The sequence below is a fragment of the Saccharomonospora sp. NPDC046836 genome (assembly GCF_040645195.1).
Lineage (GTDB): Bacteria > Actinomycetota > Actinomycetes > Mycobacteriales > Pseudonocardiaceae > Prauserella_A.
This window is the reverse complement of sequence record NZ_JBEYXW010000002.1, coordinates 57150-285145: the sequence shown is the minus strand read 5'-3', so window position 1 is coordinate 285145 and position 227996 is coordinate 57150. Positions and strand designations below refer to the sequence as shown.

General features: G+C 69.6%; 226 protein-coding genes and 5 pseudogenes (2 of these 231 cut by a window edge). 96 read left to right on the top strand and 135 right to left on the bottom strand.

Annotated features, from left to right (window positions below; all coding sequences use genetic code 11):
- Positions 1-910 carry the 3' portion of a hypothetical protein gene (locus ABZ863_RS04400; protein WP_358530982.1) on the top strand. Its footprint begins 278 nt before the window's first position, so 910 of the gene's 1188 nt are visible here — the last part of the coding sequence; the start codon falls outside the window, past its left edge; the stop codon is at positions 908-910.
- 88 nt (positions 911-998) lie between these two features.
- On the opposite strand, the gene ABZ863_RS04395 is transcribed toward ABZ863_RS04400, so the two are convergent.
- Entirely contained in the window at positions 999-2000 is a 1002-nt protein-coding gene (locus tag ABZ863_RS04395; protein WP_358531250.1) for an acyl-CoA desaturase, read from the bottom strand.
- Between the two features lie 118 nt (positions 2001-2118).
- Positions 2119-2709, bottom strand: coding sequence for a TetR/AcrR family transcriptional regulator (locus tag ABZ863_RS04390; RefSeq protein ID WP_358530980.1), 591 nt, complete (start codon positions 2707-2709; stop codon positions 2119-2121).
- A gap of 97 nt (positions 2710-2806) precedes the next feature.
- On the opposite strand from ABZ863_RS04390, the gene ABZ863_RS04385 reads away from it, so the two are divergent.
- The 3 genes and pseudogenes from ABZ863_RS04385 (at position 2807) to ABZ863_RS04375 (ending at position 4482) form a co-directional block, all read left to right on the top strand.
- Positions 2807-3718 carry an SDR family oxidoreductase gene (locus tag ABZ863_RS04385; RefSeq protein WP_358530979.1) on the top strand — a complete coding sequence of 304 codons (912 nt, stop codon included), beginning with the start codon at positions 2807-2809 and terminating at the stop codon, positions 3716-3718.
- Between the two features lie 70 nt (positions 3719-3788).
- Positions 3789-4172: pseudogene (locus tag ABZ863_RS04380) on the top strand (enoyl-CoA hydratase-related protein); the annotation flags it as partial.
- Positions 4173-4248: 76 nt separating this feature from the next.
- A complete protein-coding gene (locus ABZ863_RS04375; protein WP_358531262.1) occupies positions 4249-4482 on the top strand; it encodes a hypothetical protein in 234 nt (77 codons plus the stop codon).
- A 3-nt stretch (positions 4483-4485) separates the two neighbouring features.
- Here ABZ863_RS04375 and ABZ863_RS04370 read toward each other — a convergent pair whose 3' ends face one another.
- Both ABZ863_RS04370 and ABZ863_RS04365 read right to left on the bottom strand, forming a co-directional pair.
- Complete coding sequence (locus ABZ863_RS04370; RefSeq protein WP_358530977.1) at positions 4486-4629, bottom strand: hypothetical protein; 144 nt, start codon at positions 4627-4629, stop codon at positions 4486-4488.
- Between the two features lie 212 nt (positions 4630-4841).
- Positions 4842-5489, bottom strand: a complete 648-nt coding sequence (locus ABZ863_RS04365) for a TetR/AcrR family transcriptional regulator (RefSeq protein WP_358530976.1) — start codon at positions 5487-5489, stop codon at positions 4842-4844.
- A gap of 61 nt (positions 5490-5550) precedes the next feature.
- Here ABZ863_RS04365 and ABZ863_RS04360 point away from each other — a divergent pair, with 61 nt between their 5' ends.
- Entirely contained in the window at positions 5551-6435 is an 885-nt protein-coding gene (locus tag ABZ863_RS04360) for an SDR family NAD(P)-dependent oxidoreductase (protein WP_358530975.1), read from the top strand.
- Positions 6436-6826: 391 nt separating this feature from the next.
- Entirely contained in the window at positions 6827-8014 is a 1188-nt protein-coding gene (gene dinB / locus ABZ863_RS04355) for a DNA polymerase IV (protein WP_358531248.1), read from the top strand.
- Positions 8015-8023: 9 nt separating this feature from the next.
- Here the strand turns inward: dinB and ABZ863_RS04350 are convergent, their stop codons facing one another.
- Positions 8024-8407: a hypothetical protein gene (locus ABZ863_RS04350; protein WP_358530974.1), complete on the bottom strand. Its 384-nt coding sequence runs from the start codon at positions 8405-8407 to the stop codon at positions 8024-8026.
- A 257-nt stretch (positions 8408-8664) separates the two neighbouring features.
- On the opposite strand from ABZ863_RS04350, the gene ABZ863_RS04345 reads away from it, so the two are divergent.
- Entirely contained in the window at positions 8665-9627 is a 963-nt protein-coding gene (locus ABZ863_RS04345) for a YafY family protein (RefSeq protein ID WP_358530972.1), read from the top strand.
- On the opposite strand, the gene ABZ863_RS04340 is transcribed toward ABZ863_RS04345, so the two are convergent.
- The 3 genes from ABZ863_RS04340 to ABZ863_RS04330 form a co-directional block, all read right to left on the bottom strand.
- The gene (locus ABZ863_RS04340) at positions 9617-9841 is read right to left on the bottom strand and encodes a DUF5703 family protein (protein WP_358530970.1); all 225 of its coding nucleotides are present in this window, start codon (positions 9839-9841) and stop codon (positions 9617-9619) included. The genes ABZ863_RS04345 and ABZ863_RS04340 overlap by 11 nt on opposite strands.
- On the bottom strand, positions 9838-10797 hold the full coding sequence (locus ABZ863_RS04335) for a hypothetical protein (RefSeq protein WP_358531246.1): 960 nt from the start codon (positions 10795-10797) through the stop codon (positions 9838-9840). The genes ABZ863_RS04340 and ABZ863_RS04335 overlap by 4 nt, the downstream gene beginning before the upstream one ends.
- A 105-nt stretch (positions 10798-10902) precedes the next feature.
- A complete protein-coding gene (locus tag ABZ863_RS04330; protein WP_358530968.1) occupies positions 10903-11868 on the bottom strand; it encodes an aldo/keto reductase in 966 nt (321 codons plus the stop codon).
- Positions 11869-12016: 148 nt separating this feature from the next.
- On the opposite strand from ABZ863_RS04330, the gene ABZ863_RS04325 reads away from it, so the two are divergent.
- Genes ABZ863_RS04325 through ABZ863_RS04310 form a run of 4 tightly spaced genes read left to right on the top strand, consistent with a single transcriptional unit; the run spans position 12017 to position 16695 of the window.
- The gene (locus ABZ863_RS04325) at positions 12017-13063 is read left to right on the top strand and encodes an LLM class F420-dependent oxidoreductase (RefSeq protein WP_358530966.1); all 1047 of its coding nucleotides are present in this window, start codon (positions 12017-12019) and stop codon (positions 13061-13063) included.
- Entirely contained in the window at positions 13063-13902 is an 840-nt protein-coding gene (locus ABZ863_RS04320; RefSeq protein ID WP_358530964.1) for an undecaprenyl-diphosphate phosphatase, read from the top strand. The genes ABZ863_RS04325 and ABZ863_RS04320 overlap by 1 nt, the downstream gene beginning before the upstream one ends.
- 22 nt (positions 13903-13924) lie before the next feature.
- Positions 13925-14641: a histidine phosphatase family protein gene (locus tag ABZ863_RS04315; RefSeq protein WP_358530962.1), complete on the top strand. Its 717-nt coding sequence runs from the start codon at positions 13925-13927 to the stop codon at positions 14639-14641.
- 2 nt (positions 14642-14643) lie between these two features.
- Complete coding sequence (locus ABZ863_RS04310; protein ID WP_358530960.1) at positions 14644-16695, top strand: M3 family metallopeptidase; 2052 nt, start codon at positions 14644-14646, stop codon at positions 16693-16695.
- A gap of 8 nt (positions 16696-16703) precedes the next feature.
- Here ABZ863_RS04310 and ABZ863_RS04305 read toward each other — a convergent pair whose 3' ends face one another.
- The 7 genes from ABZ863_RS04305 to ABZ863_RS04275 all read right to left on the bottom strand — a co-directional run bounded on the left by ABZ863_RS04305 (position 16704) and on the right by ABZ863_RS04275 (position 25339).
- On the bottom strand, positions 16704-17075 hold the full coding sequence (locus tag ABZ863_RS04305) for a DUF5615 family PIN-like protein (protein ID WP_358530958.1): 372 nt from the start codon (positions 17073-17075) through the stop codon (positions 16704-16706).
- On the bottom strand, positions 17072-17305 hold the full coding sequence (locus ABZ863_RS04300; RefSeq protein ID WP_358530956.1) for a DUF433 domain-containing protein: 234 nt from the start codon (positions 17303-17305) through the stop codon (positions 17072-17074). Before ABZ863_RS04300 ends, ABZ863_RS04305 begins: the two co-directional genes overlap by 4 nt.
- Before the next feature lie 164 nt (positions 17306-17469).
- A complete protein-coding gene (locus ABZ863_RS04295) occupies positions 17470-18459 on the bottom strand; it encodes a malate dehydrogenase (RefSeq protein WP_358530955.1) in 990 nt (329 codons plus the stop codon).
- A 21-nt stretch (positions 18460-18480) separates the two neighbouring features.
- Positions 18481-20619, bottom strand: a complete 2139-nt coding sequence (locus ABZ863_RS04290) for an FUSC family protein (RefSeq protein WP_358530953.1) — start codon at positions 20617-20619, stop codon at positions 18481-18483.
- Complete coding sequence (locus tag ABZ863_RS04285; protein WP_358530951.1) at positions 20601-23744, bottom strand: GH92 family glycosyl hydrolase; 3144 nt, start codon at positions 23742-23744, stop codon at positions 20601-20603. The genes ABZ863_RS04290 and ABZ863_RS04285 overlap by 19 nt, the downstream gene beginning before the upstream one ends.
- A 51-nt stretch (positions 23745-23795) precedes the next feature.
- Complete coding sequence (locus ABZ863_RS04280; RefSeq protein WP_358530949.1) at positions 23796-24422, bottom strand: dihydrofolate reductase family protein; 627 nt, start codon at positions 24420-24422, stop codon at positions 23796-23798.
- 98 nt (positions 24423-24520) lie between these two features.
- Positions 24521-25339 carry a M55 family metallopeptidase gene (locus ABZ863_RS04275; protein ID WP_358531244.1) on the bottom strand — a complete coding sequence of 273 codons (819 nt, stop codon included), beginning with the start codon at positions 25337-25339 and terminating at the stop codon, positions 24521-24523.
- Positions 25340-25540: 201 nt separating this feature from the next.
- Between ABZ863_RS04275 and mptB the strand changes: the two genes are divergently transcribed.
- Complete coding sequence (mptB, locus tag ABZ863_RS04270) at positions 25541-27127, top strand: polyprenol phosphomannose-dependent alpha 1,6 mannosyltransferase MptB (protein WP_358530947.1); 1587 nt, start codon at positions 25541-25543, stop codon at positions 27125-27127.
- Here mptB and ABZ863_RS04265 read toward each other — a convergent pair.
- Complete coding sequence (locus tag ABZ863_RS04265; RefSeq protein WP_358530945.1) at positions 27124-27540, bottom strand: TIGR03668 family PPOX class F420-dependent oxidoreductase; 417 nt, start codon at positions 27538-27540, stop codon at positions 27124-27126. The genes mptB and ABZ863_RS04265 overlap by 4 nt on opposite strands.
- 89 nt (positions 27541-27629) lie before the next feature.
- Between ABZ863_RS04265 and ABZ863_RS04260 the strand changes: the two genes are divergently transcribed.
- Positions 27630-28208 (top strand): DUF3090 domain-containing protein, encoded by a 579-nt coding sequence (locus tag ABZ863_RS04260; protein WP_358530943.1) that lies wholly within the window; start codon positions 27630-27632, stop codon positions 28206-28208.
- Between the two features lie 7 nt (positions 28209-28215).
- On the top strand, positions 28216-29022 hold the full coding sequence (locus ABZ863_RS04255) for an SCO1664 family protein (RefSeq protein ID WP_358530941.1): 807 nt from the start codon (positions 28216-28218) through the stop codon (positions 29020-29022).
- Positions 29023-29042: 20 nt separating this feature from the next.
- On the opposite strand, the gene ABZ863_RS04250 is transcribed toward ABZ863_RS04255, so the two are convergent.
- Positions 29043-29855 carry an NAD(P)H-binding protein gene (locus ABZ863_RS04250; RefSeq protein WP_358530939.1) on the bottom strand — a complete coding sequence of 271 codons (813 nt, stop codon included), beginning with the start codon at positions 29853-29855 and terminating at the stop codon, positions 29043-29045.
- Positions 29856-29951: 96 nt separating this feature from the next.
- On the opposite strand from ABZ863_RS04250, the gene ABZ863_RS04245 reads away from it, so the two are divergent.
- The 4 genes from ABZ863_RS04245 (at position 29952) to ABZ863_RS04230 (ending at position 33465) form a co-directional block, all read left to right on the top strand.
- Positions 29952-30695, top strand: coding sequence for a TetR/AcrR family transcriptional regulator (locus ABZ863_RS04245; RefSeq protein ID WP_358530937.1), 744 nt, complete (start codon positions 29952-29954; stop codon positions 30693-30695).
- Between the two features lie 50 nt (positions 30696-30745).
- On the top strand, positions 30746-31552 hold the full coding sequence (locus ABZ863_RS04240) for a DUF3097 domain-containing protein (protein WP_358530935.1): 807 nt from the start codon (positions 30746-30748) through the stop codon (positions 31550-31552).
- Between the two features lie 81 nt (positions 31553-31633).
- Positions 31634-32065, top strand: coding sequence for an NfeD family protein (locus ABZ863_RS04235; protein WP_358530933.1), 432 nt, complete (start codon positions 31634-31636; stop codon positions 32063-32065).
- 125 nt (positions 32066-32190) lie between these two features.
- Positions 32191-33465, top strand: coding sequence for an SPFH domain-containing protein (locus ABZ863_RS04230; RefSeq protein WP_358531242.1), 1275 nt, complete (start codon positions 32191-32193; stop codon positions 33463-33465).
- 57 nt (positions 33466-33522) lie between these two features.
- Here ABZ863_RS04230 and ABZ863_RS04225 read toward each other — a convergent pair whose 3' ends face one another.
- The gene (locus tag ABZ863_RS04225) at positions 33523-34296 is read right to left on the bottom strand and encodes an SGNH/GDSL hydrolase family protein (RefSeq protein ID WP_358530932.1); all 774 of its coding nucleotides are present in this window, start codon (positions 34294-34296) and stop codon (positions 33523-33525) included.
- A gap of 35 nt (positions 34297-34331) precedes the next feature.
- The gene (locus ABZ863_RS04220) at positions 34332-34847 is read right to left on the bottom strand and encodes a CGNR zinc finger domain-containing protein (protein WP_358530930.1); all 516 of its coding nucleotides are present in this window, start codon (positions 34845-34847) and stop codon (positions 34332-34334) included.
- A gap of 25 nt (positions 34848-34872) precedes the next feature.
- Here ABZ863_RS04220 and ABZ863_RS04215 point away from each other — a divergent pair, with 25 nt between their 5' ends.
- Positions 34873-35052 (top strand): hypothetical protein, encoded by a 180-nt coding sequence (locus ABZ863_RS04215; RefSeq protein WP_358530929.1) that lies wholly within the window; start codon positions 34873-34875, stop codon positions 35050-35052.
- A gap of 9 nt (positions 35053-35061) precedes the next feature.
- Here ABZ863_RS04215 and ABZ863_RS04210 read toward each other — a convergent pair whose 3' ends face one another.
- Positions 35062-36159, bottom strand: coding sequence for a tyrosine-type recombinase/integrase (locus ABZ863_RS04210; RefSeq protein WP_358530928.1), 1098 nt, complete (start codon positions 36157-36159; stop codon positions 35062-35064).
- Between the two features lie 141 nt (positions 36160-36300).
- Between ABZ863_RS04210 and ABZ863_RS04205 the strand changes: the two genes are divergently transcribed.
- Positions 36301-36726: a YciI family protein gene (locus tag ABZ863_RS04205; protein WP_358530926.1), complete on the top strand. Its 426-nt coding sequence runs from the start codon at positions 36301-36303 to the stop codon at positions 36724-36726.
- Positions 36727-36785: 59 nt separating this feature from the next.
- Positions 36786-38054 (top strand): RNA polymerase sigma factor, encoded by a 1269-nt coding sequence (locus ABZ863_RS04200; protein WP_358530924.1) that lies wholly within the window; start codon positions 36786-36788, stop codon positions 38052-38054.
- On the opposite strand, the gene ABZ863_RS04195 is transcribed toward ABZ863_RS04200, so the two are convergent.
- Entirely contained in the window at positions 38041-38691 is a 651-nt protein-coding gene (locus ABZ863_RS04195; protein ID WP_358530922.1) for a response regulator transcription factor, read from the bottom strand. The genes ABZ863_RS04200 and ABZ863_RS04195 overlap by 14 nt on opposite strands.
- Positions 38688-39848 (bottom strand): histidine kinase, encoded by a 1161-nt coding sequence (locus ABZ863_RS04190; protein ID WP_358530921.1) that lies wholly within the window; start codon positions 39846-39848, stop codon positions 38688-38690. Before ABZ863_RS04190 ends, ABZ863_RS04195 begins: the two co-directional genes overlap by 4 nt.
- Before the next feature lie 130 nt (positions 39849-39978).
- Between ABZ863_RS04190 and ABZ863_RS04185 the strand changes: the two genes are divergently transcribed.
- Together ABZ863_RS04185 and ABZ863_RS04180 are read left to right on the top strand one after the other, a co-directional pair.
- Positions 39979-40596 carry a methyltransferase domain-containing protein gene (locus ABZ863_RS04185; RefSeq protein WP_358530919.1) on the top strand — a complete coding sequence of 206 codons (618 nt, stop codon included), beginning with the start codon at positions 39979-39981 and terminating at the stop codon, positions 40594-40596.
- Positions 40589-41041, top strand: a pseudogene (locus ABZ863_RS04180) (VTT domain-containing protein); the annotation flags it as partial. The gene ABZ863_RS04185 and the pseudogene ABZ863_RS04180, both read left to right, overlap by 8 nt.
- A gap of 120 nt (positions 41042-41161) precedes the next feature.
- Here ABZ863_RS04180 and ABZ863_RS04175 read toward each other — a convergent pair.
- On the bottom strand, positions 41162-41893 hold the full coding sequence (locus tag ABZ863_RS04175; RefSeq protein WP_358530917.1) for an MBL fold metallo-hydrolase: 732 nt from the start codon (positions 41891-41893) through the stop codon (positions 41162-41164).
- On the bottom strand, positions 41857-42417 hold the full coding sequence (locus ABZ863_RS04170) for a hypothetical protein (RefSeq protein WP_358530915.1): 561 nt from the start codon (positions 42415-42417) through the stop codon (positions 41857-41859). The genes ABZ863_RS04175 and ABZ863_RS04170 overlap by 37 nt, the downstream gene beginning before the upstream one ends.
- Before the next feature lie 56 nt (positions 42418-42473).
- On the opposite strand from ABZ863_RS04170, the gene ABZ863_RS04165 reads away from it, so the two are divergent.
- The 5 genes from ABZ863_RS04165 (at position 42474) to ABZ863_RS04145 (ending at position 46217) form a co-directional block, all read left to right on the top strand.
- Positions 42474-43475, top strand: coding sequence for a hypothetical protein (locus ABZ863_RS04165; protein ID WP_358530913.1), 1002 nt, complete (start codon positions 42474-42476; stop codon positions 43473-43475).
- Between the two features lie 158 nt (positions 43476-43633).
- Positions 43634-44500 (top strand): helix-turn-helix transcriptional regulator, encoded by an 867-nt coding sequence (locus tag ABZ863_RS04160; RefSeq protein WP_358530911.1) that lies wholly within the window; start codon positions 43634-43636, stop codon positions 44498-44500.
- Positions 44497-45102 (top strand): short chain dehydrogenase, encoded by a 606-nt coding sequence (locus ABZ863_RS04155; protein WP_358530909.1) that lies wholly within the window; start codon positions 44497-44499, stop codon positions 45100-45102. Before ABZ863_RS04160 ends, ABZ863_RS04155 begins: the two co-directional genes overlap by 4 nt.
- 6 nt (positions 45103-45108) lie before the next feature.
- Positions 45109-45603 (top strand): winged helix-turn-helix domain-containing protein, encoded by a 495-nt coding sequence (locus ABZ863_RS04150; protein WP_358530907.1) that lies wholly within the window; start codon positions 45109-45111, stop codon positions 45601-45603.
- Positions 45519-46217, top strand: coding sequence for a hypothetical protein (locus ABZ863_RS04145; protein WP_358530905.1), 699 nt, complete (start codon positions 45519-45521; stop codon positions 46215-46217). The genes ABZ863_RS04150 and ABZ863_RS04145 overlap by 85 nt, the downstream gene beginning before the upstream one ends.
- Here the strand turns inward: ABZ863_RS04145 and ABZ863_RS04140 are convergent.
- On the bottom strand, positions 46156-46830 hold the full coding sequence (locus ABZ863_RS04140; protein ID WP_358530903.1) for a hypothetical protein: 675 nt from the start codon (positions 46828-46830) through the stop codon (positions 46156-46158). The genes ABZ863_RS04145 and ABZ863_RS04140 overlap by 62 nt on opposite strands.
- Before the next feature lie 114 nt (positions 46831-46944).
- Here ABZ863_RS04140 and ABZ863_RS04135 point away from each other — a divergent pair, with 114 nt between their 5' ends.
- The 3 genes from ABZ863_RS04135 to ABZ863_RS04125 all read left to right on the top strand — a co-directional run bounded on the left by ABZ863_RS04135 (position 46945) and on the right by ABZ863_RS04125 (position 49382).
- A complete protein-coding gene (locus ABZ863_RS04135; RefSeq protein ID WP_358530901.1) occupies positions 46945-47715 on the top strand; it encodes a TetR/AcrR family transcriptional regulator in 771 nt (256 codons plus the stop codon).
- A gap of 79 nt (positions 47716-47794) precedes the next feature.
- Positions 47795-48571 (top strand): AAA family ATPase, encoded by a 777-nt coding sequence (locus tag ABZ863_RS04130; RefSeq protein ID WP_358530900.1) that lies wholly within the window; start codon positions 47795-47797, stop codon positions 48569-48571.
- 58 nt (positions 48572-48629) lie between these two features.
- Positions 48630-49382: a methyltransferase domain-containing protein gene (locus tag ABZ863_RS04125; protein WP_358530898.1), complete on the top strand. Its 753-nt coding sequence runs from the start codon at positions 48630-48632 to the stop codon at positions 49380-49382.
- A 20-nt stretch (positions 49383-49402) separates the two neighbouring features.
- On the opposite strand, the gene ABZ863_RS04120 is transcribed toward ABZ863_RS04125, so the two are convergent.
- Positions 49403-49882 carry a CGNR zinc finger domain-containing protein gene (locus tag ABZ863_RS04120; RefSeq protein ID WP_358530897.1) on the bottom strand — a complete coding sequence of 160 codons (480 nt, stop codon included), beginning with the start codon at positions 49880-49882 and terminating at the stop codon, positions 49403-49405.
- A 105-nt stretch (positions 49883-49987) separates the two neighbouring features.
- On the opposite strand from ABZ863_RS04120, the gene ABZ863_RS04115 reads away from it, so the two are divergent.
- A complete protein-coding gene (locus ABZ863_RS04115; RefSeq protein WP_358530895.1) occupies positions 49988-50854 on the top strand; it encodes an alpha/beta hydrolase in 867 nt (288 codons plus the stop codon).
- Between the two features lie 89 nt (positions 50855-50943).
- On the opposite strand, the gene ABZ863_RS04110 is transcribed toward ABZ863_RS04115, so the two are convergent.
- Positions 50944-51789, bottom strand: a complete 846-nt coding sequence (locus ABZ863_RS04110; RefSeq protein ID WP_358530893.1) for an oxidoreductase — start codon at positions 51787-51789, stop codon at positions 50944-50946.
- 108 nt (positions 51790-51897) lie between these two features.
- On the opposite strand from ABZ863_RS04110, the gene ABZ863_RS04105 reads away from it, so the two are divergent.
- Entirely contained in the window at positions 51898-52812 is a 915-nt protein-coding gene (locus tag ABZ863_RS04105) for a LysR family transcriptional regulator (RefSeq protein ID WP_358530891.1), read from the top strand.
- A gap of 135 nt (positions 52813-52947) precedes the next feature.
- On the top strand, positions 52948-54027 hold the full coding sequence (locus ABZ863_RS04100) for a hypothetical protein (RefSeq protein WP_358530889.1): 1080 nt from the start codon (positions 52948-52950) through the stop codon (positions 54025-54027).
- A 70-nt stretch (positions 54028-54097) separates the two neighbouring features.
- Here ABZ863_RS04100 and ABZ863_RS04095 read toward each other — a convergent pair whose 3' ends face one another.
- A complete protein-coding gene (locus tag ABZ863_RS04095; RefSeq protein WP_358530888.1) occupies positions 54098-54814 on the bottom strand; it encodes a hypothetical protein in 717 nt (238 codons plus the stop codon).
- Positions 54815-55110: 296 nt separating this feature from the next.
- On the opposite strand from ABZ863_RS04095, the gene ABZ863_RS04090 reads away from it, so the two are divergent.
- Both ABZ863_RS04090 and ABZ863_RS04085 read left to right on the top strand, forming a co-directional pair.
- On the top strand, positions 55111-55911 hold the full coding sequence (locus ABZ863_RS04090; protein ID WP_358530887.1) for an alpha/beta fold hydrolase: 801 nt from the start codon (positions 55111-55113) through the stop codon (positions 55909-55911).
- A 4-nt stretch (positions 55912-55915) separates the two neighbouring features.
- Positions 55916-56695 (top strand): MerR family transcriptional regulator, encoded by a 780-nt coding sequence (locus ABZ863_RS04085; RefSeq protein WP_358530886.1) that lies wholly within the window; start codon positions 55916-55918, stop codon positions 56693-56695.
- A gap of 150 nt (positions 56696-56845) precedes the next feature.
- Here the strand turns inward: ABZ863_RS04085 and ABZ863_RS04080 are convergent, their stop codons facing one another.
- Positions 56846-57757, bottom strand: a complete 912-nt coding sequence (locus tag ABZ863_RS04080) for an aminoglycoside phosphotransferase family protein (protein ID WP_358530884.1) — start codon at positions 57755-57757, stop codon at positions 56846-56848.
- A gap of 83 nt (positions 57758-57840) precedes the next feature.
- Positions 57841-59370: an MDR family MFS transporter gene (locus tag ABZ863_RS04075; protein WP_358530882.1), complete on the bottom strand. Its 1530-nt coding sequence runs from the start codon at positions 59368-59370 to the stop codon at positions 57841-57843.
- Between the two features lie 111 nt (positions 59371-59481).
- Between ABZ863_RS04075 and ABZ863_RS04070 the strand changes: the two genes are divergently transcribed.
- Entirely contained in the window at positions 59482-61908 is a 2427-nt protein-coding gene (locus ABZ863_RS04070; RefSeq protein ID WP_358530880.1) for a Tn3 family transposase, read from the top strand.
- A 22-nt stretch (positions 61909-61930) separates the two neighbouring features.
- Positions 61931-62236: a Tn3 family transposase gene (locus ABZ863_RS04065; RefSeq protein ID WP_358530878.1), complete on the top strand. Its 306-nt coding sequence runs from the start codon at positions 61931-61933 to the stop codon at positions 62234-62236.
- 500 nt (positions 62237-62736) lie between these two features.
- On the opposite strand, the gene ABZ863_RS04060 is transcribed toward ABZ863_RS04065, so the two are convergent.
- Complete coding sequence (locus ABZ863_RS04060) at positions 62737-63789, bottom strand: saccharopine dehydrogenase NADP-binding domain-containing protein (RefSeq protein WP_358530877.1); 1053 nt, start codon at positions 63787-63789, stop codon at positions 62737-62739.
- A 142-nt stretch (positions 63790-63931) separates the two neighbouring features.
- On the opposite strand from ABZ863_RS04060, the gene ABZ863_RS04055 reads away from it, so the two are divergent.
- On the top strand, positions 63932-64858 hold the full coding sequence (locus ABZ863_RS04055) for an AraC family transcriptional regulator (RefSeq protein WP_358530875.1): 927 nt from the start codon (positions 63932-63934) through the stop codon (positions 64856-64858).
- Positions 64859-65690: 832 nt separating this feature from the next.
- Here ABZ863_RS04055 and ABZ863_RS04050 read toward each other — a convergent pair.
- From ABZ863_RS04050 to ABZ863_RS04040, 3 genes are all read right to left on the bottom strand, one after another.
- The gene (locus ABZ863_RS04050) at positions 65691-66833 is read right to left on the bottom strand and encodes a terpene synthase family protein (protein WP_358530873.1); all 1143 of its coding nucleotides are present in this window, start codon (positions 66831-66833) and stop codon (positions 65691-65693) included.
- A complete protein-coding gene (locus tag ABZ863_RS04045; RefSeq protein WP_358530871.1) occupies positions 66830-67966 on the bottom strand; it encodes a polyprenyl synthetase family protein in 1137 nt (378 codons plus the stop codon). Before ABZ863_RS04045 ends, ABZ863_RS04050 begins: the two co-directional genes overlap by 4 nt.
- A gap of 321 nt (positions 67967-68287) precedes the next feature.
- Complete coding sequence (locus tag ABZ863_RS04040; RefSeq protein ID WP_358530869.1) at positions 68288-71545, bottom strand: BTAD domain-containing putative transcriptional regulator; 3258 nt, start codon at positions 71543-71545, stop codon at positions 68288-68290.
- An 84-nt stretch (positions 71546-71629) separates the two neighbouring features.
- Here ABZ863_RS04040 and ABZ863_RS04035 point away from each other — a divergent pair, with 84 nt between their 5' ends.
- Positions 71630-72514, top strand: coding sequence for an NAD(P)-binding domain-containing protein (locus ABZ863_RS04035; RefSeq protein WP_358530867.1), 885 nt, complete (start codon positions 71630-71632; stop codon positions 72512-72514).
- Positions 72511-73398, top strand: a complete 888-nt coding sequence (locus tag ABZ863_RS04030; protein ID WP_358530866.1) for an NAD(P)-binding domain-containing protein — start codon at positions 72511-72513, stop codon at positions 73396-73398. The genes ABZ863_RS04035 and ABZ863_RS04030 overlap by 4 nt, the downstream gene beginning before the upstream one ends.
- Here ABZ863_RS04030 and ABZ863_RS04025 read toward each other — a convergent pair.
- From ABZ863_RS04025 to ABZ863_RS04015, 3 genes and pseudogenes are all read right to left on the bottom strand, one after another.
- Positions 73395-74771, bottom strand: coding sequence for a VWA domain-containing protein (locus ABZ863_RS04025; RefSeq protein ID WP_358530864.1), 1377 nt, complete (start codon positions 74769-74771; stop codon positions 73395-73397). The two genes, ABZ863_RS04030 and ABZ863_RS04025, sit on opposite strands and share 4 nt — an antisense overlap.
- On the bottom strand, positions 74768-75655 hold the full coding sequence (locus ABZ863_RS04020; protein ID WP_358530862.1) for a MoxR family ATPase: 888 nt from the start codon (positions 75653-75655) through the stop codon (positions 74768-74770). Before ABZ863_RS04020 ends, ABZ863_RS04025 begins: the two co-directional genes overlap by 4 nt.
- 50 nt (positions 75656-75705) lie before the next feature.
- Positions 75706-76676 (bottom strand): annotated as a pseudogene (locus ABZ863_RS04015) (WYL domain-containing protein).
- 84 nt (positions 76677-76760) lie between these two features.
- Between ABZ863_RS04015 and ABZ863_RS04010 the strand changes: the two are divergent.
- Positions 76761-77174 (top strand): annotated as a pseudogene (locus ABZ863_RS04010) (VOC family protein).
- Here the strand turns inward: ABZ863_RS04010 and ABZ863_RS04005 are convergent.
- From ABZ863_RS04005 to ABZ863_RS03980, 6 genes are all read right to left on the bottom strand, one after another.
- The gene (locus ABZ863_RS04005) at positions 77175-77978 is read right to left on the bottom strand and encodes a putative protein N(5)-glutamine methyltransferase (protein ID WP_358530860.1); all 804 of its coding nucleotides are present in this window, start codon (positions 77976-77978) and stop codon (positions 77175-77177) included.
- The gene (locus tag ABZ863_RS04000) at positions 77971-78942 is read right to left on the bottom strand and encodes a HAMP domain-containing sensor histidine kinase (protein WP_358530858.1); all 972 of its coding nucleotides are present in this window, start codon (positions 78940-78942) and stop codon (positions 77971-77973) included. The genes ABZ863_RS04005 and ABZ863_RS04000 overlap by 8 nt, the downstream gene beginning before the upstream one ends.
- Positions 78824-79270: a hypothetical protein gene (locus ABZ863_RS03995; protein ID WP_358530857.1), complete on the bottom strand. Its 447-nt coding sequence runs from the start codon at positions 79268-79270 to the stop codon at positions 78824-78826. The genes ABZ863_RS04000 and ABZ863_RS03995 overlap by 119 nt, the downstream gene beginning before the upstream one ends.
- Before the next feature lie 180 nt (positions 79271-79450).
- The gene (locus ABZ863_RS03990; protein WP_358530856.1) at positions 79451-81835 is read right to left on the bottom strand and encodes an excinuclease ABC subunit UvrA; all 2385 of its coding nucleotides are present in this window, start codon (positions 81833-81835) and stop codon (positions 79451-79453) included.
- A 166-nt stretch (positions 81836-82001) separates the two neighbouring features.
- Complete coding sequence (locus ABZ863_RS03985) at positions 82002-82412, bottom strand: VOC family protein (protein WP_358530854.1); 411 nt, start codon at positions 82410-82412, stop codon at positions 82002-82004.
- Positions 82413-82422: 10 nt separating this feature from the next.
- Complete coding sequence (locus ABZ863_RS03980; RefSeq protein WP_358530852.1) at positions 82423-82869, bottom strand: helix-turn-helix transcriptional regulator; 447 nt, start codon at positions 82867-82869, stop codon at positions 82423-82425.
- A gap of 294 nt (positions 82870-83163) precedes the next feature.
- Between ABZ863_RS03980 and ABZ863_RS03975 the strand changes: the two genes are divergently transcribed.
- The 4 genes from ABZ863_RS03975 to ABZ863_RS03960 are packed head-to-tail and all read left to right on the top strand — an operon-like array spanning position 83164 to position 86778.
- Positions 83164-84126, top strand: a complete 963-nt coding sequence (locus ABZ863_RS03975) for an ABC transporter substrate-binding protein (RefSeq protein WP_358530850.1) — start codon at positions 83164-83166, stop codon at positions 84124-84126.
- A gap of 6 nt (positions 84127-84132) precedes the next feature.
- Positions 84133-84978 carry an ABC transporter permease gene (locus ABZ863_RS03970; protein ID WP_358530848.1) on the top strand — a complete coding sequence of 282 codons (846 nt, stop codon included), beginning with the start codon at positions 84133-84135 and terminating at the stop codon, positions 84976-84978.
- Positions 84975-85739: an ABC transporter ATP-binding protein gene (locus tag ABZ863_RS03965; protein ID WP_358530846.1), complete on the top strand. Its 765-nt coding sequence runs from the start codon at positions 84975-84977 to the stop codon at positions 85737-85739. The genes ABZ863_RS03970 and ABZ863_RS03965 overlap by 4 nt, the downstream gene beginning before the upstream one ends.
- A gap of 22 nt (positions 85740-85761) precedes the next feature.
- On the top strand, positions 85762-86778 hold the full coding sequence (locus ABZ863_RS03960) for a 2-hydroxyacid dehydrogenase (protein WP_358530844.1): 1017 nt from the start codon (positions 85762-85764) through the stop codon (positions 86776-86778).
- Between the two features lie 20 nt (positions 86779-86798).
- Here ABZ863_RS03960 and ABZ863_RS03955 read toward each other — a convergent pair whose 3' ends face one another.
- Complete coding sequence (locus ABZ863_RS03955; RefSeq protein WP_358531240.1) at positions 86799-87137, bottom strand: hypothetical protein; 339 nt, start codon at positions 87135-87137, stop codon at positions 86799-86801.
- Between the two features lie 108 nt (positions 87138-87245).
- On the opposite strand from ABZ863_RS03955, the gene ABZ863_RS03950 reads away from it, so the two are divergent.
- Positions 87246-88046 carry a glycerophosphodiester phosphodiesterase gene (locus ABZ863_RS03950; protein WP_358530843.1) on the top strand — a complete coding sequence of 267 codons (801 nt, stop codon included), beginning with the start codon at positions 87246-87248 and terminating at the stop codon, positions 88044-88046.
- Here ABZ863_RS03950 and ABZ863_RS03945 read toward each other — a convergent pair.
- Positions 88043-88660, bottom strand: coding sequence for a transglycosylase family protein (locus ABZ863_RS03945; RefSeq protein ID WP_358530842.1), 618 nt, complete (start codon positions 88658-88660; stop codon positions 88043-88045). The two genes, ABZ863_RS03950 and ABZ863_RS03945, sit on opposite strands and share 4 nt — an antisense overlap.
- Positions 88661-88883: 223 nt before the next feature.
- On the opposite strand from ABZ863_RS03945, the gene ABZ863_RS03940 reads away from it, so the two are divergent.
- The 4 genes from ABZ863_RS03940 to ABZ863_RS03925 all read left to right on the top strand — a co-directional run bounded on the left by ABZ863_RS03940 (position 88884) and on the right by ABZ863_RS03925 (position 92396).
- Entirely contained in the window at positions 88884-90302 is a 1419-nt protein-coding gene (locus ABZ863_RS03940; RefSeq protein WP_358530841.1) for an MFS transporter, read from the top strand.
- A 27-nt stretch (positions 90303-90329) separates the two neighbouring features.
- Entirely contained in the window at positions 90330-91088 is a 759-nt protein-coding gene (locus ABZ863_RS03935) for a thymidine kinase (protein WP_358530840.1), read from the top strand.
- Positions 91089-91316: 228 nt separating this feature from the next.
- Entirely contained in the window at positions 91317-91661 is a 345-nt protein-coding gene (locus tag ABZ863_RS03930) for an RNA polymerase-binding protein RbpA (protein WP_358530838.1), read from the top strand.
- A gap of 288 nt (positions 91662-91949) precedes the next feature.
- The gene (locus ABZ863_RS03925) at positions 91950-92396 is read left to right on the top strand and encodes a lamin tail domain-containing protein (protein ID WP_358530836.1); all 447 of its coding nucleotides are present in this window, start codon (positions 91950-91952) and stop codon (positions 92394-92396) included.
- 43 nt (positions 92397-92439) lie between these two features.
- Here ABZ863_RS03925 and ABZ863_RS03920 read toward each other — a convergent pair whose 3' ends face one another.
- From ABZ863_RS03920 to ABZ863_RS03910, 3 genes are all read right to left on the bottom strand, one after another.
- Entirely contained in the window at positions 92440-93222 is a 783-nt protein-coding gene (locus tag ABZ863_RS03920) for a polyprenol monophosphomannose synthase (RefSeq protein WP_358530834.1), read from the bottom strand.
- A gap of 12 nt (positions 93223-93234) precedes the next feature.
- Positions 93235-94833 (bottom strand): apolipoprotein N-acyltransferase, encoded by a 1599-nt coding sequence (gene lnt, locus ABZ863_RS03915; protein ID WP_358530832.1) that lies wholly within the window; start codon positions 94831-94833, stop codon positions 93235-93237.
- Between the two features lie 101 nt (positions 94834-94934).
- The gene (locus ABZ863_RS03910; RefSeq protein WP_358530830.1) at positions 94935-96545 is read right to left on the bottom strand and encodes an amidohydrolase; all 1611 of its coding nucleotides are present in this window, start codon (positions 96543-96545) and stop codon (positions 94935-94937) included.
- A gap of 98 nt (positions 96546-96643) precedes the next feature.
- Between ABZ863_RS03910 and ABZ863_RS03905 the strand changes: the two genes are divergently transcribed.
- Positions 96644-98029 carry a lysine 2,3-aminomutase gene (locus ABZ863_RS03905; RefSeq protein WP_358530828.1) on the top strand — a complete coding sequence of 462 codons (1386 nt, stop codon included), beginning with the start codon at positions 96644-96646 and terminating at the stop codon, positions 98027-98029.
- 56 nt (positions 98030-98085) lie between these two features.
- Here ABZ863_RS03905 and ABZ863_RS03900 read toward each other — a convergent pair whose 3' ends face one another.
- The 4 genes from ABZ863_RS03900 to ABZ863_RS03885 all read right to left on the bottom strand — a co-directional run bounded on the left by ABZ863_RS03900 (position 98086) and on the right by ABZ863_RS03885 (position 100407).
- The gene (locus ABZ863_RS03900; RefSeq protein WP_358530826.1) at positions 98086-98976 is read right to left on the bottom strand and encodes an alpha/beta hydrolase; all 891 of its coding nucleotides are present in this window, start codon (positions 98974-98976) and stop codon (positions 98086-98088) included.
- 6 nt (positions 98977-98982) lie between these two features.
- Positions 98983-99441 carry a Clp protease N-terminal domain-containing protein gene (locus tag ABZ863_RS03895; RefSeq protein WP_358530824.1) on the bottom strand — a complete coding sequence of 153 codons (459 nt, stop codon included), beginning with the start codon at positions 99439-99441 and terminating at the stop codon, positions 98983-98985.
- A 7-nt stretch (positions 99442-99448) separates the two neighbouring features.
- Positions 99449-99652 carry a hypothetical protein gene (locus ABZ863_RS03890; protein ID WP_358530822.1) on the bottom strand — a complete coding sequence of 68 codons (204 nt, stop codon included), beginning with the start codon at positions 99650-99652 and terminating at the stop codon, positions 99449-99451.
- Between the two features lie 62 nt (positions 99653-99714).
- Positions 99715-100407 carry an HAD family hydrolase gene (locus ABZ863_RS03885; RefSeq protein WP_358530820.1) on the bottom strand — a complete coding sequence of 231 codons (693 nt, stop codon included), beginning with the start codon at positions 100405-100407 and terminating at the stop codon, positions 99715-99717.
- An 89-nt stretch (positions 100408-100496) separates the two neighbouring features.
- On the opposite strand from ABZ863_RS03885, the gene ABZ863_RS03880 reads away from it, so the two are divergent.
- Positions 100497-101579, top strand: coding sequence for a GDSL-type esterase/lipase family protein (locus tag ABZ863_RS03880; RefSeq protein WP_358530818.1), 1083 nt, complete (start codon positions 100497-100499; stop codon positions 101577-101579).
- A gap of 4 nt (positions 101580-101583) precedes the next feature.
- Here ABZ863_RS03880 and ABZ863_RS03875 read toward each other — a convergent pair whose 3' ends face one another.
- From ABZ863_RS03875 to ABZ863_RS03860, 4 genes are read right to left on the bottom strand one after another with little or no spacing between them, the layout of a single operon-like run.
- A complete protein-coding gene (locus ABZ863_RS03875; protein WP_358530816.1) occupies positions 101584-101883 on the bottom strand; it encodes a hypothetical protein in 300 nt (99 codons plus the stop codon).
- Complete coding sequence (locus ABZ863_RS03870) at positions 101870-102100, bottom strand: hypothetical protein (protein ID WP_358530814.1); 231 nt, start codon at positions 102098-102100, stop codon at positions 101870-101872. Before ABZ863_RS03870 ends, ABZ863_RS03875 begins: the two co-directional genes overlap by 14 nt.
- 31 nt (positions 102101-102131) lie before the next feature.
- On the bottom strand, positions 102132-102587 hold the full coding sequence (locus ABZ863_RS03865; RefSeq protein WP_358530812.1) for an Lrp/AsnC family transcriptional regulator: 456 nt from the start codon (positions 102585-102587) through the stop codon (positions 102132-102134).
- Positions 102584-103729 (bottom strand): Xaa-Pro peptidase family protein, encoded by a 1146-nt coding sequence (locus tag ABZ863_RS03860; protein WP_358530810.1) that lies wholly within the window; start codon positions 103727-103729, stop codon positions 102584-102586. The genes ABZ863_RS03865 and ABZ863_RS03860 overlap by 4 nt, the downstream gene beginning before the upstream one ends.
- Positions 103730-103784: 55 nt before the next feature.
- Here ABZ863_RS03860 and ABZ863_RS03855 point away from each other — a divergent pair, with 55 nt between their 5' ends.
- Positions 103785-104741 (top strand): 5'-3' exonuclease, encoded by a 957-nt coding sequence (locus tag ABZ863_RS03855; RefSeq protein ID WP_358530808.1) that lies wholly within the window; start codon positions 103785-103787, stop codon positions 104739-104741.
- Between the two features lie 9 nt (positions 104742-104750).
- On the opposite strand, the gene ABZ863_RS03850 is transcribed toward ABZ863_RS03855, so the two are convergent.
- The 12 genes from ABZ863_RS03850 to pafA all read right to left on the bottom strand — a co-directional run bounded on the left by ABZ863_RS03850 (position 104751) and on the right by pafA (position 117251).
- Complete coding sequence (locus ABZ863_RS03850; RefSeq protein ID WP_358531238.1) at positions 104751-105131, bottom strand: DUF4333 domain-containing protein; 381 nt, start codon at positions 105129-105131, stop codon at positions 104751-104753.
- A gap of 59 nt (positions 105132-105190) precedes the next feature.
- Positions 105191-106393 (bottom strand): GNAT family N-acetyltransferase, encoded by a 1203-nt coding sequence (locus ABZ863_RS03845; protein WP_358530807.1) that lies wholly within the window; start codon positions 106391-106393, stop codon positions 105191-105193.
- Between the two features lie 44 nt (positions 106394-106437).
- A complete protein-coding gene (locus ABZ863_RS03840) occupies positions 106438-107100 on the bottom strand; it encodes a DUF4333 domain-containing protein (RefSeq protein WP_358530805.1) in 663 nt (220 codons plus the stop codon).
- A gap of 105 nt (positions 107101-107205) precedes the next feature.
- On the bottom strand, positions 107206-109959 hold the full coding sequence (locus ABZ863_RS03835; RefSeq protein ID WP_358530803.1) for a DEAD/DEAH box helicase: 2754 nt from the start codon (positions 109957-109959) through the stop codon (positions 107206-107208).
- A gap of 70 nt (positions 109960-110029) precedes the next feature.
- The gene (locus ABZ863_RS03830; RefSeq protein WP_358530802.1) at positions 110030-111223 is read right to left on the bottom strand and encodes an MFS transporter; all 1194 of its coding nucleotides are present in this window, start codon (positions 111221-111223) and stop codon (positions 110030-110032) included.
- Positions 111224-111238: 15 nt separating this feature from the next.
- On the bottom strand, positions 111239-112096 hold the full coding sequence (locus tag ABZ863_RS03825) for a YegS/Rv2252/BmrU family lipid kinase (protein ID WP_358530800.1): 858 nt from the start codon (positions 112094-112096) through the stop codon (positions 111239-111241).
- Positions 112097-112104: 8 nt separating this feature from the next.
- Positions 112105-113064: a twin-arginine translocase subunit TatC gene (gene tatC, locus ABZ863_RS03820; RefSeq protein ID WP_358530799.1), complete on the bottom strand. Its 960-nt coding sequence runs from the start codon at positions 113062-113064 to the stop codon at positions 112105-112107.
- Positions 113065-113095: 31 nt separating this feature from the next.
- Positions 113096-113416, bottom strand: a complete 321-nt coding sequence (tatA, locus tag ABZ863_RS03815) for a Sec-independent protein translocase subunit TatA (protein ID WP_358530798.1) — start codon at positions 113414-113416, stop codon at positions 113096-113098.
- Between the two features lie 40 nt (positions 113417-113456).
- Positions 113457-113675 carry a bacteriophage holin gene (locus ABZ863_RS03810; RefSeq protein ID WP_358530797.1) on the bottom strand — a complete coding sequence of 73 codons (219 nt, stop codon included), beginning with the start codon at positions 113673-113675 and terminating at the stop codon, positions 113457-113459.
- 9 nt (positions 113676-113684) lie between these two features.
- A complete protein-coding gene (locus ABZ863_RS03805; RefSeq protein ID WP_358530795.1) occupies positions 113685-114665 on the bottom strand; it encodes a WYL domain-containing protein in 981 nt (326 codons plus the stop codon).
- On the bottom strand, positions 114662-115642 hold the full coding sequence (locus ABZ863_RS03800; RefSeq protein ID WP_358530793.1) for a WYL domain-containing protein: 981 nt from the start codon (positions 115640-115642) through the stop codon (positions 114662-114664). The genes ABZ863_RS03805 and ABZ863_RS03800 overlap by 4 nt, the downstream gene beginning before the upstream one ends.
- A 250-nt stretch (positions 115643-115892) precedes the next feature.
- Entirely contained in the window at positions 115893-117251 is a 1359-nt protein-coding gene (gene pafA, locus ABZ863_RS03795; RefSeq protein WP_358530791.1) for a Pup--protein ligase, read from the bottom strand.
- A 53-nt stretch (positions 117252-117304) separates the two neighbouring features.
- Here pafA and ABZ863_RS03790 point away from each other — a divergent pair, with 53 nt between their 5' ends.
- Positions 117305-118813, top strand: a complete 1509-nt coding sequence (locus tag ABZ863_RS03790) for a phosphatase PAP2 family protein (RefSeq protein ID WP_358530789.1) — start codon at positions 117305-117307, stop codon at positions 118811-118813.
- A gap of 169 nt (positions 118814-118982) precedes the next feature.
- Here the strand turns inward: ABZ863_RS03790 and prcA are convergent, their stop codons facing one another.
- The 8 genes from prcA to arc all read right to left on the bottom strand — a co-directional run bounded on the left by prcA (position 118983) and on the right by arc (position 126549).
- Complete coding sequence (prcA, locus tag ABZ863_RS03785) at positions 118983-119765, bottom strand: proteasome subunit alpha (RefSeq protein WP_358530787.1); 783 nt, start codon at positions 119763-119765, stop codon at positions 118983-118985.
- 68 nt (positions 119766-119833) lie between these two features.
- Positions 119834-120697 (bottom strand): proteasome subunit beta, encoded by an 864-nt coding sequence (gene prcB, locus ABZ863_RS03780; protein WP_358530786.1) that lies wholly within the window; start codon positions 120695-120697, stop codon positions 119834-119836.
- Positions 120698-120770: 73 nt separating this feature from the next.
- A complete protein-coding gene (locus tag ABZ863_RS03775; protein ID WP_358530784.1) occupies positions 120771-120965 on the bottom strand; it encodes a ubiquitin-like protein Pup in 195 nt (64 codons plus the stop codon).
- A 69-nt stretch (positions 120966-121034) separates the two neighbouring features.
- Positions 121035-122537, bottom strand: a complete 1503-nt coding sequence (gene dop / locus ABZ863_RS03770) for a depupylase/deamidase Dop (protein WP_358530782.1) — start codon at positions 122535-122537, stop codon at positions 121035-121037.
- A gap of 76 nt (positions 122538-122613) precedes the next feature.
- Entirely contained in the window at positions 122614-123240 is a 627-nt protein-coding gene (locus ABZ863_RS03765; RefSeq protein ID WP_358530780.1) for a hypothetical protein, read from the bottom strand.
- A gap of 46 nt (positions 123241-123286) precedes the next feature.
- Entirely contained in the window at positions 123287-124225 is a 939-nt protein-coding gene (locus tag ABZ863_RS03760; RefSeq protein WP_358530779.1) for an aldo/keto reductase, read from the bottom strand.
- Positions 124226-124291: 66 nt separating this feature from the next.
- Positions 124292-124636, bottom strand: a complete 345-nt coding sequence (locus tag ABZ863_RS03755; RefSeq protein WP_358530777.1) for a hypothetical protein — start codon at positions 124634-124636, stop codon at positions 124292-124294.
- 101 nt (positions 124637-124737) lie between these two features.
- Positions 124738-126549: a proteasome ATPase gene (gene arc / locus ABZ863_RS03750; protein ID WP_358530775.1), complete on the bottom strand. Its 1812-nt coding sequence runs from the start codon at positions 126547-126549 to the stop codon at positions 124738-124740.
- Between the two features lie 224 nt (positions 126550-126773).
- Here arc and ABZ863_RS03745 point away from each other — a divergent pair, with 224 nt between their 5' ends.
- Together ABZ863_RS03745 and ABZ863_RS03740 are read left to right on the top strand one after the other, a co-directional pair.
- Positions 126774-127379, top strand: coding sequence for a hypothetical protein (locus tag ABZ863_RS03745; RefSeq protein ID WP_358530773.1), 606 nt, complete (start codon positions 126774-126776; stop codon positions 127377-127379).
- A gap of 142 nt (positions 127380-127521) precedes the next feature.
- Positions 127522-128283 (top strand): hypothetical protein, encoded by a 762-nt coding sequence (locus tag ABZ863_RS03740; protein WP_358530771.1) that lies wholly within the window; start codon positions 127522-127524, stop codon positions 128281-128283.
- Between the two features lie 57 nt (positions 128284-128340).
- Here the strand turns inward: ABZ863_RS03740 and ABZ863_RS03735 are convergent, their stop codons facing one another.
- Together ABZ863_RS03735 and ABZ863_RS03730 are read right to left on the bottom strand one after the other, a co-directional pair.
- Positions 128341-129162, bottom strand: coding sequence for a tRNA (adenine-N1)-methyltransferase (locus ABZ863_RS03735; RefSeq protein ID WP_358530769.1), 822 nt, complete (start codon positions 129160-129162; stop codon positions 128341-128343).
- A 78-nt stretch (positions 129163-129240) separates the two neighbouring features.
- Positions 129241-130401 (bottom strand): site-2 protease family protein, encoded by a 1161-nt coding sequence (locus ABZ863_RS03730; protein WP_358530767.1) that lies wholly within the window; start codon positions 130399-130401, stop codon positions 129241-129243.
- A gap of 108 nt (positions 130402-130509) precedes the next feature.
- Here ABZ863_RS03730 and ABZ863_RS03725 point away from each other — a divergent pair, with 108 nt between their 5' ends.
- The 3 genes from ABZ863_RS03725 to ABZ863_RS03715 all read left to right on the top strand — a co-directional run bounded on the left by ABZ863_RS03725 (position 130510) and on the right by ABZ863_RS03715 (position 133228).
- Positions 130510-131406, top strand: a complete 897-nt coding sequence (locus tag ABZ863_RS03725) for a RecB family exonuclease (RefSeq protein ID WP_358530766.1) — start codon at positions 130510-130512, stop codon at positions 131404-131406.
- 34 nt (positions 131407-131440) lie between these two features.
- Complete coding sequence (locus tag ABZ863_RS03720; RefSeq protein WP_358530764.1) at positions 131441-132217, top strand: thioesterase family protein; 777 nt, start codon at positions 131441-131443, stop codon at positions 132215-132217.
- Between the two features lie 84 nt (positions 132218-132301).
- The gene (locus tag ABZ863_RS03715; protein WP_358530762.1) at positions 132302-133228 is read left to right on the top strand and encodes a ParA family protein; all 927 of its coding nucleotides are present in this window, start codon (positions 132302-132304) and stop codon (positions 133226-133228) included.
- A 7-nt stretch (positions 133229-133235) separates the two neighbouring features.
- Here the strand turns inward: ABZ863_RS03715 and hisG are convergent, their stop codons facing one another.
- Positions 133236-134081, bottom strand: a complete 846-nt coding sequence (gene hisG, locus ABZ863_RS03710) for an ATP phosphoribosyltransferase (RefSeq protein ID WP_358531236.1) — start codon at positions 134079-134081, stop codon at positions 133236-133238.
- A 17-nt stretch (positions 134082-134098) separates the two neighbouring features.
- Complete coding sequence (locus tag ABZ863_RS03705) at positions 134099-134362, bottom strand: phosphoribosyl-ATP diphosphatase (protein ID WP_358530760.1); 264 nt, start codon at positions 134360-134362, stop codon at positions 134099-134101.
- A gap of 192 nt (positions 134363-134554) precedes the next feature.
- Between ABZ863_RS03705 and ABZ863_RS03700 the strand changes: the two genes are divergently transcribed.
- Complete coding sequence (locus tag ABZ863_RS03700; protein WP_358530759.1) at positions 134555-135316, top strand: class I SAM-dependent methyltransferase; 762 nt, start codon at positions 134555-134557, stop codon at positions 135314-135316.
- Positions 135317-135331: 15 nt separating this feature from the next.
- Here the strand turns inward: ABZ863_RS03700 and ABZ863_RS03695 are convergent, their stop codons facing one another.
- The gene (locus tag ABZ863_RS03695) at positions 135332-136018 is read right to left on the bottom strand and encodes an HAD family phosphatase (RefSeq protein WP_358530757.1); all 687 of its coding nucleotides are present in this window, start codon (positions 136016-136018) and stop codon (positions 135332-135334) included.
- 8 nt (positions 136019-136026) lie between these two features.
- Positions 136027-139578, bottom strand: coding sequence for a methionine synthase (gene metH, locus ABZ863_RS03690; protein ID WP_358530755.1), 3552 nt, complete (start codon positions 139576-139578; stop codon positions 136027-136029).
- Positions 139579-139630: 52 nt separating this feature from the next.
- Between metH and ABZ863_RS03685 the strand changes: the two genes are divergently transcribed.
- From ABZ863_RS03685 to ABZ863_RS03675, 3 genes are read left to right on the top strand one after another with little or no spacing between them, the layout of a single operon-like run.
- Positions 139631-139759 (top strand): hypothetical protein, encoded by a 129-nt coding sequence (locus tag ABZ863_RS03685; protein ID WP_358530753.1) that lies wholly within the window; start codon positions 139631-139633, stop codon positions 139757-139759.
- The gene (locus ABZ863_RS03680; RefSeq protein WP_358530751.1) at positions 139752-140612 is read left to right on the top strand and encodes a PAC2 family protein; all 861 of its coding nucleotides are present in this window, start codon (positions 139752-139754) and stop codon (positions 140610-140612) included. Before ABZ863_RS03685 ends, ABZ863_RS03680 begins: the two co-directional genes overlap by 8 nt.
- The gene (locus ABZ863_RS03675) at positions 140609-141745 is read left to right on the top strand and encodes an MFS transporter (protein ID WP_358531234.1); all 1137 of its coding nucleotides are present in this window, start codon (positions 140609-140611) and stop codon (positions 141743-141745) included. Before ABZ863_RS03680 ends, ABZ863_RS03675 begins: the two co-directional genes overlap by 4 nt.
- On the opposite strand, the gene ABZ863_RS03670 is transcribed toward ABZ863_RS03675, so the two are convergent.
- Both ABZ863_RS03670 and mshC read right to left on the bottom strand, forming a co-directional pair.
- The gene (locus ABZ863_RS03670) at positions 141746-142600 is read right to left on the bottom strand and encodes a metallophosphoesterase (RefSeq protein ID WP_358530750.1); all 855 of its coding nucleotides are present in this window, start codon (positions 142598-142600) and stop codon (positions 141746-141748) included.
- 25 nt (positions 142601-142625) lie between these two features.
- Entirely contained in the window at positions 142626-143864 is a 1239-nt protein-coding gene (mshC, locus tag ABZ863_RS03665; RefSeq protein ID WP_358530748.1) for a cysteine--1-D-myo-inosityl 2-amino-2-deoxy-alpha-D-glucopyranoside ligase, read from the bottom strand.
- Between the two features lie 211 nt (positions 143865-144075).
- Between mshC and ABZ863_RS03660 the strand changes: the two genes are divergently transcribed.
- Together ABZ863_RS03660 and ABZ863_RS03655 are read left to right on the top strand one after the other, a co-directional pair.
- Positions 144076-145416, top strand: a complete 1341-nt coding sequence (locus tag ABZ863_RS03660; protein ID WP_358530746.1) for a cytochrome P450 — start codon at positions 144076-144078, stop codon at positions 145414-145416.
- Positions 145417-145465: 49 nt separating this feature from the next.
- Entirely contained in the window at positions 145466-146647 is a 1182-nt protein-coding gene (locus ABZ863_RS03655; RefSeq protein WP_358530744.1) for a S8 family serine peptidase, read from the top strand.
- A 7-nt stretch (positions 146648-146654) separates the two neighbouring features.
- Here ABZ863_RS03655 and ABZ863_RS03650 read toward each other — a convergent pair whose 3' ends face one another.
- Together ABZ863_RS03650 and ABZ863_RS03645 are read right to left on the bottom strand one after the other, a co-directional pair.
- Positions 146655-148613, bottom strand: a complete 1959-nt coding sequence (locus ABZ863_RS03650; RefSeq protein WP_358530742.1) for a VWA domain-containing protein — start codon at positions 148611-148613, stop codon at positions 146655-146657.
- Positions 148610-150004 carry an ATP-binding protein gene (locus tag ABZ863_RS03645; RefSeq protein WP_358531232.1) on the bottom strand — a complete coding sequence of 465 codons (1395 nt, stop codon included), beginning with the start codon at positions 150002-150004 and terminating at the stop codon, positions 148610-148612. Before ABZ863_RS03645 ends, ABZ863_RS03650 begins: the two co-directional genes overlap by 4 nt.
- Positions 150005-150082: 78 nt before the next feature.
- Between ABZ863_RS03645 and ABZ863_RS03640 the strand changes: the two genes are divergently transcribed.
- A complete protein-coding gene (locus ABZ863_RS03640) occupies positions 150083-150877 on the top strand; it encodes a hypothetical protein (RefSeq protein WP_358530740.1) in 795 nt (264 codons plus the stop codon).
- A gap of 10 nt (positions 150878-150887) precedes the next feature.
- Here the strand turns inward: ABZ863_RS03640 and ABZ863_RS03635 are convergent, their stop codons facing one another.
- The gene (locus ABZ863_RS03635; RefSeq protein WP_358531230.1) at positions 150888-151922 is read right to left on the bottom strand and encodes a ferrochelatase; all 1035 of its coding nucleotides are present in this window, start codon (positions 151920-151922) and stop codon (positions 150888-150890) included.
- An 88-nt stretch (positions 151923-152010) separates the two neighbouring features.
- On the opposite strand from ABZ863_RS03635, the gene ABZ863_RS03630 reads away from it, so the two are divergent.
- Positions 152011-152583 (top strand): TetR/AcrR family transcriptional regulator, encoded by a 573-nt coding sequence (locus tag ABZ863_RS03630; RefSeq protein WP_358530738.1) that lies wholly within the window; start codon positions 152011-152013, stop codon positions 152581-152583.
- 73 nt (positions 152584-152656) lie between these two features.
- Complete coding sequence (locus ABZ863_RS03625; protein ID WP_358530736.1) at positions 152657-153829, top strand: Cmx/CmrA family chloramphenicol efflux MFS transporter; 1173 nt, start codon at positions 152657-152659, stop codon at positions 153827-153829.
- Between the two features lie 4 nt (positions 153830-153833).
- Here the strand turns inward: ABZ863_RS03625 and ABZ863_RS03620 are convergent, their stop codons facing one another.
- The gene (locus ABZ863_RS03620; protein ID WP_358530734.1) at positions 153834-154298 is read right to left on the bottom strand and encodes an anthrone oxygenase family protein; all 465 of its coding nucleotides are present in this window, start codon (positions 154296-154298) and stop codon (positions 153834-153836) included.
- On the bottom strand, positions 154295-155179 hold the full coding sequence (locus ABZ863_RS03615; RefSeq protein WP_358530732.1) for an NAD(P)H-binding protein: 885 nt from the start codon (positions 155177-155179) through the stop codon (positions 154295-154297). The genes ABZ863_RS03620 and ABZ863_RS03615 overlap by 4 nt, the downstream gene beginning before the upstream one ends.
- Before the next feature lie 152 nt (positions 155180-155331).
- On the opposite strand from ABZ863_RS03615, the gene ABZ863_RS03610 reads away from it, so the two are divergent.
- Complete coding sequence (locus ABZ863_RS03610) at positions 155332-156282, top strand: AraC family transcriptional regulator (protein ID WP_358530730.1); 951 nt, start codon at positions 155332-155334, stop codon at positions 156280-156282.
- A gap of 131 nt (positions 156283-156413) precedes the next feature.
- Here ABZ863_RS03610 and fabI read toward each other — a convergent pair whose 3' ends face one another.
- The 3 genes from fabI to ABZ863_RS03595 all read right to left on the bottom strand — a co-directional run bounded on the left by fabI (position 156414) and on the right by ABZ863_RS03595 (position 159650).
- Entirely contained in the window at positions 156414-157181 is a 768-nt protein-coding gene (gene fabI, locus ABZ863_RS03605) for an enoyl-ACP reductase FabI (protein ID WP_358530728.1), read from the bottom strand.
- A gap of 56 nt (positions 157182-157237) precedes the next feature.
- The gene (locus ABZ863_RS03600; RefSeq protein WP_358530726.1) at positions 157238-157942 is read right to left on the bottom strand and encodes a beta-ketoacyl-ACP reductase; all 705 of its coding nucleotides are present in this window, start codon (positions 157940-157942) and stop codon (positions 157238-157240) included.
- 124 nt (positions 157943-158066) lie between these two features.
- Positions 158067-159650, bottom strand: coding sequence for an alkaline phosphatase D family protein (locus tag ABZ863_RS03595; RefSeq protein ID WP_358530724.1), 1584 nt, complete (start codon positions 159648-159650; stop codon positions 158067-158069).
- 109 nt (positions 159651-159759) lie between these two features.
- On the opposite strand from ABZ863_RS03595, the gene ABZ863_RS03590 reads away from it, so the two are divergent.
- Entirely contained in the window at positions 159760-160221 is a 462-nt protein-coding gene (locus ABZ863_RS03590; protein ID WP_358530723.1) for a tRNA (cytidine(34)-2'-O)-methyltransferase, read from the top strand.
- Between the two features lie 80 nt (positions 160222-160301).
- Here ABZ863_RS03590 and ABZ863_RS03585 read toward each other — a convergent pair whose 3' ends face one another.
- From ABZ863_RS03585 to ABZ863_RS03565, 5 genes are all read right to left on the bottom strand, one after another.
- Entirely contained in the window at positions 160302-161282 is a 981-nt protein-coding gene (locus ABZ863_RS03585; RefSeq protein WP_358530722.1) for a VWA domain-containing protein, read from the bottom strand.
- A complete protein-coding gene (locus ABZ863_RS03580) occupies positions 161279-162229 on the bottom strand; it encodes a DUF58 domain-containing protein (RefSeq protein ID WP_358530721.1) in 951 nt (316 codons plus the stop codon). Before ABZ863_RS03580 ends, ABZ863_RS03585 begins: the two co-directional genes overlap by 4 nt.
- A 9-nt stretch (positions 162230-162238) precedes the next feature.
- Complete coding sequence (locus ABZ863_RS03575) at positions 162239-163306, bottom strand: MoxR family ATPase (RefSeq protein ID WP_358530719.1); 1068 nt, start codon at positions 163304-163306, stop codon at positions 162239-162241.
- 121 nt (positions 163307-163427) lie between these two features.
- Positions 163428-163982, bottom strand: coding sequence for an NTP transferase domain-containing protein (locus ABZ863_RS03570; protein ID WP_358530717.1), 555 nt, complete (start codon positions 163980-163982; stop codon positions 163428-163430).
- Positions 163979-165256 carry an NlpC/P60 family protein gene (locus ABZ863_RS03565; protein ID WP_358531228.1) on the bottom strand — a complete coding sequence of 426 codons (1278 nt, stop codon included), beginning with the start codon at positions 165254-165256 and terminating at the stop codon, positions 163979-163981. Before ABZ863_RS03565 ends, ABZ863_RS03570 begins: the two co-directional genes overlap by 4 nt.
- 296 nt (positions 165257-165552) lie before the next feature.
- Here ABZ863_RS03565 and ABZ863_RS03560 point away from each other — a divergent pair, with 296 nt between their 5' ends.
- The 4 genes from ABZ863_RS03560 to ABZ863_RS03545 all read left to right on the top strand — a co-directional run bounded on the left by ABZ863_RS03560 (position 165553) and on the right by ABZ863_RS03545 (position 171400).
- Positions 165553-166056 (top strand): hypothetical protein, encoded by a 504-nt coding sequence (locus ABZ863_RS03560; RefSeq protein WP_358530715.1) that lies wholly within the window; start codon positions 165553-165555, stop codon positions 166054-166056.
- The gene (locus ABZ863_RS03555) at positions 166053-167471 is read left to right on the top strand and encodes a flagellar basal body protein FliL (RefSeq protein ID WP_358530713.1); all 1419 of its coding nucleotides are present in this window, start codon (positions 166053-166055) and stop codon (positions 167469-167471) included. The genes ABZ863_RS03560 and ABZ863_RS03555 overlap by 4 nt, the downstream gene beginning before the upstream one ends.
- A 198-nt stretch (positions 167472-167669) precedes the next feature.
- The gene (locus ABZ863_RS03550; protein WP_358530711.1) at positions 167670-170480 is read left to right on the top strand and encodes an aconitate hydratase; all 2811 of its coding nucleotides are present in this window, start codon (positions 167670-167672) and stop codon (positions 170478-170480) included.
- Between the two features lie 203 nt (positions 170481-170683).
- Positions 170684-171400, top strand: a complete 717-nt coding sequence (locus tag ABZ863_RS03545; protein WP_358530709.1) for a sulfite exporter TauE/SafE family protein — start codon at positions 170684-170686, stop codon at positions 171398-171400.
- Between the two features lie 13 nt (positions 171401-171413).
- On the opposite strand, the gene ABZ863_RS03540 is transcribed toward ABZ863_RS03545, so the two are convergent.
- Positions 171414-172028: a TetR/AcrR family transcriptional regulator gene (locus ABZ863_RS03540; RefSeq protein ID WP_358530707.1), complete on the bottom strand. Its 615-nt coding sequence runs from the start codon at positions 172026-172028 to the stop codon at positions 171414-171416.
- Positions 172029-172130: 102 nt separating this feature from the next.
- Between ABZ863_RS03540 and ABZ863_RS03535 the strand changes: the two genes are divergently transcribed.
- On the top strand, positions 172131-174368 hold the full coding sequence (locus ABZ863_RS03535; RefSeq protein ID WP_358530705.1) for an MMPL family transporter: 2238 nt from the start codon (positions 172131-172133) through the stop codon (positions 174366-174368).
- A 296-nt stretch (positions 174369-174664) separates the two neighbouring features.
- Here ABZ863_RS03535 and ABZ863_RS03530 read toward each other — a convergent pair whose 3' ends face one another.
- The 5 genes from ABZ863_RS03530 to ABZ863_RS03510 all read right to left on the bottom strand — a co-directional run bounded on the left by ABZ863_RS03530 (position 174665) and on the right by ABZ863_RS03510 (position 180755).
- On the bottom strand, positions 174665-176176 hold the full coding sequence (locus tag ABZ863_RS03530; protein WP_358531226.1) for an alpha/beta hydrolase: 1512 nt from the start codon (positions 176174-176176) through the stop codon (positions 174665-174667).
- Between the two features lie 181 nt (positions 176177-176357).
- Complete coding sequence (egtD, locus tag ABZ863_RS03525) at positions 176358-177332, bottom strand: L-histidine N(alpha)-methyltransferase (RefSeq protein ID WP_358530703.1); 975 nt, start codon at positions 177330-177332, stop codon at positions 176358-176360.
- Positions 177329-178105 (bottom strand): ergothioneine biosynthesis protein EgtC, encoded by a 777-nt coding sequence (gene egtC / locus ABZ863_RS03520; protein ID WP_358530701.1) that lies wholly within the window; start codon positions 178103-178105, stop codon positions 177329-177331. Before egtC ends, egtD begins: the two co-directional genes overlap by 4 nt.
- Positions 178106-178107: 2 nt before the next feature.
- Positions 178108-179469: an ergothioneine biosynthesis protein EgtB gene (gene egtB / locus ABZ863_RS03515; RefSeq protein WP_358530699.1), complete on the bottom strand. Its 1362-nt coding sequence runs from the start codon at positions 179467-179469 to the stop codon at positions 178108-178110.
- Positions 179466-180755 carry a glutamate-cysteine ligase family protein gene (locus ABZ863_RS03510; RefSeq protein WP_358530697.1) on the bottom strand — a complete coding sequence of 430 codons (1290 nt, stop codon included), beginning with the start codon at positions 180753-180755 and terminating at the stop codon, positions 179466-179468. The genes egtB and ABZ863_RS03510 overlap by 4 nt, the downstream gene beginning before the upstream one ends.
- Positions 180756-180929: 174 nt before the next feature.
- Here ABZ863_RS03510 and ABZ863_RS03505 point away from each other — a divergent pair, with 174 nt between their 5' ends.
- From ABZ863_RS03505 to ABZ863_RS03485, 5 genes are all read left to right on the top strand, one after another.
- Complete coding sequence (locus ABZ863_RS03505; protein ID WP_358530695.1) at positions 180930-181517, top strand: helix-turn-helix domain-containing protein; 588 nt, start codon at positions 180930-180932, stop codon at positions 181515-181517.
- A 192-nt stretch (positions 181518-181709) separates the two neighbouring features.
- The gene (locus ABZ863_RS03500; RefSeq protein WP_358530694.1) at positions 181710-183026 is read left to right on the top strand and encodes a hemolysin family protein; all 1317 of its coding nucleotides are present in this window, start codon (positions 181710-181712) and stop codon (positions 183024-183026) included.
- Positions 183023-184072, top strand: a complete 1050-nt coding sequence (locus tag ABZ863_RS03495; protein WP_358530693.1) for a hemolysin family protein — start codon at positions 183023-183025, stop codon at positions 184070-184072. Before ABZ863_RS03500 ends, ABZ863_RS03495 begins: the two co-directional genes overlap by 4 nt.
- A 3-nt stretch (positions 184073-184075) precedes the next feature.
- On the top strand, positions 184076-185002 hold the full coding sequence (locus ABZ863_RS03490) for a 3-methyladenine DNA glycosylase (RefSeq protein WP_358530692.1): 927 nt from the start codon (positions 184076-184078) through the stop codon (positions 185000-185002).
- 138 nt (positions 185003-185140) lie between these two features.
- On the top strand, positions 185141-185728 hold the full coding sequence (locus ABZ863_RS03485) for a hypothetical protein (RefSeq protein WP_358530691.1): 588 nt from the start codon (positions 185141-185143) through the stop codon (positions 185726-185728).
- 296 nt (positions 185729-186024) lie between these two features.
- Here ABZ863_RS03485 and ABZ863_RS03480 read toward each other — a convergent pair whose 3' ends face one another.
- Complete coding sequence (locus ABZ863_RS03480) at positions 186025-186591, bottom strand: MerR family transcriptional regulator (RefSeq protein ID WP_358530690.1); 567 nt, start codon at positions 186589-186591, stop codon at positions 186025-186027.
- Positions 186592-186839: 248 nt separating this feature from the next.
- Here ABZ863_RS03480 and ABZ863_RS03475 point away from each other — a divergent pair, with 248 nt between their 5' ends.
- Positions 186840-187478 carry a TetR/AcrR family transcriptional regulator gene (locus tag ABZ863_RS03475; RefSeq protein WP_358530689.1) on the top strand — a complete coding sequence of 213 codons (639 nt, stop codon included), beginning with the start codon at positions 186840-186842 and terminating at the stop codon, positions 187476-187478.
- On the opposite strand, the gene ABZ863_RS03470 is transcribed toward ABZ863_RS03475, so the two are convergent.
- The 8 genes from ABZ863_RS03470 to ABZ863_RS03435 all read right to left on the bottom strand — a co-directional run bounded on the left by ABZ863_RS03470 (position 187475) and on the right by ABZ863_RS03435 (position 193673).
- A complete protein-coding gene (locus ABZ863_RS03470; RefSeq protein ID WP_358530688.1) occupies positions 187475-187948 on the bottom strand; it encodes a bifunctional nuclease family protein in 474 nt (157 codons plus the stop codon). The two genes, ABZ863_RS03475 and ABZ863_RS03470, sit on opposite strands and share 4 nt — an antisense overlap.
- A 231-nt stretch (positions 187949-188179) precedes the next feature.
- The gene (locus tag ABZ863_RS03465; protein WP_358530687.1) at positions 188180-188935 is read right to left on the bottom strand and encodes a MerR family transcriptional regulator; all 756 of its coding nucleotides are present in this window, start codon (positions 188933-188935) and stop codon (positions 188180-188182) included.
- On the bottom strand, positions 188932-189396 hold the full coding sequence (garA, locus tag ABZ863_RS03460) for a glycogen accumulation regulator GarA (RefSeq protein ID WP_358530686.1): 465 nt from the start codon (positions 189394-189396) through the stop codon (positions 188932-188934). The genes ABZ863_RS03465 and garA overlap by 4 nt, the downstream gene beginning before the upstream one ends.
- A 93-nt stretch (positions 189397-189489) precedes the next feature.
- Positions 189490-189873: a glycine cleavage system protein GcvH gene (gcvH, locus tag ABZ863_RS03455; protein WP_358530685.1), complete on the bottom strand. Its 384-nt coding sequence runs from the start codon at positions 189871-189873 to the stop codon at positions 189490-189492.
- Positions 189874-189931: 58 nt separating this feature from the next.
- A complete protein-coding gene (locus ABZ863_RS03450) occupies positions 189932-190531 on the bottom strand; it encodes a CDP-alcohol phosphatidyltransferase family protein (RefSeq protein WP_358531224.1) in 600 nt (199 codons plus the stop codon).
- Between the two features lie 115 nt (positions 190532-190646).
- The gene (locus ABZ863_RS03445; protein WP_358530684.1) at positions 190647-190871 is read right to left on the bottom strand and encodes a hypothetical protein; all 225 of its coding nucleotides are present in this window, start codon (positions 190869-190871) and stop codon (positions 190647-190649) included.
- A gap of 223 nt (positions 190872-191094) precedes the next feature.
- Complete coding sequence (locus tag ABZ863_RS03440; RefSeq protein ID WP_358530683.1) at positions 191095-192816, bottom strand: AMP-binding protein; 1722 nt, start codon at positions 192814-192816, stop codon at positions 191095-191097.
- 14 nt (positions 192817-192830) lie between these two features.
- The gene (locus tag ABZ863_RS03435; RefSeq protein WP_358530682.1) at positions 192831-193673 is read right to left on the bottom strand and encodes a crotonase/enoyl-CoA hydratase family protein; all 843 of its coding nucleotides are present in this window, start codon (positions 193671-193673) and stop codon (positions 192831-192833) included.
- A gap of 56 nt (positions 193674-193729) precedes the next feature.
- Here ABZ863_RS03435 and ABZ863_RS03430 point away from each other — a divergent pair, with 56 nt between their 5' ends.
- Positions 193730-194677 (top strand): alpha/beta fold hydrolase, encoded by a 948-nt coding sequence (locus ABZ863_RS03430; RefSeq protein WP_358530681.1) that lies wholly within the window; start codon positions 193730-193732, stop codon positions 194675-194677.
- On the opposite strand, the gene cobA is transcribed toward ABZ863_RS03430, so the two are convergent.
- The 5 genes from cobA to rpmB form a co-directional block, all read right to left on the bottom strand.
- On the bottom strand, positions 194562-195803 hold the full coding sequence (gene cobA / locus ABZ863_RS03425) for a uroporphyrinogen-III C-methyltransferase (RefSeq protein WP_358530680.1): 1242 nt from the start codon (positions 195801-195803) through the stop codon (positions 194562-194564). The genes ABZ863_RS03430 and cobA overlap by 116 nt on opposite strands.
- A gap of 43 nt (positions 195804-195846) precedes the next feature.
- On the bottom strand, positions 195847-196854 hold the full coding sequence (locus ABZ863_RS03420) for an aldo/keto reductase (protein WP_358530679.1): 1008 nt from the start codon (positions 196852-196854) through the stop codon (positions 195847-195849).
- A 79-nt stretch (positions 196855-196933) separates the two neighbouring features.
- A complete protein-coding gene (gene rpsN / locus ABZ863_RS03415) occupies positions 196934-197239 on the bottom strand; it encodes a 30S ribosomal protein S14 (protein WP_358530678.1) in 306 nt (101 codons plus the stop codon).
- Positions 197239-197358 (bottom strand): 50S ribosomal protein L33, encoded by a 120-nt coding sequence (gene rpmG / locus ABZ863_RS03410; protein ID WP_358530677.1) that lies wholly within the window; start codon positions 197356-197358, stop codon positions 197239-197241. Before rpmG ends, rpsN begins: the two co-directional genes overlap by 1 nt.
- Before the next feature lies 1 nt (position 197359).
- Entirely contained in the window at positions 197360-197596 is a 237-nt protein-coding gene (gene rpmB / locus ABZ863_RS03405) for a 50S ribosomal protein L28 (protein WP_358530676.1), read from the bottom strand.
- A gap of 67 nt (positions 197597-197663) precedes the next feature.
- On the opposite strand from rpmB, the pseudogene ABZ863_RS03400 reads away from it, so the two are divergent.
- A pseudogene (locus ABZ863_RS03400) lies at positions 197664-198186 on the top strand (GTP-binding protein); the annotation flags it as partial.
- Here ABZ863_RS03400 and ABZ863_RS03395 read toward each other — a convergent pair.
- The 3 genes from ABZ863_RS03395 to ABZ863_RS03385 all read right to left on the bottom strand — a co-directional run bounded on the left by ABZ863_RS03395 (position 198128) and on the right by ABZ863_RS03385 (position 201454).
- A complete protein-coding gene (locus ABZ863_RS03395; protein ID WP_358530675.1) occupies positions 198128-199435 on the bottom strand; it encodes an MFS transporter in 1308 nt (435 codons plus the stop codon). The pseudogene ABZ863_RS03400 and the gene ABZ863_RS03395 sit on opposite strands and share 59 nt — an antisense overlap.
- 76 nt (positions 199436-199511) lie before the next feature.
- On the bottom strand, positions 199512-200528 hold the full coding sequence (gene dmpG, locus ABZ863_RS03390; protein WP_358530674.1) for a 4-hydroxy-2-oxovalerate aldolase: 1017 nt from the start codon (positions 200526-200528) through the stop codon (positions 199512-199514).
- Positions 200525-201454, bottom strand: coding sequence for an acetaldehyde dehydrogenase (acetylating) (locus ABZ863_RS03385; protein WP_358530673.1), 930 nt, complete (start codon positions 201452-201454; stop codon positions 200525-200527). The genes dmpG and ABZ863_RS03385 overlap by 4 nt, the downstream gene beginning before the upstream one ends.
- A gap of 39 nt (positions 201455-201493) precedes the next feature.
- On the opposite strand from ABZ863_RS03385, the gene ABZ863_RS03380 reads away from it, so the two are divergent.
- Positions 201494-202243, top strand: coding sequence for an IclR family transcriptional regulator (locus ABZ863_RS03380; protein ID WP_358530671.1), 750 nt, complete (start codon positions 201494-201496; stop codon positions 202241-202243).
- Positions 202244-202404: 161 nt separating this feature from the next.
- Positions 202405-203565 carry a DUF222 domain-containing protein gene (locus ABZ863_RS03375; protein ID WP_358530669.1) on the top strand — a complete coding sequence of 387 codons (1161 nt, stop codon included), beginning with the start codon at positions 202405-202407 and terminating at the stop codon, positions 203563-203565.
- Positions 203566-203584: 19 nt separating this feature from the next.
- Here the strand turns inward: ABZ863_RS03375 and xylA are convergent, their stop codons facing one another.
- On the bottom strand, positions 203585-204757 hold the full coding sequence (gene xylA, locus ABZ863_RS03370) for a xylose isomerase (RefSeq protein WP_358530667.1): 1173 nt from the start codon (positions 204755-204757) through the stop codon (positions 203585-203587).
- A gap of 96 nt (positions 204758-204853) precedes the next feature.
- Here xylA and ABZ863_RS03365 point away from each other — a divergent pair, with 96 nt between their 5' ends.
- Positions 204854-206038 (top strand): ROK family transcriptional regulator, encoded by a 1185-nt coding sequence (locus tag ABZ863_RS03365; RefSeq protein WP_358530665.1) that lies wholly within the window; start codon positions 204854-204856, stop codon positions 206036-206038.
- A 7-nt stretch (positions 206039-206045) separates the two neighbouring features.
- Here the strand turns inward: ABZ863_RS03365 and ABZ863_RS03360 are convergent, their stop codons facing one another.
- From ABZ863_RS03360 to ABZ863_RS03340, 5 genes are read right to left on the bottom strand one after another with little or no spacing between them, the layout of a single operon-like run.
- Positions 206046-207092, bottom strand: coding sequence for a LacI family DNA-binding transcriptional regulator (locus ABZ863_RS03360; RefSeq protein ID WP_358530663.1), 1047 nt, complete (start codon positions 207090-207092; stop codon positions 206046-206048).
- Complete coding sequence (locus tag ABZ863_RS03355; protein WP_358531222.1) at positions 207076-208458, bottom strand: GH1 family beta-glucosidase; 1383 nt, start codon at positions 208456-208458, stop codon at positions 207076-207078. Before ABZ863_RS03355 ends, ABZ863_RS03360 begins: the two co-directional genes overlap by 17 nt.
- Positions 208459-208503: 45 nt before the next feature.
- Positions 208504-209370: a carbohydrate ABC transporter permease gene (locus ABZ863_RS03350; RefSeq protein WP_358530661.1), complete on the bottom strand. Its 867-nt coding sequence runs from the start codon at positions 209368-209370 to the stop codon at positions 208504-208506.
- Positions 209367-210368, bottom strand: coding sequence for a sugar ABC transporter permease (locus ABZ863_RS03345; RefSeq protein ID WP_358530659.1), 1002 nt, complete (start codon positions 210366-210368; stop codon positions 209367-209369). Before ABZ863_RS03345 ends, ABZ863_RS03350 begins: the two co-directional genes overlap by 4 nt.
- Positions 210368-211597, bottom strand: coding sequence for an ABC transporter substrate-binding protein (locus ABZ863_RS03340; RefSeq protein ID WP_358531220.1), 1230 nt, complete (start codon positions 211595-211597; stop codon positions 210368-210370). Before ABZ863_RS03340 ends, ABZ863_RS03345 begins: the two co-directional genes overlap by 1 nt.
- Positions 211598-211853: 256 nt before the next feature.
- Here ABZ863_RS03340 and ABZ863_RS03335 point away from each other — a divergent pair, with 256 nt between their 5' ends.
- Positions 211854-212240, top strand: a complete 387-nt coding sequence (locus tag ABZ863_RS03335; protein ID WP_358530657.1) for a TIGR03618 family F420-dependent PPOX class oxidoreductase — start codon at positions 211854-211856, stop codon at positions 212238-212240.
- Between the two features lie 9 nt (positions 212241-212249).
- Here ABZ863_RS03335 and ABZ863_RS03330 read toward each other — a convergent pair whose 3' ends face one another.
- The gene (locus ABZ863_RS03330; protein ID WP_358530654.1) at positions 212250-212957 is read right to left on the bottom strand and encodes an MBL fold metallo-hydrolase; all 708 of its coding nucleotides are present in this window, start codon (positions 212955-212957) and stop codon (positions 212250-212252) included.
- Positions 212958-213034: 77 nt separating this feature from the next.
- Here ABZ863_RS03330 and ABZ863_RS03325 point away from each other — a divergent pair, with 77 nt between their 5' ends.
- From ABZ863_RS03325 to ABZ863_RS03315, 3 genes are all read left to right on the top strand, one after another.
- The gene (locus ABZ863_RS03325) at positions 213035-213847 is read left to right on the top strand and encodes a methyltransferase domain-containing protein (RefSeq protein ID WP_358530652.1); all 813 of its coding nucleotides are present in this window, start codon (positions 213035-213037) and stop codon (positions 213845-213847) included.
- A gap of 75 nt (positions 213848-213922) precedes the next feature.
- Positions 213923-214357 carry a hypothetical protein gene (locus ABZ863_RS03320; RefSeq protein WP_358530650.1) on the top strand — a complete coding sequence of 145 codons (435 nt, stop codon included), beginning with the start codon at positions 213923-213925 and terminating at the stop codon, positions 214355-214357.
- A 12-nt stretch (positions 214358-214369) separates the two neighbouring features.
- Positions 214370-215113 carry an SDR family NAD(P)-dependent oxidoreductase gene (locus ABZ863_RS03315; RefSeq protein ID WP_358530648.1) on the top strand — a complete coding sequence of 248 codons (744 nt, stop codon included), beginning with the start codon at positions 214370-214372 and terminating at the stop codon, positions 215111-215113.
- A 7-nt stretch (positions 215114-215120) separates the two neighbouring features.
- On the opposite strand, the gene ABZ863_RS03310 is transcribed toward ABZ863_RS03315, so the two are convergent.
- Positions 215121-216110, bottom strand: coding sequence for a nitroreductase (locus tag ABZ863_RS03310; RefSeq protein WP_358530646.1), 990 nt, complete (start codon positions 216108-216110; stop codon positions 215121-215123).
- Between the two features lie 179 nt (positions 216111-216289).
- Between ABZ863_RS03310 and ABZ863_RS03305 the strand changes: the two genes are divergently transcribed.
- Entirely contained in the window at positions 216290-216961 is a 672-nt protein-coding gene (locus ABZ863_RS03305) for a response regulator transcription factor (RefSeq protein ID WP_358530644.1), read from the top strand.
- Positions 216962-216973: 12 nt separating this feature from the next.
- On the opposite strand, the gene ABZ863_RS03300 is transcribed toward ABZ863_RS03305, so the two are convergent.
- From ABZ863_RS03300 to ABZ863_RS03275, 6 genes are all read right to left on the bottom strand, one after another.
- Positions 216974-218710 (bottom strand): GAF domain-containing protein, encoded by a 1737-nt coding sequence (locus ABZ863_RS03300; RefSeq protein ID WP_358530642.1) that lies wholly within the window; start codon positions 218708-218710, stop codon positions 216974-216976.
- A 70-nt stretch (positions 218711-218780) separates the two neighbouring features.
- The gene (locus ABZ863_RS03295; RefSeq protein ID WP_358530640.1) at positions 218781-219551 is read right to left on the bottom strand and encodes a hypothetical protein; all 771 of its coding nucleotides are present in this window, start codon (positions 219549-219551) and stop codon (positions 218781-218783) included.
- The gene (locus ABZ863_RS03290; protein WP_358530638.1) at positions 219541-220524 is read right to left on the bottom strand and encodes a nitroreductase family protein; all 984 of its coding nucleotides are present in this window, start codon (positions 220522-220524) and stop codon (positions 219541-219543) included. The genes ABZ863_RS03295 and ABZ863_RS03290 overlap by 11 nt, the downstream gene beginning before the upstream one ends.
- Positions 220525-220658: 134 nt before the next feature.
- The gene (locus tag ABZ863_RS03285; RefSeq protein ID WP_358530636.1) at positions 220659-221261 is read right to left on the bottom strand and encodes a CBS domain-containing protein; all 603 of its coding nucleotides are present in this window, start codon (positions 221259-221261) and stop codon (positions 220659-220661) included.
- A 3-nt stretch (positions 221262-221264) separates the two neighbouring features.
- Entirely contained in the window at positions 221265-222164 is a 900-nt protein-coding gene (locus ABZ863_RS03280) for a universal stress protein (RefSeq protein ID WP_358530634.1), read from the bottom strand.
- Positions 222161-223090, bottom strand: a complete 930-nt coding sequence (locus ABZ863_RS03275; protein WP_358530632.1) for a universal stress protein — start codon at positions 223088-223090, stop codon at positions 222161-222163. The genes ABZ863_RS03280 and ABZ863_RS03275 overlap by 4 nt, the downstream gene beginning before the upstream one ends.
- 190 nt (positions 223091-223280) lie before the next feature.
- Here ABZ863_RS03275 and ABZ863_RS03270 point away from each other — a divergent pair, with 190 nt between their 5' ends.
- The 4 genes from ABZ863_RS03270 (at position 223281) to ABZ863_RS03255 (ending at position 227520) form a co-directional block, all read left to right on the top strand.
- Positions 223281-224741: a wax ester/triacylglycerol synthase domain-containing protein gene (locus tag ABZ863_RS03270; protein WP_358530630.1), complete on the top strand. Its 1461-nt coding sequence runs from the start codon at positions 223281-223283 to the stop codon at positions 224739-224741.
- Positions 224738-225631, top strand: a complete 894-nt coding sequence (locus ABZ863_RS03265) for a universal stress protein (RefSeq protein ID WP_358530628.1) — start codon at positions 224738-224740, stop codon at positions 225629-225631. The genes ABZ863_RS03270 and ABZ863_RS03265 overlap by 4 nt, the downstream gene beginning before the upstream one ends.
- Positions 225586-227067, top strand: a complete 1482-nt coding sequence (locus ABZ863_RS03260) for an AAA family ATPase (RefSeq protein ID WP_358530626.1) — start codon at positions 225586-225588, stop codon at positions 227065-227067. Before ABZ863_RS03265 ends, ABZ863_RS03260 begins: the two co-directional genes overlap by 46 nt.
- Before the next feature lie 105 nt (positions 227068-227172).
- The gene (locus ABZ863_RS03255) at positions 227173-227520 is read left to right on the top strand and encodes a hypothetical protein (protein ID WP_358530624.1); all 348 of its coding nucleotides are present in this window, start codon (positions 227173-227175) and stop codon (positions 227518-227520) included.
- Between the two features lies 1 nt (position 227521).
- Here the strand turns inward: ABZ863_RS03255 and ABZ863_RS03250 are convergent, their stop codons facing one another.
- Positions 227522-227996, bottom strand: the 3' portion of a protein-coding gene (locus tag ABZ863_RS03250; protein WP_358531218.1) for a zinc-binding alcohol dehydrogenase family protein. 527 nt of this gene lie beyond the right edge of the window; only the last 475 of its 1002 coding nucleotides appear in the window; its start codon lies off the right edge, out of view; its stop codon occupies positions 227522-227524.

Genomic DNA, 227996 nt, shown 5'->3' with positions numbered 1-227996 from the left:
GGCACCGGCCAGCCCGGAGGAGGCCGCGCGGGTGCTCGCCGACCTGGATTTCGCCGAGGTGCACGTGGTCTGCACGACCCGGGACCTCGCGCGGCAGATTCCCTCGGTGTGGCAGGAGAATGTCAAGACCCGCCAGGAGACGTCGTTCCCGCGGTTCCTTGCCGCGCTGCATGCGCCTGAACTGGACGAGATCTCCCGGCTGTTCTGGGACTTCCAGGATCTGCCGCGGGTGCTGCGCACCTGGGGCGCGGGGTTGCCGCCTGAGCGGGTGCATGTGGTGACGGTGCCGCCCCGCGGCACGCCGGGTGACGTGTTGTGGCAGCGGTTCGCGTCGGTCCTCGGCCTTGACGGCGCGGCGTTGCGCACCGCGGTGCCGCACTACAACAACTTCTCCCTCGGGATGGCCGAGACCGAACTGCTGCGGCGCGTCAACGCGGCCGTCGGCGACGATCTGCCCTGGCTGCAGTACGCCGATGTCGTCAAGGACGAGTTCGCCGCCCGGATACTCGCGGCGCGTGGTGGTTCCACGCACATTGCCTTGCCCGCGAAGGACTACAGCTGGGTGCGCGACGCCGCCCAGCGGTTCGTCGACGAGATCGCCGCAGGCGGCTACCACGTCGTGGGCGAGCTGACCGATCTGCTGCCTGCCGAACCGCGGCCGGGGACGGCCGGCTCGGCTGAGGAACTGGTACCGACCGATGGCGAGCTGCTGGCCGTGGCGGTGGACGCGTTGGCCGTGCTGCTGCGACGTGAACAGGGACCGCAGGTCATGAGGGTTCCGGCGCCGCGAACGCGCCAGGAGAGTGTGCGCGCACTGCGCCGTGCGTTGCTGCAGCTGTCGGAGCAGTCCCCGAGCGCGATGAACGCCCGCCGGATCTACTGGCGTGCCAAGGCGAGGCTGCGCCGCTGAGGCGGAAAACCAGTCACCGCCTTCCTGGCTTGTCGTTCCGCGGCTCGCTCGGCTCGGTTGACAAGCCGAGCCGAGCGAGCCGGTCTGCTCACCGCAGTGGTTCACCCACCTTGTGCATGTGCCGCAGCGCCTCTCCGTAGGAGGCCAGTAAGCCGGTCTCGTGGTAGGAGACGCCGATCTCGGCACAGTAGTCCCGCACGATCGGCTGTGCGCGGCGCAGGTGCGGCGTGGGCATGCTCGGGAACAGGTGGTGCTCGATCTGGTAGTTGAGCCCGCCCATCGCGACGTCGATGACGCGGCCGCCGCGTACGTTGCGGGAGGTGAGCACCTGCTTGCGCAGGAAGTCGGGTCGCTCGTCGCCACTCAAGGTCGGCATACCCTTGTGGTTGGGGGCGAAGATTGATCCCATGTAGACACCCCACAGTCCCTGGTGGACCGCGATGAACACCAGCGCCTTGGCCGGTGACAGCACGAGGAACACGGCCGCCAGGTAGGCGGCCACATGCGTGATGAGCAGTGTCGCTTCCAGACCGCGCCGTTTCAACGTGGGGGAGCGTAGTGCGCGGAAGCCGGAGACGTGCAGGTTCAGGCCTTCCAGTGTCAGCAAGGGGAAGAAGAGCACCGCCTGCCAGCGGCCGATGAACCGCGGCAGTCCTGCGCTGGCCTTCGCCTGCCGCTGCGACCACACGAGGATGTCCGGCGCGACGTCCGGGTCGAGCTCCTCATGGTTGGGGTTGGCGTGGTGACGTGTGTGCTTGTCCATCCACCAGCCGTAGCTGAGGCCGATACCGAGGTTGCCCACCAGCAGCCCGGCGATCTCGGTGGGCTTGCGGGTGCGGAAGACCTGCCGGTGGGCCAGGTCGTGTGCCAGGAGGGCGATCTGGCCGAACAGGACGGCCAGAAATGCCGCGACCGCCAGCTGCCACCACGAGTCGCCGAGCGCGAAGAAGGCCACCCAGGCGGCTATGAACAGCGCCCCGACCGTGGCGAACCGCGCCGTGTAGTAGCCAGGACGGCGCTTGAGCAGCCCCGCTTCGGCGATTCGCCGGGACAGTCGGGAGAAGTCGCTGCCGCGCTCCGTGCCCGTCACCACGTCAGAGGTGTCGTTGAGTGTCACGGCACTGAGTATGGTCACACTGTGCTTCCGGGGTAATGCGGTGTGCACCCCGGTACGCGGTGGGGGCAGCCATACCGCCCGTGACTAGCACTCAGACGTCCTTTGCTGGTTTCGGCAGTCCGCTGAGCACCCGGTCCACCGTCGCCGCGAGGAACTCCTCGGTGACCGGCCTTCCCGTGACGAGGACGCGCATGTAGGCGGGGCCGATTACGGCTTCGATGACCTCGGTGGGATCGGTGGGGGCGATCTCGCCGCGCGAGATGGCCCGCTCGACGACGATCCCGTCGACGGCGAGGCGTTCGGTCCAGAACGCCGTGTTGGTGGTGGCGACGGCGGCGTCGTACGGGGCGAGCGCGACCGCCGAGCGGGCCACGGCCTGTACGTGTGGTGTGCTGAGATTGGTGATCGCGTCGCGGGTGAGGTCGAGCAGGTCGGCCCGCAGCGAGCCGTTGTCGGGAATCGGCACGTACTCGTCGGCGCGGGCATTGATCGCGTCGAAGAGCAACGCCTCGCGGGTGCCCCAGCGCCGGTACACGGTGGTCTTGTGCACGCCGGCCCGGCGGGCCACCCCGTCGAGGCTCAGCGCGTGGTAGCCGGACTCGGCGAGTTCGGCCAGCGCCGCCGAGAGGACGGCTGCCCTGACCTTCGCGCTGCGCCCGCCCGGACGTGGTGCTCCTGCCATGCTCGGTGAGCTTAAGGCAACTGGACGTTGCACACGTGATCACCTTTCGGGACACTAAAAGCAACATCAAGTCGCTTTTAGCCTTCGAGGAGATCACATGCGGCATCAGCACAGCAGGCGGGCGGTCCTCGGCGGAGCCGCCGGGGCGGGAACGCTCGCGGGACTGACCGCGCTGGCACCGCAGGCGGCTGCGGCACAGGCGCAGGGGGCCCGCGCGGGGCGCTTCGCAGGCAAGGTCGTGCTCGTCACCGGCGGGACATCGGGCATCGGGGAGGCGACTGCACGGGCGTTCGCGGCGGCTGGGGCGAAGGTCGCCTTCTGCGGGCGGCGCAGGCAGCTCGGGCGGGAGGTCGAGCGGAGCATCAGAGCCGCTGGCGGCGAGGCCACCTACACGCACGCCGACGTCCGTGAATCCCGGTCGGTGTGGGGGTTCGTCGACGGCGCCGTCCGGCGTTACGGCGGGCTCGACATCGCGTTCAACAACGCCGGCATCCAGTACAGCGCACGACTGCACGACACCACGCTCGAGCAGTGGGACGACCTCAGCAACACCAATGCGCGTGGGGTTTTCCTCGCCATGAAGTACCAGATCCCGCACATGCTCAAGGCGGGCCGCGGTCACATCATCGTGAACTCCTCGGTGGGCGCTGTCGTCGGCCGCCCCGACCTGTCGCTGTACCAGGCCAGTAAGCAGGCCGTCCAGGCGCTGGTGAAGTCCGCGGCGCTCGAGTACGGCGCGGACGGCATTCGGGTCAACGCCATCCTGCCGGGTATCACCGACACGCCGATGATCCGGCCGGCCGGGCTGGACGACGCGACGTGGGAGCAGGCGAAGGCGGCGCTGGGCCAGCTCAACGTCGACGGGCTCAAGACGGTCGCCTCCGCGGACCAGATCGCGCAGGCGGTGCTGGCCATGGCCGCCGACGAGTTCGGCTACCTGACCGGCGCGCTCATCCCGGTCGACGGCGGTGTCGCCGCCGGGCGCAGGATGCTGCTGCCGCAGTTGTGAGCTGTTACGGGCCGCGCCGGTGGCAACGATACTGCTGACGACGGATCACCGGACGGAGGGCAACGGCGACATGAGCGGCGACCTGGCCACAGTGGACCTGCGCGACGAAGCGGGGCGGTGGACGCTGACACTGGCGGACCCGGACCGGCGCAACTGCCTCGACGACGCGATGTGCCGGGACCTGGCTGCCGCGGTGGCCACCGTCGCCGCGGATCGCCACGCGCGGACGCTCGTGGTCACCGGCGCGGGCTCGGCGTTCTGCGCCGGCGCCGATCTTCCCGCGCTGTTCGGCCAGGCCGACAGTCGCCCGGTGGGGGAGCTGCGGCAGCACCTGCATGAGGTGTACGACAGCTTCCTGCGGTTGCGGGCACTGCCCATCCCGACCATCGCTGCCGTGCAGGGTCCCGCAGTGGGCGCCGGCCTCAACCTCGCCATGGCCTGCGATGTGCGGATCGCCGGGCCACGCGCGTCGTTCGCGGCGACCTTCTCCCGGATCGGCCTGCATCCCGGCGCTCGACGGGGTGGAAGCCGTGCGGCAGGGCGTGGCGCTGGAGCTCGCCGACGATCCGCTCGTCAGGGCGACCGAGTTGGCGACCCGCTGGGCGGAGCTGGACCCAGCGCTGGCACGCGACATCAAGTCGGCGGTCGGCATCGCGAGGTCCGGCGATTTCGGTGCGGCGCTGGAGTTCGAGTCGTGGGCTCAGGCGTCGTCGGCGACCGGTCCGGCGATCCAGGACGTGTTCGCCCGGTTCCGCAAGCCCTGACCCTCACCGGTCGGATCGTGCACTGGTGAAGATCCGGTCGAGGCGGTAGTCGACCAGCTCGACGGCCTCGGTGACCTCGTAGGTGCCCACCAGAATCCCCGCGGCCAGCCCGCCGACCATCGCCAGCAGCGCTTCCAGCTTCCGCAACGCGTAGCGCTCCACTCGGTCGGCGACAATCGCCGCGATGGTCGAACCGACCGGGGGGCAACTGGTCGATCCGGGCAGTGATCAAAGCGCAAAGCCGCGCTGGGCACCGAGGACTCCCGGTGGGACGTTGGGAACGACATCAGGCACAGCACCTCACTCCTTTGCGGGCGCGTCACCGGTACGTTCGCGAGCCACGCGGGCACCGGGGCTGATCAGCCACCAGCAGCCAACCAGGAGTCGCCGGGCTGACTCCGACCTCGCCCCGTACCATCACGACTACCCAACGCGATCGCGGTCGCTCGGCGCGCTAACTCGGGGAGCGCCTGATCGACGGAGCCGGCCCGCAGGGTGGTACCAGCCACCGCGAGGATCGCACCGATCACGGCGCCGGTGAGGGCGGCGGCGGTCAGGTCATCGAGCTCGTCGGGGAAGGTCTCCGCGAGCAGGGCGGACCACTGCTGCTGCAATTCGGCGACCTCGAGCAGGGCGCGGGCCCGCAGCGCCGGCACCGACGCGATCAGGCGGGCGCGCACCACGACCAGCTCGCTGCCCGGCTCCAGACTCCACCCCGGACTCGCCAGCAGATGCTCCACCGCACGAGCGATGACCTCGGCCGGCGAGTCACCAGGCCCGCGTTCGGCCAACGACTCCGCGAACAGGTCGGCCCTGGTCGCCCGGTCGTCGAAGAGGACATGCTCCTTGCTGGGGAAATACGTGTAGAACGTGGCCGGCGAGACGTCTGCCGCCGCGGCGATGTCCGCGACCGTGGTGGCCTGGTAGCCGTGCGCGTCGAACAGCCGCACCGCCGCCTCGACCAGCTCCCGACGTGTCCGTTCCTTCTTGCGCTCCCTCAACCCCACGACAGGAGTATACAGTCTCTAAAACTAGAGACTATCTAGTTTTTCGTGCTAGGAAGGTCTCATGGAACGACTTGCGGGAACGACCGCGTTCATCACCGGCGGCGCGCAGGGCATCGGCCTCGGTATCGCGCGCAGCCTCGCCCGGCAGGGCGTCACACTGGCCATCGCCGACCGCGACGAAGCCGCCCTGGATCGCGCCGCCGCGGAGTTGGCGCCGCTGACCGACGTAGCCACCTTCCCACTTGACGTGCGTGACCGCGCCGGCTACACCCGGATCGCCGACGAGGTGGAACGGCGGCTCGGCCCGGTGTCGGTGCTATGCAACAACGCCGGCGTCGCGTTCCCGGAGTCACTCACGGATCTGAGCTACGAGCTGTGGGACCTCGCCATCGAGATCAACTTCGGCGGCGTCGTCAATGGCATCCAGACCTTCCTGCCGCGCATGCTCGATCGCGACACCCCCGGCCATGTGGTCAACACCGCCTCCGCCGCCGGCCTGGTCGCCGCCGTCGGGCCGATGTACTCCAGCGCCAAGTTCGCCGTGGTCGGCCTGTCGGAGGCGCTACGCACCCAACTCGACGCGGCCGCCGCACCGATCGGCGTCACGGTCCTGTGCCCCGGCGCGGTCGCCACCAACCTCGCCCACACCACCCAGGCCACACTCGCCACCACCACCGGGGACGACAGGTTCGACCAGGCACGGGAGAGAATCGAGCGGCTCACCCCCAACGTCGACGCCGCCCTCACCAACCACGGCATCCCTCCCGACTCGGTCGGTGACCTGGTCGTGAACGCCATCAAACACAACCAGCTCTACGTGCACACCGACCGCGCCGGCATCGACCTGATCACCACCCGCACCGACGCAATCCTCGCCGCCATGCCCACCACCGACCAGACAACCGGCACCATCGACGACTTCCGCAACACCATCCACCAGACATGACCCCAGGTTCGGTGCGACGTACATCCGCCGCAGCGGCGGCGGCAGCAGCGGGGTTCCGCTCGTCCTGTTGCACGGTGTGCTCGCCACGTCGCTGTCCTGGCAGCCGTATGTCGCCGCGCTCGGCCGCGAGCATCCGCTGTACGCGGTGGACTCGCTCGGCGAACCGGGGCGCAGCATCCAGACAGCGCCGATGCCCGACGCGCAGTCGACCGCGGACTGGCTCGACGACGTGCTCGACGGTCATGGTGGTGGTCGAGGTCGTGCAGGGGACCGGACACGGCATGGACCTGTTCGCCCCGCAGAATGTCACCGACCGGATCCTGAGGTCCGTTTCCGCAGGCTGACCTGCGAGACCAGCGCCTTTGTCGGTACCCCATGCGAACATGTGTTCGTGACGAACGAGGGTCCGATCCTGCATGCCGACCTCGACTCCTTCTATGCCTCGGTCGAGCAGCGGGACGATCCACGGCTGCGCTCCCGGCCCGTCATCGTCGGCGGCGGGGTCGTGCTGGCGGCCAGCTACGAGGCCAAGGCGTACGGGGTCCGCACGGCAATGGGCGGGGCGCTCGCGCGCCGGCTGTGCCCGCACGCCGTGGTGGTGCCGCCGCGGATGTCGGCCTACTCGGAGGCGAGCAAGGCCGTCTTCGCGGTGTTCCAGCAGACGACCCCGCTCGTCGAAGGCCTCTCGATCGACGAGGCGTTCCTCGACGTCGGCGGGTTGCGGCGGATCTCCGGGGCGCCGAGTGAGATCGCGGCCCGGTTGCGGCGCGAGGTGGTCGAGCAGGTCGGGCTGCCGATCACGGTCGGGGTCGCGCGCACGAAGTTCCTCGCCAAGGTGGCCAGTGGGGTGGCCAAGCCCGATGGCCTGCTCGTCGTGCCGCACGACGGCGAGCTCGCCTTCCTGCACCCGCTGCCGGTCGAGCGGTTGTGGGGCGTCGGCCGGGTGACCGCGGAGAAGCTCCGCCGCAGGGGGATCACCACCGTGGGCCAGGTGGCCGAGCTGGACGAGCGGTCACTCATCGCCTTGCTGGGCCGCGCCTCGGGCCGCCACCTGCATGCACTGGCGCACAACCGTGATCCGCGACCGGTGCAGGTGGGTCGCCGACGTCGCTCGATGGGCGCCCAGCGAGCGCTGGGCAGGCGGCGCCGGTCACCCGAAGAGCTCGACGCGATCCTCGCCGGGCTCGTCGACCGGCTGGCCCGCCGCCTGCGCGCGGCGAGACGGGTCTGCCGCACAGTCGTGCTGCGGCTGCGGTTCGCCGACTTCACCAGGGCCACCCGCTCGCACACGATCGCCGAGGCGACCGCGCACACGGCGACCATCCTCGGCACCGCCCGCGTCCTGCTGGCCGCCGCGTTACCGCTGATCGAGCGCGAAGGCCTCACGCTGATCGGCCTCGCACTGACCAATCTCGACGACGGCGCCGTGCAGCTCGCGTTGCCGTTCGACGCACAGGACGGCAGGGCACTCGATACCGCACTCGACAGCGTGCGGGACCGGTTCGGCGCGGCGGCCGTCACCCGCGCCACGCTCCTCGGCCGCGATCCCGGACTGTCGGTGCCGCTCCTGCCGGACTGACAGCGAAACTCAGACGAACTCGCGGCCGCTGCGTGAGCGGTAACGGATGTGGTGCTGTGGCACGAACGCCGTGATCACCGTGCGCCACTGTTGGTCGGCGGTGAGCAACTGGTAGCTGACGAGCCCGAGCGGAGCCCCGTCGACAGCGGGCATCCAGCCGCGCAGCAGGCCCTTCACCTCGTAGCGGTACTGCAGACCGTCGGCGGTGTCGTCGTAGTAGGCGAACGGGTCCCGCCGGAACCCGCTCCGCAGGTCGATCCACACCCATTGCGCCGGATCGACCGGCCGGAACTGTGCTGGTGGCCCGTCGGCCGGCGTCCACACCGGCCGGGTCGGGGTGGAACTGATGTCCCGCCGCCACCATCGGCACGGCGACTGAGCTGGTTGGTTCACGCGCACTCCCTGACTTACCACCCGATTCGAACAACAGTTCGAGATCGTTGTCAAGTGGCTGTCATGGCAGTCACGGGGTGTCGCGCGGAATCCCGTCATCGGTGCGACACGAAGCGTGCTAAGACGCCGGCGCCCCTCATGTTTCGTCAGCTGTCCCCAAAGCCACCAGCAGCGTGGCCGGCGCCGTGCGGGACAGCGCCCCTGCGCTAGAGTCGCTCCGGCCAGTTTTTGACCTGAATGAGGGCGAATCTGGAGTCATGGCGAACACGAGTGCACGCATGCTGCGGCTGCTGTCCCTGCTACAGACGCATCGGTACTGGCCGGGGACCGAACTCGCCGACCGGCTCGAGGTGAGCGAGCGAACCCTGCGCCGGGACATCGACCGGTTGCGGGAGCTCGGCTACCAGGTCGACGCCAGCCGCGGCGTCGCGGGAGGGTACCAGCTCCGTTCCGGCGCCGCCATGCCGCCGCTGCTGGTGGACGACGAGGAAGCCGTCGCCATCGCCGTCGGCCTGCGCACGGCTGCCGGCGGCGCGATCGACGGCATCGAGGAGACGTCGGTGCGGGCGCTGACGAAGCTGATCCAGGTCATGCCGCCGCGGTTACGCCGCAAACTGAACGCGCTGCAGGCAGCCACGGTGCCCGGCTTCGCCGGCGGCGGCGGGGGCATCGACGCCGCCGTGCTGACCGTGCTGGCGCAGGCCTGCCGCGACGACGAGCGGCTCCGGTTCGACTACACGGCCCGCGCCGGGGAGCAGACGTCCAGGCTGGTGGAGCCCCACCGGCTGGTGTGCCTCGGCAGGCGGTGGTACCTCGTCGCGTGGGACGCCGAAAAGCACGGCTGGCGTACCTTCCGGGTCGACCGGCTCAGCGCACCCACCACCACGGGCGCCCGGTTCCGGCAACGGGACGTGCCCGGCGGCGACGCCGCGGCGTTCGTGCGGCAGCAGATCGCAGCGGTGCCCAGCCGGTACGAAGTTGTTGTGACCGTGTACGCCGCCGCGGACGACGTGCGGAAGGTGGTGGACCGGTGGGGGAGCGTGGAGGCGCTCGACGAGCGGTCGTGCCGGCTGGTGATGCAGGTCGACACGTTCGACTGGCCAGCCCTCATCCTCGCGTCGGTCGGGGCGGAGTTCGCGGTCGTGGGGCCGCCCGAGATGCGCGAGTACCTGCGGGCAACGGGGGAGCGGTTCGCCCGTGGCGCCGCGGCTATGTCATGAGGCCCGGCAGCCCCACAGCCGCCCGGCTGCGCCGCCTGCGCAGCCACACTCTGCGGGTACCGTCCGAGTAGAGCCGTACGTTCGACAGCTCCCAGCCGGAGAACTCGGCCTGGATTGAGAGCTGGATGGCGGCGGAAAGGCGGGACATGCCCGGGGGCAGGTGCACCCGGTGATACTCCCAGTCCTCGTCGACCACCGCTTCCGCATGTGTCATGGGGCGATCACCTGGATCCCTTCTCCGGCTGCCGAGCCGACGATGACCCTCGATGTCTGTTCATCGACCGTAACCGAATTCGGTTGGCGAACGGTGGGTAAACGGAACTTTTCCACCGGCTCACCTCCGCGGACGTCGAACCCGACGACCTCGTTGCGCTCGGTCAGCGTCACCCAGGCGATACTGCGCTTCGCGTCGTAGGCGATGCCGTAGATTCCGCCCGGCACCGGGTAGCGCTGGCGCAGCAGGAAGGGGTCGGCGCCGAACGCCAGCAGCGCCCCGCCCCTGGTGTCGGCGACGAGCAGGCGGCCGTAGGAGTCGGCGACCGCATTCGTGGCCCCGTTGCCCGCCCGTAGACCCTCCTGGATGCTCCCGTCCGCAGTGTCGACGGCGAACAGCGCGGTGCGCAGCCGGTCCAGCACGAACGTCTTGCCGTCGGCGACCAGGACGTCGTCGGCACTGTAGAGGTTGCCGCTGATGGTGGCGGTGACGGCCTCGCCGTTGACGACGTCGAGGGCCTTGCGGTCACGGACGGCGACCAGTGTCCGGTCACCGTCGACCGCCGCCGCAGCAGGCTTACCCGGCACGGGGACAGTGCGCAGCGCACCGTCCGTTACCGAGATCCGCGCGAGGACGCCTGCCCCGGGAAGTGCGGCAAGCACCTCGTCACCGGCGACCGTGAGCTTCTCCGGCGCCGCGGGCAGCGTGACTTCCTTCGGCGGGGCGGCCAGGTCGTCCAGGTCGTAGAGCAGCAGGAACGGCGGCTCGGACACGGCCACCGCGAGCGTGCGTCCCGCCGTCGCCATCGCGGTGACCTCACCCCGCTGCCCCAGAACCTCACCCGCGGGGCTCACCGAGGGTGCAGGCGACGTCGCCGCGACGGCCGCGACCGGATCGGACACGACCTGGAGATCGTCACCCCCGCCACCCGAGGCACAGCCGCTGAGCAGCAGCATTCCGGCAACGGTCAGGGCTACGACCCGGCGCACAGTTCCTCCGGCAAGTGAAACAAATGGTTACGGACAGCATCCCGCACCGACGACGATGGCGTCACGTGGCCGTTACCTAGGCCACCGTTCGGGATAACCGAACTCGAGTGCGCTGACGTCGTCGAGTGCGGAGCGGATGGCGGCTGGCAGTGTGAGCTCCTCGGCCGCGAGCGAACCGGCGAGCTGCCCGGTGTCCCGTGCGCCGACGACCGGCGCGATCACACCCGGCCGGTCCCGCACCCAGGCCAGCGCGACGGCGAGCGGCGAGGTACCGAGCCCGTCGGCGGCCGTGGCGACCGCCTCGACGATGCGGCTCGCCCGCTCGGTGCGGTGCTGCTCGACATAGCCGGCATAGGTGCTGGAGGCGCCGCGCGAGTCGGCGGGCGTCCCTGTGCGGTACTTCCCGGTGAGCACGCCCCGGCCCAGCGGTGCCCAGGCCAGCAGCCCGATCCCGTGGTGCGCGGCCGCGGGCACGACCTCCCGCTCCACGCCACGTTCCAGCAGCGAGTACTCCATCTGTGTGGAGACGATCCGCTGCTGCCGCAGCGAGGCGGCCGCTGTCGCGAGCTGCCAGCCGCAGTAGTTCGACACGCCTGCGTAGCGCACCTTGCCGGTGTCGATGGCGAACTCCACCGCCGACAGCGTCTCCTCCAGCGGCACGGCGCTGTCCCAGGCGTGCAGTTGCCACAGGTCGATGTGGTCGACGCCGAGTCTGCGCAGCGAACCGTCGAGCGCAGCCAGCAACGCGCCTCGCGAGGCGCCGCCGCCGAACGGGCCGTCCGTGCGCCGCGCGACCGCCTTGGTGGCCAGCACGATGTCGTCACGGGGCACGAGATCAGCCAGCAGCGAGCCGAGGATGCGCTCACCCTCGCCGTCGGCGTAGATGTCGGCCGAGTCGACGAGCGTGCCGCCTGCGTCGACGAACGCGACGAGCTGGTTGGCGGCTTCCTCCGCGTCGGTGACCGTTCCCCAGGACATGGTGCCAAGGGCCATGCGGGACACCTTCAGACCAGAGGTGCCGAGCGGGCGGCTTTTCATGAACCAATTCAACACAGGGGTGCGGAGCGTCTCGATCGGGGGTGGTGGTCGGGCGACGGGTGGGCACAGCGACGCGCAGCGTCTCGTTGGCGGGGCCTTGGCCAAGGCGAGTGAGACGGCGATCAACCGCCCGATAGTGTCGGAGCCCGTGCGATTGGGTTTGAATCTCGGATATTGGGGCGCCGGTAACGATGCGTCCAACCTGGAGCTTGCCAAGCAGGCCGACACGCTGGGCTATTCGGTGGTGTGGGCGGCGGAGGCGTACGGTTCGGACGCCCCGACGGTGCTGGCGTGGGTTGCCGCGCAGACCTCACGGATCGATGTCGGCAGCGCGGTGCTGCAGATCCCGGCGCGGACTCCGGCGGCGACCGCGATGACCGCTGCGACACTCGACTCCCTTTCCGGTGGCCGGTTCCGGCTCGGGCTCGGGGTCTCCGGCCCACAGGTCTCCGAAGGCTGGCACGGTGTCCGGTTCGCCTCGCCGATCGGCCGTACCCGCGAGTACGTCGACATCGTGCGGATGGCGCTGCGCCGCGAGCGGGTGCGCTACGACGGCACCCATTTCCAGCTCCCGCTGCCGGAGGGCCCCGGCAAGGCACTCGCGCTGACCGTGCACCCGGTGCGGGAATCCATCCCCACCTACCTCGCCGCGATCGGTCCGCGCAACCTCGAGCTGACCGGTGAGATCGCCGACGGCTGGCTGCCCGTGTTCTTCTCGCCCGAGCACGCGGCCGAACAGCTGGCGCACGTGCGCGCGGGCGCCGAGAAGGCCGGCCGCACATTGGACGGTTTCGACATCGCACCCACCGTGCCGCTGGTGACGGGCCCGGACTGGCGAGCCTGCGCCGACGCGGTCCGCGGCTACGCCGCGCTCTACCTCGGCGGTATGGGCAGCAAGGAGAAGAACTTCTACAACCAGCTGGCCGGCCGGATGGGTTTCGCCGCCGAGGCCGCCGAGGTGCAGGGGCACTACCTCGCCAAGGACTACGCCGCGGCAATGGCAGCTGTGCCACTCGAGTTCATCGACGCGACCTCGCTGCTCGGCCCCAAGGAGCGGATCGCGGAGCGCATGACCGCGTTCGCCGAGGCCGGGGTCACGACCCTCACGGTCGCGTCGTACCTGCCCGATCCGGACAGCGCAGGCGCCGCCCTGCGCACCGCGGTCGACGCGCTCGAGCTGGCCGGGGTCGCGTGATGGGCTGGTTCGAAGCACTCGTCCTTGGCATCGTGCAGGGACTCACCGAGTTCCTGCCCATCTCCTCCAGCGCGCACCTGCGGGTCACCGCCGCGTTCGCCGGCTGGGACGACCCCGGTGCCGCGTTCACCGCGGTCACGCAGATCGGCACCGAGCTGGCCGTGCTGCTCTACTTCAGCCGCAAGATCGGCCGCGTCATCGGGCACTGGTTCCAGTCGCTGTACAAACCGGAGTACCGGTCCGATCCGGACGCCAGGATGGGCTGGCTGATCATCGTCGGCTCGTTGCCGATCGCCGTACTCGGCCTGCTGTTCCAGGACCAGATCGAGCACGTCTTCCGTGACCTGCGACTCACGGCGACCATGCTGATCGTGTTCGGCCTGTTGTTGCTGCTCGCCGACCGGATCGGCCAGCAGAACAGGGATCTCGACCACCTGACGGTGCGGCATGGGCTCGGCTTCGGCTTCTTCCAGGCACTCGCGCTCATCCCCGGTGTCTCCCGCTCCGGCGGCACCATCACCGGTGGCCTGCTGCTCGGCTACAAACGAGCCGACGCCGCGGAGTACTCGTTCCTGCTCGCCGTGCCCGCGGTGCTGGCGTCGGGCCTGTACCAGCTGACCGACATCGCGAACGGCGGAGGACCGGCGTGGGGTCCGACGATCCTGGCGACCGTGGTCGCCTTCGGCGTCGGCTACCTGGTGATCGCATGGTTGATGGCCTACATCAAGAAGAACAGCTTCCTGCCGTTCGTGATCTACCGTGTCGTGCTCGGTGTGCTGCTGCTCGTGCTCGTGTTCACCGGTGTGCTGGACCCCAACGCCGGACCGGCTGGCTCGTAACCACAACCCGTAGGGTGAGCGTGTGGCAACTGTGATTCTGCTCCGGCACGGCCGCTCCACGGCCAACGGCTCGGGTGTGCTGGCCGGTCGTGCACCGCGGGTCGGGCTCGACGAGACGGGGCAGGCACAGGCCGGGGCGCTGGTGGAGCGCCTCAGCGGTGTGCCGCTCGCGGGGCTCGTCACCTCCCCGCTGCTGCGGTGCAAGCAGACGGTCGCGCCGCTGGCGACGGCACGCGGTCTCGACCGGCTGACCGAGCCGCGGCTATCCGAAGTGGACTACGGCGACTGGACGGGCCGCGAGCTCAGGACGCTGGCGAAGGAACCGCTGTGGCGGGTGGTGCAGGCCCACCCGTCCGCGGCGGTCTTCCCCGGCGGTGAGGGCCTGGCGAACGTGCAGACCCGCGCGGTGGCGGCCGTCCGCGAACACGACGCGACGATCACGGCGCAGCACGGCGACGGCGCGGTCTGGCTGCTGTGCAGCCACGGCGACGTGATCAAATCCGTCCTCGCCGACGCGCTCGGCCAGCACCTGGACAGCTTCCAGCGCATCGTCGTCGACCCCGCGTCGGTGTCGGTGGTCCGCTACACCGAGACCCGGCCCTTCGTGTTGCGGGTGAACGATCACAGCAGTGACCTCGCCGGGATCGTGCCACCGAAACCGGAGCCGAAGCGGCGGCGCCGGGCCGCGAAGCTCTCCTCCGATGCCGAGGTCGGCGGCTCGACCGGACGAAAGGACTGATCGTGACAGCACAGGACAACCCACTGCTCACCCCGAGCGAGCTGCCGCACGGCCTGCCTCCGTTCGACCGGATCCGTGACGAGCACCACCTCCCCGCGTTCGAGGCAGGGATGGCGGCCCACGCCGCCGAGGTCGGGACGATCGCGGGCAACCCTGCACCGGCGACGTTCGACAACACCATCGTGGCGCTCGAACGGTCGGGGCGGCTGCTGCACCGCGTCTCGTCGGTGTTTTTCAACCTCATCGGCTCGCACACCAACGAGACGCTGCAGCGCGTGCACGCCGAAATCGCGCCGCGGCTGGCCGCCCACGCCGACGCCATCCACCTCAACCCGCGGCTGGCTGCCCGCATCGAGGAGCTGTACGCGGGGCGCGACGCGCTCGGTCTGGATGCCGAGGCGGCGTGGTTGCTGCGCCGCTACCACCTCGACTTCCAGCGCGCCGGCGCTGGGCTGCCCGAGGCGAGCCAGTCGCGGCTGCGGGAGCTGAACGAGGAGCTGTCCTCACTGTCGACGCGTTTCCAGGACAACCTGCTCACCGACACCAACGACCTCGCGGTCGTGGTGTCCACACGCGACGAGCTGACCGGGATGTCCGACGACGCCATCGCGGCCGCGGCGGAGGCGGCGACAGCCCGCGGTGAGGACGGAAAGTACCTGATCAAACTGAGCCTGCCGACAAGCCAGCCCGCGCTCGCCGCGCTGGCGCACCGGGCCCTGCGCGAGCAGGTGTTCACGGCATCGACCGCCAGGGGCAACCGGGGCAACGACCACGACAACGCCGCGGTGCTGGCCAGGATCGCGACGCTGCGCGCCGAGCGGGCCGCGCTACTGGGCTACCAGCACCACGCCGCGTACGTCATCGACGACCAGACCGCCAGGACATCCGACGCGGCGCTCGGTCTGCTGCAGCGGTTGGCGCCGGTGGCCGTCGCCAACGCACAGGCCGACGCGGCGGAGCTGCAGGAGGAGATCAGGGCCTCCGGTGCGGACTTCGACCTCCAGCCGTGGGACTGGGCCTACTACGCCGAGCGGGTGCGCCGCTGGCGCTACGACATCGACGAGGCGGAGCTGCGACCGTACTTCGAGCTGGAACGCGTCCTGCGTGACGGTGTCTTCTACGCGGCGAACCGGCTCTACGGGCTGACCTTCACCGAGCGGCACGACCTCCCGGTCTACCACCCCGACGTGCGGGTGTTCGAGGTCGCCGATGCCGACGGCTCCCCGCTGGGGTTGTTCCTCGGTGACTACTACACGCGCGACTCCAAGCGGGGCGGTGCGTGGATGAACACCTACGTCGACCAGTCGCGGCTGCTGGGTGAGCGGCCGGTGGTGGTGAACAACCTCAACATCGCCAAGCCGCCTGCCGGTGAACCGGCGCTGCTGACCTACGACGAGGTCATCACGGCCTTCCACGAGTTCGGGCATGCGCTGCACGGGCTGTTCTCCGACGTCGAGTACCCGACCTTCTCGGGTACCAGCGTGCCGAGGGACTTCGTGGAGTTCCCCTCACAGGTCAACGAGATGTGGGCGCTGTGGCCGGAGGTGCTCGCCAACTACGCCAGGCATCACCGCACCGGCGAGCCGCTGCCGCCGCGGCTCGCGCAGCGGCTGGCGGAGTCTCGTCAGTACGGGGAGGGCTTCGCCACGACCGAGTACCTCGCCGCGTCGTTGCTGGATCTGGCCTGGCACACCCTCAGCGCGGACGCCGCCATCGAGAACGTGGCGCGTTTTGAGGCCGAGGCGCTGGAGAAGGCCGGCATCGCGCTGGCCACGGTGCCGCCGCGCTACCGCAGCACCTACTTCGCGCACATTTTCAGCGGCGGTTACTCGGCCGGCTACTACTCCTACATCTGGAGCGAGGTGCTCGATGCCGACACCGTCGAATGGTTCCGCGAGAACGGCGGGCTGACCAGGGCCAACGGCGACCACTTCCGCCGCGAGCTGCTCAGCCGCGGCGGAAGCATCGACTCGATGACCGCCTTCCGCGCGTTCTGCGGCCGCGACCCGGAGATCGAACCGCTGCTCCAGCGCCGCGGGCTCACCGGCGCCTGACTGTGGCCTCACCGCTCGTTGTTGCGGTCTGCATGGATGATGATCTGCCGCGGTCCGAGTTCTACGAGATCGGCTTCGTACAAGGTCTCGGTGATGATGGCGAGATGCTTTTCGAACAACGCGAGAAGGTCGTTGTTCGAAATGTTGCCGGTCGCCACGATCAGCAGCCGACGTGGAGTGCCCCGGAGTAGATGGTTGTCGCGGAAGTCGCGATCTTTGGAGACCACGACTCGGCCCTCGGCATCCGCCAGTATGGCTATGTCCTCATCGGTGCTGTGATTCCCGTGCGGCAGCGCGGTCGTGTGGATACAGTCGTGACCGGCCGCGGCCAGGAACCGCGCCAGGCGCGCTGGTAGTTGCGCGTCAACGAGAAACTTCACGCGGCGTTGAGTGGTACCACTCGGCGTTGCCCAGCCGCCAACGCGCCGAACTCGAGGGCCGCGAGCAGATCGTCGTGTTCCAGGTCGGGGTAGTCCTCGATGATCTCGTCGATGTTCATACCGGACGCGAGCAGTTCGAGTAGGTTCTCGACCGGATAACGCATCCCGCGAATCACGGGCTGACCGTGACAGATGCCGGGATTCGAAGTGATCCGGTCAAGTCGGGACATGGGCTGAGTGTATCGCGGACCCGTCGCGAACCGCTGCCCCAAAAGCACCCAAGGCCACCTTGGTTGCGCCCACCCGTCTCCCACCACCACCCAAACGGAGACGCTTCGCGTCGCGGTGTTTGACAGCTGCAACCAAGGTGGCCTTGGGGACGATCCACTCAGGTTCAGATCAGGCCGAGCTGCTTGACGGCGTCGCGCTCCTCGGTGAGCTCCCGTACCGAGGCGTCGATCCGCCCACGGGAGAACTCGTCGATCTCCAGCCCCTGCACGATCTCGTACGAGCCGCCCTTGCAGGTCACCGGGAACGACGAGATCAGGCCTTCCGGCACGCCGTAGGAGCCGTCCGACGGCACACCCATGGACACCCAGTCGCCCTCAGCGGTGCCGTTGACCCAGTCGTAGATGTGGTCGATCGCCGCGTTCGCCGCCGAGGCCGCCGACGACGCGCCGCGGGCCTCGATGATCTCGGCCCCGCGCTTGGCCACTCGCGGGATGAACTCGCCCTCCAGCCAGGCCTGGTCGTTGACGGCCTCCGCCGCGTTCCGCCCGTTGACCTCGGCGTGGAAGATGTCCGGGTACTGCGTCGCGGAGTGGTTGCCCCAGATGGTGAGCTTCTTGACCTCGGACACGGCCACGCCGAGCTTCTTCGCCAGCTGCGCGATCGCCCGGTTGTGGTCGAGGCGGGTCATCGCGGTGAACCGCTCCGCTGGCACGTCGGGCGCGTGCGACTGGGCGATCAGCGCGTTGGTGTTGGCGGGGTTACCGACCACCAGGATCTTCACATCGTCGGCCGCGCCGGCGTTGATCGCCTCACCCTGCGGCTTGAAGATGCCGCCGTTGGCCTCGAGCAGGTCACCACGCTCCATGCCCTTCGTGCGCGGACGCGCACCGACCAGCAGCGCGACGTTGACGCCCTCGAACGCCTGCTTGGCGTCGTCGAAGATGTCGATACCGGCCAGCAGCGGGAACGCGCCGTCCTCCAGTTCCAGCGCGGTGCCCTCAGCCGCCTTCACCGCCTGCGGGATCTCCAGCAACCGCAACTTCACCGGCTTGTCCTGCCCCAACAGCTGACCGGACGCGATGCGGAACAGCAGCGCGTAGCCGATCTGGCCGGCGGCGCCGGTGACGGTGACGTTGACAGGGGCCTGGGTCATGACGTTCTCCTGCTGACGGGTTCAGTTCTTGTATTTGCCGATGTTATCGGCCCCAGGTGGAGCGGGACGGGTGCGTCGCCTCACCTGAACCGATTGAGCGCCGATGCCGAACGCGCGGCCCAGCGCGATGACGGCCTCGTCCAGCTTCCCGAGGCTCGACAGCACGGTGCGCGCGAGCGGGCTGTCCGCCGTATCGGCGGCCGGATCGCCGATACTCCGGTCGAGCACCCGATCGCCCGGCCGCCCCGCGTCACCACGCACCGCATCCAGCAGCACGTCCACGTTCCCGACGATGCGCCCGGTCAGCACTTCCACCCGGTGGTCGAGAGCCAGTAGGCCCGGCTGCGCACGGGCGGCCACGTTGCGGGCGCGGAACGCGATCGCCTCCAGCGTGTTCAGCACGTACCACCCGTAGTCGCGGCGGGCGTGGCGCAGGTTGATCGGGTGCGTGAGTGGTTCGACGGTCGTGCGCACCTGCTCCACCGCCCGGTCGAGCTGCCGGGACAGCTCGATGACGTTCACGTTCTCCCTGCCCGAGAGCAACGCCTCGGCCTGTGTGCTGAACTCGTGTAGCCGATCGAGTGCCGTCGCGACGTCGTCGAGCATGACCGCCCGCGTCCCCACCGGCATGATCACCACAGCCGCGAGGATCCCCGCCCCCGCGCCCACCACCGTCTCGGCCAGCCGCACACCGAGCACTTCGAGGCTGAACGTGCCGAGCAGGCTGTAGAGCAGCCCCAGCATCGTGGTGATGAAGAACGCCATCGCCGTCTGCGACACCCGCGCGAACAACGTCGTGCCGAACACGCACACGAGGATCAATACCACGGTCGCCACGGTGTTGCCGGTGACCAGCAGAGCACACACCGCGCCCGCGAAGATCCCGACCAGGGTGCCGCCCAGCCGGCGCGCACCCTTGACCAGGGTGGCACCGGCACTCGCCGTGCCGAGGAACACGACGAACACCGTCAGCACCGCCCAGTACCACCGTTGCGGGGACACGAGCTCCCCGCCGATGACGGCGAGGCTGCCCGCCACCACCGCCTGGACCGCGCTGCGGGTGCGGTTGTCGTAGACGAAGACCGGCGTCGCCGCCGGCTCGGGCTCGTCTGGTACCGACGCCTCAGCCGTGTAGTCGTGCTCGGCGATGCGCTGGGCGTTGACGTCGGCGAGCGCCAGCTCCGCGATGGCGCGGCGCAGCTCGTCGCCCGGCCGGGGGTGATCGCTGAGGCGGCTGCCAGCGACGAGCACCCTGCTGAACTCGTCGGTCTCACTGATCACCGGCAGCTCACGGGGGTCACGTTCGATGAGCGAGTGGAACCGGCGCAGCCGCCCGATCAGCTCCTCCCGTATCGCCGGGTCCAGCGGCTCGGCACTCGTGCGGACGGTGGTGATCGCCAGCCACTGCACGGCGAGCTCGACCTCGATCGCCCGCCTGCCCAGGAGCGCGGCCGCGGGAGCGTCGAGCACATCCCCTGCCATGTCCTCGATCAGCAGCACGCATTCGTGGAGCTGGGCGTTCGCCCGGCGCAGGCTCCGCTCAGCACGTGCCGTGCCGCCGGAAGCGAGGTAGCCGATCGCGGCCTTGATCACCGCACCCAGCCGTGCGCGGAACGCTTTGCGCACGCTCAGGAGCTCGCGTTCGGACCTGCGAGGCAGCAGCAGGAACCGCACGACCGCATTGGCGGCGAGCCCCGTTGCGAGCGCGGCGAGCAGCACCGGCACCTGACCAATGCGGGTTTGCAGGAACATCGCGAAGAAGAAGAGGAAGAACGCCAGCGAGCCGAGCGCGGTCCCGCGTGGACCGAACCGCTGCGCGTACACGGCGACGAAGATCAGCAGCACGAAGACGACACTGTCGAGCGGGGGAGCGGCCTGCCCGAGGCTCGCTGCCGTCAGCGAGACGGCGCCGGTCAGGAAGCCGAGCGCGAGTGTCACCGCCTGCTGTGGCGGTGTGGGGTCATTGACGCTGAAGGTGGCCAGCATCGCCCCGATCGCCCCGATGAGCACGCCGCTCAGCGCCATACCGGAGGGCACCAGCACCGCGCCCGCCAGCATGATGCTCAGCACGGCCGCGGTGGCCAGCCGGATGCGGACCAGGCCGGGATCGGCCGCACGCAGCCGGTCGAGCGCCGCGGCGATCACGTCAGCAGTTCCCACTGGGCGAGCCGCAGGCGGCGCCCCGTGCTCGCGGTGATCCGCAGCCGGTGATGCCGGAACGTGCGCGGCTCGGCGACGCGGAATGCGCGGGTCTGCCTACGCCAGCGGAACTCCTCGCCGGCACGCGTGTCGAGCACCGTCCACTCGGCACCGTCGGCCGAGCCCTCCAGCGTCCACGCCTGCGGGTCGCCCTGCCGCCTCGCCGACGTCAGCGTGTAGACGCGCACGGCTCCCGGTGCGTGGTTGGCCGTGTGCTCGACCACCGGCGTGGCGCTGTCGAACGTCACCTCGGTGCGGGTGGTGTCGTCGAACAGTGCGGCCACCCGCGTGCCGTCGGAGCTGCGGGCAGTGCCCGGCAGGTCCCGTAGCGGCCGGGGAGCCGACGGCTCGCCGGTCACGGTCCCCCAGTCCGAAGGCTCGGGTCCGAGGTCGAAGTCGAGCACGGCGCCCGCCGTGAGCACACTGTGGTCGAGCCACGGCGAATGATGCGGCGTTCCGTTCACCCGCAGGCCCTGCACGTAGACGTTGTCCGTGCTGTTGCCGGGTGCGTTGACGACCAGCCGCCTGCCGTTGTCCAAGCGCACGACCGCCCTGGTGAACAGCGGCGACCCGATGGCATAGCGCGGGCTTCCCGGTGCCAGCGGGTAGAACCCGAGCGCGCTGAACAGCCACCATGCGGACATCTCGCCGTTGTCCTCGTCACCGGGATAACCCTGGCCCAGCTCGCTGCCGAGATAGCAGCGGCGCAGCACCTCCCGCACGATGCGCTGCGTCCGGTGCGGGGCGCCCGCGTGGAGGTAGAGGTAGGGGATGTGGTGGGAGGGCTGGTTGGAATGTCCGTACTGGCCGAGCCGGACGGCGTGTGCCTCGGTCATCTCGTGGATCACCCGCCGGTAGGAACCGGTCTGCCTGCCGCTTTCCGGTGTGGCGAAGAAGGTGTCCAGCCGCGCCCGTAGCCCTGCGCGCCCGCCGTGCAGCGCCGCGAGCCCGTCGCCGTCGTGTGGTGCGCTGAAGGCCGTGTTCCAGCCGTTGGTCTCCGCGTAGTCGCCGCCCCACACGGCCGGGTCGTAGTCCCGCGGCGTACGCCGCCACTGCCCGTCGTCGGTGCGGCCCTGGAAGAACCCGATCCGCTGATCGAAGTGGCCGGCGTAGAGCTGCGCCCGGCCTGCGAAGTACGCGGCGTTGTCGGCATCGCCCAGCGCTGTCGCCAGTGCGGCGACACCGCTGTCGTTGAGGCTGCCCTCCAGAGCCCACGACAGGCCTTCGCGCGTCGAGGACGGTGTGTAGCCGAGGAAGATCGACTCGGCGAGTCCCTTCCTGCCCACGGCACGCGATGGCGGGGTGACGGTCGCGTTCTTCAGTGCGGCCTCGTAGGCGGTGCGCACGTCGAAACCCCGCACACCCTTGAGGTAGGCGTCGGCGAACGCGACGTCGGAGCCGGTGCCCACCATCGCGTCCGCGTAACCGGGCGAGGACCAGCGGGGGATCCAGCCGCCCTCTCGGTAGTGCTGCAGGAAACCGTCGATGAGCTCGCCGCAGCGGTCCGGCGTGAGCAACGCGTACGCAGGCCAGGCGGTGCGGTAGGTGTCCCAGAAGCCGTTGTTCACGATCAGGCGCCCGCCGACGATCCTCGCGCCGGTGCGCCTGCGGGTACTCGGCCATCGGCGTAGCGAGACCGCGCTCGCGTGGCGTGGTCCGCCCGGGGTGTCCTCGTGCGCGACGTTGGGATACAGGAACAGCCGGTACAGGTTCGAGTACAGCGTGGTGAGCTGGTCGTCGGTGGCGCCATCGACCTCCACCCGGCCCAGCAGCTCGTGCCAGGCCAGCCGGGCCCGTTCGCGGACATCGGCGAACGTGAGCGGCGCCGCGACCTCCAGTTCGAGATTGCGGCGTGCCTGGGCCTGCGAGATGAGTGAGGTGGCGATCCGCATGGTCACGGTGGGTCCGGGGAAGCGCACGTAGCCCGTCACCGTGCGCCGGAACGGCGACCGGATCCTGCGCCCCTCCGACGGTGCCTCGTCGAACGTCGCGTACACGTACATCCGCCGGGCCCCCGATGATCCTCTGCTCCGTACCCAGGTGTGCCCGGTGACGGTGCGGCCTCCGGTGTCGATCCGCAGGCCGCCCCGGTTGCGGACGTTGTCGAAGAGCAGCCAGCCTCCCTCGCCGGGGAAGGTGAACCGCAGCAGTGCGGCGTGCTCGGCGGGTGCGATGTCGGCGGTGATCCCGCAGGCGAACCGCACGCCGTAGTGCTGTGGCCGGTCGATCTCGTCGTCGTGGCTGAACGGCAGCGCGCGGCGTCGCGGGTCGGCGACGACCTCGCCCATGCCGGGCATCACCTGGAACGTGTGCCGGTCGCCCACCCACGGGCTCGGCTGGTGGCTGAGCGCGATGGCCTGCAGCGCCGGACGGTTCGCGGCGTCGTTGTGGGCGTGGTAGGCGTACACCCAGTCGAGCGCACGGGCATCGGTGACCGGCGTCCAGAAGTTGAAGCCGTGCGGCAGCGCGGTCGCCGGCAGGCAGTTGCCCCGGGAGAACCGGGAACTGGAGTGGGTGCCGCGGGTGGTGCGCACGTAGTCGACCGGATCGCGGTCGGTGCCGCCTTGTTCGCCGATCCGGATGTCGTCGAGCCAGCCGGTCACCTCGCCCGCACCCTCGGGCGCATCGGTGACCAGCACGACAGCGCGGACGGTGCGCCCCGCCGCGATCGTGCCGAGCTCGTGCCGGACGAGGTTCCACTGGTCGAGGTAGAGCCGCTTCGACTCGCCCGCCGCCCGCGCCGACGTGTGCCGGGCCAGCTCACCGAGCGTGGTGCCGTCATCGAACTCGAGGTCCACGGCGACGAACGTGCTGCGGTATCCCGAACCGGAATCCGGTTCGGGATAGACCACATAGGACAGTTCGGTGCGCTCGGTCACCGGAACGTCGACGCCGAACAGCCCAGCCCTGGCCGTTCCGGCAACCGTGGTGGCGTAGTGCAGGGCGCGCAGGCCGGTGAAACCGACGCCTGCCTTGGCGGCCAGTGGCCGCAGCGGTCCCGCGCCGACGTGCACGCGGAGCCGGTGGCCGGTGCCCGGTTGCGGGTGGCCGTCCTCGAAGGAGGTGAAGAACTCACTGCGCGCCACGGCTACACGGTAATGCCAGGTGGCCGTGCATCAAGGTGGCCTTGGGGGCTGTCACCAGTTCCCGGTCTCCGGGCCCAGCGCACCGTAGGCGACGCCGTTACCGCGGGCGTAGGACTGCACCACGACGCCGGTACCCGACGTCGTGGTGCTGAGCAGATCGAGGCCGGTGGGAACGGTCCCCTCGGCGAAGAGCCGCTTGCCGGAACCGATGACCACCGGGAACACCACGACCTGGAACTCGTCGATGAGCTGGTGCCTGAGCAGCGTCTGGATCAGCTCACTGCTGCCGTGAACCTGGATCTCGCCGCCGTCGCCCTGCTTGAGCCTGCGGACCGCGTCGGCAAGGTCACCGGTGAGCACCGTGGTGTTCTGCCACGAAGCGGACTCCAGGTGCCGCGACGCGACGTACTTGCGCATGCCGTTCAGCTTTGCCCCGAACGGGTCATCCGGCTCCGTAAGTGGCCAGGACGCGGCGAAGATGTCGTAGGTCCTGCGCCCGAGCAGCAGCGCCTCGGCCCTGCCGATCACCTCCGCCATCAGCTGCAGGAGCCGGTCGTCGAAATGCGGCGCCGCCCAGCCACCGTGCTCGAAGCCACCCTCGCGGTCCTCGTCCGGGCCGCCGGGAGCCTGCATGACCCCGTCCAGCGACACGAACGTGGTCACCATCAGCTTTCGCATGTCGTGTTCCTCCCTGTCGTCGCCACCGGTCCCCGGCGGCGCCTGCACTGGTGCCGACAAACGCGAACCCGGCGGATCGACAACACGGACGGGGGAACCTAGCCGTACTTGCCTTGGACGGCGCTGTCGGCGATGGCGGTGACCACTTTGAACGCCTTCATCGCCGCGGTCATGTCCGCGGCGTCGAAGGCCACCCGCCGGACGCCGGTGTGCTCGACGGTCGGCACGATCGCGGCCGCCTGCGCGAGGTGGCTCGCGTCGAACTCGACCTCGATCCGGTGCGGGCCGATGACCGGTTCACACCGCCCGGCGCGGGCCATCGCGGCTTCGGCGGCCCCGGTCAGCTGCGCGGCGGTACGCGCCGGGGGAGTGCAGATCGCGGCGTACCGGCTCACGCACTCCTTCACGGCGACCAGTTCGGCGCCGGGCGCGTACTCCCGCGCCTGCGCACACGTCAGGTCGTCGCCACTGACCAGGAGCACCGGCACGCCGTACTCGGCGGCCAGTGCCGCGTTGAGGCTGCCCTCGCTCGCGGGTGCGCCGTCCAGCCAGACCCCGGTGATCTGGTTCGGCAGGTAGGTGTGGGAGAGCACGCCGTCGCACCCGGCGCCGGTGTGGTACCCGAGGAACACCACGCCGGCCACGCCGGAGTCGATGCCCTGCATCATCGACAGCGGCTTGTGCCGCCCGGTCAGCATGCGTGCTCGCGGATCGAGCTCCTCCAGCAGAAGGTTGCGCTGCGCCGAATGCGCCTCGTTGACCAGTACGTCGCCGGCGCCACCCGCACACAGCCCTGCGATGACGGCGTTGACGTCGCCGGTGAACAGGCGCCGGAAACGCTGCCACGGTTCGGTACCCGGCACCACGTCGTCGGTCCAGGTGACCCCGGTTGCACCCTCCATGTCGGCGGAGATCAAAATCCGCCGGTCCCCTGAGCCCACCACGCCAGGCTATCGGGGCATGCCGAATATCACGCTCAGTTGCGTGACGTTTTCGCCCTGCCGCGCGATCAATACGTAGCGGTGGCAACGCCTTCACGCCGGCCGACCGGCTGAGCGGTGGGCAACCGATGCTGCCGACGATGCAACCAATCGCACTGTGTAATCTCGAAGCTCAATATGGCGACCACCACAGACCCAGTGCCGAGCGCGAATACCAGCGCGAAACGGCCAGCGCGGACGCAGGAACAGCCCGGCGTCGGCGGGCCTTCGCGCTTCCCGTACCGCACGACCGCCATGGGCGTCATCGGCAGCATCCTGCTGCTGCTCGCCTCGTTCGGCGCGGCAGGAACCCTGGTTCACGACCCGCTGCTCAGCACCGGCCCGCTGTCCTGGATCCGGTACGGCCACGGCAGGGCAATCGCCACGGCGGTGCTGTACGTCGGTTTCGCTCTCGTGGTCTGGGCCTGGGTGCGGCTCGGCCGCTACGTGCTCGACGGCCGGGTCGGCACCAGAGCCGTCGTGGTGGCCGCGCTGTGCTGGATGGCGCCGCTGTTGATCGCGCCGCCACTGTTCACCAGGGACGTCTTCTCCTACCTCGGTCAGGGCGCGCAGCTGCTCTATGGTCTCGACCCCTACGCCTACGGACCGGCGGCGCTGGACACGTTGCCGAACGTGGTGCAGAACGTGCATCCGTTGTGGCAGACCACACCGGCGCCGTATGGACCACTGTTCCTGCTGGTCGCCAAGGTCATCGTGTCGATCACCGGCGACAACCTCATCGCCGGGGTCATTGTGAACCGGGCCGTCATGCTGGTCGGGCTCGCCGGCGTGCTGTGGGCGCTGCCGCGGCTCGTCCGGCATCTCGGCGGGAAGCTCCCGGTGACCATGTGGCTCGCGGTCGCCAGCCCGATGATGGTGATCCACCTCATCGGCGGCATCCACAACGACCTGCTGATGCTCGCGTTCCTCACCATCGGCGTGCTCGCCGCGCTGGAACGCAAGCACGCGCTGGCGATCGTGCTCGTCACCATCGGCATGCTGATCAAACCGACCGCCGCGATCGCACTGCCGTTCCTGGTGTGGGTGTGGGCCAACCACCTCCCGGAGGAAGAGACCCTCTTCCGCCGGTTCGTCAGGGCGGTCGTGCCCTCCCTCGGCATCTTCGGCGTGGTGTTCGTGGCCGGAACCTGGCTGTCGCTGGGGTCGTTCAACCTCGGCTGGATCACGGGCCTGCAGGCTCCGCAGATCATCACGAACTGGCTCAACTTTCCAACCGGCATCGGTGAGGTCTTCCACACACTCGTCAACCTGGTGGTGACCGTACCGGCCTCACCGTTCGTCGCGGTCGCCCGCGCCGCCGCATGGCTCGCGCTCGCGGCGTTGCTCGTGTGGCAGTGGTGGCAGTCGCGGCGGGGCGGTACCGAGGCGATCCTGCGGATGGCGATCGCCCTGCTCGCGGTGGCCATCCTGGCGCCTCCGACGCTGCCCTGGTACCTGACGTGGGGCTTCGTGATCGCATCGGCGTTCCCCTGGCGGCGCCTGCACCTGGCAGCCGTGGTGGCGGTGTCGGTCTTCCTGGTGCTGGTCTACTACCCGACCGGTGAGCAAGGACTGTACGACTGGTGGTTCATCGCCGGTGTCGTCGCGGCGAGCCTCTACGGTGCCGCGTCGTTGCTGCGGCCGGACCCGCTCGGTCTCATCGCCGCCTGGCGGAGGCTGCCGCAGCGCGGGCGCGACGACGACCGGACAACCAGCGCGGTCTAGGTCGCTGCCCAGCCGCGCCAGGTGGTGACGAGGGTGCGGACCACCGGCCCGTCCGGTGGCCGCTCGGCGTACTGCCGGTACTTCTCCCGCAATGCCCGCAGCGGTTCCCGGGTGGCCACCTCCTCGTGCAGGACCATGGCGGCGCCATCGGCGCGCACCCACCACAGCCGGGTCCAGTCGTCGTCGTAGTGATCGACGAGCAACGACACATTCGGATTGGCGGCGATGTTGCGCAGCCGCCGCAGATCCGTGGTCGTCTTGGGTTTGGCGTCCACCGCGAACACCACGAGGTCGCCGTCGACGGCGAAGGTCACCGGCACGAGGTGCGGGATGTTCGCCGGGCCGACCGTGGCCAACCTGGCAACCGGTGCTGCCGCAAACCGCCGCCGCGCCTCCCGCTCGGTCAACCGCATCCGACCAGCGTAGGCACAGAACGGCCACGAAGCGCTGCGCTGCCCCGGGCGAGCCTGATCTTCGAAGTTGGCCTAGGGTCGGTAGTGCCATGGCACGCGTTATTCATGTCTTCCGTCAGCCCGACCGTTTCGTTGCAGGAACCGTCGGGGAACCCGGCGACCGTACCTTCTACCTGCAGGCGTCGGAGAACACGCGCACGATCAGTGTGACGATCGAGAAACAGCAGGTAGCGGTCCTCGCGGAGCGGCTCGGCTCGCTGTTGGAGGAGGTCGCCAGCCGCTTCGGCGCCGACGTGCCGGAAGAGGTGCCCGACGATCTCATGGACACCGACCCGCTGGACGTTCCCGTCGAGGAGGAGTTCCGGGTCGGCACGATGGGGCTGGGCTGGGACGCCGAGAGCAAAGCGGTGGTGATCGAGCTGCTCGCGATCACCGAGAATGAGGTCGACGAGACCGTCGTGCTCGATGACACCGAGGAAGGCCCCGACGCCGTGCGGGTCTTCCTGAGCCCCGCCGTGGCCCGCGCTTTCGCCGCGCGGGCCGACCGTGTGGTCAACGCCGGCCGCAAGCCGTGCCCGCTCTGTGGTGAGCCGCTCGACCCGGCCGGCCACATCTGCCCCAGGTCGAACGGGTACCGCCGCAACACGGACCTGGCCGGCGAAGGCTGACCCCGACGTGGCAGGCACGCACCTCGACCCGGCCGATCCCGCTGCACTGGAGCTGATCCGGCGTGGCCGGCTGGAAGTCGAGGGCCGGCTGGTCGACGCATCCAACGTGACCCTGTTCTGCGCGGTCGAGCTGGACGGGATGACCGCCAACGCCGTGTACAAACCGGTACCGGGGGAGCGCCCATTGTGGGACTTCCCGGATGGCACGTTGGCCGGACGCGAGGTGGCGACCTATCTCATCGCCGAGGCGGCCGAGCTGGTGAACGTACCGCCGACCGTGTTGCGGGCCGGGCCGTTCGGCGAGGGCATGGTGCAGCTGTGGGTCGAGACGCGTGACGACGAGCTCGTCGACATCTGCGCCCCGGACGAGGTGCCCGAAGGCTGGCGGGTGGTGCTGCACGCGCACGATCGCCTCGGCGAGCCGGCCGTGCTGGTGCACGCCGACCGTCCGGGCATGCGGGAACTGGCCGTGCTGGACATCGTGGTCAACAACACCGACCGCAAAGGTGGGCATGTGCTCGCCGCGGAGAACGGCCGCATCTACGGCGTCGACCACGGCATCTGCCTGCACACCGACCCGAAACTCCGCACCGTGCTGTGGGGCTGGGTCGGAGAGCCGCTGCCCGGCGAGGTGCTGGACAAGCTGCGCAAGCTGCGCTGGGCGATCGACCACGAGCTGGGCGAGGCGCTCGCGCCGCACCTGACCCGCGTCGAGGTGGCGGCACTGAGCAAACGCACCGACACCCTGCTCTCCGACGGTGTGTTCCCGGCGCCGGCCGACGACTGGCGTGCCATTCCCTGGCCCCTGTTCTGACATCCGGCGCCGGGAGAGCCTCACCGGAAGGCGTCGGCGTGCTGGGCCACCCATTCGGCGTAGGTGGTGCCGCGCCGGCCCGTCGCCTCCGTGAAGCCCCGCTCGGGAACCATCCGCATCTCGTTGCCGCCGGACAACATGAAGTCGGTGAACTCCTCGCCGACACCCTGATCGAGCCACCGCTGCCTCGCCTGCTCGCGAGTGAGCTCGACATAGCGGACGTCCCTGCCGAGCACCTCACCGACGATCGCCACCTGCTCCGGGACCGTGAGCGCCTCCGGGCCGCTGAGCCCGTACTTTCGCCCCGCGTGACCGTCTCCGAGCAGCGCGGCAGTGGCAACGGCCGCGATGTCGGCCATGGCGATCGGGGTGTCGGTGGCCATGGGGAACGGTTCCCGCACGACGCCCTCGGCTCGCACGGAGTCGGCCCAGTCCACCGTGTTCTCCATGAACGCGCCCGGACACAGGAACGTCCAGTCCAGCCCGGCCGCCTGAACGGCACGCTCGATGGCCACGAACGACAGTGAATAGTCGTCCTGTGCGTCCTCGGTGGCCAGGATGGACGACAGCGCGACCACGTGACGGACCCCCGCCGCCCGCGCCAGCTCCGCGACGGTATCCACGGTCTGCGGCTTCGGCGCGAGGTACACCTTCTCGACGCCGTCGAGCGCGGCTGGCAGCGTGTCCGGCTTGCCGAGGAAACCGCGGTACACCTCGACATCGGCGGGCAACGCGGCTCGGACCGGGTCGATCGTCAGCGCACGCACCTTCACCCCACTGCCCCGCAGCTCGTCGACAACCATCCGGCCGATGTTGCCCGTCGCACCTGTCACCAGGATCGTCATACGTGAGGCCCCTATTCAGTACGCAATACGGAATAACTGCATCAGCCTACTCCGTACGATGCACGGAGTCATAGAATTGTCCAGGTGACGACCGACAACGACGGGATACGCGACCTCGCGCGCGGGATGCGCCTGCTGTGGCGTGCCACCGGTGGGGCGCGTCGTGGCCCCAAGCCCACGCTGACTGTCGACCAGGTCGTGCGGGCGGCCATCGAGATCGCCGACGCGCGCGGGCTGTCCGCGCTGTCGATGCGCGCGGTCGCGGACCGTCTCGGTGTCGGCACGATGTCGCTCTACACCTACGTTCCGGCGAAGGCGGAGCTGGTGAGTCTGATGCTGGACGCGCTCGACGCCGAGGGCACCCTGCCGCACACGATCGCGGGCTCGTGGCGCGAGAGGACCGAGTCGTGGGCCCGTGAGGACTGGGCGCTGTACCACCGGCACCCGTGGATGCTGCAGGCATCGGCCCGGCACCCGCTGGGCCCCAACACCATCCGGCGCTTCGACTCGGCACTCCGGTCGCTCGCCGCGACCGGCCTCCCGGTCGCCGAGCTGGTCGCGACCGCGGACGTCATCGACAACTACATTCGCGGCATGGCGCGGCGCTCGATCGAAAGCCGGGAACTCCAGCGGCGGACCGGTGTCAGCGAAGAGCGTTGGTGGGCCGAGCTCGAACCGCTGCTCACGCAGTACGTGACTGCCGACGAGTTTCCCGCCGTGCGCCAGGCGTGGGCAGGCGGCGCCTTCGCCAGCGATATCGACAGCTTCGACTACGGCCTGCAGCGCATCCTGGACGGCGTTGAGGGGCGGATCCGCGCACTGGACTGACCGGCGTGGCGGGCGGCACGGGCGACGCAGGCCAGCTAGGTTCTGCTCCCGTGCGCTCCCATTCCTATGACGACATCCTCGGCAGGCCCCGCAAGAAGAAGGTGCCGGAGGTGCCTGCCGAACGTGGTCTCGTGGTCGAGGAGCCGGCGAGCGGTTTCTGTGGAGCGCTGGTGCGGCTCGAGCACGGCAACGCTGTACTCGAGGACCGGCACGGCAACCAGCGGGTGTTCCCGCTCGCGCCCGCGGCGTTCCTGCTGGAGGGTCGGCCGGTCACTCTCGTGCCGGCACGCAAGCCCGCCAGGGCGGCACGGACGACGTCGGCGTCGGGTTCGGTCCGCGTCGAAGGGCTGCGTGCCCGCGTCGCGCGCGACTCGCGGATCTGGGTCGAGGGCAAGCACGACGCCGAACTGGTGGAACGGGTGTGGGGGCACGACCTGCGCGTGGAGGGCGTGGTCGTGGAGCCGCTCGACGGCGTGGACGTGCTCGCCGACCGGATCGCCGAGTTCGGCACCGGCCCCGGCCGCAGGCTCGGGGTCCTGGTGGACCATCTGGTGCCCGGCAGCAAGGAGTCCCGGCTCGTCGCGGCCGTGACCGACCCGCAGGTGCTCGTGACCGGTCACCCCTACGTCGACATCTGGCAGGCCGTCAAGCCCGCGGCCGTTGGCATCCGCGCCTGGCCCGAGGTGCCCCGCGGCGTGGACTGGAAGCGCGGCATCTGCGACGCGCTGGGCTGGGGTGAGCCCTACGAAGGCTGGCAGCGCGTGCTCGCCGGTGTGAGCAGTTTCCGCGATCTGGAGACACCACTGATCGGCGCCGTCGAACGGTTGATCGACTTCGTCACCGATCCGGCGGGGTAAGGATCCTCCGACTAGGTCACGCGTAGATCACTTCCCGTGATCTACTCAGTGGAAGTCGTAGCGATCTGGGAACATGTTCGCATGACAGCGGCGCTCATCTGGCTCATCGTCGGAGTCGGCCTGATTGTGGCCGAGGTTCTGTCCGGCGACTTCGTCTTGCTCATGCTCGGTATCGGAGCGCTCTTCGGCGCGGGGGCGGCCGCCCTGTCAGGCAATGCCTTCGTCGATGTCGCGGTGTTCGGGATCTCCTCGCTCGGCCTGCTGGTGCTGGCGAGACCCGCGCTGAAACGGAAGTTCCTGTCCGGTCCCGGCGTGAAGACCAACACCGATGCGCTGGTGGGAGCACGCGCCGTGACACTGTCTACTGTGGATGCCCACAGCGGCCAGGTGAAGCTGGCCGGAGACATCTGGTCCGCACGCAGCATCGCCGAAGGCGCTGTGATCGATCCCGGCACTACGGTGACCGTCGTGGAGATCTCCGGGGCGACCGCCATCGTGTCGGCAGAACCGTGATGGCCGGCGAGCCATCGCGGAACCGGTTCGACAATTGAAGGGGAGTAAGTAGTTTGTCCACGGCAGCGATAGTTGTTGTCGCCATCCTCGCGCTGCTCGTGATCGTCACGGTCGCGAAGGCGCTCATGGTGGTGCCCCAAGCGCAATCGGCGGTGATCGAGCGACTCGGCCGGTTCAAGACCGTCGCCTCACCCGGCCTGAACTTCCTGGTGCCGTTCCTGGACAAGGTGCGGGCCCGGGTCGACCTTCGCGAACAGGTCGTGTCGTTCCCGCCGCAGCCGGTGATCACCCAGGACAACCTGACCGTCTCGATCGACACCGTCGTGTACTTCCAGGTGACCGACTCGCGAGCGGCGGTCTACGAGATCTCGAACTACATCGTCGGTGTGGAGCAGCTGACCACGACCACCCTGCGTAACGTGGTCGGCGGCATGAGCCTGGAAGGCACGCTGACCTCACGCGACCAGATCAACCAGCAGCTGCGTGGTGTCCTCGACGAGGCCACGGGCCGCTGGGGCATCCGGGTCGCCCGGGTCGAGCTCAAGGCGATCGACCCGCCACCCTCCATTCAGGACTCCATGGAGAAGCAGATGCGCGCGGACAGGGAGAAGCGCGCGATGATCCTCACCGCCGAAGGTCAGCGGGAGTCCGCGATCAAGACGGCGGAAGGGCAGAAGCAGAGCCAGATCCTGGCCGCCGAGGGTGCCAAGCAGGCGGCGATCCTTGCCGCCGAGGCGGAGCGGCAGTCCCGCATCCTGCGCGCGCAGGGTGAGCGGGCGGCGCGTTACCTGCAGGCGCAGGGGCAGTCGAAGGCCATCGAGAAGGTGTTCGCAGCCATCAAGGCGAGCAAGCCGACGCCGGAGGTGCTTGCGTACCAGTACCTGCAGACGCTCCCGCAGATGGCGCAGGGCGATGCCAACAAGGTGTGGCTGGTGCCCAGCGACTACGGCAAGGCCCTCGAAGGCTTCGCCCGGCAGCTGGGTGCGCCCGGCGAGGACGGTATTTTCCGGTACGAGCCGCCCAAGGACGGCGAGATCTCGATGCCGGCGATGGACGACGATGAGGTCGCCAGCTGGTTCGACACCTCGACCGACCCGAAGGTCGCCGAGGCCGTGCGGGAGGCGGAAGCCGTTGCGCGCAAAGAGGTTCCCAGCCCGCTGAGCACATCGACCCCGCCGCACACCCCGCCGCCGGCGGCGGCGCCCGAACCGGGGGAGGCACCTGCCCCGCCGCCGCAGCAGCCGCAGCAGCCCGCGCCTCCGGCCGCCCCGCCGGCTGGGCCCTACGGTGCGGGCCCGGCGCAGAGCCGTCCGCCGCAGCCGGGGCCGTTCAACCCGCCACAGGGCGGGCCCTACCCACCGCAGAACCCGCCTTACGGCGGTCCGCCTCGCCAGCAGTAACGACGAGCACACAACAGCAGGGCGCCTCGGCGATCATCGCCGAGGCGCCCTGCGCCGTTAAGGGGACGCGCTCTCGGTGACCGGTGCCAGTGCCGGCCGTTTCGGACTGAGCGTGTCGCCGGAGGACTCGCCACGCAGACGGCGACCGAGCCATGGCATCGCGTGCTCGCGCGCCCAGTGCAGGTTCGCTCGCCTCACCTGCGCCGCGGTGAGCACGGCGGACGGGCCCAGCGTCGCCGGCGTGACCGTGTGCGGGACGCCGAGTGCGTCGAGCACGGTGGCGGCGATGTGCGTGTGCCCGAGACCGTTGAGGTGGATGCGATCGGCTGACCACAGGCGGCGATCGCGCAGCACCCGCATCGCCCACATGTCGACCAGCAGCGTGCGGTGCCGCGCGGCGATGAGCCGGACGTGCTCGTTGTAGATCGCGGTACGCCCGCGCATGCGCCGGAACAGCGGATCCTCGACCCCGTCGACACCGGTGAACAACACGACGGTCGCACCGGTGGCCGCGAGCTTTCCGACCGCGTGGTCGTAGCTGTCGGCCAGACCATCGATGTCGATCTTCGGGCGCATCAGGTCGTTGCCGCCCGCGTACAGGGTCACCAGGTCGGGTCGCATGGCGAGCGCCGGTTCGAGCTGCTCGGCGAGGACCTGTGGCAGCAGCCTGCCGCGGATGGCCAGGTTGGCGTAGCTGAGCCCGGGATTGTGCCGGGCGAGCTGCTCGGCGGTGCGGTCGGCCCAGCCGCGCACGCCGTTGGGGCACGCGGGATCGTCGTCACCGACACCTTCGCTGAACGAGTCGCCGAGCACGACGAAGCGGTCGATCATAAACGGCACTGTATCGGCGTGGTCGTGACGCTTCCTCACCTGCGCTGCCGCTCGCGGTGCTCGGCCACATGGACGCGGGTGGCGCAGCGGGTCGAGCAGTACCGCCGTCTGCCGTTGCGGGAAGTGTCGACGAAAACGACGCCGCAGCCCTGCCGTAGGCACACCCCGATGCGGTCGGGGTCCTCGCACAGCAGGTGGGCGAGCCCGCCCACCGTGTAGGCCTGGATGCGTCGGACGGGATCCTCACCCTCCCCGGCATAGTGCAGGTGCGGCGGTTTGCCGTCGTGGCGCGAGATGTAGGGGCGGCAGGCCGAATCGGCGAGCAGGGTGTTGAGCAGTTCGACCCTGGTGTGCAGGTCCGTCTCTGTGAATACCGGCCGCAGTCGTTGCGCCCAGTCGGCGACACACGCGGCGTCCTGCTCGGTCAACGCGGTGAGAGAGGAGCCCTCACCGCTCATGATCGCGGCGAGGTCGGCTGCTGGCACCCGCCCGGCGTTCACCACGGCCGCGGCGACCCTGGCAGCCGCCCCACCGTAAGGGTTGAAATCCACTTATTCATTACATCACGATGGCGACATGACCGACCAACATCGCTGCCCGCACTGCGGGTGGCCGGCACGCGAACTGCCAGCCGACTCGGTTCATGCCAGCTCCCGCGGCAGGCTCAGCTACCGGCGCTGCCTGTGCGGCAGCTGGCTGCTGGAGCTCGACGGCGTCGTGCTCGGCGCCACCCGCACGGCCGCCCCGCGCCGTTAGAGCGCCTGCTCAGCGCTGGCCGCGGTGCTCGGCGAGGATCTGCGCGAGCGTGTGGGCCGGCGAGCTGTCGAGCTTGTGCCGATGGGCGTCGTAGCGGTCACGCGTGGTGCGGATGTCGGCGTGCCCCAGCAGGTCCTGGACCTTCTGGACCGGCACGTTGTGCGCCAGCAGCAGTGTGCCGGTGGTCCGCCGCGCCGTGTGTGGCGAGATGCTGGTCGCCGCCGGAAGCCCCGCCGCCGTGGCGAACCGGCGCAACGCCTGCCACACGTCGCGCTGCCGCAGCGCCTTGCCGCCGGGTTTGGCCGGGTCGTGCGGGTGCGGCGTCGTGGCCAGCAGCGGTCCGGTCAGCCGTTCGGCCGGCACACCGAACCGCGCCGAGCGGGCGGCGAGGTAGCGGGCCAGCGGCCGGACCGCCGGAGCCACCAGCGGGACGAAGTCCCGCTGCCCGCCCTTGCCGGTGTAGCGCAGGATCGTGTGCCCCGAGTCGGTGTCCAGATCCGCGACGGTCGCGGTGGTGATGCCGGAGACCCGCAGGCCGGTATAGAACAGCAGGGCCACCAGCGCCGCGTCCCGCCACGCGGCCTCACTGTCCAGCCGTGCGGCGCGGCTTTCGACGTGGTCGAGCAACGCCGCTGTCGAGCGCTCGTCGAGCGCGGGCAGTGGGGACGCCTTGGCCCGCTTCGGCCGGGTCACCGCCCCGATCGGGTTGTTGTCGGTGACGTCGTTGGACTGCAGGTAGCGGTACCAGCTGGACACGCCTGCGAGCGTGCGGGCCAGGGTCGACGGCGCCGCGGGACGGGGCAGGCCGTCGCGCCCGGTGACGGTCAACGTCGTCTTCCAGGCGTCGACGTCCGCGCGGCGCGCCCGCAGCGGGTCGAGGCCGGTGCGGGCGCACCACGCCAGCCAGGCAGCCAGATCGGCGTAGTAGGCCCTGCGCGTGTGCTCACTCTTGTCCACGCTGAGCCACAGCATGGTCACGTGGCGGATGGCGTAGCGATCCGCGGGGTCGGCAGGAGGCAGTGCGGGCAGCAGTTCCACCGCCTCGGCCAGCGACTCTGTGGTGGCCTGGCGCAGGGCGAGCTCACGCGATCCGGTGTTGTCGATCATGGTGGGTGCGATTGTGCCCTGTCGCTTGCGAAAAAAGTTGGAAAAGATGTCGGCGAGGTGTCGATCGCCGGGGGTGGTGTTCGACGCGTGTGTGAAAGCCGGCGAGCAAGGCGTCCGGCGCGAACGAGGGAGATCCTTCAGATGCGGTTCATGATGATCGTCAAGGCTACCGACGACTCCGAGTCGGGCAAGATGCCCACCGAGGCGCAGCTCGCCGAGATGGGCAAGTACAACGAGGAGCTGGTGAACGCCGGCGTGCTGCTCGATGGCAACGGCCTGCTGGGGAGCTCGACAGGTGTGCGCGTGCAGTTCACCGGCAAGGGGCAGACCACCGTCGTCGACGGCCCGTTCACCGAGACCAAGGAGCTCGTCGCCGGTTACTGGATCATCGACGTCAAGTCCAAGGACGAGGCGATCGAGTGGGCCAAGCGGGTGCCCTTCGTCGACGGCGAGATCGAGGTCCGCAAGGTTGCCGAGGCCGAGGACTTCGGCGACAGCTTCACGCCCGAGCTGCAGGAGGCGGAGGAGGAGCTGCGGCAGCGGGTCGAGCGCCAGCAGAACAAGTAGTACCGCTTTGCCGCGCGGCCGCACAGCTGCTTGCTGTGCCGGTAGCTACATTTGCGGCTGTGACGGTTGCAGGGGAGGCCCATCGCGCGATCGATGCGGTGTGGCGGATCGAGTCGCCACGGCTCATCGCCGGGCTCGTGCGGATGACGCACGACGTCGGCGCCGCCGAGGAGCTCGCACAGGACGCGCTGGTGGCCGCGCTGGAGCAATGGCCGGAGTCAGGCGTACCGGGTAACCCGGGCGCCTGGCTCATGGCCGTCGCCAAGCGGCGGGCGATCGACCAGTTCCGCCGCCAGGAACGGTTCGAGCGCAAGGTCGAGGAGCTCGGCCGGGATCTGGACACCCGGGAGGTTCCTGAGCCGGAACCGGATGACATCGGCGACGACCTGCTGCGACTGGTGTTCACCGCATGCCATCCCGTGCTGTCAACCGACGCGCGCGTCGCGCTCACGCTCCGGCTGCTGGGTGGGCTGACCACCGACGAGATCGCCAGGGCGTTCCTGGCGCCGGAGCCGACGGTCGCGCAGCGCATCGTGCGCGCCAAGCGGACTCTGGCGAAGAAGAAGGTGCCGTTCGAGGTGCCACAGGGGGAGGAGCTGGCCGGCCGGCTCTCCTCGGTGCTGGAAGTCGTGTACCTCATCTTCAACGAGGGCTACTCGGCAACAGCCGGTGATGACTGGATGCGGCCGGAGTTGTGCGCCGAGGCGTTGCGGCTCGGCCGGGTGCTGGCCCGGCTCGCCCCGCGGGAGCCGGAGGTCCACGGCCTCGTGGGGTTGATGGAGATCCAGCAGTCCCGTACCAACGCGAGAACCTCCCGCTCCGGGGAGCCCATCCTGCTGTTGGATCAGGACCGCGGCAGATGGGACCAGCTACTCATCCGGCGCGGGCTCGCGGCGCTGGAGCAGGCTGAGTCGCTCACCGACAGCCGTGGCCCCTACACGCTGCAGGCGGCGATCGCGGCCTGCCACGCCAGGGCCCGCACGGCGGCGGCGACCGACTGGGACCGGATCACGGCGCTCTACGGTGAGCTCGCGGCGGTGACCTCATCGCCGGTGGTGGAGCTGAACAGGGCGGTCGCGCTCGCCATGGCTGAAGGACCCGCGGCCGGGCTGGCAGTGGTGGACGAGCTGACCGAGGAGCCGGCACTCGAGCACTACCACCTGCTGCCGAGCGTGCGCGGCGACTTCCTCGTCAAACTGGGCCGCCACGCGGAGGCACGCAGGGAGTTCGAGCGCGCCGCGTCGCTCACCAGGAACGAACGGGAGCGCAGCCTGCTGCGTGAGCGCGCCGAGCAGGCCGCGGCGGCAGTGGGGTTCAGCCCTGGCTGAGATCGGTCCGGACGGCCAGCACGGCGAGCCGGACCCGGTTCGGGATGCCGGTCTTGGTCATCAGGCTCGCCACATGCGTCTTCACCGTGGTGATGCCGATGTGCAGCCGCTGCGCGATCTCGCCATTGGACAGCCCGTCGCCGATGAGGGCGAGCACGTCCCGCTCCCTTTCGGTCAGCTGCGCCAGGTCCGGCTGCCGGTCCGCGCCCTGTTCCCGCGCGGTGACGGCGGTCCGGATGAGCCTGCGCAGCACGGCCTGGCTGAACGGCGAGTCGCCCGCGGCGATACGCCGGATCGCCCCGAGCACCTCCTCGGGGGCCGCGTCCTTGGCGAGGAACCCGTGCGCACCGGCAGCCAGGGCAGGGTAGAGGTGGTCGTCGTCGTCGAACGTGGTCAGCACCAGAATGCGGGTGGCGGGGCGGGCGGCCAGGATGCGGCTGGTGGCCGTGATCCCGTCGACACCGGGCATCCGCAGGTCCATGACCACCACATCGGGTGTGAGCTGCTCGGCCAGCTGCGTGGCGTGGTGGCCGTTGTCGGCCTCGCCGACCACCTCGAGGTCCTCGGTCGTACCGCAGAGCATGCGCAGGCCCGCGCGCACGAGCTGCTGGTCGTCCACCAGCAGTACCCGGATCATCGCAGCGCCTCCACAGCGCCGGTGGGCACGGCGACGGACAGCTCCCAGCCCTGCGCCAGCGCCCCGGCATGCATGCTGCCGCCGAGAAGCTCGACGCGTTCCCGGATGCCGACCAGCCCGAAACCACCGTCCCGGGGATCGCTCGCGGCGCTACCGCCACCGTCGTCGCGTACCTCCACGCGCACCTCGTCGGTCAGCGCACGGACACGAAGGCTCGCCTTCGTCCGCGCCCCGGCATGTTTGATCACGTTGGTCAGGCCCTCTTGTACCACTCGCAGGACCGCGAGCCGCCGCATGGCATCCAGTGCGGTGACCGCGGGATCGATTTCGGCATCCAGTATCAGGCCCGCGCTGCGTGCCCGTTCGACGGTGGCCACGAGCGCACCGGCGAGGCCGTCCGGCTCGGCCAGTGCGGCACCTGCCTCGCCTGCGATGCTGGCCGGGTCACGCAGTGTCGACACCAGCCGCCGCAGGTCGGTCAACGCCGTCCGAGCGGTGTCGTGCACGTCGGCGAGTGCCTTGCCGACCTCCGGCTCGGCGGTACCGAGGGCGACCCGCGCCGCGCCGACACGCATGGCGACCGAGGCCATGTAATGCGCCACCAGGTCGTGCAGTTCTCTGGCGATCGCGGTCCGCTCGGCCGCGCGGGCCTCGAGCACCGCGGTCTCCCGCTGGTGGCGCGCTTCCATCGCCACGCGCAGCACGGAACGGATGTAGAGGCCGAGCAGCATGGGCGGCAGGGTCGCCAGCGCGATCGATGGCACCATCAGGGCCGAATCCAGGTCCGGCAGGTTCACCACCACCATGGCGGCGAAGTACGCGGTGCCGCCAAGCCAGCACGGGAGGCCGTGCCTGCGCATCATCAACTCGCCGACCGCGATGACCGCCAGCGCGAACAGCAGTGGCCAGGCCACCGGCGCCGGCACGACCCACGCGCCGAGTATGACCAGCGCCGACTGCGTCACCGTGACCACCATCGGCAGCCGCCCACCCGCGATGGTCGCCACCGCTGATGCCGTCCCCAGTGTCCAGTCCCACTTCCCGGCCTGCAGCGGGCTGCTGAGCACCGACAGGTAGGCGACGGTGCTCACCAGCGGGACGAAGCGGATCGGTGCCCAGACCAGCAGGGGAAACCGCTGTAAGAAGCGGGAAAGCACAACACGACAGTAGGCAGCCGGGGCACGGCATACCTCCTCCCGGGGAAGGAGCCGGATCTCGTACTCCCGGACATCAGGTCTGGCCCCCCAGCCGAGGGAAAACCGGACGCGTGCTGCCATTGTCGGGCATATGACCATGAGCTCCCGGCGCGGGCTGTCCCTGTTCCTCGAGGCAGCCGTGCGGCAGCCCAAGCTCGTTGGCGCGGTGCTGCCCAGCTCCCGCGATCTCGGAAGGCAGCTGACCACGGTCGTTCCGCGGTCCGGCAGGCCCACCGTGGTCGAGCTCGGTCCGGGCAGCGGCGCCGTCAGCGAGGTCATCGCCCAGCGGCTGCCTGTCGAGGGCAAGCATTTCGCCGTCGAGATCAACCCGGATCTGGCCGAGCATCTGCGGCGCACCTATCCGCGGATGTCGGTGCTGTGCGGGGATGCCGGGCAGCTGCAGCCGATGCTGGCCGACGCCGGCGTCAGCCAGGTCGATGCCGTGGTCAGCGGACTGCCCTGGTCGTTGTTCGACGTGGAGGCTCAGCGGCGGGTGCTCAGCCAGGTGTGTGCAGCGCTCGCGCCCGGTGGGGGATTCAGCACCTTCGCCTACCGGCACGCCACCCGGCTGGCCGGGGCGCGCCGGTTCCGCGAACTGCTGCACGCCTGCTTCGACGAGGTGATCGTCACCCGCACGGTATGGCGCAACCTGCCGCCCGCTCTGGTCTACGTGTGCCGCCGCCCGCTCGGCGGCACTGCCGATGTTTGACGTCCTGGTCTGGCTGCGTGGGCTGCCGCAACCATTGCTGCTGCTCAGCGCCTGGCTACTGATCGCGGCGGAGGCCGCGCTGCTGATCGGGGTGGTGTTGCCCGGTGCGAGTGCGGTGATCGCACTCGGTGTGCTCGCGCGGGGCGACGTGGCCGATCCGCTGCTCGCCGCGGTGACGGCGGCCGCCGCCGCGGTCACCGGGACCCAGCTGGCGTACCTGCGGGGACGGCAGGGCGCGCTCCCGGCCCCCGGCCGGCTCCGTCGCCCACGGGAGCACGCGGTACGGCTGCTGCACCGGCTCGGCCCGACCGCGGTCGGCGCGGCCCAGTGGCTGGTCGGGGTGCGGACGCTGACTCCCCGGCTGGCCGGTTACGCGGGCATCCGGTACCGGCGGTTCGCGAGTGTGAGTGTGCCGATGGCGGCGGTCTGGGGTGCGGGGCTGACCATGCTCGGTTACCTGGCCGCCTCGGCCTACGGCTCGCTGACGCAGTGGTTCGGCGCCGGCACACTGGCGTTGCTCGTGCTGGCCGGTGCGGGTGCGTGGTTGTGGCGCAGGCGCACCCGGTCAGCCGAGGGGGTCGGGTACCGCGTCCGCGCCGGCTCGGCAGCGTTGCCCCAGGGAACGCCATGCCGAGGCGCCAGCGGAGCCGGTGAGCGGGTCACCGTGTCCGAAACAGACCACGTCGGCCGGCACCTGGGTGAGGCGGGCGAATGACTCCCTGGCCAGCGCGCGGTCGGTGTTGAAGGGCCCCAGCAGCAGGCCGTTCGGTGAGTTCGCGATCAGGTCACCGGTGAACAGCACGCCGTGAGCGGGCAGCCGGATGGCGATGCTGCCGTCGGTGTGCCCCGGTGTGTGGATCACCTGGGCGCCGCCACCGAAGTCGATGGGGCCACCGTCGGACAGTTCGGTGTCGACCGGGCACGGGGGAGCGTCCGGGAGGCCGGCCGCGACCTGCTGGTAGAGCGGCATCTCATGCTCGGTGAAAACCGGCTCGGCTTGGGCGCGCTCCCCGCGCACCACGGGAGCGTCCATCCGATGTGCCATGACCTCGACATCGCCCCAGCCGCGGACGTCGGCCGCTGAGCCCGCGTGGTCGGCATGGCAGTGCGTGAGCACAACCCGGCGCAGGTCCGCACGACGAAAACCGAGCTCGGCGAAGGCGGCGGCGAGCTCGTCGGCGGAACCGGGCGTGCACGTGTCCACCAGCGTCAGCTGGGAGCCGTCCTGCCACAGGTAGGCCTGGCCGATTGTGGTCCTGATCAGCTGCAGCTCGGCGCGTAGCGGGACGATGTCCATGAGGCCGACGGTAGCCCGGCAGGCAGAGCCCTTGAAGGGGCCGCCGTCGTACTCGGGAAAATCGGGCGGATATGGCTAACCTGGGGTTTCGTTTTCACCGCCGCGGACCATTCGACGACAGAAATGGACGACGAGTAACCCCGAAAAACATACGAGCGGAAGTAAATCCGTGCCGCGCGATGGCAAGCGGGCTCGGCGTGCGGATCCGGGTGGACGCGTTCCACCGAATGGTGGGTCCACTTGAGATTCGCTGCGGTGACCGGTTTCTCCGCGGCGTCGAAATCGCGGAAGTTGCGCCGGAGAAGTGTGGCGGCGATGGCGCGTACCAACGGCGAGGATGGCCGGGCCACGCATTCCGCGGCGGGGTGACCGGCCTGCCATCGCGGCCGATGATCAAGCCGGTCGAGCTGGGCCAGCTCGCCGTCGATGTCGATCTCGATGGCGCCGAAGAAGTTGATGTTCTCGTTTGGCGCTAAGCCAAGATCACCTGTATTGACCCCTACCGCCAGCAGCGCTCTGATCACTTGCCCGATCGTTGACTACAATCTGTTGCGGACGTTGACTATGGGTAAGGGGAGACATGAGCGCCAATCTCGACTTCGACATCCCGTTCGCGTTCCACGTCAATCCTGAGCTGGACCAGGCACGACAGCGCAACCGGCGGTGGCTGGCCGAGCACGGACTGCTGGCCGGCGGAACCGAGCACGCCGCCCACGCCGGTGTCGACGTGGAGCGGCTGGCCGCATACGCCTATCCGCACGCACGGGGAGCAGACGTGGATCTGGCGATGCGCTTCGCCAGCTTCTTCCTGCTCTACGACGACCAGTTCACCTACCAACTCGGCCAGGATCCCCGCGCGGTCGCCGCCGTGGCCGACCAGTTCGCCGAGGTAGTCCGGGGCCATCGGCCGTCGGCGGATGCGCCGAAACTGGTCACCGCCCTGGACGAGATTTGGCAGGACTGGTGTGCGGGAATGTCGCCGACATGGTGCAGGCGCAGCGCCTACCACTGGGAGCAGTACTTCGTGATCCCGGCACACGAGGCTGCCCTGCGCGCCCGTGGCATCGTGCCCGCCGAGGACTGCTTCATGGAACTGCGGGACATCAGCGGCTTCATGTATCCCATCCTGGATTTGTGCGATCGCGTCGGCGGCTACGAACTCGACCCGGTCGTGTTCCACGCGCCTGAACTGTCCGTGCTGCGCCACATCACCGTCCAGGTGGTCAGCTTCGCCAATGACATCGCCTCGGCCGACAAGGAACGCCGCGACGGCGAAACCGACAACTTGGTGCTGGTGTATGAGCATCGCCGCGGCCTGTCCCCGCAGGACGCAGTGGAGCGTGCTCGTGCTCTGGTCAACGCCCGCGTGCGCCGATTCATCGAGCTGGAGGCCGAGCTGCCGGCCGTGTGTGATGCACTGGGCCTGCCGGACGATCAGCACCGCGCCGTGTTCCGCTACGCCCGCGATCTGCGGGCCTGGATCAGCGGGTACTGCCAATGGCAGCGCGAAACCCACCGCTACAGCCCCGGAGGTCCGGGAAACTTCCCCCGCAACGAACACCACATGATGGCCCCACGCTGATCGGGACACACCTGATTCCTGAGATCACTGGTCAGGAGCCTACTCAGCCATATCCGGCCGACTTCCCGCGACTACAACGGGGACCTTGTGAAGGGGTCCCGCGAGGGTGTCCCTGTTTGGGGCAGGCGCAGGGCGGCGATCAGCGCAACGATGGGTAGGTGATCACCAACGCAGCACACGAGCTCGGCGGGTTCCTGCGCAGCCGGCGTGAGCGCTTGACGCCGGCTGCCGTGGGCATCGAACCCGGTGGGACCCACCGGCGCGTCCCCGGACTGCGCAGGGAGGAACTGGCCGAGCTCGCCGGGGTCAGTGTCGGCTACTACACGCGGCTCGAACAGGGCGTCAGCGCCAGTGCTTCCGCCGCGGTCATCGACGCGCTGGCCACAGCTCTGCGGCTCGATCCGGCCGAGCACGAACACCTGCGGATCCTCGCCGCTCCGAAACGGCCGACCCGGCCTCGTGCCCGGCGAACCAAGCTGAGGCCGTCAGTGTGGGACCTGCTCGCCGCCATGCCGGGGACGCCCGCGGTCGTCATCGACCATCGCTCAGACGTCCTTGCCTGGAACCGCCTCGGCCACGCTCTGCTGGCTGGCCACATCGGCTTCGACGCCCCGGACGCGCGGGTTCGGCCGAACATCGCCCGCATGCTGTTCCTCGACCCGCACCACCGTGCGTTGTACTGCGACTGGAACGCCAAGGCGCAGGTGACAGTCGCGGCCCTGCATCAGGCGTGCGCACGGCACCCCGCGGACCCCGAGCTGGAACAACTCGTCGGCCGGCTCGCGGTCGACAGCCCGGAGTTCGCGCGCATGTGGGCGCGGCGCCCCGTCCGAACCTGCTCGTACTACCTGCGTGAGCTCGAGCATCCCGTCGTCGGGCGGCTGACCCTGGCCAACGAGACAGTCACCCTGCCCGACGACGACCAGCAGATCGGGCTGTTCTACGCACGTCCCGGCACGTCTGACGCCGATGCACTCACCTTGCTCGCACAGAGCCTCGATTCGCAGAAGGAGAACGCACGTTGAGGATCATCGTCGTGGGCGGCGCCGGCACCATCGGACGACGGTTGGTGCCGGCGTTGCGATCCAACGGCCATGAGGTGGTCGTGGCCGGCCGCACGTCGGGCGACATCCACGTCGACCTGACCTCGCACGCGACCATCGAGGCGATGTACCGCGAGGTCGTAGCGGTCGACGGTGTCGTGAACATTGCAGCGCACGGTGCACTCGACGACTTCGAGACGCTGACGGCCGACGCGCTGCACGAGAACATGCGAGCCAAGTTCTTCGGGCAGATCGATCTGGTGCTCACCGGCCAGCACCACTGCACTGATGGCGCCTCCTTCACCCTGACGTCCGGAATCTTCGCCGACCAGGCCTGGCCGCACGTCACCGGTGGCGGCGTCATCAGCGGCGCACTGCACAGCTTCGCCCTGTCGGCCGCGATCGAGCTGCCTCGGGGCATGCGGATCAATGTCGTCAGCCCCACGATGGTCGGCGACTCCGTCGATGCCTTCGCCGAACACTTCCCCGGCATGCGTCCGATACCGATGGACACACTCATCGACCACTACCTGCACTGCATCGAAGGCGACGACACCGGCCGCATCATCCGCGCCTACGGATGACCGCGCATGCGGGCGTTGGCGCGCCCGCTGCGCTCGGCGTTGCTGGGCTACCTGTTGTCGGTCGGGCCGAGAACCGCGAGTGAGTGCGCGGTCGCCGTGGACTCCTCGGCATCGAACTGCAGCTGGCACCTGCGTCAGTTGGCCCGCTGGGGGTTGGTCGAGCGGGTCGAGGCCGGCGACGCCCGCGAGAAGCCATGGCAAGCGACACAGGTGGGCCTGGAAATGGGTGAGCTGGGCACCGAGCATGCGGGCCGCGCAGCTCGCCGTGCTGGGCGCTGCCGTCGGCAACGACCAGGTGCTGACGCAGCGGTTCGCCGACCCGGTCGGCGAGCTGGACCCGGATTGGCAGCACGCCTCGGCGCTGAACAGCTACTCGTTGCGGATCACCCCGGCGGAGCTGGACGAGCCAGTCAGCATTGGCGTCGCTGTTCGAACCCACCCGCAACGCACTGGTGCCGGTGCTCGTGGGCAGCGATCGGCTCACCGCCGCGAACGGCCTGATGGGGTTCAACAGCAGCGCCGCACGCCTGGTGGGCAGCTCCTTGGGGGGTCTGGTCCTGGGAACCAGCGGACTCGACTGGGTGCTCGCCGGTTACCTGGCAGCGCTGCTGCTCGCCACCGCGCTGCTGCTGCCGAGGTTCCGGACAGTCACCGGCCCCGCCGCTGTGCCGATCCGCCAACCCATGTTCCGGGCCTGGCTGGATGGTCTTGCCGAGTTCCGCCGGGAGCGGAGCCTGCGGGTCACCGGAATGACCCTCGCGCTGGGCGCGGTCGCGCAAGGCATGTTCCTCGTGCTGTTCAGCGCTGTCGGGGCGCCGGCGGTGTTCGGCACCTCGGGTGCACTCACTGTCGTGCAGACCACCGTCACCGCTGATCGGACGGGGCGCGTGCTGGCCACGACGTTCGCCGAGATGGCCGCGTTCCAAACCGCCGGCACGCTCGCGGCCGGTGCGCTCGTCGACGTCTGGGGCCTTGGCTGGTTGCTGAACATCCAGGCCACGCTGCTCCTGGTCGCAGGCGTTGTCGCCGTCGCAGGCCTTCGCCGACGGGCAGTCATGCGGCGATCGACCCGCGATGCGACGGAGACGCAGTCGGCGACCGCAGCCAGACCGTGATCAGGGCGGCCGCGACAGCCGGACCCAGGCCCCACGCCAGCGGCGCGATCGCACCCATCAGAGCAGTGGAGTTGACGAAGAGCCCGACCGCGCCGACCAGGCTGGCGACGCCTGTGATCGCGAAGGTCGCGGCGATGCGGCGTTCGAACCGGTTGCCGCGGAAGGCCGGGATCAGAAACAGGCACGCGAGGGAGAAGAACACTCCGAAGCCCAGCATCTCGAACGTGAACATCAGCGACGGCCAGCCGTAGGGCTGGAACCATTCCAAGCCCGCTGTGCGGCCCAGGCCTGCGCTCTGCCGGACCATTGTCAGCGCCACGAAGCGGTTGGCGCAGACCACGACGGCGAGCATGCCGACGAACATCAGCGAGATGAGGGTGAACACCTGCTTGCCCGCCTGCGTGGCGAGATGGATTCCGCACCACAGGGGCACCATCACCAACGTCGCCAGCAGGATGATCAGGTGGAAGATGGTCGCGTAGGGCTGCGGGGGCGGAAACGGGATCCCCTGCACCGTCATCACCACGAGCATGACCAGATACCCCAGGCTCAGGGCCACGTAGCCGACGCCCGCTTTCCTGCCTGTCGACGCGATTGCCGCTCTCTTGTCCATGGGTTGCTCCTTGCCGACTGGTGGCGTATCTCGTTCACCATTACAGCGATGAAGCTACGCCACTGTAGACTTCCGGGTCAACGCAGGGCAGCAGGAAAGGCGGAGACGGCCGCGATGGGCGAGCAGCACAGGACACCCACGCCACCGGGCATCGAACTGGCCTGGCGTCTCGCCGGCGACGCAGGCCACGAGCGGGAGCAGGCAGGCAACGGGCGCAGACCAGGCCCCCGACCTGGCCTCACGCTGAAGCGGATCGTCGCCGCCGCCATCGATGTCGCCGACCGCGAGGGACTTGCCGCGGTGTCGCTGGCCCGCGTGGCCGCCGCCCTTGACTCCGCCACGACCTCGCTGTACCGGCACGTCCGCTCCAAGGACGACCTCGTGGTGGTGATGCGCGACGCGGCCGCCGCGCCACCTCCCGAACTGCCGGCACCCGATCCCGTGCACTGGCGGCAATCGCTCAGCGACATCGCTAGGCAGATCTACGACATCTACCGCCGCCACCCCTGGGTGCTGCAGGTGCCCACGTCCGGCCCGCCGACGGCGCCGAACGAACTCCTGTGGGGCGAGCACATGCTCAAGGCACTGTCACAGACCACCCTGAGCTCTTCCGACCGACTCCGCGCCGTCACCCTGATCGCCGGCTACGTCCACGAGCAGGCTCGCCTCGCCGCCACCCCGGTCATCGCCAACGGCGCGGCGGCCGGCTACTTCGGCTTCCTCGCCACGGTCATGACACCGAGCCGGTATCCCATGTTCTGCGGCATCCTCGCGGACGAGGCGAACACCGGCTCGATCGCTTACACCGGAGAAGACTTCCAATTCGGCCTGGACCGCATCCTCGCCGGACTGGCCGAACTCGACCACGTCGAGGGCGTACGGTGACGAGGTAACGCTTACGGGTGCTAACCGTGACTCGGGAGGCGGGAGTGGGCATCCTGACCGGTAGAAGGGCAGCCACCCGGTGACCCGAGCGCGGACTCGAACTTCGGCAGGCGGGTTCATCCAGCAGATCCGTCTCGCCCCGGACGCCGCGACCGGCCGCTATCCGTTCACCCTGCCGGCCGTGGCATGGCTGGCCCGCTCCGGTGGTCTGCCGTTGGCGCCGGGGGTGACGTTCCTGGTGGGCGAGAACGGCTCCGGCAAGTCCACACTGGTCGAGGCCATCGCCGTGGCGTCCGGGTTCAACCCGGAAGGTGGGAGCCAGCACTTCCGGTTCGCTACCCGCGCCACCGAATCGAGCCTCGGCGATCACCTGGTGCTGACGTGGGCAACCCGCAAGCCGCGCACCAGGTTCTTCCTGCGTGCCGAGTCCTACTACAACGTCGCTTCCGAGATCGAACGGCTGGACCGCGAACCCGGGCCGTCGTTGCTGCCCGCCTACGGTGGGGTATCGCCGCACGAACGCTCGCACGGTGAGTCGTTCCTGGACCTGGTGACCCACCGGTTCGGCCCGCGCGGGCTGTACCTGCTGGACGAGCCGGAAGCAGCGCTGTCGGTACGCGGCTGCATGGCGGTGCTGGCCCGGCTGGCTGAACTGGCCGAGCAGGGTTGTCAGATCGTGGTGGCCACGCACTCGCCGATCCTGCTCGCCCTTCCCGGTGCCACCATCTACGAGATCGCCGAGACCGGCGACTTCGAGCCGGTCGCCTATGACGAGGCGTTGCCGGTGCGACTGAGCCGTGACTTCCTGGCCGCGCCGGAGAAGTTCCTGCGTTACCTGCTCGCTGACGACGAGTAGCCCGCCACGGCGCCGAAAATGAAAGTGCGTAGCTCACCCGGTAGTAGATCATGACCACATGCGTGCGTTTGATGAGCTGGTTGCCGAGGCCGAAACCGTGGATGTCTCCGGCTGGGGGTTCGGGTGGCTGGAAGACCGGGCCACCGAGGAGCGCCCGCCGTGGGGTTACGCGCGGCTGTTGGCGGATCGGCTGCCGCGGGTCGCCTCGGCGCTCGATATCGATACCGGTGGGGGCGAAGTGCTCGCCGAGCTGCCGGCTCTCCCAGCGCGGATGTGCGTGACAGAGAGCTGGGCCCCGAACGCCCGCCGCGCCGCGGAGCTGCTCGGACCGCGCGGCGTCGAGGTCGTCCAGACCGGTGACGGGGACCCGCTGCCGTTCCCGGACGGGTCGTTCGAGCTCGTGGTCAGCCGACATCCGGTGCGGCCGAACTGGCCGGAGATTGCGCGTGTGCTCGTCGATGGCGGACACTACCTCGCCCAGCACGTCGGGCCCGCCTCGGCGTTCGAGCTGATCGAGTACTTCCTTGGACCACTGCCGGACAGCAACCGCACGGGCCGCGATCCACACCACGAGGCAGCCGAGGCCGAGGCAGCAGGGTTGACGGTCGTCGATCTGCAAACGGCGCGGTGCCGCATGGAGTTCTCCGACATCGGGGCGGTCGTCTACATCCTGCGCAAATGTGTCTGGTGGGTACCGGACTTCAGCGTCGAGCGGTACCGGGACACCCTGCGCCGCCTCGACACGCAGATCCGGTCCGACGGAGCCTTCGTCGCGTACTCGACGCGACACCTCTTCCAGGCCCGCCGATAACCGGCAACAGCCAGCAGGCGTCAGCGGGTGCGTTCGTAGTGGCGGCGTGCTTTTTCGCGGTTTCCGCAGACAGCCATTGAGCACCAGCGGGCGCGGTTGGCGCGGCTGCGGTCGAGCAGGAACAGCTGGCACTCGTCGTTGGCGCAGGGGCGTAGTCGGCCGGGTAGCTGCTTCTCGGTGGCGGCCCACGCGAGGACCACCTCGACGGCCAGCCGGGCGTGCGGGGGAGCCTTGGCTGTCCACTGAAGACCGTCCGAAGTGAACTCCGGGATCTGGTGGACCCCTTCGAACAGCGGGCCCAACGCGGCGGGCGAGCTTTCTCCGCGCACTATGTGCTGCAGGGCGTCCCGCGCCTCGCGCAGGAGTGCCAGCTCTGCGAGGCTGCCTTCGCCGCCGTGCTTCCGTGCCCAGCGTCTGCCTCCGGCCGGGTCTGCGAGCGCGTCCTGTTCCTCGCCGTTGACCAGCGGCCTGCTGTTGAGCAGGTCCAGCAGCGCGTTCATCGAGTGCCGCTCCCCCTCTAACCAGATCGAATCCTTTGACAGGTTAGCCCATCCGTGCTTCCATGACGAGGAACTAACCGTATTAAGCATTCAAAGGGGTTAGATATGAGCTCGGTGCACCACCGGACCGCCACAGTCGGCGGCCAGGAGATCTTCTACCGCGAAGCCGGCCCCAGCGACGCCCCCGCGATCGTCCTGCTGCACGGCTTCCCGACCAGCTCGTTCATGTTCCGCGAACTCATTCCGCTGCTGGCCGGGGACTACCACGTCATCGCGCCGGACCACCTCGGCTTCGGCCACTCCGCCGCCCCCCGCGTGGGGGAGTTCACCTACACCTTCGACGCCCTCGCCGAACTCACCTCAGGACTGCTCGACCAACTGGGCCTGGACCGCTACGCCCTCTACGTCCAGGACTACGGCGCACCCATCGGATGGCGCCTCGCGCTCAAGCACCCCGAACGGATCTCCGCCCTCGTCACCCAGAACGGCAACGGCTACGAGGACGGTTTCGTCGAGTCGTTCTGGACCGACGTCTGGGCCTACGGGGCGAACCCCGGCCCCGGCACCGAACCCGCCGTCCGCGCCGCGCTGAGCATCGACGTCATCCGCTGGCAGTACGTGCACGGCGTGCCCGACCCGAGCTTGGTCAGCCCGGACACGTGGGAGCACGACTTCGCCCTTGTCTCCCGCGAGGGCAACGACGAGGTGCAGCTGGCGCTGTTCCGCGACTACCAGAACAACCGCCCGCTCTACCCGCTGCTGCACGAATTCCTGCGCACGAGCGAGGTCCCGGTGCTCGCCGTGTGGGGCCGCAACGACGAAATCTTCGGCCCGGCAGGCGCGCGGGCCTTCGCCCGCGACGCCAAGGACGCGGAGGTGCACCTGATCAACGGCGGTCATTTCCTGCTGGAGAGCCACCTGGATGTCGTTGCGGGTTACCTGCGCGGCTTCCTCGGACGAGTCCTGGGCTGAGGCGTAGTCCCGATGACCCGTTTCGGGCCGCCGAGACACCGGAGGACGAGGCGATCACGACGCCATGGCCGCGGCAAACGCGAAGCTGGTCACTGCGTGTCGAAGTCCGTCCCCCGGGAGACCTTCTCCCACGCGGCAAGCTCGGCTCGCACCGAATCCAGGTGCCCGACGAGGAGGTCCACCGCGTCACCGCCGAGGGCGAGCCGCAGCGGGGTGTTCTCCGCAGCCAGGGCCAGCCGGATCGCCGCCGCAGCTTTCGCCGGGTCCCCGAGTTGGGTGCCGTCACCATCCTGTACCAGCTTCCGGGTGGCGCCGACCTTCTCCGCGTACGCCGGGTGCTCCTCGGAGAAGTAGGCCGCGCCCTTGCCGAACAGGTTGGTGCGGAACGCGCCGGGCTCCACGATCAGCACCTTGATGCCGAACGGCGCCACCTCGTCGGCCAGGCCCTCCGACAGCTGCTCCAGCGCCGCCTTGGTCGCGCTGTACGCGGAGAACCCGGCGAAGGACAACTGTCCGCCCATACTGCTGATGTTCACGATCGATCCGCTGCCCCGCTCCCGCATCTGCGGCAGTAGCGCCCGGGTCAGCCGCGCCGGGCCGAACACGTGCAGCTCGAACAGGTCGCGAAGCTCCCGGTCGGTGGTCTCCTCGAATGCCCCGACCTGCGTGCGTCCGGCGTTGTTGACCAGCACGTCCACCCGGCCGTAGCGAGCCAGAACGTCGGCGGCCACCGCGTCGATCCGCCCGCCGTCGGTGACATCCAGAACGATCGCCTCTACCCGGTCGGGGTGCGCGGCAACCAGGTCGGCCAGCGCCTCGGTCCGCCGGGCCGCGCCGATCACCGTGTCATCGGCGGCAACCGCGGCCTCAGCGATGGCTCGCCCGAAACCGCTGCTCGCGCCGGTGACCAGCCAGACCTTGCCGTTCTGGGTCATCTCTTCGTCTCCCGCATCAACTGCCGTGCGGGACCTTCCCGCCGACAGCTCCCATCCTTCGCCGGGATCCGGGACCAGGTCCAAGACCTGTTGTGATAGCCATGAGTTATGGACGTCCATGGACGCGATCTGCGCTACTTCGTCGCGGTCGCCCAGGAGCTGAACTTCACACGGGCCGCCGAGCAGCTCTTCATATCCCAGCCAGCGCTCAGCAAGCAGATACGGATGCTGGAGAAGCAGTTGGGCGAGCGTCTGTTCCACCGGGACCGGCGGGCGGTGCGGCTGACCGCAGTGGGGGAAGCCCTGCTGCCGCACGCCCGCAGGATGCTGGCCGCCGGGGAGGCCGCCGAGGCGGCGGTGGAGAAGGCAAGTACCGCCGAGCGGCACACCCTGGTCATCGGCATGTCCACCAGCCCGGGCCGCGGGCTGCTGCCTGCCTTGCGGACCCGGCTGGTCTCCCAGTATCCCGGCGCACGACCCGTCCTGCGGCAGGTCAACTGGGCCGATCCCAGTGCCGGGCTGGCGGACAGGTCCAGCGATGTCGCCTTCGTCTGGCTCCCACTCCCGGACGGCGACCGCTACCGGTGCGCGGTGGTGGCCCAGGAACCACGCCTTGTCGCACTGCCGCATGGGCACCCCCTGGCGACGCGGGCCGCAGCCGATCGCGAGGGAGCAGTGGACTTCACCGATCTCCTCGACGAGCCGTTCCTCGCCCTTCCCCCAGAGGCCGGTCCGCTACGGGACTACTGGCTGGCCCTGGACGCCAGGGGCGATCGCGCGCCGCTGATAGGCGGGGTGGTGGCCAGCGCCGAGGAGACCCACGAGGCGGTTGCCAACGGCCAGGGCGTGGCACTGCTGGCCGCCGGCAACGCCTCGCTGGTCGTCCGTGACGAGGTGATCGCCGTGCCGGTGCGGGGCATCTCCCCATCCCAGCTGGCGGTGGCCGCCCGCCGGGACGACGAGCGGCCCTTGGTGCTGGCCTACCTGGCCGCGGCGGCAAAGGTAGGAGCCAGCACCTCCTGATACAGGTTGCGCTCCAACCTTTTTGCCGGACACACCGTGATAAGAGGCATTATCACGGTGCTGATTTCTCAAATGGTTTCGCAGTATCGCGTGTCGTGATACAGGTTCTCCTAACGCGTGCGCGAAACTATGCAGGTGACAAACGAGCTGGTCAGCGAGATAGAAGCGCAGGACAACAGGACTGGGGAGCCGGTCTGCGCACTGGAGGGCTGTGACAACCCGTTGCCGCCACCGGCGGTGGACGAGAACGGCAGGCGCAAGGGCGGGCGGCCGTCCTCGTTCTGTTGCAAGGCGCATGCCGACGCGGCGTCCCGGCAACGGCGGGCGACGCAGCTGGCGGCTGTGGTCGACCCGCTCGCGGAGCTGCGCCGTGCGGCCGAGACGTTCGGACCAGTCGTGGAGCCGGTACTGGTGGCCCTGCGGGAGATGACCGGTCGACTGGACACCGCCGAGGAGGCGGCGGTGGCGCAGGTCAAGCAGGCACAGGAGGAGGTTGCGGCGGCGCGCACCGAGACCGAGGACGCACGACGGCGCGCTGAGCAGGCCGAGCGTGCGCGGGACCGGGCGCTCGCGCAGGGCCGCGACGACCGCGCCGCCCGTGCGGAGGCGGAGAAGAACGCACAGCGTGCGATCGCCGAGGCCGAGCAGGTCCAGCGGGACGCGTGGACGACGGTCGCCCAGCACGAACGGGCACGGGGCGCGGCCGAAACGGCGGCCGCGGCGAGCGCGCAGGCCCGTGAGGAACTGGCTTACCAGTTGCGGGTGGCGCGGCAGGAGCTCGATGAGGTCCGCGAGAGCCGCGCGGAGCTGGCGGGCCAGTTGGACGGAGTCCGTGTCGACCTGCGCGAGCTGAGCACCACGCACACGGTGGCGACAGAACGGCTCGATGCGGCGTCCGCGCAGGTCGCAGCGCTCAGCACCGCACTGGACCACATGCGCCGCGACGTGACCGAAGCCCGCGCGGACGCCGCCACCTCACGTGCCGAGCTCGACCAGGCACGAGCAGAGCTCGCCGAGGAACGCACCGGGCGCCAGCTCGCCGACTCCCGCGCGGACCATGCTGAGGCGGCGCGCGCGGACCACGCGGCACGGCTCGCGGAGCTGGGCGGCCAGCTCGACCAGGCGCAGGGACGCATCGACCGATTGCTCGAGAACCGGACCGCACCGCAGGAAGGTGCGGGCGAGGCACCCGCACCGGACCCGGTCACCGGCTAGCTCCCGGCTGACAGCCAGGCCTGTCGTTAAGGACGGTGTCATCAGCCGCCACGTCCTATGAAGTAGCTGGTCAGGTCGGCGCGGCGGCGACGGCGACGGATTCCAGCCGGGTCGTGTAGATCCGGTAGGCCTTGCGCTCGGCTGGTGATGCCCCGCTGGTGTTCAGCTCCGCGGCGGCGGTGAGCAGCGCTTGGTGCACGTGGGGCAATGCGGTGACGTGCAGGCTGAAGCCCTGGCCGCGGCGGATCTCGCGGCCGCGCCGTAGGGCGTGGCCTTCGGCTTCGCCCAGGTTTTCGTACGCGGTGAGGTGGCGGGCGATCGTGCCCGGGATCTCGATCCGTACCGGCTGCGGCTCGTCGACGGCTGCGACGATGGCTGGCTGTTCGAGGTGGCCGGGCATCAGGTCGGCCACCGCGGTGCGAATCGCGACCCGGCTGACGTCGTGTTCGCGGGCGAGCGCGGCGATGCTCGCACCGTCGCGATAGGCCTGCCGGACCTCCTTGACGGCGCCGAGCTGCTCCAACCGCGGCCGACGTCCGGATTTCGCGCCGGCGGCGCGAGCGGCGGCGAGGCCGTCGCGGGTGAGTTCGTTTTGCAGGTCGCGTTGGAACTGCCCGACCGAGATCAGGACGTTGACCAGCATGATGGTGGTCGCGTCGCCGGCGGCGAGGTCGACGATGCCCGACAGCGGACCGGACAGCACCCGCACCCCGTCGGCGCCGTCGGTCAGCCCGGCCTCGGCGAGCAGGTGGGTCTGGCGCGCGGTGCTCTGCTCGGCTGTGGACACCACCCTGGCTTGCCGGCCGCCGGGCGCGGCCGGCAAACGACCCTATCTGTCGTCAAACCCTGTAATTATCGCACAACGGCCTTCATTGGATTTCGCCGGCGCCGCGGCGGCCGTGTCCAGCAGCCCGGTCGATCCGGTGCCCGCCCCGCGCGGACTGTCGTTAAAGGATGGTTTTGCGACACGGACGATCCGGTGATTGCGTCGGTCACCTGCAAGGCGTGGCCACGGGCACTCGAACGGGTGGCGTCGCGGGTCCACCTTGACCTTGACCCGAGGTCAAGGTCAAGGCTGGTTACATGACTCGTTCGACCACTTCATCCTGGGCCGGCATGGTGCCCGTCGACGACACGGCCCTGTCGGTCACCGACAGCCGAGGCCCTGGCCGTCCCATCGTGTATCTCAACGGCTCCTATGCCAGTCAGCGGTCCTGGCGGCGTGTGATCGCCGAGCTCGGCCCACAGTGGCGGCATGTCACCTACGACGAGCGGGCGCGCGGCGGGTCGAAGCGGTCGGCGGACTATTCCTTCGAGGGGTGTCTGCGGGACGTCGACGCAGTGGTCGAGGCGACCGGGGTGGACCGGCCGCTGCTGGTCGGCTGGTCCTACGGCGCGGCGCTGGCGGTGCACTGGGCCGACCGCAACCCGGACAGGGTCGCCGGTGTGGTGTCGGTCGACGGTGCGGTGCCATGGGGGCTGACCGGGGAGGAGAACCGGGAACGAATCCGGCGCGCGTTTCACAAGATGCGGCTAGGGCTGCCGCTCGCGCGCCCGTTCGGCCTGGCCGCCTCGATGAGTGCCGCCCAGCACGCCGAGGTCAACATCGAGATCAACGAGGTCTGCGCTGCCCTCGAACCGGTCCTGGACCGACTCGCCTGCCCGGTGCGCTACATCCTGGCCTCGGGCGCGAACCTCGGTGGCGGCGCTGAGGAGATGGAACAGATGCGCGCGTCGCTGGATCCGGTGCTCCGCCGGAACCCTAACCTGCAGGTCAGCACCAAAGTCGAGAGCAACCACACACAGATCCTGCGCAAGGACTTCCGGGCGATCGCCGCCGCCGTGCGGGAGACCGCTGCCGAGCAGGCCCGGGAGGATCGCTGAGCCGATGACCACCGGGGTGACCATCGGGCAGGCGGCCGCGTTCGCCGGCATCACGATCAAAACGGTCCGGCACTATCACAGGCTCGGCCTGGTCGACGAGCCTGTTCGCGACAGCTCCGGGTACCGGCGATACGGCTCAGCCGAGCTGTTGCGGCTGGTACAGGTCCGAACCCTGGCCGCCGCCGGGGTGCCGCTGGCCGACATCGGCCCGCTTCTGGACTCCGACACCGCGCCGTTCGCTGAAGCATTCGCCGACGTCGAGCGGCACCTGAACGCACGGATCGCCGAGCTGACCGCGCAGCGGGACATGTTCCACCGCCTCACCTCCGGTGACCGCACCTTGTTGCCCGACCGCGCCGTGGCGATGCTGGAGGGAATGCCGACCCTCGGCTTCACACCGCAGGACGTGCGGACCGCCCGAGAATCCTTCGTGCTGGCCAAAGCCCTGGTCCCCGCAGGCTTTGACGACTACCTCACCGACATCGAACACGCGCTGCGCGACCCTCGCTTCCTGGAACTGACCAAGCGCAGCGCCGAGGTCATCGGATGGGAACCCGACGACCCCCGGGTCGCCGAACTGGCCACCGACATGGCCGAGCACTACCTTGCCAACCCTGCACAGCTGAGGATCGTGACCGGTCTGCAAGCCCGCACCCAGACCGCGACCCGGTACCGGTTGATCGCCCACCACGGTGAGAAACACGACTCCGCCGCGGCCCGCCTGGCAGCGCTCGTCGAAACGAAGCTGCGTGCCGCCGGGATCGACATCCCCAGATCAGATTGAAGCTGAACGGTCACCGCCGGCTGACCCGTCACCGCCTCGGCCATGTTCGGCTCGAGCGCGCGGCCGAACCCCCGCAGCACAGCACGGGCGGCAAGGTGCGCGCCGTTATCCCCGCCCCGGTCCCGAGACCGAGGCCGAGGCCGAGGCTCGCTAGCGCCCCAGCAGGGCCGTGGCGATGGCGACCTGTGGCGGCGCCAGCGCGGTCTCGCCGTCCTCGATGTCCCACAGCGCGTTCTGCAGCACGCGGCCAAGCGTCCAGCCGGTCGCGTGCTGCCGGTCGAGGTGCAGCACCTCCGTCAGCAGGTCGAAACGGCGGAGCACCGCGCGCCGCACGTCACCGCCCGCCACGACCTCGTCCCAGCGGTTGTCCAGTGCAGGCAGGAGATCGAAACCGGGGTCCCCGGCGAGTGGCTCCGGATCAATGGCCAGCCATGGCTCGCGATGCCCGGCGAGGATGTTGTCGTAGTGCAGGTCCCAGTGCAGCAGCCGGTCGCCGGGTTCGGTGATCAGCTCGGCCACGGCCGAGGCGCAGGTCCGCACCAGCTGCTGCTCGGCCGGGTTCCGCAGGGCAGGTACCGCGCGCGGCACCTGGTCGAGCATGGCCGCGGCGATGTCGGCCAGGTGCCGGATGCCCTCCGGGGCCGGTACAGCGACCAGCCGTGCCAGCAGCTCGGCAAGGATCTGCAGTGCAGCGTTGTCGTCGGGCAGCGAGGACAACGGGCGCGCGGCGTCCAGTCGTTCCAGCAGCATGGTGCCGGTGTCCGGATCGTGGTCGAGCAGGCGAACCACGCCGTTGCCGTTCCAGACCCGCAGGCCGACCGATGTCGCGGCGTTGTCCTCGCTGACCGCCTGCAGTTTCAGCGCTGCCGGTGTGTCGTCGGCTCGCCGCACCGGCAACACGAGCGATGCCATTCCATGCGCTGGCGGGCCGTCGAGCCGTAGGTCCCAGCGGTCCAGAAAATCCGCGGCCAGCCGGGGCAGCGCGGCAATCCACGCACGGCCGGTGGCGCCGCTGTGCTTGCTGTAGGCGGCGGCGAGCGCAGGCGGGATGTCGATGTTCATGGGTGAGCAGTTCCTTCGTGGTCTGGCGGTTTCTGGCTGACACGAACGGAAACTGCTGGTGGTGCCCGGCTACCGGGCAGACGTCAACGCATGCGCTGAAGCCTAGCCGACGTCGTGGCCGTGACGACCCGTTTCACGGCCGGTTCCTCCGCGGGCCGAGCCGGTGGGCTCTCGATGTCGACCGTGCTGCGCAGTGGTGTTTCCCGGATGAACAGGACCGCGATGAGGGTGAGCACTGCGACGATGGCCGCAATGCCGAAGAGGGTGCCGATCGCGTCGCCGTAGTCGGCGCGGACGAGGTCGCGGACCGGCTGCGGTAGTGCTGCCACATCGAGGGTGCCGCCGCCGTGGCCGGCGACCTGCGTCGCGAGCACAGCGCCCAGCGCCGACACCCCTGCCGTGCCGCCGAGGGTACGGAAGAACGTCACCGTTGAGGTCGCCGAACCGAGGTCGCGCATCCCGACCGTGTTCTGCACGACCAGCACGAGGTTCTGCATGAGCGCGCCGAGGCCGATGCCCAGGAAGGCCAGGTACACGCCCATCCAGGTGAGGTTCGTCGTGTGGTCGACGGTGCTCAGTAGCCCGAGCCCGGCGATGAGGAGCAGGGAACCCGCGATGAGGAACGGCTTCGTGCGCCCGATCCGGGACACCAGTTGCCCGCTGATCGTCGAGGACAGGAACAGCCCCAGCACCATCGGCAGGGTCATGAGCCCCGCGTGGGTGGGGGAGTAGCCCCGCGCGATCTGGTAGTACTGCCCGAGGAACACCGCGCCGCCGAACATCCCGGTGCCCACACCGAGCGTGCCAATCACGGCCAGGCTGAATGCGCGGTCGCCGAACAGGCGCAGCGGGACGACCGGGTGGCTGACCTTCGTTTCGACGATCAGTGCCAGCCCGCACGCGAGCACCGACCCGGTGACGAACCAGACCGTCGCCCACGATGCCCATGCGAAGCTCTTGCCTGCCAGCGAGATCCAGATGAGCAGCAGCGCCACACCACCGACCAGCAGGGTCGCACCAAGCCAGTCGATCTTCACGGGTTGCCTGACGACCGGCAGGCGCAGTGTCTTGCCGAGCACCACGAACGCCACGACGGCGATGGGCACGGAGACCCAGAAGCACCAGCGCCAACCGAGTGAGGAGTCGACGATCAGGCCACCGAGCAGCGGGCCGGACACGGTCGCGACGGCGAACGTCGCACCGATGTAGCCCGAGTACTTGCCCCGCTCGCGCGGCGCGATCATCGCCGCCATCACCGCCTGAATGAGCGCCTGCAGACCACCCATTCCAATGCCCTGCAGTGCGCGAAAGCCGATCAGCTGCGGCATCGACTGCGCGAAACCGCCCAGAACCGAGCCGATCGTGAAGATCACGATCGCGGCCTGGTAGAGCGCCTTCTTACTGAACAGGTCGGCGAGCTTGCCCCAGATCGGGGTCGTCGCCGTCGAGGTGAGCAGCATCGCCGTGACGACCCATGTGTACTGGCTCTGGGTTCCGTTCAGGTCGGCCAGGATCGTGGGGAGAGCGTTGGAGACGATCGTGGAGGAAAGGATCGCCACCAGTAACGCAAGGAGGAGGCCGGTGAAGGCCTCCAGGATCCGACGGTGCGACATGGGTTCGGCAGCAGCGTGCTCGGGTGTGGACGTAGTGGGCTCCTTCTCGCACTCGGGGAGAAGTTCAGACTAGCCCGAAATAGTTGTGTGCTGCAACTACATATTTCGTCGGTGTTCACTACGGCGGTCACCACGAAGGACAATCCGGCTGACCTGATCAACGTGGCGTTGGAGGAGCTGGTCCGGGCGGGGTGCGAGCTGCCTGGTTTCTCGACGCTGGACCGGATGGCCACGGCGATTCGGACGGAGACGAACACCGCGCTGTATGCGATGGTTGCGGCGCGGATTGACCTGGCGGGCAAGGCCCGGCTGGCGCGGTTGTTGTGGCTGGACCCGACGTCGCGGCGCAGCGACTTCGACCGGTTGAAGACGCCAGCGAAGGCGGCGACGCTGGGCAAGTTCAAGCTGCGCCTGGCCCATCTTCAGGAACTGGACGGGCCCACCGAGCAGTGGCTCGACGGCATCCCGGCCACGAAGATCGCCCATTTCGCCGGGGAGGCCCGGGTCACCGACGTCGGGGACATGCGGGACATCGGCGAGGCGAAGCGGTGGAGGCTGCTGGCGAGCCTGATCCACGAGTGCCGCACCGCTGCGCGGGACGAGGTCGCGACGATGTTCTGCAAGCGGATGGCCGTGATCCACAAGAAGGGTAAGGAACGGCTGGAGCAGTTGCGCGAGGCCCACCGGGCCGAGTCCGAGCGGCTGCTGGACGTGTTCGGCGACGTCCTCGCCGACGCCCGGCAAGCCACCGCCCTCGCCGAAGGCGTCGCGGCCACGGCGGAACCGGCGGCGGTGGTGGCCGAGCGGGCTGGTCGGCTGCTGCTCAAGACGCTGGCGGACGCGGGTGGGATCGAGCAGCTCTCGGCCGCGCACGAGGCGGTGTCGGCACATCACGGCAACAACTACCTGCCGCTGCTGGAGAAGTTCTACAAGAGCCACCGCTCGGCCCTGTTCACCCTGCTCGACACCCTCGATCTGGAGCCGACCAGCGCCGATCACAGCGTGATCGACGCGGTGGAGTTCCTGCGCGCGATCCGGGGCCGTACGGGCGAGTACGTCCCGGCCAAGGTGACGGTCGGCCGGGGAGAGGACGCGGTGACGGTGGCGATCGACATCGACTTCGTCACCGAGGCGTGGCGCAAGATCCTGGTGGTCAAGGACCGGCCGGGCAGGCTGGTGCGTCGCCACCTGGAGGTGTGCGTGTTCTCCTGCCTCGCCTCCGAGCTGCGGTCGGGGGACATCGCGGTGGTCGGCGCCGACTCCTACGCCAACCTGCACGCGCAGCTGATGTCCTGGGACGAGTGCGCGCCGCTGGCCGAGCAGTTCTGCGGCCAGGCCGGAATCCCGTCCGACCCGGAGGAGCTCACGGCGCACTACCGGGCGGCGCTGGCCGACGTCGCCGCGGTGGTCGACGCGGGGTTTCCGCACAACACCGACCTGTCCTTCAAGGACGGCCGTCCAGTCCTGCGCCGCCGCACGGGCGCCCGTGCGGCGCTGGCACTGGAGGACGCGATCCACCAGCGGCTGCCGGAGCGCGGGCTGCTGGACATCCTCGCGCGCACCGCGCACCTTCTCGGCTGGACCCGACACTTCGGGCCGGCGTCCGGGTCTGACCCGAAGATCCGTGATGCGATGGCCCGCTACGTGCTGACCGTGTTTGCCAACGGCACCTTGCTCGGCCCGGCGCAGGTCGCCCGGCACATGCGCGAGCAGGTCTCCGCGCACGAGCTGTCGATCGCGGCGAACAAGCACACCACCTGCGCCAAGATCCACGCCGCGTCCACGGACGTGATCAACGAGTTCGCGAAGCTCGACGTCGCCGGGGTGTGGGGCGACGGGAGGGTGGTCGCCGCGGACGGGACGCAGGTGGACACGTGGGAGAACAACATCCTCGCCGAATCCCACATCCGGTATGGGGGCTACGGCGGGATCGCCTACCGGCACATCTCCGACACCTACATTGCGCTGTTCAGCCACTTCATCCCGTGCGGGGTGTGGGAGGCGGTCTACATCATCGAACGGTTGCTGCGCAGCGACTCCGACGTCCAGCCGGACACGATCCACGCCGACACCCAGGGCCAGTCGCTGCCGGTGTTCGGGCTGGCGGCGCTGCTGAGTTTCGACCTTCTCCCGCGGATCCACAACTGGGCCGACCTGAACTTCTACCGCCCGGCCGCGGACGTGGGATTCGAGCACATCGACACGTTGTTCGGCGACCACGTGATCGACTGGGGCCTGATCGAGACGCACTGGCCGGATCTGCTGCGCACCGCGATCTCGATCAGCCAGGGCCGGTTGTCGTCGGTGACGCTGCTGCGCCGGCTGGGCAACAACTCCCGCAAGAACCGCCTGTACCGGGCGTCCCGCGAGCTCGGCCGGGTCGTGCGGACGATCACGCTGCTGCGGTTCCTGGCGGACGCGCAGCTGCGGGAGCAGATCACCGCGATCACCAACAAGGCCGAGGCGTTCCACGGGTTCTCCGCGTGGCTGCGCTTCGGCGGCGAGACCATCGGCCGCAACGACCCGGACTACCAGTAGAAGATCATCAAGTTCAACCCAGTTGCTGGCCAACTGCGTGATCTACTCCAACGCCTGCGACATCACCACCGCCGCGAACGCCCTGGCCTCCGACGGGCACCCGATCGACACCGACGATCTGGCCACGATCTCCCCGTACATCACCCACACCATCCGCCGATTCGGGGACTGGGTGCTGGACCTGTCCCCGCCGGAGGCGGTGCCGGTCACCACGCTGGACCTGGTGCCCGGCGCGCTGTTCCCCGGCGACATAACCCCAGCCGCGCCGACCGCCGCTCCGGCGTGGCGGACCGCCCGCGGGAGCGTCTCCTCGAGGAAGGGTTCCTGATGGCTACCGCTACGTCGTGCCGGTGATGGTCGAGATCGACTGCGACAACGACCAGATCGACCGCGTCGTTGCCCTGCCCGGCGAAGCCCGGGAGGACCGCGACCAGCGCGGCCAGTTTTCATCTACGACGAGAACTGCCTCCGCCGCCGGTCCGACGGGCCGGTGGAGACTCACGCGCTGTGGCTGGCCCAGCCGCCGAACGGGCGGATTCTGCCCGGCCTGCCGCAGGACTGGCCGCACCTGATGGACTGGGCTGGTCACCGCGATGGAGCAGGCCATCGTCGCAACCCCCACCGCGGGCGGGATCAAGAACAAGATGATCGCGATCGATCCCGCCTTCGACGAGGCAAACTGACCTTGGACAAGACAAGCCGAACGCGTACAGGTCTTCGGGGGACTCGCCCGAAGAGGGCCGGGAATGAGCTGGGCCTGATCGGGATCCGACGATCCTGCCAGACGATCACACACCGTGGCTCATCGTTACCGGAGAAGGCTCATTGTCAAGTTGCCGGCGCGTCGTCGATGATCCACTGGATCCCATGCGGGATAAGAAAGTCGAGGAAGGCGGTCGGGTGGTAGGCCTGGGCGGGTGCGAGTACTCCCGGTTTGGCAGGGTCGGTGATGAGACGGTGGGCGCTTTCGACGGCGATCACCGCGGTCGTGCCGTAGGTGTCGGGGCCTTGGACGATGCCGCGGGCGCGTCGGCCGTCGGTACTGGTGGCGTCGAGCACGTAGGTGAAGTGCTGGGTGCGGCGGCTGTCCTCATCGGGTCCTTCAGGCAGGCTTTCGATGATCTCCGGTGTGAGCGGGGTGTTCAGCCGGTCGGCCAACGCCGCCTCGGTGAGGCCCTCGACATGCCGGACGCGGATGTGACGGGGAATGGTCACCACCTCCGACACAGGGAAGGCCATCACCGGGGTCGCCTCCGACTGTCCGGGCAGCCTGATCGCGGTGTGGCGGGCGGGCATGCCGGGGTGCCAGTCGCCGTTGTCGTAGGCCAGGCCTCCCGCCTTGATGGCGTCGATTGTTTCGACCACCGAGCGCAGCGAGCCGCGCGACATGCCGCCGCCTCCGACGACCACGTGGGTGGTGATGATCTCTTCGACCGGTTCAAGGCGGTCGGCCAGGATGTGGGCAATGAGGTCTACCGGGACGCAGCCGTCGTTGGCGGCGGGTACGACGGTGACCCCGGCGTTCTCCGCCTCCGTGGTGAAGGTGTCGAAGATCTTCTTGACGTAGAGCTGCTCGCCTGAGGTGTCGACGTAGTGACAGCCGGCGGCGATCGCGGCGCGGACCACGGCCTCACCTGACGAGGTGAATGGTCCGGCGCAGTTGATGACGCCGTCGCAGCCGCGGAACGCGCTCACAAGCGACTCATGGTCGCTGGTGTCGGCCACGCGTCGTTCCGCGTCGGGGAGGCCGACGGCCGAGGCGGCCTCCTCCAGGCGCGCGAGATTGCGTCCGGCCAGGACCGTCTCGATGTCGCGTCGTGCCAGGTCGGTGAGCACGAGCTTTCCCTGGTATCCACTCGCGCCATAAACGGCGATCTTCATGTCATCTCCTCACGATGGGGGCTGCGCGGTTGCTCAGCCCATCAGGACAGTAAGGCGCCGATACAAGACGATTGAATGCGCGAGGCGCTCTAGAGTTTGCGTCATCGTCTTCACCAAGGTCGTCGTTGGTTACACTGGCTGGGTGGATGTTCTGTCTGATGTGGTGAGTGCGGCGCGTACCGGTCGACCCCACTCGGGTCGGGTGACCAGGTCCGCTCCCTTCGCTCAGCGGTTTCCGGCGGTGCCGTCCGCCGGGTTCCACATCGTTCTCCAGGGAACGTGCTGGCTTCTCTCGTCGCAGGGTGAGCCGATCGCGCTCGGGCCGGGCGACGTGGTGTTCCTGCCGCGCGGATCCGCACACGGTCTGGCCGACGAACCGTCCACCCCGGTAAGCGAGCCGCCCACAACGCTCACCGGAGTCCATGATGGCCGCGACGACGAAACGTCAACCGACCGGCCGCCGACGGTGGTCATGCTCTGCGGCGCCTACCTCCTGGACAGCTCCGGGCCGCATCCGCTCCTGAACGACCTGCCCGAGGTCATCCACCTACCGACGCGGGTAGGGCGCCACAGGGAACTCCGTGCCGCGGTCGAACTCCTCGGCGCGGAACTGGACAGCGATGCCCGCCCAGGCTCCGACACCATCCTGCTCACCCTGTTGGATCTTCTCCTGCTCTACATCCTGCGCGCGTGGTTCGAAGAACAACGCGTCTCCGGCCACTCCGTCACCGGCTGGGCCGCGGCCCTGCACGACCCCGCCGTCGCCGCCGCCCTGCGCGCCATCCACGGAGACCCCAGCCGGCCATGGACCGTCGAGGAGTTGGGCGCGCAGGCACGCCTGTCCCGCGCTGCCTTCGCCCGGCGGTTCACACATCTGGTCGGCCAGCCACCGCTCACCTATCTGACATGGTGGAGGATGACCACCGCCGCCCGGCTTCTGCGCACCTCCGACGCCCCTGTCAACACGATCGCCCTGCAGGTCGGCTACAGCTCGCAGTACACCTTCACCCATGCCTTCAAACGCCAGTACGGGTCACCGCCCGGCAGTTACCGACACCACGCCGGCTGAAGCACAACATCCGCGTAGGGATCTTCGAGGTTTGGCGGCCTATGACACGTTGGTTAACGGCACCCCCGAGTTCCGCACCCCACCTCGCCTCCGCACGGCCAGACCCGCAGAGGGCAGCCTGTCGGGATTAGATCCTTTGACGACAGGCGGTGCGGACCGTCATCAGACCGGTCCGATCATGGGAACCGGTCCGATCATGGGAAAACCGGCGGCTCGATCCAATGCGGTCCGATACGAGTTGACGACAGGGTTTGACGACATATAGAACCGTCAACGGCCGCACCCCGGCGGCCGGAGAGGCGGCGCGGTCGTGGCGGAGCTGGTCTACACGCGGGTGTCCACCGACGAGCAGAGCACCGCCCGACAGACCCACCTGCTCGCTGAGACCGGGCTGACTGACGGCGCGAACGGGGTGTCTCGCGTGCGAGCTTGCTCATGATGAACCGGTGCAGCAACGCCAGGTCGGCGGGTTCGTTAGTGTGCCAGCCGATTTCGGCGAGAGCGTAGAGTGCGCCGCGCCGTTCGGGAAGATGCGACCGTCTGACTTGCTGTAGCAGTGGAACCAACTGCATGCCGAACTCGCGAAACGACTTCGCTGCCGTGCCGCGCACCCTCTTATCGCTATCGCCGAGTAGCGTTGTGAGCACGAACCCATAATCGGTCGCGCCGTTTCTGCCGATTTCCTTGGCAACCCATTGCCGCGCGGCAACGTTCGCACCGCATATGTGCTCAGCGTAGAAACGCCGCTTTGTTGAGAGCTGGCAGACCCAGCACCTGGCAGGCGCGGTATTCGGTTCGGCTCTTCGCTTCTGGAACCCGAAGCTACCGCCGGCTAGCCAAATGAGATGGCGTCCTCGCCATGGTCGCCCCCCACTTCCTCCGTGCTATCCGGCACGAAGACCGTGCCCCGCTCTCCGATTGTGATGGTTCCGGCGTTGACAGGAGGCCCGGTGTAGCCGGAGCCGTGATACCGACCGGTGGTCCGGTGGTACTGAAGGTTGCCGCCCAGGCAGTAGGAGACGGCACGAAGATAGGAGCGCACGTCGTCACGGTCTCCTAACGCAGACGAGGCGATCTCTTCGCGCAGCTGCTGGAAGCGGTGCTGGCGTTCGATGAGCTCGGCAGCGAGGAAGGTGACGGCCTCCTGCACGCTTTTGCCGTCGCGCCGCAGCACCCAGAAGGTGTTGGCGACTTCTCCTCCCTGAGCCTCCTTGGGGAAGGAGTACAGGTCGTTGGTGAACATGATGTGCTCGACGGCGGCAAGCTCCAGCTCCCTGAAGACGCGGTATCCGTCGAGATAGGCCGTCATATCGATGCCGACGGAAAACTCGCAGGCCGCGACAGCCCAGAAGCCGTACAGGTTGACCCTGCGGAATGCCACGTACTCCTCCCACGGCGGGAGGACGCGCGTGAGGCGGTGTTCGGCCTCGACAGGGACGAGATCGTTGATGTCTGCACAGATCCGCTTGAACCGGGTGATGAACTCGGGGGTGGCCAGCTCAGCGATGCCGTCCATCGACTGCGCCAGCCACACCGCGCTGGGCGCCTGCGCTGGGGGCGGCTCGCCCTCGAGAACCCGGGTGTAGAGGGAGACACGCTCACGGATGCGTGGGAGATCCGTTGACAGGCCCGTGAGGGTGAACTCGTCGTCGCACACCAGGGCGCACAGGCCGGCGTCAATGAGCACTTCGGTGCGCTGCCGGTTGCCGAGAGGGTAGACGTAGCAGGCCCATTCGGCGATGCCGTCCTGGTCGAGAATCTTGTCCGCCAGTGGCTGACCTACGCATGCTGTCAGCATGCCGCGCACGCGAGCCTTGGCTGCGGGCACCGCCTGTGGGGCAAAAGGACTGTAGGAGTGCGGCAGCAGACCGCCGGTGTCGGGAAGGTAGTACGTGGTGCCCGGCGAGATCGTCAGGACTGCGTCGGAGATCCGGCTGGGCGATGGCTGGGCGGCTGCAGTCGCGTCATGGCTCATGCTGTTCTCCACACCGCCTGGTCGGCGAGTGCGCGCAGGTGGTGCTGGACCTCGGTGGGGATGGGCAGGGTGTCGAGGAGGGGCAGGGCCTGCTCGTACCGGTTTGTGATCATCTGCTCGACGGCCTGGTCCGCGCCGGTGGCCTTGAGGACGGTGCGCACGGTGGCGGCGCCTTCCTCGTCCAGGCGGGGAGTGCCGTACAGGCTGCGCAGAAGCCGCTGCTGGAAGGGGTCGGCGAGCTGGAGAGCCAGGGCGATAAGGACGGTGTGTTTGCCCTCGCGCAGGTCGTCCACGGCTGGTTTGCCGGTCTTCTTCTGCGTGCCGAACACTCCGAGCAGGTCGTCGCGCAGTTGGAAGGCATCGCCCAGGGGCAGGGCGAATGCGCTGAGCGCGTCGAGGAGCTGGTCGTCGGCTCCGGCGATGGCGGCGCCGATCTGCAGGGGGCGTTCGATGGTGTACTTGGCGGTCTTGTAGCGGATGATCTCCAGGGCCGCAGCGGTGTGAGCGGTGGGGCGGCCGGTTGACGTCAGGTCCAGGTACTGGCCGTACATCACCTCCGCGCGCATGAGATCGACTAGGGGCAGAACGCGCTCGCGCCGCGCCGCGGTCAGTTCGGTGGCGGCGTGGTGGAGGAGTTCGTCGGACCACACCAAGGCCAGGTCACCGGCCAGGATCGCTGATCCGATACCGATGTTCTCCGCCAGCGCCCGGCTGCGGCCCGATCGGTGGCGGGCGGCCAGGCTGCGGTGCACGGCGGGCTGGCCACGACGGGTGTCGGAGTGGTCCATCACATCGTCGTGGATGAGGCAGAACGCATGGAACATCTCGAGCGCCGCGCCCGCCTGCACGGCTTGAGCCGGGCTACCGCTTGCGCCTGCGGCGTGCCAGCCCAGTACGCACAGCAGGGGGCGGATCCTTTTGCCGCCGGCGGCGAGGAACTCTCCTATCGCCTGGGGGATGTCCACCGGGAGCCCTGCCCTCGTGGCTGCGGACTTTTTGCGGTCCACGAAAGCGTTCATGACGGCATCGACCTGCTGGCGCACCCACCTCAGGTCCAGCCCATCCTGGCCAGGGGGTGACGTCGGCGCAGCGGTCCGTTGTGTCGGGGGCGCCGACGAACGCAGTACAGTCATACCGGGCATCCGATCGTGCCCGGAGCATTGCCGACGGGAGCCTCCCCGGCACCGCTCGCGCAGTGAACAAAACCGGTGACCGTCATCTCGACACACCTCCGATTCCGCTTGCACATCGGCCCTACTACCACCACGCAAGGCATGGATCTTGCATTCCTGGGTACGTACCCCTGGGCTGGCGCACAAGCCCCCCAAGGAAACAACCACCTTCGTGCGGGGCGGAAAGAATCCAAAAGAACCAGCTCGTTACGCAGTGTCACGCACTCGCAGCGGCCGGTAGCCAGTTGGGTCGAGCTGGGCGAGTTCGCTCACGGGGTCCCCTCAACGTCCAGCTGGTTGACTGGAACACTCGCCGAGCAGCTCGTCCAGACCTGCCAGCCCAAGAGTGGCACCGCGGTCGTGCTCGGCGGCGAACACCTCCTCGCCGAGCATTGCCGTCGCACCGGCGGTGATCCGGTCCACGTCCCCGCGCTCGGCGGGCGGCAGCGGCGCACCCGCCGACTCGCGTGCCTGGCCGGCGGCGCCCAGTAGCCGCGCCCCGCGGGCGGCGTCGCCTGCCAGCACAGCCGCACCGGCGAGACCTTCCACAGTGAGCGCGATCGCGCGCGGGTCACCGCCCCGGCGTGCGATCACCAGCGCCGCAGCGTGCCGGCGGGCGGCGAGGTCCGCATCGCCCCGTTTTTCGGCGACGAATCCGAGTTCGGCGAGGACCAGGGTGTTGCCGGGCTCGTGGTCCACCAAGCAGTGCCAGTCACGCAGCACAAGCAGGTGCTGCTCGGCCTCAGCAAGCTTGCCTTCCCGCCGCGCTCCGAGCGCCAGTCCCGTCCTGGCGTACATCTCGCCCGGCGCGAAGCCACGTTCGGCGCCCACCCGCATCGCCTGCTCGTGCCGCCGTCGCGCCTCCGTGAGGTCGCCGGTCAGCAGCGCCACCCGGCCGAGCCAGGACAGCTGGTAGGAGACCTCGGGCCACAGACCCAACTGCTCGGCCTGGTACAGGCCGTCCCGGTGCCGGCAGGTCGCCTCGTCGTAGTCGCCCCGGATCTCGGCAAGCGAGCCGAGCGAGAACGACGCCTGCAGCAGCCCCCACCGGTCACCCAGCTCCGCGAACAGCGCGGCACTCTCCTCGGCAGCACCCTGCGCTTCGCGCAACCTCCCGAGCGCGATCAGCTGACCGGCGTGGTCGGCGAGCGCGGCCGCGGTGCCCCAGCGGTCACCGAGAGCGCGGAACGCCTGCAGTGCGCATCCGCTGAGCCGCTCGTTGGCGCCCAGATGGCCGACCGTGCCCAGCACGTAGCCGAGGAACCACAGCGCCCGCGCCCGGATTCCCGCGTCGGCGATCCCGTCCGCGGCCTCGATCATTCCGGGAGCACTGCGCCCGCCGGACAACACGTCCAGCCCGGACAACCACGCCGCCGCGCCGGCCCGCGCGGACGGGTCGGCGTCACCGGCGATGTCCAGCGCGGAGCGCAGCGAACGCCGTGCCTCGCCGATGCGGCCACGCAGGAACCAGTACCACGCGGTGGCGGTGGTCAGCCGCAGCGCAGCGGCCCCGTCGCGATGCTGGATCAGGGTGTCCAGCGCCGTCCGGACATTGGCCGCTTCGGTGTCCAGCCGGTCCAGCCAGCCGCGCTGTTCGGCGCCGCGCACACCGGCGTCGGCGCGTTCGGCCAGCGCCGTGTAGTGATCCGCGTGCCGCAACCGCACCTGCTCTGCCTCACCCGCGTCGTCGAGCCGGTCGAGGCTGTAGGCCACCACCGATTCCAGCAGTCGGTAGCGAGGGCCTGCGCTTCCGTGATCCTCATGCACCACCAGTGACCGGTCCACCAGGCGCGTCAGGAGGTCGAGGACATCCTCCGGAGCCACGCCCGCGCCCACGCACACCGCCTCGGCGGCGGCCAGGTCACAGCTTTCGGCATGCACGGCGAGCCGGCGCAGCACGATGCGCTCGGCCTCGGTGAGCAGTTCCCAGCTCCAGTCGAGCATCGCCCGCAGGGTCTGCTGGCGTGCGGGGGAGTCCCGGTGGCCGGTCGCCAGTAGCCGGAACCGATCGTCCAGCCGGTTGAGCAGTTCGTGCACACCGAGACCCCGCACCCGGGTCGCGGCCAGCTCCAGCGCCAGCGGCAGGCCGTCCAGCCTCCGGCAGATCGCAGCGACCGCGTGCACGTTGCCTGCGTTCAGCGTGAAGCCCGGTGCGGTCGCGGCCGCGCGCGCCACGAACAGCCGCACCCCGCTGAACTCCCGTACCGACGCCAGTACCTCCTCGGCGGGCCGGGCCGGTTCGACGTGACCGCGCGCGGGGATGCCCAGCGGCGGCACGGTCCACAGCACCTCACCCCGCAGGCCGAGCGGCTGCTGGCTGGTCGCCAGGATCCGTAACCGCGGCACGGCCCGCAGCAGGCGGGTGACCAGCTCGGCCACCGGTTCCACCAGGAACTCGCAGTTGTCCAGAACCAGCAGCAGATCCTGTTCCCGCAACGCATCGGCGAGCTGGTCGGTCAGGTCCCCGTGCTTGCCGGGCCCCGGCGCCTCCAGTATCCCGAGTACGGCGGCGACGGCCTCCGGGACCCACTGGCCGGGTTCGCCGCCGGGGCAGGTGTGCCGGTCCAGACCGGCCAGCTCCACCAGCCACACCCCGTCCGGCGCGCCAGGCACCAACTGCGCCGCGGTCTCCAGCGCCAGCCGGGTTTTGCCGACGCCACCCGGCCCGGTCAGCGTCACCAGCCGACCCTGCTCCAGCAACGACCGCACCTGCCCGACCGCGGTCTCCCTGCCGAGCAGTTCCGTCGGCGGAACCGGCAGGTTCGTCCTCGCCCGGACGGCAGCCGGTGTGGCGAGCGCGCGATCCTGCCGCAGGATCGCCTCGTGCAGCGCCACCAGCTCGGGCCCGGGTTCCAGGCCCAGCTCCTCGGCAAGGTGCCTGCGCAGCTCGCCGTAGCCGGCCAGCGCCTCACTCTGCCTGCCGGACTGGTAGAGCGCCCGCAGGTGCAGCCCGCGCAGCCGCTCCCGCAGCGGGTACGCGGCAACGAGTTCACCGAGCTCCCCGGCGAGCTGGGTATGGTCACCGAGCTCCAGGCGCGCAGCGGCGCGCTCCTCGATGGCGGCGAGCCGTTCCTCCTGCAGTCGCTGGATGTAGGACTGTGCGAACGGCTCGTCGGCGACATCGGCGAGAACCGGACCACGCCACAACGCCAGCGCCTCGCCCAGCAACCCCGCCGTCTCCCGCGTGTCCGCACTCGCGCGCGCCTGCGCGACCAGCTCCCGGAACCGGTGCGCGTCTACAGCGTCGCCCTCGACCCGCAGCTGGTAGCCCGCCGCCTGGCGGACGAGCAGCGCGCGGCTGCCCGGTTCGGCCGCCTCCAGCGCCCGGCGTAGCTGCGAGATCTTCGTCTGCAACGTGTTGGTCGGGTTGCCGGGCTGATGCTCACCCCACAGGTCGTCGGCAAGCCGGTCGGCGGTGACCGAATGTCCATGGTGGACCAGCAGGTTCGCCAGCAGCGCCCTGACCTTCGCCTCGGGCACCCGGACGGCCGCACCGTCCGAGGTCCAGACCGCAAGCGGCCCCAGCACACCGAATCGCACGAGATGAGGTTAGCGGCGCCCACCGACAGCGGGCCGTGCGTGAACCCCCAGCCGATCGTGCGCGCCTAGCGGCATCGTGACCACGTGACCAACACCGCCAAGCCCGCCGTTACCGTGCTCGGTCTCGGCGCCATGGGCACAGCATTGTCCGAGGTGCTACTCGCCGGCGGCCACCCCGTCACCGTGTGGAATCGCACTGCTGCCAAAGCGGACGCACTGGTGGAGAAGGGGGCGGCGCGGGCGGCCAGCCCCGCCGAGGCCATCGCGGCGAGCCGCCTGGTGATCGTCTGCCTGCTCGACTACCCGTCCGTGCGTGAGGTGCTCGACAGCACCGCGGACGGCCTGCGTGGCCGCGCGCTGGTGAACCTCACCAACGGCACACCAGGCCAGGCCCGCGAGTTCGCGCACTGGGCGGCCTGCCAGGGCGCCGACTACCTCGACGGCGGGATCATGGCCGTCCCGCCGATGATCGGCACGCCCGCGGCCTTCGTCCTCTACAGCGGGTCGCGCGAGGTCTTCGACTCCCACCGCGGCGCGTTGGACTCCTTCGGCGACAGCATCTACCTCGGGGCAGCCGCCGGTCTGGCCGCGCTGCACGACATCGCGCTGCTCAGCGGCATGTACGGGATGATCATGGGCACGATCCACGCCTTCGCGCTCACCGGCTCCGAAGGCATTCCCGCCGCCCAGTTCGCCCCGCTGCTGACCCGCTGGCTGAGCGGGATGAGCCAGTGGCCTGCGGGCGCCGCTGCGCAGATCGAGGCACAGGACTACGCCAGCGGCGTCGTCTCCAACCTCGCCATGCAGGCCGCCGGCTACGGCAACCTCATTCGCGCCGCCGAGGAACAGGGCATCAGCGCTGAACTGCTCGCGCCGCTGGAACCGCTGCTGCGGCGGCGGGTTGCCGACGGCCACGGGCATGAGGACCTGATCGGAATGATGGAACTACTGAAAGTGGAGAACGCATGAGTACCAACACAAACAAGGCAAACGCCGTCACCGTGATCGGCCTCGGCCCGATGGGCAAGGCGATGGTCCGGTCCTTCCTGAACAACGGCTACACCACGACCGTGTGGAACCGCACTCCGAGCCGCGCCGACGACCTGGTGGCCGAGGGCGCGGTCCGCGCGGGCACTCCCGCCGAGGCACTCACCGCGAGCGAGCTCGTGATCCTGAGCCTCACCGACTACCAGGCGATGTACGACATCCTCGAGCAGGCGCCCGACGCCCTGGCCGGGCGAGTGATCGTCAACCTCAGCTCCGACACCCCGGAGCGCAGCCGCGAGGCTGCCGCCTGGCTCGCCGAGCGTGGTGCGCGGCTGCTGGTCGGCGGTGTCATGGTGCCGGCGCCAATGGTCGGGACGGAGGCAGCCTACGTCTTCTACAGCGGTCCGCGGGACACCTTCGACGCGCGCGTTGCCACATTGCGGCTGCTGGGCAAGCCGGACTACCGCGGCGAGGACCACGCGCTGGCGCAGCTGCTCTACCAGGCACTGCTCGACATCTTGCTCAACGTACTGGCGGCGATCCTGCACGCGGCGGCGCTTGCCGGTTCCGCGGGTATCCCGGCCGCGACCCTCATGCCGTACGTGCCCGACATGCTCGGCCTGGGGCAGTCCTTCCTGGACGAGGCCGCGCAGCAGGTCGAAGAGCGCACCTACCCGGGCGACCTCTCCACCGTCATCATGATGGGTGCCACGGCGGACCACATCGTCACCGCGAGCAGGCAGGCCGGCATCGACACGACACTGCCCGAGGCGATCAAGCACTACTACGACCGGGCCATCGCCACCGGGTACGGCAAGGACAACTGGACCAGCCTGTACGAGGTCATCACCAAACCGGCCGGCTAGGCAGGCAGCAGCTCGGATACCAGCCGCGACAGCTGGCGGACGTTGCGGCACTCGTACATCGGCACGATCCGCGCGTACCGCAACGCCGCCGAGTCGCCGGTGCCCCACGAGGCCTCGGCCTCCGGGTTCAGCCAGTACACCCGGCGTGACTGCTCGGCGATCAGCCGCAACGCGGCCAGGTTCGGGTCGGCACCGTTGGTCCGGCCGTCACCGAGGATCAGCACACTGGTGCGTGGTCCGAGCGCGGCCCAGCCTTCGACGAAGCTGCCCAGCGCCCCGCCGTAGTCGCTGCTCATGCCCCACCTGGTGAGCCGGGCCTGCGACAGGATCCGCGCGGCCAGGTTCTCCGGATCCGCGCGGCCGGCGCTCACCAGCTCGGTGATCTCATCGGTGAGACCGACGAACGCGAAGCTGCGGACCTTGCTGAACTGGTCGGCGAGCGCCTGGATCAGCAGCAGTGTGAACTCGGCGAACCCGGCGACCGAGCCGGACAGGTCGCACAGCAGTACCAGCTCTGGGCGGCCTGGCCGGCGGTCCCGCAGCACCGGACGCATCGGTACGCCACCGGTGGCCAGTGAGCGGCGCAACGTGCGCCGCAGGTCGATCCGGCCTCGCCGCGCGCCACGACGGCGCGCGGCGAGGCGGGTGGCGAGCTTGCGGGCCAACGGTTGAACGGTGCGGCGCAGTTCGGCGAGCTGTGCCCTGGTAGCGCTGGTGAACGCGACGAGGTCGGTCTGCGGTGTGACGGCGTGCCGGGCAATGCGCTCCGTGCCCCGCAACTCAGCGGTACGGCGGCGCGCTTCGGCCTGCACGTGATCACGGAACGCGGCGATCCGGGACCGGGCTTCCCGCTCGGCGAGCGCGGCGCCGAGCGGGTGCTCGCCGGCCCGCATGGCGGTGAGCACCCGGCTGAGCAACGCGTCCGGCCGCACCTCGGCAAGTGTCTGGTAGGCGGACCAGCCGCTCATGCCACCCGCGCCGTCTCCTGTGGAGCCGGCATTGCCGTAGCCGCCGAATGCCGCCACCGCGGCGGCCACGAGCGCCCGTACCCCGGCCTGATCACCTTCGGCCAGAGCGGCAACCAGGGGAGTCCGCAGCTCGTGCGCGGTGGCGGGTGGCTGCGCGGCGGTCTCCGCCACGCCGATGGCGGTGGGGAAGTAGAGGTCGAACAGCGCATCGAACACCGCTCGCTGGCCCGAACGCCGCAACACCGTGGCCGCCAGCGCTTCCCGCAACTGGGCCCGGTCGGCAAGGCCCAACGCGGCAACGGCCGCGGCGGCGTCGACGGTCTCTCCGGGGCCGACCGGGATGCCGTGTTCACGCAGCGCCCCGGCGAACTCCACCAAGCGGGTGGACAGGACCTCCGTGTTCACGGCGAGCTCGGGTCGAGGACCCGGTCGAGCCGGAGCTCCGCGATGGCCTTGCGGTGATCGGTCTGGTACTTCAGCAGCACGCCGAGACTGGTGTGTACGACCTGCTCGTCGAGGCTGTCCGCGCCCAGCGCGAGCAGCGTCCGCGCCCAGTCGATGGACTCGGCGATCGAGGGTGCCTTGCGCAGCTCCAGCTCACGCAACGCGGCGACCACCCGCACCAGCGACTCGGCAAGCTGCCCGTCCAGCCCGGGGACCTGCGTCGTCACGATGTCGCGTTCCAGTTCGGGCACGGGGAAATCCAGGTGCAGGAACAGGCACCGCCGCTTGAGCGCCTCGGACAGCTCCCGGGTCGCGTTGGAGGTCAGCAGGACGAACGGCCGCCGCGCGGCCGTGATCGTGCCCAGCTCCGGCACCGTGACCTGGAAGTCGCCGAGCACTTCCAGCAGCAGGCCCTCCATCTCGACGTCGGCCTTGTCCAACTCGTCGATCAGCAGCACCGTCGGGTCGGGCCTGCGGATCGCCGTCAGCAGTGGCCGGGTCAGCAGGAACTCCTCGCTGAAGACCTGGTCGCGGGTGTCCTCCCAGGCCTCGTCGCGAGCGGCGGTGATGCGCAGCAACTGCTTGGCGTGGTTCCACTCGTACAGCGCGCGTGACTCGTCAATACCCTCGTAGCACTGCAACCGGACCAGTTCACTGCCCGTCGCGATGGCGACGGCGCGGGCCAGCTCGGTCTTGCCGACGCCGGCCGGGCCCTCCACCAGAAGTGGCTTGCCGAGCCGGTCGGCGAGGAACACCGTGGTGGCGACTGCGGTCGAGGCCAGGTAACCGGCTCCGGCCAGGCGCTCAACGACCTCGTCGACCGAGCCGAACAGCGGTGCTTGCACGCGCCCTCCCCGTTGCTGGGTGAGCGTTCATTGTCGGCCTGACCAACCGCTTAGCGCGGGGCAGGGTGGTCCAGCTCACGTGCATACCGTTGCACCAGCGCGGCGCCGATGCGCGCCAGCTCGGCCTGCACCGACGGTGGTTCGACCACCTCGATCAGCCCGCCCCAGCCGGCGAGGTGCCGGGCGATGTCCAACGGAGTCGGCGCGCCAAGACGAACCTGAACCCGCCCGTCGCCCTGCTCGTCGCCGAGTTGGCAGTGCCGCCCGAACTGGCTTTGCAGCACCGGTACGAACCTGGCCTCGACGCGCACGCTCGCCCAGGTACGCGAGCGGCGCTGCTCGACCTCCCCGACGACCTCCTGCCAGGCCGTGTCGAGCGTGAAGTCGTCAGGGCGCTCCGCAGGCGGGTCAGTGACCTCCACCGCGAGCATCCGCTCGACCCGGAAGGTCCGTTGCCCGCGTTCGGTCCCCGCGCCAGTACCAGATGTCGTCCTTGTCGACCAGCCCCCACGGGTCGACCAGCCGGTCGGTACGTTTCCCGGCCCTGCTGGTGTAGGCCAGGCGAACCTTCCGCCGACGGATCACGGCACCCTGCAGGAGGTCCACCAGGTCCGGCCGGCGGCGCGCACGCTCGCCCCACCTGGTCGCATCGACCACGGTCGCGGCGGCTGCAGCCTCCGCGTCGGCACGGAAGGTCTGCGGCAGCGCCCGCCGCATGAGCTTGCGCAGCGCGGCCCTGGCCTCGGCGGAACCCACGGCGGCAGGACCGACGAGCAGAAACAGCGCCTGAGCCTCGGTTGCGGACAGGCCACTCAGGTCCGTGCGGGCGCCACCGACGAGCGACCAGCCGCCACCGCGTCCCGGCTGCGGGTACACCGGCACGCCCGCAGCGGACAGCGCCTCCAGATCCCGGCGAGCGGAGGCCACGGACACCTCCAGCTCGCACGGCCAGCTCTGCGGCAGTCACCCGGCCACGGGCTTGCATCAGCAGCAGGGCGGCCACGAGACGATCAGCGCGCATGGCTCCAGCCTCTCGCACAAAGTGCTCGGTTGGTGAGCACTTTCGGCCGGACGATGGTGCTGTCACCAATTACAGGAGGTAACCATGTTGCGCGGTTTCACCACGATCACCTACTTCGCCGACGACGTCTCGGCCGCCGTCGCCTGGTACACCGAGGTCCTCGGCATCCAGCCGTACTTCGTGCGCCCCGTCGAGGGGCCGCCCGCCTACGTCGAGTTCCGCATCGGCGACTATTAACACGAGCTCGGCCTCCTCGACAACCGCTTCGCACCACATGCCAAGCCAGACAAGGCCGGTGGCGTGGTCACCTACTGGGCCGTGGACGACGCCGAGGCCGCCTTCACCCGGCTGCTGTCGCTGGGTGCCACGGCGCACGAGAAGCCGATCGAGCGCGACCCCGGATTCGTCACCGCGTCCGTGGTCGATCCGTTCGGCAACATCCTTGGCGTCATGTACAACCAGCACTACCTGGACGTTCTGGGCACACGTCAGTCCTGATCAGTACTGAGCGGCAGTCGCGGTGCCGATCACCACGGTGCCATCCAGCTCGGGGGAGTGGGCCATCCTGGCGGACAGTCCCGAGCCGGTGAACGCCGCAACGACCTCGGGTGCCTGCGCCGCGCTGGACTCGACCAGCACGTGACCCCCCGGTGCGAGCCAGCGCGGCGCGACCGCGGCCACCCGGCGCACGATCCGCAAGCCGTCGTCCCCGCCGTCGAGCGCGACACGCGCCTCGTGCAGGCGCGCTTCGGGCGGCATCAGTGCCACCGCACCGGTCGGCACATAGGGCGCGTTCGCCACCAGGACCTCCACACGGCCGCGCAGCGTGGCGGGCAACGGCTCGTCGAGATCGCCGACGTAGGTGTTGCCGCCGACCGCTGCCAGGTTCTGCTCGGCGCAGCGCACCGCCGCGGGATCGACGTCCACCGCATGCAGTTCGATGTCACCCACGGCCGCGGCGAGCGCTGCACCGACCGCGCCCGAACCGCAGCACAGATCCACGACCAGCGCCCCGGGACGGGTGAGTGCCGTGGCCTGCTGAACCAGGAACTCGGTGCGCAGGCGGGGGACGAAGACACCAGGGGCCACCGCGATCCGTAGCCCGCAGAACTCGGCCCAGCCCACGATGTGCTCCAGGGGGAGCCCGCCGACACGCTGTTCCACCATGGCCACGAGTTCGGCGGGGGAGCGCGCGGCGGAGCGCAGGATGCGTGCCTCGTCCTCGGCGAACACGCAGCCGGCCGCGCGTAGCTCGTCGACGATGCGGGGCAACGGGAGCAACGGCACGGTGTAGTCAAGCATCCGCGGGTGCGGGGGAGCTGCGTGCGTCCTCGACCAGCACGGGGAACACGATCCGGAAGGTCGCGCCTTCGCCCGGCGCCGTGCGGAGTTCCACGTCGCCGCCCTGTGTGGTCACCAGTGAACGCACGATCGCCAGGCCGAGCCCGGTGCCGCCTCGGGCACGTGAGCTGTCGACGCGGTAGAACCGGTCGAACACCCGAGCCGCCGCTTCCGGGCTCAACCCCGGTCCCGAGTCGGCGATCTCGAAGACGGCGGCGCCGTCAGCTGTCCCCACGCCGATGCGCACCGGTGTGCCGGCCGGCGTGTGCGCGACGACATTGCTGACAAGATTCACCACGACCTGCCGAAGCCGCGCCTCGTCACCCAGAATCGGTGCCGCCTTCGCCTGCCCGCCACCGGGACCGGTGAGCCGGATGGGCCGGGACGGATCGAGAGCCCGTAGATCGTGGGCCGCGTCGGCCGCCAGCGTCCGCAGGTCCGTCGGCTCCAGCTCCACCGGCGCGCGCTCGTGCAGGGCGGCGTTGTCGAGCTGGGCCAACAGCAGCAGGTTCTCGGTCAGACCTTTCAGCCGATCTGCCTCGGCGTCGATGCGCCGCATGGTGCGGTCGACATCGGCACGTTCCGGCAGACCGCCCATCAGGTACAGCTGAGCGAAACCCTTGATCCCGAACAGTGGCGTCCGGAGTTCGTGGCTGACATCGGCGACGAAGGCGCGCATCGCCTCCTCCGACGCGGCACGCGCGGCGAACGCGTTCTCCAGTTGGCCCAGCATCCCGTTCAGCGAAGCCGAAAGGCGGCCGACCTCCGTGCGGGGCACCGCCAGATCGGGGATACGGCGCGTCAGGTCACCACCGGCGATCGCGGCGGCTGTGTCCTCGATCCTGCGCAGCGGCCGCAGGCCCGCCCGCACCGCGAACCAGCCCGCGACACCGAGCACGACGAGCAGCCCCGCCCCGGTCGACAACGTGATCGTCCGCAGCTGCCCGATCGTGGCGTCCACCGCCGCGCGTGAGGCCGCGACGACAACGCTCCCGCCGTTCGGCTGGTGCGGGTGGGATGACATCGACCTCGCCGGACATTTCCAGCGCCGCCATACCACCGTCGAGGCTCACTTCGCCGCCGACAGCAAGCACCACGAGCGCCGCGGCCGACTCCATCGGCAGAGCGACACCAGTGGAGTTCACCAGCGCCACGGCGAGCATCGCAAGCGCGGCCATCGCCGTGAAGGCCGTCAGCGCGGTGGACAGCCCGGCGAACGCGTCCCGTAACGGCGTATCGATCTGTTGTGCCATGGCCGTCACGATGCCGACGTACTGTCACGAGCTCCTGAGCGTTGCGGCCCCGCAGGGACGGGTAGGGGCTCGGAGCGGGACGGTTCAGAGAGAACTCACAGACAACTACCACTACTTGACATAATGTAGATTATCGGCGCACCAGAAGAGGGGCGATCTGAGCGCGTTCGCCCGGCTCGGTCAGGTGCCGACGTACGCCGCGAGGTGCTCACCGGTCAGCGTGGAACGTGCGGCGACGAGGTCCTCGGGTGTTCCCTCGAAGACGATCCGTCCGCCGTCGTGACCGGCGCCCGGCCCGAGGTCGATGATCCAGTCGGCATGCGCCATGACGGCTTGATGGTGCTCGATGACGATGACCGACTTGCCGGATTCGACGAGCCGGTCCAGCAGCCCGAGCAGGTGTTCGACGTCGGCGAGGTGCAGGCCGGTGGTCGGCTCGTCGAGGACGTAGACGCCGCCGTTGGTGGACATGTGGGTGGCCAGCTTGAGCCGTTGCCGCTCGCCGCCGGACAGCGTGGTGAGCGGCTGGCCGAGGCTGAGGTAGCCGAGCCCGACGTCGGCAAGATGGGTGAGGATCTTGTGCGCCGCAGGCGTCTTCGCCTCGCCGGCGCCGAAGAACTCCTCGGCCTCGGTCACCGACATCGCGAGCACCTCGCTGATGTCACGGCCGCCGAGGTGGTACTCCAGCACCGACGCCTGGAACCGCTTCCCCTCGCACTCCTCGCAGGTGGTGGCGACGCCGGCCATCATCGCCAGGTCGGTGTAGATGACCCCGGCGCCCTTGCAGGTGGGGCAGGCACCCTCGGAGTTGGCGCTGAACAGCGCCGGCTTCACGCCGTTGACCTTCGCGAACGCCTTGCGGATCGGTTCGAGTAGTCCGGTGTAGGTCGCCGGGTTGCTCCGTCGCGAACCGCGGATCGGGGTCTGGTCGACCGCCACCACGCCTTCCTGCCCGGACACCGAGCCGTGGATCAGTGAGCTCTTGCCAGAGCCGGCCACCCCCGTGACGACGACCAGCACGCCGAGTGGGATGTCGACGTCGACGTTCTGCAGGTTGTGGGTGCCGGCGCCGCGCACCTCGAATGTCCCCGACGGAGTCCGCACCGATGGCTTCAGCGAGGCACGGTCGTCCAGGTGCTGCCCGGTGAGCGTGCCACTGGCTCGCAGCCCCTCGATGGTGCCCTCGAACACCACCTCACCGCCCGCCGTGCCTGCGCGTGGGCCGAGGTCGACGACGTGGTCGGCGATCGCGATCGCCTCCGGCTTGTGCTCGACGACCAGCACGGTGTTGCCCTTGTCGCGCAGCTGGAGCAGCAGGTTGTTCATGCGCTGGATGTCGTGTGGGTGCAGCCCGATCGTCGGCTCGTCGAAGACGTAGGTGACGTCGGTGAGCGACGACCCGAGGTGTCGGATCATCTTGGTGCGCTGCGCCTCGCCGCCCGACAGTGTCCCCGCCGGCCGGTCGAGGCTGAGGTAGCCGAGCCCGATCTCCACGAACGAGTCGAGCGTGTGCAGGAGCTTGCCGAGCAGCGGCGCGACGGACCGCTCGTCCAGGCCCTTCACCCACTCCGCGAGATCACTGATCTGCATCGCGCAGGCGTCGGCGATGCTGATCCCGTCGATCTTCGACGAGCGAGCCTCCTGGCTGAGCCGGGTGCCATCGCAGTCGGGGCAGGTCGCGAACGTCGCCACCCGCTCCACGAAGGCACGGACGTGCGGCTGCATCGCCTCGACATCCTTGGACAGGAACGACTTCTGGATCGCAGGGACCAGACCCGTGTAGGTCAGGTTGATGCCCTCGACCTTGATCTTGGTCGGCTCCTTGTACAGCAGGTCGTGCAGCTGTTTCTTGGTGAACTTGCTGATGGGCTTGTCCGGGTCGAAGAAGCCACAGCCGCGGAAGATGCGGCCCTGCCAGCCCTCAATGCTGTAGCCGGGGATCGTCACCGCGCCCTCGTTGAGCGACTTGGACTCGTCGTACAGCTGGGACAGGTCGATGTCGTTGACCTGTCCCCTGCCTTCGCAACGTGGGCACATGCCGCCGGTGATGCTGAATTCGCGACGCTCCTTCACGGTCTTCCCGGCGCGTTCCACGGTGACCGCGCCCGCTCCACTGATCGAGGCGACGTTGAACGAGAACGCCTGGGGCGAGCCGATGTGCGGCTTCCCGAGCCGGCTGAAGAGGATGCGCAGCATCGCGTTGGCGTCGGTGGCGGTGCCGACTGTGGAGCGCGGGTCGGCACCCATCCGCTGCTGGTCGACGATGATCGCGGTCGTCAGGCCGTCGAGTACGTCCACTTCAGGCCGCGCCAGCGTCGGCATGAAGCCCTGCACGAAGGCGCTGTAGGTCTCGTTGATCAGCCGCTGCGACTCCGCGGCGATCGTGTCGAACACCAGCGAGCTCTTGCCCGAGCCGGACACACCGGTGAACACCGTCAGCCGGCGCTTCGGGAGCTCGATGCTGACATCCTTGAGGTTGTTCTCGCGCGCGCCATGCACGCGGATCAGGTCGTGGCTGTCAGCAACGTGCAGCGCAGGCGACTGCGCCTTCTTCCTCGTGGCCATGCTCGTGTGTCTCCATCTGTTCGGGCGGGGCGCCAGCCCACTGTCTACCTGATGACGGTGTCGACCGCTCCCCTGCCACGCGGCGCGCGCGACCGAGCAGGCGTGAAGCAGCCCGGAGACGTTGCCTGGGCTGCTTCACGCCTGCCGTCTGTGATTGCGGGACGGTTCAGCGCAGCTCTTGGATGCGGATCATGTTGCCCGCGGGGTCGCGGAAGGCGCAGTCGCGGATGCCGTATGGCTGGTCGGTCGGCTCCTGGACGACGTCGGCGTCGCCGGCCTGGAGCCGTGCGAAGGTCTCGTCGAGGTTCTTGGTGGCCAGGTTGATGCCGGCGTAGGTGCCTTTGGCCATCATTTCGGTGATGGTGCGGCGTTCGTCGTCGGTGATGCCGGGGTCGGCGGCCGGGGGGTGCAGGACGATGGAGGTGTCGGGCTGACCGGCGGGGCCGACGGTGATCCAGTGCATTCCGCCGTATTCGACGTGGTTGCGGACCTCGAAGCCGAGGGTGTCGCGGTAGAAGGTCAGAGCGGCCTCCGCGTCGTCGTGCGGGAGGTAGGCCTGGTGAATCGTGATGTCCATGCCTGTCACGCTAGGTGAGGCTCTGCGCCGCCGCTTCTCGATTCCTGATCGGTCTGGTGACCTGTTTCGCCACACACGGCGGCATCCCCGCCGTGGTGCGCGCCGCCTGGCGCCGGTAGGTGCTGGGCGGCACACCGGCCAGTTCGGTGAAGCGAGTGCTGAAGGTGCCCAGCGACGAGCAGCCGACCTCGAAACAGACCTCGGTGACACTGAGGTCGCCACGGCGCAGTAGCGCCATCGCGCGCTCGATACGCCGCGTCATCAGGTAGCTGTACGGCGACTCGCCGTAGGCGAGCCGGAACTGGCGGCTGAGGTGCCCTGCCGACATGTTCACGCCGCGGGCGAGCGCCTCGACGTTGAGCGGTTTGGCGTACTCCCGGTCGATCCGGTCGCGGACGCGCCGCAGCAGCGCGAGGTCGCGCAGGTTCTGCGCCGGTGGGGCGGGTTTACTGCTCACCTGCCCGATCGTGCCACGGCGCCCGCGGAGTTGCCCAATGCCCACCCCCACAGGTGACAACACGTCGTTGTTAGCCATGGATCACGATCATGTGAACAATTCCGCGGTTATGAATTTCGGGTTACCACTGCATCTGAACCGCAGATCTTGTGACTCGAGTCTGCCTGTTTGACACCTACTTCACGGCCGTGTGACGCTTGATCACATCGCCGCCGAATAAGTGTCCATCAGAATAGAGGTGCCGTGAAAAAACGCTCGACAAATAGGAATCGCCTACTGGCGAGCGCGGGCACCATGGTTCTGGTAGCCGCATTGAATGCGTGCACACTGGCCGGCGGAGACACGCAGAACGGCAACGCCGCGGCTGTCAGGGTCGGCTTCATGTATGACGTTCACGCCGCCAACGTGTGGACATTGGACCAATGCTCCTCGGATGAGGTCGCGGTCGAGCTCACCTCGTTCAAACAGTTCGCCGAAATCCAGCGCGCACTGGAACAGGGTCAGATCGACGTGGGAATGATGGGCTACCAGAACATGGCCCAGATGCTCGACAACGGCTACGAGGATTTCCGGGCTGTCGCGGGTGTGTACACGGGTGGTGAACACATTTCGATTCGCGCCGGTTCCGGAATAACAGACTGGGCCGATTTGCGTGGCAAGAAAGTCGGCGTGCCACCGAACAGTTTCGTCGAAATGCTGCTGAGGTCGTCATTGCGGGAAGCCGGGGTGAGCATTGACGACATCGAGCTCGTGCCCTTCGCCGGCGCGGGGCCGCCGATGCAGACGGCGCTGCGCAACGGCGAGATCGACGCCATGGTGGCCTGGGAGCCGAACGCGGCGACCGTCGACGTCGACGGGTACGGCGAGTACGCCGACTTCAACATCCAGGACGGCGCCATCGGCGACGCGACGAGCCTGCTGTACGCCTCGGAAACGCTGCTCGCCGACCAGCAGGGCGCCGTCGACGAGGTGGTGCGCTGCCTGCGGGAGCGTACGGAAGCACTGAGCGCCGACGTCGAACAGTGGGTGACCGCGCTCACCGAGCACACCGGCCTCCCCGAGAACGTGGCCAGGACAGCCATCGAAACCGGCGAGATGGACATCAAGCTCTACCAGGACTCCGCCGAGCGGATCATCACCGAGTTCGCGGAGAACGGGCTCGTCGAGGACACGAGCGGCCGGGTCGCCGAGTTCTTCGACTACTCCTCTCTGCAGCGCGTGACCGGACTCGACCGGGCCGAACTCGGAGCCAAGTGAGTGTGGATGAGTAACCAGACGGCCACACGTGAACCGCAGCGGCAGCGCACCCGCCCACGTGCACTGCGCAGTGCGAGGTCACGGATTCGCCTGGAGTACCTCGCCGTGCCGGTCCTGCTGGTCGCGGCGTGGGAGGTCGCCGTCGTCAGCGGAGCAATCGACGCGCGCTCCGTTCCCGCGCCGCACACGGTCGTGCAGACGTGGTGGACCTGGGTCGCCGGCAGCGACGCCGGGTCGGCCGACCCCTACAGCGGCACCTGGTTCGCCTCGGTGTTCGCCAGCGCCCAGCGGGTGGTCCTCGGCTTCCTCATCGCGAGCGCGGCCGGCACCGCGGTCGGCCTGCTGATCGGCTGGTCGCGCCCAGCACGCGTGCTCCTCCAGCCGGTCATCGACATCCTCCGGCCCATCCCGACCACCGCGTGGGTGCCGTTCGCGGTGGTGTTCTTCGGGATTCAGCCCTCGGCATCGGTGTTCCTCATCGCGCTCGGTTGTTTCCCGCCGATCGTGCTCAACGCGACGGCGGGTGCGCTGGCGACTCCCAAGGTGCTCGTCTCGGCGGCACTGATGCTGGGCACCACGAAGCGCAGGGCGCTGTGGCGGGTGGCGCTGCCCTCGGCGCTGCCGTCGATCCTGACCGGGCTGCGGGTGGGCCTGGCGCTGGCCTGGGTGCTCGTGATCGTCTCCGAGATGGTCGCCGTCAAGTCCGGCCTCGGCTTCAGCCTGTGGGACGCCTACTACTTCGGAAGGATGGATGTGATCGTCGTGGCGATGTTCACGGTCGGCGTGCTCGGTTACCTGTCCGACAAGGCACTCGGCCTCGTGTCGAAGCCGGTTCTGAGGTGGGCGCCGTGACCGCCCCGCCCGTTGCTCCGATGATCAGCTGCCGCGACGTGCACAAGCGGTTCGCCACCAAGGCCAGCACCACGTTCGTTGCCCTCGGTGGCGTGACCCTCGACATCGCGGCGGGCGAGTTCATCACCGTCCTCGGCCCGTCCGGCTGCGGGAAGTCCACACTGCTCAACATGATCGCCGGCTTCGACTCCCCCACCTCCGGCGACCTCCTCGTCGACGGCGCCGCCGTCACCGGGCCCTCCCCCGACAAGGGCGTGGTGTTCCAGGAGTTCGCGTTGTTCCCGTGGCTGTCGGTGCGCCGCAACATCGCCTATGGCCTGCGGGAGCGCAAGGTCGGCAAGGCGGAGCAACGCCGCATCGTGGACGGGATGCTGGAGCTCGTCGGCCTCCAGCAGGTCGCCGATCACTACCCGCACCAGCTGTCGGGCGGTATGAAACAACGCGTCTCGCTGGCGAGGGTGCTGGCGATCGAGCCGAAGATCCTGCTGCTCGACGAACCGTTCGGCGCGCTGGACGAGCAGCGTCGCATGCAGCTGCAGGACGATCTGCTCCGGATCTGGGAGCAGCAGCGCAAGACCGCGGTGTTCGTGACCCATTCGATCGAGGAAGCCGTCGTTCTCGGTGACCGGGTCGTGGTCATGGCAGCGCAGCCCGGCCGGATACGCACCGTCATCGACATCGATCTGCCACGCCCGCGGGACCGGACGTCGGACGAGTTCAATGCGTTGCGGCGCACGGTAACGGACGCATTGTGGTCGTGACCGCGGGCGGACAAGGAGAACCGTGACCCGGCCGACGATTCTGAGTACGACCCCGCGCGGTGTCGTACTGCCCGGCTACGACCGGCTGCGCGCCACGTTGCGGAAGCACGAGCTGCGCGTGCTGGAGCCGCGGACGGTGGAAGCGCTGCGCGCGGCCATCGTGGAGGCGGACTACGTCCTCGGGGACTGGACCGGGGAGTTACGGCTCGACCGGGACACGCTGGCGCCGGCGAAGCGCTGCCGCCTGGTCGTCCAGCCGACGGCAGGCTTCGACTCCATCGATGTCGACTTCGCCCAGGAGATCGGGCTTCCGGTCGCCAACACCCCGGGTGCCAACGCGCGTGGGGTCGCCGAGTGGGCGGTCATGGCCATGCTGATGACGCTGAAGAACGCCGTACTCAACCATGAACGCACGCGCAGGGGTGAATGGCGGATGGTCGAGGCGGCCGAGGAGGGGGTGTTCGACCTCGGCGGCCGGACCGTCGGCATCCTCGGTTTCGGCCGGACCGGACGGGAGGTCGCGCGGCGCGTCAGCGCGTTCGGTGTCGCGCGCATCCTGTATGTCCAGCGTTCACCCGACACTCCGCGATTCGGCCACGAGGTCCCGGTCGAAAGGGTGGCCGACGTGGACGAGCTCTGCCGGCGCAGCGACGTCCTGAGCATCCACGTGCCGCTCACCCCGGCGACCCGGCATCTCATTGACGGCCACCGGCTGAAGCTCCTCGGCCCCGGCGCGGTGCTCGTGAACACCTCGCGTGGCGCGGTCGTCGACGAGGACGCCCTGCACGCCGCACTCGGCAACGGCGAGCTCAAGGCGGCGGCGCTCGATGTCTTCTCCGACGAGCCGCTCACCGGGGCGCACCGGTGGCGGGAGCTCGGCAACGTCATGCTGTCTCCGCACCTTTCCGGGTCCACAGTGGAGTCCAGGGAGAGGATGATCTCCGGTGCGCTGCGGTCGCTCGATGGCGCACTGGCCGGGGTGCTGCCCGAGTCCGTCGTCAACGGGGTGGGTGCGCTGCGGGTGGTCGCCTCCGGTTGAACGCCCCTTCCGGCGGTCCGTCAGCGCAGCTGTTCGAGCTCGCGTGCCGCGCGGGCCAGTTCGGCGGCCATGCGGCACAGCTCGCCGGTGTCGGCACCGTCCTCGGCGGCGGTGAGGACGTCCTCGGCTGCGCAGCGCAGCTGGAACAGCCGGTCCTGCAAGGTCGCGATCTCGACGTCGGACAGCACGACGGCATCCTCGGGAAGGCCGGTGCGCTGTACGGCGGCGCGCCGTTCGTAGGCCCGCTGACGGCAGGACTGGCCGCAGTATCTCCGTCTGCGTCCCACGGTGCCGCTCTGCTGCAGGCGGCGGCCGCACCATCCGCAATGCCGGGGCACCGGCGTGCGCAGCGCCTGCAGCTCCTCGCGTGACGCCGTGGCCTGCTCTGCCGGTTCGCTCACGGGCCAGACCCTAGCTGGCTACCCGTTGCTCATGCCGTGGCCACGCCGGGGCGGCAGACTTGAGGCGTGCCGACGCCACCGCACCCCTACCTCGCCGAGCCGTTGCCTCGCGCGTTCGCCCATCGGGGGTGGCACCTCGGCGACATGTCCGGCATGGAGAACTCGCTGCCTGCCTTCCGGCGGGCAGCGGCCGAGGGTTTCCGTTACATCGAGACCGACGTGCATGCGACCTCCGACGGCGTCGTCGTGGTGCACCACGACGCCCTGCTGGACCGGACGACCGACGGTACGGGCCCGATAGCCGAGCAGACCTGGCAGACCGTGCGGCGGGCCAAGGTCGGCGGGGTCGCATCGGTGTCGCGGCTGGAGGACGTCCTCGAGGAGCTGCCGGGGACCTGTTTCAACGTGGACGTCAAAGCGGGCGGCGCGGTCGAGCCGTTCGTGCGGGCCGTCGAGCGGCTGAATGCGTTCGACCGGGTCGCCGGCGCCTCGTTCTCCGAGGCCAGGCTCTCGCACCTGCGCCGGCTCGGTGGCCCAAGGCTGGTGACCTCACTCGGTCCGCGTTCGGCAGCCATCCTCTGGGTCAACGGGTGGCTGCCGTTGCTGCGGCTGGGCTTGTTCAGCCGTGGCGCGATGGCACAGGTGCCTGCCCGGCATGGACGCTTGACGATCGTGGACAGGGCTTTCCTGCGCTCAGCGCGCAGAGCGGGTGTCGAGGTGCATGCGTGGACGATCAACGACAAGGACCAGATGCGCACCCTGCTCGACCTCGGCGTGCACGGCATCGTCACCGATCGCCCCGACCTGCTGCGGGACCTGCTCGTCGAGCGCGGCAGCTGGCCGTCGCGCAACGGGCAGGTCAGCTAGCGCGGCGCCTTGCCGTGCCAGGCGGCCTTCCACGTCTTGGGTCCGAGCTTGCCGGAATCCTTGATGCCGTTCGCCCGTTGCAGCTCCACCACGGCGCGACGCGTCCTGTCGTAGTAGCAGCCGGTGCCTTCGAAGTCGTAGCCCAACGCGTTCATCCGCAGCTGGAACGTCCGCAGTTCCGGCGCGCAGTCGCCGTAGTCGTACACGAGACCCGGCCACACCGGGGTTGTCTGCTTGGTCTGCTTGCCCCCGCCGATGTAGTTGGCGTCGGCATAGCGCGGCACGACCTTGCTGCGTGCGTCGGAGTCGTTGCGCAGGCCCAGCATGCCCGCGCACTCCCAGGGCTGCCAGCCGCGCATCCGGTACAGGTACAGCGCGCGGAAGTCCTGCTCGGAAGGGCTGGCCTGGTGGGGATAGCCCGTGCCGCCGACGCTGCGCCACGTCGGCAGGTTGAACTGGTAGGCGCCGTAGTACCCGTTGCCGGTGTTGACCTGGTAGCGGTTCGTGGACTCGCACATGCGCAGCTTGGCCCAGTGCGCCGAGGACGGATCGGCCCCCGCCGGCGCGGTCAGCGCCACCTGCACGCCCAATGCGGCCACCGCGAGCAGGAGCATTCTCGCTACCCACCGCGTCGCTACTCTTACCCGCCGTCTGCTCATAGCCGCACACTAAGCAAATCGGACAATGGTCACAAGTGCAACAGCGAAAACACCAGTCTCGCATACCACCTCCGGGGGAGCCTGTGAACGACACGCCGAGATTCCGGCGTCAGCCGTGCTATTGCGCGACGGCAGTACTGTCCGCTGACCCCGACCAGAACAGCGCAGGGAGCCCGGCATGACCACCTCGCACAGCTCGGCGCCTGCGGACACTCGCGAGCGCGTGCGTACGCAACGTGGCTGGTACTTCTACGACTGGGCGAACTCGACGTACTACACGTCGGTCATCACCGTGTTCGGCGCCCTGTACATGAGCTCGGTCGCGGCCGACGCGGCGAGGGCCGACGTCGCACGTAACGGCCCTACACCCTGCGTCGACGCACAGGGCGCCGAGAGCACCCTGCAGAACTGCGACATCTCGCTGTTCGGCCTGCAGTTCCCCGCCGGCTCACTGTGGGGTTACCTGCTGTCGGTCGCCACCATCCTGCAGGTGCTGGTGCTGCCGATCACCGGCGCGATCGCCGACAGCAGTCAGTACAAGAAGCGCATCCTGGGCCTGTTCTCGTTCATCGGCGCCGGGGCGACGGCACTGCTGTTCTTCCTCGATGACGGGCGCTGGCAGCTGGGCGTGGTGCTCTACATCATCGCCAGCATCGGGTACGGCGCCTCCATCGTGATCTACTACTCGTTCCTGCCCGACATCGCGACGCCGGACGAGCGGGATGCCGTGTCGGCGCGTGGCTGGGCCTTCGGCTACCTGGGCGGCGGTATCGCACTGGCCGTGCAGCTCGCGTTCTACCTGAGCAGGGATTCCTTCGGGATCAGCGAGTCCACGGCGGTGCGGATCTGCTACCTCAGCTCCGGCATCTGGTGGGCCCTGTTCACCCTCATCCCGCTGCGCCGGCTGCGGGAGCGGCCGGGGCCGGAGACGGCCGAGCGTGGACTGGCCGTCGTGGGCGCCGGGTTCCGCGAGCTGCGGGACACGTTCCGCGCGGCGAGGGCGTTCCCGTTGACGCTCGCCTTCCTCGGCGCCTACCTGATCTACACCGACGGCATCTCGACCGTCGTGACGGTGTCGGCGCAGTACGGTTCCGACGAGCTCGGCTTCAGCGACGAGGTGCTCATCGCGACGATTCTGGTGATCCAGTTCGTGGCGTACTTCGGTGGTATGGCACATGGTTTTGCCGCGCGGCGGTTCGGCGCCAAGAGGACGATTCTGGGCAGCCTCGTCGTCTGGATCGCGGTCGTCACCTTCGCGTACTTCATCGAGGAGGGCCAGCAGTTCCAGTTCTACGCCGTGGCGGTGGGCATCGGGCTCGTCCTCGGCGGCACCAACGCCCTGTCCCGCTCGCTCTACAGCCAGATGATCCCGGCGGGCAAGGAAGCGCAGTACTACTCCCTCTACGAGATCGGCGAGCGCGGCACCTCGTGGCTGGGGCCGCTGCTGTTCGCCGGGATCGGTCACGCCACGGGTTCGTTCCGCTACGCGATCATCGCACTGGTGATCTTCTTCGTCGTCGGGTTCGTACTCGTGGCGCTGGTCCCTGTGAGAAGGGCCATCGCGGCGGCCGGTAACCGAGAGCCTGCCGTGCTGTAGTGGTGCGGCGAGCTAGGGTCCTCCGACGTGACCGCCCTGGACATCGAGGATCCCGACCCGACCGACGCGCTCTCGCCGGTTCCCATGTGGGGCTCGCGCCGCGAGCTGCCCGTCGTCGGCAGAGTCAAGTTCTGCTACGGCCCGATGGACTGCGGCAAGTCCACGCTGGCATTGCAGATCGACCACAACCTCGCGCGGCAGGGCCGGCAGGGGTTGCTGCTGGTCCGGCATGACAGATCGGGCACGCCGCAGATCACCAGCCGGATCGGCATCACCCGCACGGCCATGGAGGTGGCGCCGGACACCGATCTGCGCAGCGTCGTCCGGCACGCGTGGGCGCAGGGCAGGCACCTGGACTATCTGATCGTCGACGAGGCACAGTTCCTCTCCCCCGCCCAGGTCGAGCAGCTCGGCGAGCTCGCCGACGAGGCGCGGATCGACGTGTACTGCTTCGGTATCGCCACCGATTTCCGCAGCGCGCTGTTCCCCGGTGCGCAGCGGTTGTTCGAGCTCGCCGACGAGTTGCAGCCGATACAGGTCGAGGTGTTGTGCTGGTGCGGCCTGCCTGGCCGGTTCAACGCGCGTGTGCGGGACGGTGAGGTGCTGCGCAGCGGCGACACCGTGTTCGTCGCCGACACGGAGTCAGCCGCTGAGGTGAATTCAGCACCGACACGCACGCAGACGGAAACAACTACAGTGCGTTACCAGGTACTTTGTCGTCGCCACTTCCGTCTCGGCGATCTGGGCCCGACCGCAGGTCCGCAAGGCCAGCTCCGGCTGACCTGAGTGGCGACATAACCTAGCCCAAGTGGGGGATATCCCCAAGAAGAGAGGCATGTGCGCGTCACAGGGAGGATGCGAAGCTCTCCCTGTTAAGAAAGCTGTTCCCGCGGGTGACACAGCTCATCAGTGAACAACGACATGACGTTCGGGGAATCACCGGACTCCTTCCGTCGTTGCACAGGGTGAGCATCGCCCTGGCTTCCGGCCGGAAGCCGACTGAAAGGACCCATCATGGCCGACCGTGTTCTCCGTGGAAGCCGGTTGGGAGCGGTTAGTTACGAGACCGACCGCAATCACGACCTCGCCCCCCGGCGCACCGTGCGTTACTCGTGTCCCAAGAACCACGAGTTCGAAGTGCCGTTCTCGGACGACGCCGAGATCCCTTCCGTGTGGGAATGCCGTTTGCACGGCACTGAGTCGGAGATCGTGGACGGCGGGCAGCCCGAACCCAAGGAGGTCAAGCCTCCGCGGACGCACTGGGACATGCTGCTCGAACGGCGCTCCATCCCCGAGCTCGAGGAACTGCTCAACGAGCGGTTGGCCGAGCTCAAGGGCCGACGGGGCAGCCGGGCGTAGCCACAGCAACGCCGCCGCTCCCACCGAAGAAGCAGCAGCGAGCCCCCGCGACCTCCCGCCGCGGGGGCTCCTTGCTGTTGTCCCCCAAGGCCACCTTGGTTGCGTTCAACGCAACTCAGGTGGCCTTGGGGAAAGAAGACGTTCCATTCGCGCGGCCTGGGTGTGAGGTAGTGCCGTCCGGAAAGGCTTTCAGACAGGTAGCAGCGTTCGCCCGAGGTGGCTTGTTGTAACGACTCCGGCTCCGCGGACGACGTCGGGTGCGTTGATCAGCTCCGAAAGGGACAGTCCATGCGGAAGAGAACCATGGCCGTGCTGACGGCCGTCGCGGTTGCGTTGCTGACCGGCCTCAGCGCGGCCCCTGCTCAGGCAGCGGGCGGTGTCATGATCTACCGGGCGTACTACAACTCGCCGGGGCCCGACACCCGAAGCAATGCCAGCCTCAACGCCGAGTACATCCAGCTCAAGAACACCACGAAGGTCACCAAGTACGTCACCGGCTGGACCTTGCGGGATAGGCAGAATCACATCTACCGGTTCCCCACCACGAAGATCGGCCCGGGGCAGACGCTCTACGTCCGCACCGGCAAGGGAACCAACAACGCGAACAACCGCTACTGGGGCCGTACCTCGTACGTCTGGAACAACACCGGCGACGCCGCCTACCTGCGCAACAGCAGGGGCGCGTTGATCGACTCCTGCTCCTGGGGAAGTTCGGGCAGCTGGAAGTACTGCTGAACCCGACGGACGATCGTCACAGCGCCCCGCCACGCTTCTCGCTTCAGCGGGGCGCTTTCCGTTCAGCACTGAACAGACGCCGGAGCTGGTCGGCGCGGCGCTGCAGGCCCCACTGCGCGACCTTCAGGGCAGCCTCACCCATGATGGAGCCGCTCATCTTCGACTCCCCCACCTCGCGATCGGTGAACGTGATCGGCACCTCGACCACGTCGAAGCCCTGCTGCACCGTGCGCCAGGTCAGGTCGATCTGGAAGCAGTACCCGGCTGAGGCCACCGCACCGAGCTCCAGCTTCTCCAGCACCTCACGCCGGTAGGCCCGGAACCCCGCGGTCGTGTCGTTGACGCGCATGCCCAGCGCCAGCCGCGCGTAGATGTTGGCGCCGCGGGACAGCACCTGGCGGCGCAGCGGCCAGTTGACCACCGCCCCACCTGCCACGTACCGGGAGCCGATCACCAGGTCCGCATGGCCGAGTGCGTCCAGGATGCGCGGCAGGTCCTCCGGCGCGTGCGAACCGTCGGCGTCCATCTCCACGAGCGTCTGGTAGTCGCGGTCGAGGCCCCAGCGGAACCCTGCGATGTAGGCGGCGCCGAGGCCGGCCTTTTCGCTGCGGTGCAGCACGTGAACGCGGGTGTCGTCGGCGGCGAGCTTGTCGGCGAGCTCGCCGGTGCCGTCCGGGCTGCCGTCGTCGACGACGAGCACATGCACCTGCGGCAGCGTCGCGTGTAGTCGCCGCAGGAGTGGCGCGAGGTTGTCCCGCTCGTTGTAGGTCGGGATGATCACCAGCACGGGGTCGATCTGGTCCCGATGCTGCGTGCCCTCCGCCATGCTGCTCCCCTTCTATTGCGTGTCGTCGGCGCCCGCGCGGCGCGTGCGCAGCCGGAGCACGACGCCGGCACCCACCGCGAGCAGTGCGGCCCCCACCAGCGTGTACTCGGTCCACGCACCGAGTCGATCCGACAGCGTAGTCTGCTCCCGCAGCGGCACGTCGGCCACCAGTGACGCTGCGGTGAACAGGCTGGTCTGCTGCGTCACGGTACCGTCCGGCTGGACGATCGCACTCACCCCACTGGTGGCGGCCACGACGACCGCCCTGCCGTGTTCGACCGCGCGCAGCCGCGACATGGCGAGCTGCTGGTAGCTCATCTCCCCCGGGCCGTACCACGCGTTGTTGGTCGGCACGACGAGCAGCTGGGCGCCGATGTTCGTGGCATCGCGGGCGACGTAGTCGTAGGCGACCTCGTAGCAGATGACCGGCCCCACGCGTGTCCCGGCGATGTCCAGTGCGCCGGGCGCTGTGCCCCAGCGCATGTCCCTGGTGCTGTCGATGAACGGGGTGAACCAGCGCGCGATCGAGCGCATGGGCACGTACTCGGCGAAGGGCACGAGTTCCTGCTTGCTGTAGTGCTCGCCTGCGCCCGCGCCGGGTTGCCAGACGAAGACGGAGTTCTCCGTTTTGCCGTCCGGTGCCCGGTAGGCGGTTCCGAGCAGTGCCGGCACGCCGAACCGGTCGACCATGGTGTCGAGTGTGGGGTCGGTGCCGTTGAACTCGGTGGCTGTTTCCGGCCACACGACCAGGTCCGGTCTGGGCACCTCGCCGGCACGGATGCGTGCGGCGAGGTCGTCGCTCTCGGCGAGGTGGTTGGCCCGGATCACGTCCCGCCTGCCGAGCAGCCGGAGCCCGATGTCGGGCGCGTTGCCCTGCACCACGGCCACCGTCCGGGTGCCGGCTTCGGCGCCGGTGCCGATGGTCGGCCACACCGCGAGCCCCGCGACGAGCGGCACCACCGCCGCGCACGCCGGCAGGAGCCAGGCCCGCCGTGGACGCAGCCCGTCCCGCCGGATCCGCATGATCAGCCACGCCAGACCGAAGCCGGTGACCACCACGGCGAACCCGACGAGCGGCGCGCCACCGACCGAAGCCAGCGACAGATAGGCGCCCTCGGGCTGGCTGAACCCGATCCGGCCCCACGGAAAGCCGTTGGCAGGCCACTGTGATCTGGCCGTTTCCTGCAGCAGGAAGACCAGCGCGAGCCACACCGGCGCGCCGGGCAGCCGGGCCGCGAACGGCATCAGCGCACACGCTGCACCGACGTAGACGGCCAGTACAGCGCAGAGCCCCAGCCACGGCGCGGAGCCGAAGTCCTCGCCGAGGAAGTTCTGGATCCACATCAGATGCGGTAGGTAGAACGCGAGCCCGAACACCGTTCCGTATCCGGCGCTCGCCCACACCCTGCGCTCGTAGAGCACCAGTCCGAGCCCGGTGAACGCCAGCGGCGCCAGCCACCACAGGGGCCGTGGGGCGAAGCTGGCGTAGAGCACGAGTCCGGAGGCGACCGCGAGTGCCAGCCTGCCGAGCACTAGGGGCCAACGTCGCCCGCGGGCGGTGGGCTCGGGGGGCGCGGTGGACGTGGTGGGCACTTCGGCCGCGGCGGTCACGCCGAACAGCTTAGAGGTCGCGCGGATAGGGCGAATGTCTGCTGCGCGGGGCCAGCGCGCTGATCCCCGCTCGCAACGACAGCCCCTATCCGCGCAACCTCTTAGGAGCAAGCCGTGAAATGCTCGTAGATCACCTCACCTGCCCGGACGGTACGCAGGCAGCGCGGCAGTGGCGCGCCCGGCTCCAGTGGCGGCAGGCCGGGTACCCGCGCGCGTGGATCGGTCGACCAGCGCTGCACCCGCGAGTCGGGTGTGGCGATGACGAGATCCGCTGCCTCCCAGATGGCGTAGTGTGCCGGCGCCCCAGGGATCAGGCTTCCGGTGACACCGTCGTTGCTGCCGGCGGCGCGGTGGCCGCCGCGGGTGTGGGCGTTGAACGCCGCGCGCGCCGATACCCCGGCACCCGCGGTGTGGTGCTGCACAGCGGCGCGGACCGAGGCCCACGGCTGCAGCGGCGTCACCGGGGCGTCCGAGCCGAACGCGAGCACGACGCCCGCGCCGGCGAGCATCGCGAACGGGTTGAGCCGCGCAGCCCTGGTGGCCCCCAGGCGGGTGGCGTACATGCCGTCCTCGCCGCCCCAGAGTGCGTCGAACTGGGGCTGGACGGATGCCGTGACACCCCAGCCTGCGAGCGCACCGGCCTGCTCGGCGTCGATCATCTCGACGTGTTCGAGGCGGTGGCCGCCGCGCACCAGCTCCCGCCTGCCGACGGTCTGCTCGGCGAGGCGGAACCCTTCGACGACCTCCGCCACGGCGGCGTCGCCGATGACGTGGAACCCCGCCTGCAGTCCGGCCTCGGTGCAGGCGGCGAGGTGCTCGGCGATCTCCTGGGCGCCTAGGTACTGGGCACCCCTGGTGTGTGGGTGGTCGGCGTAGGGCTCGCACAGCGCCGCGGTGTGGGATCCGAGTGCGCCGTCGACGAACAGGTCACCGGCCAGGCCACGCGCGCCGAGCCGCCGGGCGGTCTCGACGGCGCCGAGCTCGCCCCAGTAGCCGACGACCTCGGGCGTGCCCGGCTGGGCGGCCAGCGCCATGAGGTCGCTGAAGTCCTGCTCACCGGAGATGTTCGGGCCTGCGCATTCGTGGACGCTGACGATGCCGGCGGCGGCGGCCGCGGCCAGGAACGCCTGTTGTGCGCGGCGTCGCTGGCCGGCGGTGGTGGCGGCGCGCGCGGCGGCGCGGACCCGGTGGTGGGCCTCGCGCGTCAGCGGGCCGTCGGGCGACCAGCCGGCAGCATCGTGCGCCTCGGGTGCGAGTGCGACGAGTGCGCTGGAAACGAGCGCCGAGTGAACGTCGACCCGGCTCAGGTACACGGGGACCCCACCGGCGGCTTCGTCGAGCTCCGCCCTGCTCGGCAGCCGGGCGCTGTGCCATGCCGATTCGTCCCAGCCGTGCGCGATGAGGACTTCGCCCGGTGTGACGGCGTTGCGGACGGCGGCCAGTAGCGCGTCCGCGTCGTGGACACCGGTGAGGTCCAGCCGGGTGAGGTGGAGTCCGGTCGCGGTGGCGTGCACGTGGGCGTCGACGAAGGCGGGTGCCACGAACGCGCCGTCGAGCGGCACCACCTCGGCATCCGGATGCAGTGCGCGGCCGGGCCCGTCATGTCCCACCCACACGATCGTGCCGTCGCTGACCGCTATGGCCGTGGCATCCGGGGAGCCCGGTGCGTGGATGCGTCCGCCTACCAGGAGCGTGGTCTCGCTGCTACTCACGTCGAGAAGTCTGCCAGGACCAACGTGGCGGGAATATTTGCATTGTTCATGCGCTATGGCAGGATATTTTTGCGAGCAACCCAACATGAGGAGCAGAAGTGACTGCGATCCAGGAACCTGCTACCGACACCCGCGAGCAGCCCTACGACTACCGCCGCGCCGAGCTGACCGAACCGGACTGGCGCCGCTTCCCTGGCTGGCGGGACGTCACCGAGGCCGAATGGCGCGACGCCCAGTGGCAGCGCGTGCATTGCGTGCGCAACATCAAGCAGCTGCGCGCCGTGCTCGGCGATCTGGTGGCCGACGAGTTCTACGACGACCTCGCCGCCGACCAGCGCGAGCTGGCGACGATGTCGATGCTGCTGCCGCCGCAGATGCTCAACACCATGGCGCCGCACGCCGGTACGGACCGGCAGGACGTCACCGACGCCTTCTACGCCGACCCGATCCGCCGGTACATGCTCCCGGTCCGCAGCGATCGCGACACCACCTGGCCGAGCCATCCCCACGCCGAACGCGACTCACTGCACGAGGCGGAGATGTGGGTCGTCGAGGGCCTCACCCACCGCTACCCCACCAAGGTGCTCGCCGAGCTGCTCTCCACGTGCCCGCAGTACTGCGGGCACTGCACCCGCATGGACCTTGTCGGCAACTCCACCGAGCAGGTCGACAAGCACCGGTTGACGCTCAAACCGGTCGACCGGCAGGACGCGATGATCGGCTACCTGCGCCGCACACCCGGTGTGCGGGATGTCGTCGTGTCCGGTGGTGACGTCGCGAACGTGCCGTGGCACCAGCTCGAGGCGTTCCTCATGCGGTTACTGGACATCGAGACCGTGCGGGACATCCGCCTCGCGACCAAGGCGCTCGCCGGACTCCCCCAGCACTGGCTGCAGCCCAAGGTCGTCGAGGGGCTCGCGCGGGTGGCCGGGACCGCCCGCCGCCGCGGGGTCAACCTCGCGATCCACACCCACGTCAACCATGTGCAGTCGGTGACGCCGCTCGTTGCCGAAGCCGCGCGTACCGCACTCGAGGTCGGGGTGCGGGACGTGCGCAACCAGGGCGTGCTGCTGCGTGGCGTCAACGCGACACCGGCGCAGCTGCTGGATCTGTGTTTCGCCCTGCAGGGCGAGGCGAACATCCTGCCGTACTACTTCTACCTGTGCGACATGATCCCCAACGCCGAGCACTGGCGGCTGGCGGTGTGGGAGGCGCAGGAGCTGCAGCACGCGATCATGGGCTACCTGCCCGGTTACGCGACACCGCGCCTCGTGTGCGACGTGCCCTATGTCGGCAAGCGCTGGGTGCACCAGCTCGCCGAGTACGACCGCGAACGTGGTATCTCGTACTGGACGAAGAACTACCGCACCGGCATCGAACACTCCGATCCCGACGCGCTGCGCCGCCGCTACCCCTACTACGACCCGATCTCCACACTGCCCGCCGCGGGGCAGGACTGGTGGGCCCGCACGGCGAGTCGTTGACCGAGCTGCGTCTCAGGCGCACGGACCAAGCAAGCCAGAGAGAGGCAAGCCGCAGGTCAGCGCGCGTCCTGTCGATGCGGCAATGGGTGATCGTCGGCGAAGAAGTCGGCCAGGGCGTGGGCGACACGGCCGGGATGTCCGCCGTTGTCGGCGGCCAGGTGCCCCAGGCGGCGGAGTTCCACCCGGCGGGCGTGCGGGACGGTGGCGTGCAAGGCGTCGAGTGCGTCCTTGAAACAGCGTGCGCTCTTGCTGCCGCCGAGCAGCAGGACCTCGGCCTGTATGGCGGTGGACGCCGTGATCAGTCCGGTGGCGTTCAGCACAAGCCGGGCATCCTGGCTCATGGTGGGAATGAGATCGTTCAGGGTGACGTCGCCGTCGGCCTGCCGGGCCTGGGCCCGCAACCCCGCACCCATGAGCGGGACGAGCACGGCCCGGGGCAGGGCTTCGATCAGCCGCGAGTCCTTGGTGCCCTTGGCGACGGTCACCAGCGCGGCCGCCGGTCGCCCTTGGGCCATTTCCCGCTCGTAGCGGGGCAACCACGCCACAGGGGAGAAACCGTTGACCGGCAGTGGTGGCTCATATACCGCGATCTTGTATCCCTGGGGGCAGGTCAGCGCCCACTGCAGGACCGGGACGGCGCCGGCGCTGAGCCCGAAGACGTTGCGCGCCCCGGTCTGTTCCATCAGCGCCCCCACGTCCTCGGCCGCGCGCTGCAGGGTGAAGTCGGGCCCACAGGGGCCGCTCATCCCGCGGCCGCGGCGATCGGGCAGGTAGACGGTGAAATCGCCGCTGAGCGCCGCGCCCAGCCGCATGAAGTTGTGGCAGGCCATCATCGACCCGTGCATCAGCACCACCGCCGGTCCACTCCCGAACCGGCGGTAGCCGATGACGGTGCCGTCCAGGGAGGTCACCGAGCCCGTCTCGTACGAAACCGCGGCAGCGTCCATCGGCTCTCACCCCTGACCCAGACGAGCGCGCACCGCAGGGCGCTCAACGCCGAGCGCGTCCAACAGCACGGCAGCCGGGTCCGGACCGGTACGGGCCAGCAGACCGAGCAGGACGTGGTGAACGCCGATCCGGTCCCGGCCTGCTTGTGTGCGCAGCCCGGTGAACACCGTCTTGGCCGCCGGAGTCAGTGGGAGGCGATCATCTTCCCGGCCCGGAAAGACCGGCCCGGCATAGGCCGCCTGGACACCCACCGACGCCAAGGCGTCTCGATCCAGTCGCTCCAGCACCTCACGCGCCTCAATCAGGCTCACCCCCAACGCCTGACCGGTGACCGAGCCCGGATCACCGAGCAGCGCCAAGAGCACGTGCTCGGTGCCGACTTTGCGGTCGCCCCTGCGCACGGCCTCGGCATTGGCGTCCAAGTACACCTGGCCCATACCGACCTGCGGCTTGAACCTCGCCACTAGTGCCTCACTTTCCGTACTTGACGTGGATGGACTGACGGGTGACGCCCAGGGCGTCCCCGATCTGCTGCCAGGACCAGTCCGCCCGACGGGCCGCGGCGACCTGATTGGCCTCCACCCGCTCGGCCAGCCGACGCAGCGCCAGCACCGCCCACAACCCGGTCGCCGGGTCATCGGACGCCAACGCGGATACCAAACGATCAACACTCATGGTGTCAGTTTGATTTGACATCCGCAGAATGTCAAATCAAACTGACAACCCCATGCCCCGCCTCAGAAGTGCTGGAGCAGCTCCGGGAAGGCGGTCAGCCGCAGCACCCCTGTATCGGAGCTGTCCAGTTCGCTGTGTTCGAGCACCCAGGTGTTCTCGTTGGGGATGAACACCGCGCCCAGCCCGGCCCGGCGGGCGGGCAGGATGTCCGACTTCGGCGAGTTGCCGATCATCCACGTGCGCTCGGGGACGAACCCGTACTCGCCGGACAGCGCCTGGTAGGTGTCGACGTTCTTCTCCCCGACGATGTGGACTCCGGCGAAGTGCCGCTCCAGCTGCGACGCGGTGAGCTTGCGCTGCTGTTCTTCGGTGTCCCCTTTGGTCAGCAGGAGCAGTTCGTGCCGCTCACCGAGCGTGGTGAGGGTGTCGGCGACACCGGGAATGAGGTCGACGCTGCCTTCGACCAGCGCGACCGCCAGCTCCTCGATGCGCCGCAGTTCCGCGCTCGTGGCAGGCCGCTCCCGCAGCCGCGCCACGCAGTCGCCGAGGCTGCGCAGGAACACTTTGCTGCCGTAGCCGTGTGCCGCGGTGTTCGCCCGCTCGATGTCGTCGAGGATGGCCCGCAGCTGGTCGCGGTCGAGCGTCGGGTGCGTGAGCCAGTCGAGGAAGTCGTCGATGACGCGCTCGAACAGGATGTTGTTCTCCCAGAGCGTGTCGTCGGCGTCGAAGATCAGTACCTGCTTGCCACGCACCACAGTCGGGCCGTCCTTTCGGTGAGCTGGGGCTCGAGTATCGGACCACGGCGTCGGCGAAGACGAACGGTTTTCTCCTACACTCGGTGCCAATGGCCAGATCTCGCTGGTGGCTCACCGGGTTCGCGCTCGCTGGAGTCGCCCTCCTCGTGGGAGTGTTCGTTCTCATCGGCAGGGACAGCCAGCAACCGGTCGAGCCACCGGGACCGCCGGGACGGGGACCGCTCACCATTGTCTCGCTCGGCGACAGCACGATCTCCGGTGAGGGCGCGGGCGAGTACACCGCCGACACCGACGGCCGCGACGGCAACTGGTGCCACCGTTCCCCGCTCGCGCTCGTGCATGAGGTCAAGGCCCCCGGCATCGTCAAGTCCGTCAACCTCGCCTGTTCGGGGGCACCCGCGGGGCAGGTCGCGCTGGGCGAGGTCGAGCAGTGGACTGAACCGTCGCAGGCACAGCAGCTGGCGCAGCTGGTCAAGACCCATCGTGTGGCCGCTGTCGTGGTCGCGGTCGGCGCCAACGACGACCCGCACTTCTCCCGGCTGATCTCCGAATGCTTCACCTCATGGTTCATGGACAGCGGCGATCCGTGCAGCGAGCAGATCACGGACGACTGGGCGTCCCGCATCGAGAAGATGGTGCCGAAGGTCGTCGACGCGCTCGACGACATCAGGACGGTGCTGCGCAACGCCGGTTATGACCGGGAGGACTACGAGCTGGTGCTGCAGTCCTATGCGTCGCCGATCGGGCCGGACATCCCGGAGAACCTGCGCAACCTCAACGGCTGCCCGTTCCGGACCGAGGACCTGCGGTGGGTGAAGGAGACGGGCGCGGCCTCGTTGTCGGCGGGCCTGCGGGACGTGGCCCAGCGTGCGGGCGCGCGGTTCCTCGACCTGTCCCGCGCCGGCGACGGGCACGAGGCGTGTTCCGGCGGCGCGGATGCCAGCACCGAGTGGTTCACCCGGTTCACGGTGCGCTGGGACGATCTGACCGCGGTGGAGCGCGCCACCCACGCCATCCAGGAGTCGTTCCACCCCAATGCCGCTGGGCACCAGCAGTTCGCACGCTGCCTGAGCGAGTTCCTCGCCACCAACGACCAGGCAGCGGCGTGCCTGAAGGGCGAGGACGGCAACCTGCACCCCGCGCCGTCACTGATCCCGCAGACCGTGGGTTAGCTTTCTAGAGGTCCAGTGCGGCGCGGAGGGCGCTGTCGATCTGCTCCTGGATCTCGTTGTCGATGGCGGCGATGCGCTGGTCGAGCCATGGCCGGTAGATCCGCGTGAGGTGCAGCGTCGAGACCCAGAACCGGCCGTCGACGGCGACCCCCAAGATGTCCTGCGGGTCCTTTTCGAGCAGTTCGGTCCCGATCAGCCATGGGCGTTCCGACTCGTTCACGCCGTCCGAGGACAGCAGCAACACCGCGCGCGGCTGCATGGGTTGGGTTGGGGGCTGATAGGTCCAGACCTCACCCCTGCGCACGCAGGTCCTCCAGCGCCGCCGCGAGCTCGGTTTCGTCGATCGTGGCCGAGGTCTCGGCCGACTCGCCCGCCTCCTGCCGGTAACCGGTGCGGACGGCCTCCCGGCGCGCGGCTTTCGACAGCCAGGACGACACCGACACGCCGTGGGCCTTGGCGGCGCGCTCGGCGAACTCGAGCGCGCCGGCGTCGAGCGACAGGGTGACCTTACGAGTTGCCATACCTTTTATCGTACTCCTTGCCGGAACATTCTCACAGCGTCGGCGATCGGCCCTCGAACGGCGTCGACAACACCACAGTGGTCCGGGTCGACACCTTCGCGGCCTCCCGGATACGGCGCAGCAGATCCTCCAGCCCGAGTGGTGAGGCGACCCGCACGAGCAGGATGTAGGACTCGTCGCCGGCCACGGAGTAGCACGACTCGATCTCCCTGATGTGCTCCAGCCGCTGCGGGTAGTCGTCGGGCGCGGCGGGATCGTTCGGTGTGAGCGAGATCAGCGCGGTCAGCGGCAGCCCGATCTGCTCGCCGTCCAACCTCGCGGTGTAACCCCGGATGACGCCGCGCTGTTCCAGCCTGCGCACGCGCTGGTGCACCGCCGACACCGACAAGCCCACCCGCTCGGCCAGATCGGTGAAACTGCGCCTGCCGTCGGCCGCGAGCTCACGCACGATCGCCTGGTCGACCGGTTCGAGCACGGAACCGGTCATGAGTCCAGCACGACCAGCTCGTGCGGCCGGGTGTTCAGCGACTCGGCGCCGTCGGAGGTCACCACGACGATGTCCTCGATGCGCGCGCCCCAGCGGCCGGGCTGGTAGATACCGGGCTCGACGCTGAAGGCAATGCCCGGCTCCAGCGGCAGGTCGTTGCCACCGACGATGTAGGGCTCCTCGTGCACGTCCAGCCCGATGCCGTGCCCAGTGCGGTGGATGAAGAACTCGCCGAGCCCTGCCGCCGCGATGATGTCTCGCGCCGCGGCGTCCACCTCCTGTGCGGTCGCACCGGGACACGCGGCCTCCACAGCGGCGTGCTGCGCGCGCTGGAGCACCGCGTAGGACTCGATGACGTCGCGCTCCCGTGGCTGCCCGATCGAGTAGGTGCGCGTGGAGTCGGAGTTGTAGCCCTCGGCGATGGGCCCGCCGATGTCCACGACCACGACGTCACCCTGCTCGATCACCCGGTCGGAGACATCGTGGTGCGGGCTCGCGCCGTTGGGGCCGGAGCCCACGATGACGAAGTCGGCCTGCGTGTGGCCTTCCTCGACGATCGCCGCGGCGATGTCGGTGCCGACCTCGGCCTCGGTCCTGCCGGCGCGCAGCCATTCGCCCATCCGCGCGTGCACTCGGTCGATCGCCTCGGCCGCCCTGCGCAGCGCCGCGATCTCGGTGGCATCCTTGCGCATCCGCAGCTCGCGCAGCACCGGACCGGCCAGGGTCTGCTCGGCACCGGCCAGCGCCGCGCGCAGCGCCAGCACGTGCAGCGCGGCCATCGTGTCGCTCACCGCGACGCGTCCCGGCGTGCCGAGGCAATCCGCGACGAGCCGGTAGGGATCATCACCATCGACCCACGGCACCACCTCGATGCCCAGTTCCCCAGTGGGCACCCCGGCGTAGCCCGGAGTCTCCAGCTTCGGCACCACCAGCCGCGCCGGCGCGTCGCCTGCCTGGACCACGAGCGTGGTGAGTCGTTCGAACGAGCCGCCCGCCTGCCCGATGAGGTAGCGCAGGTCCGAACCAGGCGCGATCAGCAGCGCGTCGGTGTTCGCGTCGGCGGCCGCAACGCGGGCCCGGTCGAGACGGGCGCGGAGGCTGGCGGCGGGCGGGGAGGACGTGTGCAGCGGTCGGCGCGACATACCGGTGAGCCTAGTCTGGGCACCGGTGCCGGAGCGCGCATGGCACGCTGTGCCAGTGACCACCGCTCCCCTGGCGCTGCTCGACGCGGCGAGCCTGTACTTCCGCTCGTTCTTCGCCCTGCCGGACACCATGACCGCGCCCGACGGCACGCCGGTCAACGCGGTCCGCGGCTTCACGGACACGATCGCCCGCATCATCACCGACCGGCGGCCTGCCCGGCTGGTCGCCTGCCTCGACGCCGACTGGCGGCCGCAGTTCCGGGTCGATGCGCTGCCGAGCTACAAGGCGCACCGCGTCGCGGAAGTCGCCGACACCGGACCGGATGTCGAAGAGGTACCCGACACGCTCACACCGCAGGTGCCGATCATCCTGGAGCTGCTGGACGCGGTCGGGCTGGCGACCGCCGAGGCGTCGGGGTTCGAGGCCGACGACGTGATCGGCACCCTCGTGGCGCGGGAGACCAGCGACCCGGTCGAGGTGATCACCGGCGATCGTGACCTGTTCCAGCTGGTGCGCGCGGAGCCGACGCCGGCGTCGGTGATCTATGTCGGCAAGGGCTGGGCGAAGGCCGAGGTACTGGGCCCTGCGGAAGTCGGCGCCCGCTACGGCGTGCCCGCCGAGCACGCCGGCCCTGCCTACGCGGAGATGTCGATGCTGCGTGGTGACCCGTCCGACGGGCTGCCCGGGGTGGCCGGCATCGGCGAGAAGACGGCGGCCAAGCTGATCACGCAGTTCGGCTCCCTGCAAGCACTGGTGGCCGCCGCCCGCGCGGAGAGCCCGGACCTCCCGGTGCGTGTCCGGACCCGGCTCAACGACGCGGCGGACTACCTGGCCGTGGCGCCACTCGTCGTGCGCGTGGCGCCGGACGCACCGGTGGTGATGTCCGGCCCCGACAGCGTGCCTGCTGCGGCGGTCGACCCGGATCGCGTGGCCGAGTTGGCGCAGCGATGGAACCTGGGCAACTCGGTGACGCGCCTGCTCAGCGCCCTGGAAACCCGGGCCGCCGGCTGACACCAGGGCTCACTGCGGGTAGCCGACCTCGTAGTGGCCCTGGCCGTCCTGCACAGTGATCGGGACGGGTGTCGCGTCGCCTGCGATCTGTGCGGTGCACTCGAACGTCAGGCCCGGCTCGACGGGCTGGTCCGCGGGGCAGGTGACACTCTCCACACCCTCGATGCGGTAGCTCTCGGTGAGGATCTGCTGGACCGACGCCTGCATCGACTCCGCGTCGAACAGTTTTGGCACCGGGAGCAGGCTCGTGGTAGTGCTGACGGGCTGGCTGCCCGGCTCCGTCTCGGCCGTCGACGACGCTGGCGATCTCGACGACGACAGCGAATCCTGCGGCGCGGCGGGCTCGTCGCCGCCGCACGCGGCGAGCGACAGCCCGGCGCCCAACAACATCACCAAAAGCACAGTGCGTACCCGCAAGACCGGACACCCCGAAGTTGATCGTTCACAGGTCAGAAGAACGTACCGCACCAGGGCGTCGTGCGCGCACCGAACAGCCTGTCAGCGGCGTACGCGGTCCGCTCCCCTGCCACCTGGACCCGCCCCGCCTGCGCCAGCACCGACGGTCGCCAACCGCCCAGGTACACCATTGCCAGCGCGTCGACTCCCAGTCGCAGGGCCGCCTGCTCGTCGGTGCGGCGCACCTCGTCCGGGGTCACCAGGTACCGGCCCGAGTTGTGCCCGAGCACAGGGTCGGCGACCTCGACCACCAGCGGATCGCCGTCCTCAGCGTGACCGCGAGCAGCCAGTGCGGCCGGGACGTCGAGCAGCCGCAACCACGTCTCGTCACCGCTCTCGGTCACCCGGCAGGCGCGCGGATCCGTGAACAGCAGCTCGATGGGCTCGTCCAGCGGGCGGGAATCGGCCTGGATCTCGTCGATCAGGTCCACCCCGAGCAGGAAGCGCCACAGGCCGGCGAAGGCGTCCGCGTTGCCGGCATGCATGTCCTCGATCTGCAGCACACTGGGCCCCCCGCCAGGCGTGCGCTTGACACGGTAGATCGCGAAACCGTCGACCTCGTGCGGACCGTGGTGCACAGCGATGGTCACTGGTTCCTCGCCGCGGCGCAGCGTCATGCTCAGCACGGTCCACCAGTACGACGCGCGCGCCATCATGCCGGGACGTTTGGTCATCCTGGCGTAGTGCTCCGGCAGCTGGTCCAGACCCGGCTCGAGACCGATCAGTTCCACCTCACCACCGGCGAACACCTCTGGCCGCAGTCGGGCAAGGCGCGGCGTCACCGTGTAGGAGCGGGACAGTGTGGCCACGCCGTAGCCGAACCGGCCGTAGATCGCGCCTTCGCTGGCGAACAGGTTCGCCGCCACGACACCACGATCGGCGAAGTCGGCGAACTGGGTCCGCATGAGTTCGGTGAGCACGCCGCGCCGGGTGCGGTCGGCACGCACGCCCACACCGGTGACCGCGGCGAGTGGCACCTGCCCACCCCCGGGCACGGTCAGCTCGGAGTCGGTCGACCGCGCGGTGCCGATCAGCTCGTCATCGAAAACGCCGAGCGCGCGGCCGGGCTGGTATCCGCCGCGCGTGCGCTCCCATTCCTCGTCGCTGGAAGCCTTGACGTGCAGTGCTGCGCGGAACAGCGTGTTGGCGGCGCGCAGCTCGTCCTCGCGCAGCACCCGGGTCTGGTGATCGGTCATGTCTGCAGATGCTGACCGACCCGGTGCGCCGCCTGCCACCGGTTTTACTGTCCGGCCTGCAGCTGGCCGACCTCGTAGTGACCGTCCTCGCTCTTGACGGTGATGGTCACGCTCTGTTCTTGGCCGCCGACCCGGACCGTGCACTGGAAGGTGTTGCCCGCCGTGACCTCCTGGTCGGCAGGGCAGCTCACGCTCTCGACGTTCTCCACGCCGTAGCTGTCGGTGAGGACCTGCTGGATGTCGCGCTGCATCGTCTGGTTGTCGAACACCTTGGTCACGAGCACACCGGGAATCCAGAACAGCACGACGGCGACTGCCGCGACGACCAGCACCAGGCCACCGATGCCGAACCACAGCCCCTTTCCTGGCTTCTTCGCCGGAGCTCCGAACCCGCCGGGCTGCTGGCCGTACTGGCCTTGCTGGCCATAGCCAGGCTGCTGACCGTACTGCGGTTGCCCGTATCCGGGCTGTTGCTGACCATACTGCGGCTGTTGCTGTCCGTAACCGGGTTGTTGGCCGTACTGCGGTTGCCCGTATCCCGGTTGCTGACCGTAGCCAGGCTGCTGCTGACCATAGGGTTGCTGTTGCTGGCCATACCCGGGCTGCTGCCCGTACCCGCCCTGGCTCGGAAAGCCTCCCGACTGGGGGCCCGACGGCGGTTGCTGGCCCCACTGCTGAGGGTCGTTGCCTCCGTACGGCGTGCTCATCGTGTTGCCTCCGCCAGTCCACCTAGTGAGTCGTTGCCACAGCGTCGTGCGCGATCAAACCACAGAGCGCCCACCGGCACACCCGAAGGGCGGCCGGAAACCGCGTCAGACCTCGCCGGCGGCGACGACACCACGGCGCAGCGCCTTGACGGCCTTCGCCGCCACGGCTCCCACCTGGTGCTCGCGGCCGAGGACGTCGCGGATCTGGTCGAGTAGGTCGATGACCTGCCGCGACCACCTGACGAAATCGCCCGCGGACAGCTCCTGCCCGTTGACCTCGGCGGTGGTGAGGACCCGCTCCAGCGACTCGCCACGCGCCCAGCGGTACACCGGCCAGGCGAAACCGGCATCCGGCTCGCGGGTGCGGTCCAGCTTGTGCCGCCGTTCGTCCTCGACGAGCTCGCTCCACAGCCGTACCGTCGCCTGCCATGCCTTCGGCACCCCACCGGAGGGCAGCCGTGGCTCGGCGGCCGCGTCCCGGCGCGCCTCGTAGACCAGCGCGGACACCACAGCGGCCAGCTCGGGCGGCGTCAGGCCGTTCCAGACACCGTTGCGGATGCATTCGGCGGCGAGCAGGTCCGACTCGCTGTACAGGCGGGACAGCATCCGGCCGTGCTCGGTGACCTCGTCGCCGCCCTCGCCGAAGTAGCCGCGCTCGGTGAGCAGCGTGCGGATCCGGTCGAACGCCCTGGCCAACGAGTGCGTCGTGTTGGCGACCTTGCGTTCCAACTGCGCAGTCTCGGCGGCGAGACGCTGGTAGCGCTCGACCCAGCGCAGGCTGGCCTCCCGGTCGGCGAGCCCGTGGCAGGGGTGCGCGCGCAGCGCATGCCGCAGGGCGGCGAGCTCACCGTCCTCATTGGCGCCCGAGCGCCGTTTCTCACGGCCAGGGCGCGCGATGCCCGCATTGCGCAGCGACGAGGCGATGTCGCGCCGGGTCTTGGGTGAGCGCAGCTCCACGTGCTTGGGCAGTCGGAGGTGGCCGAGTGGTTCCACCGGTGCGGGGAAGTCCGCCACGGACAGTGGACCGGACCACCGGTCCTCCGTCACGACGACCGGCCGCGGCTCGTGCAGCGGGTCCAACCCGGGGTCGACCACGACGGCGAGGCCGGCGCGGCGCCCGGCCGGCACCGAGATCACATCGCCCTTGCGCAGCTTCTCCAGCGACTCGGCAGTCGCTGCCCGCCGGGTGGCGGAGTTCTGCTTGGCCAGCAGCTTCTCCCTGTCGGAGATCTTCTTGCGAAGCTCCACATAGGACAGCATCTCGTCGAAGTCGCCGGTGACGGCCTCCGCATAGCCGGCGAGTGCCTCGTTGTTGCGCTCGATGCGCCGCGCGAGACCGACCACCGACCGGTCCGCCTGGAACTGGGCGAAGGACTGCTCCAGCAGTTCGCGGGCCTCCTCGGCGCCGAACTGGCCGACCAGGTTGATCGCCATGTTGTAGCCGGGGCGGAACGACGAGCGCAACGGGTAGGTCCGGGTCGAGGCGAGCCCGGCGACCTGCCGCGGATCGACACCCGGCTGCCAGAGCACGACGGCGTGGCCCTCGATGTCGATGCCCCGGCGCCCCGCCCGCCCGGTGAGCTGTGTGTACTCGCCGGGCGTGAGGTCGACATGCGCTTCCCCGTTGTACTTCACGAGCCGCTCGAGCAGCACGGTGCGCGCGGGCATGTTGATGCCCAGTGCGAGCGTCTCGGTGGCGAAGACGACCTTCACCAGGCCGCGGACGAACAACTCCTCGACGGTCTCCTTGAACGTCGGCAGCAGGCCCGCGTGGTGCGCGGCGATGCCCTGTTCGAGGCCCTCGCGCCACTCCCAGTAGCCGAGCACGCCGAGGTCGCTCTCGGGCAGTTCGGCGGTGCGCTCGTCGACGATCCGGCGCACCTCCGCCGTCTCCTCGGGGGTGTTGAGCCGCAGCCCCGCATGCAGGCACTGCGCGACAGCGGCGTCGCAACCGGCGCGGGAGAAGATGAACACGATCGCGGGCAGCAGGCCGGCGCGGTCCAGCCGCTCCAGCATCCCGGCGCGCGACGGTGGCCGGTATCGCGGTGCGCGCGGCGGCTGACCACGGCGCCCGCGTGGCCCGCGGAGCCCGGCAGGCGCGTGCATCCGCGCGGCGTCCTCGGCCGTGCGCAACAGCTGCGGGTTGATCTTCACCTCGCTGCCGCTGTCCTCCCCGCCGAAGAGGTCGAGTAGCCGGTTGCCGACGAGCATGTGCTGCCACAGCGGCACCGGGCGGTGCTCGTCGACGACGACGGTGGTGTCGCCGCGCACCGTGACCAGCCAGTCGCCGAACTCCTCGGCGTTGCTCACAGTGGCCGAAAGGCCCACCACCCGCACGTACTCGGGCAGGTGGAGGATCACTTCCTCCCAGACGGCGCCACGGAAACGGTCGGCGAGGTAGTGGATCTCGTCCATCACCACGTAGCCGAGGTCCTTGAGCGTCGACGACCCCGCGTACAGCATGTTGCGGAGCACCTCGGTGGTCATCACGACGATCTGGGCGTTGCCGTTGATCGCGGTGTCACCGGTGAGCAGGCCGACGGTGTCCTGGCCGTAGCGTGCGGTGAGGTCGGCGTACTTCTGGTTCGACAGCGCCTTGATGGGGGTCGTGTAGAAGCACTTGCGCCCCTCGCCCAGCGCGAGGTGGACGGCGAACTCGCCGACGACCGTCTTGCCCGCGCCGGTCGGCGCGCACACGAGGACACCGTGCCCGTCCTCGAGGGCCTCGCAGCCGCGTAGTTGGAAGTCGTCGAACTCGAACGAGACCTCAGCGGCGAAACGGGCCAGTTGCGGATACCTACCGCGGCGCCGCGCCGCCGTGTAGGCCTCGGCCGGGCTGGGGGAAGTGGCTGAGTCCACGGCGCCAGGGTTTCACATCCCGCGCGGCGAGCGCAGGCGCCCAGCCGATCTCGCCTCGCAGCGTGTCGGGCTACCCTGCGGCACGCAACGACCGGGCACCGAGGGCGGCCGCGACGAGCAACAGGGGCACCCCGGCGAGCAGGGGCGCGCGCAGGCCGTGGGCGTCCGCGAGCAGCCCGCCGAGCAACGCTCCCACCGGTACCGCGCCCATGGCGACGGTGCGGTACGCGCTGGTGACCCGGCCCAGCAGCTCGGGCGCGGTGACCCGCTGGCGCAGGGTCACCGCGCCGACGTTCCACACACCGAACGCGAAGCTGCCCGCCGCGAGCGCCAGCCCGGTGACGACCGGCGCCGTGGTGAGTCCCATGGCGGCCTGCGCAGCGGCCGCCAGCACGAGGGTGCCGATCAGGGTGACCGCCGTGCCGGTGTGGCGCAACACCCACGCCGCGAGCCCACCTCCGGCCAGCCCGCCGACCGCGCCGGCGGCCAACAGCAGCCCGTATGCGGCGGAGGGCAGGCCGAGGACCTCGGTCACGTAGAGGACGAGGATGGCGAACCACGCGCCGTCGGTCAGGGTCAGCACAGCACCCAACGCCGTCACGGCCCGCAGCTGCCGGTGCCGGGCAAGCCACCGCACGCCGGCGGCGATATCGGCACGCAGGGTCGAGCGGCTGTGCGCTGGAACCGGCGTGAGCGCACCCGGCAGCGCAAGGATCAGCACGACCGCCACCGCGAGGGCCCCGTTGTTGACCGCGAAGGGCAGCACCATGGCCACACCGAAGAGATAGCCCCCGAGCGGCGGGCCGATGAGCTCGTTGCCCGCGACCTCGGCGTTGACCAGCCTGCCGTTGGCGCGGTCGAACTCGGCAGACGGCACCAGCTGCGGGACCAGCGTGCTGGCGGCGGTGTCACGCAGTGTCTCGCCGATGCCGCAGGCGAACGCCGTGACGTACAGCAGCGGCAGGGCGGCCGCATCGAGCGCGACCGAGACGATGAGCGTGGCGAGCAGGGTGATCCGCGCCAGGTCGGTCACGACGATGAGCTTGCGGCGGTCCACTCGGTCGACCACCGCGCCTGCGAGGAGCCCGCACACCAGCCACGGCAGGTTCGCCGCGACGGCGACACCGGCCACGAGCACCGGATCGGTGGTCAACGCGGCGGCGAGCAGCGGCAGCGCCGCGTTCCGGATGCCGTCACCGAGGTTCGCCAGCGCGGTCGCCGACCACAGCCGCCCATATGCCGGTCCGAGTCGCGCAGTCGCCATCGTTTCCCCAGGCTGCTACGCCAGCACGGTCAGCGCGCCGGATACGCAGGTGATCTCCATCGGTATCACGCCGAGCGGCTCTCCGTCGGCGTAGACAGGCCAGTCGTTGCCGCTCAGCCGGACATCGCGGGCGCGCAGCGTGGTGACGGCGGGATGGTCCAGATGCCGGCCGCGACGCAGGTTCGGCAGCATCCGTAACAGCTCCCAGCGGGACACCCGGCCGACGATCGTCACGTCGAGCATGCCGTCGTCGGGCTCGGCGCCAGGACAGATCGGCACGCCTCCGCCGTAGTACCCGGTGTTGCCGATCGCGACGAGCGTGGCGGCCAGCTCCACCCGCCCGCCCTCGGTGTCCACCGTGAGCGGGCGTGCACGGAACGCAGCGAGCTCGGCCAGTATCGCCAGGTCGTACCGGCGCGGCCCGGTCGGCCAGCGCAGCCGGTTGGCCCGCTCGTTGACCGCGGCGTCGAAACCCGCGCACAGCACGGTGCCGAACCAGGTGTCGCCTGCCCTGCCGAGATCGATCCGCCGGCGACGGTTGTCCCGAAGGGCAGCGACGATGGCGTCCACCGCGGCGCGGGAGTCGGCGGGCACACCCAGTGCGCGGGCGAAGTCGTTGCCGGTTCCGGCAGGCACCACCCCGAGCGCGACCCCGCTGCCCGCGCAGCACTGCACCGCCTGGTGGACCGCCCCGTCTCCGCCGAGCACCACGAGCACGTCCACACCGGCGACCTGCGACCGGGTCAAGGCAGTGGCGAGGATGTCGAGCCGATCGACGTGCTCACGCAGCAAAGGCGCGACGGTACCCGCGATGCGGGCCGCCGCGCCTCTGCCGGAGCCGGGATGTACGGCCAGCGCCGCACGCAGTCCCATGGGAGGTGTCAGGTGATGTCGTCGGTGTTCGCTGCGGCGCTCGGCCTGGCAGGGGGTTCTTCGTCAGCGGTGCTGGGCGTGTAGTTGAACGGGGCCGCTTCGTCGTCGGCGAGCTTGTCCCACCCCTCGTCCGCGCGCCGACGGTCCAGTTTGCGGTCGTGCAGCCGGGTGAGCTGCAGCGCGAACTCGAACAGCACTGTCAGTGCACCGGCGAGCGCGATCATGGAGAACGGGTCCGCCGGCGTCACGAACGCGGCGAACACGAACAGCAGGAAGATGATCCCGCGCCGCCATTTCTTCAGCATCTCGTACCGCACGACGCCGACCCGGTTGAGCATGACGATCAGCAGCGGCAGTTCGAAACTCACCCCGAAGATGAGCAGCAGCGACAGCACGAACGAGATGTACCTGTCACCGGTGAACCAGGTCGCGAACTCGCCGCCGCCGAAGCTGGTCAGCAGTTCCAGTGCGTGCGGCACCATCAGGTACGCGAGAAGTGCGCCACCGGCGAAGAGCACACTCGCGAAACCGACGAAGGTGAGCGCGTACTTGCGCTCCTTCGAGTACAGGCCGGGTGCGATGAACGCCCACAGCTGATACAGCCACACGGGCGCGAACATGACCGCACCTGCCGTGAGGCCCACCCTCAGCTGGATCATGAAGGCTTCGAACGGCACCGTCTGCAGCAGCTGGCATGGCCCTTCCTTGGGGAACCGCTGCTCAGGCGGGATCGCGCAGTAGGGGCCGGTGACGATGTCACCGAGCGACGGGATCGGACCGACCCGGTTGCTGAACCAGAGGAAACCGAGGATGCCACCGGCGACAATTGCCAGCAGCGCGTAGCCGAGGCGGCGACGGAACTCGTAGATGTGCTCGATGAGCGTCATCGTGCCGTCGGGGTTGTGCCGACGGCTTCGTGTCCGCCGCTTGCTCTGGCGGCCTTCGCGCTTGTCGGAGGAGTCCGCCACGGAGAGCTTCCGTTCTCGTCAGTCGATCAGGTCAGCTGACGTTCCTGTGGACCTGGTCGGCGACGGCGGGCGCCTGCTGCTTCTTCAGATCGTCGATCTGCCGCTGCAACTCCGCCAGCTGCTGGTCCTTGCTGTCCTGAACCGGCGCGGTCGAGGCGGGCAGCTGCCGGGTCTCGACCTCGGCCGTCGTTGTGTCGGCGTCGCCCGACTCCCGCATGTCCTTGGTCTCGGCCTTGAAGATCTTCATGGACTTGCCGATCGACCTGGCGGCATCCGGAAGCCGCTTGGCGCCGAACAGCAAAACCACAAGCAGGACCAAGATGATCAAGTGCCACGGCTGCAGTGCACCCATCAGTGGCCTCCCTTACTCGCTCAAAACTGATCGTACTGGCTCATACGGCTTCTGTGCACGAGCGATGTCGCCGTTGCTCAATCGCGACCCGGACCGCCGCTGACCGCGCCCGCAGCAGCCCGACCTGGTCATGCGTACTCGCCGAGACCATGCTCGCCGTACGGGCACAACGGTGCAAGAGGCGGATCAGCCGGACGATGAGGACGCCGAGCACGAGGATCCCGAGCGCGACGAGCGCTCCGCTCAGCACGTAGAACACGCGGGTAGCTTACTGGCCCAAGGTGACCGGGAGATGACGCGCCCGCGCCAGTGCGTCGGCCGCCCGGCGTCGAACAGCTTGCGCCAGCGCTGCGGGGCGCTCGACCCGCGCGCGGTCGCCGAGCCCGAGGACGAGCCGCACCATCCACGACTCGTCGCCGTACCGCATGCGCACCCGTAGCCGCCCGCCGTCGAGCTCGGCCAGCTCCTCGCACGGGTAGTACTCGGCCACCCAGCGTGCGTCCGGGTCGAGCACCAGCTCGGCCTCGGGATAGTCCGCCTTCGGGGAGAACACGCCGGCAGAAAGGTCGGTCGGCTGCGCATCCGCCGGTGGCGCAGCCGGTTCGTCCAGCACCCGCAGCTCGTCGACGCGGTCCAGCCGGAACAGGCGCACTCCCTCCGCCCGTCGGCACCAGGCCTCCAGGTAGCTGTTCGCCTGGACGATCAGCAGGCGCATCGGATCGACAGTGCGCTCGGTGACCAGGTCCTTCGATGCGGTGTAGTAGCGCAGGTGCAGAGCGCGCCCCTCCTGCAACGCCTGCCGCACGACCTCACGGGTCCGCGCGGTCGCCGCCCGCTCGCGCACACCCATGCCGACCACCACACCGGCAGGCCGCGCATCACCTGCCGCGGCCTCGATCTTGGCGATGGCCCGGTGCACGGCGTCGGTATCGACGACCCCGGGAGTCTCGGCAAGCGCCCGCAGTGCGATCAGCAGCGCACTGGCCTCACCGCCCGTCAGGCGCAGTGGCCTGCGCATTCCGGCGTCGTAGGTGACCGACACGGTGTCCTCGTCGAACGACAGGTCGATCAGGTCGCCCGGCCCGTACCCCGGCAGGCCGCACATCCACAGCAGCTCGAGATCCTTGCGCAGCTGCCTGGCGCTGACGTCGAAGTCCTGTGCGGCCTGGTCGATCTTGATGCCGGGCCGGGCCAGCAGGTACGGCACGAGCGCGAGCAGCCGTGGCAACCGTTCGGTCGAACCGCTCATCGCCCATCCCCCAGCGCCACACGTTCCAGCCGGTCGCGCACGGACTTGGCCAGCACATCCGGTTCCAGCACGAGCACATCCGGCCCATGACCGGCGACCCAGTCCGCCGCGCTCTCCGGGAAGTACAGGTCCACCTCGACGAGGTCGCCCTCGTCGTCGCCGACACTCATCCGGCCGATGACCTTGCCGTGCCTGCGTATGCCGGCCGCGCGGCCGGCGGCCAGCCACAACCGCGCCGTCATGGCGGGTGCCGAGTCATGCCCGCCGGACGTGCCCGCGACGAACTCCAGCAGGTTGACCTCCGGCGGCCGCCGGACGGCGCCGGGCCTGCCGACGGTGCGAATGTCACCGATGATCCGCGACAGCCGGAAGCACCGGGGCGCGTCGCGGTCGCGGTCGTGGCCCACGACGTACCAGCGAGCACGCCAGGACACCACGCCCCAGGGTTCCAGTGTTCGCAGTCGCCGTTCCGGCGAGTCCGAGCGCCGGTAGTCGAAACGCACGACCTGCCCGCGCTGCACGGCGGCCAGCAACGGCCCGAACGTGGGCTCGGTGTGCACCCTCGGCTCCACGATCGGCGCGGCGTGCTCGTCGACCTCCACTCCGGCCGCCCTCAGCTTCACCAACGCCCCGTGGGCCTGCCCGGTGAGTTCCGGCGAGTCCCACAGCCGCGCCGCCAGCGCGACGGCAGTCGCCTCATCCGGCGCGAGGTCCACCTCGCCGAGCTCGTAGTCGCGGCGGGCGATGCGATAACCGTCCACCGAGTCGAACACCGAGTTGCGTCCGGTCTCCAGCGGGATGCCGAGCTCCCGCAGCTCGTTCTTGTCCCGCTCGAACATCCGCGAGAACGCCTCGTCGGTGGCCGCGTCGGCGTATCCGGGCACGATCCCGCGAATACGCTCGGCTGTCAGGAACTGCCGAGTGGAGAGCAGGGCGAGCACCAGGTTGACCAGGCGCTCCGCGCGGGCGGTGGACACCTTGACAACAGTAGCTCCCGCGCTCCCCAGGACTCGGCAGGTCCGGCCGGTTCCGCGGCGTTTCGCGCGAACGGGCCGGTCACGACCGGGCGATCCGGACCACCGGGCCTGGTGGTCACCCGCGTTCCTGCGGGGACGAGCGCCGGTTCGGCATCAGCGAGGCCACCACCCGCCCCGATGAGGACCGAGTTCCCTCATGAAGATCACGCGGGGTGTGCGTGCGTACGAAAACGCGAGCACACCCCGCGTGCTAGAGGGAGTTGATCAGCCTCTCCACCCGCTCGTCCACCGAACGGAACGGGTCCTTGCACAGCACCGTCCGCTGCGCCTGGTCGTTCAGCTTCAGATGCACCCAGTCCACCGTGAAGTCACGCCCGGCCTCCTGGGCGGCGGCAATGAAGTCACCACGCAGCTTCGCCCGCGTCGTCTGCGGCGGGGTGTCCTTTGCCAGCTCGATCTCGCCGTCGTCGGTCACCCTGCGGACCAAACCCTTGCGCTGCAGCAGGTCGAACACGCCCCGGCCACGGCGAATGTCGTGATAGGCCAGGTCCAGCTGAGCCACCCTGGGATCCGACAGGTCCATGTTGTGCTTGGCCCGGTAGCGCTCGACCAGCCTGTGTTTGATCGCCCAGTCGATCTCGGTGTCGATCTTGGAGAAGTCCTGCTGCTCCACCGCGTCAAGCGCCCGGCCCCACAACTCGAGGACCCGCTCGGCCGTGGCACTGCCGCCGCCGGCCTCGACATGCTGGGCCGCCCGCGCGTAGTACTCACGCTGGATCTCGAGGGCGGACGCCTCCCGACCACCGGCCAGCCGCACCTGCCGCCGTCCCGACAGGTCGTGGCTGATCTCCCGGATCGCCCTGATGGGGTTGTCGAGCGTGAAGTCGCGGAACTGCACTCCGTGCTCGATCATCTCCAGGACCAGGTTGGCCGAACCCACCTTCAGCAAGGTCGTCGGCTCCGCCATGTTGGAGTCGCCGACGATGACGTGCAGCCTGCGATACCGCTCCGCGTCGGCGTGCGGCTCGTCCCGCGTATTGATGATCGGCCGCGACCGGGTCGTCGCGCTCGACACGCCCTCCCAGATGTGCTCGGCGCGCTGCGAAAGGCAGTACACGGCACCACGGGGCGTCTGCAGCACCTTGCCAGCGCCGCAGATCAGCTGGCGTGTCACCAGGAACGGCAACAACACATCCGCGATCCGGGAGAACTCCCCCGCCCGCGTCACGAGGTAGTTCTCGTGGCAACCGTAGGAGTTGCCAGCCGAGTCGGTGTTGTTCTTGAACAGGAAGATGTCGCCGCCGATGCCCTCATCGGCCAGCCTGCGCTCGGCATCGACGAGGAGGTCCTCGAGAATCCGTTCACCGGCCTTGTCGTGGGTCACGAGCTGGGTGAGGTCGTCACACTCGGCAGTCGCGTACTCCGGATGCGAACCGACGTCGAGATAGAGCCGGGAACCGTTGGACAGGAACACATTCGAGGACCGACCCCACGACACCACTCGCCGGAAGAGGTACCGCGCGACCTCGTCCGGCGACAACCTGCGCTGCCCATGGAAGGTGCAGGTGACACCGAACTCGGTTTCGATCCCAAAGATCCGCCGCTGCATCCTTCCAGGGTAGGCGCTAACCACCCCGGTACGGTGAATGAATCGGCGCCGAGATGGTCTCGGTACCTTTGGAGACCGTGCTCGCTCACCTCACCTCGCGGCTCCGCCGGGTCGGCGCAACCGACCGGCGCCTCATGGCACGCAGCGCCGCGCTTCCGCCCACCCCGGCCGACCGCATCCTCATCGCGCTGTCCCGCTCCGCGAACAAGGGCCGCGTCTGGTGGACCGCCGCGGCGATCCTGAGCGCCCGCAAAGGCCCGACACGCCGGGGCGCGCTACGCGGCGTCGCAGCGATCGCCGGAGCGAGCGCGACCGCGAACCTCATCGGCAAGCCGCTCTTCCCCCGCAGGCGCCCCGCGGCGAAGGCGGTTCCGGAGCACCGCCGCCTGGTGAAGCGCCCGACGTCCTCCTCGTTTCCGTCCGGACATGCGGCGTCCGCTGCGGCCTTCGTGACCGCCGTGGCCCTGGAATCGCCCAAGGCCGGGCTCGCGCTAGCCCCGCTCGGCGCGGCCGTCGCCTACTCCCGCGTCCACACCGGCGTGCACTGGCCCAGCGATGTGGGTGTCGGCGCGCTGATCGGCGTCGCGTCGGCACTCGCCACCCAGCACTGGTGGCCGCTGCACCCCGACCTTCCCGCGCGCACCGCACACCGCGCCGAGGCGCCATTCATGCGCCACGGCAAGAACATGCTGGCCCTGGTGAACCCCGGCTCCGGCCAGGCCGACCTCGACCCGACCGACGAGGTGCGCTTCGCGTGGCCGGACGCGACCCTGCTGTACCCCGACAGCGGCCTCGACATCCGCACACAACTGACCGAGGAGATCGCGAAGCGCCACGGCACGGTCCAGGCCCTCGCCGTCGCAGGCGGTGACGGCACGGTCGCGGCCGTCGCGTCGATCGCCGCCGACACCGGGCTGCCACTTGCTCTCATCCCCGCCGGTACGTTCAACCACTTCGCCCGCGATGTCGGCGTCCGCTCGATGCCCGACGCCGACGCGGCCACCGAAGCGGGCGCCGCCGTCGGGATCGACCTCGGCGAGGTGGAGATCAGCGGAGGCGCGGACACGCAAAGCCGCTGGTTCGTCAACACCGCGAGCCTGGGCGGCTACCCGGAAATGGTGCGGCTGCGGGAAAAGATCCAGCAACGGCATCCCAAATGGCCGTCGGCCGTGATCGCGATGATCCGCATGCTGCGCAGCGCCCGCCCGCTACAGGTCCAGCTCAACGGCAAACCAGCACTGGTCTGGATGGTCTTCGTCGGCAACGGCACCTACTCACCGAAGGGTTTCTGGCCATCGCACCGGCCGGCACTGGACACCGGCCTGCTCGACGTCCGGTACCTCCGCGCCGACGTGCCCTACTCCCGCGCCAGGTTCGTACTCGCCGCCATCACCAAGACCCTCGACGCCAGCCACGTGTACCGGCAGTACGACCTACCAGAGCTCGACGTGGAGATCCTCGACGGCAACCGCCGCGTCGCCACCGACGGCGAAGTAGGCCCGCTGGGCCGACGGTTCCGGTTCCGCTCCCGCTCTCGCGCGCTGACCATCTACCGCCGGTAGCCCATCAACAGCACCAGCGCGAGTCCCCCGCTCCAGCACGCGAGTCGCCCACTCAGGCGCGCGAACTGCCCGATCCAGTGCATGAGTTGCCCGCCCAGGCAGGCGAGTGACCCGCGCAGGAGCCCGAACTGCCCCCTCGGGCACGCAAACGCCCCTCGGGCTTTCGAGCTCAGGCTCCGTCGTCGCCCTTCGCGGCCTCACCGGCAGTCTCATCGGCGGCGCCGGCGGCGCTATCGCCCTCCGCCGGTGCCGCCTTGCTCGGCAGCAGCGCGTCGAGAGCGGCACCGGTGATGCGGCGGAACTTGCGCCCCGGCCGTTCCCTGTCCAGCACCGCGACCTCGAGCTTGCTCGGCTCGCCCTCACCGTTGCCGGATGCCCCGTTGGCAGGCGAACGGAACGCGTCCGCGGCCACCTGCAAGGCGGGCGCCAGCTCCATGCCGTCCTCGAACGTCTCCTTCAGCTTGCCGCTGATGGCATCGGTCTGCCCGCCCATGACGACGAAGCGTGGCTCGTCGAAGATGGAGCCGTCGTAGGTGAGCCGGTACAGCTCGTCCTCGTCGGAGTTCGTACCGACCTGCGCCACGCAGATCTCCACCTCGAACGGCTTGAGCTGCTCGGTGAAGATCGTGCTCAGCGTTTGCGCGTACACGTTCGCGAGCGCCCGCGCGCTCACATCCCTGCGGTCGTACTGGTAGCCCTGGAAGTCGACGTGCCGGATCCCGCCCCGCCGCAGACTCTCGAACTCGCTGTAGCGACCCACCGCGGCGAATCCGATGCGGTCATAGATCTCCGACACCTTGTGCAGCGTCGGTGACGGGTTCTCCGCCACGAACAGCACGCCGCCCCGGTACTTGAGCACGACGACGCTCCGGCCCCGCGCAATGCCCTTGCGCGCGAGTTCGGAACGCTCGCGCATCAGCTGCTCGGGTGAGGCGTACAGCGGCATCGTCACTGGCGTTGGCTCCGCTCTGCTCGGTGAATGACTCTGCTGGCGATGGTCATGGGCCGTTACCGGGGAGGCTAGCTCCGGAAGCGGCCGGGGCTCTCCGCACGGGCCTCGACGATGGCCTGCGACAGAGCGGAGGTCTCCTCGCTCGGCACAGCCACCGCACCGTGCTCGGCGGTGATGGTCACGACCGTGGGGTAGATCTTGCGCACCAGGTCCGGGCCACCCGTCGCAGTGTCGTCGTCCGCGGCGTCGTACAACGACTCGATCGCCGCCCGCACTGCTGTCTCGGCATCCGCTTCGGGGTCGTACAGCTTCTTCAGGGCCGACTTGGCGAAGACCGAACCGGATCCGATCGCGTGATAGCCGGCATTCTCCTCGTAGCGGCCACCGGTGACGTCGTAGGACACGATCCGGCCCGCACGCTTCGGATCACTGGCGTCGATGTCGTAACCGACGAACAGCGGAAGCACCGCCAGGCCGGCCATCGCGACATCCAGGTTGGCCTTCACCATGGTGGCCAGCTTGTTCGACTTGCCGTCCAGGGACAGCGAGACGCCCTCGATCTTCTCGTAGTGCGCGAGCTCCACCGTGTAAAGCCGGACGAGCTCGATCGCGATGCCGGCCGTGCCTGCGATGCCGACCGCCGAGTAGGAGTCGGTGACGTACACCTTCTCCAGGTCACGCGTGGCGATCATGTTGCCGCTGGTCGCTCTGCGGTCACCGGCGATCAGCACACCACCGCTGAACGTCGACGCCACGATCGTCGTGCCGTGTGGTGGCTGCAACGAGCTACCGGGGGCTAACACCCCGTCGGGACGCTTACTGGGCAGCAGCTCGGGCGCCTGGGCGCGGAGGAAGTCCACGAAGGATGACGTGGTCGACGACAGGTACGCGGCGGGCAGCGCGAAGCCCGAGTTGCGCGGAGTGTGTTCCATGCGTGCTCGTAGTTCCCATCGACGGAGGGGCCGGGAAGTGTGATCAGCAAGCTTATGGGATGGCGCCGACCGCCTACTGCCCGCCCTTTTGCACGTAGGCGCGCACGAAGTCCTCGGCGTTCTCCTCGAGCACGTCATCGATCTCGTCGAGGATCGTGTCGACGTCCTCGCCGAGCTTCTCGCGACGTTCCTGACCGGCGGGAGCGCCGTCTTCGAACTCATCGCCGGAGTCGCCGCCGCCGTGCTTCTCGATCTTCTCCTGAGCCATACTCGCCTCCCGGTGTGGCCGTTACAGTTCAGCGTACCCAGAGCCGCCGACATTCGGTGTTTCTTCGGATCACTCCGATGCGGTCAGCGCATCGACCAGTTCCTCGGCCGTGTCAGCGTTGTCGAGCAGCTTGCCGACATGCGCCTTGGTGCCACGCAGCGGCTCCAGAGTCGGGATACGCACCAGCGACTCCTTGCCCACGTCGAAGATCACCGAGTCCCAGGACGCCGCGGCAATCGAGTTGGCGTACTTCTCCAGCGTCCTGCCACGGAAGTAGGCCCTGGTGTCCGACGGAGGTGTGGTGATGGCCGCCTGCACCTCCTCTTCACTGACCAGGCGTTTCATGGACCCGCGGGTGACAAGGCGGTTGTAGAGCCCCTTGCCGAGCCGCACGTCGGAGTACTGCAGGTCGATCAGGTGCAGCCGGGGCGCGCCCCAGGCGAGCTTGTCCCGCTCCCGGTAGGCCTCCAGCAGGCGCAGCTTGGCAGGCCAGTCGAGCCGGTCGGCGCATTCGGCCGGGTCACGTGCCAGCGCGTCGAGCACCTCGCCCCAGACCCGCAGGACCTCCTTCGACTGCTCGTCGGCGCCTTCCCGCTCCAGGTGCGCCGAGGCCAGCTCGTGGTAGGCGAACTGCAGGTCGAGCCCGGTGAACTTGCGGCCGTTGGCCAGCTCGACCTTCACCTTGAGGGTCGGGTCGTGGCTGATCTGGTGCACCGCGCGCACCGGCTCGTCGAGCTTGAGGTCGTCGAAGCGGGTACCCGCCTCGATCATGTCCAGCACCAGCGCCGTGGCGCCCAACTTCAGGTACGTCGAGTACTCCGCCAGGTTCGCGTCACCGATGATGACGTGCAGCCTGCGGTACTTGTCCGCGTCGGCGTGCGGCTCGTCGCGTGTGTTGATGATGCCGCGTTTGAGCGTGGTCTCCAGCCCGACCTCGACCTCGATGTAGTCGGCGCGCTGCGAGAGCTGGAAGCCGGCCTCCTCGCCCTGCGGGCCGATCCCTACCCTGCCGGAGCCGGTCATCACCTGGCGCGACACGAAAAACGGCGTCAGCCCGCCGATCACCGCGGTGAACGGTGTCGAGCGCGCCATCAGGTAGTTCTCGTGGGTGCCGTAGCTGGCGCCCTTGCCGTCGACGTTGTTCTTGTACAGCTGTAGTGCCGGCTGGCCGGGTACGGTCGCGGCCCGCATGGCCGCCTCCTCCATCACCCGCTCGCCGGCCTTGTCCCAGATGACGGCGTCCCGTGCGTTGGTCACCTCGGGCGCCGAGTACTCCGGGTGCGCATGGTCGACGTACAGCCGCGCCCCGTTGGTCAGGATGACGTTGGCCGCGCCGAGGTCCTCGACGTCGGGGTCGGGCCCCTGCTGTCCCGGTCCCGCCAGGTCGAAGCCCCGCGCGTCGCGCAATGGCGACTCCACCTCGTAGTCCCACCGCGCCCGCCGCGCGCGCGGAATGTCCGCTGCCGCCGCGTAGGCCAGCACGACTTGCGTAGAGGTCAGTACCGGGTTCGCGGTCGCGTCGCCCGGAACCGCGATTCCGTACTCCACCTCGGTCCCCATGATCCGCCGCATGGCACCAGCCTACGGGCCTTCGGGCCTGGAACCCGACCTGGGCGGTGACGAGCGTGTTGCGATCCGGCGCCTGGCGTCAGGGCGTGAGCGTGGCGGCCGCAACCGGGGCGAGGCGCTGAATGGCGGCGGCAGCTCTTTCCCGGTCGGCGGCGGCCACCTGGACACCGGAGAGCAGATGCCCCTTGGCGAGCAGGATCGTGCACGTGGTGTCCGCACACCAGGCCGCATGCGCCACGGCCGGCTCGGGGACGATGCCGAGCTCCTCGCCATCGCAGCGGACCCGGGACTCCAGCACCTCGGCGGCGGGCCTGTCCGGATAGGCGGTCACGAGCTGGTCGAGCGTCGAGCCTGTGGGATAGGTCCAGCGCGCGGCCCGGTGCTCGGGTGCGACCAGCCCGAATGGCACCTGGGCGAGGCAGCCGCTCATCCCGGCAGGCGGTGCGGCCGGGCTCACTCCCTCGGCTGCCACGTCCTCGGGGGTCAGCACCGCGCCGTGGACCACGGCGGCGAGCGTCGCGGCGTCAGCTGCCGGTGAGGGGTCCGCCGTGGACTCCGGCAGTGTGTCCTGCAGCGTGCTCTCCGGTGTGGTGGTGGTGACCGTGTCGTCGTAGTAGGTGTCCAGGTCGTTCGGCCGATCGGCGCACCCGGTAAGGCCGGCCGCCGTCAGCGCCGTCACGGCGACCACTACGCGTGCTCGTCGCACCCTGCTCCGTCCCCTCGAACCGGCTGGCGAACGGGCCTGACAGTAGTCACTGCCAACGCAACGATGATCGGTGGGCCCAGTACTCGGCGGGCTCCTCCCGGAGTGCGGTCAGTGCAGCGAGTTCGGTCGTGTTGAGCGTGAGGCCGGCACCGACCAGGTTGGCCTCGAGCTGACCGGTGCTCGCCGGACCGAGGAGCACGACGTCGGCCCACGGCTGCGCGAACGCCGCCGCCAGCGCGACGGCATCGGGGGCCGCGTCGTGAGCGGCGGCCACCGCCGCAACGGTCGCGGGCGGCTCCACAACGAGCCTGCCGTTGGCGAGCGTCTCCTTGAGCTGGACGAGCACCCCAGCGGCATGCGCCTCAGTCAGAGCGGGTCCCGCGGAGGTCTCCAGCACGTTCCAGGTCGCCTGCACGGCGGTGAAGACCGGCTGCCCGGCGACCTGAAGTTCCAGCGCTCGCCGGATCGTGTCGGCCTGCGCCGGACCGGAGGTGGTGAAGCCGACGCGGACACCCCCGGCACCGATTTCGGCGAGGGCGGCGAGCAGCGGTTCGTCGCCGAACAACGGGCTGTCGGCCGTCAGCGAGTGCACCTGGTACAACGACAGCACATCGCCGAGCAGCGCCGTGGTCTCCGCCCACTGCGTGCGGAACCGGCCGAGCGAGTGTTCCTTCACCTCGTGCACGGAGGCATCCAGCCGCCAGTCGCCGACGTAGGCGTAGCCCCACTTGCTGGACACCACGACGTCGGTGTGGCCGCGGTCGGCCAGCCAGCCGGCGAGGAACTCCTCGGCGCGGCCGTAGGAGCGTGCGACATCCACCCGGCGTACACCGGCGGCGTAAGCGCGATCCAGCACCGTGTCGCTGGCGGTGCGCAAGGCCGTGACACTCCGGTCGGCCGGAAGTGCGCCGGTGCGGCCGAGGTTGATGTAGGCGGGCCTGCCGAGCGCGGCCAGGCCGACCACGGTCCGGGCGGTGTTGTTCATGACAGGTACCGTAGTTCGGTTGGTGGGCAGCGCAGCTGCCCCGACAATGCGTCGCCGTATAGGTCGTTATACATCAGGTTCACGACGTCGCATCAGCTCGAGGAACTGGTCGGACGACAGCACCTCGCGGTGCAGCTTCTCCAGCCGTGCCGCCGGCGCCCGCACGTAACCTTTGCCGAACACCGGGGCGATCTGGCGGAGGCTGGCTCCCGCTTCCCTGGCCGCCAGCAGCGCCCAGTCCGACGCGTTGGCACATGCCGTGGACGCTTGCCGCAACTCCCCCAGCAGCGCGATCAGCTCACCGGCCTCGATATCCCCGGAGCGGAGTGCCGCGGCGGCCTGCTCCAGCCAGTCGAGTACGTCCCGTGCCGTAATCGGTGCGTGCAGCCGGTCTTCCCGCGAGTTCTCCATACCCACAGCGTATAGGTCGTTATACGCAGAGATACACCCAAGGCCACCTTGGTTGCGGTGAACGCGACCAAGGTGGCCTTGGGGGCAACCAGCGCGGGCGGTTAGAGGTACTGGCCCGTGTTGGTCGCGGTGTCGATCACGCGGCCGGATTCCTGGTTCTTTCCGGTGACGAGCGTGCGGATGTAGACGATCCGCTCGCCCTTCTTCCCGGAGATTCGTGCCCAGTCGTCCGGGTTGGTGGTGTTCGGCAGGTCCTCGTTCTCCGCGAACTCGTCGACGATCGCGTCCAGCAGGTGCTGCACCCGCAGCCCGGGCTGCTTGGTCTCCAGCACCGACTTGATCGCCGACTTCTTCGCCCGGTCCACGATGTTCTGGATCATCGCGCCCGAGTTGAAGTCGCGGAAGTAGAGCACTTCCTTGTCACCGTTGGCGTAGGTGACCTCCAGGAACCGGTTCTCGTCCGTCTCCTCGTACATCCGCTCGACGGTGTGCTGGATCATCGCGTCGACCGTGGCCTGCCGGTCGTCGCCGAACTCCCTGAGGTCGTCGGCGTGGATCGGCAACTCGGGCGTCAGGTACTTGGAGAAGATGTCCTTCGCGCCTTCCGCATCCGGCCGCTCGATCTTGATCTTCACGTCGAGCCTGCCGGGGCGCAGAATCGCCGGGTCGATCATGTCCTCGCGGTTGGACGCGCCGATCACGATGACGTTCTCCAGCCCCTCGACACCGTCGATCTCCGACAGCAGCTGGGGAACGATCGTGGTCTCCACGTCGGACGACACCCCGCTGCCGCGAGTACGGAAGATCGATTCCATCTCGTCGAAGAACACGATGACCGGTGTGCCGTCCGAGGCCTTTTCCCTTGCTCGCTGGAAGATCATGCGGATGTGCCGCTCGGTCTCCCCGACGAACTTGTTCAGCAGCTCCGGACCCTTGATGTTGAGGAAGTAGGACTTCGCATCGCTGGCATCGCCCCGCGCCTCGGCCACCTTCTTCGCCAGCGAGTTGGCCACGGCCTTGGCGATGAGGGTCTTTCCACATCCCGGCGGACCGTAGAGCAGCACGCCCTTCGGCGGCCGCAACTGGTACTCGAGATACAGATCGGAATGCAGGAACGGCAGCTCCACCGCGTCGCGGATCTGCTCGATCTGCCGGTAGAGCCCGCCGATGTCCTCGTAGCGGACGTCCGGGACCTCTTCCAGCACGAGATCCTCGACCTCGGCCTTCGGCACACGCTCATAGGCGTAGCCCGCCTTGGAGTCCACGAGCAGCGAGTCACCGGGCTTGAGCGTCTGCTCGGACAGCGGCTCCGACAACCACACCACGCGTTCCTCGTCCGCATGGCCGACGACGAGCGCCCTCGAGCTTCCGCCCTCGGTCTCCGGCAGCAGCACCTCGCGCAACGCGCACACCTCACCGGTGCGCTCGAAGCTCCCGCCCTCGACCACGGTGAGGGCTTCGTTGAGACGCACGCTTTGCCCGCGCCGCAACGACTCGATCTCCACCGCGGGCGATACGGACACCCTCATCCGCCTGCCCGCCGTGTAGACGTCGACCGTGTTGTCCTCGTATGCCTCCACGAAGACGCCGTACCCGCTCGGCGGCTGCGCGAGCCGGTCGACCTCCTCCCGCAAGGCCAGCAGCTGGCTGCGGGCCTCACGAAGCGTCTCGACCAGCTTGTTGTTCCGCTCCGTCAGCTGGCTCACTCGTTCGGTCGCTTCCGCGAGCCGCTGCTCGAGCACGCGGTTCTGCCTCGGCGAGTCCGTGAGTTTCCGGCGAAGCAGGGCGACTTCCTCTTCCAGGAACCTGATCTGACGCACCTGTTCACGGGACGGGCTCCCCGTGGTTCCAGTTCCACCTGTCTCTGAAGAGTCGGCCTCCTCGTGCCGACCACCGGGAAGGTCGTGTTGCATTTCGGCACCTCCTCGGAATGCATTTCCCTCCACGGTACCGGCGATCACCGACATGAAAAGCCCTAACTGCATCACAGGATCGGCGCGCCGCATGGACCCGACCGGTTACCCACGCGCGCCGGGTCCGACTCCACACCGGTGCCGCCGGGGCGCGGTGACTACGATCAAGCCCCGACCTGCTAGATCAGGAATCTCCACAAGCATTCGATACTCAGGGGGCCACGTTGACCTATCCGCCGCAACCGACACAAGGAGCGGGACAGCCCGGGCCGTACGGCCAGCAAGGCCAGTGGGGCACTCCCCCGCAAACCGGGCACTACCCCGGCAGCGGACCCGCGCCGCAGTACGGCGGCTACCCGGGGCCGGGCGGAACACAGCAGTTCGGCCAGCCCGGCCAGCCAGGGCCATATGGTCAGCAGCCGGTCGGATTCCCCGGCGCCCGGCCGCCCAAGAAGAAGACCGGACTGATCGTCGGCCTCTCCATCGGCGCTGTCGCCGTGATCGGCGGTGTGGTCGCTCTGATCCTCATCCTGTCCGGCGGCGACAGCGACGGTGACGTCGCCCAGCTCGAGGAGCTCGGCGAGAAGGCCGTCCAGGTCCTCCAGAACAAGGACGTCGACCTGGCAGTGGAGATCTCGTGCGATCGCGAGGACACGGCGTCGACCACATTCGAGGACATGCCGGAGGATGTGCAGTTCGAACTGAGTGGAACGCCACAGATCAACGGCGACACCGCCACGATCCCGATCAAGGTCAGCATCCAGGGGGAAAGCCGGGACCGGGAGTTGCCGGCGCGCAAGCAGAACGGCACCTGGTGCATGGGCGAGTGAACAGGTACCGCATAAGGAGGGCAAATCGGTCAGTTCCTGGCGGATGGCCGAAGCGCCCGATACGCCCATGACTACGATCAGCTCCCTGTCTACCGAGTAGCTCAGGAATCTCCACAGCTTGTGACCACAAAAGGGGGCCACGATGACCTATCCACCGCAGCCGCCGCAGGGACCGGGACAGCCCGGGCCGTACGGCCACCAAGGCCAGTGGGGCCAGCACGGCCCGCCTGGTGGGCAATTCCCACACAGCGGACCCACACCTCAGCATGGCGGCTACCCGGGGCCGGGCGGAACACAGCAGTTCGGCCAGCCCGGCCAGCCCGGGCCCTACGGGCAGCAGCCGGGCGGGTTCCCCGGCAGTGAGCCGCCCAAGAAGAAGACCGGACTCATCGTCGGCCTCTCCATCGCCGCTGTCGCCGTGATCGGCGGTGTGGTCGCTCTGATCCTCATCCTGTCGGGCGGCGACGACGAGGAGCAGGCGCAGAGCGGCAACCAGCAGGGCACCACGTCCCAGCCCAACGCGCCGGCACCCGGCACGGACTCCAGTTCCGGTCCGAGCACCGAGTCGAGCGAACCCAGCTCGCCGAGCACGGAGCAGACCGGCGACTCCGGCCAGGGCTCCCCCGGTGATGTCAGCGCGGTGCAGGAGCTCGCCGACAAGGCGCTCGAGGCGCTCAACAACAAGGACGCGGCGCTGGCCAAGGAGATCTCCTGTAACCCGAGCGCGGTCAACGAGGATGACTTCGACTCCCTCCCGGAGGGCGTGGAGTACACCCAGGACGGGACGCCAGTCATCGACGGCGACAGCGCCGAGATCCCGGTGACCCTCACCTACCAGGGCGAGACGGCAGACCAGACCATGCGTGCGGCGAACGAGTCCGGCACCTGGTGCATGGCCGGCTGAGCCCGGCCAAAACTGTGAGGGCCCCCTGCCCGAGGGGGCCCTCACAGCCAGCAATCCCTAGCCCCGGCTGGGCCGCCTGCGTGGGCGGGGCGGTGTGACACCCTCGGCGAGCCTGCGGGTGGTGAGCAGGAACGCCGTGTGCGCCACCATCCGATGCTCCGGCCGCACCGCGAGCCCCACGACGTGCCAGGGCCGCAGCAACGTTTCCCACGACTGCGGTTCCGTCCAGCACTGCTGCTCGCGCAGCGCCTCGGTGACCGTCGACAGCTGGGTCGTTGTCGCCACGTACACCACCAGCACCCCGCCCGCGATCAGGTTCTTCGCCACAGCGGGCAGGACGTCCCACGGCGAGAGCATGTCGAGCACGACACGGTCGACCTCACCGGTGTGCTCGGCAACGTCACCGAGCTTGAACGTCCAGTTGGCCGGCCGCGCACCGAAGAACTGCTCGACGTTGCGGACCGCGTGCTCGGCGTGGTCCTCCCGTACCTCGTAGGAGGTCACGCTGCCCTCGGTGCCGACAGCCCGCAGCAGCGAGCACGTCAGCGCGCCCGAGCCCGCACCGGCCTCGAGCACCCTGGCGCCTGGGAAGATGTCGCCCCACATCACGATCTGTGCCGCGTCCTTGGGGTAGATCACCTGGGCCCCACGCGGCATGGACAACACGTAGTCCGACAGCAGCGGGCGCAGCGCCAGGTAGGTCGTGCCCCCGGCGGAAGTGATCACCGATCCTTCTGGCTTGCCGATCACGTCGTCGTGCGACAGCGCGCCGCGATGGGTGTGGTACTCGCCACCCGGTGCCAGGACGAGTGTGTAGTGCCGGCCTTTCGGGTCGGTCAACTGCACCCGGTCACCGGCACGAAACGGCCCTGCTGACACCGAACCTCCAGTTCACGACGAGACTGTGCGCCATACCCGGCGCGGCGTCCGATCGTCGCAGACCGCCTGGCGGCGCGTTCAGCCGGTCCGTCTCCAGCCACCGGACACGGCCGCGCGCACGTCGTCACGGTGCAGCACGCCGGTGGGCTTGCCGTCGTCGTCCACGACGAGGAACTGCCACGTCGCCACCTCGTACATGCGCTCGACGATGTCGGCGCCCGGTTCGGACAGCAACAGCACGGTCTCCGGCCGGATGGGCTCGGCGGCGAGTTCCGCCGGTGCGTGCGGAGACGTCTCCGCCAGCCGTTCGGCACCGGCCACGTCGAGCAGGCCGGCCGCGACACCGTCGGCGCGCACGAGCACAACGCCCCGCCCCGCCGACGCCGACAGCGCGGCCGCGACGGGGCTCTCGGCGGGCAGCTGCAGCACCGGGCGCATCAGGTCGCCGACGGACAGCCCGTCGGGCCAGTCGCGTCGACCGTCGGCGGAGAGCTCGTTGGACGCACCCGTGGCGACGAACCAGGCCGTGACCACGCAGACACCGAGTCGGAGCCACCGGTCGTCGCTACCGGCCGCCAGTCCCCACAGCGCCCACACGAGCAAGCCGACGGCCACCAGACCGCCGCCGAACGCAGCAGCCTTCGTCCCGGCCGAACGGGTTCCGGTGAGCGACCACACGCCCGCGCGCAGCATCCTGCCCCCGTCCAGCGGCAGGCCCGGCAAGAGGTTGAACAGGCCCACCGCGAGGTTGGCGACCGCGCACTGGACGACCAGCAACCAGGCCGCACCACCCGGCGGCACCGCGAGCAGCAGCACCCCGCAGAACGCGGCGAGCAGGATCGACACGACTGGACCGGCGGCGGCCACCAGGCCCTCGTGTGCGGGACGCCGCGGATTGCGCGCGACCTCGGACAGCCCGCCGAGCAGGAACAACCGCAGCCTGCGTACGGGTATGCCCAGCCGTAGCGCGACCACGCAGTGCCCGAGTTCGTGCGCGAGCACCGAAAGGCCCAGCAGCACGGCGAACGCCGCGGCCAGCGCCCAGGTCGTCGCGGTGCTCGCGCCAGGGAGCAAGCGGCCGACCATCGGCGCATAGAGCACCACGATGATCGCCGAGCCGATCCACCACGACGGCGCCAGCAGCACGGGCACACCGTCGACACGGAAGAGCAGCAGGCCTCCATCGCCGACGGCCGCGCGCCGTGGCTGCTGCCGCCGGTACTGGCTCGTCGCGTCCATCAGGCGAGGGTAGAGCGTGCGGTGTGGGAAGGCGGTGACCTGTACCCGGGGTGTCAGCCCGACGGCGGGTCACCAGGAGTTGTCACACGGTGCCGCTACGCTCCCGGCATGGCAGAGGGCACGACGCAGACAGCCACCGTCACTTCTCCCCCGGATCCCGCCGCGGTCCGCAGGCCCGCGCTGTCCCCGTCACGGGCGAGCGACTTCAAGCAGTGCCCACTGCTCTACCGGTTCCGGGCGGTCGATCGGCTGCCGGAGGTCCCGACCAAGGCGCAGGTCCGCGGCACCCTCGTGCATTCGGTGCTGGAGCGGCTGTTCGGGCTGCCCCGTGGGGAACGGCTTCCTGAGCGCGCCAAGGAACTGCTGCAGCCGACCTGGTCGGAACTGTCCGAGGAAAGTCCGGAATGGACGGACCTGTTCGCGGGCGAGGACGCGACCGCGGTCGAGGAGTGGCTCACCTCGGCAGGCCGCCTCGTCGACGCCTACTTCGGCCTGGAGGACCCGAACCGACTCGAGCCCGAGGCCTGCGAGCTGCACGTCGAGACCGAGCTCGACTCCGGTGTGGTCCTGCGGGGCTACATCGACCGGCTCGACGTCGCGCCCACCGGTGCGATCCGGGTGGTGGACTACAAGACCGGCGCCGCACCACGCGAGATCGGGGAGGCGAAGGCCATGTTCCAGATGAAGTTCTACGCGGTGGTGCTGTGGCGGCTGCGGGGCGTGGTGCCGCAGCAGCTCAAGCTCATGTACCTCACCGACGGGCAGGCGCTGGCCTACACCCCCGACGAGCCGGAACTGGTTCGCTTCGAGCGAACGCTGGAGGCGATCTGGCAGGCGATCCTGCGGGCAGGTAAGTCCGGTGACTTCCGGCCGAACCCGAGCAAACTGTGCGGCTGGTGCTCACACCAGGCGCTGTGCCCGTCCTTCGGTGGGACTCCCCCGGACTATCCTGGCTGGCCGGAGCCCGATGGCGGGGAGGAATCCGCTCTCGATCGCGCCGACTGACCGCGCTCGCGAGGTTGCAGAACGGGGACACGCCGTGACCGATGCCTTCTACCGTCCGCTCGGCGACGAGCGCTACCACCCCACCCCGCACACGTCCGGACCGTGGTCGGCGGACGCCCAGCACTTCGGGCCACCGTCGGCGCTGCTGGTACGTGCGCTGGAAGGCGTTCCCGCCGAGCGGGACACCCTGCTGGCCAGGGTGACCGTCGAGATACTCGGCCCGGCTCCGCTCACCGAGCTCTCGGTCCGTTCGCGGCTGGAGCGCCCTGGCCGTTCGGTCGAGCTGCTCTCGGCCGAGCTCACGGCAGGCGACCGCATGGTGGCGCGGGCCTCGGCGTGGCGGATCACCACATCGGACACCGCCGAGGTCACGGTCGGGTCGGCAGGGCCGCTACCGCCTGCCGAGGACTGTCCCGAGGCGCACTGGCCGGACGACTGGGGCAATGGCTACCTGCGCGCCATGGAGTGGCGGGCCATTGGGGGTGCGGTGGCGAGCACGGGGCCGGCGCAGGTGTGGGTGCGGCAGCGGGTGGCGCTCGTCGACGGTGAGAAGCCCAGTCCGCTGCAGCGGTTGTTCGCCGTCGCCGACTCCGGCAACGGCGCGTCCAACGAGCTGGACCTCCGCAGCTGGCTGTTCATCAACTCGGAGCTGACCGTGCACATCCAGCGCGAACCGATCGGCGAGTGGATTGGTCTGGACGCCGCCACGATCATCGGGCCACACGGTGTCGGCACGGCCACCAGCCGGTTGCACGACGCCAGCGGGCAGGTCGCGACCGGCGCGCAGGCCCTGCTCGTACGGAGGCGGTAGGAGACACGCGGCAAACCGCGGGGCGCATCCCGCGATGATCTACTAACCTGCTCCCAAACCACGAGATCCAGGAGCTGGCGCACAGTGCAGATCACCTCGGTGGTCAACCAGAAAGGCGGGGTCGGCAAGACCGCGCTCAGTGTCGGCGCCGCCGCCGCGCTCGCTGAACGCGGGCGCCGCGTGCTGCTCATCGACCTCGACCCACAGGGTCACGCGACCACGGAACTGCTCGGCCTGCCCGAGGTACCCGCGGAGCAACCCAGCCTGGCGAAGGCACTCACGAAGACGTGGCGGGGGCCCGTCGAGGAGCTGGTGGTGCCGCATACGCGCAGCAACATCGGCGCCGGTGGCGCGTTCGACGTGATCCCGACGTCACCGGGCATGTTCGACCTGGTGCGCAGGCTCGACCAGTTCCGGGTGCCAGGCTGGCAGCTGGCCAGGGTGATCCAGTTCGCCAACTACGACCACGTCCTCATCGACTGCCCGCCGGCGCTGGACGTGCTCACCAACAACGCGCTCGCCGCGACACACGGCATCCTCGTGCCGGTGCAACCGGATCGCACCAGCATCCGCGCGCTGCGCCTGATGCAGGACCAGATCCGCTACGTCGAGTCGATGGTGGACCGCCCGCCCATCACCTACTTCGGGCTGGTGCCCGGGCTCTACCGCAGGCCGATCTCGGGGTACGCGGTGGCAGCGCTCAACGAGTTGCAGCAGTTCGGGATCCCGATGCTCGCCCACGTGCCGCTCGGTGTGGTGATGAACGAGGCCGCCGCGCGGGGAATGCCGGTCACCACGTTCGCCCCGGAGACGATCCAGGCGGTCGCGTTCCGGCAGATCGCGCACGCGCTGGACACGATGACTCATCAGCCGGCTCCGTTGCCTGCCGACGAGTCGGAGTTCGTGTTCGAGGACTTCATCGCCGACCTGTCGAACACCCGCGCCGCGAACGACAACGGTGCTCGCCGCAAGCTCTACGACCTGCTGCCCAAGCGCCCGCGTCCCCGCTGACGCGCTCTCAGAGGCGGCAGGAGCGGATGTCCGACGCGAGAATCGCGCGGGCGCCGACCGCGGCCAGCTCGTCCATGATCGCGTTGACCTGCTTGCGCGGCACCATGGCCCGGACGGCGACCCAGTCGGGGTGCGCCAGCGGCGCGACCGTCGGCGACTCCAGCCCGGGAGTGATCGCCACCGCGCGGTCGAGCAGCTCCCGGGGGCAGTCGTAGTCGAGCATCATGTACTGCTGGGCGAACACCACGCCCTGCAACCGGGCCGCCAGCTGCACGATCGGCTTGGAGTCACCGTTGCCGACGCGGTGCACGAGCACGGCCTCCGACACGCAGATCGGCTCGCCGAAAGCGACCAGGCTGTGCTGGCGCAGCGTCCTGCCGGAGCCCACGACGTCGGCGATCGCGTCGGCGACACCGAGCTGCACCGAGATCTCCACCGCGCCGTCGAGCCGGATCACGTCCGCCTCGATGCCCTGCTTCGCGAGGTCGTCGGTCACCAGCTTGGGGTACGAGGTGGCCAGCCGCTTGCCGTGCAGGTCGGCGGGCTTCCACTCCCGGTCCGCCGGCGCGGCGTAGCGGAACGTCGAGCCACCGAACCCGAGCGCCAGCGTCTCCTCCACCGGTGCGCCGGAGTCCAGCGCCAGGTCGCGCCCGGTGATGCCGAGATCGAGCTCACCCGATCCCACGTAGATGGGGATGTCCTTGGGGCGGAGGAAGAAGAACTCGACATCGTTGGCCGGGTCCAGCACTGTCAGGTCACGCTGCTCATGTCGCTGCCGGTAGCCGGCCTCACCGAGCATCTCGGAGGCCGGTCCTGCCAGCGCTCCCTTGTTCGGCACCGCGACACGCAGCATGACGTTCCCTTTCCTGCTCACAGATACCGGTAGACGTCCTCGAGCGAGACGCCCCGGCCCAGCATCAGAACCTGCACCCGGTACAGCAGCTGCGAGATCTCCTCGGCCAGCCGCTCATCGGACTCGTGCTCCGCCGCTATCCAGACCTCACCGGCCTCTTCCAGTACCTTCTTGCCCTGGGCGTGTACCCCGGCGTCCAGCGCCTCGACCGTCCCCGATCCTGCGGGACGGGTGCGGGCGCGTTCGGCAAGCTCGGCGTACAGCTCATCGAAGGTCTTCACGCGCTGAATCCTTCCATCCGCCGGCGACGCGCCCGTGGGCGGGCCAGCCGCGGCCGCACGCGGCACCCGGGCGCCGGTTGACTTGGCCACCGGATTCCACTTTGCTGAATTGAGGCCCCGCGTGCTGATGGCATAACAGAAAGGTGTGGGATGGCGAACAGAAGGCTACCCGAAAAAAACGGTGACCCTTCGATGAACAACACCGAACTCGAGATCAGATTGCCAGACAACGCGGAGCAAATAGATCAGGACTCAGAGTACTGTTCGGTACGGCTCGACGGTGTGTGGCAGGAGATCCGTTTCCATGACTACGCTCGAATCTTCACCATTCCCGGCCTCTATGAGCAGCTGTTCCACGACATTCTCGACTGCCGTTCACCCGATGTCGTCGGAAAACTTCTGAAAGAACAAGTTCAGCGCGATCAGGTCGCGGAATCCTCGCTCCGGGCGCTCGATCTCGGTGCGGGAAACGGGCTCGTTGGTGAGCAACTGCGCGCCGTCGGTGTCGGGCATCTCGCCGGTATCGACATCCTGCCGCAGGCCAGGGACGCTGCCCTGCGGGACCGCCCTGAAGTGTATGACGCCTACCACGTGCTGGACATGACCGCGCTGTCCGAGCAGGAGAGCCGGACGCTGGCCGCGGCGGGGTTCGACACGCTGTCCTGCGTTGCCGCACTCGGCTACGCCGATATCCCCCCGGCGGCGTTTCGCACGGCGTTCAACTTCGTCCGCGACGGTGGGTGGATCACATTCACCATCAAGGACCGGTTCCTTTCCGCTGACGACACATCGGGGTTCGCGGAGCTGATCGGCCGGTGCCAGAAGGAGGGCCTGCTCGAGGTCCGTGCATCGGAGCGATACCGCCACCGGCTCAACGTCCGCGGCGAGCCGTTGTACTACGTGGCATTCGTCGGCACCAAACACGGAGACATCCCGGCGGAGCTGGTGCCCTGACGGTCACCAGGCACCTCAGGCCGCCCGCACCAGCTCCCCGACCATGACCGCGTCCACACCGACGAGCGAGGTCCGGAACGTCCGCCGGGTCCCGGGTTGCACGGGTACGTCACCAGGAACGACCAGCACCGTGCACCCGGCGGCGGACGCCGACTCCGCACCCACCGGCGAGTCCTCCACCGCCACACACGCCGCCGGCTCGGCGCCCAGCAGGCGGGCAGCCCGCAGGTAGGGCTCCGGATGCGGCTTGTTCAGCCCATCCACCTCGTCGCCGCACACGGTGACGTCGAAGAACTCGCGGCCGATCGTGTTCAGCGCGAGCTCGGTCAGCGACCGCTCCGTGGACGTGACCAGCGCGCAGGCGATGCCTGCCGAGCTGATGGCGGCGAGCGCGTCCCTGGCCCCCGGCCGCCACGGCAGCTCGTCGGAGAACAGCATGCTGGTGCGCTCCCGCATCCACCCGGACGCCTCGGCGATCCACGTCTCGCTCACCGGGTGACCGCTGATGGTGAGCAGAAACCGTGATGTCGTCTCCATGTTCGCGCCGACGAGCGAGGCCCGTTGCTCCGGCAACAGCGTTCCGCCGAGCCAGGTCGCCGCCTCGTACAGCACGATGTCCCAGAGCTTCTCGGAATCGACGAGTGTGCCGTCCATGTCCCACAGCACGGCGGCAGGTCCGTCCAATGCGGACGGTCTGGTCACATTCACTCCTACGTGTTGAAGTAAGTCGCTGCTGGGTGGTGGGCGACGATGGCGTCGGTGGACTGCTCGGGGTGGAGCTGGAACTCCTCGGACAGCTTCACGCCGAGCCGCTCGGATTCGAGCAGGTCGACGATCTTGGTGCGGTCCTCCAGGTCGGGACAGGCGCCGTAGCCGAGGGAGAACCGGGCGCCGCGGTAGCCGAGCCGGAAGTAGTCCTCGATGGCGGCGGGGTCCTCGTCCGCGACCACTCCGCCGGAGCTGAAGTGCAGTTCCTGGCGGACGCGGCGGTGCCAGTACTCGGCGAGTGCTTCGGTGAGCTGCACGCCCAGCCCGTGGACCTCCAGGTAGTCCCGGTAGGCGTTGCGGGTGAACAGCTCGCCGGCGTACTCGGCAATGGGCTGCCCCATGGTGACCAGTGTCAGCGGCAGAACGTCCACCTCCCCGGCGGCGAGCGCCTGCTCACGCGGCCGGTAGAAGTCGGCGAGGCACAGGTGCCGGTCGCGCTTCTGGCGGGGGAACGTGAACCGGCACCGCTCAGGCGCGTCCGGCCGGGGCTCGGTGAGCACCACGAGATCGTCGCCCTCGGCAACGGCGGGGAAGTACCCGTAGACCACGCCGGCGTGGGCCAGGACACCCTGCGTGGTCAGCTGGTCCAGCCAGTAGCGCAGCCGCGGCCTGCCCTCGGTCTCGACCAGCTCCTCATAGGTCGGGCCCTGCCCGCCGCGGCTGCCTCGCAGGCCCCACTGCCCCAGGAACGTCGCCCGCTCGTCGAGGTAGGCGGCGTAGTCGGCCACGGGGATGCCCTTGACCACCCGTGTCCCCCAGAAAGGCGGGACCGGCAGCGGCACATCGGTCGCCACGTCGGAGCGGGCCGGGACCTCCTCCGGCTCCTGCCGGGCGCGGCGCGCATCGGCAATGCGCAGCGACCGCTCCCGCCGCGCCTTGCGCTCGGCGCGCTTGGCCTCCGCCTCCGGGTCGACCGCGGGGGCCTCGCCACGCTTGGCGGCCATGATGGTGTCCATCAGGTGCAGACCTTCGAACGCGTCCCTGGCGTAGTGGACATCGCCGTGGTAGATCTCGGTGAGATCGGTCTCCACGTACGAGCGAGTCAGCGCCGCACCGCCGAGCAGCACGGGCCACCGGTCCGCCACGCCACGGGAGTTCATCTCCTCCAGGTTCTCTTTCATGATCACCGTGGACTTCACCAGCAGCCCGGACATCCCGATCGCGTCCGCCCGCTGCTCGGCCGCGCTCTCCAGGATCGTGGTGATCGGCTGCTTGATGCCGAGGTTGACCACGTCGTAGCCGTTGTTGGACAGGATGATGTCCACGAGGTTCTTGCCGATGTCGTGCACGTCGCCCTTCACGGTGGCCAGCACGATCCGCCCCTTGCCGTCGGAGTCGTCCTTCTCCATGTGGGGCTCGAGGTAGGCCACCGCTGCCTTCATCACCTCGGCCGACTGCAGCACGAACGGCAGCTGCATCTGGCCGGACCCGAACAGCTCCCCCACCGTCTTCATGCCCGACAGCAGCGTCTCGTTGATGATCTCCAGCGCGGGCTTGGTCTCCAACGCGGCCAGCAGGTCGTCCTCGAGGCCGGCACGCTCACCGTCGACGATCCGCCGCTCCAGCCGTTCGAACAGCGGCAGCGCCGCGAGCTCCTCGGCACGGGAGGCCTTGCTCGACGCCGCCGAGACGCCTTCGAACAGCTCCATCAGCCGCTGCAGCGGGTCGTAGCCGTCCCGGCGGCGGTCGTAGACCAGGTCCAGTGCGACCTCGCGCTGCTCGTCGGGGATCCGGGCCATCGGCAGGATCTTCGACGCGTGCACGATCGCCGTCGTCAGCCCGGCCTCCACGCATTCGTGCAGGAACACCGAGTTGAGCACCTGCCGGGCCGCCGCGTTGAGCCCGAAGGACACGTTCGAGACACCCAGCGTGGTCTGCACCTGTGGATAGCGTCGCGTGAGCTCCCGGATCGCCCCGATCGTCTCCAGCCCGTCGCGCCGGGTCTCCTCCTGGCCGGTGGTGATCGGGAAGGTCAGGCAGTCGACGATGATGTCCTCGACCCGCATCCCCCAGTTGGCGACGAGGTCGTCGATGGTGCGGGAGGCGACGCGGACCTTCCAATCGGCCGTGCGGGCCTGGCCTTCCTCGTCGATGCACATCACGACGACGGCGGCGCCGTGCTCGGCCACCAGCCGCATGATCCTGGCGAACCGCGAGTCCGGCCCGTCGCCGTCCTCGTAGTTGACGCTGTTGACGACGCATCTGCCGCCGAGGTGTTCCAGACCGGCCTGCAGCACCGCCGGCTCGGTCGAGTCGAGCATGATCGGCAGTGTGGAGGCCGTCGCCAGCCGCCCGGCCAGCTCGGCCATGTCCACCGCCCCGTCGCGGCCGACGTAGTCCACGCACAGATCCAGCAGGTGCGCACCGTCGCGGGTCTGCTCCCTGGCGATCTCGACGCAGTCCTCGTAGCGCCCCTCGAGCATTGCCTCGCGGAACTTCTTCGACCCGTTGGCGTTGGTGCGCTCGCCGACCATCAGCACGCTCGCGTCCTGTTCGAACGGCACCTGCTGATACAACGACGACACCCCGGCCTCCGGCCGTGGCCGCCGAGGCGTCGCCGGCAGGTCCCGCACCACCTCCGCCAGCAGGCGGATGTGCTCGTCGGTGGTGCCGCAGCAGCCGCCGACGAGACCGACGCCGAACTCCGTCACGAAGCCCGACAGCGCCTCCGCGAGGCCTTCCGGCCCCAGCGGGTAGACGGCGCCGTTCGGGCCCAGCTCCGGCAGCCCCGCGTTCGGCATGACCGACAGCGGCACCCGCGCCGTCTTGGACAGCGTCCGCAGGTGCTCGCTCATCTCCGCGGGACCGGTCGCGCAGTTCAACCCGATCAGGTCAATCCCCAGCGGCTCCAGCGCGGTCAGCGCGGCACCGACCTCGGTGCCCAGCAGCATCGTGCCCGTGGTCTCGACCGTGATCGAGGCGATGACCGGGACCCGCCTGCCCTCGGCCGCCATGGCCCGATGCGCGCCGATGATCGACGCCTTGGTCTGCAGGATGTCCTGGGTGGTCTCGACGATCACCGCGTCCGCGCCCCCGGCCAGCAGGCCCCGCACCTCCTCGGCATAGGCCTCCCGCAGCGTGGCGAACGGCGCATGCCCCAGCGTCGGCAGCTTCGTGCCGGGGCCAACCGAGCCCAGCACGAAACGCGGCCGCTCGCTCGTGGCGAACTCGTCCGCGGTCTCCCGCGCCAGGCGCGCACCGGCCTCGGCCAGCTCGAAGATCCGGTCGGCGATGTCGTACTCCGCCAGGTTGGCGAGGTTCGCCCCGAACGTGTTGGTCTCGATCGCGTCCGCCCCCGCCGCGAGATACCCGCGGTGCACCCCACGCACCACGTCCGGCCGGGTCACGTTCAGGATCTCGTTGCAGCCCTCCAGTCCCGCGAAGTCGTCCAGCGTCAGATCATGCGCCTGAAGTGCGGTTCCCATGGCGCCGTCGGCCACCACGACCCGGGTCGACAGCGCGTCCAGCAACGGCGAGGAGAAAGGGGTGGGCATGGCTAACAGCCTACGGTCTCCGCGGGAAGGGGTCGGGCCGTAGGCTGACTGTGTGAGTAAGCCCTTCGACGAACCAACAGCCGGCCGACCTCAGCCGAAACCGGTCATGATCTGCGCTTTCGAAGGCTGGAACGAACGATTGGCACAAAACGCCCAGGCCAAGGTGTTTGACGGTGAGTGAAGAACCGATCACGAAGGGCCCTGTCGCCGTTTTCGCCTTCGAAGGCTGGAACGACGCGGGGGACGCCGCGAGCACGGCTCTGGAGCACCTGCAGCTGAACTGGGACGCCAAGCCGCTCACCGAGCTGGATCCGGACGACTACTACGACTTCCAGGTGAGCAGACCCACCGTCCGCTTGGTGGACGGGGTCACGCGCCGGGTCGAGTGGCCCACCACGAGGCTCGCCATCTGCCGCCCGGAAGGGTTCGACCGGGACATCGTGCTGGTGCAAGGTCCTGAGCCGAACATGCGCTGGCGCGCGTTCTGCGCTGAGCTGCTGGAGCACATCGAGCAGCTCGGCGTGTCCACGGTGGTGACGTTGGGGGCGCTGCTGGCCGACACGCCGCACACCCGCCCGGTGCCCGTGACCGGGACGGCCTACGACGCGGAGGCAGCCGCGCGGTTCGGCCTGGAACGCAGCCGCTACGAGGGGCCGACCGGTATCACCGGCGTGCTCCAGGACATGTGCGTGCAGGCTGGGATCCCGGCGGTGTCGGTGTGGGCCGCCGTCCCGCACTACGTCTCACACCCGCCATCGCCCAAGGCGACGCTGGCGCTGCTGCACAAGCTCGAGGACGTGCTCGACATCGAGATCCCGCTTGGCGCCCTTCCCGAACAGGCAGAGGAGTGGCAGCGGACGGTCACCGAGATGGCCGACGAGGACGACGAGATCAGCGACTACGTGCGCACCCTCGAGGAACGCGGCGACGCCGAGATCACCCTCGACGAGGCCAGCGGTGACAAGATCGCCGCCGAGTTCGAGCGCTACCTGCGCCGCAGGCGTCCCGGTGGCCCCGGCGCACCGGGTCACTGAGCCGATCCGCGGGCGCGCCGCGGGTCAACCGCGTCGCGCTGTACGTCGGGGCCCTCCTCGGACCGTTCGGTGGGGGCGTCGTCGCGGCGATCCTGCCGGAGCTGTCGGCGAGTTTCACCGTGTCGACCGGGGTCGCGGCGTCGTCGTTGACGTCCTACCTGCTGCCCTTCGCCGGCGTCATGCTGGTGTCGGGCACGCTGGGTGAGCGCTGGGGACCCGCCCGCACGATCCGCATCGCCTATGTGGTGTACGCGGTGGCGGCGATCTGTTCCGCGCTGGCGCCGTGGTTCTGGCTGTTCCAGGTCACCAGGGGCGTGCAGGGTTGTGCGAACGCCTTCACCACGCCGTTGCTGATGGCCAAGCTCGCCGCGGGCACGCCGACCGAGCGGCTCGGGCGCGCGCTGGGGCTGTTCGGCTCCATGCAGGCCGTCGGGCAGACGTCCGCCCCGCTGGTCGGCGGCCTGGCGGCGGAGCTGTCGTGGCGCTGGGCGTTCGTGGGTATCGCGCTGGTGGCGGCCGTGCTCGCAGCCTGCAGGCTCCCGCCGGACAGCCGGGCGAGCCGGGACCGGCCCGCCCGGCTGCGTGATGCGTGGCGCCGCTCGATCCTCGCGCCCGGTCTCATCGGTCTCGTGGGCTGGGCCTGCCTGGCGGGCATGTCGTTCCTCGTCGCGTTCCGGCTGGAGGACGCGTTCGGGCTGGGGTCCGGGCTACGTGGGCTGGTCCTCACCGGGTTCGGGGTCGCCGGGTTCCTGACCGCGCGGCTGGTGGGGGCCGTGGCCGACCGCTACGGCTCCCGGCTGGCGGCGGCCACCGGACTGCTCGCCGGTGCCGTCCTGCTCCTGGCGGTCGGGCTGGTCGAGTCACTGCCTGTGGTGGCGGTGAGCTGGGCGCTGGGCGGGGTGTGCGCGCAACTGGTGCTCGTGGCCGTCAACACGACCGTGCTCTCCAGCACCGAGCGCGGCCGCGGCGGAGCGATCTCGGTGGTCCAGGCGATGCGCTTCCTCGGGATGGCGGCGGCACCGGCGGTGTTCATCGTGCCCTACGACATCAGCGCGGCGCTCGGTTTCGCCATCCCCGCAGCGTTGCTGGTGCTCGTCACGCCGGCAGTGGCCTGGCTTCGACGGCCGCCGTGATCACCGCGCTGCCGCCTCCTGGCCGTCTGTGGTGAGGATGCGCCGCATCGGCACCCCGCCGCGTGCGCGGCTGCGCCATTCGCGCGGGTAGCCCAGCGACACCTCCTCGAAGCGGACACCATCACGGTAGGTGGTGCGCGGGATGTGCAGGTGGCCGTACACGGCGACCTCGGCGCGGTAGCGCACGTGCCAGTCGGCGGTCTCCTGCGTGCCGCACCACATCACGAACTCCGGGTACCGCAGCGGCTCGGTCGGGTGGCGGTGCAGCGGCCAGTGCGACAGCAGGACCGTGCCGTGCTCGGCGGGAATGCCGGCCAGCCGCTTCTCGGTCAGCTCGCGCCGCGCCGCACACCACTCGGCTCGGCTGGCATGGGGGTCGGCGTGCAGCAGGAACTCGTCGGTGCAGACCACACCGGCCGCCCTGGCCTGCTCCATCGCCTCCGCGAACGGCCGCCCCTCCGCGGCCGGTGTACGCCAGCTGTAGTCGTAGAGCAGGAACAGCGGCGCGATCGTCAACGGCCGCGCCGCGTGCTGCCACACCGGGAAGTCGTCCTCCGGGGTGAGCACGCCGATCGACTGGCAGCGCCGCACCAGCTCCTCGTAGCGGTCCTGGCCACGGTGCTGGTCCGGGTCCCTGGCCGTGGTCCACAGCTCGTGGTTGCCGGGCACCCAGACCACGGTGGCGAAGCGCTCCCGAAGCCGCTCCAGCGTCTCGATCACCGCGGACATGCGCTCGGCCACGTCACCGGCCACGAGCAGCCAGTCCTCCGGCGTGGCGGGGCGGATCGCGTCGAGCCAGTGTTCGTTGCCCTGGTGGGTGACGTGCAGGTCGCTGGTGGCGTACAGGTTCGGCACGCCGACCACGGTAGTTAGCCCACCGCTACAGGGCTACGCCGAGTAAAGCGTCCGTGGTGGTGCGGATGAGTGCGGGGGCGGCGTTGTCGGTGCCGTCCCGCCGCAGCGCCTCGGTGACCCAGGCGTCGACGGTGGCCAGCGCCCTGGGCGTGTCGAGGTCGTCGGTGAGGTGGTCGCGCAGCCGCGCCACGACGCTGTCCGCCTCGGGGCCGGCAGTCAGCGACACGGCCTCGCGCCAGCGCTCCAGCCGCGCCTGCGCCTCGGTGAGCAGGGCGCCGGTCCACGGCCTGTCACTGCGGTAGTGCCCCGCGAACAGGGCCAGCCGGATCGCCGCGGGGTCGACGCCGTCGGCCCGCAGGCGCGAGACGAACACCAGGTTGCCCTTGGACTTGGACATCTTCTCGCCGCCGAGACCGATCATGCCGGCGTGCACGTAATGCCGGGCGAACGGGTGCCCGCCGGCCAGCGCCTCGGCATGGGCGGCACTGAACTCGTGGTGCGGGAAGGCCAGATCCGAACCGCCGCCCTGCACATCGAAACCCGTCCCGAGCCGGTTGAGCGCGATCGCGCTGCACTCGATGTGCCAGCCGGGCCTGCCGGGGCCGAGCTCCGAGTCCCACGCCGGCTCGTCCGGCCGGGCGGCACGCCACAGCAGCGCGTCGAGCGGATCGCGCTTGCCTGGCCGGTCCGGATCGCCGCCGCGCTCGGCGAACAGAGTCGCCATCGTGGCCTCGTCGTAGCCCGACTCGTACCCGAAACGACCTGTGTAGGAACGGTCGAAGTACACGTCGGGGTACTGCGGATCGTCCACTCGGTAGGCGGCGCCGTGGGCCAGCAGCTTGCCGATGGCCTCGACGATCTCCGGGATCGTCTCCACCGCACCGATGTAGTCCCGCGGCGGCAGCACCCGCAGCGCCTCCATGTCCTCGCGGAACAACGCGGTCTCGCGCATCCCGAGCACCACCCAGTCGTCCTGGTCGCGCTCGGCCCGCTCCAGCAGCGGATCGTCGATGTCGGTGACGTTCTGCACGTAGTGCACCTCGTGACCGGCGTCGAGCCACAGCCGGTGCACCAGGTCGAAGGCCAGGTAGGTCGCCGCGTGGCCGAGGTGGGTCGCGTCGTAGGGCGTGATGCCGCAGACGTACATCCTGGCGACGGGTCCCGGCGCCGTGGGCCGCAGCTGACCGGTCGCGGTGTCGTGCAGCCGCAACGGGCGGGGTGTTCCAGGGATACGGGGCACGGCCACCGAAGACCAAGTCTGCATGCCTCAACCCTATGCGTGCGTCTCCCCTGCTTTCCCGCCTGGTGGGAAGGATGCCGACCACATCAGGAGGACAACAGCAGTCTGCGCACTGCACTCAGGAGATCGTCCCGGTGCCCCAGACGACAGGCTGTTCACGGTTGGTGACCAGATGGACACGCGGTTTATACGGGCGTATAACTCGGTCGGGTAGACGGTCGGCAAAGGAGCATGCATGACGTCCGAGAGCGCCCCGACCGGAGTACGCCTCGACGACCTCACCGCCAGCACTCCACCACCCGGGCCCCGTCTTCCGCTGGGTCTGCAGACCGTGCTGTTCGGCTCGTTCCGGCACCTGTGGCTGCCGCGGTTGCGGCGCCGCTACGGCGACGTCGTGCGGCTGCGGATCTACCCCGATCGCGACGTCGTGCAGCTCGCCGACATCGACCACATCCGCGAGGTGTTCAGCGGACCCGCCACGGTGTTCCACGCAGGCGAGGGCAATGTGATCCTCGAGCCCGCGATGGGTGTGCACTCGGTCCTGCTCACCGACGAGGACGAGCACCTCAGGGCACGCAAACTGCTCATGCCCGCGTTCAACGGCGCGGCCCTGCGCGGCTACCGGGCCCTGGTCGCGGAGCTGACCGACCGCGAGGTCCGGCGCTGGCCCACCGGCACACCGTTCTCCGTGCACACGCGCATGCAGGCGCTGACGCTGGAGATCATCCTGCAGGTCGTCTTCGGGGTCACCGATGGGCCGCGGCTGGTGGCGCTGCGGCGGCTACTGCGCCGGATCGCCGACGTCGGACCGATCGAACTCCTGGGCTGGTACAACCCCAGGCTGGAGCGCTTCGGCCCGTGGAAGCGCTACGCCCACACCCGGCGCCGGGCCGACGAACTGCTCTACGCCGAGATCGCCGAGCGGCGCCGCGCCACCGACCTGGACAGCCGCCAGGACGTGCTGTCACGGCTGCTCACCGTCCCCGCCGAGGACGACCGGCTCACCGACGTCGAACTGCGCGACCAGCTCATCACGCTCCTGCTGGCCGGGCACGAGACGACGGCGACCGCACTCGCCTGGGCCTTCCACGACCTCGCCCGTGACCGGGGCCAGCTCACCGAGGCCACGCGCGCGGCCGACGCCGGGGACGAGAAGTATCTCGAGGCGGTCGTCAAGGAGGCGATGCGGCTGCACCCGGTGATCTTGGAGGTCACGCGCAAACTGACCAGAGACGTCGAGATCGGCGGGTACCGCATTCCGGCGGGGCACACGGTGATGCCCTCGATCGGGCTCGTGCAGGCCGATCCGGCACACCATCCCGACCCCGGTGCCTTCCGCCCCCAGCGCTTCCTCGACGGCGGCCCCGCGCCGGGTACCTGGTTCCCGTTCGGCGGTGGGGTTCGCCGCTGCCTCGGCGCGGGTTTCTCGCTGCTGGAGGGGACCACGGTGCTGCAGGCCGTCCTGTCGCGGTACGACCTGGCCCCCGATCGCGCCCGGCCCGAACCGGCGAGGGCACGCAACATCACCATGGTCCCGGCACGCGGGGCGAAGGTTGTTGTCACCCAGCGCACATGACTCGTAACATGGCGGCTTTCCCCTTCCCCAACTGAAGAAGGTGGCGGCCATGACGACTGGCGCGCAGGGCACGACCGGCCGGTATCTCGTACTACTCGAGGAGGACTCCGCCGCCGCGGCGGTCCGGGAGATCCGCCGGGTCGCGGGGCTGGACACCGCGAACACCGCCGATCTGCTCGGCGCCACCGGGTTGAGCCTGCCCGCCGCTGTCGATGGGCTACTGCTGCACGAACTCGGGGTCGCGGTGGTCACCGCGGCTCCCGAACAGGCCGACGCACTGGCCCGCGCCTGCGCCGAGCCCGGTCCGCTCGCCATGATCGAGCCGGAACGCCTTGTACAGGCCTACACCGCGCCCGCCCCCGCGCCGGAGGAGGCCGCTGACGAGACCGCGTTCACTTGGGGCCTGCAGGCACTCGGTGCGCCGGACAGCACCGCGACCGGCGCCGGAATCCGGGTGGCCGTGCTGGACACCGGTGTGGTGACCGGTCATCCGGACCTCGCCGGCCGTGCGCTCGTCACCAGCTCGTTCGTCGACGGCGAGAGCGTCGAGGACGCCCACGGCCACGGCACGCACTGCGTCGGCACGGCCTGCGGCCCGCGTACCCCGGAACAGGGTCCCGGCTACGGCGTCGCCTACGAGGCCGAGATCTACGCGGGCAAGGTGCTCGGCAACGACGGCTCGGGCACCGACGGCGGCATCCTCGCCGGTATTCAGTGGGCGATCAGCAACCGCTGCGCCGTCGTGTCGATGTCGCTCGGTGCCGCCACCCAGGTCGGCGACCCGTATTCGCAGATCTTCGAGACCGCCGCCCGCCGGGCGATCCAGCAGGGCGCGCTGATCATCGCGGCCGCGGGCAACGAGAGCCGCCGCGAGGACGGCCACATCGCGCCGGTCGGGCACCCCGCGAACTGCCCGTCGATCATGGCCGTCGGCGCGGTCGACGTCCGGCACGAGGTCGCCGGTTTCTCCTGCGGGTCGGTGGACAGCAACGCCGCCGTCGACATCGTCGGACCGGGCGTCGACGTCTACTCCAGCTGGACGCTGCCCGAGCGCTACACCACGATCAGCGGCACCAGCATGGCCACACCGCACGTCGCGGGCGTGGCGGCGCTGCTCGCCCAGCAGCACGGAGCACGGTCCTGGGAGCTGTGGGCGCGGCTCGGCCAGTCGGCGCTGCGGCTGGCCGTACCGTCGACCGACGTCGGCACCGGGCTGGTGCAGGCGCCCTGACCCCGCGCTACGAACGCCTGCTGCGGAGGTAGTCGCCCACCACCGCGGCGCCGAGCCCGTCCAGATCCGGTGCCAGTACCCGCCCGCCCGCGCGCCGGGCGAGCAGATCGACGAACGCGGCCAGCCGGGGGTCGTCGCCGAGCCGGAAGACGGTGAGCGCGGCCCCCAGCTTGGCCAGCCGGTCCACTTCGGACAAAGTCCGCTGCAGTGTGCGCGGGCTCGGCGGGTAGTCGAACTCGGCGATCCCGTCCTGTTCGAGGTGGGCCGTCGGCTCACCGTCGGTCACCATGAGCACCACGGGCTGCGCGTCCGGATGGCGGCGCAGGTGCCGCCCGGCCAGCAACAGCGCGTGGTGGGCGTTCGTGCCCTGCTCCCAGGCGCCGTCGAGGCCGATCAGCTCGGCCAGCTCCACCGACGCGGCGTAGCGGCCGAAGGTGATCAGCTGCAGCGCGTCGTTGCGAAAGCGCGTGGAGATCAGCTGATGCAGGGCCAGCGCAGTGCGCTTCATCGGCAGCCACCTGCCCTCCTGGACCATCGACCACGACGTGTCCACACACAGCGCGACGGCGGCCCGGGCTCGGTTCTCCGTCTCCACGACCTCCACATCGGACACATCGAGCCGGATCGGCCCGCCGCCGTGTGCGGCCGTGCGCAGCACCGCGTTGCGGACCGTGCGCGAGACCGCCCACGGCTGGGTGTCGCCGAACTCCCACGGCCGGGTGGAGCCGTCCGGCTCGCCCGCCGCCCCGGCCGAGGCGGTGTCCCGGTCGCCGGTGCGGCCACGCAGGGAGCGCACCACGTCGGCCAGCGCCGTCTCGCCCAGCCGCCGCAACGCCTTCGGCGACAGCCGCAGTGAACCGTCGGGCGCACGCTCGAACAGGCCCTGCGCGCGCAGTTCCCGCTCCAGCTCGGCGAGCCTGCGCGCGTCCACGCCTGCGTCAGCGCCGACCTGCCGTTCGAGGGCCTCCAGGTCGATGTCCTCCAGCCGCGCGCCGGGATAGGACTGGGACAGCTGCTCGGCGAGCGCGTCCAGCTCGGCGAGGTCGGTCATCGCCTGCGCCCCCTCGCCGAGGCCGAGCGGATCGTTGCCGCGGAAGCGAGCCGAGGACGTCCAGTCCTCACCCGGTCGCAGACCACGCAGCTGAGCGTCCAGTGTGGACAGTTGCTGGGCGAGGCGGGGGTCACCGAAGGCCTGCTGCGCCAGCTGCCCGAGTTCGGCGCGCTGCTCGGCCGTCATCGAGTTCAGCATCCGTTGCGCCGCGGCCGCCCGCGCCGCGAGCACGTCGATGAGCTCCTCGACGTTGGCAGGGTTCTCGGGGAAGAACTCGCCGTGGCGGCGGATGAACTCGGCGAACCGCTCGTCGATATCGCCGAAGCCCTGTGCGTGCGCGGACAGCAGTGCATTGAGGTCGGACAGCATCTGGTTGACGCGCTCGACGTCCTCGGGTGTGGTGGCTCGCAGTGCGTCCTTCATCCCCTCGAAGCGCGACTCCAGCAGCTCCTGGCCCAGCAGCTCCCGGATCCGCTCGTAGTTCTCCCTGCCCTGCTCGGAGGTCCATTCGTAGCCGGCGAGCTCACGCACCGCCGCGGCCGTGCCCGGCGGCAGCGCGTCGAGCTCCGCCTCGCGCAGCCGGGCCTCGTCGGAGGGGTCGGGAAACAGCGCGCGGCGTTCCGCGTCGAGCGCCTCGTCGAGCAGCCGCCGTACCTCCTGCAGCGTGCCGTCGAGCCGGTGCCTGCGCTGGATCTCGGAGCGGCGCTGCCACACCCGCCGGGTCAGCTCGTCCAACCCCGCGGTTCGAGGCGTACCACGGCGCAGGAGCTCCTCCAGTGCCGAGCGTGGGGAGGAGCCGGACATCACGTCGCGGCCGATCTCGTCCACCGCGTCACGCAGGTCCGTCGGCGGCGCGAGCGGATCGGGCCCGTCGTGGTACGGACCGTAGGAGTAGTGCTCGGGCTGGGCACTCACGGCCCGTACACCGTCGTCGAGTCGTCGGCGTCCTTGGCGAGCCTGCGTGCCAGGTACAGCGATTCCAGCGCCAGCTCGACGGCCGAGGCGATGCGACCGGGCGGGTCGTCCGGGGCCACTCCGGCCCGCTGGGCCACCTCGTGCAGCACGGGCAGCTCCGGCAACGCCGCGAGCACATCGGTGCCGGGCACGCGCTCCCCGGTCGCGACGAGATGCCCGTCGGCGACGGCCTCGGCGAGCGGCCGCAAGTTCAACCCGGCGAAACGTTCCCGCGCCGTCTCGGCGATCGCACGGCGCAACAGGTGCACCAGGTGCTCGGTCTCCCTGCCCTCCTCACCGGGCTCGAACTCGATCTTGCCGCGGAGCACGGCCGGTACGGCCTCCAGGTCGACGGGCCTGGCCACGGCCGGCTGCTCACCGGTGAGGGCGGCCCGCCGCAGAGCGGCCGCGGCGACCGTCTCGGCGGCCGCCACGGCGAACCTCGCGGAGACACCGGAACGCTGGTCCACGACCGTGGACTCACGCAGGTTGCGCACGAACCGGGCCAGCACCTCCAGCAGCGGCTCGCCGACCTCCGCCACCAGCCGCGCCTCCTGCTTCACCACGCCCACCTCGGCAGCGACGTCCAGCGGGTAGTGGGTGCGGATCTCGGCGCCGAAACGGTCCTTGAGCGGGGTGATGATCCGGCCGCGGTTGGTGTAGTCCTCGGGGTTCGCGGTCGCGACGAGCAGCACGTCCAGCGGGAGCCGCAACGTGTAGCCGCGAACCTGGATGTCGCGCTCCTCCATGACGTTGAGCAGCGCCACCTGGATGCGCTCGGCGAGGTCGGGCAGCTCGTTGATCGCGACGATCCCGCGGTGCGCGCGCGGCACGAGTCCGAAGTGGATGGTCTCGGGGTCGCCGAGGCTACGCCCCTCCGCCACCTTGACGGGGTCGACGTCACCGATGAGGTCACCGACCGAGGTGTCCGGCGTGGCGAGCTTCTCGGTGTAGCGCTCGCTGCGGTGCAACCACGTCACCGGCAGCTCGTCGCCGAGTTCGGCGGCGCGGCGACGGGATACCGGCGTGATGGGTTCGAGTGGGTGCTCGGCCAGCTCGGATCCGGCGATGGCGGGGGTCCACTCGTCGAGCAGGCCGGCGAGTGTGCGCAGCAGGCGGGTCTTGCCCTGGCCGCGTTCGCCGAGCAGGACCACGTCGTGCCCGGCGAGCAACGCGCGTTCGAACTGCGGCAGCACCGTGCGGGAGAAGCCGACGATGCCGGGCCACGGATCGGTGCCGTCGCGCAGCGCGGCGAGCAGGTTGTCGTGGATCTCGGTCCTGACACTGCGCGCCTGGTATCCAGCGGCGCGCAGTTCGCCCACGGTACGGGGCAGGTCTTCGGGTGGAGACAGAGTCACGTTCACGACGCTAGCGCCGCTCGTGCCCCACGTCGACGTGGACCAACTCCACCCCCGGTACTCTCGATCTCTGTGTGCTGTCCCAGTGCGACCCTTGCCGTCTGGTCCTCGGCGTGGCTGCACGGCGCCGCCGCTTCCGACAACGCGCTCGATGCCCTGCTGGCCTGGGGTGAGGCGCATGAAGTGGTTGCCGCCGAGCAGAACGCGGCCGAGGCGTTCGGGCTGCCGGTGACCGGTGACGTTCCCGCAACGCCCGCCCAGCTGCTCGCCGCGCTGCGCCGCCTCGGCGTGACCGACGCGCTGCTCGTGCTCCCCGTGCCCGGCGATGTCCGGGGCCTCGGTGGCGGTGGGCCGTTCACCGAGGCCGCGCTGCGCACGGGCGAAGCCGTCGCGTTGGCCGGACTGGGCTACGGCGTGGTGCCACAGGCGATTGCCGAGGGACTGGTCCGCTGGACGGTGTACCGGATGGCGAGCGTGACGCCCCCGGAGTACCTCGGGATCGCCGAAGCAGAGCACAACCTCACCGACGCGATCCGGGACAGCGCCGGCGCGTTGCAGGCACTCGATGTGGCACGCGACCGCCCCGGCGTGCGCGCCGAGCTGTCGGCGAGGCTGAAAGCGACCCCGGCACCGGCCTGGCCTGCGGGCACGCCAGGCCGGGCGCTGCGCGTCCTGCAGCGTGCCGAGGAGATCGGCGCCATCCTCGCGCTGGCCCATGCCGACGAGCCGGGCGGCGCCCTGTCCGCATCAGCCGCCAACCAGCGGGCCGACGCGTTGCGACCACTGGCAGACGCCGTCCGTGCCGCCCGCCGCGCCGCCGTCAACGACGCGGTCCGCGTGTTCGCCGACCAGGCCAACCGGTCCTGACGAAGCCGTTCTAGCGCCTGGCAGGCTCGCAGCAGGCAGGCGCGCACGGGGCACCGTTGGTGGTACAACCCGCGGCAGGGAAGCCGGACAGCTTGCGGGGCTCGACCCCGGCGGTGTGCTCGGTGACCAGTTCGACCACGAGCTCCGCGAACCGCAGGTCACCGTTGGGGGTCGCCGCGCGGGCGAACCCCATCCCGAGCTCGCGGGCCCGGTCGGCCGCCTCGTTGTCGAGATCCCAGATCACCTCGAGGTGATCGGCGACGAAGCCCACCGGGCACACCACAACACCGCTCACGCCGCCGGGGTGCAACGCGTCGATGTGGTCGACGATGTCCGGTTCGAGCCACGGCACCTGGGACGAGCCGGAACGCGACTGCCACACGACGTCGTAGCCGTCGACGCCCGCTTCGGCGGCGACCAGCCGGGCCGCCTCGGCGACCTGCCGTGAGTAGCGGTGCCCACCAGCGCTGGGCGGCCCGGCCGCCACATCGGCGCTGACCGGCACGGAGTGTGCGGTGAACACGGTGCGCACACCCTCGCCGTTGCCCAGTTCCGCGTGCGCGGCGCGGACCGCGTCGGCGAAGGCACGGACGAACAGCGGGTGGTCGAAGAACTGACGCAGCTTCACCAGCTCCGGCGCGTTGTCGCCGACAGCGGCGCGCGCCCGCACGATGTCCTCGTCGTACTGGCGGCAGGCCGAGTAGCCGCCGTAGGCGCTCGTGGGAAAGACCAGTGCCCGGCGCACCCCGTCAGCGGTCATCCGCGCGAGCGTGTCCTCGACCATCGGGTGCCAGTTGCGGTTGCCGAAGTAGACGGGCAGTTCGATGCCCTGCGCCGCGAGCTCCTTCTCGACGGCCGCGATGGCCTGCCGGTTGAGCTGGTTGATCGGCGACACGCCACCGAAGTGCTGGTAGTGCTGGGCGACCTCGGCGAGGCGCTCGGGCGGGACTCCCCTGCCCCGGGTCACGTTCTCCAGAAACGGTACGACATCCTCGGGCCCCTCCGGTCCGCCGAAGGACAACCACAGCAGCGCGTCGTAGTTCACGGTTGTCATCCTCCCGCTGTGGCGGCGCCCACGCCGAACCGGGCTCATGTTTTGCATCGACCGGTCCAAAACGGCTAGCATCACCGTCATGCCGCGCCCACGGGAGTTCGACGAGGCCGCCGCCGTCGAGAGCGCCATGCATGCCTTCTGGGACAACGGGTACGAGGGCACCTCGACGGCACAGCTCTGTGCGGCGACCGGACTGAGCCGCAGCAGCATCTACAACGCCTTCAACAGCAAACACGCACTGTTCCGGTTGTCGCTGCAGCACTACATGGCGAACGCGACGCAGGCACGGATCGACCTGATCACCGCCGATCGACCGGTCCGGGACAAGCTCCGGGAGATGTTCACCAACACCATCGACGACGCGTGCCACAGCCCGCGCGGCTGCCTGGCCGTCAACACCGCGGCCGAACTCGGCGGCCGCGACGAGGAGATCAGCAACGACCTCCGCCGCGACACCGAACGGCTGATCGACGCGGTCCGGCAGGCCATCGAGGCAGGCCAGCACGCGGGCGAACTGGACAAGGACAAGGACGCGCTCGCGCTGGCCCAGTTCCTGCACGCAGCTTCGGGTGGCCTGCGGCTGCTGGCCCGCAGCGGCGCCGACCGAGCCGCACTGGAGAACGCGGCCGCCATCGCTCTCGCCGCCGTCTGACCGCGCCGGCCGAAAGCCGGCGCTCTGTTGTGCCCTCATATTGAACTAACCGATCCAGAACTGGGAGAATCCTGTGCCACTGGCCATCTACGTACTGGGGCTGAGCGTCTTCGCACTCGGCACCTCGGAGTTCATGATCGCCGGGCTGCTGCCCACGATGGCCGCCGATCTCGGCGTGTCCATCCCCGACGCCGGGCTGCTCGTCTCCGCCTTCGCGGCGGGCATGCTCGTGGGAACGCCCCTGCTCGCCGCGGTGACACTACGCCTGCCCCGCAAGCTGACCATGCTCGTGATGCTCGCTGTGTTCGCCCTCAGCCACGCCGTCGGCGCGCTCGCTCCGAGCTACGGGGTACTCTTCGCCAGCCGCATCGTCAGCGCGCTCGCGTGCGCCGGGTTCTGGGCCGTGGCGGCGGTGACCGCGATCAGCCTGGTGCCTGCCGACCGCAGGGGCCGGGCGATGGCGGTGGTCGTCGGCGGGCTCACCGCCGCCAATGTGCTGGGCGTCCCGGCGGGCACCTTCCTGGGCCAGCAGGGCGGCTGGCGTATGGCGTTCTGGGCGGTGGGGGCCCTCGCAGCCCTGGCGGTCGCCGGCGTCGGTGTGCTCATCCCGGCCGACGGGGGCCGTACCGGAGAGCGACCGCGGCTGCGTGCGGAACTCCGCGCCTACCGCAACCGCGAGGTCTGGCTCGCCCTCGCGATCTCCGCGTTCACGATTGCCACCTCGATGGCCACGTTCAGCTACGTCGCTCCCCTGCTCACCGAGGTGACCGGGCTGGCGCAGAGCTGGGTTCCTGTGCTGCTCGGGGTATACGGGATCGGCGCACTCGCCGGGGTGGCCCTCGGCGGGCGGCTCGCCGACACCCGGCCACTGGCCACCCTCGCCGGGGCGATCAGCGGCACGCTCGTGGTACTCGCGGTGCTCGGCCTCGCGGCGTCGAGTGTGGCGGTGACGGCGCCGGCGTTGTTCCTGTTCGGACTGCTCGGCTTCCTGACCAACCCGTCGCTCAACACGCGGGTGTTCGCGCTCGCGGGCGAGGCGCCGACACTGGCGGGCGCCACGAACGTCACGGCGTTCAACGTCGGGATCGTGGTGGCGCCGTGGCTCGGCGGACTCGCGATCGACGCCGGGTTCGGCTACGCCGGCGTCACCTGGGTCAGCATCGCCCTCGGCGGCGTCGCACTCGCAGGCGTCGCGCTGGCCGCTGTCCTCCAGCGCCGCACCCCGGTCCCCGCACTCGCCCGGTGAACCCTCACGCGAGGCCGACCGCCAGCAGCGCGGTGGCGAGGGTGGCGGCCAGGGCCCTGAGATGGTTCCAGGCCGTCCAGCGGGAGAGGTACTCCGTCCAGATCACGGCACCCTCGGACGAGTCGGGGTCGGCACGGTCGATCCGGTTGTTCATCGGCACATTGACGACCATCGTGACGACGAACCCGCCCACGACGTAGACCAGCGCCCCCGCCACGAGCCAGCCCGCCCCATCGTGCCCCGCAACCGGTGCGGCCACCGCCACGAGGACGCATACCAGCGCGGTCCCGAGGAACACAAGAAGGAACAGGGGGTTCTGGATCCGCCGGTTGGCTTCCTGCATCGCGAGCGCGGCGGCGGGCTTCGGCAGTCGCGACAGCCCGGGCATCACCGATGTGGAGAAGGCGAAGAACAGCCCTGCCATCAGTCCGCACCCGACGATGGCGAGGACGGTCAGTACGGCGATCATGATGCCTCCGGGAGTAGTTCGGTGATGACGTCCTCGAAGCGGGTGGGCGTCGTGTTCGCGGGGGTCCGTTCCACGCGTCGCACGATGGTCCCCGCGGAAAGCGCCCGCCCCATTTCGACGTGGAGTGCCGCCGTGCCCGCGGAGAACCCGGCCTCGACGAGCGCGCCGATCATGTCCTCGTCGGGCAGCCGGACGTACTGCAGGTCGGGTTTGCCGATCGCCGCGCCCAGAATGCGGGTCGCCTGGGCGTAGGTGAGGTCGCACGGGCCGAGCAGTTCCCGCACCCGCACGCCGCTCCAGTCGCGCGACAGCAACGCTGCCGCGGCTGCGGCAGCCACATCCTTCGTCGCGATCATCGGCACGGGAACCTCCGGGTCGACCACGTCGGCGTTCACGCCCATCGCCTCGACGAAGGGCATCCCGGCCACGATGCTCTCGAAGAACAGGGTGGGTCGCAGCAGCATGAGGTCGACGCCGGTGAGCGAGTGCAGCCGCTCCTCCTGCGGGTGCAGGCTCGCGGCGATGAAGCCGGTGCCGGCCGGAATGTCGGCGGCGAGGCTGCTCAGCGCCACGACCCGCCGCACACCCGACTCGCGCACCGCCGTGACGACGGCCTCGCCGAGGCTCGCCTGCTCGGCGCGGAAATCCGCCGACGCCGGGTCGTAGGGCAGCAGCGTGTGCACCGCGTCCGAGCCGCGGAAGGCGCCGGCGAGGAACCCGGGGTCCGCGGCATCGCCCGCGGCGATGTCGGCACCGGCTGCGGCGAGGCCGGCCAGTGCGGCGGGGTTGCGGCCGATGGCGCGCACGGACTCGCCCGCGTCGAGCAACTGCTGGGTGATCTGGCGTCCGACGTGACCGGTGGCGCCCATGACCGTGATCATCTCGTCCTCCTGAAGCGGGTTGGCTCATTCGTTGACTCGCCGTCCACTCTGCGGGCCCAGGAGCGGACTTCCCATGCTCAGGTGTCGACGTTTCTTGCCCGTTCGTCCAGTTGAAGTGGACGGATGATCGCGGCCGGCCGCACACTCGGAGGGTGACGGAGTTCAACCCACTCGACTCCCGGGACCCGCTCGGGGAAGCCCTGCACTTCCTGCGCGTGACCGGCAGCTTCTACTGCCGCTCCGAGCTCACGGCGCCATGGGGGCTGACGATGCCCGACTGGCCGGACTGCCTGTGGTTCCACATCGTGACGGTGGGCAGGCTCCAGCTGGAGGTGCCCGGCGACGAGCCGCGAGTGCTGCAGCCCGGGGACCTCGCGCTCGTACCGCATGGGCTGGGGCACACGCTGCGCAGCGACTCCGGCACCCTCGTGCCTGACGTACGGAGCATCGAGCACGAGTTCCACAACAAGTACGCGGTGCTGCGGCACGGCGGCGGCGGGACGCCGACCACGCTCATCTGCGGGGCGGTGCGCCTCGGCCACCCGGCAGCGCACCACATCGTCGCCCTGCTGCCGAAGGTGATCCACATCGAGCCCACGATCGGGCCGCATGCGGAGTGGATGCAGACCACGCTGCGGCTCGTCGCGTCCGAGGCCGCCGAGGTGCGGCCCGGCGGTGAGGCCGTGCTGACCCGGCTGTCGGACATCCTCGTCATCCAGACACTGCGCGCGTGGATCGAGCACGACCCCGCAGCGCAGCGCGGCTGGCTCGGCGCGCTGCGGGACCCGCAGATCGGGCGCGCGATCGCACTGATCCACCGCGATCCGGCGCGGGACTGGACGCTCGCGGCGCTGGCGAACGAGATCGCGATGTCGCGGTCGGCGTTCGCCGCGCGCTTCACGGACCTGGTCGGCGAGCCGGCAATGCACTACGTCACGCGCTGGCGCATGCAGGTTGCGCGCGCCTGGCTCGCCGACGACGGCGGGACGGTAGCCGAGGTGGCAGGCAAGCTCGGCTACCAGTCGGAGGCCGCGTTCAGCCGCGCCTTCAAGCGCGTGCTGGGTGTGTCGCCGGGCGTGGTGAGCCGCGCGAACCGGGTCTGACAGCGCGCGTTTAAGCCCCCAAGGCCACCTTGGTCGCAGGAATCGAGCACTGCGGCGCGAAGCGTCTCCGTTTGGGCGGTGGTGGGAGACGGGTGGGCGCAACCAAGGTGGCCTTGGGGGACAATATCCGCCTACTGGCCGGTCGCGTGGACGCCGCCGTCCACCATGATCATCGAGCCGGTTGTCGAGGGCAGCCAGTCGGACAGCACCGCGCAGATGCTCTTGGCCACCGGTGTCGGATCGGTGGTGTCCCAGCCGAGCGGTGCGCGATCGCCCCAGCCTTCCTCCAGCGCGTTGAAACCGGGGATCGACTTCGCGGCCATGGTCTTGACCGGACCGGCCGCCACCAGGTTGACCCGGATGCCGTACGGACCGAGGTCACGGGCCAGGTAGCGGTTCACCGACTCCAGCGCGGCCTTCGCCACGCCCATCCAGTTGTACGCGGGCCAGGCGACGCGCGCGTCGAAGTCCATCCCGACGATCGAGGAACCGGGGCCCAGCAGCGGCAGCACGGCCTTCGCCAGCGCCTTGTACGAGTACGCCGACACGTCGACGGCCTTGGCGACGTCCTCGGACGGGGCGTCCAGGAACGGCGCGCCAAGGCAGCTTGGCGGTGCGAAGCCGATCGAGTGCAGCACGCCGTCGAGCCCGTCGACGTGTTCACGCACGCGGTCGGCGAGGGTGTCCAGGTGCTCGGTGTTCTGGACGTCGAGCTCGATCACCGGCGCGGGCTCGGGCAGGCGCTTGGCGATGCGCTCGACGAGCGACAGCCTGCCGAAGCCGGTCAGCACCACCTTCGCGCCCTGCTCCTGCGCGGCCTTGGCCGCGTGGAACGCGATCGACGCGTCGGTGATCACGCCCGTGATCAGCAGGCGCTTGCCTTCGAGCAGTCCGGACACCTGTCCTCCAGTTCGCAAAAACGTTCGTTGATACAAGAAAAGTGGCTGGCCGGGCGTCAGTGACCCATGCCGAGACCGCCGTCGACCGGCAGCACCGCACCGTTGATGTAGCCGGCCTCGTCGGAAGCGAGGAAGCGCACCGCGTTCGCCACGTCGGCCGGATCTCCGTACCGGCCGGCGGGAATCTGTGCGAGTACGCCCGCGCGTTGCTCGTCGGTCAGCTCGTTGGTCATGTCGGTGACGATGAAACCGGGTGCCACGACGTTCGCGGTGATGTTGCGCGAGCCCAGCTCCCTGGTCAGCGAACGCGCGACACCGACGAGGCCCGCCTTGCTGGCGGCGTAGTTCACCTGGCCTGCCCCGCCGCTGAGCCCGATCACCGACGAGATGAACACGAACCGGCCCCACTTCGCCCGCAGCATGTGGCGGGACGCGCGTTTGGCGACCCGGTAGGCGCCGGTGAGGTTGGCGTCGACGACCCGGGTGAACTGCTCCTCGCTCATCCGCATGAGCAGTGTGTCGTCGGTGATCCCGGCGTTCGACACGAGGACCTCGACCGGGCCCTGATGTTCCTCGATCTGCTTGAACGCCGCGTCGACCTGCTCGGTATCGGTGACGTCGGCCTGCACCCCGTACACACCCTCGGGCGCGCCCGAGCCCCGGTGTGTCACCGCGACCTGATGCCCGGCCTCGGCGAGGCCGCGCGCGATGGCCAGCCCGATGCCGCGATTGCCGCCCGTGACGAGAACCGACCGTCCCACTAACCACTCCTCGTGTCGCGCCTGGAACTGCTACGCCGTGAGGTTAGCCGCTCGCCATCCGCTGGTCGCGAGGACAGTGCCGATACCGCCTGGTAACCGGGATGGCATTCGACACAACCGGCGGCTATCCGGCCTGCACGCCGGGCTTACCGTCCTCGACGACGAACGTGGCCCGTGTGCTGATCGGCGCGCCGGGCGTGGTGACATAGGGCAGCACCCGGAAGTCGCTGCGCCAGCGCTCCCGGTTGACGTTGACGCGCACGTACCCGCGCTGGGTGTTGATGAACTTCATGTGCGCGTTGGCGGCCAGGAACCGGTCGGTCTCGGCTGTCGAGTCGGCGCCGTCGCCGCCGCTGGTGATCGAGGTGCCGACGAACTCCGCGCCCACCGTCGCCGAGCCGGGGTCGGTGTAGTCGTCCTTGAGGTCCCACGCGTAGTTCTGGTGCCGGTCGCCGGTGATCACGACCAGGTTCCGCACGCCCCGCCGCTGCGCCTCGGCGAGCACCTGGTCACGTTCGGCGACGTAGCCGTCCCAGGGGTCCATCCACACGTCGGTGGCCGGGCCGGGATCACGGTCGGTCTGCCCCATCGGCGCCTGGTTGCCGAGCACCTGCCAGCGTGCGCGCGACGAGCTGAAGCCGCCCAGCACCCATTCGCGCTGCTCGGCGCCGAGGATCGTGCGGTCCGCGCCGAACCGCTCGGTGCAGGTGGCGGACGCGCCGTCACCGCACGGCTGGTCGTCCCGGTACTGCCGCGTGTCCAGCATCGTGAAGTCGGCGAGGCGGCCATAGGGCAGCCTGCGGTGCAGGTGCACATCCGGCCCGGCCGGCAGCTGCTGACGGCGGAACGGCATGTTCTCGTACATCGCCTGGAACGCGGCCGCCATGCGCGCGCGGAACGCCACCGGGTCGTCGTTGCGCTCGGAAATGTCTGCGGCCCAGTTGTTGTCGACCTCGTGGTCGTCCATCGTCATGATCCACGGGAACCGCGCGTGCGCCCGCTGGAGCGGCTCCTCTGCCTTGTACAGCGAGTACTGCAGCCGGTAGCGGGCGAGGTCCACGGTCTCGGTGTGGAACCGCGGGTCGGTCACCACGCCCCGCCTGTTGGTCTTCACCCCGTACTCGTAGAGGTAGTCGCCGAGGTGCACGACCAGGTCGAGGTCCTCTTCGGCCAGGTGGTCGTAGGCGGTGAAGTAGCCGTCCTGCCACGCCTGGCAGGAGGCGAACGCGAAGTTCAGCTCGCGCGGGCTGGACGAGGCCGCTGGCGTGGTCCTGGTGCGGCCGACCATGGAGATCTCGCCGCCGGTGCGGAAGCGGTAGAAGTACTCGTGGTCGGGTGCGAGCCCGTGCACCTCGGGGTGCACGGAGTGGCCGAGCTCAGGGGTGGCGACGGCGGTGCCGCGCTTCACAACTCCCCGGAAGCGCTCGTCCACGGCGACCTCGTACTCGACGCGCACCGGCTTTGCCGACATCCCGCCGAAGCCGTCCTCCGCGAACGGGTCGGGCGCCAGGCGGGTCCAGAGCACCACACCGTCGGGCAGCGGGTCGCCCGAGGCGATGCCGAGGGCGAACGGGTTACCGCTCATCGCTGGCGCGGCGAACGAGCTCGCCGCGCTCCACGCTCCGGTACCGAGTAGCACAGCGGCGGCACCTGCACCGCCGTAACCGAGGAACCGGCGCCGGGAAACCTGGTGTGGACGCGCAACCATGGGGTCCTCCAGTGGTGGGTTGTGGCGGGACGGCAGAATCGTGGTTCGCCAACATGGCCTGCGCGGTGCGCGCGGTCGAACCACGCGTGAACAGGGAAAGATCAACACTGTGTTCCGGGTCGTCTTCTACCATCCCGAGATCCCGCCCAACACGGGCAATGCGATCAGGCTCGCCGCCAACACCGGGTGCGAGCTGCATCTGATCGAACCGCTGGGCTTCTCCCTCGAGGACAAGTACCTGCGCCGTGCCGGGCTGGACTACCACGACCTGGCGCACGTCCAGGTCCACGCCGACCTGGCAGGAGCCTGGCAGGCGCTGCGGCCGCGTGCGGTCTATGCGTTCACCACGAAGGCGCAGCGCCGCTACACCGATGTCGCCTACGCCGAGGGCGATGTGCTGCTCTTCGGCCCGGAGTCGGCGGGGCTGCCGGACGAGGTGCTGGCGGACCCCGCGGTGACCGAGCTGCTGCGGTTGCCGATGCTGGCGACCTCCCGCTCGCTCAACCTGACCAACACCGCGTCCATCGTCGTGTACGAGGCATGGCGCCAGCTGGGCTTCGCCGGTTCGTGAGACGGCGGGAGTGACCGTGACGGGCGCTGGTTACCTCACGACGTAACCAGCGCCCGCCAAGCCCGGGAACCCGCAAGACCTCAGGGCAGCCGCTGGCCGAGGAACAACGCGCTGCCCGCCGCTCCGATGAGCACGATCGTGCCCAGCACGACCCACGGCCTGCTCGCGTCGACGTTCTTGGTCTCGTACCCGATCTGCTCACCGAGGCTGGCGTAAACCTCCTTGAGCTCATCAGCGGTGGCGGCCTTGTAGAAGTCACCGCCCGACAGGCGCGCGATCTCCCGCATCGAGGCGTCGTCCACCTCCACCGGTACCTGCTTGCCCTCGATCTCCACCGAGCCGTTGGAGGTGCCGAACGAGATCGTCGTGACCGGGATGCTCTTCTGCTCGGCGACCCCTGCCGCGGTGAACGCGCCACGCGGGGCGTATTCGTCCTGCGGCACGGTCTGCTTGCCATCGGTCATCAGCACGACCCGCGCCGGCGGCGGCCCCTCGGCGCCACCGACCACGGCGGAGAAGCTCTCGATCGACTGCAGCGCCGCGAAGATCCCCTCCCCCGTCGCGGTGGACTGCGCGAGCTTGAGGTTGTCGATCGCCTGCGTGACGCCGTCACGTTCGGTGGTGGGCGCCACCAGCACGCTCGCGGTGCCGGCGAAGGAGATGAGCCCCAGGTTCACGCCGGGGGTGAGCCCCTGCGCGAACTGTTTCGCCGCCTCCTGCGCGGCCTGGAGCCGGGTCGGCGCCACGTCGGTCGCCTCCATCGACAGCGACACGTCGATCACGAGCATCACGGTCGCGCGGTTCCGCGGCACCTTCTGCTCGGCGGTCGGACCCGCCAGCGAGAACGTGAGCACGATGAGCGACACGATGAGCAGTGCCGCGGGCACGTGCCGAGGCCATCCCTGGCTGCGTGGCGCGACCCGCTCCAGCAGTGCGAGGTTGGAGAACCGCATCGTGCGCTTGCGGCGAGCCCGCATCGCGAGCACGTACCCCACCACCACCGCGGCGACCACGATCAGGAGCAGGAACCACCACGGCGAGCTGAATCCGGTCAGGCTCACGAGGCGGCTCCCGACCAGCCGCGCTTACGCCCGACGACGAACCGCACGACATCGGCGATCCAGTCGGAGTCGGTGCGCAGGACGAGGTGGCCGGCACCCGCCTGGCGCAGTGCGCGCGCCACCTGGGTGCGGTGCTGCTGCGCCGCGGCGGCGAACTCCCTGCGCAGCAACGCCGAGGCGGTCACTTCCCGCTGGCGCCCCGTCTCCGGGTCGGCGAGCACCACGGCCCCCACCTCCGGCAGGTCGACGTCGCGGGGATCGAGCACCTCGATGCCCAGCAGGTCGTGCCGCGCCGACAGTGCCCGCAGGGGCCGCTCCCACGTGGTGTCGCCGAGGAAGTCCGAGATGATCACCGCGAGGCCGCGGCGCCGCGGGGGCCTGCGCAGCTGGTCGATCAACTGCCCGAGGTCACCGCGCGTGCCCTCCTCGGCGCGCGGCAGCTCAGCGACCTTGCGCACCAGGTTGCGCGCATGCGCGAGCCCACCCCGGGGTGGCAGCCGTACCGAATCGGCTCCGTTGGACAGCAGCGCACCGATCCGGTTGCCGCCGCCACGCGTCAGATGCGCCACCGCGGCAACGGCGCACACCACCAGGTCACGCTTCTCGCACAGCGCCGTGCCGAAGTCGAGGCTCGCGGACAGGTCGGCGACGACCCAGGTCTCCAGTTCCCGGTCGGCGATGCTCTCGCGGATGTGCGGTGCGGTCGTGCGCGCGGTGACCGCCCAGTCCATCCGGCGCACGTCGTCGCCGGGCTGGTAGGGCCGCGCCTCGCCGGGCTCCGACCCCGGACCGGGCACCAGCCCGAGGTGGTTGCCCTGGAGCAGCCCGTCGAGCCGGCGGCGCACCTCGAGCTCCAGTGTGCGGAGGCCGGCTTCGAGCCGGTCACCTCGTAGCACCGGCGGGGCCCAGTCGGGCCGCCCGCCGGTGGTGTCGTTGATGGGACCCATGACAGCGCGTTACCTGCCGGGCACACCTGCCGCGACCGGCTGCCCCGGGCCGCCCTGCGGGCGGGCCGACACCTGCGGCAGCGGGACCGTCTGCAGGATCCGGGTCACGATGTGGTCCAGCGGCACTCCGTCAGCCAGCGCGTCGTAGGACAGTACGAGCCGGTGGCGCAGCACATCGGGCACCACATCGACCACGTCCTGCGGCAGCACGTAGTCCCGGCCGCGCACCAGCGCCAGTGCACGCGCGGCGGCGATGATGCCGAGGCTCGCCCGCGGCGACGCGCCGTAGGACACCCAGCCGGCTACGTCGGTCAGCCCGTGCTCGCCGGGCGTGCGGGTGGCCAGCACGAGACGCACGACGTAGTCGACCAGCGCGTGGTGCACGAACACCTGCGAGGCCACTCCCTGCAGCCGCACCAGCTCCGCCGGGCTCAGCACGCCCTGCGGTTCGGGCGGCGTCACCCCCATGCGGTAGACGATCTCGCGTTCCTCCTCCGCCGTCGGATACTCGACGATGATCTTGAAAAGGAACCGGTCGCGCTGGGCCTCCGGCAGTGGGTAGACGCCCTCGTTCTCGATGGGGTTCTGGGTGGCGAGCACCAGGAACGGGTCGGGCATCGGGAAGGTCTGGCCACCGATCGACACATGCCGTTCGGCCATGACCTCGAGCATGGCGGACTGCACCTTCGCCGGTGCACGGTTGATCTCGTCGGCGAGCACGAAGTTGGCCACCACCGGGCCGAGCTCGACGTCGAACTTCTCGCTGGCCTGGCGGTAGATCCGGGTGCCGAGGATGTCCGAGGGGACGAGGTCGGGGGTGAACTGCACGCGGGAGAACGAGCCACCGACAACACGGGCGAACGTCTCGACCGCGAGCGTCTTCGCCACCCCGGGCACGCCCTCCAGGAGCAGGTGGCCCTTCGCCAGCAGGCCCACCAGCACACGCTCCACGAGCCGGTCCTGCCCGACGATGACGCGCTTCACCTCGAACACGGTGCGCTCCAGCAGCTGCGCATCCCGTGCCGGTGTACCGGTTTGTGCCGGGGCCGCGCCGTCGGAGTAGCCGGGCTCGGTCACACCTACCTCCTCGCTGGTGACGTTGTCTCTACGCCGCGTGACCGTACCCGCTGCACGACACGCGTGTTCGCCACGGTATCGCTCCAGGAAACCGATCAGCCGGTGTGACCGCTGTGAAGCCTCATGTGCTGGGCAAATCCTCGGGAGTGTCGACGTCTGCGGCTTCTCCCGGTTCCGCGGGTACGTCCACAATAGACAAGCTACCCAGTGTGACACGCAGCGCGGCACCGGCCGTCGTCTCCGGCAGCGCCCGCCGGAGCGCCGCGCTACGCCAGACACCGATGAGCCACTGCCGCTGTGCCGCGTCGTCGACCAGCACCGCGCCGTCGGCGCCCTCGGCCGCGGTCAGTGCGCCGCGCAGCCGGTCCACCGTGGCGGGGGTGATGCCGCGCAGGTCCGCGGCGAGGACGGCGACCAGATCCGTGTGCACGAGCGCCAGCCCGGCCGCCAGTGCGGCGACCGGCCCTGCGCCGGGCGGGTCCTCTCTGGTCCAGCGCACGCCGGGCAGGCCGCCACGGCGGGGTCCCACGACCACCACGGGGTTCGCGGCACGGAGTGCTGCGACCGCACGGTGCAGCAGGGGCATGCCACCGACCTCGAGCATGGGTTTGTCCACGCCACCGAGTCGGCGCGCACCGCCACCGGCGAGCACGATGCCGGCCAGGCCGTTGGTCACCCGATCAAGCGTGTCGCATAGGGCAGGATGTCGCCGTACCGCACCGGGGCGATGCGCACCCGGCTACCCGAGTAGGGCGCCTCGATCATCTGGCCGTTGCCGAGGTAGAGCGCGACGTGGTGGATCCGGCTGTTGCCCCAGAAGAGCATGTCGCCGCGGCGCATCTGCGACAGCGGGACCTTGCGGCCGGAGTTGTACTGGTACCCGCTGTAGTGCGCGAGTGCCTTGACCCCGGCGAAGGCGTAGATCATCAGACCGGAGCAGTCGAACCCGATCTTGCGGTAGTCACCGTAGCTGTCAGCCACCCCGCCGTCGCGGATGCCGTAGGTGGGACCCGAGGCGTTGCCGCCGCCCCATGCGTACTGCACGCCCAGCTGCGACATGGCCCGTGCGACCACCGATTCGATGCTGGCACCCGCCGGTGCCGAGGGCCGCTGCGGCGCCGCGGCCGGAGCCGGAGACCCGCTGCTGCTGCCCGACGCCGCCAGTGCCGCCTGGCGGGCACGCTCCTCTTCTTCCCGCCGCTTCTGCGCGAGCCAGTCCTCGTACCGGGCCCGCTGTCCCTGCAGGCCGTCGACCTCGGACTGCGCTTGGTACAGCAGCCGCTCGACTCGCGCCTTCTCGGCCTCGATCTCGTTGTTCCGCGCGGCCTGGCCGCGCTGCGCCTCGATGGCGACGGCCTGTGCCTCGTCGGCGTTGACCTTGGCCTGCTCGGCCTCCGTCCTGCGCTGCCGGGCCAGCTCGAGTGCGGCACGTGCGGCCGAGTCCTTGTTCGTCTTCTCGATCTGGGCGCGCTGCATCTGCTCGAGTGCGTCGAGCTGGCTGCTGCTGACCGCTTCGAGTAGCTGGGCCCTGGCAAGCAGGTCGTCGGGGCTGTCCGAGCCGAGATAAGCACCGATCGAGCCGATGGTGCTGCCCTGGCGGTAGCTGCCCGCGACGAAGCTGTCGAGGTCCGCCCGTGCGGTCTCGATCGCCGCGGCTGCCGCGTCCGCCTCGACCCGCGCGGCGTTGGCATCGCGCTCGGCCTGATCGGCGGCGTCGCGCGCCGCGTGCATGTCGACTCGGGCCTTGTTGGCGTCCTCCATCGCCAGCTCGACCTCGGCCTGCAGCGCGGTCAGCCGGGACTCGGCCTCGGCGAGCTGGTTGGTCAGCTGACCGACCTCACCGGCCCTGGCATTCGCGGCCCGCCGGCTGGCGTCGAGCTCGGAGTCGCTGGGGTTCGGGGGCGGTGGTGGCACGGCGAGGCCCGAACCCGCCGTCCCGAGGAGGGCCATGACGGCCACGGCGCTGACCACGGCTCCCCGCGCTCTCGTACCGCGCGCGGCCGTCCTGCCTGCTCGTGTGCGCCTGGTCGGCACAGCGCCACCTCCCCTTCGCTCCCCCGGAGACTGTGCCACTCGCATCACATGTCCACCAAATACCCCATGCGAAACTTCCGCAACTGGGACCACCTTTTACCCGGCCGGGGGATGCCACTCCGCGCCACTGCCATGGCCGGACACGAAGCGAAACCATCGCGGGCGGTCCCGCGTCCAACGGCCGATCAGTCCGACAACCCTGGGGGACCGCCATGCCGGCCACTCGGCCACTCGCCGCCCGCGCGTTCGCCGCGGTGTCGACGCTGGGCCTGCTCGTCGGGGCCGCTGGGACGTTCCTGCCCTGGCTGCGCTCCGGGACGGTCGAGCGCAACAGCTACCAGGTGGCCGGGCTGGTCGAGCACTTCGCGCTGCTGGACAACGCGTTCGCAGCCGCGACGCTGGCCGTGTGGGTCGCCGTGCCGCTGTGCTGCGCCGCCTGCGCGGGGCTCCATGCGCTGCGGCTGCCGCGCACAGCGGCGGGGGCCACGACACTACTGGCGATCATCGTGGGAACCGTTTCGTTGTTGGCGACCGTCCAAAGCACCGGTGACAGGGGGTTCATCGGCGTGACGGCGCCGGGACCGGTCACCACCACCGCAGGCATGGCCATCGCACTGGCCGGAGCACTCGGCACGCTCGCTGTCGCGCAACGGCAGCGCGGGCGCGGCAGGAGACCCCACAGTGCGCCCGACGGAAGAACAGGTGTGCAAGCATGACCACTCCAGGCGGCCCTGGCGGCCAGTGGCCCCACCAGCAGGGCGGATTTCCGCCACCCAGCGGCGGCGGATACGGCGACCAGCAGTACCAGTATCCGCAGCAGTATCCGGCGAACGGGCCGCAGCAGCAGCCGTACTACCCGCAGCAACAAGGCGCCTTCCCGGTGCCGCCTGCCGGGCCGCCCACCCGGCGGCGCCGCGGCCTGGTCATCGGCCTGGTGGTGGCTCTGGTGGTCGCCGCCGGCGCTGTCGGGAGCTGGTTCGCCTTCCGGCAGAGCGACTCCGTGGCCGCTGGCGCCGCGACCCCGACCGACGCGGCGATGAGCTTCGCGACATCGTTCGGCAGCGGTGACGTGGTCGGTCTGCTCAGCGCACTCACACCGGGCGAGGCCGCTCTGCTCACCGACCCGCTGGTCGAGTCGACCAACGAGTTGAAACGGCTCGGCGTGGTCAAACCCGACGCCGACCCGCGCAACCTCACCGGACTGGAGATCCAGACCGCGAACCTGACCTTCGACGAGTCGCAGGCCGAGCAGGTCAACGACCACCTGACGATCACGAAGCTCACCGGGGGCACCATCACCGTCACCGCGGATCTGAGCGCGCTGCCGTTCGCCGACGAGTACCTGGACGCCATCATGGCCGACGCGGGCGTGACCAGCCCCGAAGAGGGACGGCGAACTCAGACGGTCGACATCGGCGAGGTCGTGCGCGCCGGCGGCGAGCCGCTTCGCATCGCCACCGTCAAGGTCGGCGACGAGTGGTACCCGAGCCTGTTCTACAGCGTGGCCGACTACGCGTTGGCCGACCTGGGTGAGCAGTGGCCGCAGCAGCCGATCGCGGCCAACGGCGCCGCGTCCCCGAACGAGGCCGTGCAGCAGCTCGTGCAGGCCGCGCTCGACAGCGACATCACGCGGGTGATCGAGCTACTGCCACCGGACGAGATGGGCGTGCTGCAGGACCTGGGGCCGCTGCTGGTGGACGCGGTCGGTAGTGCCACCCCGACCGGTGCGCAGCTGACGAAGCTGGAGACCGAGACCAGCGAGGTCGCCGGTGGCACGCGTGCGACGGTGGTCGCACTCGAGGTGGAGATCCCGGGTGAGGGGACGTTCTCGCTGACCAAGGACGGCGACTGCTACCAGCTCACGGTGCAGGACCAGTCCGACCAGCTGTGCGCCGACCAGCTCTCGGCGCTCGTCGAGGAGCAGGCAGGCGCGGACGTGCCCGACGCGGCCCGGCAGGCGATCAGCAACATCGGCACGAGCGTGCTGCAGCAGGGCCTCGGTGTCGTGACGACGGAGGTCGACGGCAAGCACTACGTCAGCCCGGTCCGCACGATGACGGAGCTGGGCATGACATTCCTGCGCGGCATGGAGCCCGCCGACTTCAAAACCATGCTGGAGGGAGGCTTCTGAGCCTGCGCCATGACCAGCGGCAGGGCCCGGTACCACGTCGTGGTGCCGGGCCCTGCCGCTACCTCCCCCTTGAGACCAAAAAAGGACACGCGTACTGTTTAGGGCAGCAGGGCGTCATCGAGCCCACCTCTGCGGGCGCGACGGGGGTGCGCAAGACTCGGCCTGCGTACCCCGAACTACCGCCGCATGGAGTTAGACGTGACTGCATCTGCCAGCAAGGACAGCTTCGGCGCTCGAGACACGCTGAAGGTGGGTGACGCCTCCTACGAGGTGTTCCGCCTGAACAAGGTCGAGGGCTCGCAGCGCCTTCCGTACAGCCTGAAGATCCTGCTCGAGAACCTGCTGCGGACGGAGGACGGCGCCAACATCACGGCCGAGCACATCCGTGCGCTCGGCAACTGGAACGCGAAGGCCGACCCTTCGATCGAGATCCAGTTCACCCCTGCCCGGGTGATCATGCAGGACTTCACCGGCGTGCCGTGCGTCGTGGACCTCGCCACGATGCGCGAGGCCGTCACCGAGCTGGGCGGTGATCCCGACAAGGTCAACCCGCTCGCTCCGGCGGAGCTGGTGATCGACCACTCCGTGATCATCGATGTGTTCGGCCGTCCGGACGCCTTCGAGCGCAACGTCGAGATCGAGTACGAGCGCAACCGCGAGCGCTACCAGTTCCTGCGCTGGGGGCAGGGCGCCTTCGACGAGTTCAAGGTCGTGCCGCCGGGCACCGGCATCGTGCACCAGGTCAACATCGAGCACCTGGCGCGCACGGTCATGGCGCGTGGTGGGCAGGCCTACCCCGACACCTGCGTCGGCACCGACTCGCACACCACGATGGTCAACGGCCTCGGCGTGCTCGGCTGGGGCGTCGGCGGTATCGAGGCCGAGGCCGCGATGCTCGGCCAGCCGGTGTCGATGCTCATCCCGCGCGTCGTCGGCTTCAAGCTGACCGGGGAGATCCCGGCCGGGGTGACCGCGACCGACGTGGTGCTGACGATCACCGAGATGCTGCGCCGCCACGGTGTGGTCGGCAAGTTCGTCGAGTTCTACGGCGAGAGCGTCGGCGCGGTGCCGCTGGCCAACCGCGCGACGATCGGCAACATGAGCCCCGAGTTCGGCTCGACCGCCGCGATCTTCCCGATCGACGACGAGACCATGCGTTACCTCGAGCTCACCGGCCGCTCGCCCGAGCAGCTCGCGCTGGTCGAGGCCTATGCCAAGGAGCAGGGCCTGTGGCACGACCCGAGCCACGAGGCCGAGTACTCCGAGTACCTCGAGCTCGATCTGTCCACTGTGGTCCCCTCGATCGCGGGTCCGAAGCGCCCACAGGACCGCATCGAGCTGACGGATGCGAAGTCGTCCTTCCGCAAGTCGCTGCACGACTACGTGGAGGAGAACTACCCCGTCCCGCACACCAAGATGGACGAGGCCTCCGAGGAGTCCTTCCCCGCCAGCGACGCCCCGTCGCTGTCCTTCGCCGACGAGGACGCGGTCCCGGTGTCGTCGGCGGCCAACGGCGCGTCCGGCCGCCCGAGCAGGCCGGTGCCCGTCACCTCGGCCGAGCGCGGCGAGTTCGTACTGGACCACGGCGCCGTGGTGATCGCGTCGATCACCTCGTGCACCAACACGTCCAACCCGTCGGTGATGCTGGGCGCCGCGCTGCTCGCCCGCAACGCCGTGGAGAAGGGCCTTTCGGTCAAGCCCTGGGTCAAGACCTCCATGGCACCCGGCTCGCAGGTCGTCACGAACTACTACGACAAGGCCGGCGTGTGGCCCTACCTCGAGAAGCTCGGCTACCACCTCGTCGGCTACGGCTGCACCACCTGCATCGGAAACTCGGGCCCACTGCCGGAGGAGGTCTCGGCCGCGGTGCAGGACAACGACCTGACCGTCGTGTCGGTGCTGTCCGGTAACCGTAACTTCGAGGGCCGCATCAACCCCGACGTGAAGATGAACTACCTGGCCTCGCCGCCGCTGGTCATCGCCTACGCGCTCGCGGGGACGATGGACTTCGACTTCGACGAGCAGCCGCTCGGCCAGGACCCGCAGGGCGATGACGTGTACCTGCGCGACATCTGGCCGACGCCGCAGGAGATCCAGCAGACCATGGACGCGGCGATCACACAGGACATGTTCAGCAAGGACTACGCCGACGTCTTCGACGGTGGCCAGCGTTGGAAGTCGCTGCCGACGCCGGAGGGCAAGACCTTCGCGTGGGACGCCGAGTCCACCTACGTGCGCAAGCCCCCGTACTTCGAGGGCATGGCCGCGGAGCCGTCGCCCGTCACCGATATCAGCGGTGCGCGGGTGCTGGCCAAGCTCGGCGACTCGGTGACCACCGACCACATCTCCCCCGCCGGCGCCATCAAGGCCGACACCCCGGCAGGCCGGTACCTGACCGAGCACGGCATCGAGCGCAGGGACTTCAACTCCTACGGCTCCCGCCGCGGTAACCACGAGGTGATGATCCGCGGCACGTTCGCCAACATCCGGCTGCGCAACCAGTTGCTCGACGACGTCCAGGGCGGCTACACGCGCGACTTCACGCAGGAGGGCGCCCCTCAGGCGTTCATCTACGACGCAGCGCAGAACTACGCCGAGGCCGGCATCCCGCTGGTCGTGCTCGGTGGCAAGGAGTACGGTTCCGGCTCCTCGCGTGACTGGGCCGCGAAGGGCACCCGGCTGCTGGGCGTGCGTGCGGTGATCGCCGAGTCCTTCGAGCGCATCCACCGGTCGAACCTGATCGGCATGGGCGTCATCCCGCTGCAGTTCCCCGAGGGCGAGTCGGCGAAGTCGCTGCGCCTCGACGGCACGGAGACCTTCGACATCGCCGGGATCACCACGCTCAACGACGGTGAGACCCCGCGGACGGTCAAGGTCACCGCGACCAAGCAGGACGGCACGACGACCGAGTTCGACGCGGTAGTCCGCATCGACACCCCGGGAGAGGCCGACTACTACCGCAACGGCGGCATCCTGCAGTACGTCCTCCGGAAGATGACCCGCGCCTGACGCGGGTGCCGGCGGGCGGCCGCCACCCTGGCTCGCCCGCCATTCCCCCACCTCGGTGGCGGATGCTATGAACGACCTGCTTCCCGCGGCACATGCGGGAGCGGGTCGTTCGTGGTGCTGTGCCGGTGAATACCAAACCGACCGAAAGCAATTCATGGATTCTGGGTTGACTCACTTTCGGTCTTTTTGGTAGGCGGGGTGACATGACGGCGCCGATAGTGTTGGCAGGCCTGGTGATTCTCATCGGCGCGGTGGTCCAGGGCGCGGTCGGCTATGGCATGAACCTCGTCGCGGCACCACTGGTCACCCTGATCGAACCGGCACTCATGCCGGTGCCGCTGGTGCTCGTCGCGAGCTTCCACGGTGTGTTGACCATGATCCGCGAGCACCGGCACATCCACTGGCGCGGCGTCTGGTGGGTCACGCTCGGCCGAGTACCGGGCACAGCGCTCGGGGTGGCAGCGGTCGCCACGCTCGCCGAACGCCCGTTCTCCGCCATCGTCGGCCTCGCGGTACTGGGGTGCGTCATCCTGTCGGTCGTCTCCTGGCGTCCTGAGCCCGTCCCCGGTCCGCTGGTCGTGGCGGGCGTCGCGAGTGGAGCCTTCGGTACCGCCGCCGCGATAGGTGGCCCGCCGATCGCATTGCTGTACCAGCATTCCCCCGGTCCGCAGATCCGCGCCACGCTGGCTGCGTGCTTCTGCCTCGGAACCGTGCTGTCGCTGGCGGGCCTGGGGATCGGCGGCCAGCTGCAGGCCACACACTTCGCCCAGGCCGGGTGGTTGCTGCCGTTCCTGGTCGCCGGTTTCCTGGTGTCCGGTCCGCTGCGCCCGGTGTTGGATGGCGGCCGGACACGCCACGCGGTCCTCATCGTTGCCGCAGGCAGCGCTCTCGCCCTGATCGCTCGCAGCGCGTTCGGCTGACGGTCACCAGTCTCTAGGCACCGATGACGGGTTCCAAGTAGCCCTGGAGGGCGCGCTTCAGCTCCGTGACCCAGGGGTCCCGTTCGGCCGCCGGTGCCGCCACCACGGTGCCCAGTAGCGCACCGAAGATCTGGGTCGCCACCACTGCCGTGATCCTCAGCTGCCCGGCAGGCAGGTCAGGGGCCCGCGCCGCGAGCACCTCCGCGATCCGGCCCACCACGGCCTGGTGCAGCTGCCGGGTCGGCGCTGCCAGCCGTTCGGGCATGTCGGCGGCATTGAACAGGGCTTTGAAGCCGGGGTTGGCGAGGTTCACCTCGATCATCGGCTGGATCATGCGCTCGATGAGCTCCGGTAGCGGCAGGGCCGCGAAACCGGGATCGAACGCCTTGTCGTGCGCCGACTGCAACGCCGTCTGGTACCGCTGCGCCAGTGCCTCCGCGATGGCCTCCTTGTTCGCGAAGAACTGGTAGAGCGTGCCCGGTGACACGCCGGCCCGCGCCGCGATGGCATTTGTCGTCGCCTTCGCGTACCCCACCTCCGCGAAGACCTCCGCAGCGGCGTCCGCCAGTTGCTCCATCCGGCGCCGGCCACGTGCCTGCCGCCTGCGTTCCGGTTGCTGACCCGGCACCGAACCTCCCGCCGTTTGACAAACACGAGCAAATACTCGTAATTTCGAACACGAGCGATCACTCGTCTTTCATCAGCTTAGCGCCTTCCTAGGAGACCACTCGTGTCCGTCACACCTTCCACCCGTTCCTCCGCCCTGGAGCGGCTCGGGCGGTTCACCGTCCGCCGAAGACGATGGGTGCTCGCCGCGGGCGTCCTGATCACGCTCCTGTTCGGCGTATTCGGCGCCGGAGCGCTCAACGCACTGTCGCTGTCGCGGATCGACGCACCGGGGTCGGAGTCCGACCAGGTGCGGACCGCACTCGCCGACGACTTCGGCACCGGCTATCCGAATCTGACCTTCCTCGTCACCGCCACGCGGGGCACCGTCGACGATCCCGCCGTCCGCGCCGCCGGTGAGGAGCTCACCAGGGCGATCGCCGCGGAGGACGGCGTGGCCGAGGCAGGCTCCTACTGGTCACGCGGCAACAGCCCGGCACTGCGCAGCGAAGACGGCAGGCAGGCGCTCGTGCTCGTCCGTGTGCCAGGCGAGGTGAACGAGGCGCGGGCCCGCGTTGGCGAACTCGCCGAGTCCTACGCAGGCGAGCGCGAGCTGATACACGTTCAGGCCGGTGGCTCGGACGAGGTGTTCCGCGAGATCGGCGCCGAGTCGCGGCAGGACTTCCTGCGCGCCGAGATCATCGTCATCCCGATGGTGCTCATCCTGCTGATGCTGTTCTACCGGCGCGTCACCCTCGCGCTCGTGACGCTCGGCATCGGCATCTTCTCGATCGTCGGCACGCTCGCCGCCCTGCGTGGCGTCGCGGCCTTCACCAGCGTCTCGACGTTCGCAGCGAACATCGCGCTCGTCATGGGACTGGCGCTGGGCGTGGACTACTGCATGTTCCTCATCGCCCGGTTCCGCGAGGAGCTGGAACGGGGCCGGGACGTCGGTGACGCCGTGACGATCGCCGTCCGCACGGCGGGGCGCACCGTCCTGTTCAGCGGGCTGACCGTGGCCATCTCGCTGCTCGCGCTCATGCTGTTCCCCCTGCCGTTCCTGCAGTCCTTCGGCTACGGCGGCGCGTTCGTCGTGCTGACCGCGGTGACCGGAGCGCTGGTGCTCCTGCCCGCGGCGCTGGCCACGCTCGGCCACCGGGCCGCCCGCCGCACGAGGCAGGTCGCACGGCATGCCGAGCGCGGCGGCTGGTACCGGCTGGCCAACGCCGTCATGCGCCGTCCCGCCCTCACTGGCGGCCTCATGTTGTTGGTCGTGCTGCTGCTGTCGGCACCGATCGCGGGCCTGCGTTTCGGGATGCCCGACGCGCGGATCCTGCCTGCTGACTCCGCCAGCCGCGCCACCTCCGACGAGATCAGGAGCGGCTTCGCGCAGGAGGAGTCGGATGCGCTCTACCTTCTCGCCAGGGATGCCGGGAACGCCGACGTCGCAGGCTACGCCGCCGCACTGTCGCGAGTGGACGGTATAGCGCAGGTCGACTCGGCGGCGGGCTCGTTCGTGGCGGGCGAGGGGATCACCGCACCGGCGGACGGTGCCCGGTTCACCGATAACGCGGGCGGGACTTTCCTCGTCGCGATCCCGTCGAACCAGGCGCTGGAAGGTGATCCGGTGGACCTCGTCGAGCGGGTTCGCGCCGTTCCCGCGCCGTTCGGTGTGCTCATCGGCGGCACGCCGGCCGAGATGGTCGACTGGCGCGGCGACCTGACCGAACGCCTGCCACTCGTGCTCACGACGATCCTGGTGCTGACGTTCCTCATCCTGTTCCTGATGACCGGCAGCGTGCTGCTTCCCCTCAAGGCGACCGTGCTCAACCTCCTCAGCATGGGCGTGATGTTCGGGGTGCTGGTGTGGGTGTTCCAGGACGGCAACCTCTCCGGACTACTCGGTTTCACCCCGAGCGGCAGCCTGGAGTCCAGCATCCCGATCCTGATGTTCTGCATCGTCTACGGCCTGTCGATGGACTACGAGGTGTTCATCGTCTCCCGTATCCGGGAGGAGTACCTGCGTACCGGCGACAGTCGCGCGTCGGTGCCGCTGGGCCTGCAGCGCAGCGCGCCGCTCATCACCACGGCGGCGGTCATCCTCGCCGCATCGTTCGCCGTCTACGCCACCGGCGGCGTGGTGTACCTGAAGATGATCGGGGTCGGGATGGCTGTCGCGGTGCTGGTCGATGCCCTGCTGATCCGCGGCATCCTGCTGCCGGCGTTCATGCGGCTGGCCGGCAACGCCAACTGGTGGGCGCCGCCGGCTCTGCGCCGCATCCACGAACGCTTCGGACTGTCCGAAGAGGACCCGAAGCCCGCGTCGCCGGACCGGAACGGACTGGAGCCCGCGCGGCTCTGACGGATGTGCTGGTGGCCTGCGCGGGGCGCGCAGGCCACCAGCACAGGACACCGGGTTGTTTCATGAACGGCGGAGCCGCTTGCAGCAAGCATGCAGCTCGCACCGCCGCGGGTTCTGAGTCGTCTTCTCGCGAGGAAAGCGCCGGCGTGGTGAATTGGACATCCATGAGGAGGCGATCCCGGAGCGAGAAGACACTGCGGCGCGAAGCGCCTCCACCAGGGGTGGCGGTCGGGCTGGCGGGCGGGAGTCTCAGGTTCCGCCACCCGCACCGCCACGCAAACCAACCACAACAATCTTCACTCGTCGAAGGGTTGGCGGTCGGGCTGGTAGACCTTGTCGGCCGGGGGCACTTTCAGGTCGACGAGATAGTCCGCCGTCGCGCGGTCCACACCGGCGGCGTCGCCCAGGATGCAGTGACCGAAGGCGTTCACCGACAGCAGGCGGGCGTACCCGAGCTGGTCTGCCATGCGCTGCGAGAACGTGTACTGGGTCGCCGGGTCGTAGTAGTTTCCGATCACCAGCACGGGGTTCTCTGTCGGACGGTTCCACGGGCCGCGGTAGGCCTCGGTGCCCTCGGGCCACAGCGGGCAGGCCGCGGGGTCGCCGAAGGCCTGGTAGCGGCCGAACGCCGGCGCGCTCTGTTCCCAGTTGCCCGCGATCTCGGGGAGTTGCTCCGGGGAGTGGCCGAACCGTTTGTCCGCACAGTTCACCGCGAAGTAGGAGTCATCGGCCGTGTAGGTACTGTCGGGCCGCACGTCGTGGCGAATGCTCTGGGCCGGCTTCAGCAGCGTGTTCAGGTCGCGCGCGGTGACCGCCTTCGGGGTCACGTTCTCCGGCGGTGCCACCACTCCGTAGAGCTGCTGGAGATCCTCGGCGAGCCCGGGCAGCGCAGACGGCGAGTACAGCGATCCGCCGATGCCGCTGACGAACGAGTTCAGGTCGACCGTCGTGCCGTCCGGCAGCTTGACCGGCTTCTCACGCAGGCTGCCCAACAGCTCGTCGAACTTGCGCTGCGGGTCGCCCTCACCGAACGCGCACCGCGGCCGCGCTTTCGCGCATTCGGTGAGGAAGGCGTTCAGCGCGTGCTCGAAGCCGTCGGCTCGCTGCCGGTCGTAGGCGAGCCCGTCGCTGGTGCGCAGGGCGGGATCGACGTTGCCGTCGAGCACCATCGCCCGCACCTTCGCGGGGAAGAGGTTCGCGTAGGTGGCGCCGAGCAGCGTGCCGTAGGAGAAGCCGACGTAGTTCAGCCGCTCGTCGCCGACTCCCGCACGCAGCAGGTCGAGATCGCGGGCAGCGTCCTCAGTGGACATGTGCTTCAGCAGCGAACCCGCGTTGCGCTTACAGAACTGCCCATAGTCGCGATAGGTGCTCATCGCGTCGGAGATCTCCTGCCGGCTCACCGGCAACGGCAGGAGCCGCCCGTAGACGTCCTCCGCGTCCTCGTTGGTCGTGAAGCAGCGCAGCGGGTTCGAGTCACCGACACCCCGCGGGTCGAATCCAATGACGTCGAAGCGGTCCAGTACGGCCGGTTCGAGGATCCGTTCCGCCGAGATCGGCATCGTGCTGCCCGCCGCACCGGGTCCGCCGGGGTTCAGGAACAGCGAGCCGATCTTCGCATCCGGCGTGTTCGCCGCCCGGCGCACCAGCGCGATGTCGATGGTGCCGAGTGCCGCGTTGGCGTGGTCGATCGGCACCCGGTAGGTCGCACAGCTGAACCTGTCGGCCCCGTCGGCGGGCAGCTTCACCCGGATCTCGCCAGTGCACGCTCCCCAGCTGACCGGTGGTGGCGCCTGCGCCGCCGCGGTCATGGGTATCGCGGCGACCGCGGTTCCCGCCAGGAGTGTTGCCACCAGTGCCACGGCCCGCTTCGCCTTGCCCACCCGTTCGCCTCCGATTGCCGACGCCCGTAACCATCGCGAAGGATGGCACAGCGCCGTCGGTCCCGCGGCACTCGAACGGCTGGTTCAGACCTGGTTCCCCCGTTCGTGGTCAGTCAATCGCCCGCGACAGCGACATCCCGAACCGCCCCTGCGCATCGGTCCACCACTGCTCGACCGCGAAGCCTGCCTCGGTCAGCTCGGCGCGCACACCCTCCGGCCGGAACTTCGCCGAGATCTCCGTTCGCACGTACTCCCCTGCGGCGAACGTCACCTCCATGCCGGCACCCGGAATCCGTACCCGCGCGTCCGTACGGGCCCGCAGGCGCATCTCGATCCACTCGTTGTGGGCGTCCCAATAGGACACATGATCGAACGCGGCCGGGTCGAAGTCCGCTCCGAGGAGTGTGTTGACCACGCGCAGGACGTTGCGGTTGAACTCGGCGGTCACCCCGGCGGCGTCGTCGTAGGCCTGCACGAGGGTCTGTTCGTCCTTCACCAGATCGGTGCCGAGAAGCAGCCACTCCCCCACACCGAGCACGTCCCGCACGGAATGCAGGAACTTGGCCCGGTCTGTGGGCAGGAAGTTGCCGATCGTGCCACCGAGGAAGGCGACCAGCCGTGGTGGCACGCCCGGCAGCAGGCCGAGATGTTCGGTGAAGTCACCGACCACGCCGCGCACGGTGAGCTGCGGGTAGGCGGTGGCGATCGCAGCAGCGGCCCCGGCGAGTGCGGACTCGGACACGTCGAGCGGCACGAACTCCGCCAGCGTGCCGTGCGCGCTCAGTGCGTCCAGCAGCAGCCGGGTCTTCTCACTCGACCCGGAACCCAGCTCGACGAGTGTGCGAGCGCCGGTGATCGTGGCGACCTGCGCCGCCTCCCTGCGCAGCACCTCGCGCTCGGCGCGGGTCGGGTAGTACTCGGGCAGCTCGGTGATGCGCTCGAAGAGCACACTGCCCGCGGCGTCGTAGAACCATTTGGACGGCAACCATTTCTGGGGTGCGGACAGTCCTTCACGGACGTCCTCACGCAGCGCGCGGGTGGCCTCCGCTGTGCTGCGATGAACGTCGAGATCCGCGTCGCTCACGGGTGGCTCCGATCTGTGTGCAGGGCAATGGCTTCCACGGCTTCCACGGCTGGTGGCTGTCCGCGCCGGGCGAGCACCAGGTGCTGGTCGGGCACCGGGGACCAGCGCGGGTCGTCGTCGAGTGGTTCGGAGGCAATGAGCACGCCCTCGTCGGTCACCAGCACCGACAGGGCATGAGTCCAGGCCGTCGCGATCACCAGATCGGGGCCGGCCAGCAACAGGTTCAGCCGGGAACCGGGCGCGGCACGGGCGACGTCGGCCACGAGCCCGGCGACGGCGCCCGCCGGGTCCGTCCCCTCACGTAGCCGGTGCCGCAGCAGGGTCCATAGCAGCGCCGAATCGGTCGCGGCCTCCATCCGCAACAGTTCCGTGACGGGCAGCTTCTCCGCGAGCCCGGCAACCGAGTCCGGCCAGCCGCGCACGACCCCGTTGTGGCTGAACAGCCAATGCTCATCGGCAAACGGCGCGCAGGCCCCGTCGGCGACCGGCATCCCGGTGGTCGCCGACCGCACGGCCGCCACGAACGTCCCCGCACTCACGGTCTCGGCCAGCCGTGGCAACGTCTCGTCGGTCCACAACGGACTCGCCCGGCGATGGCGGACCGGCTTTCCGTGGTCGGCGAACCAGGCGAGCCCGAATCCGTCGGCGTTCACAGTGCCGCCATACCGCATGTCCCGTGGTGCGTAGGACTGGACGAGCAGCGAATGCGGCGCTTCGAACACGGGCCACACCGGCGAGCGTGGTGCGCCGAGATAGGCGAGGTGGCGGCACATCGCTACGCGCCGCCACCCTCGTCGGGACGCAGATCCCGCGCACAGCGGAACCCCGAGAAGATCTGCCTGCGGATCGGGTAGTCCCAGTTGCGGAAGGTGCCCCGGATCGCCACGGCGTCGGTACCGAACGACCCGCCCCGCAGCACCTTGTACTCCGGGCCGTAGAAGACCTCCGAGTACTCCCGGTACGGGAACGCGGCGAAACCCGGGTAGGGCGCGAAGTCGCTGCTCGTCCATTCCCACACGTCGCCGATCAGCTGGTGCACACCCAGCGGCGACGCACCCTGCGGATAGGCGCCCACGACCGCCGGGCAGAGGTGACGCTGACCGAGGTTGGCGTGCTCGGGCGTCGGTTCGCCGTCACCCCACGGGTAACGCAGCGAACGCCCGGTCGCGGGATCGTAGCGGGCCGCCTTCTCCCATTCGGGCTCCGTCGGCAGCCGCTTGCCCGCCCAGGAGGCGTATGCCTCGGCCTCGTGGAAGGACACATGCAGCACTGGTTCATCCGCCGGTACCGGCTCGTGCACGCCGAAGCGGCTGCGCCACCAGCCGTCCGGCTCGCGCCGCCAGAAGCGCGGCGCCGTGATGTCGTGCTCGTGGCGGTAGGCCCACCCCGCGGCACTCCACCATCGCCGCTCCGCATACCCGCCCGCGTCGAGGAAGGCCTGGTACTGACCGTTCGTGACGGGAAAGGTGTCGATCGCGAAGCCGTCGACGTGCACCTCGTGCGCGGGTCGTTCGTTGTCCAGCGCCCACGGCTCCACCGAGGTGCCCATCACGAACGTGCCGGCGGGCACGACGACCTCCGGTGTCACGGCGCCGATCCGGCGCGGGGGCGGCGGATCGGCGCGCAGCACCGGTTCCCCGTGGCGCAGCTGGTGTGTCGCCAGCATGGTCTCGTCGTGCTGTTGCTCGTGCTGGGCGATCATCCCGAAAGCGAAGGCGGTCTCGGTCAGCGCCCTGCCCTCGAGGGGCGCACGCTCCAGTACGTCGAGCGCCTTCGAGCGCACCTCACCGACATAGGCGCGTGCCTCGGCGGGGCCGAGCAGCGGCAGCGCCGGCCGGTCGGCCCGTGGATGCTGGAACGCGTCGTAGAGATCGTCGATGTCGGGGCGCACCGGTTCGCGGTGGCCGACGTCGCGGACCAGCCAGATCTCCTCCTGGCTGCCGATGTGCGCGAGGTCCCACACCAGCGGTGACATGAGTTTCGAGTGCTGGCGGGTGAGGTCGTCGTCGTCAACGGCATCGGTGAGCGCGACACTGCGGGCCCTGGCGCCGGCGAGCGTGCGAGCTGCGTGCTCCCGCAGGTCCTGCGGGCTCAGCTCGCTGAGTGGGTTCGGCGATTCGTGGTGTGTGGTCGTCATGGCCGGTTCCCTCCTACCCGGCGCCGGACGCGTCGCTGCACGGCGTACGCGATGTCGGCGATGGTGTCGGCAGGCAGATCGAATGTGGTGAGCTCGGCACAACCGAGGTCGGCGATGCGGCGGGCCGCGCGAGCCAGCTCGGGATCGGCGAGACCGTAGCGCGCGGCATCGGCCCAGCGCGACGCCACCGGCTCGCAGAGGCCAAGCACCTTGTCCACAGTGGACTCCCGGTGCAGCAGCGCGGTCAGCAGTGCCACGGGATGCAGCCAGGTGCCGGGTGGCTGCGCGTCGAGGTAGCGCACCTCCAGGTAGCCCTGGGGCCGTACCGGGGTGAACATCGTTGTGAGGTGGTAGTCCAGGTCGGCGACCGTGGGCGGGCCCAGGGTGGGCGCCGGCCCACGGCCCTCGATCCAGTCGGCGAACGTCAGCCCCCGCGGCGCGTCCCACGAACCTTCGGCCCTGCGCACCACCAGCAGCGGTGTGTCCAGGACACGCGCGGCCCAGGCGGCAGCCGGATCGGGTGCCGGGCCCGCCGCGTAGGTTCGCGAGTTCTCGGTCTCCAGCACCGCCTGCCAGCGCGCGGATGCCAGGCCCGTGTCCGTACCGGCATAACGCCGGGAGTTGGCGAACAGAGCGAGCAGTACGGGGCCGAGTGCGTGGACGGCCGCCCAGCGGGTGGCCAGCTGCGACTTCTCCCCCGCATCGAGGCACACCTGCAACGCAGCGGTGCTGCACATCATGGTCACGCCGCCGGGACCGAGCGCGGCGAACCGGCGTTCCATTGCGGCATAACGTTGTGTCTGCAGCAACCGCACCGGTGGACGGAAGGCGTCGATGGCCTGCGCATGCAGGCGCAGCCCTGCCGGGGACAGCAGATCAGTGACGTAAGCGAGATCGGAGCCGGCGACGGCGGCCAGCTCACGGAGAGAAGGTAGCGGGGCGGTGGAGATCTCCACCTGGCAACCCGGTTCGAGGGTGAGCGACGATCCGCCCGGCAGCGGCAGAGCCGGGCTGTCCGGGCGGAGCGTCCGCGGTGCGTGGGGGCCCAGCGCGGTGGCCAGGCGTCCAGGGTCGAGCGGACGGCCGGGTTCGGCGGCGTCGTGGACGATGTATTCGAGCTCGACGCCGAGCAGCCGTGGTGGCCCGTGTTTGAAACACACGCAGGCCACATAGGCCTCGCCCTCGGCACGACTGGCCACCACGCGCGCGGCGATGTCCGCCGCAGCGGCGACATCGGCGTCCTTGGTGACACGTCGGGCATTCGGTGGAACACGAACCGCAGCCATCAGACCCACCTGCCTAGCTGTCTCGACCCCTGCCTTGGCGACGCTACACGCGGGGTACGACAACCTGCAGGGCTCGCGCGCCAGACAGCTCCTTTCGCCACACGGCGAATGGGGTGACTCTCAGTACGTACGTACGGATTGCACCGGCCGGACCCCGGATGTCAAGATCGGGGGATGCCACGGGTCAGCCAGGACCACCTCGACGCGCGCCGCCGTCAGATACTCGACGGCGCCCGGCTGTGCTTCGGCCGCTTCGGGTACGAGGGTGCCACGGTTCGCCGTCTCGAGGAAGCGACCCAGCTCTCGCGCGGCGCCATTTTCCATCACTTCCGCGACAAGGAGTCGCTGTTTCTCGCGCTGGCCGAGCAAGATGCCAGGCGCATGGCCGACGTGGTGGCCGAGCAGGGTCTGGTGCAGGTGATGCGCGATCTGCTCGCCGGGCACAACGCGCACCCCGCCGACTGGCTCGGCACGCGCCTGGAGGTCTCCCGCAGGCTACGCACCGACCCGGAGTTCCGCGCTCGCTGGGCCGAGCGTTCGGAGCAGCTGACGACGGCGACCCGTAAGCGTCTGCTCTGGCAGCGCGAGGCGGGCAACCTGCGCGACGACATCAGCATCGAGGTGCTGGCCGCGTACCTGGAGCTCGTTCTGGAGGGTCTGGTCTCCCACCTCGCCATGGGGCTGCCCGCCGACGACCTGGAGCCGGTGCTCGATCTGGTCGAGGAGAGCGTGCGCAGGTACCGCAGCGTGCCGAAGCACTGACTGCGCGAAAAGCACCGGGGTCGCGGGCGTTCGGGCTGGTTAAGATGGCGCCACAGCCCTGTAGGCCGTTTCTCTTCGAGGAGTGACATCCCTCGTGCGCGATGCGCCGTCACCCGGTGACAGTAGCCAGCCGGGTGAACGACCCGGCTTCCTGATTCCCCGGGCCTGCTCCGCCGAAGGCGGTGCGCGCTGATGGACGTGCTCCTCACGATCCTGGGAGTCCTTTTTGTCCTGTTGCTCACTGTCGGGACAGGACTGGCCGTAGCCGCCGAGTTCTCTCTCACCACACTCGAACGCAGCACCATCGAGGCCAACGTCCGCCAGGTCGGCGACCGCAGGGCCAGGACGGTGCTGAAAGCCCACCGCACGCTGTCGTTCCAGCTCTCCGGCGCACAGGTGGCCATCACCCTCACCACGCTCGTCACCGGTTATGTCGCCGAGCCGTTGCTGGGCGGGCTCGTGCGGCCGGTCCTGACCACCATGGGCATTCCGGCGAGTACGGCCCGAGGTGCCTCACTGGTGCTGGCGCTGCTGCTGGCGACCATGCTGTCGATGGTGATCGGCGAGATGGTGCCGAAGAACCTGGCCGTTGCGCGTCCGCTGCAGACCGCCCGCGCGGTCGCCGGCTACCACTCGCGCTTCTCGGCGCTGTTCCGCTGGCTGATCACCTTGATGAACAACAGCGCCAACTGGGTCGTGCGCAAACTCGGGATCGAGCCGCAGGAGGAACTCCGCTCGGCCCGCTCGCCACAGGAGCTGGGTTCGATCGTGCGCACCAGTGCGGAAACCGGCACGCTCGACGTCTCAACGGCCCAGCTGCTCGACCGTTCGTTGCGCTTCGGTGAGCGCACGGCAGGCGAGCTGATGACCCCGCGGGTGCGGTTGGAGGCGCTGGAGATCAACGACACCATCCACGATCTCGTGGAGCTGTCCCGCCGCACCGGTTTCTCGCGTTTTCCCGTCTACCGCGAGGATCTCGACGACGTGCAGGGCGCGGTGCACGTCAAGCAGGCCTTCACCGTGCCGGCCACCGAGCGCGCGAACGTGCCGATCGCGTCGGTGATGCGGCCCGTGCCGACCGTGCCGGAGTCGCTGCCCGGCGACGCGCTGCTCAACCGCCTGCGCGACTCCCGTTTCCAGCTCGCCCTCGTGGTCGACGAGTACGGCGGCACCGCGGGTCTGGTGACGTTGGAGGACGTCGTCGAGGAGATCATCGGCGACGTCCGCGACGAGCACGATGAGCGCGAGCAACCCGCCGCGCAGCAGCTCACCTCCGACAGCTGGGTGGTGTCCGGGCAGCTGCGCGACGACGAGGTGCTCGACGTGACCGGATTCCGGATGCCGGAGGGCGACTACGAGACCATCGCCGGCCTGCTGCTCGAACGGCTCGGCCGCATTCCCGATGTCGGCGACTCCCTCGACCTCGACGGCTGGCGGCTGATCGTCACGAGCATGGACCGGCACCGTATCGCCGAAGTCAACGTGCAGCGGGAGGAGGTGGCGCCGTGACCGACTGGGTCGCCATCGCGCTGATCGGTGTGCTGTTGCTGCTCAACGCCTTCTTCGTCGGCGCCGAGTTCTCGCTGATCTCCTCACGGCGCGACCGGCTCGAAGCGTTGCTGGAACAGGGCAAGGGCCGCGCGCGGATCGTCATCAACGCCGGCAGGAACGTCTCGCTCATGCTCGCCGGAGCCCAGCTGGGCATCACCGTCTGCTCACTGTTGCTGCTGCAGTTCGGTGAACCCGCCGTCGCCCATGAGCTCGAGGCCGCGGTGTCGGCGCTCGGTATCCCGCTGCCGACCTACGCGGTGCACGTGATCGCGTTCGTCGTCACGCTGATCGCGCTGACCCTGCTGCACGTGCTCATCGGCGAGATGGTGCCGAAGAACGTCGCGATCGCCGAGCCGGAACGGCTCGCGCTGTGGCTGGTCCCCGTGCACGTGGCCTGGGTGCGGGTGGTCAATCCGTTCATCTGGTTGCTCAACGGGCTCGCCAACGGCGTTCTGCGGCTGATGAAGGTGCAGCCGAAGGACGGCCTCGAAACCGGTTACACCTCGGAGGAGCTGGCCGAACTACTCAGCGAGTCGCGCCGCGAGGGCCTGCTGGAGCACTCGGAGCACCGTCGGCTGACGCAGACCCTGTCGTCGGCCGCGAAGACCGTGGCCGATGTGCTGGTTCCGGTCGACGAGCTGACCACCTTGCCGGCCGCGCCGACCGTCGGCGACGTCGAGCGGGCGGTGTCGTCCACCGGCTTCTCCCGTTTCCCCGTGCGGACCTCCACGGGTGAGCTGTCCGGCTACATCCACGTCAAGGACGTCCTCGACCAGGTCGGCGACCATCCGGCGACCACGGTGCCGGTGGCCAAGACACGCAACCTCACCCAGCTGCCGCTGTATGCGCGCCTGGACAAGGCGCTGTCGGCGATGCGGCGGGAGGGCAGCCATCTGGCGCGCGCGATCGACGGTGAGGGCAGGGTCGTCGGCATCGTCGCGCTGGAGGACCTCGTCGAGGAGTACGTGGGTACCGTCCGCGACGGCACGCACGTCACCATGTAGGGGATGGAGCTTTCCGAACAGGAGTGGCGTGCGCGCGAGGACGCCCACGTCAGCCGCATGCGTGCCTGGACCGAGCCGCACCAGCGCCGCCGTTCCCGCGGTGAGAAGCATCCGGTCCTGGACTTCCTGTTCACCTACTACTCACATCCGCCGGCCCACCTGGAGCGCTGGCAGCCGGGACCCGGGGTCGTACTCGGCGGGCAGGCCGCGCGCCGGTTCCTCGACCGCAAGGGGTACCAGGAGGTCGCCGGAGGTGTGGCGCTCGATCCGCGCGGGTTCACCGAGCGGCAGGCGCGCAGCGCGCGATCCACCCTCGCGTTGCTGGAGGCCACCGCCAGTCGCACCCCACGGCTGGGCTGCTTCGGGCTGCACGAATGGGCCATGGTGTACCGGCAGGATCCGGCCGGGCTCCGGCACGCGCAGTTGCCGCTGCGGCTCGGGGCCGCCGGCACCGACGCGGTCGTGGACTCGCTCGGCGTGCGCTGTGGCCACTACGACGCGTTCCGGTTCTTCACCGAGCCGGCCCGGCCACTCAACGAGTTCCAGCCGACCCGGCAGACCCAGCGGGACCTCGACCAGCCTGGTTGCCTGCACGTGGGCATGGACCTGTACAAGTGGTGCTACAAGCTGGTCTCGTTCGTGCCGTCGGAGCTGCTCGGGGACTGTTTCGAACTGGCAGCCGACATCCGGCTGCTCGACATGCGGGCCAGCCCCTACGACCTCTCGGCGCTCGGCCATTCCCCGGTCCGCATCGAGACGGCGGCTGGCCGGGCCGAGTATGTGCGCGCGCAAGCGGCGTTCGCACGTCGCGCCGAACCCTTGCGGGCGCGGCTGATCCAGCACTACCGGCGGCTACTGAGCGAAACCAGCGTCGGCCAGACACGCCGGGCCCACGTCACATCGGTCGCTGGACCTCGCCTGTTAGAGTGATAACGTTTTGGTTTCGTAAACAGAGCGTATACCCGCTCCAAGCATGGCGAGAGGACTCCGATGGGTCGGCACAGTAGGGTGGAACACCCCGCGCCCGAAGGTGCTGATGGTCGCACGTCCACAGGTACCCACCGCGCGGTGGGTAAGGCCGCACGGCGGCGGGTGGCCGCGTGGCCGATCGCCTGCCTCGTGCTGGTGGGTCTGCTCGTTGCGGGCTGGTTCGGCTGGAACTGGGCCGACGGTCTCGTCGCCAGCCGCGCCGAGGCGCAGGCGTCGACGTGCGATGAGGGCGAGAGCGTCCTCCGCGTCGTGGTCACACCCGCCGTCGTGCAACCGGTGGCCAAGGCGGCACTGGAATGGAACGACGCCCGTACCGTCGTGCACGGGCACTGCGTCACGGTCGATGTCGCCCCGGTGAAGTCGGACCGTGTGCTCGCGGCTCTCGTCGGACGCGGCGGCAGCACTTCCATCACCAGTGGCGCACCTGCCGCGTGGGTTCCCGAATCGACCACCTGGGTCGACCAGCTCACCGCCGAGCGTCCGGGGGTCATCGGCTCGAACGCCGAATCCGTCGGCTCCGGACCCAACGCCGACTACCCCTACGTCAGCCTGGCCGGCGACGGTGTCGACTCGGTCCAGCAGCGCGCCGCCCAGTCGTTCCGCGCGTTCCTGCTGGCCCCCGCACAACGAGAGCACTTCACCTCCGCAGGCCTGAATCACCCCTGACGCGGGTCTGCTCCCGGCGGGTCCGGCAGCGCACGCCCGCGCGCTAGGGCGGAGCCGTATAGGGTGTTATACAGCGGTATACGCGCGCGGAGGGGGAACCGGTGGACGGCGCGAGTCCCCCGCTCCAGCGCATGAGTCCCCCACTCCGGCGCGCGAGTCCCACCCAGGAACGCGAGTTGCCCACTCCGGCAAAGGCCGGGTTTCACAACACGATCCCGACACCAGCACAGGTGATCGACAGACAGCCGAGCCCCGAGCGATGACCGGAGCCCGCGAGCGCGGGCAGGCGAGCGTGCTCAGCCGGTGCGGCGAGCCTTGCGTCGCTCGGACAGTTCGTCGGGAACGGTGGGCTCGATCTCGCCGCCATCGGCCCGCTCCGCGGGGAACTCGTGAATGGTGCCGCTGATCTCCTGCATCGCACCGCTCACCGCGATGCCGAACACGCCTTGGCCGCCCTGCAGTAAATCAACGATCTCCTCGGGCGAGGTGCATTCGTACACTGTCGTGCCGTCGGAGAAAAGGGTGACCTTGGCGAGATCGCGGACACCTCGTGCCCGCAGGTGTTCGACGGCGACCCGGATGTTCTGCAGGGACACCCCCGTGTCCAGCAGACGCTTGACGATCTTGAGGACCAGGATGTCCTTGAACGAGTAGAGGCGCTGAGAACCCGAGCCGTGCGCGGTACGAATGCTGGGCGTCACGAGCTTGGTCCGGGCCCAGTAGTCGAGCTGCCGGTAGGTGATGCCGGCGATCTGGCACGCAGCGGGACCGCGGTAGCCAACCAGCTCGTCCGGCAGCGACGCATCGGGGAACAGCTCGCCCTGCTCGCCGTCGGCGGCCCTGATCAGGCTCTCGTCGACCACGCATGCCTCCTCTCGCCCGGCCGGCCGGCCGGCGAAACAAGACCGCCAGCCCCCGGGGTGGGGCCGACCGGTATGACGATCGCACCGGCATGTCGCTCCGGCTGGCAAATCACACCCGCGCGATTCGTCTTCCCTCGACGGTATGCGCGCTCGCCGGACCGGTCAACGCGACGCGCGGGCACCCTCAAGTCGATATTGAGGCTTACCCACAGTTGACCGGATTTACTCGGCCATGTAACTTATTACTCATGCAAGTAAATGCCACTGACACATTCGGCTCGGGCACTGGGCTCACGGTCACCGAAGCCGCCCGCCGGGCCCAGATCATCGACGCGACCATCGCCACGGTCGCGGAACTGGGCTACAGCAAGGCATCGTTCGCCAAGATCGTCGAGCGCGCCGGGCTGAGCAGCACCCGGATGATCTCCTACCACTTCGGCACCAAGAGCGACCTCATGCTGGCGACCGTCGGGCAGATCGTCGACAACCAGGACACGTTTCTCATGGCCCGGCTCGGCGACCAGACCGGCAGGCGGGAGATGCTGCGCGGCTACATCGAGTCGGAAATAGCGTTCGTCGGCGCCTACCCGCAGCAGGCGCAGGCGCTCATGGAGATCGGCGCTAACGCCCGCGACGGCAACGCCACTCCCCTGCTCGACGAGGTGTGGAAGGCGATCAGGATCGGACGGCTCGGACGGCAACTGGTACAGGGCCAACGCGAGGGAGCCTTCGGCCAGTTCGCCGTCGACGTGATGGCGCAGACGATCCGGCAGGCGCTGGACGGTGTCCCGGCCAGGCTCGCGCACCAGCCGGACCTCGATCTCGCCACCTACGGCAGGGAACTCGCGGACCTGTTCGACCGAGCCACGAGGCCGGTCGCGGACTAGGTGTCGGCGCCGCGGAAATCTTCAGGGGATACGGAGTCGAGGAACTCGCGGAACTTCTCGACTTCGTCCTCCTGCTCGTCCGGGATGATCAGCCCGGCTTCCTCGAGCACGCCTTCCTCGGCGTGGATCGGCACACCGACGCGCAACGCGAGTGCGACCGAATCGCTGGGCCGGGCCGAAACCCGGACGTCACCGTCGAAGACGAGTTCCGCAAAGAAGGTGCCTTCGCGGAGATCGGTGATGATGACCCGCTGAAGCTCACGCCCGAGTGCGCCGATCACTTCCTTGAGCAGGTCGTGTGTCAGCGGGCGAGCCGGGCGAACGCCCTGCTGCTCCAACGCGATTGCCGTGGCCTCGACCGAGCCGATCCAGATGGGTAGGTATCGCTCGCCCTCGGTTTCCCGCAGCAACAAGATCGGCTGGTTAGCGGGTAGCTCGACCCGGACGCCGACGACGCGCATCTCGCTCATCGGGCTTCGCCTCCCTCTCCTGCGCACGGGCTGCAGCGCTGTCACGAGGATCTCGCATCGACAGTCTCGACGCTACCCGTCCTCCGGGCGCTGTGCTCGCTACGAAACTTCTTCTGTCGGCTCGGTTCGCGAACCTTGCACTAACCGTACGGCATCCCTGTGGGAACGTTGAGACATCGAAATGTGGCGTAACAGACGCGACACGCACCAAACACCGCACCGCCGACCAGCCTACCCGCCGGTCACACCTCGAATGCCCGCCTTGACCAGCAACGTGTGCAGTGTGACCGACAGAGCGGCGAGTTCGCGGACGAGCTCGTCACCACGTTCCTTCGCGTCGGCGTCGCGGTGCCGGTACACCGGCGCGACGATCTGCTCCAGCAGTCCGACCTCCCGGTCGGCCGAGGCGCGGAACGCGCGCAGATGTCTCGGCTCGATACCGAACTCCGTCATCGCCTTGACGGCCCTGGCCACCTGGACGGTGTCGGCGTCGTAGAAACCGGCGGGACCGGGCCGCACCAAACCGTACTGGCGCAGCTCCGCCAGCATCGCGGCGTCGATGCCGGCCTCGGCGAGCAGTTCTTCCTGTGTCAGCCGGATCTCGCGCTCGACCGCGAAGTCCTCGGCGCAGGGCAACGGCGACCGCTCGCCGTTACCGGCGGCCGCGTCGACCGGAACGAGCTTACGAGGCGACCGCGGCGCCGTGGCCACAGGCTCCAGCCCGCGGTCGACGGCGTCCAACTGCTCCTTGATCACCTTCAGCGGAAGGTAGTGATCACGTTGTGCCGCCAGGACAAACCGCAACCGCTCGACGTCGGCCGCGGTGAACTGGCGATAGCCGGACGGTGTGCGACCAGGCTGGACCAAGCCTTCCGACTCGAGAAACCTGATCTTGGAGATGGTGACATCGGGGAAGTCCTTGCGCAGTTGCGCCAGCACGGCCCCGATGCTCAACCCGTCACGTTGTGGCCGCCCGGCAGCCGTCACTGTGCCCCCTGACCCCCGTGACCGGGACCGGTCAGGAAGACGAGACGGAACTTGCCGATCTGTACCTCGTCGCCACCCGCGAGGACGGCCTGGTCGACCGGCTCGCGGTTGACGTACGTGCCGTTCAGGCTGCCCACGTCGATCACGACGAATTCCCCACCCTCGCGGCGGAACTCGGCGTGGCGGCGGGACACGGTCACATCGTCGAGGAAGATGTCACTGTCGGGATGGCGGCCCGCGCTCGTCGTGTCACGATCGAGCAGGAACCGGGACCCCGCGTTCGGGCCGCGCTTGACCACGAGCAGTGCGGAGCCCGAAGGCAGGGCGTCGACACCGGTTTCCTGCGGTTCGACCGCCGGTGTCTCCTGGCCCTCCACCTCCGACAGGAAGTCGGCCCGGAATACAGAGGTCCGCTCCGGAGACTGCTCCGGGGGAACGCCGGGCCCGTCGTTCGTGCTCACCTGAGCTCTCCTTACGCACTGATGTGTCGTCGTCGAAACGTGGTGTTGCCAACGTACCGTGCCGGACCTGCCGCAGGTGGCGGGGCTCCCTGATCAACCGCCGGTGACGCGCTGGTAGGCGTCGGCGTCCAGCAGGCCCTCCACGCCGGCCGTGTCGTCGAGCTTGATCTCGATGAGCCAGCCCTCCCCGTAGGGATCGCTGTTGATCAGCTCCGGTGACTCGGCGACGGCCCCGTTGACGGCCACGATCTCCCCATCGAGCGGGGCGAACAGCTCCGAGACGCTCTTCGTCGACTCGACCTCGCCGAACACGTCCCCCGCGTCCAGCTGTCTACCGACCTCGGGCAAGTCGACGAACACGACATCACCGAGCTGGTCCTGGGCGTACTCGGTGATACCCACGCGCACCGTGTCACCACCGCGAACGGCGACCCACTCATGTTCCTCGGTGTAGCGCAGCTCTTCCGGCGTCGACAACCCCGTTCCCCTTTCGTGCTCACGGCACTGCGTCCGTGCGGGCATCTTCGCACAGCGGCTAGCTCGCGCGGCGGCCCGAAACGGCTTTGACCGTCTGCACGACGTACAACGCGCCCGACCACAGGTACAGCGCCCCACCCCAGATTGTGAAGGCGTAGGCGAAGGGGCGCGCGAGCTCCGCGGCCGTCGAGGTGCCCTGCGTGAGCAGCAGCAGCGGGAACGCGTACATAAGGTTGAACGTCGCGCCCTTCCCGACGTAGGTGACCTCGGGTGGCGCGAAGCCGTTGCGGCGCAGCACCAGCAGGCACACGCCGACGACCAGCTCACGAGCGAACAGTGCGGCGACCATCCACCAGGGCACGATCTCGCGCACGAGGAAGGCGATCAGCGTCGCCATGATGTAGAGCCGGTCGGCGGCTGGGTCCAGCAGCTCGCCGAGCCTGCTCGTCTGGTCGAGCCAGCGCGCCAGCTTGCCGTCGAGCCAGTCGGTGAGCGCACTGAACACCAGCACCACGACCGCCCAGCCGTCCTCCTGCGGTCCCAGCAGCAGCCAGAGGAACACGGGGACGCCGGCGAGCCGCAGGATCGACAGCAGGTTGGGCACTGTCAGCGCCTGCCTCGCCAGCGACGGCTCCGGCACAGCCGGACCATTCCGCATGCCGCTGTGCTCGCGAGATCTTGCCGGCTCGGTCACGTGCTCACCGTATCGACCCGGGCGCGGGGCCGTGTCAGCGCTGGTCCGGAACGCGGGTCCGCCCGCTCGCGGCGCACGTTCAGCTGGAGCGCTGGTAGCTCCAGCCGCGGCGGCGCAGGTCTTCCCCGGTCAGCGCCTGCGGCCGCCCGTGGCTGTCGGTACCCATCCAGCGAGGCCGCCTCGAGCTGCTCTCGAGTACGTACGCGCGGCCCTGGCACCAGACCACCGTGCACGGGGTGGTCGGCGGACTCGCCGCCCGGTCGGCACCCGCTAGCGTCGTCCCGTTCTCTGTGTCAGCGCTCATCGCTCTCTGTGCCCGGTTCAGTCGAAGCCGTCAGGAACTACCAGCGAGCGCGGCTGACAGATACCGCCGTCGCCGCACTCGTCCTTCCTATCGGCCCACACGCCCGATCCGTTAACTCGTAAGGCGAATCTTCACCCGGATAAAGACAAGAAAGGCGTACACCCCAGGTCATCCACCGTCCACATTGGATTCCAATGGACGATCCGGGCGCTACGCTGAGTAGTTACCGGTTGGAGCCTGTGAGGCCGGGGAAGTCGTCCTCCCGGAACTCCCCCGCCGGGCGGGTGTCGCCGGCCTGCTGCTCCTTGCCGCGCAGCTCCACCCGCCGGATCTTGCCGGAGATCGTCTTCGGCAGCTCGGTGAACTCCAGCCTGCGGATCCGCTTGTACGGCGCCAGCTGACTCCGGCAGAAGGCCAGGATGCTCTCCGCCGTCACCGCGTCCGGTGCGTGCCCCGCGGCGAGCACGACATAGGCCTTGGGCACCGCGAGCCGGATCGGGTCCGGGGCGGGCACCACCGCCGCCTCCGCGACGGCATCGTGTTCGAGCAGCACGCTTTCCAGCTCGAACGGCGAGATCCGGTAGTCGGAGGCCTTGAACACGTCGTCCGTGCGCCCGACGTAAGTGAGGTAGCCCTGCTCGTCGATCGAGCCGACATCGCCGGTGTGGTAGTAGCCGCCCGCGAAGGCCGCAGCGGTGCGCTCCTCGTCGTCCGCGTAGCCGACCATGAGCCCAGCCGGCCTGCTGGACAGGTCGAGGCAGATCTCGCCCTCAGCGGCAGGCGCACCGCTGACCGGGTCGAGCAACGCCACCGTGAACCCCGGTACCGCACGGCCCATCGAACCCGGCTTGACCTGCTGTCCCGGCGTGTTCGCGATCTGCACACTCGTCTCGGTCTGGCCGAAGCCGTCCCGGATCGTCACACCCCACGCCTTGCGGATCTGTTCGATGACCTCCGGGTTGAGTGGCTCACCCGCGCCGACCACCTTCGCCGGTGGCCGCGTCAGCTCGGTCAGATCCGCCTGGATCAGCATCCGCCACACGGTGGGCGGCGCGCAGAAGCTGGTGACCCCGCACCGGTCCATCTGCGCCATCAGCGCGGTGGCGTCGAACCGGGTGTAGTTATAGAGGAACACGGTCGCCTCGGCGTTCCACGGCGCGAACACGTTGCTCCATGCATGCTTTGCCCAGCCCGGCGAGGAAATGTTGAGGTGAACGTCGCCCGGTTCCAGCCCGATCCAGTACATGGTCGACAGGTGACCGACCGGGTAGGACACCTGCGTGTGCTGGACCAGTTTCGGCTTCGCGGTCGTGCCGGAGGTGAAGTACAGCAGCAGTGGATCGGACGCGGCCGTCGGCCCGTCCGGGGCGAACTCCCCCGCGGCTGTGCCGGTGTCGGTGTAGGACAGCCAGCCGGGAACCGGTTCACCGACCACGATCCGCGTGTAGTCACCGGCGACCTCGGCGAACTTCGGGGCGTCGACGGAGCGGATCACCACATGCCGTGCCGCGCCCCGGTCGACGCGATCACGCAGATCAGCGGGGCCGAGCAGGGTCGATGCCGGGATGATCACCGCGCCGAGCTTGATCGCGGCGAGGATCGTCTCCCACAGCTCCACCTGGTTGCCGAGCATGAGAATCAGCCGGTCACCGCGGCGCACCCCCTGTGCCCGCAGCCAGTTCGCGACCTGGCTGGACCGCCTGGCCAGCTCCGGGTACGTCCAGCGGCCCTCCGAACCGTCCTCCTCGACGATCCACAGTGCGTACCGCTCCGCGTTCGCCGGATCGCGGGCGATGTGGTCGAACCAGTCCAGGGCCCAGTTGAACTCGGTGAGCTCCGGCCAGGTGAAGTCCTCGTACGCGGTGGCGTAGTCCTCGCGGTGCGCGATCAGGAAATCGCGTGCCTGCCGGAACGTCTGGTGCGCAGCCGCGGCGTCGTTGCTCACGATGTTCTTCTCCTTCACTCGCCTCTGAACTCGGGGTCACGCCGTTGCATGAACGCTTGTACCGCCTCGCCGAGATCCTTGCTGGGCAGAAACGCCGCGTTCCACGCGGAGACGTAACGCAGCCCGGCCTCGACCTGCTGCCGGGTGTTGACCGACAGGACGTCCTTGATGCCCTGGACCACCAGCGGCGGGTTGGCGGCGATGTCCTCGGCGAGCGACCGGGCGGCCGCCAGCATCGCCTCCTGGTCCGGATACACGTCGTTGACCAGGCCGATTTTCTCCGCTCGCGCGGCGTCGATGTCCCGCCCGGTGAACGCCAGCTCGCGCAGATGCCCCTCGCCGATGATCGCCGCGAGCCGCTGCAGACTCCCCAGATCGGCGACGATGGCGACCTTCACCTCGCGGACGCTGAACTTCGCGTCCGCACTCGCCAGGCGGATGTCGGCGGCGCTGATGACGTCCACCCCGCCGCCGATGCACCAGCCTGCGACGGCCGCGATCACCGGTTTGCGGGTCGCCGCGACCGCGCCGACAGCCTCCTGCAGGCGCCGGATCTCGTCGAGGAACGCTGTGCGTGGCCCGGCCAGCGCCGATTCGCCGAGGTAGTCGGCCCAGGTCGGCAGCATCGCAGGCAGGTCGAGGCCGTAGGAGAAGTGCTTACCGCTGCCGGTGACCACGATGGCGCGCACGGCGGGATCGGCCTCCAGCGAACCGAACACCAACGGCAGCTCCCGCCAGAAGTCGGGCCCCATGGCGTTGCCCTTGCCAGGGCCCAGCAATGTCACCTCCGCCACGTGCCCTGTGCGTTCCACCTTCAGCGACACCAGGTTCCGCAGGTTCTCGGCGGCATCGGTCATGGCTGCCATCCTCGCGCACGAAGTTGACGGCCTGCCAGTCGCGTTAGCCTGATTCCATGAGCAGCGTCCCGGCATTCGAGGAGCCGGCGTCCGTCCGCCCCCGGCCCGGGGCGCGTCCTCTCGAGCTCGTGGGCTCGTTCCAGCACGACGGCCACCGGCTCACCTACACGGAGTTCGGCTCCGGCGACCAGATCGTGGTGCTCACGCACGGCATCATGTTCACGCGGCGGATGCATGCACCGCTGGCGCGCAAGCTGGCCGCGGCGGGCTACCGGGTCGTCACGCTCGACCTGTTGGGGCATGGCGAATCCGATCGGCCAACCGAGTCCTGGTACTACTCGATGCCGGCCTTCGCCGAGCAGACGATCGCACTGCTCGACCACCTCGGCATCGACGACGCCGTCATCGGCGGCACGTCGCTGGGCGCCAACGTGGCGCTCGAGATCGCTGTCACGGCGCCGGAGCGCGTGCGCGGCCTGGTCGTCGAGATGCCCGTGCTGGACAACGCCATCGTCGCCGCGTTGCTCACGTTCGGCCCCTTGCTGTTCGCGGCACGCTTCCTGCCCGTGACCGTGCGGGCGGTCGGAGCGGTGGCCCGGCTGCTGCCGCGTGGCGGTCAGTGGCTTGATGCCCTCACCGAGACACTCGATCAGCGACCTGCGTCGATGGCGGCCCTGCTACACGGTGTGTTCTTCGGCCGGATCGCCCCGCCGAAGGCCGTGCGCACACGGATTCGCGTGCCGGCGCTGGTGATCGGGCATCAGCGCGATCCGATCCACCCCTTCGGCGACGCCGACACATTGGCGGTGGACCTGCCCGACGCCGAGTTCGTCCAGGCACGCAGCCCCGTCGAGCTCCGGTTCGACCCGGGCAGGCTGACCGATGCGATCATCGACTTCGTGCGTCGCTGCTATGCCGCTGACCGACACCGGCAACCGGGCCGATCACGGTCACGGCAGGCGGGCGGATACCCGCCGCCGCCGCATCGGCGGCGATCTTCCTGAGCGTCGAACGCAGCACCCGCTGAGTCCGCATGGTGCCGTCCTGGATCATCGCGACCGGCGTGTCGCCAGGGCGTCCGGCCGCCAGCAGCGCGTCCGCGAAGGCCTCGATGCGCTCGACCCCCATCATGAGCACGATCGTGCCGCGCAGCCTGCCGAGCGCCTCCCAGTCGACCAGTGACTGGTCGTGGCCGGGCGGGACGTGGCCCGACACGACGACGACCTCGTGTGCGACGCCGCGGTGCGTCACGGGCACGTCGGCGAGCGCGGGCACCGCGAACGCGCTGGTGATACCGGGCACGACGGTGACGGGCACGCCGGCGTCTGCGCAGGCGAGGACCTCTTCGAAACCGCGGCCGAACACGTACGGATCGCCACCTTTGAGGCGGACCACGAACTTGCCGGCCCTGGCGTTGTCTATGAGCGTCCGGTTGATGACGTCCTGGCTCGCCGCGCGCCCGTACGGGATCTTCGCGGCGTCGACGACCTCGACGTGCGGTGGCAGCTCGTCGAGCAGCTCCCGCGGGCCGAGCCGGTCCACGACCACGACGTCGGCCCTGGCCAGCAGCCGGCGGCCACGGACGGTGATCAGCTCGGGGTCGCCGGGGCCACCGCCGACCAGCGCGACGCCCGCGGGCCCGCCGGAGTTCTCCTCGCCCGGATCGGCGATCGCACCGGCGCGCAGCGCGTCGAGCACGCTGTCCCGGACAGCGGCGGAACGGCGCGGCGCACCACCGGACAGCACGCCGACGAGCAACCCGTCCTGCTCCCCCGTCGCGGGCGTGACGGCGCTGCCCTCGTGCCCGGAGTCGGCACGCACGCAGAACACCCGCGCCCGTTCGGCCTCGGCGCAGACCGCGGCGTTGACCTCGGGGGCATCGGTGCAGGCCAGTGCGTACCAGGCGCCCGCGAGGTCACCGTCGCGGTAGCGGCGTTCGTGCCAGGTGATCTCGCCCGCGTCGGCCATCGCGCTCACCGAGGGCGTGGTGTGCGGCGAGATCAGCTCGACCACGGCGCCCGCGGCGACCAGCCGGGGCAGCCGCCTCTGGGCGACCGTGCCGCCGCCGACCACGACGACTCTGCGCCCGGTGAGGTCGAGTCCGACCAGGTAGTGATGCTCCTCCGCCATGCGCCAAGCATGCCGTTCGCCCTTGGCGAGCGCGCGATCAGGGTCAGCCCGGCCTGCGCCCGTCGAGCCGGGTCGCCGCGTCGCCGAAGGCGAACGGGTGCGGCTCGCATTCGGCGATGAAGTCGCCGGGGAACCCGAGCTCGAACTCCACTGCGGCCTCGAGCCGTTCGATCGCGTCGGCCGGCAGGGTGAGGTCGAGCGCGCCCAGGTTCTCGGCGAGCTGCTCGACGCTGCTCACGCCGACGAGTGGCAGCACCGCCGCCGACTTGCTGCGTGTCCACGCGAGTGCCACCTGCGCCGGGCGGACGCCCAGCTCGTCGGCGACTGACCGGACGGCACGGGCCGCCGCGAGCTGCCGCGGGGTGAGTGTCGCCGGGTCGACCCTGGTGGAACGCCGTTCGCCGGCGGGTGCGTCGGCGCCGCCGGAGAGGACGCCGGCGGCGAGCGGTGCCCAGGCCGTCACGCTCATCCCGAACGTCTCGGCCATCGGCAGCAGCTCGCGCTCGATGTCGCGGGTCAGCAGGTTGTAGGGCACCTGCAGGCCGGCGAACGGCGTCCAGTCACGCCACTGGGCGAGCGTGTTCGCCCGAGCGACGACCCACGCGGGCGCGTCCGAGATACCGGCGTAGAGGATCTTTCCCGCACGCACCGCGTCGTCGAGCGCGCGCATGGTCTCCTCCACCGGGGTGTGCCGGTCCCAGAGGTGCACCCAGTAGATGTCGATGTAGTCGGTCTGGAGCCGGCGGAGGCTCTGTTCCAGAGAGAGCACGAGGTTCTTGCGGTGGTTGCCTGCGGCGTTGGGGTCGCGGACATCGCGGGACAGGGTGTACTTCGTGCCGATGACGAAGCGGTCACGCCGGTCGAGGATCGTGCCGAGCAGGCTCTCGCCGTCGCCGTAGGCCGACGCGGTGTCCAGCACGTTTCCACCCGCGTCGGCGTAGGCGTCCACGATGCGCCGGCTCACCGTCGGATCGTCGAAACCCATCGTGCCCAGCAGAAGTTCCGACACCCGAAGGCCCGTATGGCCGAAAAGCCGGTAACGCATGGTCATGCTTCACATCCTGGCCTGGCCCAGTCCGGCGGAGGGAGGCCGGGCCAGGGCCACCCTCAGCGGCCGTGGGCACGGCCCCTCACCAGCTCGACTTGGTGACGCCGGGCAGTTCGCCGCGGTGGGCGAGCTCGCGCAGCCGGATTCGGGAGAGCCCGAACGCACGGAAGTACCCACGCGGACGGCCATCGACGACATCCCGGTTGCGCACCCGGGTGCGGCTGGCGTCGCGTGGCATGGCCTGCAGCGCCGACACGGCCGCCGCCTTCTGCTCGGGTGTTGACGCGGGCGCGGCGATAGCGGCCTTGAGCTCGGCACGCCGCTGCGCATACCGGGCGACCACTACGCGCCGCTGCTCGTTTCGGGCGATCTTCGACTTCTTCGCCATCAGCGCTCCTCTCGGAACTCGACGTGGCGGCGAGCCAGCGGATCGTACTCGCGCAGCACGAGACTGTCGGGGTCGTTGCGCCTGAGCTTGCTGATCGGGCGCACGTCGTTGCGGGCCATCTCAGAGCTTCACCCCCTGCGCGCGCAGCTCGGCGACCACGGCATCGATGCCACGCCGGTCGATCGTCTTCATCCCTTTGACCGACACCCGCAGCCGCACCCACCGGCGCTCGCTCGGCACCCAGTACCGGCGCGTCTGGAGGTTCGGGTCCCACCGCCGTGAGCTCCGCCGGTGCGAATGCGAGACCTGCTTGCCGAATCCCGGCTTGCGGCCGGTGACCTGACACACCGCTGACATGCGATCTCCCGAGTTGATATTGATAACGATTTTCATTTACAGTACACGGCTGTGACCGACGAGCACCGTGTGCCCCTCGATCGTCGAACTGTCCGCAGTGGACAGCGACTCGTTGCTCGCCGTGGTCACCCAGGACGCGCGCAGGGGCACGGTAGCCGATCCACACGGTGCGTTGCTCCGCGGCGAGCCGCCGCTGCACGCCGAATGCGGCGTCGCGGTCACGACGTTCTCCGCCCAGCGACCGTTCCACCCGCAACGCCTGCACGAGACCATCGGCACCCTGCTGGACGGTGTCGTGCGCACACGTGGCCGGGCGTGGGTGGCGAGCCAGCCGGGCCCGCTATCCCGACCCGTTCGGCGAATGGCACTCCGACGCCTGCGACGACACCGGAACCGCCCTCGGCCGCCACGACGTGAACGCACAATCCGGAAAGGACGACAACCACGGGCCCGACCTGGTCCCGATCATGGTCGATGGGAACGCCTGCTGGTGCCCCACAGGCTCGACGCGAGTTCCCTCATCGGCGTCGGCTACCGCTGACCGGCCTCCAGCACACTGCGCCGAAGGAGCGGGATGCCGAGGAGGATGAGCACGGCGGGCAGCGCCGAGAACCCGAGCGTGATAGCGGTGATCGCGCTGTCCGGCTGCGTCGCGGAGGAGTCCACACTGGACAGATAACCGCCCGCGGCGAGCACCAGGCCGAACAACCCGGGGCCGAGCGCAAGACCCAGCGTCTCGGCCGCCGTCCACACTCCCGCCGTCACGCCTGCCCGCGTCGCGCCGGTGCGTTCCTCCTCCGCCGAGATGAGGTCGGGCAGGATCGCCAGCGGGAACACCTGGATGCCGGCGTAGCCGACCCCGGCCATGGCGACGAAACAGAACACCACCGCCATCGGCAGCACCCGTGCGAACGCCAGCCCCACGAGCGCGGCGGCGAACACGGCCGTCGCCACGCGGAAGCCGACCAGCTTTCCGCCCGTGCGGCCGAGCCGGTCCCACAGCGGCATGACCAGCAGCGCGGGCCCGACGAAACCGGCGAACAGCAACGACTGCAGGTCCGGGTCGCCCAGTACGTAACGGGCGACATAACTCACGCCCGCCAGCAGGGTCGCCACGCCGAGTGCCTGTACGAAGTAGACGGCGAGCAGCCAGCGGAACGAACGCCATTGCCGCATGGTGGCCAGCAGCGCCCGCCAGCTCGGGGTCGGCTGGCGGAGCCTGCCCACCGGCGCGCCGCGGAGGCCGAAGTAGACGGCGAGAGTGCCGGCCACGATCAGCACCGCGACGAACACGCCCATCAAGCGGTATCCGGCAACGCCGCCGAGCGAGTTCGCGATCGCCGGCGCGACCGCGCCCGACACCAGGATGGCCAGTGCCAGCACGGCGATCCGCCATGTCGTGAGGCGAGTGCGTTCGTCGTAGCCCTCGGTCAGCTCGGCGGGCAGTGCGTTGAAGGGCACCTGGAAGAACGCGAACGCGGTGGCGCACACGAAGAACATCACGATGACGTAGGCGGAGTCGCCCGCGACGCTGCCGAATCCGGGATGGGCGAACAACGCCGCGAAGAACACCGCCAGCACCAGGCCGCCCACCAGCAGCGAGCGGCGCCGGCTGCCCCGCTCGGCAAGGCCCGCGTCGGAGATCCGGCCTGCCACCGGGTTGAACACCACGTCCCACGCCTTCGGCAGCAGCACGATGGCACCCGCCGCCGCGGCGGGCACCGCCATCGTGTCGGTCAGGTAGGGCAGCAGGAGCAGCCCGGGTACGGTGCCGAAGGCTCCGGTGACGAACGACCCCAGCGAGTAGCCGAGACGAGTTCGGGTGCCCAGCGCCGACATGGTCCTCCCCGCGCACGAGTTCAGGTGGGGGAATCGTTCCACCCTCCCCGGCACCACCCCCACGCGGCCCACCCGATCAGCCGGCGCGTTCGGCCGCCAGCTGCAGCGCGATGTCGATGATCATGTCCTCCTGCCCGCCGACATACCGGCGCTCCCCCACCCGGTAGAGGATTTCGTAGGCAGGGACGCCATAGCGCTCCGCCGCGCGTTCGGCATGCAGCAGGAAGCTCGAGTACACCCCGGCGAAACCCTGCACGATCGACGAGCGGTCCATGACCGGCAACCGCGTGATGTAGGGCCTGACCACGTTCTCCGCCGCGTCCAGCAAAGCGTCCTTGTCCACCCCGGTCGTCACGCCGAGGCGTTCGAACGTCGCCGCCAGAACCTCGGTCGGGGAGTTACCCGCCCCGGCGCCCAGCGCCAGCAGCGAGCCGTCGATCTGCCTGGCACCGGCCCGGTAGGCGAGCACCGAGTTGGCCACCCCGAAGCTGAGGTTCTGGTGACCGTGGTAGCCCACCTCAGCGGCGTTCCCGACCTCGGCCACGAGTGCGGCGACCCGGTCGGCTGCCTCATCGAGGATCAGCGCGCCGGCGGAGTCGACGACGTAGACGCACTGACATCCGGCGTCGACCATGATCCGCGCCTGCTTCGCCAGCGCCTCCGGCTCCGACATGTGCGACAGCATGAGGAAGCCGACGGTCTCGAGGCCCAGTTCCCGCGCGGCGGTGAAGTGCTGGATGGACACATCCGCTTCGGTGCAGTGCGTGGCAATGCGCACCGCACCGGCGCCAAGTTCCGCGGCGGCCTTCAGATCGGTGACCGTCCCCAGACCGGGTAACAGCAGCACGGCGATCCTGGCCTGCTTGGCCTCGGCCACCGCGGCCGCGATGAGCGTGCGCTCGTCGACAAGTGAGAAGCCGTAGTTGAACGTGGATCCGCCGAGCCCGTCGCCGTGGGTGACCTCGATGAGAGACACCCCCGCGGCATCGAGCGCCCGCACGGTGTCGCGCACGTGCTGCTCGGTGAACTGGTGGGCCATCGCATGGCTGCCGTCGCGCAACGTCGTGTCGACGAGCCGGACCTGCCTGCTCACTGGTGCACCGCCTTTCCGCGCGCCCGCTCCGCGACGATGCGGTCGGCGAGCAGCTCGCCGACCTTCGCCGCCGCGGCGGTCATGATGTCGAGGTTGCCGGCGTAGGTGGGCAGGTAGTCGCCGTTGCCTGCTACTTCGAGGAACACCGCGACCCTGGCCCGGCCGTTCCAGCCGGGGCGGGGATCGTCGAACTGCGGGTCGGCCTTGAGGGTGTAACCAGGCACATAGGACTGTACATTCTGGACCATCCGGTGGATGGACTCGCTGATCGCGTCACGGTCGACGTCCGGATCGATCGCGCAGAACACGGTGTCCCGCATGATCATCGGTGGTTCCATCGGGTTGATGATGATGATCGCCTTGCCCTTGTCGGCACCGCCGACCACTTCGAGCCCGTGGGCGGTGGTCTCGGTGAACTCGTCGATGTTGGCGCGGGTACCGGGGCCTGCCGAGCGCGAGGAGACCGAGGCGACGATCTCGGCATAGCTGACCGGAGTCACCCTGGCTACCGCGTGCACGATCGGGATCGTCGCCTGTCCGCCACAGGTGATCATGTTGAAGTTGGGCGCGTCGAGCTGCGCGGGCGGGTTCACCACGGGGCAGGTGAACGGGCCGATCGCGGCCGGGGTCAGGTCCACCGCGGGTATCCCGGCCTCGGCATAGCGGGGCGCGCTGGCCAGGTGCGCTTTCGCCGAGGTCGCCTCGAACACGATGTCGGGCAGCTCGTCCTGCGCCAGCAACCAGTCGACTCCACCGGCCGATGCCCGCACGCCCTGCGCCTCGGCGCGCGCAAGGCCCTCGGACGCCGGATCGATGCCGACCATGTACCGCACGTCGATCCGCTCACTGCGCCGTAACTTCGCGAGCAGATCTGTGCCGATGTTCCCGGGGCCGACGATCGCGGCCACCGCTCGGGCTTCGCTCATGGCTATGACGGTCGTGCACGCATGAGGCATTATCAACGCATGTGTCCCGCTCACCGGAACGACGACGCGTCGACCGCCGCGCGGCTGACGGCACTGCTCACCGCGTTCCGCCCCGGCGACGACGCGCTCGGCGTGTCCGAACTGGCCCGGCGCACGGAGCTGCCGAAGTCGAGCGTCCACCGGCTCACCGGCCACCTGCTCAGCCACGGACTGCTGGAGCGGGACGGCAAGGGTCTACGGCTCGGCCTCAAGCTCTTCGAGATCGGCCAGCTCGCCGTGCGCCAGCGCGATCTGGTGGACGCCGCCCGGCCGTACCTGGCCGACCTGCGCGAGGCGACCCGCAACACCGTGCACCTGGCGGTGCTGGAAGGCATCGAGGTCGTCTATCTCGACATCCTGCGTGGACCGGACGCGCCAACACTGCCCTCTCGCGTCGGTGGCCGGTTCCCGGCACACGCCACGGCGGTGGGCAAGGCGATACTCGCGTTCTCCCAGGAGTCCGTTGTGGACACCGTTATCGAGGCGGGCCTTCCTCGGGTCAGCCAGCGCACGGTGACCGCGCCGGGAATCCTGCGCCGGCAACTGGCCAAGATCCGCGACGACGGGCTTGCCTACGACCGCGAGGAATCCGGCATCGGCGTGGTGTGCACCGCCAGCCCTCTGCGTGGCGCGGACGGCGTTGCCCGGGCCGCCATTTCGCTGTCGGGCTGGACCAATCGGATGCGCCTCGACCGCGTTGCACCCGCCGTTCGCACTGCGGCTTTGGCGCTGTCTCGCACGCTGCGTTGATACGGTTTTGCTTGGGGTTGTTGGGTTTCAGGCACGCCTTCGGCGCGCCGTGTGAAACTGTCGCTCCTGTGGTCAGATTGGTCTCACTGTCTACTAGCGACAGTTCCCCACGGTTCGGGTATCGTTGTCAGGTTTCCTTGTAGTTCGCTACGCAGTGCGGTATGATCGGTCTTGTGGGGAATTCCTTGTTAGGCCAACAGATTCCGGATCGGATCTTGGCTCTCAATCGGCTCAAGATGTGGGTTGATGCTTCGTTGCATCGGGCCTTCGATGCGCTGGATGAGGATCTTGGGCATACGCCTGACGTACCTGCCGAGTTGGCGCTGCTGTTGTCGGTTAGTGAACAGCACGCTCGGCGGATGGTCGATCTGTCTATCACCCTGGTTCATCGGTTGCCGGAGACTTTGGCTGCCATGGAGTCCGGGGTTCTCGATTCATATCGGGCTTCGAAGGTTGCTGCGGCTACCGCGTGGCTCGACGATGAGCAGGCTCGCCAGGTTGACTCTGCTGTCGCGCCTCGGCTTGCTGGTAAGAATCCTCATCAAGTGCGGCGGGTTGCGTCGTACTGGGCTCTGAAGGCCGATCCTGAGGGGGCTGCCCGTCGGGCGGACCACCGTCGGACAGAGCGGTCGGTGCAGTTGCTGCCAGGTGACGACGGGATGTCCACATTGCTCGCCGACCTGCCTGCCGAGGTTGCCTCATCCGCCTATGCGCGGATCGACCGGATAGCCCGCACCCTGCGCGGCGCCAACGAATCCCGCACCCTCGACCAACTTCGGGCCGACGTGTTCGCCGAACTGCTGCTCGGCTCTCACACCACCGGTTCCGGGGCGAAGGCCGAAGTGCACGTCTACATCGACCTCACGACTCTGGCTGGGTTGAACGACAATCCCGCGCAGTTGGCCGGTTATGGTCCGGTTCCCGCTTCGGTGGCACGGGAAATCGCCCACCAACCCACCTCCACCTGGCAGCGGATCATCACCGATCCCCTCACCGGAGCACCGATCGACGTCGGACGCCGCCGCTACCGCCCACCCGCCGTCACAGACGAGTTCGTGCGGATACGGGATCGCGAATGCCGCTTTCCCTCGTGTCACCGGCCTGCGCACTTCGGCGACAACGACCACCACACCCCCTGGAGCAGGCAGGGGTCCACGGATCAGGCGAATCTGGTCAACCTTTGTCGGCGGCACCATCGACTCAAGGACCGGCCCGGGTGGACCTACCACCTCAACCGAGACACCGGCGCAGTCACCGTCACCACACCCACCGGCGCCACCTACACCAGCAAACCCGAACCACTCCACGACCCACCGTTCTGATATGGGGTGGGCGATCAGCTCAGCCCCGGAAGCCGACCAGGTGGTCGAAGGCTAGCTGGGCCAGCCGCACGAAGCCGTAACCGCGCTCGGCGGCCACGTCCGGGTCGAAGTCCTCGAACGCGCTGCGGTCGGCGCGTAGGTCGGCGGGCGTCTCGCCGGGCGCCAGCGTCGGCACCGCGAGTTCGCCGACGCGAGCGGCGGCCAGCGCCTCCTGCACCCGTGGGTCGGCCCGGTAGGCGCGCGCCCGTTCCCGCAGCAGCAGGTAGCTGCGCATGTTGGCGGCCGCGCTCTCCCACACACCCTCGGTGTCCTCGGTACGCAGAGGCTTGTAGTCGAAGTGGCGCGGGCCGTCGTAACCGCCGTGCTCCAGCAAATCCACGAGGAAGAACGCGGACAACACGTCACCATGGCCGAAGATGAGGTCCTGGTCGTAACGTGGACCGCGCTGGCCGTTGAGGTCAATGTGGAACAGCTTGTCCTGCCACAAAGCTTGCCCGATACCGTGCACGAAGTTCAACCCGGCCATCTGCTCGTGCCCCACCTCGGGGTTCACGCCGACCATCTCATGGTGCTCGAGGCTGGAGATGAAAGCCAGCGCATGGCCGATCGTGGGCAGGAAGATGTCGCCGCGCGGCTCGTTGGGCTTGGGCTCCAGCGCCAACCGCATCCCGTAACCCTGATCGAGCACGTACTGAGCCAGCGTGTCGATGCCCTCGCGGTAACGGTCCAGCGCCGCCCGCACGTCCTTGGCGGCATCGGTCTCCGAACCCTCACGACCGCCCCACAACACGTACGTCGACGCGCCGAGCTCGGCGGCGAGATCGATGTTGCGCATGACCTTGCGCAGCGCGTACCGGCGGATGTCCCGGTCATTGTTGGTGAGCGCGCCCTCCTTGAACACCGGATGCGAGAACAGGTTCGTGGTCGCCATCGGCACGACCAGCCCGGTGCCGTCGAGCGCCGCGCGAAAAGCCTTGATCCGCTCCTCCCGCACCGAATCCGTGCTCCCGAACGGGATCAGATCGTCGTCATGAAAAGTGATACCCCAGGCGCCGAGCTCGGCGAGCCGGTGCACGGCCTCCACCGGGTCCAGCGGAGCACGCGTGGCGTCACCGAACGGGTCCACGGCACGCCAGCCGACCGTCCACAGACCGAAGCTGAACTTGTCCTCGCGAACAGGTTGTACGACCACGATGTCCTCCAGCAATAGTTTGGTGCTTGAACTTATCCACGCCTTGTCAGCGTGGTCAAGGCTTTCGTTCAGCGTCTGAACTATTAGGATCGACGGGTGAGCGAATCGCGCCCGGCAGGCCAGCACACCGTTCGGCGGCACAACTCCGCGCTCGTCCTCGGCGCCATCGCGGAGTCACCCGGCATCTCCCGCGCCGGGGTCGCCGCGCGGACCGGCCTCACCAAGGCCACGGTCTCGACCCTGGTGGACCGGCTGGTCTCAGCCGCACTCGTGCGCGACGCGGGCCCCGAACACAGGGCCGGACCGGGCAGGCGCGGCACCTCGCTGTCGCTGTCCCCCACCGGACCGCACGGGCTGGGCGTCGAGATCGCCGTCGACTACATCGCCACCTGCCTCGTCGACCTCACCGGCGAGGTCCGCTGGTCGCAGGTGCGCGAGGCCGACAACCGCGACCGGCCGGCAGGCCGCGTACTGGCTCGCGTCGGCACGGCCGTACGCGATGCCCTGCGCCACGCAACCGAGCTCTCGATCACGGTAGGCGGGATCGGCGTGGCCGTACCCGGCCTCGTCGAGGCCTCGAGTGGCCTGCTCCGGCGCGCCCCCAACCTCGGCTGGCACAACGTCGACCTGCCGGCCGAACTGAGCAAACGCACGGAGCTGCCTGGTGTTCCGGTGCTCGTCGGCAACGAGGCGAACCTGGCGGCGCTCGCCGAGCTGCGGGCCGGTGCGCCCGCGGACTTCGTGCACGTCTCCGGCGAGATCGGCATCGGCGCCGGCATCGTGCTCGGTGGCGAGCTCTACGACGGCACCCGCGGCTTCGGCGGCGAACTCGGCCATTTCCCTGTCAGCTCGCGGGGGCCGGTGTGCTCGTGCGGCGCCCGCGGCTGCCTCGAACGGCTCGCCGGGCAGGAAGCCATCCTGACGCGGGCCGGCGCCGCAGACCCCGGCGCGCTCGTGGAACGCCTGGAGGCCGGGGACAGGGCGGCGTCGGCGGCAGTGCGCTCGGCCGCACGCTGGCTCGGTACCGCACTGTCGAGCGTGCTGAACCTGCTGGATGTGCCCACGGTCGTACTCGGCGGTACCTACGCACGGCTGTACCCCTGGTTACACGAGCCGCTGCGCGCCGAACTGCAGGCGCGGGTGCTCAGCGCGCCCTGGGCATCGATCGAGGTACGGCGTTCAGCACTCGGCACCGAGGCCGCCGTGCGCGGCGCGGCGACCTCGGTGCTCCGCAGCATCGTCGCCGACCCGGACACCTTCATCGCGGCCAGGACGGCCTGAGCGGGTCTCAAGCCACGGGCGGCGTGGACTCGCGTACGACGAGCTCGGTCGGCAGCAGGATCGACGGCGGCAGGTGGGGCTCGCCGGCCAGCTGGGCCAGCAGCCGCCACGTCATGGTCCGGCCGAGTTCCTCGACGGGCTGGCGGACCGTGGTCAGGCGCGGGGTCACCGACGTGGCCAGTACCGAATCGTCGAAACCGACCACCGCAACGTCCTCTGGCACCCGCAGGCCCCGCGCCGACAGCTCGCGCAACGCCCCGACCGCGATGATGTCCGCCGCCGCGAACACGGCATCGAGCCCGGGCTGGCGCTCCAGCAGCTCGGCCATCGCCGCCGCGCCGCCGTCGACGGAGAAGTCGCTGTGCGCCACGGCATCGGCCGCGAGCCGCGCCTCGGACATGCCCCGCCGCCAGCCGACGAGCCGGTCGATGCCCACCGCCATGTCACCGGGTCCGGCGATGGTGGCGATCCGCGTGCGCCCGGTCGCGACCAGATGCCGTGCCGCCAGCAGCCCGCCGGTGAAGTTGTCGGCATCGACGTAGGGAACCCCGCTACCACTCAGCGGCCGCCCGCCCGCGACGACGGGCAGGCCAGCGGCCGCGAGCCGGTGCGGCAGCGGGTCGTCACCATGCATGCTCACGACGAGCGCACCGTCGACGTGCCCGCTGCTCAGGTACTTCTCCAGCTGTTCACCGTCGTCGTCCTCGGCCATCAGCATGAGAACGAGCTGGCGCCTGCTGCCGGACAGCCCCGCGTGGATGCCACGCAGCACGCCCGCGAAGAACGGGTCGCCGAACACCCGGTCGCCCGGTTCGGACACGACGAGCGCGACCGAGTTGGTGCGCCGCGTGACCAGGCTGCGGGCCGCCTCGTTCGGGACGTAGCCGAGACTCTCGATCGCGCGGGTAACGGCCTCCCGCGACCGGCCGCTCACACCGGGGAGCTCGTTGATCACGCGGGAGACCGTCGACCGCGAGACCCCGGCCGCACGAGCGACCTCCTCCAGTGTGGGGGCGCCGCGGTCCTCGACCACCGCGTCACCGGGCTCGATCATCGTGCTCCCGTAGTCCGTTGTCCGCCATTACCTGCGAATACCATGACGCACTCGCCTTCGGTGTCCTGCGCTGGGTGGCAAAGTCCACATGCACCAGACCGAACCGTTTCGTGTAGCCCTCCGCCCACTCGAAGTTGTCCAGCAGCGACCAGTAGAAGTAGCCACGCAGATCCACGCCTCGCTCGATCGCCGCATGCGCGGCCCGCAGATGATCGGCGATGAAGGCGATCCGCTCGGCATCGGACACCGCACCATCGGCGCTGACCCTGTCGCGGAACGCCGCGCCGTTCTCCGTCAGGTACAGCGGCACCGGCGGGTAGGTCTCGTGCAGCCGGAGCAGCAACCCGGTGAGTTCGCCGGCGTTGATGTCCCAGTCGGAGTCGGTTCGCGGCAGGCCACGGCGGGGAAAGCCCGCGTTCTCGGCCCCCACCCACTCCGAGGGCGGACCCGAGCGCGCATCGGGAACCGACGAGACGTAGAGGTCGCGGTAGTAGTTGATGCCGAGCAGGTCCGGCGGCACCGAGATCACCTCGAGATCGTCCGCCGTCAGCAGCCGGCCTAGGCCGTAGGGCTCCAGGTCGGCGAGCACGTCCGCCGGATAGCCGCCGCGGAGCACGGGATCGAGGAACAACCGGTTCTGCAGGCCGTCGATGCGCCTGCCCACCTCGACGTCGCCGGCGTTGTCCGGATCGGCGACGCTGACGGGGAACAGGTTGAGGGTGAGCCCGACCCGCGCTGCCCGCGCCTGTCCCCGGATCACGGATGCACCGAGGCCATGTGCCAGCAACAGGTGGTGCGCTGCGGCCACCGCCGCCGCGGGCTCGGTCCGGCCTGGCGCGTGCCTGCCCGAGCCGTACCCGAGAAACGCCGAGCACCACGGCTCGTTGAGCGTCGTCCACGTACCGACCCGGTCGCCGAGCCTGCCCAGCACCGCGGCGACGTAGTCCGCGAACCGGTAGGCGGTCTCCCGCTCGGCCCAGCCGCCGCGATCCTCCAGCGCCTGCGGCAGGTCCCAGTGATACAACGTCGGCCACGGCGTGATGCCGGCCTGCAGCAACGTATCCACGAGCCGCTCGTAGAAGTCGAGCCCCGCCGGATTGACCTCGGCCGCGTCCGGCACGACACGGGGCCAGGCGATGGAGAACCGGTAGGCGCGGACACCGAGATCCGCCAGCAGCGTGACGTCCTCGCTCATGCGGCGATAGTGGTCGGCAGCCGGCTCACCTGTGTCACCGCAGGCGACCGCACCCGGCCTCGCGGAGAACGTGTCCCAGATGGACGGACGTCGTCCATCCACTGTGGTCGCTCCCTCGATCTGGTATGCGGCGGTGGAAACCCCCCAGACGAACTCGTCGGGGAACGTCACCGCCGGCGCGGACGGCTCGGTGTCAGCACGGACAATCGGCACGATCTATCCCTTCACTGCGCCTTGCATGATCCCGGCCACGATCTGGCGGCCGAGCACGATGAACACGATGAGGATCGGAACGGTCGCCAGCGTGGTCCCTGCCAGCACGAGCGAGTAGTCGACGTAGTACCCGCTCTGCAGCTTCTCAAGCGCCACCTGGACAGTGGGGTTCTCGGCGTTGAGCGCGACCAGCGGCCACAGGAAGTCGTTCCACGACGTCATGAAGGTGAACATGCCGAGGAACGCCGCCGCGGGGCGCACCGCGGGCAGGCATACGTGCCAGAAGACGCGGATCATCGAGCAACCGTCCACTCTGGCCGCTTCGATCAGCTCGTAGGGCACCGCTTCGACGGTGTACTGACGCATCCAGAACACACCGATCGCCGTGACCAGGTTCGGCACGATGACCGCCTGCAGCTCATTGGCCCAACCGAACTCCGCCATCGCCATGTACAGCGGGATGATGCCCAGCTGCGTCGGCACCGCCAGCGTGGCGATGACGAGGACGAACAGCAGGTTGCGCCCGCGGAAGCGCAGCTTGGCGAAGGCGAAACCGGCCAGCGTGGAGAACAGCACGGTCGAGACCGTCACCGTGCCGGCGACGACGACGCTGTTGCCGAGCGCCCGCCAGAACTCCACGGTGTCGAACACTCGCTGCGCGTTCGCGAAGAAGTTCCCGCCCGGCACCAGCGGTGGGACAGCCTCGGTGAGGATGGAGCTGTCCCGGCTGGCGACCAGGAACGACCAGTAGAACGGGAAAACCGAACCAAGAACGAACGCCGTCAGCAGCCCGTAGACCCAGAACCGGGCGCGGCCGAGGCCACCACCCGCGGACCCCCTGCGACGGAGGGGCAGCGCGAAGACGGTCATCGGCGACCCTCCCCCGTCGTGGCCAGCCGCCTGGTCAGGACGAAGTTGACCAGCGCGACCAGGATGATGATCACGAACAGGACCCACGCGATCGCCGAGGCGTAGCCGAGGTCCTGACGTTCGAACGCCGACTGGTACAGGTACAGGGTCACCGTCTGGAACTGGTTGGTGGAGCCACCGTTGTTCGAACCGGGCATGGCGTCGAACAGCTTCGGCTCGGTGAAGATCTGCAGGCCGCCGATGGTCGACGTGACGACGACGAAGATCAGGGTCGGCCGCAGCAGCGGGAGCGTGACGCTGACGAACCGGCGCACCGGCCCCGCGCCGTCCACCATGGCGGCCTCGTGCAGTTCCTTCGGGATCGCCTGCATGGCGGCCAGCACGATCAGCGCGTTGTACCCCGTCCAGCGCCAGTTCACCATGATCGCGATGGCGACGTGGCTGGCGAACCGGTCGGCCTGCCAGTCGATGCGGTCCAGGCCGACGAACTCGAGTATCCCGTTCACCAGGCCGTAGTTCGGGCCGAAGAGGTTGGCGAAGATGATGCCGAGCGCGACCAGGCTCGCCACGTACGGCATCAGCACGCCCACGCGCCACGCGGTCGGCCCGCGCAGCCGCGTGTTCAGCAGCGCGGCCAGCAGCACCGCGATGACGATCTGCGGGCCGCTGCTCAGTACGAAGATGCTGAGGGTGTTGACCAGCGTCGTCCAGAACTGGGTGTCGGCCACCAGCGAGACGTAGTTGTCCAGCCCGATGAACGATGGGTTGTCGTCGATGAGCTCCCAGTCGAACAGCGACACGTAGGCGGTGTAGAGCAGCGGGAAGACCCCGACGATGCCGAAGATCACGAAGAACGGGGCGACGTAGAGATACGGCGAGTACCTGACGTCCCAGCGGCCGAGCCGGTCGCGCCACGCCGGTCGTGGTCGCGCCGGCTCGCCGCCGGTGGACGCCTCCCCCGCCCTGCCCCTGGGTGTGGTGGGGACGGTCCTGGTCACTAGCCGGCGATCCGGGTCGCCGCGTCGACGAACTGTCGCCAGCCGTCCTCCGGCGCGGTCCCCTGCTCCACGGCCTGCAGGGCCGGGCTGGACGCGGTCTCCTGGATCTTGCCGTCGCCCGGCCCCTTGTACTGGGCGTTACCGACCTTGCGGGCCTGCGCGGCGAACAGCTCGCCATCGGCGACGCCGCCGAAGTAGTCGTTGGTCGCCGCCAGCAGTTCCGGCGCGTCGAGCGCCTCGACCTGGCTGGGGAACCCGCCCCCGCCGCGGAAGGCCTTGACCTGCTGCTCGGGTGCGGTCAGCCAGGCGGCCAGCGCGGCGGCTTCCTCAGGGTGGTCACTCTGCGTCGGGACGGTGAGGTAGGAGCCGCCCCAGTTGCCGCCCCCGCCGGGGAAGGCGTCGGTGACCGCCCACTGCCCCGCGTGTTCGGGGCCTGCCTGCTCCTCGATCACCCCGAGCATCCACGCCGGGCAGGTCTTCGTGGCGAACGCCGAGCTCTTGAAGCCGCTGTTCCACTCGTTGCTGAACGCCACCAGTCCCGCGGACTGCTCGCGCTCCACCGCGGCCGTGACCTGATCCCAGTTGCGCTTGATCGCCGCGTTGCTCTCCACGACGAGGGTGTCGGAGCGGTCGAGGTAGCCGGTCGGCAGCTGGTTCTGCATCGCGTTGAAGATCTGCGCTGCCGAGTCGAACCAGGCCGTGCCGCCGGAGTCCCGCACGAACCGATCACCGGCGGCGAAGTAGCTGTCCCAGTCGGCGAACAGCGGCTTGACGCCCTCCGGATCGGAAGGCAGCCCGGCTGCCTCGAACAGGTCCTTGCGGTAACACATCGCGAGCGGCCCGATGTCGGTGCCGTAGCCGACGAGCTTGCCGTCCTTGTCCCGGCCGGCCTCGTACTTCCAGTCGAGCCAGCGATCCGGGGTGACGCTCGACGGCCCGATGTCGGCAAGGTCCTGGAACCGGCTCGAGCTGGCCAGCACGTCGGACAAGTGGCCCTCTTCGACGGCGACGACGTCGTCGAGCCCGGAGCCGGCGCCGAGCTTGGTGAACAGGGCCTCGTGGTAGGGCCCGCCCTGCCCGGTCTTGTGGTGGATGATCCTGATGCCCGGGTTGTCGCGTTCGTACTCGGCGAACAGCTCGTCGTAGCCGAACTCGCCGAACGTGCTGATGGTCAGCTCGATCCGGCCGTCCGCGGAGTCGGACTCGCCGGAACCGCCACACGCGGTCATGACCAATGTGGTCGCGCTGAGGAGAGCGGTCAGGGCAAGGACAGGTCTGCGCTGGTGTCGCACGGTAACCCCTCATTGGGTCGACGGACACGAAACTGGGAGCGCTCCCAGGTGGTTGAGCAGCATTCTCCTCGCTCGATCGAGTGTCAACCCTTGTTGTCCGCGCGTTACCTGGGGACTTGCACGGCGAGTTACACCAGAGGCTGCCGCTGATTGGGAGCGCTCTCAGTGGCAACGACCTCAGTAGGCTTGCCGCATGCCTACCGAGGACCTGATCACCTTCTGGCGGGAGCGGCACCTGAGCACGCTCACCACGCTGCGCGCGGACGGCAGTCCGCACGTCGTCCCGGTCGGCGTGACCGTGGACGAGGCGTTCGCGATCGCGCGGGTGATCTGCTCACGGGGCAGCGTCAAGGCCCGCAATGTCAGCACCGCCGGTGCGGCGGGCGCGCGGGTCGCCGTCAGCCAGATCGACCGCAGGCGCTGGTCGACCCTCGAAGGTTGGGCCGTCGTCCGTGAAGACCCGGCGTCGGTACGCGAGGCCGAGGACCGCTACGCCGAGCGCTACGAGCGCCGCCCGCGCGTGAACCCCGAGCGGGTCGTCATCGAGATCGCCATCGACCGGCGTCTCGGCATGGCCTGAGGCGGCCGCTCAGCCGAACAGGGCGCGCCACTCCTCCAGCGAGCGCGGCCGGAAGACGTGGTTACGCTGCCGCACCTCCGACAGTGGCGCCGACGGCTCCGGCGAGTACAGATGTCCCGGATAGACCACCGGGTCGCCCGGCAGGTCCGCCAGCCACCGCAGGCTCCGGTACATCGCGTCGGCATCGCCACCGGGGAAGTCGGTGCGCCCGCACCCCTCCAGGAACAACGTGTCCCCGGCGACGAGCCGCCCGCCGACCAGGAAACACTGGCTGCCTGGCGTGTGCCCCGGCGTGTGCAGCAACCGGATGCCGATCGCACCGACATCGACCTGGTCGTCGTGATCGTGCCGGACCAGGTCGCTCTCCGACACCCCCGTGGTCCGGCGCACCCAGTCGGCTTCCGCACGGCTCACGTGCACGGGCACCTGCTCGCGTGCGAGGAGCTCGGCAAGGCCCGGCAGTGCGAAGCCCATCAGATCGCCGCCGACGTGATCGGGATGGTGGTGCGTCACGAGAACACCGGCCAGCCGCATGTCGTCGGCCGCGAGCGCGCCGAGGAGGTCGTCGACCGCGTAGGCCGGGTCCACCACCACCGCCTCACCGGTGTCCCGGTCGCCGATCAGGTAGGCGAAGTTCCGCATCTGGGCGGCGATCCGGTCGCCGACGGCGAAGTCGCGCCCCGCGAGCAGTTGCCGGAAGTACAGCCGGTCGGACATGGGGTGATCGTAGCCCGTGAGTGCAGCCGGCCACGCTTGTACAGTGTGGACCGCTCACGGGACGAACAGGGGACACGATGACCGCGACACAGCGCTGGCGGGACCAGCTGCTGGCCTGGCAGATCCCGGAGCCGATCCTCGCCTCCGCGGAGGACTCGCCGTGGGTGCTGCCGCGTCATGTGTTCGCCCGGCGCGCGGATGTCCTGCTCGCCGAGCCGGAGGGGGCCTCGTTCCCTGCGGCGTGGGCAGCACTCGATCCGCCCGGTTCGGTGCTGGACGTCGGCGCGGGCGCCGGCGCGGCGAGCCTGCCGCTGGCCGTGCGAAGCACCCACATCACGGCCGTCGACACCGATGCAGCGCTGCTCGCGGAGTTCGCCCGCCGGGCGACCGCGCTCGGGGTGCCCTTCCACGAGGTGCTGGGCACGTGGCCGGCGACCGCGCATGACACGCCTCCGGCCGACGTCGTGGTGTGCCATCACGTGGTGTACAACGTGCCCGACATCGGCCCCTTCCTCACGGCGCTCACCGCACACGCGCGCCGGCTGGTCGTCGTCGAACTCGCCGACCGTCACCCGCTCACATCGCTCAACCCGCTGTGGAAACGGTTTCACGGGCTCGCCAGGCCGGAGGGACCCACCGCAGCCGATGCCGTCGCAGTACTGGCCGAGCTCGGTATCACGCCGGTCGTCCGGCACTGGCGGCGCGAGCGGTCGGCCTCGGCCGAGCACCCCGACTTCGACACGCTGGTGGACGTCACGCGCCGGAGGCTGTGCCTGCCACGCGCCCGCGCGGGCGAGGTCGCCGCGGCGCTGCGCGAGGCGGGTGCCGACGGCAGCCGCGACCTCGGATCGTCCGGAGCCGATATCGTCACCCTCACCTGGATTCCTTGACGGGGCGGTGCCTTCGGCGATGCACTGGGGATGAGAAACTCGCCTGCCCGGTCGCCGTCAGGAGGGAGCGCGCTCGTGTCGCGCGCAGTACTCGCAGTACTCGCCGCCGTCGCGGTGCTCGTGACCGGTGCGGCCAGCAGACCGGCCGACGCACCGTCGGCGCCGCAGCAGCACCGGACGACGGTGGCAGCGCAGCCCACAGCGCAGCAACCGCACAGGGTCCACATCGTGGTCTCGGGTCCCTACGACACACTCATGCGCGTGGCACGCGGGTCAACGGGATCGCAGGTCGCGTTGCGCGGCGAGCCCTTCGACTTCACCTTCGTCGAACCCGCAGGGCAGACCGGCTACCTCACCATCAAGGTGGCCGCGGCGAGTGAACACCCCGGCGGGACGCCGGTGCGCTGCGAGATCCAGGTGAACGGCGCGGTGGTGTCAGCGCAGTCGGCGAGCGAACCCGATGCCAGCGGGCTCACCCAGGTCCTGTGCACGGTGCCCACGCACGTCTAGCACACTGCCCCCATGAACGGAACGGTTGTCGTCCTCGGTGGGCGCAGCGAGATCGGCCTCGCGGTGGCGACCCGGCTCGCGGCGGGCGGAGCCCGTGACTTCGTGCTGGCGGCACGGCGCAGTAGCGAGCTCGACGCCGAGGAGGCGGCACTGCGCGAGGCGGGTGCCGCCACGGTGACCCGGGTCGAGTTCGACGCCGACGACGTCGGCAGGCACGAGGAGGTCCTCACCGGGATCCTCACCGGCCACGGTCCCGTGGCCGTCGTGGTGCTGGCGTTCGGCATCCTCGGCGACCAGCGGCGGGCCGAGGAGGATGCCGACCATGCGCTGGCCATCGTGCACACCGACTACACCGCGCAGGTCAGCGTGCTGACGCACGTGGCCACCCTGCTGCGCAAGCAGGCAGGCGGGCGGATCGTGGTCTTCTCCTCGGTCGCCGGGGTACGCGTGCGACGCGCCAACTACGTGTACGGCTCCGCGAAGGCCGGGCTGGACGGTTTCGCCGGCGGCCTGTCCGACGCGCTCGCCGGCAGTGGCGTCCATCTGCTGCTCGTCCGTCCCGGGTTCGTCATCGGGCGGATGACCGAGGGCATGTCGCCCGCGCCCTTCTCCAGCACGCCCGGTCAGGTGGCCGACGCGACGGTGGCGGCACTGCGGCATGGCCGCCACGTCGTGTGGGTGCCGCCGATCCTGCGTCCGGTGTTCGCGCTCATGCGCCTGCTACCGCGGGCCATCTGGCGCCGTCTTCCCCGCTGACGCCGGCTCAGAGCCCGGTGCGATCCACCAGCTCCGCGACATGGCGGCGCGGGCTCTGCTGCACGGCACCGGCCGGGTGCCCCACGCGCATCAGCAGCTGCGGATAGCCGGCCAGGCCGACCTTGTCGATGAGGGCCGACCGCGCCTCCGGCAGGTGCAGTGGCTGGGTCTGCACCGCTGCGGCGAGCCCCATGTCCACAGCGGACAACCAGGTGTGTTCCATCGCCATGCCGGTGCGCAGGTGGTCCAGCCGGGTGTCGTCGGCGGTCACGAAGACGAGAACGGTCTCGCACTGTAGCCGCGTCGCGAGCGTCTGCCGGTCGGGCAGTACCGTCCCGGGGCGCACGAGGCCCGCCCACGGCAGTGTCGATGTCGGCAGCGCGCCGTTGGCGATGCCTGCCCCGTGCCGATGCGACCACTCGTCGCGGATCGTCCACAGTGCCAGCTCACCCTGGTAGGCCTGGTCCTGCTGCACCACGGCCCCGGTGTGCTCCAGCACCTCGGCGAGCGCGGTGAGCTCCTCGGGTTCCTGCAGGAGCTTCACCTGCACACCGTCGACCGGCGAGGCCGCCATGAGGTCCTTGCGGTCGTAGTCGGACACGGCGTGGTCGGCGAAGGCGTGCCGGTAGCTGCGCCTGCGCGCGATCGCCGAGTAACGGTGAAGATCGACGTCGCTGGGCACCCGCGAGCCGTCGGCCACCACCCGCGCGATCAGTTCCGGCCGTTCGGGGTCCGGCAGCAGCCGGACGGTGGTGCGCTGGCCGAGTACGTGGATGCCGAGCTCGAGATGGGTAACAGCGGCACCGCAGGAGACGGCGCGGTCGCGGTCGACTGGATCGTGGTACGGAAGCCGCAGGTCGGTGCGCTCCCACAGCACTGCTTCGCCGTCCGGCAGCTCGAGTGACCACGGCTGGATGTTGTGCACCGAGGGCGCGCGGATCACCGCCCTGGCGAGCACGTCGATCTCGCCGGCCGACCACTCCTGCCTTGAGCCCATGCGTCCACGATCCTGCCGGTTGCGCCTCATTTCGCGTTCCGGAAGTCCCCTGTGTCAGGGACTTCCGGCCCCGACCAGCTAGCCAGGTGATGACCTTGTCCGGCTAGGGCACAAAGTCCCTGTCAGGGGTCGACTTCAGGATCATGTCGCCTCGGCCGATACGCCCTAGTGTGGTTGACGTGCCCATTCGCGTGTTCCTGGTCGACGACCACGAGATCGTCCGGCGTGGCCTGGTCGACCTCCTCGACGACGAGCCCGACATGCAGGTCGTCGGTGAGGCCGCGTCCGTGAGCGAGGCACTGACCCGGATCCCCGCGGCCACGCCCGACATCGCGGTGCTGGATGTCCGGCTGCCGGACGGCAACGGCGTGGAACTGTGCCGGGAGCTGCTGTCCAGGGCCTCCGGCCTGCGCTGCCTGATGCTCACCTCCTACGCCGACGACGAGGCGTTGTTCAACGCGATCATGGCGGGGGCGTCGGGTTTCGTGCTCAAGCAGGTACTCGGGTCCGATCTGATCTCGGCGGTCCGCACGGTGGGCTCCGGTGGCTCGCTGCTCGACAGCCGCACCACGGCGGCGCTGATGAGCCGTATCCGCAGGGAACGCGCCGAAGCCGATCCGGTTGCCGCACTGTCCGAACAAGAGCGCGCGGTGTTCGACCTGATCGGTGAGGGGCTCACCAACCGGGAGATCGCCGAGCGGCTCTTCCTCGCCGAGAAGACGGTGAAGAACTACGTGTCCCGGCTGCTGGGCAAGCTCGGCATGCAACGCCGCACGCAGGCGGCCGTCCTCGCGACCGAGCTGCGCCGTTCCGGCAACACCCGCTCCACCGGCGAGCACACCACGGACTGACACGCCGGACGCTCAGCGCAGCGGAGCACGCCAGGTCACGCGGGTGCCCCCGCCGGCTTCGGTGCCGATCGACACCGACCCACCGCATTCCTCCGCGCGATGCGCGACGTTGTCCAGTCCACCGCGCCGCGCATCGGGCGCGATGCCGGAGCCGTTGTCGAGCACCTCGACCACCAGCTCGTCGGCGCCCGCATCGACCGACACCGAGATCTCGTCGCCGCCGGAATGCCGCAACGCGTTGCTGAGCGCCTCTCGCAGCACCTCCTCGGCGTGGGCGCCGATCTGCGGCGGCACGAACGTGTCGATCGCACCGGAGATCCGCACCGCAGGCGAGACCGCGGACTCGGTGGTGAGGTCGGCCGCGACGTCGAGCAGCCTGCGCCGCAGGCTGATCGGGCGTTCGCTGCCGCTGGTGTGCAGGTCGAAGATCGACGTACGGATCTCCCGCACCGTGCGGTCCAGCTGCTCGACGGAGTGCTGCACCCGGTCCCTGGCGTAGGGGTCGGTGATCCTGCGCAGCGTTCCCTGCAGGCTCATGCCCGTCGCGAAGAGGCGCTGGATCACGTGATCGTGCAGGTCCTGCGCGATGCGGTCCCGGTCGGCCAGCAGGTCGAGCAACCGCTGGTTGCGCTGCTTGTCGGCGAACTCCAGTGCCACCGCGGTCTGCCCGGCCAGCGAGGAGAGCACCGGCAGCTGCTCGGCGAGGAACCCCGCCGCTCCCTTCGTCTTGGCGACGACCAGCAGGCCGCCCGCCCCCGAGGCACTGCTGACCGGTACGGCCACGGCCGGTCCGAAACCGGCAGAGCCGGCGCCCGGTGCCTCCAGCGCCGCGCCGAGGTCCAGCACGATGGCGGGCTCCCCGGTTCGCATGATCTCGGCGATCCGTGACTCCCCCGTGGTGTCGATGGTGACACCGACGAGGTGGTCCGCCCGCTCACCGGAGACCACGCTGACCGACACCGTGTCCGTGTTCTCGTCACCGGGCAGCAGCATGAACGCGTCATCGGCCCCGGCCAGCTCACGCACCCGGTGCGCGATCAGCTCGAGCGTCGCGTTGACCGAGGCACCGCCGAGGAGCTCACCGTTGATCTCGGCGACCGCGCCGAGCCAGCGTTCCCGCATGCGTGACTTCTCGAACAGCCGTGAGTTGTCCACGGCCACGCCGGCCGCCGCCGCGAGCGCCTGCAACACCACCTCGTCATCGGCGCTGAACCCGGCTCCCCCGCGTTTCTCGGTGAGGTAGAGGTTGCCGAACACCTCGTCCCGCACCCGCACCGGCACACCGACGAAACTGCGCATCGGCGGGTGGTTACGGGGGAAGCCCACGGAGGCGGGATGCCGCGACAGATCGTCGACCCGCACGGGAACCGGCTCGTCGATCAGCAATCCCAGCAGTCCCCGCCCCTCCGGCAGGTGCCCCATCTGGGCCCGGACCTCGTCATCGATGCCCACGTAGACGAACTCCGACAGCCCACCGGCGTCCGACAGCACACCCAGCGCGCCGTACCTCGCGTCGACCAGGTCCACCGCGGCCTGCACGATCCGCTGCAGGGTGGAGTCCAGCTCCAGTCCGCTCGCGACCGCCAGCACGGCGTCCAGCAACCCCTGGAGCCGGTCGCGTGTCATCACGATCTCGGCCAGTCGCTCCTGCACCTCGTGCAGCAGCTCGTCCAGCCGCAGTCCGGCGAGCGCGCCTGTATCGGGCTTGTACACACCGGGTTCCCCGGCCGGCGTCCCGTCTGGCGGCATCCCGTCTCCGATCCATCCGCGGATGCCCCCGGCCGTTCCACGACGACCGTCGGGCGCTGGAACCACGGTATTACCACGGCTCCGTGCCCTCAACCGGCTGTCGCCTGCCCAGCCGCAACAGCAGCTGCGGGCTGCCCCGCACCCGCCGGGAACGCACTATCCGTTGCCGGAACTCGCGAAACTGGAACGGGCTGATCTGCGGTGACGAGGTGAGCCCGTAGGCGCGCGCCGCCAGGGACGCCTCCTGCATGGCCGCACCGGCGAGTACCTGATCGCGGCGGCCGTCGGAGGTCGTCACCACCAGCAGCCCGGGGTCCAGGGTCTGCTTGCGGTTGGCGGGTGTGAACGCCGACAGCGCGAGCAACCGGACACCCGGGCGCGTCCCCGCTGCCATGATGTCGGCCAGCATCTCCTCGGGAAAGTCGCCGGGGTCGTGGGTGTCGCGATGCCGGGTGCGGTCGAAAATCGCCTGGAACCGGCGGACGTCGGCGCTCGAAGGGCGGTGCCGCGCCCGCGCCGTCACGGTTGCGACGAGGTCCGGATGCGAAGGATCACCGAGCAGCGTGATCTCCGGTACCCAGCCGAGGACCCGCACGGCCACCACGACGCTGGCCAGCGCGGTGCCGCAGGCGATGACCCTGTCGCGTCCAGTGCCGTCGTGGTGCCAGCTCGTCGCGCCGAAGCGTTCGTACAGTTCGGCGCGGTGGCCCTGGATCTCCAGCGTCCACGGATTGCCGACACCGCACGGGTTCGCGTTGAGCGCCGCGCGGACGAGCACGCTGCGTTCCTGTGCCGACCAGGCGTGCTCCACCGGCGGCGCCAGCAGGGGACTAGTTGTCATCGGTCGCCTCCTGCCTGGTCATCGCCTCCACGGGACGGCGCGGGGTCGGCGCGCCGGGATAGCCGTAACCCAGCCGCAGCACGGTCTGCGGGTGGCGCCGTTGGCCTAGGAGGGCGTGCAGCTCCGCACGCGTGGACGCGACCTCGACGGTCTGCGCCAGGAACGACGCGTTCAGCCCGGCCGCGGTCGCCGCCAGCAGGACCCGCTGCATCGCCTGCCCTGCCCGCACCGCATCACGGACGGTGTCGCCCGCGGTCGTGAGCACCGCGACCAGGGGCCTGCGCTCGAACTCCCGCTCCCCCACCGTGTCCTGGCCGCCGTAGTCGCGTAACGCGAGCAGGCCGCCGTGCGCCGCGCGCGGCCCGCCTGCCGACAGCGGTACCCCGTCCGGCCGGTTGCCACTGTGTGTCCAGGCCCGCAGTTCGGCCTGGAAGTCGGGGTTCTGTGACTGGACGAGGTCGGCCCTGCGCAGCAACGCGGCCACGGTGTCGAGCTGGCCGGGCTCCTCCATGAACACAAGCCACGCACCCTCGGCTTCGGCGGCGACGCCGAGCGCGTGCCGCACGTGGATCGGTATCGGCCGGTCGAGAAAAGGGCGGCGGTTGGTGTGCCTGCGCGCGATCGCGCCGGCCAGCCGCAGTTCCTCGGGGGATGGCCGGTGTCGCCCGCCGATGTCGACCCTGGCGAGCAACGTCCGCTGTCCGCGGTCGGGCAGCATCGCTACGACACATTCGCGCCCCGCGGCGGCGAGCGCCAGCCGGAGGTTGAACAGCGCCGCACCGCACGCCAGAACAGCCTCGTGCGCCCCGGGATCGCAGACGCCGAGCACGCGGCTTTCGTCGAGTAACAGGTCGATCCGGCCGTCGGCCACGCGGAACTCCCACGGCTGGGTGTTGTGCGGGGACGGTGCTCGTATTGCGGCGCGCAATGCCGTGTCGACGAGTTCTGCGGCGGGCGCGGTGGTGTTGGTCATCAGCTCTCCTGCGCTGGTACGGATCGCAGTGGACGAGGTCAGCGATACGTACACCCTCGGTCGCGAAGCCGGCGCGCGGCAGAAGCGGTCGTCCCCGGACGGCAGGGCCGAAGGTCCCTCCTGGCCCGCTCTCGTCAGGAATCCACGGTGCGCCACAGAGTCTCGGCATGCGTCACACCGGGAACCGACTCGGCGAGCACCGTCGCGACGTGCCGGTCGGTCTCGTCGTCGTACTCGTCGACGATCGTCGCCACACCGTCCCGTACGTGGACCGTCCACCGATCGGCGCCGCCGTAGATCAGCAGTTTGCGGCGGATGTCCCTGGCAATCGTCGCATCGTCGCGGGAAAGGGCCCGTACCACGTCCCCACGGGTCACGATCCCCGCAAGTTTTTGACCGTCCACAATGGGCATTGCGCGAAAGTTGTTGTCGAGTAACGCGGAAACGAGCTCCGCGAGGTCGGCAGTGGTGCTCATGGCCGTCACCGGACTCGTCATCACCTCCCCCACGGTGCGCGGCGGCGTGGGGTGCCCCGGTTTCGCTCCAGTGCGGACGTCCGGCGGGACGCGGTCACGAACGCAGTCCGCCTCGGTCACGATCCCCACGAGCCGCTCGTCGTCGTCCAGCACCGGCAGCGCGCTGAAACCGTGCTCGGCCAGTAGTTTCGTGGCACGTTTGACGGGTGTGTCGGGGCTGACGGTGACGACCCGTTCGGTCATGATCTGCCCGGCCAGCATCGGTTACTCCCCTGCCTGTTCGGCGGCATCCGCGCGGACGACGGCGACGGGACACAGTGCGTGGACCACCAGCGCCTGGCTGGTCGAGCCAAGCAGCATGCCGTGGAAACCACCGCGCCCCCGGCTGCCGACCACGATCAGCTGCGCGTGCTCGCCGTGCTCCAGCAACCTGCGCACCGGACGCCCGCGAGCGATGATCGACTCCGCCTCGACGCCGGGATACTTCTCCTGCCACACCGCGACCTGGGCTTCGAGCACGGCGCGTTCCTCGAAGTCGATGTCGGCCGGATCGACGGTCAGCGGGTACATCCGGACGGTCGCTTCGAGCGGCACGTCGTTCCACGTGCGTATCGCCTTGACCCCGACGCCGCGCAACGCGGCCTCGCCGAAAGCGAACTCCAGCGCGGCGGCTCCCGCCGCGGACCCGTCGGCACCGACCACGACCGGACCGTCAGTGGGTGGCTTGTCCTCGGGCCGCTTACCGCGTACGACGATGACTGGACAGTGCCCGTGTGCCGCCAGTGCCACGGCGGTCGAACCGACCAGCATCCCGGTGAAACCGCCGAGCCCGCGCGAGCCGAGCACGACCAGCCGCGCGTGATGTGACTCGTGCAGGAGCACGGTGGTGGCCGACCCCTCGATCAGCTCGGTCTCCACCACGGCCGCGGGGGCCGCCTCGACGGCCGCTTCCTTGGCCTCCCGCAGGCATTGCCTGCCTTGCTCGCGCAGGCCCTCCCGGATGGTCGAGACGGTGGCCACGAAACCCGGGTAGCCGTGTACGGGGACCACGTAGGCGTACACCAACCGCAGGGGTTCGCCTCTGCGGCCTGCCTCCTCGGCCGCCCACACGGCCGCGTGCAGAGCCGAGGTGGAACCATCGACACCGGCGACGATCACGCTCATCGGGAAGTCTCCTTCGCGTCTGCGGTGGTGGTGGCACGCACGATCAGCAGCGGGCACGGCGCGGTGTGCACGAGCGCGTTGCTCGTTGACCCGAGCAGCATGCCGCTGAACCCGCCGCGCCCACGGCTGCCGACGACCACGAGCTGAGCGTGTTCGGCGTAGTGCAACAGGCTGTGCGCCGGGCGGTCCTGCACCACGACCCGGTCGACGTCGACGTCGGGGTAGCGTTCCTGCCACCCGGCAAGCCGTTCGGCGAGCACGATCCGCTCCGCCGTGTGGATCCCGGCCCAGTCGAACGGCCGCGTGTGCATGCCGAAGGACTCGCGCACCGGCACATCGCTCCAGGCGTGGACGGCGATCAGCCGCGCACCGCGCAGCGACGCCTCCTCGAAGGCGACCGCGAGCGCCGCCTCACTGAGCGGGGAACCGTCGATGCCCACCACCACTGGCCCCTCGGTGGGCGGGTACGCCCCGGGCGTGCGGCCCCGGACCACGACCACCGGGCACGGCCCGTAGGAGACCAGCGCCACCGCCACCGAGCCGACGAAGGTGCCGGTCAGCTCGCCCAGCCCACGCGTCCCGACCGCCAGCATCCTGGCCTGCTTCGCCCGCTCCCGGAGCACCGGGATCGCGGCGCCGATCTGGAACTCGGTCCGCAGGTCCAGCTCGTGACGGCTGCCGGCGACACGCTTGGCGGCATCGGCCGCCTCCCGCAGGCGGCGCTGCCCCTCCTCCTCGAGGCCGTCGACGAAGCCGGGTGGGACACCGGCGCCTGCGCCGTAGGCTGCCGGAACCGTCACCACCGCCAGCAGGACCAGTGGCGCGTGGTGCAGCACCGCGGCCCTGGCCGACCACTCGGTCGCCCGCAACGCCGAACTCGAACCGTCCACGCCCACGAGAATGGGTGCGTTACCTGTCGCGATCACATCTGTAGATCATGGTCCGCGCGACCGACCGCGCGCGTGAGCCGAAAGCCCCTCCTTGGCAGGTACGGAGATCCCTGCCCGCACGGGACCGTTTCCCCTGAGCGTGCGCGGCGCGTGTGCCCGGCCTTGCGTCTCTGAACCCCGTACCGTGCCAGAAGAGCCTTGCCAAGATCGCGAACGAAGGGCAGCGATGACACCGACCATGGCACCCGTCGAGCGCATGGGGACGGGCGACCTCATGACGCTGGCCGCCGATCTGGGCACTCCGCCGATGCAGATCGCGGGAATCCTCGTCCTCGAGGGTGGCAGTGCGCTCGATGTCACCGCCGCACGCGCCGCCATCGCCGAGCGGGTGCGCGGGATCCACCGGTTCCGCCAGCGTCTCGTGCATCCGCCGCCCGGCCTCGGCAGACCGTATTGGACAGACGCTCCGGACTTCGCTGTGGGCAACCATTTCCGGCACGTGGCCTGTCCCGTGCCCGGCGACGACGATGCGCTGCTGGCGGTGGCCACCGAGGCGGTGACGCAACGGCTTGACCGTGAACGCCCGTTGTGGTCGGTGACGTTCGTGACCGGACTCGCCGGCGGCGCTGCCGCACTCGTGTTCGTGGTACATCACGTGCTCACCGACGGGATCGGCGGGCTCGGCGTACTGGCCCGCATCGCCGACGGCATGCCGGTGCCGGATGAGCCCGGATTTCCGCGCCCAGTACCGGGATTCCGGCAGCTGCTCACCGACTCCGCCCGCGACCGGCTGGTGGGACTGCGCCACCTCGGCGCGGTGCCGGGGCGGATCCGGGCGGCGCTGCACGAACTGCGGTTACGGGACACGGCCTCGGCTCCACCGTCGTCGCTCAACCGCAGAACTGGACCACGCAGGCGCTTTGCCGTGGCGCGCGCCGATGCGACCGCGGTCCGGACCACTGCACGCGCCCACGGCGGGATGGTCAACGACGCGGTGCTGGCCGCGGCGACCGGCGCACTGCACGGGCTGCTGAGCCACCGCGGTGAGACGGTCAGCAGCCTGGTGGTGTCGATGCCGGTGTCGACCCGCGGCCGGGACGCGGGAGCGCACCTCGGCAACCACGCCTTCTCCGTGCCGATCGAGCTGCCCGCCGCTGGCCACACCCTCGACCGGCTGGCGACCATCGCCTGGCTCACCCACAACCGGGTGGGCACGGCGCGCGGCGCGTCGGCCGCGCTGGTGAGCCCGCTGTTCCGGGTGCTGGCCAGGTTGAAGCTGTTGCAGTGGTTCGTGGATCACCAGACGGTGCTGTCCACCTCGATCACCTACCTGCGTGGCCCGGCCACCCGGCTGTCGTTCCTCGGCACGCCGATCAGGGAGGTCATCCCGCTGTCCACGGTCAAGGGCAACATGACGGTCTCGTTCGTGGCCCTGTCCTATGCCGCCCGGCTCACCGTCACGGCGGTGACCGACCCCGACCAGGTCACCGATCTGCCGGTGCTCATGGCGGCGCTGGAGCGCGAGCTGGCCACACTGGCCGTGCCGGCCGTGCCTGCCGCAGGGCAGGACGGTCCGAAGTCCCCGCGCGCCGGGACCAACGGCACCGGTCCCGGCCTGCCCCGCAGACCTACCGTGGAACCGGAGGGCGATCGCGCGCGAAGACAGGGCAGCCAGGAGGGCGCATGAGTAACGGCCCCGTCGTGGCAGGCGTGGACGGTTCGGAGGCCGCGCTGCGTGCGGTGCGCTGGGCGGCCGACACCGCCGCCCGGCACCACGCGCCCCTCTACATCGCGCATGCCGCCGGTTACCCGTACCTGCACGGCGGTGACGCGATCCCACCGCCGGAGAGCGTGCGGGAGGATCTGCGGCACCAGCGCTGGGAGTTCCTCCATGCCGCACGGGAGGTCGCCGAGGAGACCGCCGGTCTCGACATCCACCTCTGCTACGAGTCCGACCCACCGGTGCCCTACCTCATCCACGTCTCCGGCTCGGCACGCATGATCGTGCTCGGCTCCTCCTGTCACACCGGCATCTACGGGCTGCTGGTCGGCTCGACGACGCTGGCGCTGGTGAGCCATGCGCGGTGCCCGGTGGTCTCGGTGTGCGGGGAATGTGCCGAGATGCCCGCGCAGGACCGGCGGCCCGTGGTGGTGGGCATCGACGGCAGCCCGGTCAGCGAACGCGCCATCGGCTACGCCTTCGACGAGGCGGCCCACCGCGACGTCGAGCTCGTCACCGTGCACACCTGGAACGATGCCAACAGCGACGTCTTCAGCGAGGCACGCATGTACTTCGGCTGGGAGGACATGCGTGAGGTCGAGGAGCGACGGCTCGCCGAGCGGCTGGCCGGCTGGAGTGAGAGCTATCCGGACGTCAGCGTGCGGCGGGTCCTCGTGCAGGACCGGCCCCACCATGAGCTGCTGGAGTGGAGCCGCAAGGCCCAGCTGGTGGTCGTCGGCAGCCGCGGCCGCGGCAACCTCCGCTGCATGCTCCTCGGCTCCACCAGCCGCGCGCTGATCCACGGCGCCGAATGCCCGGTGATGATCGCCAGGCCGGAACCCGGCACCCCGCCATGACGGCGCCGCCGGAACACGCCGTCGTACACGAGACGCATATCGGCGTGGTGTTCCTGCTCGGCGACCGTGCCTACAAGCTGAAGAAGCCGGTGAACCTGGGGTTTCTCGATTTCAGCACGGTGGCCCGGCGGCGTGCCGCCTGCCACCGCGAGGTGGAGCTGAACCGCAGGCTGGCGCCCGGGGCGTACCTCGGCGTCGCCGCGGTGACCGATGGGGAAGGCGACCCCACCGACTATCTGGTCGTCATGCGGCGCATGCCGGAGCGGCGGCGGCTCGCGACACTCGTGGAGGCGGGTGAGGACGTCACCGCTGTCATCGACCGGATCGCACGCATGATCGCGGCATTCCACGCCTCCGCCGACCGTGGTCCCGCGATCTCGGCCGAAGGCGACCGCGACGCCGTCCGCCGCCGGTGGCGGGACAACATCGAGCAGGTGCGCCCACTGGGCGTGCTGGACGCCGGGCAGCTCGCCGAGATCGAACAGCTGACGATGTCGTTCCTCGCCGGCCGCGGGCCGCTGTTCGCGCGGCGGCTCGCGGAACAACGCGTGGTCGACGGGCACGGCGACCTGCTCGCCGACGACATCTTCTGCCTCGACGACGGTCCCCAGGTGCTGGACTGCCTCGAGTTCGACGATCGCCTGCGCTGGCTGGACGGCTTGGACGACATCGCCTTCCTCGCGATGGACCTCGAGCGGCTCGGCGCACCCGCGCTCGCGCACCGCCTGCTCGACCGCTATGCCGAGTTCGCAGGGGATCCCTCCCCATCGTCGCTGCGCCACCACTACCTCGCCTACCGCGCCTTCGTCCGAGCGAAGGTGGAGTGCCTGCGCGACTGCGAGGGCAGCGTGGACGCGGCGCACAGTTACGCCCAGCTGGCGCTGCATCACCTGCGTGCGGGCAGGCCGCGGCTGGTCCTCGTCGGCGGTCTGCCGGGCACCGGCAAGTCCACGCTGGCCGGCCTGCTCGCCGACGAGCTGGGCGCGGTCCTGCTGTCCAGCGACCGGCTGCGCAAGGAACTCGCGGGCCGTTCGCCGGACGAGGACGCCGCCAGCGACTACCTCACCGGGATCTACTCGCCCGAGTACAGCGAGCGCACCTACGCCGAACTGCTGCGCCGAGCCGAGGAGCTGCTCGCCGAGGGCGAGACGGTGGTCCTGGACGCCTCCTGGGTCCGTGCTGCCGATCGTGCACGCGCCACCGCCGTCGCCACCCGGGTGCGCAGCGACCTGCTGGCGCTGCGCTGCACGGCACCTCCTGAGCTCGCCGCACAGCGCCTGCGCGCGCGGCATGGTGCCGTCTCCGACGCCGACCCGCGGATCGCCGCGGCGATGTCGGCCGACATCGATCCCTGGCCGCAGGCCGGTGAGGTGTCCACCACGGGGGCGCCGCAGGACACGCTGGCCCGCGCTCGGAAGGTGCTCGACGAGGGTTGAGCGCGAGGTACCTGGATCAGACCAGCGGGCAGCCGGATGCCATCATGGCGGCGAACCCGACGTCCCGGTCCCGTGGGCCCGAAACCGAAGAGCCGCGCCTTTCCCATGACTTTCCCGCACAACCAGCAACCACAGCACCAGCAGCCCGGCAACTGGGGGCCGCCCGCTCCGCCGCCACCGCCCGCCCGCCCTACTTTCGGCAGGGCGCTGCTGGCCACCCTGGTGTGGGTCCCGGTCAACTTCGTCCTCGCCGTGCTCGTCGCCGGCATGCCGACGGCGAGGCAGGCGGGCGCGTTCGTCGGGTCGATGGTCGTTCCCGCTCTGCTCGCCGCGCTGGCCACCTGGCTCATCGCCCGGCGCAGCACGTCGGCGTGGTCGTTCGGCCAGCTCGTGCTGGTGTCGCTGCCGTTCGCCGTGCTGCTGCGCTTCCTGTTCGCCGGCATGAGCCAGTAGCTCAACTGAGCACTGCAGCGCCGTTCACCCGGTCAGCCGCCAGATCGGCGAGTGCACGGTCGGCCGCGTCGAGGGGGTACGCCGTCGTCGTCACCTGTAGCCGATGCCGGGCGGCGAAGCCGAGGAACTCGCGCGCGTCGGCGCGGGTGTTGGCCGTGACACTGCGCAGTTGCCGTTCCTGGAACAGGTGCCGCTCATAGTTCAGCGGCGGCACGTCGGTGAGGTGGATCCCGGCGATGGCGAGCGTTCCACCGCGATCGAGCGCGGCGAGTGCCGGTGGCACGAGGTCACCGACCGGCGCGAAGAGGATCGCCGAGTCGAGCGGCTCCGGTGGCGGTTCCGCGGCGCCCTGAACCGAGGCGGCGCCCAGCTGCCGGGCCAGGTCACGGGCCTGCGCGCTGCGTGTCATGACATGCACACGGGCACCTTCGGCCATGGCCACCTGTGCCGCCAGGTGGGCGCTCGCGCCGAAGCCG

Coding starts and splice junctions, on each gene's coding strand:
- ABZ863_RS04390 (WP_358530980.1), bottom strand. CDS start 2,709: ATGGCAGGAGCACCACGTCCGGGCGGGCGCAGCGCGAAGGTCAGGGCA.
- ABZ863_RS04385 (WP_358530979.1), top strand. CDS start 2,807: ATGCGGCATCAGCACAGCAGGCGGGCGGTCCTCGGCGGAGCCGCCGGG.
- ABZ863_RS04360 (WP_358530975.1), top strand. CDS start 5,551: ATGGAACGACTTGCGGGAACGACCGCGTTCATCACCGGCGGCGCGCAG.
- ABZ863_RS04345 (WP_358530972.1), top strand. CDS start 8,665: ATGGCGAACACGAGTGCACGCATGCTGCGGCTGCTGTCCCTGCTACAG.
- ABZ863_RS04340 (WP_358530970.1), bottom strand. CDS start 9,841: ATGACACATGCGGAAGCGGTGGTCGACGAGGACTGGGAGTATCACCGG.
- ABZ863_RS04335 (WP_358531246.1), bottom strand. CDS start 10,797: ATGCTGCTGCTCAGCGGCTGTGCCTCGGGTGGCGGGGGTGACGATCTC.
- ABZ863_RS04330 (WP_358530968.1), bottom strand. CDS start 11,868: ATGAAAAGCCGCCCGCTCGGCACCTCTGGTCTGAAGGTGTCCCGCATG.
- ABZ863_RS04320 (WP_358530964.1), top strand. CDS start 13,063: ATGGGCTGGTTCGAAGCACTCGTCCTTGGCATCGTGCAGGGACTCACC.
- ABZ863_RS04300 (WP_358530956.1), bottom strand. CDS start 17,305: ATGTCCCGACTTGACCGGATCACTTCGAATCCCGGCATCTGTCACGGT.
- ABZ863_RS04295 (WP_358530955.1), bottom strand. CDS start 18,459: ATGACCCAGGCCCCTGTCAACGTCACCGTCACCGGCGCCGCCGGCCAG.
- ABZ863_RS04280 (WP_358530949.1), bottom strand. CDS start 24,422: ATGCGAAAGCTGATGGTGACCACGTTCGTGTCGCTGGACGGGGTCATG.
- mptB (WP_358530947.1), top strand. CDS start 25,541: ATGGCGACCACCACAGACCCAGTGCCGAGCGCGAATACCAGCGCGAAA.
- ABZ863_RS04265 (WP_358530945.1), bottom strand. CDS start 27,540: ATGCGGTTGACCGAGCGGGAGGCGCGGCGGCGGTTTGCGGCAGCACCG.
- ABZ863_RS04260 (WP_358530943.1), top strand. CDS start 27,630: ATGGCACGCGTTATTCATGTCTTCCGTCAGCCCGACCGTTTCGTTGCA.
- ABZ863_RS04235 (WP_358530933.1), top strand. CDS start 31,634: ATGACAGCGGCGCTCATCTGGCTCATCGTCGGAGTCGGCCTGATTGTG.
- ABZ863_RS04230 (WP_358531242.1), top strand. CDS start 32,191: ATGGTGGTGCCCCAAGCGCAATCGGCGGTGATCGAGCGACTCGGCCGG.
- ABZ863_RS04225 (WP_358530932.1), bottom strand. CDS start 34,296: ATGATCGACCGCTTCGTCGTGCTCGGCGACTCGTTCAGCGAAGGTGTC.
- ABZ863_RS04215 (WP_358530929.1), top strand. CDS start 34,873: ATGACCGACCAACATCGCTGCCCGCACTGCGGGTGGCCGGCACGCGAA.
- ABZ863_RS04210 (WP_358530928.1), bottom strand. CDS start 36,159: ATGATCGACAACACCGGATCGCGTGAGCTCGCCCTGCGCCAGGCCACC.
- ABZ863_RS04205 (WP_358530926.1), top strand. CDS start 36,301: ATGCGGTTCATGATGATCGTCAAGGCTACCGACGACTCCGAGTCGGGC.
- ABZ863_RS04195 (WP_358530922.1), bottom strand. CDS start 38,691: ATGATCCGGGTACTGCTGGTGGACGACCAGCAGCTCGTGCGCGCGGGC.
- ABZ863_RS04185 (WP_358530919.1), top strand. CDS start 39,979: ATGACCATGAGCTCCCGGCGCGGGCTGTCCCTGTTCCTCGAGGCAGCC.
- ABZ863_RS04175 (WP_358530917.1), bottom strand. CDS start 41,893: ATGGACATCGTCCCGCTACGCGCCGAGCTGCAGCTGATCAGGACCACA.
- ABZ863_RS04165 (WP_358530913.1), top strand. CDS start 42,474: ATGAGCGCCAATCTCGACTTCGACATCCCGTTCGCGTTCCACGTCAAT.
- ABZ863_RS04150 (WP_358530907.1), top strand. CDS start 45,109: ATGCGGGCGTTGGCGCGCCCGCTGCGCTCGGCGTTGCTGGGCTACCTG.
- ABZ863_RS04140 (WP_358530903.1), bottom strand. CDS start 46,830: ATGGACAAGAGAGCGGCAATCGCGTCGACAGGCAGGAAAGCGGGCGTC.
- ABZ863_RS04135 (WP_358530901.1), top strand. CDS start 46,945: ATGGGCGAGCAGCACAGGACACCCACGCCACCGGGCATCGAACTGGCC.
- ABZ863_RS04125 (WP_358530898.1), top strand. CDS start 48,630: ATGCGTGCGTTTGATGAGCTGGTTGCCGAGGCCGAAACCGTGGATGTC.
- ABZ863_RS04120 (WP_358530897.1), bottom strand. CDS start 49,882: ATGAACGCGCTGCTGGACCTGCTCAACAGCAGGCCGCTGGTCAACGGC.
- ABZ863_RS04115 (WP_358530895.1), top strand. CDS start 49,988: ATGAGCTCGGTGCACCACCGGACCGCCACAGTCGGCGGCCAGGAGATC.
- ABZ863_RS04110 (WP_358530893.1), bottom strand. CDS start 51,789: ATGACCCAGAACGGCAAGGTCTGGCTGGTCACCGGCGCGAGCAGCGGT.
- ABZ863_RS04105 (WP_358530891.1), top strand. CDS start 51,898: ATGGACGTCCATGGACGCGATCTGCGCTACTTCGTCGCGGTCGCCCAG.
- ABZ863_RS04090 (WP_358530887.1), top strand. CDS start 55,111: ATGACTCGTTCGACCACTTCATCCTGGGCCGGCATGGTGCCCGTCGAC.
- ABZ863_RS04085 (WP_358530886.1), top strand. CDS start 55,916: ATGACCACCGGGGTGACCATCGGGCAGGCGGCCGCGTTCGCCGGCATC.
- ABZ863_RS04080 (WP_358530884.1), bottom strand. CDS start 57,757: ATGAACATCGACATCCCGCCTGCGCTCGCCGCCGCCTACAGCAAGCAC.
- ABZ863_RS04075 (WP_358530882.1), bottom strand. CDS start 59,370: ATGTCGCACCGTCGGATCCTGGAGGCCTTCACCGGCCTCCTCCTTGCG.
- ABZ863_RS04060 (WP_358530877.1), bottom strand. CDS start 63,789: ATGAAGATCGCCGTTTATGGCGCGAGTGGATACCAGGGAAAGCTCGTG.
- ABZ863_RS04050 (WP_358530873.1), bottom strand. CDS start 66,833: ATGAGCCATGACGCGACTGCAGCCGCCCAGCCATCGCCCAGCCGGATC.
- ABZ863_RS04045 (WP_358530871.1), bottom strand. CDS start 67,966: ATGACTGTACTGCGTTCGTCGGCGCCCCCGACACAACGGACCGCTGCG.
- ABZ863_RS04030 (WP_358530866.1), top strand. CDS start 72,511: ATGAGTACCAACACAAACAAGGCAAACGCCGTCACCGTGATCGGCCTC.
- ABZ863_RS04005 (WP_358530860.1), bottom strand. CDS start 77,978: ATGCTTGACTACACCGTGCCGTTGCTCCCGTTGCCCCGCATCGTCGAC.
- ABZ863_RS03995 (WP_358530857.1), bottom strand. CDS start 79,270: ATGGCACAACAGATCGATACGCCGTTACGGGACGCGTTCGCCGGGCTG.
- ABZ863_RS03990 (WP_358530856.1), bottom strand. CDS start 81,835: ATGGCCACGAGGAAGAAGGCGCAGTCGCCTGCGCTGCACGTTGCTGAC.
- ABZ863_RS03985 (WP_358530854.1), bottom strand. CDS start 82,412: ATGGACATCACGATTCACCAGGCCTACCTCCCGCACGACGACGCGGAG.
- ABZ863_RS03975 (WP_358530850.1), top strand. CDS start 83,164: ATGGTTCTGGTAGCCGCATTGAATGCGTGCACACTGGCCGGCGGAGAC.
- ABZ863_RS03970 (WP_358530848.1), top strand. CDS start 84,133: ATGAGTAACCAGACGGCCACACGTGAACCGCAGCGGCAGCGCACCCGC.
- ABZ863_RS03945 (WP_358530842.1), bottom strand. CDS start 88,660: ATGCTCCTGCTCGCGGTGGCCGCATTGGGCGTGCAGGTGGCGCTGACC.
- ABZ863_RS03940 (WP_358530841.1), top strand. CDS start 88,884: ATGACCACCTCGCACAGCTCGGCGCCTGCGGACACTCGCGAGCGCGTG.
- ABZ863_RS03930 (WP_358530838.1), top strand. CDS start 91,317: ATGGCCGACCGTGTTCTCCGTGGAAGCCGGTTGGGAGCGGTTAGTTAC.
- ABZ863_RS03925 (WP_358530836.1), top strand. CDS start 91,950: ATGCGGAAGAGAACCATGGCCGTGCTGACGGCCGTCGCGGTTGCGTTG.
- ABZ863_RS03920 (WP_358530834.1), bottom strand. CDS start 93,222: ATGGCGGAGGGCACGCAGCATCGGGACCAGATCGACCCCGTGCTGGTG.
- ABZ863_RS03900 (WP_358530826.1), bottom strand. CDS start 98,976: ATGGACGCTGCCGCGGTTTCGTACGAGACGGGCTCGGTGACCTCCCTG.
- ABZ863_RS03890 (WP_358530822.1), bottom strand. CDS start 99,652: ATGAGTGTTGATCGTTTGGTATCCGCGTTGGCGTCCGATGACCCGGCG.
- ABZ863_RS03880 (WP_358530818.1), top strand. CDS start 100,497: ATGGCCAGATCTCGCTGGTGGCTCACCGGGTTCGCGCTCGCTGGAGTC.
- ABZ863_RS03870 (WP_358530814.1), bottom strand. CDS start 102,100: ATGGCAACTCGTAAGGTCACCCTGTCGCTCGACGCCGGCGCGCTCGAG.
- ABZ863_RS03865 (WP_358530812.1), bottom strand. CDS start 102,587: ATGACCGGTTCCGTGCTCGAACCGGTCGACCAGGCGATCGTGCGTGAG.
- ABZ863_RS03860 (WP_358530810.1), bottom strand. CDS start 103,729: ATGTCGCGCCGACCGCTGCACACGTCCTCCCCGCCCGCCGCCAGCCTC.
- ABZ863_RS03850 (WP_358531238.1), bottom strand. CDS start 105,131: ATGTTGTTGGGCGCCGGGCTGTCGCTCGCCGCGTGCGGCGGCGACGAG.
- ABZ863_RS03845 (WP_358530807.1), bottom strand. CDS start 106,393: ATGACCGATCACCAGACCCGGGTGCTGCGCGAGGACGAGCTGCGCGCC.
- ABZ863_RS03840 (WP_358530805.1), bottom strand. CDS start 107,100: ATGAGCACGCCGTACGGAGGCAACGACCCTCAGCAGTGGGGCCAGCAA.
- ABZ863_RS03830 (WP_358530802.1), bottom strand. CDS start 111,223: ATGGCGACTGCGCGACTCGGACCGGCATATGGGCGGCTGTGGTCGGCG.
- ABZ863_RS03825 (WP_358530800.1), bottom strand. CDS start 112,096: ATGGGACTGCGTGCGGCGCTGGCCGTACATCCCGGCTCCGGCAGAGGC.
- tatA (WP_358530798.1), bottom strand. CDS start 113,416: ATGGGTGCACTGCAGCCGTGGCACTTGATCATCTTGGTCCTGCTTGTG.
- ABZ863_RS03805 (WP_358530795.1), bottom strand. CDS start 114,665: ATGAGCGGTTCGACCGAACGGTTGCCACGGCTGCTCGCGCTCGTGCCG.
- pafA (WP_358530791.1), bottom strand. CDS start 117,251: ATGCAGCGGCGGATCTTTGGGATCGAAACCGAGTTCGGTGTCACCTGC.
- ABZ863_RS03790 (WP_358530789.1), top strand. CDS start 117,305: ATGGTCTCGGTACCTTTGGAGACCGTGCTCGCTCACCTCACCTCGCGG.
- prcB (WP_358530786.1), bottom strand. CDS start 120,697: ATGGAACACACTCCGCGCAACTCGGGCTTCGCGCTGCCCGCCGCGTAC.
- ABZ863_RS03775 (WP_358530784.1), bottom strand. CDS start 120,965: ATGGCTCAGGAGAAGATCGAGAAGCACGGCGGCGGCGACTCCGGCGAT.
- dop (WP_358530782.1), bottom strand. CDS start 122,537: ATGCGGCGGATCATGGGGACCGAGGTGGAGTACGGAATCGCGGTTCCG.
- ABZ863_RS03760 (WP_358530779.1), bottom strand. CDS start 124,225: ATGAACAACACCGCCCGGACCGTGGTCGGCCTGGCCGCGCTCGGCAGG.
- ABZ863_RS03755 (WP_358530777.1), bottom strand. CDS start 124,636: ATGGAGAACTCGCGGGAAGACCGGCTGCACGCACCGATTACGGCACGG.
- arc (WP_358530775.1), bottom strand. CDS start 126,549: ATGCAACACGACCTTCCCGGTGGTCGGCACGAGGAGGCCGACTCTTCA.
- ABZ863_RS03740 (WP_358530771.1), top strand. CDS start 127,522: ATGACCTATCCACCGCAGCCGCCGCAGGGACCGGGACAGCCCGGGCCG.
- ABZ863_RS03730 (WP_358530767.1), bottom strand. CDS start 130,401: ATGGACGCGACGAGCCAGTACCGGCGGCAGCAGCCACGGCGCGCGGCC.
- ABZ863_RS03725 (WP_358530766.1), top strand. CDS start 130,510: ATGGCAGAGGGCACGACGCAGACAGCCACCGTCACTTCTCCCCCGGAT.
- hisG (WP_358531236.1), bottom strand. CDS start 134,081: ATGCTGCGTGTCGCGGTGCCGAACAAGGGAGCGCTGGCAGGACCGGCC.
- ABZ863_RS03700 (WP_358530759.1), top strand. CDS start 134,555: ATGAACAACACCGAACTCGAGATCAGATTGCCAGACAACGCGGAGCAA.
- metH (WP_358530755.1), bottom strand. CDS start 139,578: ATGCCCACCCCTTTCTCCTCGCCGTTGCTGGACGCGCTGTCGACCCGG.
- mshC (WP_358530748.1), bottom strand. CDS start 143,864: ATGCAGACTTGGTCTTCGGTGGCCGTGCCCCGTATCCCTGGAACACCC.
- ABZ863_RS03660 (WP_358530746.1), top strand. CDS start 144,076: ATGACGTCCGAGAGCGCCCCGACCGGAGTACGCCTCGACGACCTCACC.
- ABZ863_RS03655 (WP_358530744.1), top strand. CDS start 145,466: ATGACGACTGGCGCGCAGGGCACGACCGGCCGGTATCTCGTACTACTC.
- ABZ863_RS03630 (WP_358530738.1), top strand. CDS start 152,011: ATGCCGCGCCCACGGGAGTTCGACGAGGCCGCCGCCGTCGAGAGCGCC.
- ABZ863_RS03620 (WP_358530734.1), bottom strand. CDS start 154,298: ATGATCGCCGTACTGACCGTCCTCGCCATCGTCGGGTGCGGACTGATG.
- ABZ863_RS03615 (WP_358530732.1), bottom strand. CDS start 155,179: ATGATCACGGTCATGGGCGCCACCGGTCACGTCGGACGCCAGATCACC.
- ABZ863_RS03595 (WP_358530724.1), bottom strand. CDS start 159,650: ATGGTTGCGCGTCCACACCAGGTTTCCCGGCGCCGGTTCCTCGGTTAC.
- ABZ863_RS03580 (WP_358530721.1), bottom strand. CDS start 162,229: ATGGGTCCCATCAACGACACCACCGGCGGGCGGCCCGACTGGGCCCCG.
- ABZ863_RS03565 (WP_358531228.1), bottom strand. CDS start 165,256: ATGGCCCTCCTCGGGACGGCGGGTTCGGGCCTCGCCGTGCCACCACCG.
- ABZ863_RS03560 (WP_358530715.1), top strand. CDS start 165,553: ATGCCGGCCACTCGGCCACTCGCCGCCCGCGCGTTCGCCGCGGTGTCG.
- ABZ863_RS03555 (WP_358530713.1), top strand. CDS start 166,053: ATGACCACTCCAGGCGGCCCTGGCGGCCAGTGGCCCCACCAGCAGGGC.
- ABZ863_RS03545 (WP_358530709.1), top strand. CDS start 170,684: ATGACGGCGCCGATAGTGTTGGCAGGCCTGGTGATTCTCATCGGCGCG.
- ABZ863_RS03530 (WP_358531226.1), bottom strand. CDS start 176,176: ATGACCGCGGCGGCGCAGGCGCCACCACCGGTCAGCTGGGGAGCGTGC.
- egtC (WP_358530701.1), bottom strand. CDS start 178,105: ATGTGCCGCCACCTCGCCTATCTCGGCGCACCACGCTCGCCGGTGTGG.
- egtB (WP_358530699.1), bottom strand. CDS start 179,469: ATGACGACCACACACCACGAATCGCCGAACCCACTCAGCGAGCTGAGC.
- ABZ863_RS03510 (WP_358530697.1), bottom strand. CDS start 180,755: ATGGCTGCGGTTCGTGTTCCACCGAATGCCCGACGTGTCACCAAGGAC.
- ABZ863_RS03505 (WP_358530695.1), top strand. CDS start 180,930: ATGCCACGGGTCAGCCAGGACCACCTCGACGCGCGCCGCCGTCAGATA.
- ABZ863_RS03500 (WP_358530694.1), top strand. CDS start 181,710: ATGGACGTGCTCCTCACGATCCTGGGAGTCCTTTTTGTCCTGTTGCTC.
- ABZ863_RS03490 (WP_358530692.1), top strand. CDS start 184,076: ATGGAGCTTTCCGAACAGGAGTGGCGTGCGCGCGAGGACGCCCACGTC.
- ABZ863_RS03475 (WP_358530689.1), top strand. CDS start 186,840: ATGCAAGTAAATGCCACTGACACATTCGGCTCGGGCACTGGGCTCACG.
- ABZ863_RS03470 (WP_358530688.1), bottom strand. CDS start 187,948: ATGAGCGAGATGCGCGTCGTCGGCGTCCGGGTCGAGCTACCCGCTAAC.
- ABZ863_RS03450 (WP_358531224.1), bottom strand. CDS start 190,531: ATGCGGAATGGTCCGGCTGTGCCGGAGCCGTCGCTGGCGAGGCAGGCG.
- ABZ863_RS03445 (WP_358530684.1), bottom strand. CDS start 190,871: ATGAGCGCTGACACAGAGAACGGGACGACGCTAGCGGGTGCCGACCGG.
- ABZ863_RS03435 (WP_358530682.1), bottom strand. CDS start 193,673: ATGACCGATGCCGCCGAGAACCTGCGGAACCTGGTGTCGCTGAAGGTG.
- ABZ863_RS03430 (WP_358530681.1), top strand. CDS start 193,730: ATGAGCAGCGTCCCGGCATTCGAGGAGCCGGCGTCCGTCCGCCCCCGG.
- cobA (WP_358530680.1), bottom strand. CDS start 195,803: ATGGCGGAGGAGCATCACTACCTGGTCGGACTCGACCTCACCGGGCGC.
- ABZ863_RS03420 (WP_358530679.1), bottom strand. CDS start 196,854: ATGACCATGCGTTACCGGCTTTTCGGCCATACGGGCCTTCGGGTGTCG.
- rpsN (WP_358530678.1), bottom strand. CDS start 197,239: ATGGCGAAGAAGTCGAAGATCGCCCGAAACGAGCAGCGGCGCGTAGTG.
- rpmG (WP_358530677.1), bottom strand. CDS start 197,358: ATGGCCCGCAACGACGTGCGCCCGATCAGCAAGCTCAGGCGCAACGAC.
- rpmB (WP_358530676.1), bottom strand. CDS start 197,596: ATGTCAGCGGTGTGTCAGGTCACCGGCCGCAAGCCGGGATTCGGCAAG.
- ABZ863_RS03395 (WP_358530675.1), bottom strand. CDS start 199,435: ATGTCGGCGCTGGGCACCCGAACTCGTCTCGGCTACTCGCTGGGGTCG.
- ABZ863_RS03385 (WP_358530673.1), bottom strand. CDS start 201,454: ATGAGCGAAGCCCGAGCGGTGGCCGCGATCGTCGGCCCCGGGAACATC.
- ABZ863_RS03380 (WP_358530671.1), top strand. CDS start 201,494: ATGTGTCCCGCTCACCGGAACGACGACGCGTCGACCGCCGCGCGGCTG.
- ABZ863_RS03375 (WP_358530669.1), top strand. CDS start 202,405: ATGATCGGTCTTGTGGGGAATTCCTTGTTAGGCCAACAGATTCCGGAT.
- ABZ863_RS03360 (WP_358530663.1), bottom strand. CDS start 207,092: ATGATCGAGCCCGGTGACGCGGTGGTCGAGGACCGCGGCGCCCCCACA.
- ABZ863_RS03350 (WP_358530661.1), bottom strand. CDS start 209,370: ATGACCGTCTTCGCGCTGCCCCTCCGTCGCAGGGGGTCCGCGGGTGGT.
- ABZ863_RS03340 (WP_358531220.1), bottom strand. CDS start 211,597: ATGACCGCGTGTGGCGGTTCCGGCGAGTCCGACTCCGCGGACGGCCGG.
- ABZ863_RS03335 (WP_358530657.1), top strand. CDS start 211,854: ATGCCTACCGAGGACCTGATCACCTTCTGGCGGGAGCGGCACCTGAGC.
- ABZ863_RS03330 (WP_358530654.1), bottom strand. CDS start 212,957: ATGTCCGACCGGCTGTACTTCCGGCAACTGCTCGCGGGGCGCGACTTC.
- ABZ863_RS03325 (WP_358530652.1), top strand. CDS start 213,035: ATGACCGCGACACAGCGCTGGCGGGACCAGCTGCTGGCCTGGCAGATC.
- ABZ863_RS03315 (WP_358530648.1), top strand. CDS start 214,370: ATGAACGGAACGGTTGTCGTCCTCGGTGGGCGCAGCGAGATCGGCCTC.
- ABZ863_RS03310 (WP_358530646.1), bottom strand. CDS start 216,110: ATGGGCTCAAGGCAGGAGTGGTCGGCCGGCGAGATCGACGTGCTCGCC.
- ABZ863_RS03300 (WP_358530642.1), bottom strand. CDS start 218,710: ATGCCGCCAGACGGGACGCCGGCCGGGGAACCCGGTGTGTACAAGCCC.
- ABZ863_RS03295 (WP_358530640.1), bottom strand. CDS start 219,551: ATGACAACTAGTCCCCTGCTGGCGCCGCCGGTGGAGCACGCCTGGTCG.
- ABZ863_RS03290 (WP_358530638.1), bottom strand. CDS start 220,524: ATGACCAACACCACCGCGCCCGCCGCAGAACTCGTCGACACGGCATTG.
- ABZ863_RS03285 (WP_358530636.1), bottom strand. CDS start 221,261: ATGCTGGCCGGGCAGATCATGACCGAACGGGTCGTCACCGTCAGCCCC.
- ABZ863_RS03280 (WP_358530634.1), bottom strand. CDS start 222,164: ATGAGCGTGATCGTCGCCGGTGTCGATGGTTCCACCTCGGCTCTGCAC.
- ABZ863_RS03270 (WP_358530630.1), top strand. CDS start 223,281: ATGACACCGACCATGGCACCCGTCGAGCGCATGGGGACGGGCGACCTC.
- ABZ863_RS03265 (WP_358530628.1), top strand. CDS start 224,738: ATGAGTAACGGCCCCGTCGTGGCAGGCGTGGACGGTTCGGAGGCCGCG.
- ABZ863_RS03260 (WP_358530626.1), top strand. CDS start 225,586: ATGCCCGGTGATGATCGCCAGGCCGGAACCCGGCACCCCGCCATGACG.
- ABZ863_RS03255 (WP_358530624.1), top strand. CDS start 227,173: ATGACTTTCCCGCACAACCAGCAACCACAGCACCAGCAGCCCGGCAAC.